158 protein-coding genes, 9 tRNA genes and 1 riboswitch are annotated in these 173,845 nt (G+C 62.5%); of the genes, 52 read left to right on the top strand and 115 right to left on the bottom strand.

Translation table 11 applies throughout. The features are described from left to right. Positions 1-4 precede the first annotated feature (4 nt). From AUR04nite_RS09435 to AUR04nite_RS09485, 11 genes are all read right to left on the bottom strand, one after another. A tRNA-Ala gene (locus AUR04nite_RS09435) sits at positions 5-77 on the bottom strand. 83 nt (positions 78-160) lie between these two features. Further along, positions 161-529: a ribosome silencing factor gene (rsfS, locus tag AUR04nite_RS09440; RefSeq protein WP_141364330.1), complete on the bottom strand. Its 369-nt coding sequence runs from the start codon at positions 527-529 to the stop codon at positions 161-163. A 57-nt stretch (positions 530-586) separates the two neighbouring features. After that, positions 587-1,996, bottom strand: coding sequence for a hypothetical protein (locus tag AUR04nite_RS09445; protein ID WP_141364332.1), 1,410 nt, complete (start codon positions 1,994-1,996; stop codon positions 587-589). Positions 1,997-2,074: 78 nt separating this feature from the next. Beyond that, the gene (gene nadD, locus AUR04nite_RS09450) at positions 2,075-2,680 is read right to left on the bottom strand and encodes a nicotinate-nucleotide adenylyltransferase (protein WP_141364334.1); all 606 of its coding nucleotides are present in this window, start codon (positions 2,678-2,680) and stop codon (positions 2,075-2,077) included. Positions 2,681-2,682: 2 nt separating this feature from the next. After that, positions 2,683-2,901 carry a hypothetical protein gene (locus tag AUR04nite_RS09455; protein WP_141364336.1) on the bottom strand — a complete coding sequence of 73 codons (219 nt, stop codon included), beginning with the start codon at positions 2,899-2,901 and terminating at the stop codon, positions 2,683-2,685. A 117-nt stretch (positions 2,902-3,018) separates the two neighbouring features. Next, positions 3,019-4,290 carry a glutamate-5-semialdehyde dehydrogenase gene (locus tag AUR04nite_RS09460; RefSeq protein ID WP_141364338.1) on the bottom strand — a complete coding sequence of 424 codons (1,272 nt, stop codon included), beginning with the start codon at positions 4,288-4,290 and terminating at the stop codon, positions 3,019-3,021. Positions 4,291-4,311: 21 nt separating this feature from the next. Further along, positions 4,312-5,463: a glutamate 5-kinase gene (gene proB, locus AUR04nite_RS09465; protein WP_141364340.1), complete on the bottom strand. Its 1,152-nt coding sequence runs from the start codon at positions 5,461-5,463 to the stop codon at positions 4,312-4,314. Beyond that, on the bottom strand, positions 5,460-7,049 hold the full coding sequence (gene obgE / locus AUR04nite_RS09470; RefSeq protein ID WP_141364342.1) for a GTPase ObgE: 1,590 nt from the start codon (positions 7,047-7,049) through the stop codon (positions 5,460-5,462). Before obgE ends, proB begins: the two co-directional genes overlap by 4 nt. 124 nt (positions 7,050-7,173) lie before the next feature. Next, a complete protein-coding gene (gene rpmA, locus AUR04nite_RS09475) occupies positions 7,174-7,428 on the bottom strand; it encodes a 50S ribosomal protein L27 (protein WP_022875303.1) in 255 nt (84 codons plus the stop codon). 48 nt (positions 7,429-7,476) lie between these two features. Further along, complete coding sequence (rplU, locus tag AUR04nite_RS09480) at positions 7,477-7,785, bottom strand: 50S ribosomal protein L21 (protein WP_141364627.1); 309 nt, start codon at positions 7,783-7,785, stop codon at positions 7,477-7,479. Between the two features lie 226 nt (positions 7,786-8,011). Beyond that, positions 8,012-10,822 carry an Rne/Rng family ribonuclease gene (locus tag AUR04nite_RS09485; RefSeq protein WP_141364629.1) on the bottom strand — a complete coding sequence of 937 codons (2,811 nt, stop codon included), beginning with the start codon at positions 10,820-10,822 and terminating at the stop codon, positions 8,012-8,014. Positions 10,823-11,433: 611 nt separating this feature from the next. On the opposite strand from AUR04nite_RS09485, the gene AUR04nite_RS09490 reads away from it, so the two are divergent. The 5 genes from AUR04nite_RS09490 to AUR04nite_RS09510 all read left to right on the top strand — a co-directional run bounded on the left by AUR04nite_RS09490 (position 11,434) and on the right by AUR04nite_RS09510 (position 15,285). Continuing rightward, positions 11,434-12,057 carry a vitamin K epoxide reductase family protein gene (locus AUR04nite_RS09490; protein ID WP_141364344.1) on the top strand — a complete coding sequence of 208 codons (624 nt, stop codon included), beginning with the start codon at positions 11,434-11,436 and terminating at the stop codon, positions 12,055-12,057. A 33-nt stretch (positions 12,058-12,090) separates the two neighbouring features. Beyond that, complete coding sequence (locus AUR04nite_RS09495) at positions 12,091-12,450, top strand: ribosomal maturation YjgA family protein (RefSeq protein WP_141364346.1); 360 nt, start codon at positions 12,091-12,093, stop codon at positions 12,448-12,450. 158 nt (positions 12,451-12,608) lie between these two features. Beyond that, a complete protein-coding gene (locus AUR04nite_RS09500) occupies positions 12,609-13,199 on the top strand; it encodes a GNAT family N-acetyltransferase (RefSeq protein WP_141364348.1) in 591 nt (196 codons plus the stop codon). A 192-nt stretch (positions 13,200-13,391) separates the two neighbouring features. Next, positions 13,392-14,651: an AI-2E family transporter gene (locus AUR04nite_RS09505; protein ID WP_246055471.1), complete on the top strand. Its 1,260-nt coding sequence runs from the start codon at positions 13,392-13,394 to the stop codon at positions 14,649-14,651. 76 nt (positions 14,652-14,727) lie between these two features. Then, complete coding sequence (locus AUR04nite_RS09510; RefSeq protein ID WP_141364352.1) at positions 14,728-15,285, top strand: GNAT family N-acetyltransferase; 558 nt, start codon at positions 14,728-14,730, stop codon at positions 15,283-15,285. A gap of 56 nt (positions 15,286-15,341) precedes the next feature. Here AUR04nite_RS09510 and ndk read toward each other — a convergent pair whose 3' ends face one another. The 5 genes from ndk to AUR04nite_RS09535 form a co-directional block, all read right to left on the bottom strand. Further along, on the bottom strand, positions 15,342-15,758 hold the full coding sequence (gene ndk / locus AUR04nite_RS09515; RefSeq protein WP_141364354.1) for a nucleoside-diphosphate kinase: 417 nt from the start codon (positions 15,756-15,758) through the stop codon (positions 15,342-15,344). A 49-nt stretch (positions 15,759-15,807) separates the two neighbouring features. Further along, positions 15,808-16,239 (bottom strand): DUF4233 domain-containing protein, encoded by a 432-nt coding sequence (locus AUR04nite_RS09520; RefSeq protein ID WP_141364356.1) that lies wholly within the window; start codon positions 16,237-16,239, stop codon positions 15,808-15,810. Beyond that, positions 16,239-17,531, bottom strand: coding sequence for a bifunctional folylpolyglutamate synthase/dihydrofolate synthase (locus AUR04nite_RS09525; RefSeq protein WP_141364631.1), 1,293 nt, complete (start codon positions 17,529-17,531; stop codon positions 16,239-16,241). Before AUR04nite_RS09525 ends, AUR04nite_RS09520 begins: the two co-directional genes overlap by 1 nt. A gap of 53 nt (positions 17,532-17,584) precedes the next feature. Then, a complete protein-coding gene (gene ileS, locus AUR04nite_RS09530; RefSeq protein ID WP_141364358.1) occupies positions 17,585-20,836 on the bottom strand; it encodes an isoleucine--tRNA ligase in 3,252 nt (1,083 codons plus the stop codon). 299 nt (positions 20,837-21,135) lie between these two features. Next, positions 21,136-21,327, bottom strand: a complete 192-nt coding sequence (locus tag AUR04nite_RS09535; protein WP_141364360.1) for a hypothetical protein — start codon at positions 21,325-21,327, stop codon at positions 21,136-21,138. Between the two features lie 646 nt (positions 21,328-21,973). Here AUR04nite_RS09535 and helR point away from each other — a divergent pair. The 7 genes from helR (at position 21,974) to AUR04nite_RS09570 (ending at position 29,795) form a co-directional block, all read left to right on the top strand. Further along, positions 21,974-24,127 (top strand): RNA polymerase recycling motor ATPase HelR, encoded by a 2,154-nt coding sequence (helR, locus tag AUR04nite_RS09540; RefSeq protein WP_170184164.1) that lies wholly within the window; start codon positions 21,974-21,976, stop codon positions 24,125-24,127. Positions 24,128-24,140: 13 nt separating this feature from the next. Continuing rightward, positions 24,141-25,388: a sensor histidine kinase gene (locus AUR04nite_RS09545; protein ID WP_141364364.1), complete on the top strand. Its 1,248-nt coding sequence runs from the start codon at positions 24,141-24,143 to the stop codon at positions 25,386-25,388. Further along, a complete protein-coding gene (locus AUR04nite_RS09550) occupies positions 25,385-26,002 on the top strand; it encodes a response regulator (protein WP_141364366.1) in 618 nt (205 codons plus the stop codon). Before AUR04nite_RS09545 ends, AUR04nite_RS09550 begins: the two co-directional genes overlap by 4 nt. A 97-nt stretch (positions 26,003-26,099) precedes the next feature. Continuing rightward, positions 26,100-28,199 carry an MMPL family transporter gene (locus AUR04nite_RS09555; protein WP_141364368.1) on the top strand — a complete coding sequence of 700 codons (2,100 nt, stop codon included), beginning with the start codon at positions 26,100-26,102 and terminating at the stop codon, positions 28,197-28,199. Next, positions 28,192-28,644 (top strand): DUF2871 domain-containing protein, encoded by a 453-nt coding sequence (locus AUR04nite_RS09560; protein WP_141364370.1) that lies wholly within the window; start codon positions 28,192-28,194, stop codon positions 28,642-28,644. Before AUR04nite_RS09555 ends, AUR04nite_RS09560 begins: the two co-directional genes overlap by 8 nt. Positions 28,645-28,786: 142 nt before the next feature. Beyond that, positions 28,787-29,296: a hypothetical protein gene (locus AUR04nite_RS09565; RefSeq protein WP_141364372.1), complete on the top strand. Its 510-nt coding sequence runs from the start codon at positions 28,787-28,789 to the stop codon at positions 29,294-29,296. Positions 29,297-29,450: 154 nt separating this feature from the next. Then, positions 29,451-29,795, top strand: a complete 345-nt coding sequence (locus AUR04nite_RS09570; RefSeq protein ID WP_141364374.1) for a carboxymuconolactone decarboxylase family protein — start codon at positions 29,451-29,453, stop codon at positions 29,793-29,795. Between the two features lie 72 nt (positions 29,796-29,867). On the opposite strand, the gene AUR04nite_RS09575 is transcribed toward AUR04nite_RS09570, so the two are convergent. The 14 genes from AUR04nite_RS09575 to AUR04nite_RS09640 all read right to left on the bottom strand — a co-directional run bounded on the left by AUR04nite_RS09575 (position 29,868) and on the right by AUR04nite_RS09640 (position 44,523). Continuing rightward, complete coding sequence (locus tag AUR04nite_RS09575; RefSeq protein WP_141364376.1) at positions 29,868-31,082, bottom strand: cytochrome P450; 1,215 nt, start codon at positions 31,080-31,082, stop codon at positions 29,868-29,870. 72 nt (positions 31,083-31,154) lie between these two features. After that, positions 31,155-32,255 (bottom strand): ABC transporter substrate-binding protein, encoded by a 1,101-nt coding sequence (locus AUR04nite_RS09580; RefSeq protein WP_141364378.1) that lies wholly within the window; start codon positions 32,253-32,255, stop codon positions 31,155-31,157. Between the two features lie 541 nt (positions 32,256-32,796). Beyond that, on the bottom strand, positions 32,797-34,251 hold the full coding sequence (locus AUR04nite_RS09585; RefSeq protein ID WP_141364380.1) for an FAD-dependent oxidoreductase: 1,455 nt from the start codon (positions 34,249-34,251) through the stop codon (positions 32,797-32,799). 17 nt (positions 34,252-34,268) lie between these two features. Next, positions 34,269-35,048, bottom strand: coding sequence for a uroporphyrinogen-III C-methyltransferase (gene cobA / locus AUR04nite_RS09590; protein ID WP_141364382.1), 780 nt, complete (start codon positions 35,046-35,048; stop codon positions 34,269-34,271). After that, positions 35,048-35,899, bottom strand: coding sequence for an ABC transporter permease (locus AUR04nite_RS09595; RefSeq protein WP_141364384.1), 852 nt, complete (start codon positions 35,897-35,899; stop codon positions 35,048-35,050). The genes cobA and AUR04nite_RS09595 overlap by 1 nt, the downstream gene beginning before the upstream one ends. Further along, positions 35,877-36,614: an ABC transporter ATP-binding protein gene (locus tag AUR04nite_RS09600; protein ID WP_141364386.1), complete on the bottom strand. Its 738-nt coding sequence runs from the start codon at positions 36,612-36,614 to the stop codon at positions 35,877-35,879. The genes AUR04nite_RS09595 and AUR04nite_RS09600 overlap by 23 nt, the downstream gene beginning before the upstream one ends. Continuing rightward, entirely contained in the window at positions 36,614-37,756 is a 1,143-nt protein-coding gene (locus tag AUR04nite_RS09605) for an ABC transporter substrate-binding protein (RefSeq protein WP_141364388.1), read from the bottom strand. The genes AUR04nite_RS09600 and AUR04nite_RS09605 overlap by 1 nt, the downstream gene beginning before the upstream one ends. Further along, entirely contained in the window at positions 37,740-39,035 is a 1,296-nt protein-coding gene (locus tag AUR04nite_RS09610) for a sulfate adenylyltransferase subunit 1 (protein WP_141364391.1), read from the bottom strand. The genes AUR04nite_RS09605 and AUR04nite_RS09610 overlap by 17 nt, the downstream gene beginning before the upstream one ends. Positions 39,036-39,037: 2 nt before the next feature. Continuing rightward, a complete protein-coding gene (gene cysD / locus AUR04nite_RS09615; RefSeq protein WP_141364393.1) occupies positions 39,038-39,961 on the bottom strand; it encodes a sulfate adenylyltransferase subunit CysD in 924 nt (307 codons plus the stop codon). A 17-nt stretch (positions 39,962-39,978) separates the two neighbouring features. Further along, complete coding sequence (locus AUR04nite_RS09620) at positions 39,979-40,701, bottom strand: phosphoadenylyl-sulfate reductase (protein ID WP_141364395.1); 723 nt, start codon at positions 40,699-40,701, stop codon at positions 39,979-39,981. Next, entirely contained in the window at positions 40,698-42,398 is a 1,701-nt protein-coding gene (locus AUR04nite_RS09625; RefSeq protein ID WP_141364397.1) for a nitrite/sulfite reductase, read from the bottom strand. Before AUR04nite_RS09625 ends, AUR04nite_RS09620 begins: the two co-directional genes overlap by 4 nt. A gap of 76 nt (positions 42,399-42,474) precedes the next feature. Then, positions 42,475-43,200, bottom strand: coding sequence for a sirohydrochlorin chelatase (locus AUR04nite_RS09630; protein ID WP_141364399.1), 726 nt, complete (start codon positions 43,198-43,200; stop codon positions 42,475-42,477). A 19-nt stretch (positions 43,201-43,219) separates the two neighbouring features. Further along, positions 43,220-43,987: an SDR family oxidoreductase gene (locus AUR04nite_RS09635; protein WP_141364401.1), complete on the bottom strand. Its 768-nt coding sequence runs from the start codon at positions 43,985-43,987 to the stop codon at positions 43,220-43,222. Positions 43,988-44,070: 83 nt separating this feature from the next. Next, entirely contained in the window at positions 44,071-44,523 is a 453-nt protein-coding gene (locus AUR04nite_RS09640; protein ID WP_141364403.1) for a methyltransferase family protein, read from the bottom strand. Between the two features lie 95 nt (positions 44,524-44,618). On the opposite strand from AUR04nite_RS09640, the gene valS reads away from it, so the two are divergent. Continuing rightward, entirely contained in the window at positions 44,619-47,237 is a 2,619-nt protein-coding gene (gene valS, locus AUR04nite_RS09645; protein ID WP_141364405.1) for a valine--tRNA ligase, read from the top strand. A gap of 242 nt (positions 47,238-47,479) precedes the next feature. On the opposite strand, the gene AUR04nite_RS09650 is transcribed toward valS, so the two are convergent. The 12 genes from AUR04nite_RS09650 to AUR04nite_RS09705 form a co-directional block, all read right to left on the bottom strand. Continuing rightward, positions 47,480-48,490, bottom strand: a complete 1,011-nt coding sequence (locus tag AUR04nite_RS09650; protein WP_141364407.1) for a trypsin-like serine peptidase — start codon at positions 48,488-48,490, stop codon at positions 47,480-47,482. 511 nt (positions 48,491-49,001) lie between these two features. Further along, positions 49,002-49,979, bottom strand: coding sequence for a hypothetical protein (locus AUR04nite_RS09655; protein WP_141364409.1), 978 nt, complete (start codon positions 49,977-49,979; stop codon positions 49,002-49,004). 160 nt (positions 49,980-50,139) lie between these two features. Continuing rightward, positions 50,140-50,748 carry a DsbA family oxidoreductase gene (locus AUR04nite_RS09660; protein WP_141364411.1) on the bottom strand — a complete coding sequence of 203 codons (609 nt, stop codon included), beginning with the start codon at positions 50,746-50,748 and terminating at the stop codon, positions 50,140-50,142. Between the two features lie 62 nt (positions 50,749-50,810). After that, positions 50,811-52,103 carry an ATP-dependent Clp protease ATP-binding subunit ClpX gene (clpX, locus tag AUR04nite_RS09665; RefSeq protein WP_141364413.1) on the bottom strand — a complete coding sequence of 431 codons (1,293 nt, stop codon included), beginning with the start codon at positions 52,101-52,103 and terminating at the stop codon, positions 50,811-50,813. 164 nt (positions 52,104-52,267) lie between these two features. Then, positions 52,268-52,927 (bottom strand): ATP-dependent Clp protease proteolytic subunit, encoded by a 660-nt coding sequence (locus tag AUR04nite_RS09670; protein ID WP_141364415.1) that lies wholly within the window; start codon positions 52,925-52,927, stop codon positions 52,268-52,270. 53 nt (positions 52,928-52,980) lie between these two features. Next, positions 52,981-53,574 (bottom strand): ATP-dependent Clp protease proteolytic subunit, encoded by a 594-nt coding sequence (locus tag AUR04nite_RS09675; RefSeq protein WP_141364633.1) that lies wholly within the window; start codon positions 53,572-53,574, stop codon positions 52,981-52,983. Positions 53,575-53,831: 257 nt separating this feature from the next. Continuing rightward, on the bottom strand, positions 53,832-55,172 hold the full coding sequence (gene tig, locus AUR04nite_RS09680) for a trigger factor (RefSeq protein WP_141364417.1): 1,341 nt from the start codon (positions 55,170-55,172) through the stop codon (positions 53,832-53,834). Positions 55,173-55,258: 86 nt separating this feature from the next. Next, positions 55,259-55,333, bottom strand: a tRNA-Pro gene (locus AUR04nite_RS09685). A 154-nt stretch (positions 55,334-55,487) separates the two neighbouring features. Next, positions 55,488-55,562 (bottom strand) — tRNA-Pro (locus AUR04nite_RS09690). Positions 55,563-56,106: 544 nt separating this feature from the next. Further along, positions 56,107-56,180: transfer RNA gene (locus tag AUR04nite_RS09695), tRNA-Gly, on the bottom strand. A gap of 192 nt (positions 56,181-56,372) precedes the next feature. Next, positions 56,373-57,335, bottom strand: a complete 963-nt coding sequence (locus AUR04nite_RS09700) for an Fpg/Nei family DNA glycosylase (protein ID WP_141364419.1) — start codon at positions 57,333-57,335, stop codon at positions 56,373-56,375. A 2-nt stretch (positions 57,336-57,337) separates the two neighbouring features. Next, on the bottom strand, positions 57,338-57,811 hold the full coding sequence (locus AUR04nite_RS09705) for a ribose-5-phosphate isomerase (RefSeq protein ID WP_141364421.1): 474 nt from the start codon (positions 57,809-57,811) through the stop codon (positions 57,338-57,340). Positions 57,812-58,101: 290 nt separating this feature from the next. Between AUR04nite_RS09705 and pepN the strand changes: the two genes are divergently transcribed. The 3 genes from pepN (at position 58,102) to AUR04nite_RS09720 (ending at position 61,736) form a co-directional block, all read left to right on the top strand. Further along, the gene (gene pepN, locus AUR04nite_RS09710; protein ID WP_141364423.1) at positions 58,102-60,648 is read left to right on the top strand and encodes an aminopeptidase N; all 2,547 of its coding nucleotides are present in this window, start codon (positions 58,102-58,104) and stop codon (positions 60,646-60,648) included. Positions 60,649-60,734: 86 nt separating this feature from the next. Continuing rightward, positions 60,735-61,202 (top strand): OsmC family protein, encoded by a 468-nt coding sequence (locus AUR04nite_RS09715; RefSeq protein ID WP_141364425.1) that lies wholly within the window; start codon positions 60,735-60,737, stop codon positions 61,200-61,202. A gap of 27 nt (positions 61,203-61,229) precedes the next feature. Further along, positions 61,230-61,736 carry a globin gene (locus tag AUR04nite_RS09720; protein WP_141364427.1) on the top strand — a complete coding sequence of 169 codons (507 nt, stop codon included), beginning with the start codon at positions 61,230-61,232 and terminating at the stop codon, positions 61,734-61,736. 65 nt (positions 61,737-61,801) lie between these two features. Here AUR04nite_RS09720 and AUR04nite_RS09725 read toward each other — a convergent pair whose 3' ends face one another. Beyond that, positions 61,802-62,461: a hypothetical protein gene (locus AUR04nite_RS09725; RefSeq protein WP_141364429.1), complete on the bottom strand. Its 660-nt coding sequence runs from the start codon at positions 62,459-62,461 to the stop codon at positions 61,802-61,804. Positions 62,462-62,635: 174 nt separating this feature from the next. Here AUR04nite_RS09725 and AUR04nite_RS09730 point away from each other — a divergent pair, with 174 nt between their 5' ends. After that, the gene (locus AUR04nite_RS09730) at positions 62,636-63,523 is read left to right on the top strand and encodes an acyl-CoA thioesterase (protein ID WP_141364432.1); all 888 of its coding nucleotides are present in this window, start codon (positions 62,636-62,638) and stop codon (positions 63,521-63,523) included. 32 nt (positions 63,524-63,555) lie between these two features. On the opposite strand, the gene soxR is transcribed toward AUR04nite_RS09730, so the two are convergent. Beyond that, positions 63,556-64,074, bottom strand: a complete 519-nt coding sequence (gene soxR, locus AUR04nite_RS09735; protein WP_141364434.1) for a redox-sensitive transcriptional activator SoxR — start codon at positions 64,072-64,074, stop codon at positions 63,556-63,558. A gap of 122 nt (positions 64,075-64,196) precedes the next feature. Between soxR and AUR04nite_RS09740 the strand changes: the two genes are divergently transcribed. After that, positions 64,197-64,700, top strand: coding sequence for a flavin reductase family protein (locus AUR04nite_RS09740; protein ID WP_141364436.1), 504 nt, complete (start codon positions 64,197-64,199; stop codon positions 64,698-64,700). A gap of 59 nt (positions 64,701-64,759) precedes the next feature. Here the strand turns inward: AUR04nite_RS09740 and ettA are convergent, their stop codons facing one another. The 3 genes from ettA to AUR04nite_RS09755 form a co-directional block, all read right to left on the bottom strand. Continuing rightward, positions 64,760-66,442 (bottom strand): energy-dependent translational throttle protein EttA, encoded by a 1,683-nt coding sequence (gene ettA, locus AUR04nite_RS09745; protein ID WP_141364439.1) that lies wholly within the window; start codon positions 66,440-66,442, stop codon positions 64,760-64,762. Between the two features lie 112 nt (positions 66,443-66,554). Beyond that, positions 66,555-67,004, bottom strand: coding sequence for a single-stranded DNA-binding protein (locus tag AUR04nite_RS09750; protein WP_141364441.1), 450 nt, complete (start codon positions 67,002-67,004; stop codon positions 66,555-66,557). A 73-nt stretch (positions 67,005-67,077) separates the two neighbouring features. After that, positions 67,078-67,989: a CPBP family intramembrane glutamic endopeptidase gene (locus AUR04nite_RS09755; protein ID WP_218024672.1), complete on the bottom strand. Its 912-nt coding sequence runs from the start codon at positions 67,987-67,989 to the stop codon at positions 67,078-67,080. A gap of 103 nt (positions 67,990-68,092) precedes the next feature. Between AUR04nite_RS09755 and AUR04nite_RS09760 the strand changes: the two genes are divergently transcribed. Together AUR04nite_RS09760 and AUR04nite_RS09765 are read left to right on the top strand one after the other, a co-directional pair. Further along, a tRNA-Arg gene (locus AUR04nite_RS09760) sits at positions 68,093-68,166 on the top strand. A 226-nt stretch (positions 68,167-68,392) separates the two neighbouring features. Beyond that, positions 68,393-68,695 carry a hypothetical protein gene (locus AUR04nite_RS09765; RefSeq protein WP_141364443.1) on the top strand — a complete coding sequence of 101 codons (303 nt, stop codon included), beginning with the start codon at positions 68,393-68,395 and terminating at the stop codon, positions 68,693-68,695. Between the two features lie 181 nt (positions 68,696-68,876). Here the strand turns inward: AUR04nite_RS09765 and AUR04nite_RS09770 are convergent, their stop codons facing one another. Further along, positions 68,877-70,568, bottom strand: coding sequence for an FAD-binding dehydrogenase (locus tag AUR04nite_RS09770; RefSeq protein WP_281285120.1), 1,692 nt, complete (start codon positions 70,566-70,568; stop codon positions 68,877-68,879). Between the two features lie 289 nt (positions 70,569-70,857). On the opposite strand from AUR04nite_RS09770, the gene AUR04nite_RS09775 reads away from it, so the two are divergent. After that, complete coding sequence (locus tag AUR04nite_RS09775) at positions 70,858-72,075, top strand: MFS transporter (protein WP_141364448.1); 1,218 nt, start codon at positions 70,858-70,860, stop codon at positions 72,073-72,075. Here AUR04nite_RS09775 and AUR04nite_RS09780 read toward each other — a convergent pair. Then, positions 72,072-72,518 (bottom strand): Lrp/AsnC family transcriptional regulator, encoded by a 447-nt coding sequence (locus AUR04nite_RS09780; protein ID WP_141364450.1) that lies wholly within the window; start codon positions 72,516-72,518, stop codon positions 72,072-72,074. The genes AUR04nite_RS09775 and AUR04nite_RS09780 overlap by 4 nt on opposite strands. Positions 72,519-72,679: 161 nt before the next feature. On the opposite strand from AUR04nite_RS09780, the gene AUR04nite_RS09785 reads away from it, so the two are divergent. The 6 genes from AUR04nite_RS09785 to AUR04nite_RS09810 all read left to right on the top strand — a co-directional run bounded on the left by AUR04nite_RS09785 (position 72,680) and on the right by AUR04nite_RS09810 (position 78,092). Then, on the top strand, positions 72,680-73,405 hold the full coding sequence (locus tag AUR04nite_RS09785; protein WP_141364452.1) for a LysE family translocator: 726 nt from the start codon (positions 72,680-72,682) through the stop codon (positions 73,403-73,405). Between the two features lie 143 nt (positions 73,406-73,548). Beyond that, entirely contained in the window at positions 73,549-74,238 is a 690-nt protein-coding gene (locus AUR04nite_RS09790) for an energy-coupling factor ABC transporter ATP-binding protein (protein WP_141364454.1), read from the top strand. Further along, on the top strand, positions 74,235-74,843 hold the full coding sequence (locus AUR04nite_RS09795; protein WP_141364456.1) for an energy-coupling factor transporter transmembrane component T family protein: 609 nt from the start codon (positions 74,235-74,237) through the stop codon (positions 74,841-74,843). The genes AUR04nite_RS09790 and AUR04nite_RS09795 overlap by 4 nt, the downstream gene beginning before the upstream one ends. A gap of 48 nt (positions 74,844-74,891) precedes the next feature. Next, positions 74,892-75,473 carry a biotin transporter BioY gene (locus tag AUR04nite_RS09800; RefSeq protein ID WP_141364458.1) on the top strand — a complete coding sequence of 194 codons (582 nt, stop codon included), beginning with the start codon at positions 74,892-74,894 and terminating at the stop codon, positions 75,471-75,473. Between the two features lie 4 nt (positions 75,474-75,477). Continuing rightward, entirely contained in the window at positions 75,478-76,917 is a 1,440-nt protein-coding gene (locus AUR04nite_RS09805) for a class I adenylate-forming enzyme family protein (RefSeq protein ID WP_141364460.1), read from the top strand. Continuing rightward, positions 76,914-78,092, top strand: a complete 1,179-nt coding sequence (locus tag AUR04nite_RS09810; RefSeq protein ID WP_141364462.1) for a thiolase family protein — start codon at positions 76,914-76,916, stop codon at positions 78,090-78,092. The genes AUR04nite_RS09805 and AUR04nite_RS09810 overlap by 4 nt, the downstream gene beginning before the upstream one ends. Here AUR04nite_RS09810 and AUR04nite_RS09815 read toward each other — a convergent pair. The 6 genes from AUR04nite_RS09815 to AUR04nite_RS09840 all read right to left on the bottom strand — a co-directional run bounded on the left by AUR04nite_RS09815 (position 78,082) and on the right by AUR04nite_RS09840 (position 83,275). Further along, the gene (locus AUR04nite_RS09815; protein ID WP_407646683.1) at positions 78,082-78,423 is read right to left on the bottom strand and encodes a metal-sulfur cluster assembly factor; all 342 of its coding nucleotides are present in this window, start codon (positions 78,421-78,423) and stop codon (positions 78,082-78,084) included. The genes AUR04nite_RS09810 and AUR04nite_RS09815 overlap by 11 nt on opposite strands. A 187-nt stretch (positions 78,424-78,610) precedes the next feature. Next, a complete protein-coding gene (locus AUR04nite_RS09820; protein ID WP_141364464.1) occupies positions 78,611-78,955 on the bottom strand; it encodes a metal-sulfur cluster assembly factor in 345 nt (114 codons plus the stop codon). Positions 78,956-78,969: 14 nt separating this feature from the next. Then, a complete protein-coding gene (gene sufC / locus AUR04nite_RS09825) occupies positions 78,970-79,728 on the bottom strand; it encodes a Fe-S cluster assembly ATPase SufC (protein ID WP_141364466.1) in 759 nt (252 codons plus the stop codon). A 45-nt stretch (positions 79,729-79,773) separates the two neighbouring features. Beyond that, positions 79,774-81,054, bottom strand: coding sequence for a Fe-S cluster assembly protein SufD (gene sufD / locus AUR04nite_RS09830; protein WP_141364468.1), 1,281 nt, complete (start codon positions 81,052-81,054; stop codon positions 79,774-79,776). 2 nt (positions 81,055-81,056) lie between these two features. Next, on the bottom strand, positions 81,057-82,517 hold the full coding sequence (sufB, locus tag AUR04nite_RS09835; RefSeq protein WP_141364470.1) for a Fe-S cluster assembly protein SufB: 1,461 nt from the start codon (positions 82,515-82,517) through the stop codon (positions 81,057-81,059). After that, positions 82,514-83,275: a helix-turn-helix transcriptional regulator gene (locus tag AUR04nite_RS09840; protein ID WP_246055472.1), complete on the bottom strand. Its 762-nt coding sequence runs from the start codon at positions 83,273-83,275 to the stop codon at positions 82,514-82,516. Before AUR04nite_RS09840 ends, sufB begins: the two co-directional genes overlap by 4 nt. 221 nt (positions 83,276-83,496) lie before the next feature. On the opposite strand from AUR04nite_RS09840, the gene AUR04nite_RS09845 reads away from it, so the two are divergent. The 3 genes from AUR04nite_RS09845 to AUR04nite_RS09855 are packed head-to-tail and all read left to right on the top strand — an operon-like array spanning position 83,497 to position 86,177. After that, entirely contained in the window at positions 83,497-84,450 is a 954-nt protein-coding gene (locus tag AUR04nite_RS09845; protein WP_407646684.1) for an ABC transporter ATP-binding protein, read from the top strand. Further along, on the top strand, positions 84,447-85,208 hold the full coding sequence (locus AUR04nite_RS09850) for an ABC transporter permease (RefSeq protein ID WP_141364476.1): 762 nt from the start codon (positions 84,447-84,449) through the stop codon (positions 85,206-85,208). Before AUR04nite_RS09845 ends, AUR04nite_RS09850 begins: the two co-directional genes overlap by 4 nt. Before the next feature lie 30 nt (positions 85,209-85,238). Then, a complete protein-coding gene (locus AUR04nite_RS09855; RefSeq protein WP_141364478.1) occupies positions 85,239-86,177 on the top strand; it encodes a COX15/CtaA family protein in 939 nt (312 codons plus the stop codon). 59 nt (positions 86,178-86,236) lie between these two features. Here AUR04nite_RS09855 and AUR04nite_RS09860 read toward each other — a convergent pair whose 3' ends face one another. From AUR04nite_RS09860 to AUR04nite_RS09870, 3 genes are all read right to left on the bottom strand, one after another. Continuing rightward, positions 86,237-87,202: a DUF1700 domain-containing protein gene (locus AUR04nite_RS09860; RefSeq protein ID WP_170184165.1), complete on the bottom strand. Its 966-nt coding sequence runs from the start codon at positions 87,200-87,202 to the stop codon at positions 86,237-86,239. Beyond that, positions 87,195-87,536, bottom strand: coding sequence for a PadR family transcriptional regulator (locus AUR04nite_RS09865; protein WP_141364482.1), 342 nt, complete (start codon positions 87,534-87,536; stop codon positions 87,195-87,197). Before AUR04nite_RS09865 ends, AUR04nite_RS09860 begins: the two co-directional genes overlap by 8 nt. Before the next feature lie 157 nt (positions 87,537-87,693). Continuing rightward, positions 87,694-88,641 carry a heme o synthase gene (locus tag AUR04nite_RS09870; protein ID WP_141364484.1) on the bottom strand — a complete coding sequence of 316 codons (948 nt, stop codon included), beginning with the start codon at positions 88,639-88,641 and terminating at the stop codon, positions 87,694-87,696. A 722-nt stretch (positions 88,642-89,363) separates the two neighbouring features. Here AUR04nite_RS09870 and tkt point away from each other — a divergent pair. From tkt to AUR04nite_RS09905, 7 genes are all read left to right on the top strand, one after another. Continuing rightward, positions 89,364-91,478: a transketolase gene (tkt, locus tag AUR04nite_RS09875; protein ID WP_141364487.1), complete on the top strand. Its 2,115-nt coding sequence runs from the start codon at positions 89,364-89,366 to the stop codon at positions 91,476-91,478. A 16-nt stretch (positions 91,479-91,494) separates the two neighbouring features. Beyond that, on the top strand, positions 91,495-92,598 hold the full coding sequence (gene tal / locus AUR04nite_RS09880; protein WP_141364490.1) for a transaldolase: 1,104 nt from the start codon (positions 91,495-91,497) through the stop codon (positions 92,596-92,598). Next, positions 92,599-94,179 carry a glucose-6-phosphate isomerase gene (locus AUR04nite_RS09885; RefSeq protein WP_141364492.1) on the top strand — a complete coding sequence of 527 codons (1,581 nt, stop codon included), beginning with the start codon at positions 92,599-92,601 and terminating at the stop codon, positions 94,177-94,179. Positions 94,180-94,190: 11 nt separating this feature from the next. Beyond that, a complete protein-coding gene (zwf, locus tag AUR04nite_RS09890; RefSeq protein ID WP_141364494.1) occupies positions 94,191-95,711 on the top strand; it encodes a glucose-6-phosphate dehydrogenase in 1,521 nt (506 codons plus the stop codon). Continuing rightward, a complete protein-coding gene (locus AUR04nite_RS09895; protein WP_141364496.1) occupies positions 95,708-96,649 on the top strand; it encodes a glucose-6-phosphate dehydrogenase assembly protein OpcA in 942 nt (313 codons plus the stop codon). Before zwf ends, AUR04nite_RS09895 begins: the two co-directional genes overlap by 4 nt. Continuing rightward, positions 96,639-97,379 (top strand): 6-phosphogluconolactonase, encoded by a 741-nt coding sequence (pgl, locus tag AUR04nite_RS09900; protein WP_141364499.1) that lies wholly within the window; start codon positions 96,639-96,641, stop codon positions 97,377-97,379. Before AUR04nite_RS09895 ends, pgl begins: the two co-directional genes overlap by 11 nt. Positions 97,380-97,493: 114 nt before the next feature. After that, on the top strand, positions 97,494-98,453 hold the full coding sequence (locus AUR04nite_RS09905; protein WP_141364501.1) for an FAD-dependent oxidoreductase: 960 nt from the start codon (positions 97,494-97,496) through the stop codon (positions 98,451-98,453). Positions 98,454-98,898: 445 nt separating this feature from the next. Here AUR04nite_RS09905 and secG read toward each other — a convergent pair whose 3' ends face one another. From secG to AUR04nite_RS09965, 13 genes are all read right to left on the bottom strand, one after another. Then, the gene (secG, locus tag AUR04nite_RS09910; RefSeq protein WP_141364503.1) at positions 98,899-99,150 is read right to left on the bottom strand and encodes a preprotein translocase subunit SecG; all 252 of its coding nucleotides are present in this window, start codon (positions 99,148-99,150) and stop codon (positions 98,899-98,901) included. Positions 99,151-99,171: 21 nt separating this feature from the next. Further along, entirely contained in the window at positions 99,172-99,987 is an 816-nt protein-coding gene (tpiA, locus tag AUR04nite_RS09915) for a triose-phosphate isomerase (protein ID WP_141364505.1), read from the bottom strand. A 3-nt stretch (positions 99,988-99,990) separates the two neighbouring features. After that, the gene (locus tag AUR04nite_RS09920) at positions 99,991-101,220 is read right to left on the bottom strand and encodes a phosphoglycerate kinase (protein ID WP_141364507.1); all 1,230 of its coding nucleotides are present in this window, start codon (positions 101,218-101,220) and stop codon (positions 99,991-99,993) included. A gap of 16 nt (positions 101,221-101,236) precedes the next feature. Continuing rightward, positions 101,237-102,244: a type I glyceraldehyde-3-phosphate dehydrogenase gene (gene gap / locus AUR04nite_RS09925; RefSeq protein WP_141364509.1), complete on the bottom strand. Its 1,008-nt coding sequence runs from the start codon at positions 102,242-102,244 to the stop codon at positions 101,237-101,239. A gap of 184 nt (positions 102,245-102,428) precedes the next feature. Continuing rightward, positions 102,429-103,058 (bottom strand): superoxide dismutase, encoded by a 630-nt coding sequence (locus tag AUR04nite_RS09930; protein ID WP_141364511.1) that lies wholly within the window; start codon positions 103,056-103,058, stop codon positions 102,429-102,431. A gap of 60 nt (positions 103,059-103,118) precedes the next feature. Next, entirely contained in the window at positions 103,119-104,099 is a 981-nt protein-coding gene (gene whiA, locus AUR04nite_RS09935; RefSeq protein WP_141364513.1) for a DNA-binding protein WhiA, read from the bottom strand. A gap of 27 nt (positions 104,100-104,126) precedes the next feature. Continuing rightward, positions 104,127-105,152 (bottom strand): gluconeogenesis factor YvcK family protein, encoded by a 1,026-nt coding sequence (locus tag AUR04nite_RS09940; protein WP_141364515.1) that lies wholly within the window; start codon positions 105,150-105,152, stop codon positions 104,127-104,129. 5 nt (positions 105,153-105,157) lie between these two features. Further along, entirely contained in the window at positions 105,158-106,051 is an 894-nt protein-coding gene (gene rapZ, locus AUR04nite_RS18035) for an RNase adapter RapZ (RefSeq protein ID WP_174787868.1), read from the bottom strand. Between the two features lie 9 nt (positions 106,052-106,060). Next, positions 106,061-107,998 (bottom strand): excinuclease ABC subunit UvrC, encoded by a 1,938-nt coding sequence (gene uvrC, locus AUR04nite_RS09945; protein WP_174787869.1) that lies wholly within the window; start codon positions 107,996-107,998, stop codon positions 106,061-106,063. Positions 107,999-108,001: 3 nt separating this feature from the next. Further along, positions 108,002-108,673: a lysophospholipid acyltransferase family protein gene (locus tag AUR04nite_RS09950; RefSeq protein WP_141364517.1), complete on the bottom strand. Its 672-nt coding sequence runs from the start codon at positions 108,671-108,673 to the stop codon at positions 108,002-108,004. Next, positions 108,674-109,375, bottom strand: a complete 702-nt coding sequence (locus tag AUR04nite_RS09955; RefSeq protein ID WP_246055473.1) for an HAD hydrolase-like protein — start codon at positions 109,373-109,375, stop codon at positions 108,674-108,676. Between the two features lie 110 nt (positions 109,376-109,485). Beyond that, entirely contained in the window at positions 109,486-112,356 is a 2,871-nt protein-coding gene (gene uvrA / locus AUR04nite_RS09960) for an excinuclease ABC subunit UvrA (RefSeq protein ID WP_174787870.1), read from the bottom strand. A 112-nt stretch (positions 112,357-112,468) separates the two neighbouring features. Beyond that, on the bottom strand, positions 112,469-113,119 hold the full coding sequence (locus AUR04nite_RS09965; RefSeq protein ID WP_170184166.1) for a phosphatase PAP2 family protein: 651 nt from the start codon (positions 113,117-113,119) through the stop codon (positions 112,469-112,471). A 232-nt stretch (positions 113,120-113,351) separates the two neighbouring features. Here AUR04nite_RS09965 and AUR04nite_RS09970 point away from each other — a divergent pair, with 232 nt between their 5' ends. Continuing rightward, a complete protein-coding gene (locus tag AUR04nite_RS09970; RefSeq protein WP_141364523.1) occupies positions 113,352-114,293 on the top strand; it encodes a COX15/CtaA family protein in 942 nt (313 codons plus the stop codon). A gap of 4 nt (positions 114,294-114,297) precedes the next feature. Here the strand turns inward: AUR04nite_RS09970 and AUR04nite_RS09975 are convergent, their stop codons facing one another. Together AUR04nite_RS09975 and AUR04nite_RS09980 are read right to left on the bottom strand one after the other, a co-directional pair. Next, positions 114,298-115,134 carry a PhzF family phenazine biosynthesis protein gene (locus tag AUR04nite_RS09975; RefSeq protein WP_141364525.1) on the bottom strand — a complete coding sequence of 279 codons (837 nt, stop codon included), beginning with the start codon at positions 115,132-115,134 and terminating at the stop codon, positions 114,298-114,300. 25 nt (positions 115,135-115,159) lie between these two features. Further along, entirely contained in the window at positions 115,160-115,537 is a 378-nt protein-coding gene (locus AUR04nite_RS09980; protein ID WP_141364527.1) for a GntR family transcriptional regulator, read from the bottom strand. Between the two features lie 78 nt (positions 115,538-115,615). On the opposite strand from AUR04nite_RS09980, the gene AUR04nite_RS09985 reads away from it, so the two are divergent. Further along, positions 115,616-116,269 carry an MBL fold metallo-hydrolase gene (locus AUR04nite_RS09985; protein WP_141364529.1) on the top strand — a complete coding sequence of 218 codons (654 nt, stop codon included), beginning with the start codon at positions 115,616-115,618 and terminating at the stop codon, positions 116,267-116,269. A gap of 62 nt (positions 116,270-116,331) precedes the next feature. Here AUR04nite_RS09985 and AUR04nite_RS09990 read toward each other — a convergent pair whose 3' ends face one another. After that, the gene (locus AUR04nite_RS09990; protein WP_141364531.1) at positions 116,332-117,123 is read right to left on the bottom strand and encodes a trans-aconitate 2-methyltransferase; all 792 of its coding nucleotides are present in this window, start codon (positions 117,121-117,123) and stop codon (positions 116,332-116,334) included. Between the two features lie 76 nt (positions 117,124-117,199). Between AUR04nite_RS09990 and AUR04nite_RS09995 the strand changes: the two genes are divergently transcribed. After that, positions 117,200-119,731 carry a DEAD/DEAH box helicase gene (locus AUR04nite_RS09995; protein ID WP_141364533.1) on the top strand — a complete coding sequence of 844 codons (2,532 nt, stop codon included), beginning with the start codon at positions 117,200-117,202 and terminating at the stop codon, positions 119,729-119,731. A gap of 90 nt (positions 119,732-119,821) precedes the next feature. Next, complete coding sequence (locus tag AUR04nite_RS10000) at positions 119,822-120,013, top strand: hypothetical protein (protein WP_141364535.1); 192 nt, start codon at positions 119,822-119,824, stop codon at positions 120,011-120,013. Between the two features lie 8 nt (positions 120,014-120,021). Here the strand turns inward: AUR04nite_RS10000 and AUR04nite_RS10005 are convergent, their stop codons facing one another. Further along, on the bottom strand, positions 120,022-120,978 hold the full coding sequence (locus AUR04nite_RS10005) for a phosphotransferase (RefSeq protein ID WP_170184167.1): 957 nt from the start codon (positions 120,976-120,978) through the stop codon (positions 120,022-120,024). A 298-nt stretch (positions 120,979-121,276) separates the two neighbouring features. Continuing rightward, a complete protein-coding gene (locus AUR04nite_RS10010) occupies positions 121,277-122,029 on the bottom strand; it encodes a metal-dependent hydrolase (protein WP_141364539.1) in 753 nt (250 codons plus the stop codon). A 62-nt stretch (positions 122,030-122,091) separates the two neighbouring features. Between AUR04nite_RS10010 and AUR04nite_RS10015 the strand changes: the two genes are divergently transcribed. Together AUR04nite_RS10015 and AUR04nite_RS10020 are read left to right on the top strand one after the other, a co-directional pair. Next, on the top strand, positions 122,092-122,583 hold the full coding sequence (locus tag AUR04nite_RS10015; protein WP_141364541.1) for a GNAT family N-acetyltransferase: 492 nt from the start codon (positions 122,092-122,094) through the stop codon (positions 122,581-122,583). Continuing rightward, positions 122,580-123,863 carry an alpha/beta fold hydrolase gene (locus AUR04nite_RS10020; RefSeq protein WP_141364543.1) on the top strand — a complete coding sequence of 428 codons (1,284 nt, stop codon included), beginning with the start codon at positions 122,580-122,582 and terminating at the stop codon, positions 123,861-123,863. Before AUR04nite_RS10015 ends, AUR04nite_RS10020 begins: the two co-directional genes overlap by 4 nt. Positions 123,864-123,983: 120 nt before the next feature. Here the strand turns inward: AUR04nite_RS10020 and AUR04nite_RS10025 are convergent, their stop codons facing one another. From AUR04nite_RS10025 to coaE, 5 genes are all read right to left on the bottom strand, one after another. Further along, the gene (locus tag AUR04nite_RS10025; protein ID WP_141364545.1) at positions 123,984-124,439 is read right to left on the bottom strand and encodes a MarR family winged helix-turn-helix transcriptional regulator; all 456 of its coding nucleotides are present in this window, start codon (positions 124,437-124,439) and stop codon (positions 123,984-123,986) included. Positions 124,440-124,487: 48 nt separating this feature from the next. Then, on the bottom strand, positions 124,488-125,540 hold the full coding sequence (locus tag AUR04nite_RS10030; RefSeq protein WP_141364547.1) for a TerC/Alx family metal homeostasis membrane protein: 1,053 nt from the start codon (positions 125,538-125,540) through the stop codon (positions 124,488-124,490). Between the two features lie 285 nt (positions 125,541-125,825). After that, positions 125,826-127,913: an excinuclease ABC subunit UvrB gene (uvrB, locus tag AUR04nite_RS10035; RefSeq protein WP_141364549.1), complete on the bottom strand. Its 2,088-nt coding sequence runs from the start codon at positions 127,911-127,913 to the stop codon at positions 125,826-125,828. 48 nt (positions 127,914-127,961) lie between these two features. After that, positions 127,962-128,222 (bottom strand): hypothetical protein, encoded by a 261-nt coding sequence (locus tag AUR04nite_RS10040; protein WP_141364551.1) that lies wholly within the window; start codon positions 128,220-128,222, stop codon positions 127,962-127,964. After that, on the bottom strand, positions 128,219-128,827 hold the full coding sequence (coaE, locus tag AUR04nite_RS10045) for a dephospho-CoA kinase (RefSeq protein ID WP_141364553.1): 609 nt from the start codon (positions 128,825-128,827) through the stop codon (positions 128,219-128,221). The genes AUR04nite_RS10040 and coaE overlap by 4 nt, the downstream gene beginning before the upstream one ends. A gap of 25 nt (positions 128,828-128,852) precedes the next feature. Between coaE and AUR04nite_RS10050 the strand changes: the two genes are divergently transcribed. Genes AUR04nite_RS10050 through AUR04nite_RS10060 form a run of 3 tightly spaced genes read left to right on the top strand, consistent with a single transcriptional unit; the run spans position 128,853 to position 132,433 of the window. After that, positions 128,853-129,527 (top strand): YigZ family protein, encoded by a 675-nt coding sequence (locus AUR04nite_RS10050; protein WP_141364554.1) that lies wholly within the window; start codon positions 128,853-128,855, stop codon positions 129,525-129,527. Further along, positions 129,524-130,741, top strand: a complete 1,218-nt coding sequence (locus AUR04nite_RS10055) for a class I SAM-dependent methyltransferase (protein WP_307723232.1) — start codon at positions 129,524-129,526, stop codon at positions 130,739-130,741. The genes AUR04nite_RS10050 and AUR04nite_RS10055 overlap by 4 nt, the downstream gene beginning before the upstream one ends. A gap of 60 nt (positions 130,742-130,801) precedes the next feature. Further along, a complete protein-coding gene (locus AUR04nite_RS10060; RefSeq protein WP_141364556.1) occupies positions 130,802-132,433 on the top strand; it encodes an HNH endonuclease signature motif containing protein in 1,632 nt (543 codons plus the stop codon). Here AUR04nite_RS10060 and AUR04nite_RS10065 read toward each other — a convergent pair. The 5 genes from AUR04nite_RS10065 to polA all read right to left on the bottom strand — a co-directional run bounded on the left by AUR04nite_RS10065 (position 132,411) and on the right by polA (position 140,757). Further along, positions 132,411-133,751, bottom strand: a complete 1,341-nt coding sequence (locus tag AUR04nite_RS10065) for a hypothetical protein (RefSeq protein WP_141364558.1) — start codon at positions 133,749-133,751, stop codon at positions 132,411-132,413. The genes AUR04nite_RS10060 and AUR04nite_RS10065 overlap by 23 nt on opposite strands. A gap of 233 nt (positions 133,752-133,984) precedes the next feature. Further along, positions 133,985-135,451, bottom strand: coding sequence for a 30S ribosomal protein S1 (gene rpsA / locus AUR04nite_RS10070; protein WP_141364560.1), 1,467 nt, complete (start codon positions 135,449-135,451; stop codon positions 133,985-133,987). A 203-nt stretch (positions 135,452-135,654) separates the two neighbouring features. Further along, positions 135,655-136,593: a polysaccharide deacetylase family protein gene (locus AUR04nite_RS10075; protein WP_246055475.1), complete on the bottom strand. Its 939-nt coding sequence runs from the start codon at positions 136,591-136,593 to the stop codon at positions 135,655-135,657. Between the two features lie 36 nt (positions 136,594-136,629). Beyond that, positions 136,630-137,931 carry a GNAT family N-acetyltransferase gene (locus AUR04nite_RS10080; protein WP_141364562.1) on the bottom strand — a complete coding sequence of 434 codons (1,302 nt, stop codon included), beginning with the start codon at positions 137,929-137,931 and terminating at the stop codon, positions 136,630-136,632. Positions 137,932-138,057: 126 nt separating this feature from the next. Continuing rightward, complete coding sequence (polA, locus tag AUR04nite_RS10085) at positions 138,058-140,757, bottom strand: DNA polymerase I (RefSeq protein ID WP_141364564.1); 2,700 nt, start codon at positions 140,755-140,757, stop codon at positions 138,058-138,060. Here polA and AUR04nite_RS10090 point away from each other — a divergent pair. After that, positions 140,756-141,241 (top strand): hotdog fold thioesterase, encoded by a 486-nt coding sequence (locus AUR04nite_RS10090; protein ID WP_141364566.1) that lies wholly within the window; start codon positions 140,756-140,758, stop codon positions 141,239-141,241. The two genes, polA and AUR04nite_RS10090, sit on opposite strands and share 2 nt — an antisense overlap. Before the next feature lie 69 nt (positions 141,242-141,310). Here AUR04nite_RS10090 and AUR04nite_RS10095 read toward each other — a convergent pair whose 3' ends face one another. From AUR04nite_RS10095 to AUR04nite_RS10110, 4 genes are all read right to left on the bottom strand, one after another. Then, a complete protein-coding gene (locus tag AUR04nite_RS10095) occupies positions 141,311-141,856 on the bottom strand; it encodes a dihydrofolate reductase family protein (RefSeq protein WP_141364568.1) in 546 nt (181 codons plus the stop codon). A 63-nt stretch (positions 141,857-141,919) separates the two neighbouring features. Beyond that, positions 141,920-142,168, bottom strand: a complete 249-nt coding sequence (locus AUR04nite_RS10100; protein WP_141364570.1) for a hypothetical protein — start codon at positions 142,166-142,168, stop codon at positions 141,920-141,922. Further along, entirely contained in the window at positions 142,165-143,430 is a 1,266-nt protein-coding gene (locus AUR04nite_RS10105) for an inorganic phosphate transporter (RefSeq protein WP_141364571.1), read from the bottom strand. Before AUR04nite_RS10105 ends, AUR04nite_RS10100 begins: the two co-directional genes overlap by 4 nt. A gap of 303 nt (positions 143,431-143,733) precedes the next feature. Next, entirely contained in the window at positions 143,734-144,351 is a 618-nt protein-coding gene (locus AUR04nite_RS10110; protein WP_141364573.1) for an ANTAR domain-containing response regulator, read from the bottom strand. A 189-nt stretch (positions 144,352-144,540) separates the two neighbouring features. On the opposite strand from AUR04nite_RS10110, the gene AUR04nite_RS10115 reads away from it, so the two are divergent. Beyond that, positions 144,541-144,622 (top strand) — tRNA-Leu (locus tag AUR04nite_RS10115). 278 nt (positions 144,623-144,900) lie between these two features. Here the strand turns inward: AUR04nite_RS10115 and pyk are convergent. The 11 genes from pyk to hisI all read right to left on the bottom strand — a co-directional run bounded on the left by pyk (position 144,901) and on the right by hisI (position 160,247). Then, complete coding sequence (pyk, locus tag AUR04nite_RS10120) at positions 144,901-146,412, bottom strand: pyruvate kinase (RefSeq protein WP_141364575.1); 1,512 nt, start codon at positions 146,410-146,412, stop codon at positions 144,901-144,903. Between the two features lie 86 nt (positions 146,413-146,498). Then, the gene (locus tag AUR04nite_RS10125; protein ID WP_141364577.1) at positions 146,499-147,980 is read right to left on the bottom strand and encodes a glutamate synthase subunit beta; all 1,482 of its coding nucleotides are present in this window, start codon (positions 147,978-147,980) and stop codon (positions 146,499-146,501) included. Then, positions 147,973-152,619 carry a glutamate synthase large subunit gene (gltB, locus tag AUR04nite_RS10130; protein WP_141364579.1) on the bottom strand — a complete coding sequence of 1,549 codons (4,647 nt, stop codon included), beginning with the start codon at positions 152,617-152,619 and terminating at the stop codon, positions 147,973-147,975. Before gltB ends, AUR04nite_RS10125 begins: the two co-directional genes overlap by 8 nt. 493 nt (positions 152,620-153,112) lie before the next feature. Beyond that, positions 153,113-154,156, bottom strand: coding sequence for a prolipoprotein diacylglyceryl transferase (gene lgt, locus AUR04nite_RS10135; protein WP_141364581.1), 1,044 nt, complete (start codon positions 154,154-154,156; stop codon positions 153,113-153,115). After that, the gene (gene trpA / locus AUR04nite_RS10140; protein ID WP_141364583.1) at positions 154,156-154,962 is read right to left on the bottom strand and encodes a tryptophan synthase subunit alpha; all 807 of its coding nucleotides are present in this window, start codon (positions 154,960-154,962) and stop codon (positions 154,156-154,158) included. Before trpA ends, lgt begins: the two co-directional genes overlap by 1 nt. After that, positions 154,963-156,279 carry a tryptophan synthase subunit beta gene (gene trpB, locus AUR04nite_RS10145; protein ID WP_141364585.1) on the bottom strand — a complete coding sequence of 439 codons (1,317 nt, stop codon included), beginning with the start codon at positions 156,277-156,279 and terminating at the stop codon, positions 154,963-154,965. 89 nt (positions 156,280-156,368) lie between these two features. Beyond that, complete coding sequence (gene trpC, locus AUR04nite_RS10150) at positions 156,369-157,193, bottom strand: indole-3-glycerol phosphate synthase TrpC (protein ID WP_141364587.1); 825 nt, start codon at positions 157,191-157,193, stop codon at positions 156,369-156,371. A 1-nt stretch (position 157,194) separates the two neighbouring features. Continuing rightward, positions 157,195-157,443 carry an HGxxPAAW family protein gene (locus AUR04nite_RS10155; RefSeq protein ID WP_141364589.1) on the bottom strand — a complete coding sequence of 83 codons (249 nt, stop codon included), beginning with the start codon at positions 157,441-157,443 and terminating at the stop codon, positions 157,195-157,197. Between the two features lie 141 nt (positions 157,444-157,584). Next, positions 157,585-158,181 carry a Trp biosynthesis-associated membrane protein gene (locus AUR04nite_RS10160; protein ID WP_141364591.1) on the bottom strand — a complete coding sequence of 199 codons (597 nt, stop codon included), beginning with the start codon at positions 158,179-158,181 and terminating at the stop codon, positions 157,585-157,587. Next, positions 158,182-159,750 carry an anthranilate synthase component I gene (locus AUR04nite_RS10165; protein ID WP_141364593.1) on the bottom strand — a complete coding sequence of 523 codons (1,569 nt, stop codon included), beginning with the start codon at positions 159,748-159,750 and terminating at the stop codon, positions 158,182-158,184. 95 nt (positions 159,751-159,845) lie between these two features. After that, positions 159,846-160,247, bottom strand: coding sequence for a phosphoribosyl-AMP cyclohydrolase (gene hisI, locus AUR04nite_RS10170; protein ID WP_141364595.1), 402 nt, complete (start codon positions 160,245-160,247; stop codon positions 159,846-159,848). 135 nt (positions 160,248-160,382) lie between these two features. On the opposite strand from hisI, the gene AUR04nite_RS10175 reads away from it, so the two are divergent. Further along, complete coding sequence (locus AUR04nite_RS10175; protein ID WP_281285122.1) at positions 160,383-161,024, top strand: TIGR03085 family metal-binding protein; 642 nt, start codon at positions 160,383-160,385, stop codon at positions 161,022-161,024. Here AUR04nite_RS10175 and AUR04nite_RS10180 read toward each other — a convergent pair. From AUR04nite_RS10180 to AUR04nite_RS10245, 14 genes are all read right to left on the bottom strand, one after another. Continuing rightward, a complete protein-coding gene (locus AUR04nite_RS10180) occupies positions 161,021-161,803 on the bottom strand; it encodes a hypothetical protein (protein WP_141364599.1) in 783 nt (260 codons plus the stop codon). The two genes, AUR04nite_RS10175 and AUR04nite_RS10180, sit on opposite strands and share 4 nt — an antisense overlap. An 81-nt stretch (positions 161,804-161,884) precedes the next feature. Continuing rightward, on the bottom strand, positions 161,885-162,655 hold the full coding sequence (gene hisF / locus AUR04nite_RS10185) for an imidazole glycerol phosphate synthase subunit HisF (RefSeq protein ID WP_141364601.1): 771 nt from the start codon (positions 162,653-162,655) through the stop codon (positions 161,885-161,887). 17 nt (positions 162,656-162,672) lie between these two features. Continuing rightward, entirely contained in the window at positions 162,673-163,521 is an 849-nt protein-coding gene (hisG, locus tag AUR04nite_RS10190; RefSeq protein WP_141364603.1) for an ATP phosphoribosyltransferase, read from the bottom strand. Between the two features lie 146 nt (positions 163,522-163,667). Beyond that, on the bottom strand, positions 163,668-163,931 hold the full coding sequence (locus tag AUR04nite_RS10195) for a phosphoribosyl-ATP diphosphatase (RefSeq protein WP_141364605.1): 264 nt from the start codon (positions 163,929-163,931) through the stop codon (positions 163,668-163,670). A gap of 64 nt (positions 163,932-163,995) precedes the next feature. Beyond that, a complete protein-coding gene (gene ribH, locus AUR04nite_RS10200) occupies positions 163,996-164,490 on the bottom strand; it encodes a 6,7-dimethyl-8-ribityllumazine synthase (RefSeq protein WP_141364607.1) in 495 nt (164 codons plus the stop codon). A gap of 44 nt (positions 164,491-164,534) precedes the next feature. Next, positions 164,535-165,773 carry a 3,4-dihydroxy-2-butanone-4-phosphate synthase gene (ribB, locus tag AUR04nite_RS10205; protein ID WP_141364609.1) on the bottom strand — a complete coding sequence of 413 codons (1,239 nt, stop codon included), beginning with the start codon at positions 165,771-165,773 and terminating at the stop codon, positions 164,535-164,537. Next, entirely contained in the window at positions 165,773-166,399 is a 627-nt protein-coding gene (locus tag AUR04nite_RS10210) for a riboflavin synthase (protein ID WP_141364611.1), read from the bottom strand. The genes ribB and AUR04nite_RS10210 overlap by 1 nt, the downstream gene beginning before the upstream one ends. Before the next feature lie 101 nt (positions 166,400-166,500). Beyond that, a complete protein-coding gene (gene ribD / locus AUR04nite_RS10215; RefSeq protein ID WP_141364613.1) occupies positions 166,501-167,544 on the bottom strand; it encodes a bifunctional diaminohydroxyphosphoribosylaminopyrimidine deaminase/5-amino-6-(5-phosphoribosylamino)uracil reductase RibD in 1,044 nt (347 codons plus the stop codon). Positions 167,545-167,549: 5 nt separating this feature from the next. Then, positions 167,550-168,251 (bottom strand): nicotinamide riboside transporter PnuC, encoded by a 702-nt coding sequence (pnuC, locus tag AUR04nite_RS10220; protein ID WP_141364615.1) that lies wholly within the window; start codon positions 168,249-168,251, stop codon positions 167,550-167,552. A gap of 115 nt (positions 168,252-168,366) precedes the next feature. Further along, a riboswitch (FMN riboswitch) is annotated at positions 168,367-168,504 on the bottom strand. A gap of 31 nt (positions 168,505-168,535) precedes the next feature. Then, entirely contained in the window at positions 168,536-169,207 is a 672-nt protein-coding gene (rpe, locus tag AUR04nite_RS10225) for a ribulose-phosphate 3-epimerase (RefSeq protein ID WP_141364617.1), read from the bottom strand. 101 nt (positions 169,208-169,308) lie between these two features. After that, positions 169,309-170,865: an RsmB/NOP family class I SAM-dependent RNA methyltransferase gene (locus tag AUR04nite_RS10230; protein ID WP_141364619.1), complete on the bottom strand. Its 1,557-nt coding sequence runs from the start codon at positions 170,863-170,865 to the stop codon at positions 169,309-169,311. Further along, entirely contained in the window at positions 170,862-171,794 is a 933-nt protein-coding gene (gene fmt, locus AUR04nite_RS10235) for a methionyl-tRNA formyltransferase (RefSeq protein ID WP_141364622.1), read from the bottom strand. The genes AUR04nite_RS10230 and fmt overlap by 4 nt, the downstream gene beginning before the upstream one ends. Before the next feature lie 4 nt (positions 171,795-171,798). Then, positions 171,799-172,362, bottom strand: coding sequence for a peptide deformylase (gene def / locus AUR04nite_RS10240; protein ID WP_141364624.1), 564 nt, complete (start codon positions 172,360-172,362; stop codon positions 171,799-171,801). 92 nt (positions 172,363-172,454) lie between these two features. Further along, positions 172,455-173,300 (bottom strand): PD-(D/E)XK nuclease family protein, encoded by an 846-nt coding sequence (locus AUR04nite_RS10245; protein ID WP_246055477.1) that lies wholly within the window; start codon positions 173,298-173,300, stop codon positions 172,455-172,457. A 193-nt stretch (positions 173,301-173,493) separates the two neighbouring features. Here AUR04nite_RS10245 and AUR04nite_RS10250 point away from each other — a divergent pair. From AUR04nite_RS10250 to AUR04nite_RS10260, 3 genes are all read left to right on the top strand, one after another. Beyond that, positions 173,494-173,566, top strand: a tRNA-Gly gene (locus AUR04nite_RS10250). Between the two features lie 54 nt (positions 173,567-173,620). Next, positions 173,621-173,691 (top strand) — tRNA-Cys (locus tag AUR04nite_RS10255). A gap of 26 nt (positions 173,692-173,717) precedes the next feature. Next, a tRNA-Val gene (locus AUR04nite_RS10260) sits at positions 173,718-173,789 on the top strand. The last annotated feature ends 56 nt before the right edge of the window (positions 173,790-173,845 follow it).

Below are 173,845 nucleotides of genomic sequence, written 5' to 3' on the forward strand. Positions count from 1 at the left end.
TTTGTGGAGGTAAGGGGATTCGAACCCCTGACCTTCTGCATGCCATGCAGACGCGCTACCAACTGCGCCATACCCCCAAAAGGATCGCTACCTGATCAGGCAACTCATTAATCATAAGTGAATAACTGATCAGGATGCAAATCCAAGGCTGCTAGCTGTTCTACTTAGTTTCGGCAGGAAGCTCAATCACCGGGCAGTCAGACCATAGGCGCTCAAGCGCATAGAAGACACGGTCTTCCTGGTGCTGGACGTGCACGACGACATCTCCATAGTCCAACAGAACCCAGCGGCCAAGGCCGAAGCCTTCACGGCGAACTGGGCGCAGGTCGAACTTTTCGATGACCTTTGCCTGAATCTCGTCGACAATGGCGTTGACCTGCGGCTCAGATCCGCCGGAAACGATCAAGAATGCGTCGGTAATGCCTAGACGTTCTCCTACGTCCAGGGCCACCATATCTTCGGCTAGCTTTTCCGATGCTGCCAGTGCCGCGGTCTGAACCAAGGCAATAGAGTCTGCGTGTGCGCCCATGAAGTTGGGTGTCTCCTTAAGAGGTATAAAACTTAGGACTTAATTGTCCTATGAAAACTAGTTGCTGAACAACATGATCAATCCCGCAATCAATGCGGCGGCGCCGATGCCTAGGGCAACGATCATCGCGATCAGCATGTTGTTGGCTCGGCGGACACCGTGAGTCTGAACGTCCAAAGGCTGCAGGCCCTGTGCGTTGACTGCATCAATTCGAGGCATGTCGACTACGGCCGAATCATTTGACTCCGCGGCGGCTGCAACTGATTTTGGCGCAGGCTTGGCTGGCGTCTTCTCAGCGGCGGCTGGTTTGGCATCTGGTTTAGCGGCAGGCTTCACAGCCGGCTTGGCCGGAGCCTTGGAGGCCGGCTTTGGCGCTGGCTTCGGTTCCTGCTTCGCAGCTGGCTTGGCGGCATTCTTGTCCGGGGACGCAAATGACAGTGAAACGCTTTCGGTTTTTGGCCCCGCAACGCCGGTCTTGGCAATGCGGTCTTCAGCTTCGCGGATATTGCCCAGCGCACCGGTGAACGGATCTGAGGCGGCGTCATCCTTGCCCTGCTTGGCATTCTGCACGCGCAGGCGCTCACGCTCGGCTGCGCGGCGGGAGATAATCGCGGCACGCGCCGCCATCTCACGCTGGTGGGCCAGAACTTCCAGATCAATTTCTGAATCGTCTTCGCCGATGAGGTTCGGATCAACCGGAACCGGTGGAGTGTGCGCACGACGGGCCGCCAACGCGTCCTCGACGCTCATCACTGTTGTTTCTGGCGACTGGTCGGAGCCTGCAGGGGTGGCAGGCTTCTTGGTAGTCTTGCTCGGCTGTGCAGTCTTTGCAGGTGCTTCGGCCTTGCCCTGCTCGGCCAATGCCTGCAGGCGCAACTGGCGGCGGGTCAACGGCTTGGGGTCGTCTGCTGGTTCCACGGTGGGAATGTGGCTTGTCAGTGCGCCGACTTCTTCTTCCAGGCGACGGCGTTCACGCAGTGCTTCGCGGTCGCGAGCACGTCGCAAGGATGCGCGCTCTCCCCCGGCTTGGCCGGCGGCAGGCGGCTTAGGAGCTGCTTTGGCGTCGTCCTGCTTGGAAGCTTCGGTTTTTGCTGGAGCTTGCTTTGCTGGTTCTGCCTTGGCGGGAGCCGGCTTCGCAGCTTCAGGCTTTGCAGGTTCCGGCTTTTTGGCCGGTTCCGTTTTGGCTGGAGCCTTGGCTTCGGCCTTTGACGCTGCGGGAGCGGTTGGCTGCTTGGATGCAGGTTTTGCGCTGGCCTCCGCCGCTGCAGGTTTCTTCTGCACATCCGGCTTGGCTTCGGCCTTGTCGGCGGGTACAGGTTTTTTGCCAGCTACGCTTTGCTGCTGCGCTGACGCCTGTTCCTTCGCTGCCTGCTCGGCCTTGTTATTGGCCAGCAGCGCCTCCATTTCGGCGCGCCGCTTTTCGCGCAGAGCTCGCCTGCTGGAAACTGGCTGCGAGTTATCGCTCATCTGGTACTACTCCCCGACCGCATAGACAAATACCGTCACCATAACCGATTATGCCGTGCTTCACGACTAAATGTGAGGTTACGACTCGGTATAGAGCCCATATTTTGCAATGTACTGCACCACACCGTCTGGAACCAGGTACCAAACAGGCTTTCCCTCGGCGACTCGGTCGCGGCAATCCGTCGAAGAAATCGCCAGCGCGGGGATTTCCAACTGGGAAACGTTGTCGCGCCCTAAGTCCGCAATGACGTAGCCGGGCCGGGTCACCCCGACGAAATGCGCAAGATCCCACACCTGGTCGATGTCCCGCCAGCTCATGATCTGGCTCATCGCATCCGCACCGGTGATGAAGAACAACTCGGCTTCGGGACGCAGGGCACGCAGATCCAACAGTGTGTCGCGGGTATAGGTTGCACCGCCGCGGTCGATGTCCACACGGCTGACGGTGAATCGAGGGTTGGATGCGGTAGCGATCACCGTCATCAGATAGCGGTGTTCCGCATCCGTGACATGGCGATCAGCCTTCTGCCACGGCTGGCCGGTGGGAACGAAGACCACCTCATCCAGCTCGTACTCGGCGGCAACTTCACTGGCCGCAACAAGGTGGCCATTGTGGATGGGATCAAAAGTACCGCCCATCACACCGAGGCGTAATGGGCGGTTCTTAGGCTGTGAATCGGCCAAGACTAGTGCTTCTCGTGGTGCTCAGCATGGGTCTTGAACTGGCGGTGGGTGTCCACCTCTTCAGGCTTGACGGTGTGGCGGTTGCCAACGTTGGTGTAGGACACGGTGATCAGCAGCAGCAGCATGAAGGCTGCGAAGATCACACCGCCGATAAGGAAGGACCAGCCTTCTGCAGTAAAAGCGGAATCGGTGGCTTCGGCAGCCAAAATCAGCGCGTTCAAGATTCTCTCCAGTTGTTATCCGCGAGGCCGCCAGCTCCCCGGACTCTTCCCGGAATGCCGTGACTCGAAAACTAACGGTACGTTCTTCTACATCGTACCGAAATTGCTTCTCAGAAACTATTTGCGGACGTGTCCATCGCCCTCAACGATCCATTTGGTGGTCGTCAACTCGGCCAACCCCATCGGACCGCGGGCGTGCATCTTCTGGGTGGAGATGCCCACCTCTGCGCCCAGGCCGAGCTGGCCGCCGTCGGTGAAGCGGGTCGAGGCGTTGACAATGACTGCAGCCGATTCGATCTGTGCAATGAACTTCTGCGAGTTGGCCAGGTCGGAGGTGATAATCGCCTCGGTGTGGCCGGTGGAGTAGGCGCGGATGTGCTCCAGCGCCTCGTCGATATCGTCGACCAGCTTCACCGCGATGTCCAGGTTCAGGTATTCGTTGGCCCAGTCGGACTCCCCCGCCGCCACCGTTTCAATCTCCGGCACCAGCGTGGCCGCGCGTTCATCGGTATGCAGGGTGACCCCTGCTGCGTGCAGTGCCTGCAGCACCGTTTTACCGGCTGCGGCGTCTTTGTGGATCAGCAGCGTTTCCACCGTGTTGCAGACGCTGGGGCGCTGGGTCTTGGCGTTGAGCAGGATGTCTACCGCCATCTGCTCTTGGGCGGAGGCATCTAAGAAGATGTGGACGTTGCCTTCGCCGGTTTCGATGACCGGTACCTTGGCGGTAGTGACCACCCGCTGGATCAGTTCGCGTCCTCCGCGTGGGATGAGCACGTCGATCTTTCCGCGCGCTCCCATCATGGCGTCGGCTCCCTCTCGGCCGAATTCGTCTACCGAGATCACCAGGTCGCGCGGCAGCGACACCGACTCCAGCGCGTCACGGATGAACCCCACCAGTGCCACGTTGGAATTCAGCGCGGCCGAACCGCCGCGCAGCAGCACCGCGTTGCCGCTCTTCAGCGACAGGCCGGCGATGTCCACGGTGACGTTGGGGCGGGCCTCGTAGATGGTGCCGATGACGCCCATGGGCACATTGACCTGGCGCATGCGCAACCCGTTGGGAAGGGTCTCGCCGCGCATGACGCGCCCGATGGGGTCGGGCAGGCCTGCAAGCTCATGCAGGGCGGCGATCAGCCCGTCGATGCGGGAGTCGTCCAGCTTCAGCCGGTCCAGCATGGCCGGCGAGGTGCCGTTGGCGCGCCCGGCCTCAAGGTCCTTGGAGTTGGCCTGCTTAATGGCTACACGGTTGGTATCGATGGCCGCGGCGATGGCTAGCAGCGCGCGGTCCTTCCAGTCGCGGTTGGCTCGGGCCAGCACGCGGGAGGCGCGGCGGGCCCGATCGGCCAGCTGGTGGACTGCTTCGACTGTCGCTGAATCGGTGAGGGTCATGCACCCATTCTAAGTTCAGCCCTAGATCAGCGCTAAGTCGTCGACATGTACGACTGGCTTTTCGTAACCTTCACCCAGATATTCGTGCAGCGCGGCGGTGGAGCGCCCGAACATGGAGGGCAGCTCCAGGGCCGAATAGTTCACCAGCCCGCGGGCCACCACGGTGCCCTGCGCATCGCAGATCTCCACGGCATCCCCGGCCTCGAAGTCTCCGGTGGCGCCGGTGATGCCGGCAGCCAGCAGCGACTTTTCTCCGCTGGAGATCGCCCGGACGGCGCCGGCGTCGAGCATCAGGCGCCCGTGGGCCACTGCCAGGTGGGCCAGCCAGACGTCTCGGGCGGAGCGGCGGGCGTTGCGGGCGGCAAACCAGGTGCCCACGTCCTCGCCGGCCAGCGCCTTGGCGGCGTTGGCGGTGGAGGTGACCAGGGCGGGAATACCTGCCGAGGCGCTGAGCGTGGCCGCCTGCACCTTGGTGATCATTCCCCCGGTGCCCACATTCGAGCCGGCACTGCCCAGGTCGATGGCTTCGATCTCATCCGGGTGGCCGACCTGGGCGATGCGCGAGCCGCCCTTGGCCGGGTGCGCGTCGTAGACGGAGTCCACGTCGGAGAAGAGCAGCAGCGCGTCGGCCTTGACCAGGTGTGCCACCAGCGAGGCCAGGCGGTCGTTGTCGCCGAAGCGGATCTCGTGGGTGGCCACCGTGTCGTTCTCGTTCACGATCGGCAGCACGCCGAGGTTGAGCAGGCGCACCAGCGCGCGCAGCGCATTGGTGTAGGTGGTGCGGCGCATCAGGTCGTCCGCGGTGAGCAGCACCTGCGCCACGGTCAGCCCGTGCGCGGCGAACTCCTGCGTGTACTGGGCAAGCAGCAGCCCCTGCCCCACCGAGGCGGCGGCCTGCTGGGTGGCAAGGTCCTTCGGGCGCTTGGCCAAGGCCAGCGGCGCCAGGCCGGCGGCGATGGCGCCGGAGGACACCAGCACCACCTCGGTGCCGGCGGCCACGGTGCGCGCCAAAGTGTCCACCAGGAACTTCAGGCGCTCGTGGGAGATCCCGCCCTCGACGGTGGTCAGCGAGCTGGAGCCCACCTTGATCACCAGGCGCTTGGCGCGCGGAAGCTCGCTGCGGCTGGTGACCTCGGAGAGGGTTTTGGAAGGCGTGGCAGCTGTGTTGCTCACTGCTCCTCTTCCCGTGCGCGGGCCTTGGCCTTGCGTTCAGCGGCCTTGGCGTGCACCGATTCGGTCCAGATGCCTGCCTTGCGCTCGGCTTCCAGCTCGGCGCGGGCCGCGGCCTTGGCTTCCTTGCGCTCTTCGTGTTCGGCGCGCTTTTCTTCGCGGGTCTTGCGGTTGCCGCGGTCTTCCAGGCGCACGTCTTCGCCACGGCGGCTGCCGCCGAGCAGTTCTGCGCCGGCTGCCATGGTCGGCTCCCAGTCGAAGACCACCGAGTTCTCTTCCGAGCCGATAACCACTGCGTCGCCCGGCTTGGCGCCGGCCTTGAACAGCTGGTTTTCCACGCCGAGCTTGGCCAGGCGGTCGGCCAGGTAGCCCACCGCCTCGTCGTTGCGGAAGTCGGTCTGCATGATCCAACGCTCCGGCTTTTCGCCGATGACGCGCCACAGCGGCTCAAGGTTCTGCTCTTCGCGGCGGATCACGAATTCAGCCTGCTTGACCGAGCGCGGACGGATCACCGGGACCTCGACCACTGGCGCCTCGATGACGCGTTCGGCGCGGGCTTCCTGAACCAGCTTGGCCATGGCGAACGACAGCTCGCGCAGGCCTTCGTGGGCCAGTGCGGAGATCTCGAAGACCTGGTAGCCGCGCTTTTCCAGTTCTGGACGCACGAATTCTGCCATGTCCAGGCCGTCGGCCATGTCCACCTTGTTCAGCGCCACCAGCTTAGGTCGCTCGACCAGCGGGATGATGGTTCCGTCGGTGCCGGCGAAGGTGGAGTCTGCCTCGTAGTTGGCCAGCTCTGCCTCGATGATTTCCAGGTCGCTGATCGGGTCGCGGTCCGATTCAAGGGTGCCGCAGTCAAGCACGTGCACGATCGCCGCGCAGCGCTCGACGTGGCGCAGGAATTCGTGGCCCAGGCCCTTGCCTTCGGAGGCTCCGGGAATCAAGCCCGGCACGTCGGCGACGGTGAAGCGCACTTCGCCTGCCTGGACCACGCCGAGGTTCGGCACCAGGGTGGTGAACGGGTAGTCGGCGATCTTCGGGCGCGCCGCGGACATGGCTGCGATCAGCGAGGACTTGCCAGCCGATGGGTAGCCCACCAGCGCGATGTCAGCCACCGACTTCAGCTCCAGGACGACGTCCTGCTCCTGGCCGGGAATGCCCAGCAACGCGAAGCCAGGGGCCTTGCGCTTGTCCGAGGCGATGGCAGCGTTGCCCAGGCCGCCCTGGCCGCCTCCGGCCGCCAGGTATTCGTCGCCCACGTTGATCAGGTCGGCGAGGATGTCGCCGTCGCGGGTCTTGACGACGGTGCCTGCTGGCACGCCGAGGATCAGGTCCTCGCCCTGCTTGCCCGGGCGCAGCCCGCCCTTGCCTGGTTCGCCGTTGCCGGCCTTGCGGTGCGGCAGGTGGTGGAAGTCGAGCAGGGTGGTCACCTGCGGGTCGACGCGCAGGATGATGTCGCCGCCGTTGCCGCCGTTGCCGCCGTCTGGGCCGCCCAGTGGCTTGAACTTCTCACGTTTGATGGACACACAACCGTGACCACCATTTCCTGCGGTGGCGTGAAGGGTTACGCGATCAACGAATGCAGCCACGGGGCCATCTTCTCCTATAACGGGGGTGCGAGCTGGTGCTCGCTTAAAAGTCTATCTACGCACACAAGGGGCGGACCGAAACGGCCCACCCCTTGGGTACTAAAAATGTTGTCTGTTGCCTAAATTAGGCAGCAGCCACAATGTTCACCACGCGGCGACCACGACGGGTGCCGAACTCAACTGCACCGGCAGCCAGAGCGAACAGGGTGTCATCCTTGCCGCGGCCTACGCCTGCACCTGGGTGGAAGTGGGTGCCACGCTGGCGAACGATGATTTCGCCTGCCTTGACTTCCTGACCACCGAAGCGCTTTACGCCCAGGTACTGTGCGTTGGAATCGCGACCGTTGCGAGTGGAACTCGCACCTTTCTTATGTGCCATGCTTTTTAGCCTCTTTCGCTACAAAAATGGATATTACGAGCGCCCAAATTAGGCGATCGAGGTGACCTTGACCTTGGTCAGAGCGGAACGGAAGCCCTGGCGCTTCTTGTAACCGGTCTTGTTCTTGTACTTCTGGATTACGATCTTTGGACCGCGGAGGTTCTCAACGACCTCAGCAGTAACCTTGACCTTTGCCAGATCGGCAGCTGCGGAAGTTACCTTCTCGCCATCTACCAGCAGCAATGCAGGAAGCTCGATGGAGCTACCTGGGGCAGCCTGAAGACGGTCAACGGTGATGAGGTCTCCAACGGAAACCTTCTCCTGGTGGCCGCCTGCGCGGACAATTGCGTACACCACGTGGGTACTCACTTCTACTCGACGTTTATTGTCTTACTGGCGCAGATATCAACCCGAAAACCTTCAAGCAGGTCAACATGGGGATCTCATGCGCTTGTGCCTTGAACGCCGAGCGGACCAAAAGTCCGTGATCTTGGCGTTTAGCACCGATCAACTAGATTACGCTAATTCACGCCACCGGGGCAAATACAAACAGCCCCAGTGGGTGAAGCGTGATCAAGTTCATCTATTTCAGTTCGCGAACTGGAACTCCAACACCGAACATGACCGGGGCGCCGGACTGCTCAGCTGGCTTTTCAGCTTTCGAACTGGAGGAATCCATCTGGACTACCGAACCGGTAGCAGCGGATACCTCTGCCACAACCACCTGCGCGGTCGCATCGCCCTGGACCGAAGTGGCCCGACGGCTGCGTCGCTTAGGCTTAGTGGAACTCTGTGGGGCGGCCGCTGCAGCAACTGGCGCTGCCTCGGCTGCTGGTTCTGCAGGCTGCGAAGCAGGTGCTTCGCTGGCCGGCAAGGCCAGGCCGGTCAGCACCGGCTGCTCGGAAGCAGGGGCGCTGGCCGGGCGCGAGGCACGACGCGAACGGCTTCGCGCAGGCTTGGTAGCCTTCGGCTCGCCGCCCTGCTCTTCCTGAACCTTCTCAGCCGGCTGCTCCGCCGGGGCGTCAGCCTGGACGGCCGATGCCTCGGAGCTCTCGGACTGCGAACGACCGCGGCCGCGCGAACGCGAGCGGCGGCGAGGCTTGCGTCCCGCCTCGTTGTCAGCGCCTTCGCCTGCAGGCAGCGCCGCCTCCAAGGACTCCAGGGTGACCTCTGCTGCGGACTCGGACTCATCGCGGGAGGCTGCTGCAGCGTCGTCGCCCTCGGCCTTGGCCGCTGGCTCGGTGCCATGGTCAAGATGCGAGGCGGCGGCGATGTTGGCCAGCGCGTGGCGAGTTGCTTCGGTCTTTTCCTCAACTACCTCGGCAGTTGCGGATTCGACGTTCTTCACCTCGACCTTGTCGCCCCCGCGGCGGCGGTTGCGGCTGCGCGCAGGCTTCTCAGCGAACTTCTTCTGGTGGCTCTCGCCATGGGAGTTGAAGCTCTTGCGGGACTCGACAGGCTCTTCATGGGTAATGACGCCGGAACCGGCGCAGTGCTCGCACTGCTCGCCGAAGACTTCCAGCAGGCCGGTGCCCATGCGCTTGCGGGTCATCTGCACCAGGCCAAGGCTGGTGACCTCGGCTACCTGGTGCTTGGTGCGGTCGCGGCCCAGGCATTCGACCAGGCGGCGCAGCACCAGGTCGCGGTTGGACTCGAGAACCATGTCGATGAAGTCGATGACGATGATGCCGCCGATATCGCGCAGGCGCAGCTGGCGGACAACTTCCTCCGCCGCTTCCAAGTTGTTCTTGGTGACGGTTTCTTCCAGGTTGCCGCCCGAACCGGTGAACTTGCCGGTGTTCACATCGATCACCGTCATGGCTTCGGTGCGGTCGATGACCAGCGAGCCGCCTGAAGGCAGGAAGACCTTCCGGTCCAGCGCCTTGGCGATCTGCTCGTCCACGCGGTACTTGGAGAAGATGTCCTCTTCCTGTTCCCACTTTTCCAGTCGGCCCATCAGGTCCGGCGCCACATACATGACATAGGCCTCGATGGTGTCCCACGCCTGCTCGCCGGAGACGATCAGCTTGGTGAAGTCTTCGTTGAAGACGTCGCGGACGACCTTGATGGTCAAATCCGGCTCCGAGTACAGCAGTTCAGGGGCCAGGGTCTTGGTTGACTTGGACTGCTCTTCGATGCCTTCCCACTGCGCACGCAGGCGGTTGATATCGTTGGTCAGCTCTTCCTCGGAGGCGCCTTCGGCGGCGGTGCGCACGATGACGCCCGCGTTCTCCGGCAGGTGGTCCTTGAGGATCTTCTTCAGGCGCTGGCGCTCGACGTCAGGCAGCTTGCGGGAAATGCCGGTCATGGAACCGCCCGGCACGTAGACCAGGTAGCGGCCAGGCAGGGAGACCTGGCTGGTCAGCCGGGCGCCCTTGTGGCCCACTGGGTCCTTGGTGACCTGCACCAGCACCGAGTCGCCAGCCTTCAGCGCATTCTCGATGCGGCGCGGCGCGCCTTCCAGCGCGGCGATGTCCCAATTGACTTCGCCGGCGTAGAGCACGGCATTGCGGCCGCGTCCGATGTCGACGAAGGCGGCTTCCATGGAAGGCAGCACGTTCTGGACCTTGCCCAGGTAGACGTTGCCGATCAGCGAATCCTGCTGGGTCTTGGAGACGAAGTGCTCCGCGAGCACGCCGTCTTCCAGCACGCCAATCTGGATGCGGTCTTCGCGCTGGCGCACGATCATCTTGCGCTCCACCGACTCGCGGCGGGCCAAGAACTCTGCCTCGGTGATCACCTGGCGGCGGCGGCCGGTCTCGCGGGATTCGCGGCGGCGCTGGCGCTTGGCTTCCAGGCGGGTGGAGCCCCGGACGGAGGCGACCTTGTTGTTGACGCTGGTGTGGCTGTCAATGCTGGCGCGCGGTGCACGCACACGGGTCACGGTGTTCGGCGGATCGTCCTGCGAGCCGCCCTCAAGCTCCAGGTCAACATCTCCGCGGCGGCGGCGACGACGGCGGCGCGAGGTGACATCGTCCGAATCTTCATTCTCCGCGTGCTCGTGGCCAGAAGCTGGGCGGGCAGCCTTCTTGGCCACGGCCTGGGCCAGCAGCGAATGCGCAGATTCAGGGATGGCGAACGGGTTCATGATCATGGAGCTGCCATGCTCTGCCAACAGGGCGCCGGTCTGGTCTTCCGGCTCGGCGGCTGGAGCTTCCGCTTCTGCTGCCGATTCAAGAACCTCTGGCTCCTGCACGTCGGCCTCAACCTTCGACGCTTCTTCGGTGATTGCCTCGTCGCTGGCTGCGTTGCGCGCAGCTTGTGCGCGGCGCTCTGCCTGGCGGCTTGCGCGCTTGGCCGAGTCCGGGGTGGAAACCTGGGTCCGGCGCGTTGCACGCCAACGGTATGGGCTCTCTTCGACTCCGGCGGCGGCGTTGAGCTCCGCGAGGGTCATTGCACGGCGCAGTGGGCGTGCTGGGGTGGTGGACACACTGGTACGGCGGGCACGTGTAGAACGATTGCCTCGCTTATTTCCCTGCGCGCCACCCTTTCGCTGATTCGATGCGCTCATTTAATTTCGCGTACTCCTACTTATGTCCCGCTTCGGCATCCTCCACAGACGGGGCCTCAGCTGAAACTACAATTCATCACGTGTCGCGCGGCTGTCTTCAATGAGTCAGCCGGCCACGAAAGCTCTATATTTTCCGCAGACTGCTTCAATCATGGCTCGGCGCACCGAACCTGACGCAGCAAACTGCGGTTCAACGCGTCCCCTTCAAACCGGCTGCTTTCCTTTGCAGCCCTTTGATCCGCGGTATTCCCTCGGGAGGCGCACATATTGGGCACTCAACCGAAGCGATGCATCGCTTGGCGATCTGTCGTTTCAAAAGTCTATCGTCGGGTTGAAAGCAGACTGTGGATCCGCGAACAACCAAAACTATTCTCTCACAAATCGTTCACGCCGCGTTCACTCGGACATATGCGGCGCACAGAAAACATTTTTAGTATGTAAAGGCACACAGCGGAATCATCCGCTTTCCTATGAACATATGGAATAGTCAAAGCATGGTTTCATCAATTGAAAATCAGAAGACGCCGGGCGTGTTGCCATGGTGGGCCAAAGACCGCGGCTTCGGGCTAATCAACCTCGTCACCGGCTTCATCGCGTGGCTCGCCGCCGGAACTCTTGTCCTGGAGCGCATCGAGCTCTACAAGAACCCCGACTACATCACCAGCTGCGATGTCAACCCATGGATCTCCTGCGGCACGGTGATGAAATCTGCGCAGGCTGGCATCTTCGGCTTCCCCAATCCGTTCTTCGGCATCGTCTGCTTCGCAGTGGTCATCACGGTGGGCTTCGCTCTGCTCGCCGGGGCCCAGAACCTGCAGCGCTGGTTCTGGCTGTGCTACCAGCTGGCCATCACCGCTGCCTTGGGCCTAGTGATCTGGTTCTGGTCCCAGGCACTGTATGAAATCAATGCGCTGTGCCCTTACTGCATGGTGGTCTGGGCCATGGTCATCCCACTCTTCGCCTTCACCACGGCGCGCAATATCGTCACCGGTGTCATTCCAGCAGGAGAAGGCCTGAAGAAGTTCTTCGCGGAATGGAGCTGGATCATTACCGCGATCCTGTGGCTGCTGGTTGCCGCCACCGTGATCCTGCGTTTCCCCAATGCATTCTTCGGGTAACCAGTGAATCCAGTCTCCAAGAGACGCATTTTGATGGGGATCACCGCGGTCGCGGTGGTCCCCATTGGCTTAGCCGCCCGATACCTGGGTTCCGGACTGGTTGCGGATATCAGCGGCGGCGTACTTTATACGGTGCTGTTTTATGCGCTCTTCGCATTTGCCTCCCCCACGATCTCCCCCGCCAAGATTGCCTCCGCCGCACTGACATGGTGTTGGCTCGTCGAGCTTGCGCAGTTAACTTCAGTTCCCCGTCTGCTCTCGGACTGGTTTGCGCCATTGCACCTGATCTTCGGCTCAGGATTCGCGCCGATCGACCTGGCGGCCTATGCGCTGGGCGTAGCTGTAGCGTGGCTGATCGACACCCGGTGCAGCCCAAAGCCCACCACCGACTAGACCTGTCCTGATGGGCCCACCGGCGTGTCTAGGCAACCAAGCGCAACGTTTCACGTAACTTCAGTCCTTGTCAACCATGGTTTTCTGCTTCTCTCACGCCGCTCCTCCCCCAATGTGCCGCACACCATATCCACATGAACAGGCGGTAGGTTGGATACATGGCCAGGAATATTTGGAACACCGAAAATGCCCAAGACTATGGAATCAATCTGCTGATTTCCGAGCACATCAGGCTGCGCGAACTGCAGGAAGAAGATCTTCCGGTCCTGACCCAATGGTGGAACAGCCCGGAGTTCATGGCATTGCAGGGAAGCCTCGTGCTGCCCCACCCCGGTGCCGAGGCGGCCGAACTTTTCAGGGGGCGCAGCCTCAACCGCGGCACCACCGACGGGGTCGGCCTGTGCATCACCCTGCCAGATGACACCTTGATCGGCCATACGGCCCTGTACAACTACCACGCGCCGGCACGGTCGGCGGAGCTGATGATCATGATCGGCGGCTCCAACGTGGGCCAGGGCTACGGAACCATGGCCACCAAGATGATCGTCGATTTCGGCTTCCGGGAAATGGGCTTGAACCGCATCGGGCTGAGCATCTGGGCCTATAACGAGCGCGCGCTGCGCACCTTTACCCGCGCAGGCTTCCGAGAGGAAGGCCGCGAGCGCCAAGCAGGGTTCCACGATGGAGCCTTCCACGACCGGATCATCATGGGACTGCTAGCCAGCGAATACTTCGGCACTTCCGCCTGATCCGTCCCGGGCTGTGGATCCAGGAGTCTTAAAAGTGACCAAGGAAAAGTGCGCGATCCGGTGTTGTGCCTGCAACTGTTCAATTCATTAGCCTATTCTTGGAGCTATCACCACCGGCTATGAGGAGCGAGAATGGGGTTGTTTCGACGGGATAAGCCCTCGAAGAAAACGAATTCGTCTGAGGCAAGCGCCATGCAATTAGGCCAGAGCACGGCAACACCGGAGTTCACGGTCAATGGGCTCTGGACCGATCTTCTGGGCCGACTGGGCATCCGCAGCGCGCAGATCCTGATCGTGGGCGCACTGGTTACGTTCATCATCATTGGCATGCTGAAGCTGACCACCATTGTCATTCCAACGCTGTTGGCAGTAATTATCTCCTGCGCCCTGTGGCCGCTGGTGCTGCAGCTGCGCAAGGTATTCAATGCCCTGCTGTCCGCCTGGATCGTCTTCCTCGGGTCACTGCTGGTCCTTGGCGGCATCGGCTACGGCTTGGTGATGTCGGTGATCAAGGAATGGCCTACCCTCGTGGACCAAGCGGTTCAGGGCTTCAACCAGCTCAATGACATCGTCCAGAAGCTGATGGTCGACTTCCCTATCACCTTGGACCAGCAGCAGATCGACAAGGCGGTCAACGCCGTCACCGGGTTCCTGACCAGTGCGCAGTTCGGCAGCGGCGCGTTGAACACCATCAGCGCGGCCGGCAGCCTGGTCACCGGGCTAGTGCTGCTGCTGGTCATCCTGTTCTTCTTCCTGAAGGACGGCGACCGGATTTGGGCATTTGCCATCTCCTGGACCCCAAAGCACTACCGTGAAAAGTGGATCCAGTCCGGAGACCGCGCACTGCACACTTTCGGCGGATACATCCGCGGCACTTCGATCGTTGCCATGGTGGATTCCATCGGCATCACCGCCACCCTACTGATCCTGCAGGTGCCGCTGGCCATCCCACTGGGCATCATCGTCTTCCTAGGCTCGTTCATCCCGATGGTCGGCGCAACCGTGGCAGGCATTCTAGCGACGCTGGTTGCCCTGGTGACCAACGGCCCGATCATCGCTTTGATCGTGCTGGCAGCTGTCATCGTGGTCAACCAGCTTGAGGGCAACTTCCTGCAGCCGGTCGTGATGGCCAATGCCTTGAGCCTGCACGCCCTGGTGGTGTTGATGGCCCTGACCGCCGGCACTGTGCTGGCAGGCATCATCGGCGCCGTGCTTTCGGTTCCTTTGACCGCCGCCGCGTGGGCGGTGATCAAGGTCTGGACCAACAGGGAAAAGGTCGACCCGGCCGTCCAAGCCCAGCAGGATATCGAAGCGGAGGTCGCTTTTGAAGAAGAGCAGAAGGCCATCGATTCCCTTGAAGACAAGGAAAAGGCAGCTAAAGATTTAGCCGCCGATCATGCTTCCTCGCAGTCAGCCGAGCCGGGCGGCGAGAGCAAAACCGAGAAAGAATAACCGCAAAAAGCCGAAGGCCTGATCCGCTACGGATCAGGCCTTCGGCTTTCCCACCAGATTTGTTGAAGGAGCTGCCATGCAAAAAATCGCCCAGCTTCAGCTTCCCAGCGGACAGCTTTTGGCTCTGCGGACATTTACCGAGGAGGACTTCGACGAGGTCCACGAATATGCCACGGACCCGCTGGTCTACCGCTACGCCGAATGGGGCCCCAACACCGAGGCACAGACCCGGGAATTCATTGCGCAGGCCATGGCGCAGCAGGAAGATTCCATCAGCTGCGCCGTAGTTCTCGATGACCAGGTCATCGGCGCGGCCGCAGTGTGGAGTACCGACGCCACAGTTCCGGCAGGAGAGCTCGGCTATGGGCTGAACAGCAAATACTGGGGACGCGGCTACGCAACTGCTGTGGCCGGCCTGCTGGTGGAACTTGGCTTCACCACCTTGGGCATCCACCGGCTGACGGCAACCTGCGCCCCGGCAAATGCCGCCTCGGCCCGCGTGCTTCAGAAGAACGGATTCAAGCTTGAGGGGCGGCTTCGAGACCATAAGCGGGTGCGAGGCGAGTTCAGGGATTCGTTGTTGTTCTCTCGACTTCGCACCGACCCGCCGCCAAGCGCCGAAGCGCAGGCTTAATGAACTGATCCCCGCAAAACCCTTGAGGTTTTGCGGGGATCAGTTTTTGACTGCGGCTAGTTGGCGAACCAGATGCCGATTTCGCGCGCTGCCGATTCTTCCGAGTCCGAGCCGTGGACCAGATTCTGCTGGACCTTCAGACCCCAGTCGCGGCCCAGGTCGCCGCGGATGGTGCCCGGTGCTGCGGTGGTCGGATCGGTGGTGCCGGCCAGCGAGCGGAAGCCGGCGATGACAGACTGGCCCTCGGCGACGATGGCCACGACCGGGCCGGAGAGCATGAACTCCACCAGCGGCTCGTAGAATGGCTTGCCCTCGTGCTCTGCATAGTGCGCAGCCAGCATTTCGCGGGTGGCATTGAGCTGCTTGAGCTCAGCAATGGTGTAGCCCTTGGCTTCAATGCGGGCGATGATCTGTCCGGTCAAACCGCGCTTGACGCCGTCCGGCTTGACCAGGATCAGGGTACGTTCAGTCATGTGACTACCTCTTCGTTGTGGTGCTTAACTTTTGTGGGTCAAACTCTTTTTAGGCCTGTTCGGGATGTGCTTCATCCCATTTGGCCTGGGCAATGGCCCGCTGCTTGTTCTCCGCATCGATGCTTTCGCCCTTAGAAACCGCGTACCACCAGCACAGCGCAAAGGCCGAGCCGAGGTAGAACATGTCCACCAGCACGAAGCCGCACAGGAAGAACACCGCCTGCAGCGCCCAGCCGATGATGTAGCCGATCTTCTTTCCCAGCAGCGCGCAGTTCAGGATGCACAGCAGCGCGAGGATGCCGCCCATGGACAGGACGACTGCCGGTTCGGCCCGCTTGAGCCCGAACGCCGCCAGGGTGATGAAGATGGCCAGCAGCGCCTCGCAGACCAGCACGGTGGAAGCGAACATCATCTTCACCGAGCGCTGCTTCTTCTTCATTCCCGGGCGCCATTCGCGCTGGGCACGGGTCAGCTTGGCCATCAGTGTCCTCCCTTGAGCAGCGCCGTCACTTCGCCCACCAGTGTAATGGAACCGGTGACCAGCACGCCGCCGGCAAGGTCTTCGCCGGATTCGGCGCGGCCCACCGACCACTCGATGGCGTCTTCCAGGTCCTCGGTGACGTGGATGTCCTCTTCCGGCCAGCCCGCATCGATGGCAAGGTTGGCCAGTTCTCCGGCGGGGATGGCCCGCGGCGAGGAGGACTGGGTGATGCACAGGTCTTCGACCAGGTCCCCGTACTCTTCGCGCATGGTGTAGAGCATCGCCTCGGCGTCCTTTTCCTGCAGGATGCACACCATCAGTACTAGACGGGAGAATCCGAAGGACTCCTTGATGGCCTCTGCCGAGACGCGGATGCCGTCGGGGTTGTGCCCGGCGTCGACCAGGATGCTCGGTGCGGTGCGCACCAGCTCCAGGCGGCCCGGGCTGGAGGTGGCGGCGAATCCGTCGCGGACCAGGTCCGCGTTCAGCTCGCGCTCTCCCCCTCCGAGGAATGCTTCCACGGCCGCCAGGGCCACCGCGGCGTTCTGCGCCTGGTGGGCTCCGAACAGCGGCAGGAAGATCTCGTCATAACGGCCGGCCTGGCCCTGGATGCTCAGCAGCTGGCCGCCGACGGCCACCTGCCGGTCAAGCAGCTTGAAGTCAATCGATTCAAAGGCCGTGGGCACTTCCAGCTCGCGGGCGCGGGCCAGCAGCACGTCGGCCGCGTCCACCGGCTGCACCGCGGAGACCAGGTAGCCGCCGGGTTTGAGGATGCCGATCTTCTCCTGGGCGATCAGCTCGGTGGTATCCCCCAGCAGATCGGTGTGGTCCAGCGAGATCGGGGTGATGACCGAGACGTCTCCGTCGGCCACGTTGGTGGCGTCGGTGATACCGCCCAGGCCCACTTCGAGCACCACAACATCCACCGGAACCTCCGCGAAGACCGCGAAGGCCAGGATGGTGACTGCTTCGAAGTAGGTCAGCTTGTTTTCGCCGCGCTCCACCAGTTCGGCGTCGACGATCTCCAGGAACGGGCTGATCTCATCCCAGACCCGCACGAAGGTCTCCTCGTCCACCGGCTCGCCGTCAATGGCGATGCGCTCGGTGACCGAGACCAGGTGCGGCGAGGAGTAGCGCCCGGTGCGCAGGTCGTGGGCCTGCAACAGGGACTCGATCATGCGCGCGGTGGAGGTCTTGCCGTTGGTGCCGGTGATGTGCACTACCGGGCAGGCCTTCTGAGGTTCGCCCAGGATCTCCATGGCGCGGAACATCGGATCCATGCGCGGTTCCATCTTGTTTTCCGGCGCACGGGACAGCAGCTGCTGGTAGACCCGCTCTAGTTCACTCACTTGGCGGCTTCTTCCAGCTTGGCGACGGCGATCTGCTCGGCGTCCAGCGCATCGTCGACGACCAGTTCCAGCTGCTCGGTCAGAGTTTCGCCTGCCACCAGCTCGCGGTTGGCTTCCAGCGCTGCGATCACTGCGGCCGGCGCGGTGACCACGGTGCGGATGCGGTCCGAGACCTGCAGGTCAGCGTCCTTGCGGGCGGACTGGATGTTGCGGATCATGTCGCGGGCGGTGCCTTCGGCAGCCAGCTGCTCGGTGACCTCGGTGTCCAGCACCAGGAAGCCGCCGTCAATGACCGCAGCAGCGATCTCTGCGGTGGCGTCCACCACGGTGTCCAGGGTGTACTCCCCCTCGGCCAGTTCCAGACCGCCGGCGGTGACCACGCCGTCGGTGACCGACCAGTCGCCGGACTTGGCGCCCTTGATGGCCTGCTGCACGTTCTTGCCCAGGCGCGGGCCTGCGGCGCGGGCGTTGACCACCAGCTGCTGGCTGATGCCGTAGCTGGCCGCGTCCACACCTGCGGCGTCCATCAGGGTGACTGACTTCAGGTTCAATTCCTCGGCGATGATGGAGGCGTAGGTGCCTTCCAGGCGCGCAGCATCGGTGAGCACGACCTTCAGCTCTGCCAGCGGCAGGCGCACGCGCAGGTTCTTGGCCTTGCGCAGCGAGGAGCCCACGGAGCAGATCTTGCGGGTGGTGTCCATGGTTTCCAGCGCTGCGGCGTCCACCGGGAACTGGGCTGCATCAGGCCAGTCGGTCAGGTGCACCGAACGCTGTCCGGTCAGCCCTCGGAAGATCTCCTCGCTGGCCAGCGGCAGCAGCGAGGCGGTGACCTTCACCAGGGTCAGCAGCGCGGTGTACAGGGTGTCGAAGGCCTGGGTGTCTTCGTCGAAGAAGCGCTGGCGGGAGCGGCGCACGTACCAGTTGGTCAGCGTGTCCATGTAGTGGCGCACTGCCTCGGTGGCGTCGGAAACCTCGTAGGTGTCCAGCGCTTCGGTGACCTCGCGCACCAGCTGGCCGGAGGCTGCCAGCATGTACTGGTCCAACGGATCGGTGGAGCTGGTGGAGAACTTCGCCTCGTAGCCGGCGCCGTCGTTTGCGGCGTTCGTGTACAGGTTGAAGAAGTGCCACACGTTCCACAGCGGCAGCAATACCTGGCGCACGCCGTCGCGGATGCCCTGCTCGGTGACGATCAGGTTGCCGCCGCGCAGGATCGGGGAAGACATCAGGAACCAGCGCATGGCGTCGGAGCCGTCGCGGTCAAGCACCTCGGTGACATCCGGGTAGTTGCGCAGGGACTTGGACATCTTCTGTCCGTCCGAGCCGAGCACGATGCCGTGGGAGATCACGTTGGTGAACGCCGGGCGGTCGAAGATCGCGGTGGACAGGATGTGCAGCATGTAGAACCAGCCGCGGGTCTGACCGATGTACTCCACGATGAAGTCGGCAGGGTTGTGTCCGTTCTCAAACCATTCGCGGTTCTCGAACGGGTAGTGCACCTGGGCGAATGGCATTGAACCGGAGTCGAACCAGACATCCAGCACGTCCTCGACGCGGCGCAGGGTGCCGCCGGCCTCGCAGCCCTCGTGGGCGCGGGTCAGCTCGTCGATGAACGGGCGGTGCAGGTCCGGCTGGCCCTCGTGGTTCACCGGCAGGCGGCCGAAGAAGTTCTTCAGCTCTTCCAGCGAGCCGAAGACCTCGCGGTGGGTGCACTCCACGCCGTCGCATTCCCAGACGGGGATCGGCGAACCCCAGAAGCGGTTGCGGGAGATGGACCAGTCGCGGGCGTTTTCCAGCCACTTGCCGAACTGGCCGTGCTTGACGTTGCCAGGAATCCAGTTGATCTCTTCGTTCAGTTCCAGCATGCGGTCCTTGAACGCGGTGACTTCCACGTACCAGGAGGAGATCGCACGGTAGATCAGCGGGGTGCGGCAGCGCCAGCAGTGCGGGTAGGAGTGCTCGTAGGAGGCCTGCTTGACCAGCCGGGCGTCGGCCTTGAGCACATTGGTGATGGTCTTGTTCGCTTCGAAGACCTGCACGCCGACGATGTCGTTGAGCGGGCCGTTCGCGAAGACCGGCAGGAAGTTGGCGGACTCGTCCACGGAGATGATGACCGGGATGCCGTTTTCTTCACAGACCTTCTGGTCATCCTCACCGTAGGCAGGTGCCTGGTGGACGATGCCGGTACCGTCGCCGGTGGTGACGTAGTCTGCCGTGACGATCTGCCAGGCGTTTTCGGTGCCGTACTTCTCGGTGTCGGTGTAGGTATCCCACAGCGGTTCGTAGCGCACGCCTGCCAGCTGCGCGCCGGTGTAGCTTGCGGTGATCGCGGCGGCGGCTTCCTTGGCGTCCTTGTAGCCGAGGTCCTTGGCGTAGGAGCCGAGCAGGTCCTTGGCCAGCAGGAATGGACCGGCGGCGGCAGATGCCTTCACGCCGTTTTCGCCTGCAGGCACAACGACGTATTCGACCTCCGGGTGCACTGCCAATGCTTCGTTGGTGGGCAGGGTCCACGGGGTGGTGGTCCAGGCCAGCGCCTGCACGCCTGCGAGTTCCACCGATGCAGGGTTCTGGCCGGCAACGATGGTGAAGCCCACGGTGACGGTCTGGTCCTGGCGGTCCTTGTAGACGTCGTCGTCCATGCGCAGCTCGTGGTTGGACAGCGGGGTCTCGTCCTTCCAGCAGTATGGGAGCACGCGGAAGCCCTGGTAGGTCAGGCCCTTGTCGCTCAGCTGCTTGAACGCCCAGATGACCGATTCCATGTATTCGACGTTCAGGGTCTTGTAGTCGTTTTCAAAGTCGACCCAGCGCGCCTGGCGGTTGACGTACTGCTTCCACTCGTCGGCGTACTTCATCACCGAGGTGCGGCAGGCATCGTTGAACTTGTCGATGCCCATGTCGATGATCTGCTTCTTGTCGGTCATGCCAAGCTGCTTCATCGCTTCCAGCTCTGCAGGCAATCCGTGGGTGTCCCAGCCGAAGCGGCGATCTACGCGCTTTCCGCGCTGGGTCTGGTAACGGGCAACTAGGTCCTTGACGTAGCCGGTGAGCAGGTGGCCGTAGTGAGGCAGGCCATTGGCGAAAGGAGGGCCATCGTAGAAGACGAATTCTTCGCCGTCCCGCTGGTCAATGGAGGCCTGGAAGGTGTCGTCTTTCTTCCAGTATTCGAGGACGCGCTTCTCAATTTCTGGGAAACGCGGTGAAGCCGGGGTCGAACCGGTTGGGTCTGTAGTGACCTTCGGGTAGAAGCTCATCGAAATGGCCGTCCTTCAAGCGTAGGGTCGATAAATCCTTGCCTACGAGGACGACTTTCGCCGCGGTACCACCCCGTTTGCCCCCCGCACATGCCAATTGGCTCGGCAGGAAACCACTTCTCTTCAGCTGTGACGGGCTGGTCCCGCTCGGTTCTACTGAGCAGAATTCAAAAGCGAATCTTGCTGTTCTTCCAAGGACTCCCCGGTGATGGCCGGATCAACGCCAGATAGAGATTATTCTACCGTGTCAACGGCGTGCTGAGAATTCCGCCGGGTCAGTGTGTTTGAGCGCACAAATTTCAGCGCCAGAACTGATACCAGCAGCGCTTGTTCGACTTGTTCGCGGCGAGATCGCGCCTACGTTGCTCAGCATGCTTCTCGTGGTAGCTGTCCATGAAACGCTTCACGATTTCACGTTCAGCGTCAGAAATGGGATCTGCTTCTCCTCGCGCAATCCGCGCATTCAGGGAGTCTCTTCTCCGCTCAGTCATAGCTGATCACCACCTTCATTTTCATTATTCCCGGCAGGTTCTTCCTAGTCTACGCAATCAGCGGAGGGCCATTCTTCGTCGCTGTATGCATCAACTACAGCCGCAATAAGTTCATACTCCCGAGGTGTGCTTTCCAACCCTAAATGTGCCAAAGCCCTAAGCCCCTCGATCCGCTCGGTTTTGTCGTTCGATCTAGCCATCTCACTCGCCCACTCAGCTTGATCCCATCATTCCTGTCGCAGTGCATTGCTTCGTGAAATTCCTGCCGTCCGGCGCGCCGCAGCATAGGCAATTAGTGCTCCCATAACGGCCAATAGCCCAGCCGTGGGAGGTCCGGTAAGAAAATCGGACCAGAACTTAGACAACATCAAAAGCCCAACAAGCTGAACAGCTGGGACGCCGCGAATGCCAGTGTCTGATAGGAAGAGCCCGCTGGTGTGCAAGTCGTGATGGTACTGCCTGAAACCACGGTAGGGACGCTTTTCTGATGCCTGCGGGAAGTCACCGCGCATTGTGGAAAATGACTGATTGCTTCCTCTCGCATTTTCAGGATACCCCGATGCCGGGGGCTTGCCGCAAGGCCCCCGGCAGGGCTCATAATCAATACTTGTTTCCCACGGATTGCCTACATCAGGAGCATCAGTTAGTGCCGTCAAACGACTCGAATTCCAATTTCTTTCAGCTAGTTCAAGAGCATGTCGATGAGGTAGCAGAGGACCGCAGCCGACTTGCGGCCATCGCACAACGAGTCAGCCAGCTGCGCCAGGAAGCCGCACGGCAGCTTGCCAGGCATGGACAGCAGGCAGCAGGTGTTCTGCAGCAGTCTTTGGAACGCGATGTCCAGATGCATGAAATTGCGCGCCGACTGCGCCAGCTCGACCGGTTGGGCCCGAAGGCATGTCTTGGCTTTATGCTCACCGATGCCGGCGAAAGAATCTACATTGGCCGAAGCGGACTCAGCGATGAGGATGGCAGCCAGCTCATGGTTGACTGGCGAGCTCCGGCGGCGCAGCGGTTCTTCTCCGCCTCGCACGCACACCCAGAAGGGCTGGCGATGCGGCGCCGCTACCGCTGGCGCGCAGGAAAGATTGTCCACTACTGGGATGAGGTCTTTGACCTGGCGCAGCTGGGGCAAAGTTCGTCGCTGGACGAGCACTCAGCCTTCATTGCCTCATTGGGCACCGAACGCACCGGCCGCATGCAAGATGTCCTGTCGACAATTCAGGCCGACCAAGATGCGATTATCCGAAGCTCATCGGCCGGAGCATTGGTGGTTGACGGTGGCCCCGGCACAGGCAAAACTGTCGTAGCGCTGCATCGGGCAGCTTTCATGCTGTACTCGGACGCCCGACTGAAATCTCAACGCGGACGAGTGCTTGTCGTCAGCCCCCACGACTCCTACAGCTCATATGTCGCCGATGTGCTTCCCAATCTTGGCGAAGAAGATGTCCTTGTTTCCACATTGCAGCAGATGGTTCCCTGCAATTCCGAACTTGCACCAGAAGACGGCCAGCTCAGCCTCATTAAGGGAACTATGAGCATGGTCGACGCGGTGCGGCAAGCCGTCGAAGTCTTCGAACAGCCGCCTGCCACCAGCCTGAGCATCGATACCGGTTGGGGCCGCGTTCGGGTGGATCCGGCCGACTGGTCAGCAGCCTACTCAATGATTGACCAGCAGACGCCTCACAATGAGAACAGGATGGCACTGAAAGAAGCACTGATAGACCTGCTAGTTCCGCGCATCGCCGAATCCGAGCAGGAGATGTTCCAGGTGCGGCGGTCGCTGGAAGCAGCCAGCGAGCTCGACACTTGGATGGATGAGTACTGGCCCGTCATAGAGCCTGAAAACCTCCTGCGAGCGCTGTACCGGACGCCGGAATTGCTCAGCTACTGTGCGCCGGGGCTTGAACCGGCCCAGCGGGAGGCGCTGCTGCGTGCGCCGGCGGCCGACGGTTGGACCGAAGCGGATCTTCCGCTGCTGGATGCGGCACGCTGTTTCCTGGGCGATCCGAGGTCTGAATCTCTGCGCCTGGCCGAACGCAGGGAGCAGGAGCGGGCTGCGGCCCAGGTGCGGGACGTGGTGGTTGACCTGATCGCGTCGGCGGATGATCTTGAGGATCTTTCCTCCCAGCTGCGCAATGCTGATCTCCAAGAGCAGCTGGTGTCGCAATTGGCGGCAGATGAGACGGCTGTTGATCTTTCCGCCGGGCCGTTCAGCCACGTCATTGTCGACGAGGCCCAGGACCTGAGTGATGCGCAGTGGGCCATGGTGCTTCGGCGTTGTCCCTCTGGAAGCCTGACGATTGTCGGCGACCGAGCACAGTGCGTTTCTGGTTTTGCCGAGTCGTGGACCCAGCGGCTGGCTCGGGCGGGGATTTCGAATATCAGGGTCAGCGAGCTGCGCATCAACTACCGGACGACTGCCCAGATCATGGGCGCCGCGGCCGTGGTGATCCGCGAGGAGCTGCCTGATGCGAACATCCCTGTCTCGCTGCGCACCGACGGCCTTCCGGTGCTCCGTGCCCGTCCTGCTGAGCTGCGGCAGATACTCGATCGGTGGCTGGTACAGAATCCCCAGGGTGTGGCTGCAGTGATCGGGCATTCCGATGTGCGGCCCAGTTCGCGGGTGTCGGTGTTGTCTCCTGACCAGGCAAAGGGCCTGGAATTCGATCTGGTCGTCGTCTACCGGCCCGAGGACTTTGGGCAGGGGCTGGGCGGCGCGGTGCGCGAATATGTGGCAATGACCCGCGCCACCGCCGAGTTGGTCATTCTCACCGAACGGCCGGGTCCCGGGATTTAGTAGGCTGTGCGCTATGGACTCCTCTGCGCGGCCGTGGCCGTTGACTGCCAACCAGCATCACCTGTTTGCCTCCCCCACGGTGCTTCGCGGCGGCCAGCATTTGGTGACAGCCATTCTGCTGGTTATCGCTCTGCTGCGCCAGTTGACGACGGTTGAGAACATTTGGCCTGTCGTGGTCAGTGCCGGGGCCTTTGCCGTTTGGTATGTCGCCGGCTTTATCGGCATGGCGAAATCTCACGCGCAGCGGCTTCCGTTGTGGTGGCTGGCGGGGTTGTTGGGCCTTTGGGCGGTGATGCTGTGGGTGAGCCCGGAATTCATGTGGCTGGCTTTCAGCCTCTGGCTGCTGCTGGGCCACCAGCTGCCGTTTCTTCCCTCGATCATCTGGTCGGTGGTGGTGTATGCGATGACCATTGTGGCCCCCTACCTGCACCAGGGGCAGACCAATGTCGCCGCGGTGGCAGGGCCCATGGTGGGCGGCATCTTTGCGTGGGGCATTTCGCGCGGCTACCTGATGCTTGAACGCGATGCGCAGCTGCGGCAGAACCTTGTCGATTCGCTGATCCGCACCCAGGATGAAATGGCACAGGTGCAGGAGGAGCTCGCGCGCTCACAGCACGAGGCGGGGGTCGCGGCCGAGCGGACCCGTCTGGCAAGGGAAATCCACGACACCATTGCCCAGCAGCTCTCCTCCATCGGCCTGCATGCCAAGGCGGGGCTGACTGCGCAGGATCTGGAGAAGTCGGTGCAATCATTGCAGCGGGTTGATGAGCTTTCGGGTCAGGCATTGGGCGACCTGCGCAGGATCATCGCCGCGCTGGCACCGGCAGAGCTCGACACCCAGGCGCTGGGCTCGGCCTTGGAGCGGATCTTGAAGAAGTTTGAGCAGGACACCGGGATCAGCACCAGGCTGACTGTCGACGAGGGCCTGCCGGTCCTTGAACCCTCGGTCCAAATTGCCCTGCTGCGCACCGCCCAGTCGGCGCTGTCCAACGTCCAGCGCCACTCCCATGCCGGGAGCGTGGTGATTAATCTGAGTGCAGCGGCGCATGAGATCCGCATGGATATTGTTGATGACGGCGTGGGGTTTACGCCCGCCACCATCCGCGCCGAATCCCCGACCCAGGACGGAGGCTATGGGCTAAAGGCCATGGCTGCGAGGCTGACCCAGCTGGGCGGGGGCCTGGATGTTGAAAGTTCACCGGGAGACGGCACAGCCCTCTGCGCCCATCTGCCTTTGCTGCTATTGAAAGAGAACAAATGATCCGCATCCTGCTCGTTGACGACCACCCGATCGTTCGCACCGGCCTGCGCTCGTTGTTTGAAAACTACGACGATATCGAGGTAGTCGGCGAGGCTTCCACCGGCGAGGAGGCTCTTGATTTCGTCAAGGCCACGGCGGTGGATGTGGTGCTCTGCGACCTGCGACTCGGCGCCGGCATGAACGGAGCTGAAACCACTGCGGCCATCGGCAAACTTCCGCGGGCGCCGCGGGTGCTGATCCTGACGACTTTTGACAAGGACGCAGAAATTCTCGCCTGCATCGAAGCCGGCGCCAGCGGCTATCTGCTCAAGGACGTCAGCGCACCAACGATTGTCGAATCAATTCGATCAGCGGCCCAGGGCAATTTGGTGCTAGCTCCGGAAATGACCCAGCGCGTACTGGCCGGCATGCGCCAACCCAAGGTAGAGCTCACCGCCAGGGAACACGATGTGCTGCAGCAGCTGGCGACAGGCATTGGAAACAAGCAGATTTCCAAGGCGCTGTTCGTCTCCGAAGCAACTGTCAAAACCCACCTGGTCCATATTTTTGACAAGCTGCAGGCCACCTCGCGCACGGAGGCGATCAACAAGGCCCGCCAGTTGGGGCTGCTGTAGCGGCGGCGCGCCCGAGCGGATCTCAACCATTTGGTTGATCTTTCTTTCACCCCATTCCACGACGGAAAAGAACGCCAAAACTTATTGACTGGTAAGTATGAAATCTCCAGTCTTAATTCGGCTCAGCCGTTCCCTCACGAGCAAGCGGGGTGCAAGGTTCTGGGCGCTTGGCATCACCGTGGTGGTCATTCTGCTTTTCGGCGTCCTCAGCGGCGTCCAAGCTCCCAAGCGGTCTGGCAGTGCGCTGGTCGAAGGGTCAGATTCGGCCCAAGTAGCGCAAATCATTGAAGACAATTCGAGCAATGACAAAACGACCGCGCTCCTGGTAGCCACGGGATCTGACGGACAGAAAATTTCAGCCGCTGCATCGAAAAAGCTCAGCGAACAGTTCAACGAGATGTCCGACCAGCTCGGCGTGAGCATCGGGCGTCCTCTGGCCAGCGAAGATTCCCAGGCCATGATGGTTCCGGTTTCGTGGAAGACTGTCTCGGATGATGCCGACCGCGCTACCCTGACCGACATCAGAAGCTGGGTCGCCGGGCATCCAGTGGACGCAGTAGCCCAGCAGGTTACTGGATCCACCGCCTTCGCCGTGGACATCACCCAAGCATTTGCCGGAGCTGACTTTACGCTGCTGGCCGTGACAATTCTGATTGTTGCAGTCCTGCTCATCGTCACCTACCGATCCCCTGTTTTATGGCTGCTGCCGCTGGCAGTGGTAGGGCTGGCCGATGGCACAGCGTCAAAGATAGCCAACCTGCTCGGCAACTGGCTGGGACTGCATTTTGATTCGGGTGTGCTCAGCGTTCTCGTTTTTGGTGCGGGAACAAACTACGCCCTGCTCCTGATCTCCCGCTATCGCGAAGAACTGCGACGCGAGAGCGAGCACCGCACCGCCTTGAGCCAAGCGTGGCTTTCCAGCTTTGAAGCGATTCTCACTTCCAACCTCACTGTGGTCTTCGCACTACTCACACTTGGCCTGGCCATGATGGAAGATACTCGCGGCTTGGGTGTCGTCTGCGCGGTGGGACTTCTCATTGCTGCAGGCTTCGTGTTGCTATTGCTGCCTCCTATCCTTGCGATGGCCGGCCGCAAGGCCTTCTGGCCGCTGATTCCACGCCCAGGACAGGAAGAAACCAAGCAGAATGTGTTTGCCCGCATGGCTTCGGCCGCAATGCGCAAACCTGTACTGAACTTCGCCTCGTTGGCCCTGCTCATCATAGTTTTGGCCGGGTCTTTGGGTGGAACACGCCTCGGCTTGGATCAGACTCAGCAGTTCAGAACCGCAACCGAGTCGGCGAGCGCTATGAATGAACTCGTCGAGCATTTCCCGGCTGGCGAGGCGCAGCCGATTACCGTCTTGATCGACTCCTCCGATTCTGCTGATTTGCGCACCACGATGAGCAATCTTCCAGATGTCGCCAGGGTTGGCGCTCCACGTGCAATTGACGGCACTGATTGGCAGCAATTTATGGTGGTTACCTCCGCTGACCCCGGTTCTCAGCAGGCACAGCAGCTGGTGAAGAACATGCGGGACGTTTCCGCCAGCGATTCGAAGGCCACGGTACTGGTCGGCGGGCAGATTGCTGAGCAGTACGACTCAGACCAGGGCCACCTTCGAGACCTGCTGCTTATTGCACCGCTGATCATGGTGATCTGTTTTGCAGCTCTGGGCTGGCTGACCCGTTCATGGCGCGCCGCACTGACACTTGGAATGGTCAACCTGTTGAGTGCGGCAGCGGCGATTGGCATCGGCGCGATGGTTTCTTCCCTTGTCTTCTCGGTGGATGCGCTGGACATTCAGGTGCCTCTGCTCGCATTTGTCTTCCTGGTGGCGTTGGGCGTCGACTACACGATCTTCTTTACCCAGCGCGTGCAGCAGAATGCGGCAACGATGCAGCTGCCAGAGGCAGTCACCCAGGCGGCGGCGCATACCGGATCGGTGATCACCAGTGCCGGCTTGGTGCTTGCAGGCGTCTTCGCCGCGTTGGCGGCACTGCCGCTGATGGTCCTTGGACAGCTTGGAGTCATTGTCGGCTTGGGCGTCCTGCTCGACACGTTCGTCGTTCGAACGCTGCTGCTGCCGGCGCTCTTTGCAACCTTGGGACGCTCAGGCCGTCCACTCTTTGGCGGCCGACAGTCTAGGGCTTCTGAAAATCATGAATCGGACAACAAGGAGATCATTTTCCATGCGTAAACTCGTCAACATTGCTTTCGCCTACATGCTGGTTGGTGTGGCTTCCGGGCTGTTCTACCGCGAATTCACCAAGATCAATGATTTTCCGGAAGGCGCTTCGACCCAGCTGTCGGTTGTCCACACCCACCTACTGGTGTTGGGGTTCATCGTCTTCCTGCTGGTGTTGCTCCTGGAGAAAGCATTCGAGCTCAGCTATCACCGCAAGCTGTACAACTGGTTCCTTGGAACCTATAACGCTGGAGTTATTCTCACTGCAGGGATGATGACAACCCATGGCATGCTTACCGTTCTCGGGATTGAGTCAAGCAAGATGATTTCGGGAATCGCCGGTTTAGGACACATGTTCTTGACTGCTGGCATGATCTTGCTGTTCATCATGCTGCGGCGCAGTGTTTCCGGTGAGAAGAACAACTCTGTGCCTCAATTGGACCGGGCAGCCAGCTAAGGACACGGTGATGGATTTTGGTGTGCAGGTTGGCTCAACTGGCACACCAAAATCCACATGAACTCGATTATTCGATACTGTGGATTGAAAAGTGCATTGCTCATGAAACGAAGCACACGAAAATCTTCACGTAAGGATCGGTATGTCCACTGAAAGTCAGTCGGCAGCAAGCCAGATCGTGGTGCTTCCCGACAAAGCGCTGCGAACCCTAGCTGTCCTGCCAGGAGTCTTCAGTGTGGTCACCTTGCTCATCTTGTTCGGCTCGGGTTCAGCGGCCATACAGGACCCCTATGCCAAAGCCGGTCTGCTGACCACTGCGGTGGTTTTGGCTGTACTGTTTTGGGGTGCAACCCGCCTAAGGATTCGGGTGGCGAAAACCTCGGCCCAGGAAATTGTGGTACATGCGCCGTTGTATCGCCGCAGCTTTACTGGTTCGCAGGTTTCCAACGTCACTGTCTGCGTGGATGACGGCGCGAACCAGGGCCTGTTGAACTGGCCCGTCACCGGTCGAACCGAGTCTGTGCAGGGGGTTCGGCTGAACGTGGGAGGCAGCGCACACGTGGCATTCACGGTGGAAGGCATTGGTTCCATGACAATCGTGGCCCAAGACGAGAAGCAGGCGCAGAGCATCGCCGCGCTCTTGCAGAGCTGATTCAGGCGCTTGCCTTAGGTTCCCGTCACAAATCACCTGACGCGGCCAATCCAGCCCTATCCGTATTCTTGCGTGCTAACGTCAGCACTATTGACGCCTTGACCGCCTCCATGGCGTTCAAGCAATCAGCACAATTATTCTGATGGGAGCCATAATGGGCTATCACGAACATACAGATTCCAAGTACTCGCGCAATATTCGCCTGGGTGCCCCGGAAGCGCACAAGGCCTTTCTTGAGTTCGATAAGGCGGCTTTGCGCGGGGAGGACAAGGTCATTCCGCGCAAGGAAACCGAGCTGATTGCCGTGGCGGTTGCCTTGACGACGCAGTGCCCCTACTGCATCGAGGCCCATTCCAAGGCGGCCCGCAAAGAAGGCGCCACCGAGCAGGAGCTGGCGGAGACCATCATGATTGCCACGGCACTGCGTGCCGGAGCCGGGCTGACCCACGGCTTTATGGCAATGAAGTTCTTCGACGGCGAGGACGGCCACCAGCACTAATCCGCCGCATCGTGGTCACACAAAGCAGGCCGCTTCGAATTGTTTCTGCACAATTCGAGGCGGCCTGTTGTTCTACTTCAAGGTGAACCGCAGGGGTACCGAAGACCATCCGCGGAGCACGTTGTTGTGGTGGTACTTCACTTGGCCCACCAACTCGATCTTCTCTACCCGGTCAACCAGTTGTTCCAGCAGGCAGGCGGCTTGGAGTCGTGCGGCATGCTGTCCGACGCACTGGTGCACGCCCATGCCGAAGGCCAGATGGCCGGACGGGTCCCGGGTGACGTCGAACTTATCGGGGTTGTCCCAGCGGCGCGGATCCCTATTGGCCGCTGGATAGCACATCAGCACCTTGGCCCCGGCGGGGATGGTGACTCCCCCGATCTGCAGTTCCTGCGAGCTCTTGCGGAACATGGCTTGGACGGGCGAGCTCCAGCGCAGTGCTTCGTCAAAGGCAACTCGGGCCAGGCCGGGGTTCTGCTTGACCAGTTCCCACTGGCCCGGGTTGGTCGCCAGCGCATAGAGCATCCCGGCGATGCCATAAATCGTGGTATCGATCCCTGCGGCAATCAGCGAACTGGCGAGCAGGGCGGCATTCTCATGCAGGATTTCGCCGCGGTCGGCAGCAGCCCAAATGTCGGCGCCGAACCCTTCGGGCTTCAGCGCATCGCGCTGGCACTTCTGCCCCATCCAGGTGGCCAGCTCAGCAGCTTTGCATTCGCCCGCCTTCACCAGGTCGTTGTATGGTCCCGCCGTGTTGAAATTGTGGTCTGCGAAGTCCACGAACTTGTCGCGTGCAGACTCGTCAATGCCTGACGCGTCCGGGAAGAATTCCACGGGCAGCGCATGGGCGATCTGGCTCAGGCCGTCAATCTCCACTGCCTCGCCCGATGCTCCGTGACCCAGGTGCTGATCCAGCAGTCCCGCCACCCGTGTCATGCAGGTGTCCTTCATGGCGCGCAAGGCCCTGGCCGACAAGATCTCCTGCAGCACTTCGCGTGGGGCATCGTGCAGTGGCGGGTCGGTCTGCAGCAGGCCCTTGGGCGCATCGAGGTCGCGGATTCCCACGCCTGCCCCGGAGATCAGCCCCTGCCAGTTGGACAGCGCCTGGGATAGTTCAGCGAAGCGGCCGATCGCATAGACTCCGTACTTCGACAGGTACGCCACGGGTCCCGCGTCGCGCAGCTGCCGCTGGAACGGAAGCGGATCTTCCAAACTCTGGGCTGCGAATGGGTCCGCATCGAGTACTGGGATCCCCTGGGCTACCGGGCAGTGGGAAGTAACTGTCATTGCTGTGGTCCTTTGCTGCTATCTGTGTGGCTGGTGAATCTGCTAGGGAGCCTGGTCTGCTCCGAGCCCGGGCTAGGCCCGCGCGAACTCGGGCACCAGGGTTTCGTATTTGATGCTTCCCTGCTTGATGCTGCCGAACCGCTGGCCGACTTCGGCCATGCGCTCCACCATGTCGCGGGGCACCTTGAAGTTTGGCTGCAGCGAGGGGGCCACCTGATCTGCGTAGTGCTGCATATAGGCTTCCGCGATGGCCAGTCCCTTGCCGCCCAGCCCGGTGTCGTTCAGGATCTTGGCCGCCTTGGCTGGCTCGTCGAGCATGAACTGGTGGGCGTCCTGCTGGGCCGCCAGCCAGTTCTGCACCACCTGGGGGTTGTTTTTCGCCATTTCTTCTCGCACTGCGATGGCGACGACTGCCTGGTCGCGGACGATTGCCGGGACGTCTTTGGCTGAGAAGTCGACCACCACTGTGCCGCCGGATTCCTGGGCGACATAGCGGGTTGAGGTCCACTGCACGCCCACATAGGCGTCGATCCGGTCTGCCTTGAGGTTTGGAATAGCCTGTGCTGCCAGACCCACTGCCAAGACGGTGACATCCGAATACTTCATGCCAGCTTCTTCCAGGGCGAGCTTCAGCTGCAGGTCGCCGCCTGCACCGACCGCCGTCACGCCTACGCGCTTGCCCTTCAGCGACTGCATCTTCTCTTGGAAGCTCGCGCTGTCCGCCGGCCAGTTTCCCTTGGCGGAGCCGACGATTCCATAGGTGGTCTCCATGACCCTCAACCCGACCATGACCGGCCGCTGCCCCTCTTGGCCGTTGACGTGTGTTGCCATCAGGTTCAAGGTGTCGGAGCCCATCCCGTCGATGGCGTTGGAAACCAGCAGCTGGAATCCCTGCACGCCGCTGGAGGGATTGATGTGCTTGGGAACGTCGAGCTGGTGCTTGGCGTAGTCCTTATTGGCGACGTTGATGGCATCGAGGATGAAAGAGTCGCCGGGCACGGAAGCAACGGTGAACTTTGCGGCTCCTGCTGCATTCTGCGCATTTCCCGCTCCGCTGCAGGCAGACAGCAGTGTGCTGGATCCCAGGACCGCGACGCCGAGTCCCGCGAAGCGCAGCAGCGAACGGCGTGATACCTGGTGGTCGGATTCCTGAAGATTTCCTGACTGGTTCATTTCCCCATGCCTTTTCGTCGATGAATGGAAGCAATTCGTGGTGGAGTGTTCTTTCACCACGGAACATTCATCGGCAACCTCAGAGGTGTTGCACTCTGGGAATTCAATCGTCAGCTGGGCGAAAGAGAGGCAACCGGGTCATAGATCATTCTTCGGTCTAGCAGCCGCGTCAGGTCAACGCCGCCGCCTGGGGGCTACACACCGGGACGTTGAGCGTTGAAACTCATTACTCGGCCGTAGCGTTACCCATCAGTATTGTTACTGAGATCACACGACGGTAGATGTGTTTTCTTCTCGGGGTGATATCAAGACGTTATCGCTGGCGATAGCTGCAAGACGCTGGCCGCACGAGGATTTGCCCTTGTCCAGCGTCGTATTTGCCGTATTCGGGGCGTTGCAAAGAGAAAACCGCCGGGAATTTTGCCGACAGTTCTGGGCAGGGCGGCTGTCATACAGCGGAAAGCCCGGTTAAACAGACAATGCCCTAGGCCGCCAACTGGTGTTGGCGGCCTAGGGCATCATCAAGAGCCTGGGGTGAAGCTTACAGGCTCTCAGCTAATTTTTTTGCACGGGAGAATTCGAGCATTGCATCGCGCTCGACGACCTTCACGCGGTCGCGGGTGATGTCGCCGAAGCGGGTGGCCACGGTTCCTTCGGCCGCACCGAGGTCCTTCTCGTGCTCGTCCAGGCTCTTCCAGCCTTCCCAGTCGGAGAACTCGACGCCGCGCGCTTCCAGCAGGGCGGCGATCGGCTCGTCGATGGTTGGGTGGGCCAGGTTGCCCAGATCCTCAAGCAGGTGGGTGGTAGTCTCCAGCGCATCGCCCTTGGTGTGGCCGATCAGGCCGATCGGGCCGCGCTTGATCCAGCCGGTGGCGTACAGGCCGGTGACATGGGTGCCGGAGGCGTCCAGTACGCGGCCTTCGATGTTCGGCAGCACGCCCTTGGCGCCGTCGTACTCGATGCCGTCCACGGCCGAACCGAAGTAGCCCACAGCGCGGTAGAGCGCCTGGACCGGGTATTCGATGAACTCGCCGGTGCCGCGGGCGCCGCCCTTGCCGTCCAGCTCATTGCGTTCGAACTTCAGGCCGCTGACCTTGCCGTCGGTGCCGAGTACCTCGACCGGGGACTGCAGGAAGTGCAGGTGCAGGCGGCGCGAGGCACTGGGAGCTTCTTCGCGCTCTTCCTGTTCGATCAGCCAGTTGGTCAGCGTGGAAACCATGGTCTTGACCTGGTTGTTGGTCTTCATCAGCTCGTCGGAAGCCTTGTCGAACTCGAAGTCCTCCGGGTACAGGACGATATCCACGTCCTTGGAGTGCGAAAGTTCGCGCAGCTCCAGCGGGGTGAACTTCACCTGGGCTGGGCCGCGGCGGCCGAAGATATGCACGTCGGTGACGGCCGAGTCGTTCAGCTGCTCGTAGATGTGCGCAGGGATTTCGGTCTCCAGCAGCTGGTCGGCATGCTTGGACAGGATGCGGGCCACGTCTAGGGCGACGTTGCCGTTGCCGATGACTGCAACTTCCTTGGCGCTCAAGTCCCAGTTCTTCTCGACATCCGGGTGCGCGTCGTACCAGGAGACGAAGTCGGCGCCGCCGAAGGAGCCTTCCAGGTCGATGCCCGGAATGTTCAGGTCGGCGTCCTTCTGGGCACCGGTGGAGATGATCACTGCATCGTAGCGGGCGCGCAGGTCTTCCAGGGTGATGTCTCGTCCCAGGCCGACGTTGCCGTAGAAATCGATCCAGTCGTTGTCCAGCACCTTGTGCAGGGCGGTGATGATGCCCTTGATACGCGGGTGGTCTGGGGAGACTCCGTAGCGGATCAGACCGAAGGGGGTTGGCAGTTCGTCAAAGAGGTCTACCTTCAACGACAGCGCCCCGCTGGCAACCGGCTGGCTCTTGTTCAGCAGGTCTGCGGCGTAGATACCCGCTGGGCCGGCGCCGACAATGGCTACGCGCAGCGAACGGGTGGTCAGGTGCTCTGGGATGATAATTTCACTCATCAAACAACATCTCTTTCTTAGTCGACGAACGTGGCCGGCGCGGTGGTCTCGGCGTTCTCTAGCGGCAGGAGGTCTACCAGTGTCTCGGAGGCTTCCGGGGCTAGCCGAACGACATCACCGATGACGATGACGGCCGGATTCGCCACTGCGGCCTTGCGGGCGCGTACTACAATCTCTTCTAGCGTACCGATAGTTGTGCGCTGCGTCTGTGAGTAACCTCGCTCAACTATCGCAATCGGCGTACTTGACGGTAAACCCCGGGTAAGCAATGTCTCAACAATTTTCGGCAAATTGCATACTCCCATGAGGATGGCCAGGGTGTGGTCCGAGCGGATCGGGACATCCGCCAGATCGGTATGACCGCTGACCACGGTGAAACCGGTGGCTACTCCGCGGTGGGTGACCGGGATGCCCGCGGCGGCCGGGACCGAGATGGAACTGGTGATGCCGGGGATGACCCGGGTGGCGATGCCGAACTTTGCGGCATAATGCATTTCCTCGCCGCCGCGGCCCAGCACAAACGGGTCCCCGCCCTTCAGGCGCACCACGTGCTTGCCCTCTAAAGCGTATTTGACCAGCAGTTCATTGATCTCGTCCTGGGTTTTGACATGGCATCCGGGTGTCTTGCCCACGTCGACTACGGTCACGTCGTCCGACAGTTCTGCCAGCAGCGCGGTAGGGCCCAAGCGGTCTGCCAGCACCACGTCCGCCGCCAGCAGCGCCTTGTAGCCGGCCACAGTGATCAGTTCCGGATCACCCGGTCCACCGCCGATGAGGGTGATGTGTCCGATAGTCATTATTTTTCTCCAGTCCGGCTCATTCCGCGGTCGCGCAGCAGTTTGCGTTCCAGCGGAGCGAAGCATAAAAGTTCAATGAGGGCGCCGACGAGCAGGATCACGAGTATGACCAGCATCACCAGCGGAAGGTCTGCCAAATCGCGTCCGCGCTGCAGCAGCGAGCCGACGCCCAGGGCCAGCGATCCGCCCACCGCAATCAGTTCGGCGGCCATGAGCGAGCGCCAAGCGAAGGCCCAGCCTTGGCGCAGGCCCGAAACGTAGCCGGGCAGAGCCGCGGGCAGCTCGACGTGCAGGATGTGTTCACGTTTGCTGGCGCCGAGCACCTTGGACAGCGCGGTGTACTGCTGCGGGATCATGTCGATGCCCGAGAGCAGGCCGTTGATGATCGACGGGATGGCGCCGAGCAGCAGCACCGTATAGATGGTCGCGTCGCTCAGTCCGAAGAGGATGATCGCCGCCGGGACCCACGCGATGGAGGGCAGCACCTGCATGGCGGAGATCAGCGGGCCCACTCCCCTGCGCAGCAGCGGCTGGTGGGCCAGCAGCAGCGCAATCGGGGTGGCGACCAGCACGGCGATCACAAAGCCGCTGACGGCGCGGAATAGCGAGGTGCCCACGGCCCCGAGCAGCGAGCCGTCGGCCAGCAGTTCGGGAAGCTTGGCCAGCACCGCACCAGGCCCCGGGAACAGGTCGGAGCGCAGCGGGCTGGCCCAGGCCAGGATCTGCCAGAGGCTGACTAGGACGACGACGGCGATCACCGGGGCAACCAGCGCGTCGAGCCGGCGCGTCGTGGCCGCGGACGGCGCCGGGGCCTGCACGCCTGGTGCTTTAAGTTCGGTCAGTGTGCTCATGCTTGCGCTGCTCCTTTCGCAGGATCGTTGTCAGTTCATTGGCCAGGTCCGCCGCCTGCGCCGGGTTGCGGCGCAGTTCGTCGGTGATGCGCCGGGTTTCCAGGATTCGGCCCGGATGGGAGGAGAGCACCAGGATGCGCCCGGCGAGCCGGATGGCCTCGCGCACGTTGTGGGTGACGAAGATGATCGTCTTGCCGGTCTGCTCCCACAGGTTGCGCAGCTCCTCATGGAGCATGTCGCGGGTGATGGCATCCAGCGCCGCGAAGGGCTCGTCCATCAGCAGCACCTGGCGGTCCTGGGCCAGCGCCCGTGCCAGGGCGACGCGCTGGCGCATGCCCCCGGAGAGCTCGTGCGGCTTCTTGTCCACCGCGTGGCTGAGCTGGACCAGTTCGAACAGCTCCCTGACCCGCTGTGCGCGCAGCGCCTTCGGGTAGTCGGCAAGCTTCAGGGCCAGCTCCACGTTCGCCCCGGCGCTCAGCCACGGCAAGAGGTTTGAATCCTGGAACATGAACGCCGCGCCGTCTTCGGGAACCTCCAGCCAGCCTGCGCTGGGGGCCAGCAGCCCGGAGATGATGTTCAGCAGCGAGGACTTGCCGCAGCCCGAGGCGCCAAGCACCGCAATGAACTCGCCGTCTTCAATCTCTGCGCTCATCCGGTCGATCACCAGACCGGTTCCCGGGTAGCTGAGCGACACTTCGTGCAGCAGCACTCCCATTAGTTCCCTCCTTCCGAGCGGATAAATGATTCGTCAACCAGGCCGGCGGTGTCCCCCGGCTCTCCGATGCCCACCGATACCGCGTTCTGCACCAGCTGGTCGAAGGTCTTGTTCAGCGGCTGCTGGTCGAAGGAGACTTCCTTCAGCGCCGAGGCGATGACCTTGTCATCCAGCGAGCTGCCGCTAGCCTGCTTCAGCGCCTTCTGCACCGCTGCCAGCCGCGTCGCATCTTCCGCTGTGTTGAGCCAGTTGATCGCCTGGGCGTTGGCGTCGACCAGCTCCTGCACGGTCTGCGGATGCTGGGCGATGAACTTCTGCGAGACCACCAGCACCGTGGTGGGGAACTTCCCCTCGTCCCACAGGGTGGATTCATCCACTAGGCGATGTGCCCCGTATTTCTGCACCAGCAGCGAGGCATGCGGTTCGGGCAGCCAGGCCCCGTCGATGGCCCCGCGGGCGAACAGCTGCGGCACGGTGCCATTGGAACTCGGGGTGACTGTCGTCTTGCCTTCCAGCCCATTGGCCTTCAGGAAGCTGCGCAGCGCAACATCCTGGGTGCCGCCGAACTGCGGGGTGGCGAGGTTGGCGCCCTCCAGCTGCTCCACCGTGGTGATGTCCTTGGTGGTGACCAGGCTGGCCCCGCCGGAGGCGACGCCGGCAACGATCTTCAGCGAGGTACCCTTGCTTGACAGGTAGCTGTTCAGCGCCGGGCTGGGGCCCAGGTAGGCGGCGTCCAGCGCACCGGAGTTCAGCGCCTCGATGGCCGCCGGGCCGGCGTTGAAGATCTGGGTTTCCAGCCCGGTGCCGCCGGCCTTGAGCTCATTGCCGAGAAAGCCTTCGGACTGCGCCACCAGCGCCGGAGCGTGGGTGACGTTGGCGAAGTAGCCCAGGCGCAGCGTGGCTGCCGGCCCCTGGTCCGCACTGGCGGTGGCTGCCTTGTTCGGCGCCGGGACAAAGGCGGTGAGCACGGCCGTCGAGGCCAGCAGGCCTGCCAGCACCAGCCCGATGGCCCGGCCCCGCCGGCTGCCGCCGGCCGCCTTGGCGCTCAACCTGATGCGACCGGCCCCCGCCGCCGCTGCGGTCTCGCCTGTCTGCTCCTGCGCCTGCGCCTGGCCGGCAGGCTTCTCAGGCCGCTTCATCATGCGCCTGGATGATGCCGGCGGCCAGCGTGCGGCCGGTCGCCGGGTCGATCAGCAGGAAGGAGCCGCCGGTGCGCGAGTCGCGGTAGTCGGCCACCGAGACGGCCGCCGAGCTGCGCACGGTGATCCGGCCCAGGTCGTTCAGGGCCAGCGTCGCGGCGGCTTCGCGGCTGTAGTCGGCCACGTTGAGCACATGCTCGATCTGCGCGACCTTGGCCGCAGCCACCTTGGCGCCGTGCTTGATCAGCACGCGTTGGCCTTCGGCGAGCTTGACCGGTGCGAGCACGCAGATATCTGCATCGAATTCGCGCACCGCTTCGGGCAGGATGCCTGCCACCACGGTGTCGCCGCGGGCGATGTCCACCTCGTCGGCCAGTTCCAGCACAATGGCCTCCCCGGCATGCGCGGTGTGCACCAGACCGGCAGGGGTGCCGATGGCCTTGACGGTGCTGTGCGCCGGGTAGCCGTTGGACAGGATCTGCACCGGGTCGCCCACCGAGAGGCTGCCGTCCACCAGGGTGCCGGCGTAGCCGCGGTAGTCGCGGTAGTATTCAGCATCCAGCCCCGGGGCCAGGCCGCCCTGCGGGCGGATCACGTACTGGACATCCAGTCGGGCGGCGCCGGCAGGCTGGGCCAGGGTGAGGTCTTCAAGTAGGCCGAGCAGCGTCGGGCCGGCATACCAGTCGGCATTTGCCGAAGGTTCCACCACATTGTCGCCGTCCAGCGCGGAGACCGGGATGACGGTGGTGGCATGCAGGTCCAGCTCGGCGGCCAGCACGTGGATCTCGGATTCGATCTGGGTGAAGCGCGCCTCGTCCCAATTGACCAGGTCCATCTTGTTCACCGCGACGATCAGCTGTGGGACCCGCAGCAGCGCCAGCACGCCCAGGTGGCGGCGGGTCTGCTCCAGCACGCCGTTGCGGGCGTCGACCAGCACGATGGCTGCATCAGCGGTGGAGGCGCCGGTGACGGTGTTGCGGGTGTACTGCACGTGGCCCGGGCAGTCGGCCAAGATGAAGGAGCGCTTTTCGGTGGAAAAGTAGCGGTAGGCCACGTCGATGGTGATGCCCTGTTCGCGTTCGGCGCGTAGGCCGTCGGTGACCAGCGCCAGATCCAGTGCCCCGGCCTCGCCGCCGAAGCCGCGTTCGGCGCTGGTGCGGGCCAGGTCGTCCAGGGAGTCGGCGAGGATCGCCTTGGCGTCGTGCAGCAGCCGTCCGACCAGGGTGGACTTGCCGTCGTCCACGGAGCCGGCGGTGGCGATGCGCAGCAGTGTGGTGCTCATGTTTAGAAGTACCCTTCGGATTTGCGGTCTTCCATGGCCGCGGCGGAAATTCGGTCGTCGGCGCGGGTGGCGCCCCGTTCGGTCAGCGTGGACACTGCCAGTTCGTCCAGAACCTTCTGGACGTCATCGGCCGCGGAGAGCACCGCGCCGGTGCAGCTGGCGTCGCCCACCGTGCGGTAGCGCACCTGCTTGATGGTGACCTGCTCGTTCGGCTCGGGCTGGCTGACCGGCGTGACCGCCCGCCACATGCCGTCGCGCTCGAAGACCTGGCGCTTGTGGGCGAAGTAGATCGGGGGCAGTTCGATATTTTCGCGCTGGATGTAGGACCAGATGTCCCGTTCGGTCCAGTTGGAGATCGGGAAGGCGCGCACATGCCAGTCAGGTTCGTGGCGGCCGTTGTACAGGTTCCAGATTTCCGGGCGCTGGTTGCGCGGGTCCCAGACGCCGAACTCGTCGCGAAGGGACAGGATGCGCTCCTTGGCGCGGGCCTTGTCCTCGTCGCGGCGGGCCCCGCCGAAGACCACGTCGAAGCCATTGGATTCGATGGTGTCCAGCAGCACGCGGGTCTGCAGCCGGTTGCGGGTGCCGTCGGGCAGTTCCTTCAGCTCGCCGCGGTCGATGTACTCCTGGACGGAGCCGACCACCAGGTTCAGCCCGTACTTCTTCACGACCGCGTCGCGGAAGTTGATGACCTCGCCGAAGTTGTGGCCGGTGTCGATGTGGACCACGGGGATCGGCACGCGGGCCGGGTAGACGGCCTTGGCCAGCAGGTGCAGGACCACTACCGAGTCCTTGCCGCCAGAGAAGAGCAGTCCGGGCTTCTCAAATTCGGCGAGCACCTCGCGGATGATGTGGATGGATTCGGCTTCCAGTGCGTCCAGGACGCTGCGCTGGGTGCCGGCTGGGGCTGGTGCAGTGACAGTCATTGAAAGGTCCTTGGGGTCTAGAGGTGGATGCCGCATTCGGTCTTGGACAGGCCTGCCCAGCGTCCGGCGCGGGGGTCTTCGCCCTCGGCCACCGGGCGGGTGCAGGGCTGGCAGCCGATGGACGGGTAGCCGTGGGCCAGCAGCATGTTCACCGGCACCTGGTGTTCGGTGGCGTAGCCGATCAGCTCGTCGAAGCTCCACGGGGCCACCGGGTTGAACTTCACCAGGCCGTGGGTTTCGTCGAAGCTCACCAGCGGGGTGTTGGTGCGGGTGGGAGCCTCGTCGCGGCGCACCCCGGTGAACCAGGCGCCGTAGCCGGCCAGGGCCTCCTTCAGCGGGTCCATCTTGCGCAGCTGGCAGCAGGCGGCGGCGTCGCGGGCAAAAAGGTCCTTGCCGAACTTCGCGTCCTGCTCCTGAACCGTCAGCTCCGGCAGGACGTTGACCACGGTGACGTCGAGATTTCTTGCCACCTCGTCGCGGGTGATCTGGGTTTCGGTGAAGTGGTAGCCGGTCTCCAAAAAGAGCACGTCCACGCCCGGCAGCTGTCCTGCGACCAGGTGCGGGAGCACCGCGTCGGCCATGGAGCAGGCCACCGCGACGTCCTTGACGTCGAAATGCTTCGCGGCGAAGGCGATCACTTCCTGCGCGCTGGCGTCCCAGCCCAGTTCCTCGGCTCCGGCCGCCGCGATGGCGCGCAGCTGGTCGGTGGTGTGTTTGGTGTAGGTGGTGTTGCCGCTCATTTCAGCAAGTCCTCCTCGACGCGGTGCGCCCAGGCGGCGAAGGATTCTCCCTCATCTGCATGCGCTGAATAGTTCTTGACCACGCGTTCCACATAGTCCGGCAGCTTGTCGGCTTCCACCTTCAGTCCGCGCACGGTGCGGCCCAGGCTTGCCTCGCCGTTCTCGAAACCTGCCAGGGTGCCGCCCAGGTGCACCTGGAATCCGGAGACCTGTTCGCCGGCGTCATTGGTGATCAGCTGGCCCTTGAAGCCCAGGTCTGCAGTCTGCACGCGGGCGCAGGAGTTCGGGCAGCCGTTGACGTGCAGCGAAAGCGCCTTGGGCAGCTTGCCCTCGTGATCTGCCAGCCGGGACTCGATCTCCTTGACCGCATCGATGGTGGTGTTCTTGGTGTCGACGATGGCCAGCTTGCAGAATTCGATGCCGGTGCAGGCAATGGCAGAGCGCTTGAGCAGGCCGGGGAAGGCTTCCAGGCCCAAGGCGCGGGCGTTGCCGACGAAGTCCTGGATCTGCGATTCGTCCAGGTCCAGGGCCAGGATCTTCTGGTGCGGGGTGGTGCGCAGGCGGTAGGAGCCGTGGGATTCGAGCAGGTCGGCCAGGGCGGTGAGCTTGGTGCCTGAAACGCGTCCAACATCCGGGGTCAGGCCGACGAAGAACTTTCCGTCCTTCTGCTCGTGCACCCCTGAGTGGTCGCCGGGTTCGGTGGGCTGCGGGCCTGGATCGATGCTCGGCAGGGCGCGGCCCAAGTATTCTTCTTCGAGAATCCGGCGGAACTTTTCGGTGCCCCAGTCGGCCAGCAGGAACTTCAGGCGGGCGCGGTTGCGCAGACGGCGGTAGCCGTAGTCGCGGAAAATGGAAGTGACGCCCTCCCACACATCTGCTGCCTCGTCCTGAGTCACAAAGACGCCCAGGCGCTCACCCAAACGCGGGTTGGAGGACAGCCCGCCGCCAACCCAGAGGTCATAGCCCGGTCCCAATTCAGGATGGACGATGCCGATCAAGGCAAAGTCGTTGATTTCATGGACCACGTCCTGGTTGGGGTGGCCAGAGATCGCCGTCTTGTATTTGCGCGGGAGGTTGGAGAACTCCGGGTTTCCGATATAGCGGCGGGAGATCTCGGCAATGACCGGGGTCGGATCGATGATCTCGTCCTTCGCGATGCCGGCCACCGGGGATCCGAGGATGACGCGGGGTACGTCGCCGCAGGCTTCGGTGGTGTGCAGGCCCACCGATTCGAGGCGCCGCCAAATTTCCGGCACGTCGACGATATCCACCCAGTGCAGCTGGACATTCTGGCGGTCGGTCAGGTCCGCGGTGTCGCGGGCGAACTCGGTGGAGATCTGGCCGATGACGCGCAGCTGTTCGGTGCTCAGGGCGCCGCCGTCGATGCGCACGCGCAGCATGAAGTAGCGGTCTTCCAGCTCTTCGGGGCTCAGCGTTGCGGTTTTGCCGCCGGGAATGCCTTGGGCGCGCTGGGTGTAGAGGCCCCACCAGCGGAAGCGTCCGTGCAGGTCTTCAGGATCAATGGAATCGAAGCCGTTGACTGCATAGATTTCTTCGATGCGTGCACGCACATTCAGGCCGTTGTCGGAGGCCTTCATTTCCTCGGTGGCATTCAGCGGGGCGGGGCCGTCGATCTTCCATTGGCCGTTGGGCTTGGCAGCTCGTTTGGGTCGAACAGGTGTGGTTGTCTGCGTCATGGCACCCAGCGTATGAACTGGACCCCGGGTGCCTGCAAGCAGGTTGTGTCACATGACCGCCGGTTGCTTTATCGGCTCATTGTTCGTCATCCAAGGTCATAAAACCTGCCTGTACCAGCGCCTTTTCAAGTCGCACGAGGAAACATTGAGCAATGGTTACGTCAGGCAACAGGGGGCTTGTCAGCGCGGCCGCCCCCGTGCTAGCCAGCTTGTCCTGGAAGTAGCCGTCGGCCAGCAGCGCGCTGACCAGCAGCACCGGAGCCTGCGCGGCGGACAGCGCCGCATCGACCCGGGGATCGGCCCCGGCGCAGTAGGCCACCGACACCTCGCCCTGCAAATCTGCGGCGATGAGACCTGCCAGTTGCCTGATCTGCTGCTGGCCTGCCTCAAGCCTGGTTCCGGCCGCGGCGAGCACCACCTGCTGGCCGTCTGCCAGCTGTGCCCGGGCCCGGGAAGCGAGCACCTGCGCCAGCTGCGGCAGGGCGCCCAGCGGGTTCGCTGCGGTGGTGTTGTCCCTTCCAGCCACCGCCCCGGCAATGTCCTGCGTGGTATGCACACCGTCGGCCACCAGCAGCGGCAGCACGATGGCAGGCTCGCCGCCCGGCAGCGCCGCAAGCACCGTCGGCAGCGCCGGTTCCTGCACATCCACATAGGCTTCATGCCAGACCAGCTGCACCGGCAGGCTGTGCCCCAGCTCTTCCAACTGGTCTCGCAGCTGGTGGATCAGCTGCTGGCCGCGCGGGTTGTCGGTGCCGTGGGATGCGGCAAGGATATGCATGCGCTGCGAGGTCTGTGGGCTCATGTCGCCTGTCCTTTGTTTGCTACTTGGCTTCACGGATGAGCTTGTGGTTCGCTGCCTGGGCCTGCGGGCGCAGCACGATCTGGTCGAAGTTCACATGATTTGGCGAACTGACCGCATAGCGGATGACTTCGGCGACGTCTTCTGCCAGCAGCGGGTCCTTCACTCCGTCATAGACCTTGTCCGCCGCATCCTGGCTGCCCAGCCGGCGCAGCGAGAATTCTTCGGTGTGCACCAGTCCCGGAAGCAGTTCCATGACGCGCACCCCGTTGCCCACTTCTTCCAGGCGCAGGGCGGCGGTCATGGCGCTCTGCGCCGCCTTGGCGGCGTTGTATCCGCTGCCGCCTTCATAGCTGGCAAGCGCTGCGGTGGAGGTGACGTTCATAACGGTGCCCTGCACCTCGCGCAGACGCGGCAGCAGCGCGCGGGTCAGCCGCATGGTGCCCATGACATTGGCCTGCCACATGAACTCCCAGTTTTCATCCACTGCATCGGCCCAGTATTCGGTACCGCGCGCACCGCCCGCCACGTTAACCAGGGTGTCGACCCCTCCGTGGGCGGCCACTGTCTGCACCAGCTCATCGACCTGTTCCTGCACGCTCACATCGGCGGCCACCGCGATGGCGCCGGTTTCGGCAGCCAGCGCTTCAAGGCGTTCGGCGCGGCGGGCCACGGCGAAGACCGTCCACCCTTCGGCGCGCAGGGCGCGGACGGTGGCCTGGCCGATGCCGCTGGAAGCACCGGTGACTAGGGCAGAACGGGTTGGGGCGAGGTTTTCAAAGTCAGTCATGCTTTAACTCTAGGACTTGCCGGCACCCGATGCGTAGCCGATGCCGGAGTCTTACCTGTGTGGCAGCCGCCGGCTGCCGGGACCTAAATCCAGCGCCGTACCCGGGCCTGGTACTGCCGGTAGCTGCCGCCGTATTTTTCTTCCAGCACGCGCTCTTCGGCGGGGATCTGCAGCCGGTCCAGCCACAGCCACGCCCCGGCCGCCGGCAGCATGGCCCGTGCGGATCCGCGCCACAGCCCGTGGGCCCCCAGCGCACCGACCATGCCCAGGTACATCGGGTTGCGCGTATAGCGGTTGGCCCCGCCGGTCACCAGCGAGCTGCTGTGCTCCGGGTGCAGCGGATTGACGCTGGTCTGCGCGGCTCGGAAAGAGGATTCAGCCCACAGCGCCAGTGCCGCGCTGGCGCCGCCGAGCAGCACCGCCGCGATTCTAGCCGCCGGTGTGCCATGGCCGCCGCGCGCGAGCAGCACCTGCACCCCGGCGGCAGCCCCGGCGATGACCGGCGGAGGGATGACCGGCGCTGTACGTGTGCTCATGGGCCGATGCTACGCCCCCGCCACGCTGATGGACAGTGCGCAAGGCAATGCACCCCGTTGTCGGCTGCGCCGATAAAACATGGAAGAATGGAAGCATGGCAGAAGAAAACTTGGGCACAGACACGCCCGCAACGGTTTCCGTTCCTGACAAGCCCGCTTTGGAAGGCTTGGAGGAACGTCTCTCGTCCCGGTGGCGCACCGAGGGCACCTATCACTTCAACGAGGACACGACCCGCGAGGCCGTCTACTCCATCGACACTCCCCCGCCAACCGCATCCGGTTCGCTGCACGTAGGACACATGTTCTCCTACACCCAGACCGACGTGTTGGCCCGCTACCAGCGCATGAATGGCAAGAACGTCTTCTACCCATTGGGGTGGGATGACAACGGCCTGCCGACCGAGCGCCGCGTGCAGAACTACTTCGGCGTCCGCTGCGACCCGACCAAGCCGTACATCGAGGGCTACCGCCCGCCGGAGAAGCCGGCCAAGAACCAGCGCGACTGGGATGTCATCAGCCGCAAGAACTTCATCGAGGTCTGCGAAGAGCTGGCAGTGGAAGACGAGAAGGTCTTCGAGCAGCTGTTCACCACTCTGGGTCTGTCGGTTGACTGGCGCATGACCTACCGCACCATCGACGACAACTCCCGCGCCGCATCACAGCGCGCCTTCCTGGACAACCTTGCCAAGGGCGACGCCTACATGGCCGAGGCTCCGACCCTGTGGGACGTCACCTTCCGCACCGCTGTGGCCCAGGCCGAGCTGGAAGACCGCGAAATGCCAGGCGCCTACTACCGCTACGCATTCACCGCTCAGGATGGCGAGCAGGTCTTCATCGAGACCACCCGCCCAGAGCTGCTCGCAGCCTGCGCCGCACTGGTAGCGCATCCGGATGACGAGCGCTACCAGCACCTGTTCGGCAAGACCGTGACCTCGCCGCTGTTCGGCGTTCCCGTCACCGTCCACCCGCACCCGCTGGCCCAGGCCGACAAGGGCTCGGGCATCGCCATGGTCTGCACCTTCGGCGATCTGACCGACGTCACCTGGTGGCGCGAACTGCAGCTGCCGACCCGCCCGATCATCGGCCGCGACGGCCGCATCCTTGCCGAGAACCCGGAGTGGATCACTACCGAGGCCGGCAAGGAAAACTACGCAAAGATCTCCGGCAAGACCGTCTTCTCCGCCAAGGAGACCATGGTCGAGCTGCTGGGCGATGCAGGCCTGCTGGACGGCGAGCCGAAGAAGATCTCCCGCCCGGTGAACTTCTTTGAAAAGGGCGACAAGCCCCTGGAAATCGTCACCTCCCGCCAGTGGTACATCCGCAACGGCGGCCGCGACGAGCAGCGCCGCGAGCAGATGATCGCCCGCGGCAAGGAAATCGACTTCCACCCGTCCTTCATGCGCTCGCGCTACGAGAACTGGGTCTCGGGTCTGAACGGCGACTGGCTGGTTTCCCGCCAGCGCTTCTTCGGCGTTCCGGTGCCCGTTTGGTACCAGGTCGACGAACACGGCGAGCCAAACTACGACGCACCGATCCTTCCTGAGATCTCCCAGCTGCCGGTAGACCCTGCCGCGGACGCGCCAAACGGCTACACCGAAGAGCAGCGCGGCGCGGCCGGCGGCTTCATCGGCGACGCCGACGTGCTGGACACCTGGGCCACCAGCTCGCTTACCCCGCAGATCGTGGGACGCTGGGGACGGGACGACGAGTTCTTCTCCAAGGTCTACCCCTTCGACCTGCGCCCGCAGGGCCACGATATCATCCGCACCTGGCTGTTCTCCACCGCTGTCCGCGCAGATTCCCTGCATGACAGCGCACCGTGGAAGCACGCTGCGATTTCCGGCTGGATCCTGGATCCAGACCGCAAGAAGATGTCAAAGTCCAAGGGCAACGTCGTGGTTCCCAACGACGTGCTGGACCAGTTCGGCGCCGACGCGGTGCGCTACTGGGCCGCCAGCGCCAAGCTGGGCGCCGACACCGCCTACGAAGTGAACCAGATGAAGATCGGCCGCCGCTTGGCCATCAAGATCCTGAACGCTTCGAAGTTCGTGCTGAACCTGGGCGCCACCGAAGCCAACGTGCTGACCGACGACGCCGCGGTGGTCATCAACGGCCTTGACCACTCGCTGCTCACCCGCCTGTCCACCGTGATCGAGGACGCCCAGCGCGCCTTCGAGAACTACGACTACGCTCGGGCGCTGGACATCACCGAGTCCTTCTTCTGGTCCTTCACCGACGACTATGTCGAACTGGTCAAGGACCGCGCCTACGGCGGACACGGCGAAGCACAGCAGGCAAGCGTCTTAGCCACCTTGGCCACCACGCTGGATTCGGTGCTGCGCTTGTTCGCTCCGTTCCTGCCTTTCGCCACCGAAGAAGTCTGGGGCTGGTGGCGCACCGGTTCGGTGCATCTGGCACCATGGCCAAGCACCGCGCATCTGGCCGCCGCTGTTGCCGGCGCCGACGCGCAGGTCCTGCCAACCGTGGGCCATGCGCTCTCGGGCATCCGCAAGGCCAAGTCTGATGCAAAGGTCAAGCAGCGCACCGAGGTGCTCTCCGGCGAGATCCATGCGCCGGCTGCAGTGATCGAGCAGCTTGAAGCAGGCTTCGAAGACTTGAAGTCGGCTGCCAATGCCCGCGAACTGACCCTGGTTGCCGCTGACGGCGAGCTGACTGTGGCCAACATCGAGCTGGCTCCGGCAGAAGAAGCCTAAGCGCAAAATTGGCTGCGACCCTCATTGAGGGTCGCAGCCAATTTTTGGTTTCGGGGCTGCTTTGGTTCAGTCGTTGATTCGCCGGCCATTCTCAGTGATTCGAAGCTTCGCTGGGCTGGCAGCTTCTTGTCGAGCAACTGTGAAATAAGCGATCTGTGAGGAAACACTCATGGCCATTTTATGTACTTCGGCGGCCGGTTGTTCGTTCTTCGGCTGATTCATTCGGTTCCCCCGATGCGTAATTAGTTCTGAGCTTCCTGGTAGGCCTGTTCGATGACGCTGCCCCAGTATGGGCCGAACATGGTATTGCGAACGGAACCGTAGCCGAAGCTGTTGACCGAATTCTGGAATCCATCCGAACCAGTGCCCAAGAACCATGGGCCTCCGGAGGATCCGCCGGTCATGTCGCAGCTGATGCCTTGGGACATGCTCTGCCCATAAGGATCGTCAGATGCTGATCCACTGCAAGATTCCAAGTTCTGTCCGTTGAATGGCGATGCCGCCGGGTAGCCGAATGCCGTGTAGAACTCGCCTCGGGGCTGGTTGAATGCGACACCAGATCCGCCGACCTGGTCCGTCAGGCTGATGCCACTCTGATCGGAGACAACCGCAAAGGCTGTGTCGTAGGTGATGTCGCCGCCGGAAGTCCACTCGGTTGGAGCAACAAGTTCTGTCGCTGCAAATGTTCCATAGGGTGCGTTGCCGTTGTCATAGGCTGGTACGAACACCCACTTGGTAGCGAATGCGCCCGGGCCCTCGTTGACGCAGTGTCCCGCAGTGGAAACCGTTGATTCGTTGGCCGACACGACAGCATTACCGGAGCAAACATAGTCCGCTCCCCCGAGTGTGAAAAAGACCTTTCCGATATGCGAAACTGTTGGCTCCGAGGTTGGCTTAGCAGGCTTGCCCTTGAGGATTTGCTTTCCACTGGAAACCGACCGCGAAGCTGATTCGCCCTTGATCTTTGCTGGCTTGCCTGCGGCCACATTTGACGCTGAACCAGTTTTGCCCGCGATCAGGGAATCAGCGCTCTTGGCGCCTTCCATGCGTTCAGGAGTCCAGTACTCAATGGCATCCTGGCCAACGCTCTGCGATATCTTCTTCGAGTTGATATCTTGATTATCGACGCCCGGGGCCGCGACGGCCATCGGGGTCGTGCACAACGCCATCGCTCCGGCAAGCACTGCCGCACCTGCCAGTTTTCTGCGGAGCTTACCTGTGGACTTGATTCCAATAAAGGAACGGTCTTGCACGATTTCTCTCCTTGTCCAGTGGCTTCATTGCCACCATCGATCAAGTGCGCTCAGCACTCGTGAGAGATAGTCAAACACACACTTCAAGCTTTCGCTAGAGAAATTTTAGGAAGCCCAACGCCAGACGGACGGCGCAATTAGTCGCAGGTTATGAAGTAAATCATCTGGTCCAGTGAGGTGTATGCGAGACTAATTCGACCAGTGGTACACCCAGAGAGCAGGTATGAAAGTGCCACGCTGCATACGATTCCTTGCATCTGTCGAAGTATCACAGTTTGACAACAAACAGGTTTGGTCAACCATTTCGGTGGCGAGTTCCGAAAAATTCTGAAAGGAATCAAGTCTTAAACGACCGCTTCGCAGTTGGTCGCGTTCCGTGCTTCGGCCAAAAAATTTCTAACCGGACCCGATGGAATTTCATTCCGTTACTCCATGACGAGTTGCCCGAGCACGTTGAATCGCCAGTCACAAAATCGCCAGCCTCAACACAGTGAAGGCTGGCGATCTCATCTCAGTGATTACTTCGAACAGGACTCTCGACGACGAATTCTCGATTCATGGCTTGTCGCTTCCTCAGCATCTGTGAAATCGGCCAAGAGGCTAAACCTAGTATCAACGAAATCACTGCTGTGGTTGTCAACACCCCGACTAGACTTCCTACCAGCTGGTAGTACACCGACTCCGCGACTTCGTGACGCAAACCTGCAAATAGTACGCCACGCGAATAATCGAATAGGAACGTATTCATGATCAGTGCGCTCAACCCAAGCCCTATGCCAAGGACCATCAACGCACTGGTAAGGAATTTCGATTCCAGCAATATGCCAGCAGCGATCAATGCCGCGGACACATAAATCATCCATGGCCCGAAAGTGGTGGTCACGTTATATAAGGTCTGCACAGCCGGCAATGCGTCACTTTGAATGATCCTTAGATCCCAGTGTGGATCTATGTTCAGCATATTGACGATGCCTGGAATTCCGAGCTGCGTGAGTGGCGTTGAGATCTCGTCCAGAATCGAGCCGAGTTGGAAACTGAGAACGCCACCGTCCTCAAGTCTCACACTTCTGCTTTGGTCGCTGAGTACTGAGATAGTTTTCGCGTGGCTCGTCCGCACAGACTCTTCCCAGAGTGAAGCAAACTGTTCCGAACGAATGACGTTCGAAACTCCTCGGTTGATCAGCTCGTCTGACTTTTCTGCTAGGTGCTGCGGAGAAAGAGCATCTGGCAGCCACGAACTGCCGGGAATAGATTCGATAGCTTTCTCGATCTGAAGGCTCTCCGAAATTGAACCCGTGATCATATTCGCTACGTCATCTTGCAAGCCCTGATTGCTGGCTAATGGTTTCATCAACGCCGTGAACCCATTCGTATCGGTCAGGTTTTTAGTCGCCCACAGCCCGGTAATGGACAAGGGTGCCAGCACAATGCCGATGGTCAAGCAGAGAATTGCAGCGATAGAGCGAAAGCGTGAAAATGGTGAGGCCAACGGATTCCTTCCAACCTGCCATGCAGGAAAACTGTTATGGATTGACCATAACAAAGGAAACTGGCGACTACCGGCTAAAATTCCACTGCTGAATGTGAGAATTCCCGTTAAAGAAATGAGGACGTTTCCACAACGGAAACGTCCTCGAAAGCGTTACGGATTACTCGAAGGTCGGGCTCTCTGTACGCGAACGCTTGAGTTCGAAGAAGTAGGGGAAGGATGCCAGGGTCGCTGCAGCGTCGAACATCTTGCCTGCGTCTTCACCACGTGGAATGCGGGTAATCACTGGGCCGAAGAAGGCAACGCCGTCAACGGCTACGATTGGCGTCCCGACATCCTGGCCGACCTTCGAGATGCCTACCTCGTGGCTGGCATGCAGTGCTTCGTCGTTGGCGTCGGTGTGCGCGGCTTCGGCCAGCTCCGCCGGCAGGCCGGTCTTTTCCAGTGCCTTGGCGATAACTTCGTCGCGGTCGCTGATCTTCTCGTAGTGGAAGAGCTCCCCCATGGCCGTGTATAGCGCGTCGATGACTTCGCTGCCGTGTTCCTGTGCAGCCTTGATGATGACCCGCACCGGGCCCCAAGAAGAATCCATCTTCTCGCGGTAGTCCACTGGAAGGTCGCGGCCCTCGTTGAGTACCGACAAGCTCATAACGTGCCATTCGACGTCAATGTCGCGGACCTTCTGGACTTCCTTGATCCAGCGGCTTGTTGCCCAAGCAAAGGGACAGATGGGATCGAACCAGAAGTCAACATGCCGACGCTCGGCCATAAATTACCAACTTTCGTAAATAATCATCGCCGGCGTGCATCGTCAGCGACACAAATAAATGATCAGGCAGACTTTCTATTGCGCTTCGCGGCCAGTGCATGAGTCAGCAAGGTGGGATCCTCGCCGTCCATCACGGTTTCTCGGGTAACAACCACTTCCGCAATGTCTTCACGGCTCGGCAGCTCGAACATGATTCCGCCCAGAGTTTCTTCCAGGATGGCGCGCAGGCCACGGGCACCGGTTTCTCGCTCGATCGCCAGTTCCGAGATGGCTTGAAGCGCTGCAGGCTCGAAGCTCAGCTGCACCCCGTCCATTTGGAACATCTTCTGGTACTGCTTGACCAGGGCGTTCTTAGGTTCCGTCAGTACTCGGATCAGCGCGTCGCTGTCGAGGTGCTCAACAGTGGTGATAACCGGCAGGCGGCCGATGAATTCAGGGATCAACCCGAACTTCAGCAGGTCTTCGGGGCGCACGTCCGAGTAGGAGGCAGTCTCCGACTTCAACGCTGTCAGCGGAGCCCCAAAGCCGATGCCCTTGCGTCCGGCACGCGAAGAAATGATTTCTTCCAGTCCGGCAAAAGCACCTGCAACGATAAAGAGAATATTGGTGGTGTCCAGCTGGAGGAAGTCTTGATGTGGATGCTTGCGTCCTCCCTGCGGAGGAACAGCGGCGACCGTGCCTTCAAGAATCTTCAGCAGTGCCTGCTGTACGCCTTCGCCTGAAACATCGCGGGTGATCGAAGGATTCTCGCTCTTGCGCGAAATCTTGTCGATTTCATCGATGTAGATGATTCCGGTTTCGGCCTTTTTGACGTCGTAGTCGGCCGCCTGAATCAACTTGAGCAGAATATTCTCGACGTCTTCGCCAACATAGCCGGCCTCGGTCAGGCTGGTGGCATCTGCTACTGCAAATGGAACGTTGAGCTTCTTAGCTAGCGACTGGGCCAGATACGTCTTGCCGCAGCCGGTGGGGCCAATGAGCATGATGTTGGACTTGGAAACTTCAACCTCGCCCAATGGGTCTTCATTGGTCAGTGCCGCGACAGGAGCATGCTCCTGGTTGCCGCGAATGCGCTTGTAGTGGTTGTAGACCGCTACCGACAGAGCGCGCTTCGCGTTTTCCTGGCCAATGACATATTCCTGCAGAGAATCAAAGATCTCACGAGGTTTAGGCAGGACAAAGTCCTCGCTGACTTGTTCTTCAGCGAACTCCTCAGCGATGATCTCATTACAGAGTTCAATGCACTCGGTGCAGATGTAGACGCCGTGGCCGGCAATCAGCTTCTTTACCTGCTTTTGGCTCTTCCCGCAGAAAGAACACTTCAACAGGTCCGAGCCTTCGCTCATACGTCCCATCGCACCAATCTCCCGTTTACTTCAGTAGCTGTGGACTACATCAATTCTAGGCTAGGCAGTCCACAAAATAGCCGAACATGGCGGCTTACCCTTGGGAAAACGTTTTCACGTCAAAGCTTCCCCTTGGGTAAACCGCCATGCGCTAGTTCTTATTCCCGGCCGGACTAGTGTCCCAGCTGTGCACGGTTGAGCTTGCGAGGGGTCAATACCTCGTCAACAATGCCGTAGGCCTTCGCTTCGTCTGCCGTCATGAACAGATCTCGTTCGACATCGTCGCGGACCTTCTCCACGCTCTGGCCCGAGTGGGAAGCCAGGGTCTGCTCCAGCCAACCGCGCATGCGCATGACTTCTTCGGCCTGGATCTGCAGGTCGGTCGCGGTACCGCGTTCGCCGCCGCCCATGGCAGGCTGGTGAATCAGCACACGGGCGTTTGGCAGTGCCAAGCGCTTGCCCGGGGTGCCGGCTGCAAGCAGGACCGCTGCAGCGGAAGCAGCCTGGCCGAGGCACACGGTCTGCACCTCTGGGCGGATGAACTGGATGGTGTCGTAGATCGCGGTCATCGCGGTGAACGACCCGCCTGGCGAGTTGATGTAAAGGGTGACATCTCGCTCTGGGTCCATCGACTCAAGCACCAGCAGCTGGGCCATGACGTCGTCAGCCGATGCGTCGTCGACCTGGGCGCCGAGGAAGATGATGCGGTCTTCGAACAGCTTGGCGTATGGGTCTTGGCGCTTGAAGCCGTACGGGGTACGCTCTTCGAACTGCGGCAGGATGTAGCGGGCCGAAGGCATCTGGCCGCTGGTTGCTTCAGTATTGAAGTACATGGTTTTCTCCTAGGACAAATCTGTGAAGTTCAAGCCGGATAGTAGGCGGTCGATTAGCTTTCGACTCCGCCGCCGCCGGTCACTGAGCCGGCATGCTTGGCAATCTGGTCGAAGAAGCCGTACTTCAGGCCTTCTTCTGCGGTGAACCACTTATCGCGCTGGTTGTCGATCAGGATCTGTTCAACGCTCTGGCCGGTCTGCTCTGCGGTCAGCTCGCTCATGACCTTCTTCATGTGCATGATCAGCTCGGCCTGGATCTTGATATCCGAAGCGGTGCCGCCAATGCCGCCGGAAGGCTGGTGCATCAAGATGCGGGCGTTCGGGGTGGCGAATCGCTTGCCCGGGGTGCCGGAAGACAGCAGGAACTGGCCCATGGAAGCTGCCAGGCCGGTTGCCACGGTAACCACGTCGTTCGGGATGAAGTTCATGGTGTCGTAGATGGCCATGCCAGCGGTGATGGAGCCACCTGGCGAGTTGATGTACAGGAAGATGTCCTTCTCAGGATCCTCGGCTGAAAGCAGCAACAGCTGGGAACAGATGGCATTCGCATTGTCATCGCGGACCTCAGAGCCCAGCCAGATGATGCGCTCCTTGAGCAGGCGGTTGTAGATGTAATCCTCACGGCTTGCCGCATCGACGGTAGCCATGGTGGGAGTGCGCGAATCATTTGACATGTTCTCTACCTCTTCCAAACGTGTAGATCAGATTCTGGGATTCATAATTTGAACCCCAAAGCTGCAACTGGTTACTTGCAGATTACTTACTTCAAGTCGTTCATGGGGCGTTTCATGCCCCTGTTTCGCTCACGGCGCATGCAGCACGCCTGAAGCGAACAAAAATGGCCGTCGGCTAGCTTGTTCTTGTTCACAAGCTGGCCGACGGCCATTCAAGTTTTGAGTGAAGACTACTTAGCTTCGGTTGCCTCTTCGGCCTCAACCTCAGCGGCTTCTTCTTCACCAGCTGGCTTGACGAAAGAGCTCAGGTCGACAGCTGCACCGTTGGAGTCGGTGACGGTTGCGTACTCGAGGACCTTTGCCAGAGCCTTGCGGCGGCGAACTTCGCCCAGCAGCATTGGAACCTGGCCGGCGCCGTCCAGCATCTGTGCGAACTGGTTTGGCTCCATGCCGTACTGGCCTGCGGTCTGAACGATGTAGTCGATCAGCTCGGACTGCTCAACTCCAACTTCTTCAGCGTTGGCAACAGCGTCGAGGATGATTTCGTTCTTGAAGGCACGCTCGGTGTTCTCGCGAACCTCTGCACGGTGCTCTTCGGTGTCGTGGCCCTCTTCGGCGTTTGGAGCGTTGAAGTGCTGCTCCAGCTGCTCGTCGATAACCGATGCAGGAACTGGAACCTCAACAAGCTCTACCAGCTTGTCCAGAACGAGTTCGCGTGCCTCGACGCCCTGCTCAACAACCTTGCCTTCTGCTGCGGACTTAGCCAAGTCTTCGCGCAGTTCAGCGATGGTGTCGAATTCGGAAGCCAGCTGAGCGAAGTCATCGTTGGCCTCTGGCAGTTCGCGCTGCTTGACAGCGGTAACTACAACCTTGACGGTGGCAGGCTTGCCGGCGTGCTCGCCGCCAGCCAGCTCGGTTTCGAAGGTTGCGTCTTCGCCAGCGGACAGGCCGGTGATGGCTTCGTCCATGCCCTCAAGCATGTTGCCGGAACCGATCTGGTAGGACAGGCCCTGTGCGGAGTCAACCTCTTCGCCCTCAACCGATGCGGTCAGGTCGATGGTAACGAAGGAATCTGCAGCTGCTGGAGCTTCAACTTCCTTCAGGGTGCCGAAACGGCCGCGCAGGTCGTCGAGAGCCTTCTCGATGTCCTCGTCAGCAACTTCCTTGGCCTCTACCGAAACCTCGATGCCCTTGTAGTCAGGCAGTTCAACGGTTGGGCGGATGTCAACTTCCAGGGTGAAAGCCAGCTGGCCTTCGCCTTCCTTCTCGATCGAAGGCAGTTCGGTGATGTCAACCTCTGGGCGGGACAGTGGGGTGAGTTCGTTCTCAACCATTGCCTGCTGGTAGAAATCGTTCAGGCCTTCGTTAACAGCGGTCTCGATGACGTAGCCGCGGCCAACACGCTGATCGATCAGACGTGCAGGAACCTTGCCCTTGCGGAAGCCTGGGATCTGAATCTGCTGAGCGATGGTCTTGTACGCCTCATCGACGCGGGGCTTCAGTTCCTCGTAAGGAACTTCAACGGTCAGCTTAACCCGGGTCGGGTTGACGTTTTCAACGGCGCTCTTCACAGCGTTGTACTCCTGAGTTGTAATAATTAGGTCTAATCTGCAAAAAACCCCGCAACATGGTGGCGTTGCGGGGTTGTTCGACAGAGTCGGGGTGACAGGATTCGAACCTGCGACCTCACGCTCCCAAAGCGCGCGCTCTAGCCAAGCTGAGCTACACCCCGATTAGCAGTGAACAGTCTAACCCGAGTTATCCTGTATCCACTAATCGTCTGTGATACTTACCAGTCACTTTATAAGTAACCGGTGATCACAAGATCTAAATAATATTTAGCTCTCATTTTCATGAATTGAAAATGTAAATTTTCATCTCATGAGTCGGGGTGACAGGATTCGAACCTGCGACCTCACGCTCCCAAAGCGCGCGCTCTAGCCAAGCTGAGCTACACCCCGGTGGAGTTAGATGAAAACTGCTTCTCACCTGAACTTACCGTTATTTGATCGTTGCGGTTTTTTGTTTCCCGCGCTGATCACAAGAAATAAATTTACACGGTTTCCCAGCGAATGCAAAATCGGCAACTTCCCGTGACCGACGAGGGAAAACCCCGAGATTCCGCGGAATTTTGGCGGTAAGTTGCTGGAAACATTCAAAAAATACATTTTCGTGAGGTGGATTACACCTCGTTCTAGATTTCTTTCAGCCGCTAAGTCCCCTGGATAGCATTGCTTCCTGGCGCTTTGGGTGCCTCCGGTTCGCGTACTGGCGGCGTCGTTGAGTCGCCCGGCGTTTCGGCGCACGGGCTGCAGAAGAACTGACAGTCAACGCCGGGCAGTCTGGACGATGTCACTGCCTATCATTCGGATTCCGCAAGTAGCCCGGAAGCCCGGTCTGGAGTTTGGTCTCGCGCCCCCAGCCCGCAGCCAGCCACGCCGACCCCTACACGCATCGCCAAGAAGTTAAAACAACAGAGGCCGTGAATTACACGGCCTCTTAATTTGGAGGGGATGACGGGAATCGAACCCGCGTCATTAGTTTGGAAGACTAAGGCTTTACCATTAAGCTACATCCCCATTTCGAAGCACCTGCGCTTCGAACAAGTTCTAGTCTAGACCATGAATCCGATGCATTGCAAATCGGCAATCTCCCCTCCGACTTGGGATCACGCTCTAATATCACTAGTAATCACCGCGGCGAAAAGAACACGCCGAAGCGCGGAGGGGAAATGTTCAAATTTTCAATGAATCAACATTAAAGCCACTGACCTAGCCTCTTTTCCGGGGAGCTTTCTGGCACTTTGGGCACCAATAGAGCTTGCGGGCCGCGGCTTCGGCAAGGGAAATCTTTCCATTGCATTTTCGGCAGCCCATTCCCTGCCGCTGGTATACGTAATAGGCATTATCCGGCCAGAGCAATCCGTCGGGATCACGGTCTTCCACCCGTGTTGTAATGATCCTCCCGTCGCGAACACCGTCTTCCATGATGCTGACAATATCCAGCCACAGCATCTTGGCGGTTCGGCTGCTGACTTCATTGGATGGAAGCTGTGGCGAAATACGGTTTCTAAACAGTGCCTCCGCCCTGTAGATATTGCCCACACCGCTAATAATCTGCTGGTTCATCAGCGCGATCCCGATGGGCGTCTTAGTTTTCAGCAGGTTCGCACGAAATTCTTTGTAGGACGATTCACGCTCGGCCTCAGGGTTAAGATCGAGATCCTTGCCCTTAGCAGCGCGAAAGCGCACTGCTGAACCGACAAGCGGATCAGGACCGAGCTTGCCCAACTGAAGCTGCGCCTGCTCGGGTGAAAGCACTTCGCAGGCTGTGGGTCCTCGCAGATCTGCCCACCCATGGTCAGAAACTATTCGAGCGCGTACGGCGCCTACCGGAGCAGGAGGCCCCGCGTATTCTCCGGGCTCCTCGGATCCCGAAGTTTCCCGCTCCCCCACCTTGCGCGGCGCGCCAATGGAAGACGCCCCGCGGAAATGGCTGTCGCCTCCAAATGTGAAGGCCCCGTACAGGCCAAGGTGAACTCGCAGATAGAGATCGTTCGAGAACTGGCAGAATAGCTGCTTGCCTTTGGCAAATGCCTGTTCCAGCACCATGCCGTCGATACGTTCGGCATCAGTTTCAAAACGGCCTTGCGGCGAGCTGACAGATACGACTTGCCCGCCAAAGACGTCGTCAAATTGGCGGGCAAGTCGGTGAAGTGAATGACCTTCAGGCACGGTTAGTCGATGACCTCGCCGGTAGTTTCATAGGCTGCGATTTTGCCGATGCGGCGTACGTGGCGTTCAGCTTCGCTGAACGGTTCAGCCAAGAACGCCTCGATCAGCTCCGCTGCTTCCTCGACGCTGTGCTGGCGGCCGCCTACGGCGATCACGTTGGCGTTGTTGTGTTCACGGGCCAGCTTGGCGGTATCCAGGTTCCATGCCAAAGCTGCCCGGATCCCCTCTACCTTGTTGGCGGCGATCTGTTCGCCGTTGCCCGAGCCTCCCAAGACAATGCCCAGTGCGTCCACGCCAGCACGCTGGTCGGCAACGACTGCCTTGGCCGCATTGATGCAGAACGCCGGGTAGTCGTCTTCCGGGTCATAGGACTTTGGTCCGTGGTTGACCATTTCGAAGCCCTTGGCAGTCAGGTGCTTGACTAGGTAGTCGCTCAGTTCCAGACCTGCGTGGTCGGTGGCAATATGCACGCGCATAGTTGATGGCCTCATTCATTGGGGTTGGATCAAGTAGTACCAATATCTAGCTTAGCGATGCAGATGCTTCTGAGATAAAACTGGGGTGCAACCACTAGTTCTGTTACCGCGCAGGCACCAGCGGCCGCCCACGGACCCAATGCCCTTGGCCTACGCGTGTTCAGCATTGAAGAACTTTGCCAAATGACTTGCGCCGGCACCGGTGGCAGGTGACAGAATGGACTTAGATATTCAATATCTATTTCAGAACTTTGGGTGACGAGCAACCCGCATCAGGAATTGGAGAACCAATGCCAGGAATGAATCTCACGCGTGCAGAGGCCGCTGAACGCGCGCAACTGATCAACGTTGACAGCTACGAAGTCACCCTGGATCTGACCCAGGGTGATCGCATTTTCACCTCACAGACCACCGTGCGCTTCACCGGCGTTGAGGGCGCGTCGACCTTCATCGACGCGGTGACCGACAAGGTCCGCTCAGTGACGCTCAATGGCGTCGAGCTGGATCCTGCAGAAGTTTCCGACGGCATCCGCATTCAGCTGCCCAACCTGGCCGCGCAGAACGTTCTGGTGATCGATGCCGATGCGCTGTATATGAACACCGGCGAAGGCCTGCACCGCTTCGTTGACCCTGTCGACCAGGAAGTGTACCTCTACACCCAGTTCGAGGTTGCCGATTCCCGCCGCATGTTCGCAGTATTCGAGCAGCCGGACCTGAAGGCGACCTTCCAGTTCTCCGTCACCGCACCGAAGTACTGGAACGTCGTGTCCAATGCTCCAACCCCGCAGCCTGCGGAATCCGGCGACAACGCAACCTGGAACTTCGCTCCGACCCAGCGCATCTCCTGCTACATCACCGCACTGATTGCAGGGCCCTACCAGGTGGCCCGCGACTCGCTGGTCTCCTCCAGCGGACGCACCATCGAGCTGGGCGTCTTTGCCCGCGCCTCGATGATGGAATTCCTGGACGTCGAGAACATCGTCACCATCACCCGCCAGGGCTTTGAATTCTACGAAAAGAACTTCGGCGCTCCCTACCCATTCGAGAAATACGACCAGCTCTTCGTGCCCGAGTTCAATGCCGGCGCCATGGAGAACGCGGGAGCAGTGACCTTCCTGGAAGAGTACGTATTCCGTTCCCGCCCAACCGGCGCCATGGTCGAACGCCGTGCCATCACCATCCTCCACGAGCTGGCCCACATGTGGTTCGGCGACCTGGTCACCATGAAGTGGTGGAACGACCTGTGGCTCAACGAGTCCTTCGCTGAATTCATGTCCACCTTGGCCGCCGCCCAGAACACCGAATTCACCAGCGCCTGGACCACCTTCAACACCCTGGAAAAGAACTGGGCCTACCGCCAGGACCAGCTGCCCTCCACCCATCCAATCGTTGCGCCGATCAATGATTTGGAAGACGTGGAGGTGAACTTCGACGGCATCACCTATGCCAAGGGCGCTTCGGTGCTGCGCCAGCTGGTCGCGTTCGTGGGCCAGGAGCAGTTCATGGCTGGCGTGCGCGAGTACTTTAAGAAGCACGCGTGGGGCAACACCGAGCTTCCGGATCTGTTGGGCGAACTGGAAGCAGCCAGCGGCCGCGACCTGAGCCACTGGGGAGAGGCCTGGCTTGAAACTGCAGGCGTCAATACCCTGACCGCTCAGATCACCACCGACGATGGGCAGAACATCACCAAGTTCGCCATCGCGCAGACTGCCGTTGAAGACTACCCGACGCTGCGCCAGCACCGTCTGGCTGTGGGCTTCTACTCGCTGAATGCGGATGGCAAGCTGGAGCGCGTGCACCGCGAAGAACTCGACGTGCAGGGCGCATTGACCGAAGTGCCTGCTTTGGCAGGCCTCAAGCGCCCTGACTTGGTGCTGCTCAACGACGACGATCTGACCTACACCAAGATCCGCCTGGACGAGCAGTCGCTGGCTACTGCGACCGAGCACTTGAAGGACTTCGACGAGTCCCTGCCCCGCACCCTGGTGTGGTCGGCGGCCTGGGATGCAGTACGCGATGCGGAATCCCCTGCCAGCACCTACGTGCAGCTGCTGCTGAACAACATCGGCCACGAAGTCGACTCCTCGGTCATCATGGTGCTGCTGCGCCAGCTGAACACCTCGCTGGACTTCTACGTGGCTGCGGACAACAGCCAGGCCCTGAGCATCGAAGCCGCAGACCGGCTGTGGGAACTGGCCCAGCAGGCTCAGGCCGGCTCGGATGCGCAGCTGCAGTTCGCCAAGGCCTTCGCCCACCGTTCGCGCACCGCGGCACAGCTGGACACTGTCCAGGGATTGTTCGACGGCAGCGTGGCCCTCGAAGGCCTGAGCGTGGACACCGACCTGCGCTGGGCCCTGGCCATCGCACTGTCCGCAGGCGGCCGCTTCGACGAGGCGCAGCTGGATGCCGTACTTGCAGCAGATGACACCGCCAAGGGCAAGGCCTCTTGGTACACCGCCCGGGCGTCCCGCCCAACTGCCGAAGCGAAGAAGGAGGCCTTCGACGCCGCCACCGCCGCGACGCTGTCCAACGACCAGCAGAGCGCAGTGATCGCAGGCTTCAACAACAGCCACGACGATTCGCTGATCAATGGATTCAGCGAGGCATACTTCGGACTGCTGGTCAACGCCTGGGAATCCTTCTCCCATGAGATGGCCAAGCAGATCGTTCTTGGCTTCTACCCAAGCTCGAATGTCTCGGAACAGACACTGGCTGATACCGACGCCTTCTTGCAGAGCCTGGGCGACAAGCACCCGGCCATGCGCCGCCTGCTGGTTGAGAGCCGTGCGGATGTCGTCCGTGCACTGGCAGCGCGCAAGGCAGACGCGGCCAAGTAGCTTAGTGGCGCCGACGACGGTGTGTGGTGAAGGAATCGTGCCTCACCACACACCGTCTGTGCTTTAAAGAATGGGAGAATGGGTGCATGGACCTGTCGAATCACCGCTATGAAGTCTCGGTTCACTGGACCGGCAACCGAGGTTCGGGCACCACGAGCTACCGAAGCTACGGCCGGGACCACATCATCCGCGCCGCCGGGTTGCCCGATCTTCCCGGGACCGCAGACCCGACCTTCCACGGGGACAAAGACCGATGGAACCCTGAACAGCTGCTGCTGGCAGCCCTGTCCCAGTGCCATATGCTTTCCTACCTGCACATTGCAGTGCTCAATTCCGTCGCCGTGACCGGATACAGCGACAATGCCATCGGCACCATGAAGCTCAATAGCGACAACAGCGGGCAGTTCACCGAAGCTGTGCTTCATCCCCGCGTTGAATTAGCCGACGAGTCCCAGCGCGAGCTGGCTGATTCGCTCCATGAGCAGGCGAACAAGGTCTGCTTCATTGCCCGTTCAGTGAACTTCCCCGTGCTGCACGAACCCGCACACCCCTAAGAACCGCCTTCAAAGGAACATATCTCGATGAGTGAACCAGAACAGCTGCCTCTGGCTGCCAGGAAAGACCCTTTCAGCAATCCATTGGTCATGGGAAAATCGACCCAAGAGTTTTTGGAGCTGGCCGAACAGCCGATTGATGTCGCTGACTACGCAGGCACTTTCTATGAGGAAGTGGGAGGACGCGAAGTTTTTGCGCAGCTGACCAAGAACTTCTACGCATCCGTTGCACAGGATGAGGAGTTCCGGTGGATGTACCCGGAGGAAGACCTGCATCCTGCGCAGGTGAGGCTGCAGCTGTTCCTCGAACAGTACTGGGGCGGCCCAACCACGTTTTCCGAGCACCGCGGGCATCCACGACTTCGCATGCGCCATGTGAACTACCCGGTGAACTCCCACTACCGAGATGTCTGGCTTGGACACATGAACAAGGCCATCGACGAGCTGGATCTGCCGATGCTCCATGCTGAAACCCTGCGCGAGTATTTCGACCGCGCAGCGCGCTCGCTGCAGAACACTCCTGACGACATGTAGGCGCTGAAAAACCGTCCAGAATCAGTTCGATGAACAGATTCTGGACGGTTTTTTATGACATGTTGTCAGCCGAGCATCGACGACTTCCGAACCAGCACATGGCCTTTGCCATTGCTGATGCGAGTCCAGTTGCCGCTGCGGTACACCTTGCTGCGTTCCCCAGCAGTGAGGAACCCCAGCGCCTGCATGGCGAATGCCGCACCCGCTGGAATCTCTTCGTCGGCCTCCAAGATCGGTGCCGACCAAACGTGCTGTCGAATCTGCGAAACGACAGGCAGGCCAGGATTAGCTGGCAGCGATTGGGCTACCTCGTCGATCCCATTCTGCGCCGCGCTTTTGAGAACATCGTCGGATACTGTCGAGGTTTCAGCCCATCCGGACATGGGAACGGAAATTCCCGCCCACCGTGGATTCTCTTCAGCAGGTGGAAGGGAAAATTCCAAAGAGCTGTCGCCCATCCGGGCCAGACGGTCTTGTATGGAAGCAAGCGAGTACGACTTGTTGATGTCGGCGGCTTCCGAAAGCCGGTGAACGCGCATTGCAAGGATCGTGTACTGCCCCTGTCCTAGTTCGGCTGGCACCAGCACCGGAACGTACACTGCCAATGCAGTTCCCCGCCCGGTGAGCAAGGCTGCGTCGTCATCCACCGTTTTAGCTCGGCTGATGAAGTTTGCCAGATCGTTCACGGAATTGCTGTCGTCAAAAACTAGTACATTGCTTCCCATATATTCATGTTCTCACGCGCCGACTTGGGGCAGGTCATCTTTTGCTCAAGGCGTCATCTACCGACAAAAATCGTATAGTTTAGCAATGGGCGCAGTTTCTATGACCTTCATGTTACTTTTGAGTAATTATCGTTCGCGCCCTGACCAGTCGGGGCACCTCAAGGAGTCAACATCGTGACCGAAGAATTAGGCACTACTCAAACGTTGCTGGATATTCTCAACCTCAGCGGTGAAGGACAGGCCCGCACCGATGAAGACATCTTCGTCGGCGACACTCCCTCCCACAGCCGTGGCCGGGTATTCGGCGGTCAGGTATTGGCTCAGTCGGTGATGGCGGCAACCCGTACGGTCGAGGCTTCACGAGCGGTGCACTCCCTGCACGGCTACTTCTTGCGCCCCGGCGACCCGCATCAAAGCATTACATTCGGTGTTCAGCGGCTTCGCGACGGGCGCTCGTTCTCAGCGCGTCGCGTCCACGCCTATCAGGGCGGAGTGCCGATTCTTTCGATGATCGCGTCCTTCCAGGAGCCCGCCGATGGCCTGGAGCACCATGATCCAGCGCCGATCACTGCGCCGGATCCAGAATCGCTTCCGACAACCGCGCAGCTGATTGGCCATATCGACCACCCTGTTGCCCGGGAATGGGCTTACCAGCGCCCGTTCGACATCCGCCATATCACCGAGGCCATCTACCTCCCGGGCAAGATCGAAGCTTCCCCCGATTCTGCGGTATGGCTGCGCACCACAGCGAAGATGCCTGACAATCCAGCGATTCACCGCGCCGCGCTTGCCTATGCGAGCGACTACATGCTGCTTGAACCAGTGCTGAGGGCTCACGGTAAAAGCTGGGTTGAACCTGGCCTGAGCGTCGCCAGCCTTGACCATGCCATGTGGTGGCACCGCGACTGCCGGGTAGATGAGTGGCTGCTGTATGTGCTGCATTCGCCCTCGGCGTCCTCGGCCCGTGGCCTGGGCACCGGCCAGTTCTACAACCGCGCTGGAGAGCTGGTAGCTACCGTCGCCCAGGAAGGCATGGTGCGTTTGCCGGAATTCGCCGGCTGATCCAATCGTGCACCGACAGGGGCGCCTCGAGATTACTTCTCGGTGCGCCCCTGTTCTGCACCATCCTCAACGAGCGCCTCTAGCCGGCGTGCGCCAGTTCCGGATTCTGCCAGTGCATCGTGCGGGTTGATCAAGCTGCAGGCCTGCATCGACAGGCAGCCGCAGCCGATGCAGCCCATCAGCCTGTTTTCAAGTTCCTCGATGGCTCGGCGCCGCGCTTCAAGGACGCGCTTCCACTCAGCGGTGGCCCGCAGCCAGTCCTCTTCCGATGGCAACGATTCCATGGGAACAGGCTCCAGCGCGCGCTTGATATCTGCCAATGGAATGCCCAGCCGGCTGCCTACGCTGATGAGCGATATTCGTCGAATCATGTGCCTCGGATAGCGCCGCTGATTTCCGGACGTTCGCTGGGAGGCGATCAGGCCCAACTGTTCGTAGTAATGGAGCGCGGAATGAGCCACGCCTGTACGGGCGCTGACGATGCCGATGCTGAGCAATTCACTGCCCAGAGTCGTCAAATTGTCATCCTGATTGAAACTTGTGTCTATCATCACCACGTCACTCCTTGACCTCAGGTCTACTTGAGATCTTAGTGTTGGGTGTAGTCGTTACCCCTTTGGCAACATGCGAAGGGCCGCAGCACCGGTGCTGCAGAATTTTAGAAAGATGTGAAATGTCGAGTTTGTCTGATGACTTCAAGGCCGCATTCCGGCATCACCCTGCTGGAGTTGCCCTCATTACCGCTACGGTGGACAACATTCCTTATGGACTGACAGTGTCATCACTAGCTTCGCTGTCCATCGACCCCGTGGCAGTTTCCTTCTCGCTCACTAAGGAATCGGGTGCGGCAGGCGCGGTACTTTCCGCGAACACGTTCATGATTCACTTGCTTGGCGAAGATCATCACGAACTTGCCACCAACTTCGCCAGGCCGGGCGCTCCCCGATTCACCGCAGACCAAGGCTTCGAGTTCTTGTCCACTGGCGAGCCGTATTTCCCGTTGGCGCCGGTAGCCCTGCGCGCTAGCCTGCACTCGTCCATCAGCATAGGCGGCTCGCGGCTCATTGCGGCAGAAGTCCACGATGTGCTGGTGCAGGACCACCAGCAGCATCTTGTCTACCAGAACCGCCAATATCTGAACCTGTCAGAGCATCTCAAGACTGCTGCGGCTAACTAGTTCGCCGCATTAAATGCCCGAGGCCGCCACGAGTGTGGCGGCCTCAAACGTTAGCGAGGTTAGTCGCGGGTCAAGCGGCGGTGGGTCACGCGATGCGGCTTAGCTGCGTCGGCGCCCAAACGCTCAATCTTGTTGGCTTCGTAAGACTCGAAGTTGCCCTCGAACCAGTACCAGTTCGATGGATTCTCTTCGGTACCCTCATAAGCCAAGATGTGGGTGGCTACTCGGTCAAGGAACCAGCGGTCGTGGGAAACGACTACCGCACAACCTGGGAACTCCAGCAGGGCGTTTTCCAAGGACGAGAGAGTCTCAACGTCGAGGTCGTTAGTAGGCTCATCGAGCAGCAACAGGTTGCCGCCCTGCTTCAAAGTCAATGCAAGGTTCAGGCGGTTGCGCTCACCACCGGAGAGCACACCAGCCTTCTTCTGCTGATCTGGACCCTTGAAGCCGAAAGCCGAAACGTAGGCGCGCGATGGCATTTCAACCTGGCCGACGTTGATGTAGTCCAGGCCGTCGGAGACGACCTCCCACAGCGACTTGGCGGGGTCGATGTTTTCGCGGTTCTGGTCGACATAGGAAATCTTGACGGTTTCGCCGACCTTCAGCTGGCCTTCATCAAGCTCTTCGAGTCCAACGATGGTCTTGAAGAGGGTGGACTTGCCCACGCCGTTCGGACCGATGACACCGACGATGCCATTGCGCGGCAGCGAGAACGACAGTCCCTCGATGAGAACTCGATCGCCAAAGCCCTTCTTCAGGTCCTTGGCCTCGATGACTACCTGGCCCAAGCGAGGGCCTGGCGGAATCTGAATCTCTTCGAAATCGAGCTTGCGAGTGCGCTCGGCTTCAGCTGCCATTTCTTCATAGCGTGCCAGACGAGCCTTCGACTTGGTCTGGCGGCCCTTGGCATTGGAGCGGACCCATTCGAGTTCTTCAGCCAGACGCTTTGCGAGCTTCTGGTCCTTCTTGCCCTGAACTTCCATACGTTCGCGCTTCTTCTCCAGGTAGGTGGAGTAGTTGCCTTCGTATGGGTGCAGTCGACCGCGGTCAACTTCACAGATCCATTCAGCGACGTGGTCGAGGAAGTAACGGTCGTGAGTCACGGCCAATACTGCGCCCGGGTAGGATGCCAGGTGCTGTTCAAGCCACAACACTGATTCCGCGTCGAGGTGGTTGGTAGGCTCATCGAGCAGCAGAAGGTCAGGCTTCTGCAGCAGCAGCTTACATAGCGCTACACGACGGCGCTCACCACCGGAGAGGTGGGTGACCATCTCATCGCCCGGAGGGCAACGCAGCGCATCCATAGCCTGTTCGAGCTGATTATCGATGTCCCATGCATCAGCGGCATCGATGGCTTCCTGAAGCTTGCCCATTTCTTCGAGCAGAGCATCGAAGTCGGCACCTTCCTGTGCCATCTCTTCAGAAATTTCGTTGAAGCGCTGGATCTTTTCGTAGATCTCGCCGACGCCTTCCTGGACGTTACCTAGGACCGTCTTTTCTTCGTTCAGTGGTGGTTCCTGCAGCAGGATACCTACTGAGTAGCCCGGTGAGAGTCGTGCTTCACCGTTCGACGGGGTATCAAGACCCGCCATAATCTTAAGAATCGTTGACTTACCAGCACCGTTAGGGCCCACGACACCAATTTTGGCGCCCGGGAAGAACGACATGCTGACATCGTCAAGGATGACTTTGTCACCAACGGCCTTGCGAGCCTTGGTCATCGTGTAAATGAATTCCGCCATACCCTTAAGGCTAGTCGGTTCACGCCTCCAAAACCCAATCCATCCGCTAGAAAATCGGCAGTGTGGTGCCCGGATTCACATGAATCGTCCGGACACCAGCAAAAGTGCCGAATTATGCCGCGTCAGATTCTTCTCCAGCCCACGAGTTCTTCTGCGCTTTTTGGGCAGTCCCATGAATCGAGCGCTCTGGAGAAACGTTCTCACTCCTAGTACGGGTGAACTGCGAGATGCCATATTTCAAATCATGCCCGAGAGCGTAGATCTCGACATCGGCACTTGTTCCCCTCGTCCCGTCTTCACGGTCGAACTGGCGAATTTGAAGTTTTCCGAACAGCACCACGTGGTCGCCTTGGACGATGGACTCCATGGTGTTTTCAGCAAGTCCACGGAATGCAGTTGCCGAGTACCAGTTGGTGGGTCCTTCGTTCCATTCACCGGTATCGCGATCACGACGGTTCTCGTGTGAGGCAACGCGGAACTTCAGAACGGAAACACCCTTGGGTGTGATAGTCAGCTGGGGGTCGGTGCCAACTACCCCACGAATCGTAATCATGTCGGCCATGAAAGGATCTCCTTTGAAATTCACCTCGAGTCTTTCGAGGGCTATTTCAAGGCTGAGGTACCAAAGCTAACAATCAAGAAGACTGCTGACCAGTTGTGGAAATCGCACGTGTTGCGCTTCTGCGCCAGGCAGTAAACGTCAGCACAAGCCCAATAATGAGCCCTGGGAGTATCCATCCCGACCAGCCAAGGATTGATGCCTTTTGAGTGTCCAGCACCGCGCCCATGAGCATGAAGAGGGAGATAATTCCTGCACTGGCGTTGAAGATCGCGTGGGCAATGGCGCTGGGCCAAACATTTCCAGACAAGGTGCGCAGCCATCCGAAGAAGGCTCCCACGACGACGCACATGCCGCACATGAACAGCGGGCCCCAAGCGCCTTTCGCCAGCGGATAGTTGTAGCCCAACAGGATTAGCGGCGCATGCCAGAGGCCCCAGATCACGCCGGAAACCAGGATTTTCGTTAGCTGCCCATATTGCTGCAATCTCGGCCATAGCCAGCCACGCCAACCAATTTCCTCGCCTAAAGCTGGAAGTAGGTTGAGCAGTTCGCCCAATAGAATCAGCCCAAATTGATTAACCAGGAACTCTGCGGGCCCCGATGGCCCCGCCAAAAAGTTCAAGATAGTAAAGTTCGCCAGGTCGCCAGGAAATACACCGAGCCACGTCCCGACGTAGGCTGCCTGGACAATCAGAAAAATTGAGACGGCAATTGCCAGCAGAACGCTCCCTATTAACCTTCTGGGATGCGCAAGCGGCCATAGGCCGACGTCACGCGTAAAACTTGTGATTCGTCCTTCAAGCCCTGCGAGCACTACAGCGGCAATACTGGGTGTCGCCATCATTGCCACAGCAATCCATCTAAAATGCGGATGGTTCAGTCCTCCACCGAGCCATAGTGGCATGGCGACGATCCATGACAAGGCAAAACTCAACAAGCTGAAAATAGTAACCGCCGCCAAGTTATTGATTTTCCATCGTTGCACTTTAAGATCACCAAATCAGCGTGAGGAACTAGAACCGTCATACCAACCCTAACGTGTGGAATCGTAATTTGAGCTGTCCATGAGCTAAACTAATTCCGGTCATGCCTCCTTAGCTCAGCTGGATAGAGCAAGAGCCTTCTAATCTCTAGGTCGTGGGTTCGAATCCCGCAGGGGGCACACACAAGAAAACCGGAGTTCACTTGGTTAAACAAGTGAACGCCGGTTCTCTCTATTTCGACCAAAATCGGGTTATTAGTGCCCTACCACCACAACACCACCACAATTTTGATTTCTATGAGGCTCCGCGAGGCCGCTGCGCGAGCCGGTCCGCCAGCGAGAAGATGCTGCCTTCCGGCTCCGGTTCGGGGCCTCAGGGCGCGGTGAGCTTCTTGGATACTCAGTCGTGAATTTCACCCAGGACATGCTGGTATCGGGTAAGCATGGAGCCATGGGAGCAGGCAAGGATCTCCATGACCACGCGCGGTTGGATGCCGAGCGGCAGGACCATGGTAGCCGCGGCATGCCGGCCGCCCGGAGCGCCAGAATCCTCCAAAAACGTCTTTCACGAGGCCCCGTCCGAGCGGTAGTCCATTGGTTAACCAGCCTTGCGCGGAAAGACGAACTCATTGGCCACTTTGTTCCGGTCCGTCCGCGGCTTCCAATCCTGGGTGCGCTGCAGTTGTTGGACATCGCCGCGCTCTCTTAACGTGGCATTTGAAGACGTAGTGGAATCTATTTACTGCCCATCTAACTAGCCAGTCTTCCTCATGTTCAAGGGGAACGAGCGCAAAACCGACATGCATACGGTTGTACTTAAGAACAGACACAGTTTCGGAAGCTGACAATAGTCCAAGAGGTCCAAAACTATCTGATTCCGCAAGCCTGCATCAGATTCCGAGATCCCTAACGATGCCCCTGCCAGTTTCTCGTCCGCTGAATAAACACCCTCCAAGGAACGTTCCTTCTAGCGCGTTGTATCCATGCATTCCACCGCCGCCGAACCCGCTGGCCTCTCCCGCAGCGTAGAGGCCTGTCAAAGCAGTACCGTCAGATTTCAGCGCGCGGCCCGATAGGTCTGTCTGTATTCCTCCCAATGATTTTCTCGTCAAGGTATGCAGCTTGACTGCAATTAGAGGGCCGCTCTTGCCGTCAAGTATCGGACGCGGTGAGACGACGCGCATCAGTCGATCCCCGATATACCGACGGGCGTTGCGAATGCTTTGGATCTGCGCGTCCTTCGAAAATGGGTTCGCCACCTGACGATCTCGAGCTTCGATCTGTTCGCGTAGTTCTTTCGAATCAATGAATGCTTCAGGAGCTGAAGCGTTCATTTTCTCCGTGAGTTCTTCGAGCGTGTCAGCGGTGAGAAAGTCCTCTCCGTATTTCAAGAAATCAGACACGGGCTTTGGTGCGCCGCTGCCGAAAATTCGGTCCTTGATCACTGCCTGTTTATTGCGTTCAGTTATGTCCGGGTTTTGTTCTGACCCGGAGAGCGCAAACTCTTTTTCGATGATTCTCTGGTTCAAGACGAACCATGAGTGATCAAACTGGCTTGCTTTCGGACCTGTTCGCAGTATTTTCAATGTTCCGATGGTGTCGTGGCCAGGTATTCCTGGAGCTGGAAGCCTTTTGCCTTGGGCATCGATCCACAGGGAACTTGGGCCTGGAAGGATTCTGATCCCATGTCCCGGCCAAATAGGATCCCAATTGTGCACACCTTCTGTGTAATGCCACATGCGGTCGCGATTCACTAGGCGAGCACCAGCTCGTTCGGCGATATCCAGACCACTGCCATCAACATAGGCAGGGACTCCAGTAAGCATTCGCTTCGGCGGATTTCCAAGTCGTTCGGGCCAGAATTTTCGAACAAGTTCATGGTTTCCGCCGATGCCTCCGGTAGTGATCAATGTGGCCTCGGCTTTGACCTCGAACTCGCCGATAACACGACGAGACGAGGCCACTCCACGTGGACTAGCATCAGCGACAAGGGCTTGACCACGACATCCAATGACTTGGCCTGCATCTACAAGCAAGCTGGTCACCTTGCAACGGTTGAGAAAGTGCAGCTTTCCTGCCAATTGTGCCTGCACTGCGTGACGGACAAATGGCTCGGATACCCCAGTCCCAGTACCCCAACAAATATGGAATCTTGGCACAGAGTTGCCGTGGCCCTGTGCACGGCCGTCGCCTCGTTCAGCCCAACCGACGACAGGGGTCAGTTCGATTCCGTGATCCGCAATCCACGTACGTTTTTCACCAGCAGCAAATTCGACGTATTTTTGGGCCCACTGATAAGCCCATGAGTCCTGATCATCCATGCGGTTGAATTGTGCGCTGCCAAGCCAATCAGACCATGCAAGGTCGAATGAGTCCCGCACGCCAAGGTGTCGCTGCTCGGGAGAATCGACCAAGAATAGACCCCCAAAGGACCAGTGCGCTTGGCCGCCCCAGTTTTGTGAGTTTTCTTGATCGACGACAATTACCTTCAAGCCGACAGAAGTCATCTCTGCGGCAGCCACCAGCCCGGAGAGGCCTGCACCAATGACGATCACATCGGCCTGAAACTTTTGAATTTCCACTGTCAGCTCCCGAGAGTCACTGTGCCCTGATGACCTGAGACTACGACGAACTTGAGCGAACTGCCAGTGACAGCTGTATTGACTAGGAAACAATTCAATGAACAGTAACAGATGTCCGGACACACATACTGTCCGACTATAAACGGAGGGAAATTTCACAGTTATGAATACGCTGAGCACCACCATCGAAGTGAAACTTAAAACGCCCCCTCGTCTGCCACATCACTAGGATTTCCGCAAGGTTGGGATAAACTGAATCCGAATTACTAATCGAAAGGCGAAGGCGTAAATGGCTCAAGCGGTTAGCAGCATTGCGCGAGTGAGCATAAGTGAGAAGCAGAGCCTCAACCTTATATTCTTCATTGCAGGTCTTTCCTTTGCCTCATGGGCAGGGCGGCTATCTGTCATTGATGCAGTATTCAACTTCTCTGGGATTGCACTAGGCGCTTTCCTGCTCTGCATGACTACCGGAACGCTGCTCGGGATTGGTCTCATTCCAGCCATCAGCCGCAAGTTGAATACGAAGAAATTACTTCTTTACTTGCCACTTCTACTTTCAATTTGTCTCATTTCCCTTGGTTTCGCAATTTCTGTCACAAGAGAACCAAGCATCGCCTTTGTTATTTTATTCATTAATGGATTATTCTTTGGTTGCCTTGACATCATGATGAACGTCAGTGGTGCTCGTGTTGAAAGACACTTGAATCGAAGCATAATGCCTATATTTCACGGATTCTTTAGCCTGGGAACATTAGCCGGCGCGGGCATTGCCACAGCCACCATCGGGTTCCACATGCTGACTATTTGGCATTTCTCCATTGTTGCCCTGATCATCGTTTCCCTCACCGCACTTTCCCAGTTCGGCCTCCAAGGTTGGGAAAACGAGAATTACCGCAAGAACAGTCAGGAATCCCCCCAAACGTCAGGTTCCAACCATCAGAAACTTGGAGCCTTGCTGCTCATCGGCCTCATGGTAGCTGGGCTGAGCTTTGCCGAGGGATCAGCGAACGACTGGATTACTGTTGCCTCCGTGGACGGCCACGGCTTGAATCACGAAGCTGGAGCTTTCATGTTCACGCTTTTCGTGGCGGCAATGACCGCTGGGCGCTTTGCTGGCGGTCGAATGATTGATGCCATGGGTCCACAGCGCACACTCATGATCATGGGATCCATCGGGCTGATCGGGTTGTGCCTGTTTATTCTCGGCGACGGAGCACTGGCACTCGGGTTGTCTGCCGTCATGTGGGGCCTTGGAAGCTCGCTTGGCTTCCCGGTTGGGATGACAATTGCAGCATCCCAAAGCAGCCGCCTTGGACCAAATTCGGTCAGCATCATCAGCGCTTTTGGCTACGGCGCGATGCTCGCGGGGCCTCCATTAATTGGATTCATGGTCGACCACATCGGCTTGCCCAACGCCCTCTGGCTGGCCGCAGGAATTATGGGATTGTCGCTATTACTGACGCCAAAGGCAGCACGTTACAGCCCAAGGGCTCCTCAGCAAATCTAAACCGGCAAAACCGCCTGCCCCTTGATATTTCTCATCACGATCGTGCTCGTGAGCTTCTCCACCGCCGGCAAGCCAACGAGCACTTCATCGTAAACGAGCTGATAGTGAGCCAAATCTTTGGCATAGACTCGCAAAAGAAAATCCGGCTCGCCAAAAAGCCTCTGAGCTTCCACGATCAGCTCCTCAGCTTCGACAGCTGATTCAAATTCTTTGAGATGAGCCCTGTCGCGCAATGTCACGAAGACCAACGCTTCAAAACCCAGCCCTACCCGGTCCGGATTAACAACCGCCTGATAACCAGCAATCACTCCCGACCGCTCTAACTCGCGAATGCGTCGATGGCAGGGCGCCACCGACAGCCCAACCTTTTCAGCTAATGCAGTGGCGCTCATTCGCCCATCGAGCTGAAGTTCTGCCAAGATCGCACGATCAAGATCATCCATAATGCCATGATACAGCGCAAAGATTTTGCGCACTATCGGCTCAAATGGGATTTTTATTGCGGAATCTGATACTAACCCGAGAAATTCAGCAAACACATTTCGGCTGTTTTTTCATAGTCTTGAGTTCAGAAATTCTCTCAACAGCAGGAGTCAGAGCGCAGATGGAACTTGCACAGATCGCAACTTTCTTGGTTGTGTCAACCACTTTGGCTTGCACCCCGGGTGCAGACTGGGCATACATCATCTCCTCCGTCCTCAAAAAGGAACGCTACGCTCCTGCGGTTTGGGGACTCTTGTCTGGATACCTTGTGCATACGCTGTTGCTCGTCTGCGGCATAGCCGCGCTCGTCGCCAGCTCGCCAATCTTGCTAACCTGGCTGACAACAGCAGGGGCTCTGTACTTGCTGTGGCTGGGAATCAGCACCATTCGCGGCTGGAAATCCGCGGTCTTCTACAACCAGGACTCCGCAGGCTTGGACATCAGCACGAACTCTAAAGATCCAGTATCGATGGAGGCCCCGACAGCGTACACCGCAACTAGCACGATGACGCTGGCTCCAGCAACAAAAACTGCGGAATCACCACGCGCCAAATTCCTCAAGGGTTTGCTCACCAGTGGAACCAACCCCAAGGCCTTGTTGCTTTATGTTGCACTCATTCCGCAATTCCTGAACGACAGCAGCCCGGTTCCAATGGCTCTCCAAACCACAATCTTTGGGCTCGGTCATTTCCTCGTATCGATACTCGTATACTTCGCTGTCGCCAAGGCAGCGCAGCTGCTGCTTAGTTCGCGGCCGACCGCAGCGCGGATCGTCACGCTCTGCTCGGGCATCATCATGATTGCCATCTCTGCCTTGCTACTTTGCGAACAATTCGTTGTTGTATAGACAGTTACTTGAACAGTGATCAAGAAAATTGAACAGTGATCAAGTATGCTCTTTAGCAGTGGAACAACCACTACTATCGACACCGGCCGAAGCTAACGTAGAAGCAGAATCTTCGGCACGCATAAGAGGATCGCAGAAACGCCGTGAACCTACCCCAGATTCGACTTGAGAACGTCACCGTCACTGTAGAAAACAGAGACGTCCTCAAGAATGTATCCCTGACGCTCGATGAACGCCGCATTGGCATCATCGGCGCCAACGGTGCTGGAAAGAGCACGCTGTCACGGCTGATCAACGGACTTGTCTTGCCTACCCAGGGCGCCGTCTACGTTGACGGTTTGAATACGGCAAAGCATGCGAAGAAAATTCGCAGGGACGTCGGCTTTGTTTTCCAGAATCCTGCAAATCAAATCATCATGCCACTTGTGGCAGACGACATTGCCTTCGGACTTAAAAATATGGGTCTGGGCGCCAAGGAACGAGATGCTCGCGTGCAGCAGACTTTGGCTCAGCTGAATATCGCCCACCTTGCCGATCGCGAAAGCCACACGCTATCCGGCGGCGAGCAGCAGATGGTCGCCCTAGCAGCGGTCATCGCCATGCAACCACGAACCATTGTGTTTGATGAACCAACAACCATGCTCGACTTGCGCAACCGATTGGGCTTCCAACGAGAAGTGGCAAGACTCCCCCAGCGCGCCATCGTCGTCACCCATGATCTCGAAATTCTTGAAGATTTCGATCGAGTCTTAGTGGTTACCGACGGCCAGGTGGCATTCGACGGCCCGGCAGATCCAGCAATTGCGCACTACACGCAGTGGAGCCGAGCATGATCGCCGCAAAAAATACTTCATGGTTGTCCCGAGTCCCCGCGAGCTGGAAATTCGGCAGCCTGCTGGTCATCAGCATCGCCTTGTATCTCATCAGCTCGTGGCCCGTCCTATTGGTCCTCTTGGCAGCCAGCATCGCCATTCTGGCCACGGCGCGTGTCCGCCTCTCGCAACTGCGCGGACCACTGACTGCCTTGTCGATCATCCTGGCAATCGTCTTTATTGCACTGGGTTTGCAGACGAGCTGGCTGAATGCTGCGGTGTCGGTCACCAGACTCTTCACGCTGTGCCTCTTGGCGTATTCGGTCAGCCTCACCACTAGTTTCAATGCGATGCTCGACCTCTTCCAGCGCGTTGCCTCGCCATTGCGGCATCTGGGAGCCAATCCTGCACAGATCGCGCTGGCATTGTCGATGGCCATCCGCTTCATCCCTGAGCTTCGGCGGGTCTATTCCGAAGTTCGAGAAGCCCAGCATGCACGGGGTTTAGGCAATAATCCCCTAGCGGTTAGCGTTCCACTCGTTATCCGAGCCCTGCGCATCGCCGACGAGACTGCCGAAGCATTGGATGCGCGAGGCTACGATTCGTCTTCCGTCCACGGCAAATGACACCACTGACTTCATCACCAAGGCAATACACCTTCTAAGGAGATCACCATGACGGCAACAACCGTTCGGCCTTCCCAGACAAAGAACACCGTCTATATCGCCATCTTCGCTGCACTGATCGCCGCGATGGGACTAGTTCCGCCAATCACCCTGGGCATCGTGCCCGTGCCGATCACACTGCAAACGCTCGGCGTCATGCTCGCCGGTGCGGTCCTGGGACCATGGCGCGGCGCCATGGCCTCCCTGGTAGTCGTGGTTCTGTCGCTGGCAGGTCTTCCGCTGCTGGCCGGAGGCCGCGGCGGCCTGGGAGTGCTCTTCGGCCCAACCGGCGGATACCTCTTGGGCTGGGTGCTTGGTTCGCTCGTGATCGGTGCCTTGTTCAAATACTGGGTCATTCGCATTGAATCGAAGCCGGCACAAATCGCCGCAGGTTTGGTCGCGACAATTCTTGGCGGCGTCATCGTGATCTACGCCTGCGGTGTTCCATGGACCGCGATGACCACCGGTCTGGAACTCAAGACCTCCCTAGTTGGATCCTTCGCGTTCCTTCCTGGAGACCTGCTCAAGGCGGTGGTTGCCACACTGGTAGCACTGACCGTCCACCGCAGCTACCGCGGACTGCTCAAGTAGCACCATGGACTTCGCCAGTTCTCTGGAGTTTTGGGCCCGGAGCGCACCAGAACGAATCGCTGTAGCGAACGTTCACGAGGAACTCACCTTTCTCGAACTTGCGCTCCGGGCTCAGGCTTTCTCTCAGCAGCTGCAGGATGTGGAGGAGGCGCGTGTAGGAATCTGCACCTCAGATCCAGTGACGATGGCTGTGGGATTCTTTGCTTCGGTCTTGGCTGACAAGTCTCTAGCCATTCTTGACCCCGCCTGGCCGAGTGAACTTTTTCTTCGCCTCTCACAACAGCTTGGTGTCAGATCGGTCATCTCAGAGGTACCGCTGGCAGAAGAAACAGGATCATTGATGGTCCAGCTCGACCCGCCAAAGGTCCGTCCTGACAACCCGCTACTCCCCCTGACTCAGCATCTCGCGTCGCGTGAACTGCTGGTCATCTGCACCTCCGGATCCACTGGACTTCCAAAAGCCATCGTCAGAACCCAAGACTCTTGGCAGCAATCAATCCACGCTGGTGCTGCACTGCTTGGAGCAGTGCCTTCGGCCGTGACCATCTGCCCGGGCCCCGTCTCCCACGGCCTTAGCCTCTACGCCCTGGTGGAATCGATCGTTACCGGCGGCACCATGATCGCCACCGGCCGGTTCAATTTGAGCAGCCTCATTGAGCTGGCGGAGCTTTACGCGTGCACCCGGCTGGTATCCGTCCCTACCATCATTGACAGAGTCTGCAGAGAGGTTCAGCATTCATCGCTCGCGTCGCTGCGCACGGTCGTCAGCGGCGGCGAACCGCTCCAGCAAGACACCGTCGACCGACTCTTCTCGCTGCCATCGGTTGAATCTTGCGTCGAATACTACGGGAGCAGTGAACACAGCCTCATTGCCTATCGACACCGTCACGCTCGGGAAGAACCCGGCAAGACCTTCAAAGGAACGCTTTTCCCCGGAGTCGAGGTCCATATCCACGACCAATCGCCCAACGCCGGATTTGGCTCGCTCTTTGTCGACAGCCCTTTTATCGCCACCGGCTACGACGCAGGCACAGCCGTGCAGATCGACCGCTGCGGTACCTCAACCGGAATCGGCGACCAGGGACGAATTTCCCACCGCGGCCAACTGGAGTTGCAAGGCCGGGGCGGATCAATGTTCAACATCCACGGCAATAACATCCACCCCAAGGAAATCACCCTCGCATTCGGCGAAATAGGGCTCCCCGGGGTGAGAGTCGATGCAGAAGTCAGGGACGGCAGAACCCTCTTGGTTGCCTACGCCGTCCTTGGCCACGCGGCGCTGGAAGAACTGGCAGACCAGCTGGCGCGTAAGCTGCCAACATATAAGATCCCCCATGAACTGGTGCTGCTCTCCTCATGGCCGACAACTGCCAGCGGGAAGTCACTTGTCCACGGATACCGGAATTATGAAGAACTAGTCGTGAAGAGAGTGGCCTTGCGATGAATGACGCATATCTCGTCCTTGCCCTGCGCACCCCAGTAGTCCGGGCAGGAAAAGAATTCTCCCGCGTCGGTGCCGAGAAGCTATTGGGACTCGTCATTGACGAACTCCTCGAACGGTCGCAGATCGACCCGGCACGAATAGACCATGTCTTTGCCGGAAACGCCGCGGGGCCCGGAGGCAACATAGCACGCGTCGCCGCCCTGTCTTCGCGTCTTCCGAACAGCATCGGAGCCACCAGCATTGACGCGCAGTGTGCCAGCGGACTGGAAGCCATAGCATCGGCTGCTCGCATGATCCGCAGCGGAGAAGCCCATGCTGTGATTGCCGGCGGCGTCGAATCAGTGAGTACGGCACCCTGGCGCATGGAGAAGCAAACCGATCCGATGATCCAGCCGCGCCTTTATTCGCGGGCGCGCTTCACCCCGGCGCCCGACCCGGATCCCGACATGGGCGTTGCCGCCGAAAACATCGCGCAGCGTTGCGGCATCGACAGGGCCCGGCAGGATGCTTTCGCGCTGCGCAGCCACCAACGAGCCCTCCAGGCACTGGCCCAAGGAGCTTTTGACGCCGAGATCGTTGCCGTGCCGACTTCGGCAGGACTCGTCGTAAATGACACCTGTCCGCGGTCGAATTTGACCATGAAGAAGCTGCAGGCGCTCAAGCCGGCATTCGTCGAAGGCGGTAGCGTCAGCGCCGGAAATTCATGTCCGATCAACGACGGTGCATCGGCTGTACTGCTGGTCAGCGGGCAGCTGCTTGAGGAACTGGAGATCGGTTTTGCCTTGAAATACGTTGCGTCCGCTTCTGGAGGCTGCGATCCCGAGGTCCTCGGTCTGGCTGCTGTGCCTGCCTTTGAACGGCTTGCTAGGACCATGGGCGCTTCTCCCCTGCAGGAAGATTCGTTCATCGAATTCAATGAGGCCTTCGCTGTGCAGGCGTTGGCCTGCCTCGACCAGCTGGGCATCGACGAGCGGCGAGTGAACCAGCAGGGCGGGGCCCTGGCCCTGGGGCACCCCTATGGAGCCAGCGGCGCAATTCTCACGACTCGATTATTCTGGCAGGCCCGCGCAGCCTCACGCACTGGGCAGCGGTCTATAGCGCTTATGGCCGCCGCCGGCGGCACCGGTTCGGCAGTTGCCTTCGAATCGGTCGTTGCGCCGCGGACTACAGGTTGAATCCCAGGGCGCGCATCTGGTCTCTGCCGTCATCGGTGATCCGTTCAGGACCCCATGGCGGAGTCCATACCCAATTCAGGTGGTAGACGGTCACCAACTGCTTCAGTGCCTGCGAGACCTGTTCTTCGATGATTTCGGTCAGCGGGCAGGCCGCCGTGGTCAGCGTCATGTCGATCTCGAGTACGTTTTCTTCTGAATAGCGTAATCCGTACACCAGCCCCAGATCGACGATGTTCACCCCCAGTTCGGGGTCGATCACGTCCTTGAGCGCTTCCTCGATGTCCTCCAGCGGTCTGGCAATCCGTGTGATGGTGTCCCGCGCGTCGCTCAACATCGACTCCTAGTCTTTTAGGTTTACCTACAATAATTACAGAAAACTATACGCGCGTAATGAACTACTTGGCTAGCGCCATCCTTTGCCGTCTCGGCAGGAAGCTCTGGACCTCGAAAGACGCCCCAAAGCAAAAAGTGCCGGAAGAGAATCAAGTTCTCTTCCGGCACCTTTCAGTTAGCCGATGCTAGATGTTGAAGCCGAGGGCTCGCATCTGATCGCGACCGTCGTCGGTGATCCGTTCTGGACCCCAAGGCGGCATCCAGACCCAGTTCAACCGGTGCTCGTCCACAACGCTTTCCAGCGCCTTGGCAACCTGCTCCTCGATGATATCGGTGAGCGGGCAGGCGGCGGTGGTCAGCGTCAGGTCCAAGAGCAGTGCGCCGTCGTCGGCGTACTTCAGCCCATAAAGCAGGCCAAGGTCGACGATGTTGACTCCCAGTTCGGGGTCGATGACGTCCTTGAGTGCTTCCTCGACATCCTCCAAGGGAGTCGTGGTGGCTCCCAGATGCTGTTCGGTCGATTCGCTCATTGGAATTTCCCTTACTAGGCCGAGACGCTGGTGTAGCGGTCGTAGCCTTCTTCTTCCAGGCGGTCAGCCAGTTCCGGACCGCCCTGCTCTGCAACCTTGCCGTCAACGAACACGTGGACGAAGTCTGGCTTGATGTAGCGCAGGATTCGGGTGTAGTGGGTGATCAGCAGGGTGCCCATGTTGTTCTCGTCCTGAGCGCGGTTGACGCCCTCGGAAACGATCTTCAGTGCGTCGACGTCCAGGCCGGAGTCGGTCTCGTCGAGAACTGCGAACTTTGGCTTGAACAGTTCAAGCTGCAGGATCTCGACGCGCTTCTTCTCGCCGCCGGAGAAGCCTTCGTTGACGTTGCGCTGTGCGAAGTCGGCATCGATCTTCAGCTTGCTCATGGCTTCCTTGACGTCCTTGGTCCAGGTACGCAGCTTAGGAGCTTCACCGTCGATTGCAGTCTTTGCGGTGCGCAGGAAGTTGGTCATGGTGACGCCCGGTACCTCGACTGGGTACTGCATTGCCAAGAACAGGCCAGCCTTGGCGCGCTCGTCAACGCTCATCTCCAGCACATCTTCGCCGTCCAGGGTGATGGAACCCGAGGTGACGTTGTAGCGTGGGTGGCCGGCGATGGTCGACGCCAGGGTCGACTTGCCCGAACCGTTGGGGCCCATGATTGCGTGGGTCTCATTGGTGTTGATGGTCAGGGTTACACCCTTGAGAATTTCCTTCTCGCCCTGCTCGGTGTCGATCGAGACGTGCAGGTCCTTGATTTCCAGAGTAGACATACGTCGTTCCGTTTCTTTCTAAAAGCTGATGAAGACAGGCGCTGACTAGTTGTCAGTTGCAGCCAGTTCGGATTCGATGGTGTCGGTCAGACGCTCCTGCAGAGCTTCGTCGCCGATCTGCTGGACGATTTCGTTCAGGAAGCCACGAACCACCAGACGGCGTGCGGTCTTCTCGTCGATGCCGCGGGCCATCAGGTAGAACAGGTGCTCATCGTCGAAGCGGCCGGTGGTCGATGCGTGTCCCGCACCGTCGATCAGACCGGTTTCGATTTCCAGGTTGGGCACCGAGTCGGCGCGGGCGCCGTCGGTCAGAACCAGGTTGCGGTTTGCTTCGTAGGAGTCGGTGCCCACGGCGGCCTTCTGAATCAGCACGTCGCCAACCCAAACGGTGTGGGCATCCTTGCCCTGCAGCGCGCCCTTGTACAGCACGTTCGACTTGCAGTTTGCCACTGCGTGGTCAACGAACAGACGGTGCTCCAGGTGCTGGCCGGCGTCTGCGAAGTACAGGCCGTACAGCTCAACCTCGGCGCGTTCGCCGGTGAAGCGGGCAGATGGGTTCACGCGCACCAGGTCGCCACCGAAGGTGACTGCAACGTGCTTGAAGGAAGCACCTGCTGCAACCAGTGCCTGCTGCGAGGAAGCATGGACGGAGTCGTCCTCCCATGCCTGCAGGGACACGACGGTCAGGCGTGCGTTCGGGCGGACGTCGAATTCGACGTTCTGTGCCAGCACGGCCGAACCAACGTGGTCCAGAACAACGGTTGCTTCCGAGTTTTCCTCGGCAACAACGATGATGTGCTGGGCGGCTGCTTCCAGCGACTCGCCGGTGATGCGCAGGGTGGCCTTTTCGCCTTCGGCATTCTTTGGAATGGTCACTACCTGAGAGGTAGTGGCGTACTTCCAGCCATTGGCCGAGACGCGGTCATCCGGCGTGTGGGCGATGCCGTTGAGCACGTCATCGGCTGGCACCTCGGACAGGGTGACGACGTCGCTGCCGGTCAGTTCGACCTTTGGCGCTGCGCCGGTGAGCTCATCGGTGTGCAGGCCCTTGATGCGCTTAAGCGGGGTGAAGCGCCAGTCTTCTTCGCGGCCGGTCAGCTTGGCGAAGTCGTCAACGTTGTAGCTGGTCAAACGGCCTGCACGCGAGGAGTCAGGCACACCGACACCGCCGCCGTGGCTGTGGGCCTTGGCTGCAGAGCCGCCCAAAGGCGAGCTGGTGTTGTCGTTGATCGGCGAAAGGTCTTCGCCCTCTTCGGTGAAACCAGGAATGGATGGTGCGCCGATGCGCGCCTTCTCTTCTGGGATATGGGTGGTGGTCTCCGACATTCTTAGCCGACCGATCCTTCCATCTGAAGTTCAATAAGGCGGTTCAGTTCCAGTGCGTATTCCATTGGCAGCTCGCGGGCGATCGGCTCGACGAAGCCGCGCACGATCATTGCCATGGCCTCGTCCTCGGCCAGGCCGCGGGACTGTAGGTAGAACAGCTGCTCTTCGGAAACGCGGGAAACGGTTGCCTCGTGGCCCATGGTGACGTCGTCTTCACGAACGTCGATGTATGGGTAGGTATCCGAGCGCGAGATCTGGTCAACCAGCAGCGCGTCACAGACGACCGAGTTCTTGGTGCCCTTGGCGCCTTCGCGGACCTGGACCAGGCCACGGTAGGCCGAACGGCCGCCGTTGCGGGCCACCGACTTGGCAACAATTGCCGAAGAGGTGTTAGGGGCAATGTGCACCATCTTGGAACCGGTGTCCTGGTGCTGGTCTGCGCCAGCGAAAGCGATCGACAGGGTCTCGCCCTTGGCGTGCTCGCCGACCAGGTAGACAGCTGGGTACTTCATGGTGACCTTGGAACCGATGTTGCCATCGACCCATTCCATGGTTGCGCCCTCTTCACAGACGGCGCGCTTGGTCACCAGGTTGTACACGTTGTTCGACCAGTTCTGGATCGTGGTGTAGCGAACGCGGGCGTTCTTCTTCACGATGATCTCAACAACAGCCGAGTGCAGCGAGTCCGACTTGTAGACCGGAGCGGTGCAGCCCTCGATGTAGTGGACGTAGGAGCCCTCATCAGCGATGATCAGGGTGCGCTCGAACTGGCCCATGTTCTCGGTGTTGATGCGGAAGTAGGCCTGCAGCGGGATTTCCACGTGGACGCCCTTAGGGACGTACACGAAGGAGCCGCCGGACCATGCAGCGGTGTTCAGCGAAGCGAACTTGTTGTCGCCTGCTGGAATGACCGAACCGAAGTACTCCTGGAAGATCTCCGGGTGTTCCTTCAAGCCGGTGTCGGTGTCGAGGAAGATGACGCCCTGACGCTCAAGGTCTTCACGCAGCTGGTGGTAGACAACCTCAGACTCGTACTGGGCGGCCACGCCGGAAACCAGCGCCTGCTTCTCAGCCTCTGGGATGCCCAGCTTGTCGTAGGTGTTCTTGATGTCCTCTGGCAGGTCTTCCCAGCTGGTTGCCTGCTTCTCGGTGGAGCGGACAAAGTACTTGATGTTGTCGAAGTCGATGCCCGAGAGGTCTGGACCCCAGGTTGGCATTGGCTTGCGGTCGAAGTACTTCAGAGCCTTCTGGCGGATGTCCAGCATCCACTCTGGCTCGCTCTTCAGAGCCGAGATGTTTGCAACAACATCCTTGTCGATGCCTCGGCGTGCATTTGCGCCTGCAACGTCCTTGTCGGCCCAACCGTATTCGTAATTACCGATTCCCTGGAGTTCAGGGTTCTTCTCCAGAATCTCGGAAATTACACCTGGGTCTGCTGACTCCTGTGCAATCTGATCCGTCATCGCGGCCTCTCCTGCTTCGTGAACTGAATTCGAGTTCTCTTCTCGGCGCGCATTGGCGCCTTTTCACGACCCACAGGGATGTGAGTCGTACACACGTGTCCGCCGCCGGCCAAAGTCGAGAGCCTACGCACATCAACCCCGAGCAATCGGGCGAACATTTCAGTTTCCGTGTCACAAAACACCGGAAACTCCCGTGCCAAGTCTTGTATCGGGCAGTGTCCCTGGCACAGCTGAACGCTGTGCATCAGAGCCGTTGCCACCTTCGTATCAACCTTGCGGGTATACCCCACAAATCCGTCGGCACTGAGCAGTTCGCTCAATACCTCCGCGCGGGCTTCGAGCCCTTCAACGCCGGCCAACGCCTTGGCGTAGCGGGCCTCCATCGTGGCAAAACGGTCGCTGGCGAACTTGCGAATCGCATCTTCGCCGGCCGCCTGGCCAAGCACTTTCAACGCGTCCGTGGCGATTTCCAAGTAATCGTTGCCGAGCTTGGCCTGGCCACGGTGGGAAAGTACGTACCTGCGAGACGGGCGACCTGCGCCGGTCTTCTGATTGGCTACCAGTTTTACTTCGACGAGCCCAGCCTTGGACAGGGCATCAAGGTGACGGCGGACCGCCGCGGGTGTGAAGCCAAGCTTGCTTCCAAGTTCAGCTGCACTGACCGGCCCATCTTCAAGAACTGCATTCAGGACCCGGTCGCGCGTGCGTTCCTCCGTATCACCCGGAACCGCGGCAACTGCCGCTTCCGAGCCACTCACTGAGTTTGATTTAGATGAATACACAACACAATCATGCGTAAATTTTAGCCGTCAGTCTAGTAAGGAAGGACTTACTAAGGGCGGGCTTTCCAGCCTAGTGATCTAGCTAAATATCGAACTGCTTCTTACGTCATCAATTCTCCCGCTATTACGCCGACAACTCGAGCATTGGTGACATAGCACTCAGAGAATATGACTTCGACATCGCGTAGAATGCAGTGGTGTCTTCTGTAACCCCCAGCCTTGTCATTAACGAGCTGGCCAAAGATCTAGGTCCAGTTCCGGCCTTGGACAACCGCATGCTGCGAGTCTTGGAGTCGGTTTCACTCAAGGCCTATCCAGGCCAGGTCACAACACTTCTAGGATCCAACGGCGCTGGCAAGTCGACAACGCTTGCCTGTGCCCAGGGGCTGCTGCGCCCCGAAGGCGGAACCGTCGAACTGCTGGGCCAAGACCCCTATGGCGACAAGCCCGAACTCCGCGCCCGCGTTGGCGTGATGCTCCAGGACGGCGGCCTTCCACCGTCGATGCGGCCCATTCCCCTGCTCCGGCACGTGGCGTCCCTGTATCGCAATCCCATCGACATCGATGTCATCATCAAGCGCCTTGACCTCGAATCCTTCGGCTCGCGCACCATCCGTCGGCTTTCCGGTGGGCAGAAGCAGCGCGTCGCCCTGGCCGTGGCCCTGGCAGGAGATCCCGAGGTACTCTTCCTCGACGAACCCAGCGCGGGCCTGGACCCCCAGTCCCGGCAGGTAGTCTTCGACCTCATCGCCGAACTGCGCGATGCTGGCAAGGCGATCATCTTGACCACGCATTTGATGGACGACGCCCAGAAGCTCAGCGACTACGTCTACATCATCGACAAGGGCTGCACGGTAGCCCAGGGCACCGTATCCGAGCTCATCGCCCGAGCACAGGAAGAGCAGGACGCCCGCCCCGTATCCTTCAGCGCACGGACCGGGCTGGCACTCCCACAGCCGCCCGAAGGCCTCCACCTGACCGAAACCTCGGCCGGTCAGTACCGGCTTGACGGAGTCAGCTCGCCGGATCACCTGCAGTGGCTGACCAGTTGGTGGGTGCGGGAACAGATCCTGCCCACGCAGCTGAACCTGCAGGCACGCAGCCTTGAAGACGTCTTCCTTGAATTTGCCCAGAAGGAGGAGCAGGCATGAGCCAAACTCTTTCCGAACCCCGTGCAGTATCCCCGCTCAAGCGCATTTTGATCCAGGGCAAGTACGAGTCGCTGCAGATGCTCAGCAACGGCGAACAGCTGATCCTGGCAGTCGTCATGCCGATGATTGCGCTGTTCGTCTTGACCTTCACGGACCTGATCTCTGATATTGCAGACCGCACCATCGACGCCGCGGTGCCGGGCGTGCTCGCGCTGTGCGTCATCTCCACCGCTTTCACTGGCCAGGGAATCGGCACCGGCTTCGACCGGCGCTATGGAGTGCTGAAAATGTTCTCCACCACGCCGCTGGGCAAGACCGGCCTGATCTTCGGCAAGGTCATCGCGGTGCTGACGGTGCTGCTGATTCAGGTGGTGCTGATCAGCATCGCCGCGCTGCTCATGGGCTGGGAACCCAATGCCTGGGGCATTCTGCCCGGAATCTTATTCCTTCTGCTGGGGGCCGCGGCCTTCACGTCCCTGGGCCTGCTGATCGCCGGCACCGTCCGCCCCGAAGCCACGCTGGCCATTACCAACCTCGCCTGGATCCTGCTGGCCGGCGCCGGCGGCGTGCTCTACCCGCTGAGCATGGCTCCCGCCTGGATCCAGCCGACCTTGAACGCGCTGCCTTCCGCCGCGCTGGGCGATGCCATGCGCAGCGCGCTCATCGACGGCCACTTCAACCTTGCCGCTTTGATTTTCTTGGTGCTGTGGGCCGTCGTCGGCTCATTTGCCTGCATCAAGAAGTTCAAGTGGACCTAAACCACCTTTCGAATCTAAAGGGAGATTCTCATGTCTTCAGACCTGGCTTCGCGAAGCTGGTCAGACAAGCTGCCGACGACGGTCACCCGCCTCGTTCACGGCCTGGCCATCGCCTCTCTGATCTCGCAGATCGGCATCATCGTCACCGGCGGTGCAGTGCGCCTGACCAAGTCCGGCCTCGGCTGCTCCAACTGGCCCAATTGTGTCCCGGGCTCGATGACCCCGGTTCCTGAAATGGGCATCCACGGCATCATCGAGTTCGGCAACCGCACGCTGACCTTCGTCCTGCTGATCATTGCGATCGCTTTCCTCATGGCCATCTGGAACATGCGCTCCAGCCACAAGACCCTCTTCACCCTGGGCCTAGTCCTGCTGGCAGGCATCCCAGCGCAGGGCGTCATCGGCGGCATCACCGTCTGGACCAAGCTGAACCCTTGGGTTGTCTCCCTGCACTTCCTGCTGTCTGGAGCGCTGGTCATCCTTGCAACGCTGCTGGTCAACCGCACCGGCGCGGAACTGAAGAAGCAGCAGGCTGAGCCCACCTCCAAGAACATCCGGGTCGTGGCCTACGCCATCTGGATCCTGTCGATGATCGCGGTCATCCTGGGCACCGTCGTCACCGGCACCGGACCCCATGCAGGCGACGCCAACGCGCCTCGCCACATGTTCGACACCCTGCTGGTCACTCGCATGCACGCGGCGCCGGTGTACATGCTGGTCCTGGCGACGATTGCGCTGGTCATCCTTGCCCGCAAGGCTGGCGGCAATGCACGACTGCGCACCTCGATCTGGTGGATGGTTGCGGTGATCCTGTTGCAGGCGGCCATCGGCTACACCCAGCACTTCACCGGCCTGCCAATCCTGCTGGTCCTCTTCCACATGCTTGGCGCAAGCCTGCTGCTGGCCTCGACCACTGACGTCTGGGACCGGGCGGTGCTTCTGCCGAAGTATCAGACGATTTCACGCTAGCCGCTAGCGCCTCAGTTGAATGCCCCTTGCCTTTTGGCAAGGGGCATTCAGCTTTCTAGCTAGTTTTTGCGATAGAGCCACCGCACAGGGTTCAGCCACAACACCCCGACCAGGCCCAGGAAAAGGTAGATTGCACCGGCCAGCCAGACCGCCAGCACCATCATCCCCATGCTGAATACCGACATCGCCAACAGCAGCACACCGATCACCAGCAGTGCAGCATGCGCCGCCTTCCAGTTCAGCGCAACGCCCACGCCGCACAGACCAAGCACCGCCGCAATCGGAACCGAGAAACCGTCGCCCACAGCTGCCCCGGACACCATTCCAGCAATTAGCATCGCCGGAGCGAGCAGCACCACGAGCGCGGCCAGCAGCCGCCAGCCAAGGGAAATCTGCTTGACGCGCCGCTCGGGGTTCCTGTTGGCTGCTCCTGCTGCCACCATCAGCCAGCCCACCAGCACCAGCGGCAGGTAGAAGACTCCAAGGTTCAGCCCCAGTAGGAAGATGGCGGCCGAAAGAACCAGGGCCGCCAGAACCCTGTATACCTGTCCTTTGCCCAAAGGAATCACAGCGCCAACGACGACCAGAGCAGTTGGAATCATGAACAACAGCATGAGCCCTGCACCGAAATCCGCGCTCATGCCATAGTTGATCCATGAGCTCGGCAGCCAATCAGGCCACACCTCTTCCAACCCGGTGGACGGGTATAGCCATGTATCAACAGCGGCCGCGAGCAAGCCGACGAACACCGCAGCGATACCCAGAGCCTTGAGCCGGTAGCGAGCATCCGCTCCTGATACCTTCTCCTCGCCGACGGATTCGCTCATCATTCCCGCGATGTCCTTAACGGACCCCAGAGCATCAATGATCTGGGCATCGGTGCGCCCCTCCCCGCGGGCTTCATCGATATGCTCGGCAACATCGGCAAGTACCGCCTGGCGCTGTGCGGCTGGCAAGTTGCGCAGTTCCGAATCCAGTTCTTCCAAGTACCGGGCAACCAGCGACTGCTTCTTCGGCTTACGCATGTTGATCCTCCAATAGTTCTTGCACTTGTCCAGAAATCTCATTCCACACTGTCGCGAATTGAGCCAGCTGCTCGGACCCGCGTTGGGTGATTTCGTAGTACTTCCTCCGGCGCCCGCTGTCGCCGCCTTCCCATCGTGTGTCGACCAGGCCGGCGGCTTTCAGCCGAGCCAGCAGCGGATAGAGGCTGCCTTCACTGGCCGTCAGATTCCGTTCAACCAAGGCTTCAGCGAGTTCCAAGCCGTACATTTCGCGTTGGGCAAGCATTGCCAGCACGCAGTACTCCAACACTCCCTTGCGTATATTCGTCGCAATTTTCTCGCCCGATTCGTCCATGTCAACAACTTATCTTGCATAACAAGACTTGTCTAGCAAGACTTGCGGCTATTGCCCCATTCAAGCTCGTTCCAGCGGCCAGGAGGCACGAAAAAACCTCGGCTGCAGATCCCCTTGGAGGTTCTGCAGCCGAGGCTTTACAGGTATGAGCCCTACCTTATGGAAGCAGCGGGCTTCCTACGAACGGATCAATGGCCAGCGCCAAGAAGACGATCGACAGGTAGGTGATCGAGATGTGGAAGACCTTCATGGCCTTGCGGTTCACTTCGGCAGGCTTATGGTCGGCCTGCGCCTCGCGGTAGAGCACGTGGGATTCGTACACGAACCAGAGTCCAGCCACGCCCGCTACAACGGTATAGACGATGCCCGCCCCGCCCAGCGGGACCAGCAGCAGCGAACAAACGACGGTGGCCCATGCGTAGAGCACCACCTGCACCGAGACGCGCCGCGCGTTGGCGATCGCACCGAGCATCGGCACCGAGGCCGCGTTGTAGTCGTCCGCATACTTCATGGACAGCGGCCAGTAGTGCGGAGGGGTCCAAAGGAAGATGACCAGGAACAGGATGACAGCTGGCCACTCGATAGTTTCCTTGACCGCAGCCCAAGCGATCAGCACTGGCATGCAGCCCGCGATTCCACCCCACACGATGTTCTGGGCGGTGCGGCGCTTGAGGATCAACGTATAGAACACGACGTACAGCAGGATCGCCGCAAGACCCAGTGCAGTAGTCAATGGGTTCGTCCCGAACCAGAAGACCACCAGGGACGCGATTGCCAGCGCCCAGGAGAAGACCAGCGCTTCCTTCGGGGTCAGGTCGCCGGTCACCAGCGGACGGCCCTTGGTGCGCTTCATCAGCTTGTCCATATCGCGGTCGATATAGCAGTTGAAGGCACCAGAAGCACCAGCGGCCATAGCACCACCAACAATGGTGGAGATCATGAGCCACACCGACGGGAAACCGCGTTCGGCGAAGATCATGGTGGGAAGGGTGCTCACCAGCAACAGTTCAACAACGCGAGGCTTGGTCAGTGCGAGATACGCACTAGCCTTGCGGTTGATGAAGGCGCCGAGAGCCTCTTCAGGCTGGCGCGATGCGCGTGGCACTGAGGTGCCAACGACACTTTGAGTCTTCAATTAAACGCACTCAGTTCTTCACGGGTACAAGGACAGACACAACTTATTCTACGACGAATAGAAATTGAATGAAACTCTCCGCGGGAAGAACATCTGCGAATATCTAGTGATTTCAGTCAACTTAAAGCCTCATCCACATCCGCCGTACGTACGCCATTGACTCAATGCGAAGCCGACAACTGTCCACCATTCGAACGCCATTTCAGCATGCACAGAACCAACCTCAGCACTGTGTTCAGCGACACCAGCTTCAGCCGCTGACCTTCAGCATTGGTCCAGGCAGGCCCGAAAAGCACGCCTGAGCAGATTCTTTGAACTGCCAACCTAATGTCGTCTAAACAATGATTGCAATCTGTAGAGGAGGTATCTACAAAAACTAAAGCTAGTACGTACCCAGCATGCAAAAGTTCCAGAACTTCGCCGCCTGCCCGCAACCCAGCAGCCGTCGCGCACCATGAACCGGGGCAGCTGGTTGCCCAGTCTCAACTCATGAATTCCAAGGCCGCGAATCTTCTGATGTCATGTTGCTTAACCCGCGCATCACAGGGCGGTTTCGCGATAGAGTTGATCTTGATTGCGCCGTCGCGAACCATGACCCCTTAAGCTCGAGCACCGGGTACATAGGACCGACGGCGTATTGCGTGTCAGCGGGAGACATCTCCCGTCCAAGCCTGAATGGAAGGAACGCCGCCGTGGCGACTGAATCCTTAGTAGAAGAGTTCTCACTCACCGAGTTGGACCACAAAGCCATTGACACCGCCCGTGTCCTGGCCGCCGACGCTGTAGAAAAAGTTGGCAACGGCCACCCCGGCACGGCCATCAGCTTGGCACCCGCCGCGTATCTGATCTTCCAGAAACATCTGCGACATGACCCCAAGGATCCAAACTGGATCGGCCGCGACCGCTTCATCTTGTCCCCCGGCCACACGTCGCTGACCCTGTACCTGCAGCTCTTCCTCTCCGGCTACGGCCTGGAAATGGAAGACATCGCTTCGCTGCGCACCTGGGGCGCCAAGACCCCTGGCCACCCGGAGTACGGACACACCGCCGGCGTTGAAATCACCACCGGCCCGCTGGGCCAGGGACTGGCTTCCGCCGTGGGCTTCGCCTACGCCCAGCGCCGCATGCGCGGCCTGATGGATCCGGATGCGGCGGCCGGCACCAGCCCGTTCGACCACACCATCTATGTCATCGCTTCCGACGGCGACCTGCAGGAAGGCGTCACCTCCGAGGCCTCCTCGCTGGCAGGCCACCAGGAGCTCGGCAACCTCGTCGTCATCTACGACGACAACAAGATCTCCATCGAAGACGACACCGACATCGCCTTCACCGAAGACGTTCTGGCGCGCTACGCGGCCTACGGCTGGCACACCCAGCGCGTCGACTGGACCGAAACCGGCGAATACGTCGAAGACCTGGGCGCACTGGATGCAGCAATCCGCGCGGCCAAGACCGAGACCGGCCGCCCGTCGATCATCTCGCTGCGCACCATCATCGGCTGGCCTTCGCCGACCAAGCAGAACACCGGCGGCATCCACGGCTCCAAGTTAGGCGCCGAGGAAGTTGCAGGCCTGAAGAAGGCTCTTGGCTTCGACCCGGAGGCGAACTTCGCCATTGCCGAGGACGTGCTGGCCCACGCCCGCGAGACCATCACCCGCGGCGCAGCTATCCACGAAGCCTGGAACGCAGGCTTCGATGCGTGGAAGAGCGCCAACCCTGCCAACGCAGAGCTGCTGGCACGCCTGGAATCGGGCAAGCTGCCCGAGGGCTGGACCGAGAAGCTTCCAAGCTTTGAAGCCGGATCCACGATGGCCACCCGCGCAGCATCAGGCAAGGTCATCAACGCCATCGCCGACGAGCTGCCCGAGCTCTGGGGCGGCTCTGCCGACCTTGCAGGCTCGAACAACACCACCATCGCCACGGCGAAGTCCTTCGCCCCAGAGCGCCGCGCCACCGATACCTGGTCCACCAGCCCGTATGGCCGGGTGCTGCACTTCGGCATCCGCGAGCATGCAGCGGCATCGATCGTGAACGGCATCGTGCTTTCCAGCCCGACCCGCGCGTTCTCCGGCACCTTCCTGATCTTCTCCGACTACCAGCGCCCGGCCATCCGCCTGGCTGCGCTGATGGGCGTGCCATCGATCTTCGTCTGGACCCACGACTCCATCGGCCTGGGCGAAGACGGCCCAACCCACCAGCCGGTAGAGCAGCTGGCTTCGCTGCGCGCCATCCCGAACTTCGACGTGGTCCGCCCGGCCGACGCCAACGAGGTGGCCTACGCCTGGCGCGGCATGCTGGAGCTGACCGACACCCCTTCGAGCATCGTGCTCTCCCGCCAGAACCTGCCGATCTACGACCGTTCGGCCGCCGGCTTCCGCGGCGCCGAGGGCACCTTGAAGGGCGGCTACATCCTAGCCGAAGCGGTGCGCGAGGGCGCAGAGGTGACCCCTGATGTCATCCTGCTCGCCACCGGCTCGGAAGTCGAGCTGGCCGTCGAGGCCCGCGAAGCGCTGGCCGCGAAGAACATCGCCGCCCGCGTGGTCTCCCTACCGAGCCATGAATGGTTCGCCAAGCAGGACGCGGCCTACCGCGAAGAGGTGCTGCCGGCATCCGTCGCCGCCCGAGTGTCGGTCGAGGCCGGCGTGGCCCAGGGCTGGCGCGAGCTGGTCGGCGCGCACGGCGAGATCGTCTCGCTAGACCACTTCGGCGCATCCGCCGATTACAAGTTGCTGTACTCGGAATTCGGCATCACCACCGACGCGGTGGTGGCCGCCGCCGAAAAATCAGTACAGAACGCCGCCAAGTAAAGGAACTGCTAAGAACATGAGCAACCCCAACACTCAGGCCCTGACCGACGCCGGAGTATCCATCTGGCTCGACGACCTCTCCCGCGAACGGCTGACCAGCGGATCGCTGGCGAAGCTGATCGAGGAGAAGAACGTTGTCGGCGTGACCACCAACCCGTCGATCTTCGCCGCCGCCCTGTCCAACGCCGAGGTCTACGGCGAAGCCATCGCCGCCCAGCGCCACAACTCGGTGGAAGCTGCCATCACGGAAATCACCTGCGATGACGTGGCAGCAGCCTGCGACCTGTTCAAGGGCATCTACGACGCTTCCGGCGGCGTGGACGGCCGCGTCTCCATCGAGGTGGACCCGCGCGCTGCCCACGAAACCGCTGACACCATCTCCCAGGCCAAAGAACTGTACCAGCGCGTTGACCGCGAGAATGTGCTGATCAAGATCCCTGCCACCAAGGCGGGACTTGAGGCGATCACCGAGACCATCGCCGAGGGCATCAGCGTCAACGTCACCCTGATCTTCTCCCTTGAGCGCTACCGCGAAGTGGTCAATGCCTACCTGCTGGGCCTGGAGAAGGCCCACGCCAAGGGCCTTGACCTGTCCAAGATCCATTCGGTGGCCTCCTTCTTCGTCTCCCGCGTAGACACCGAAATCGACAAGCGCCTGGACGCCATCGGCACCGAGGCAGCCGCCGCGGTGCGCGGCCAGGCAGGCGTGGCCAACGCGCGCCTCGCCTACCAGATCTTCGAGGAGTCCTTCAGCGCGGTGCGCTTCGAGGTGCTTAGCGCCGCCGGCGCCCACGTGCAGCGCCCGCTGTGGGCCTCGACCGGCGTGAAGGATCCTGCCTACCCGGCCACCCTGTATGTCACCGAGCTGGCAGCCCCGAACACCGTGAACACCATGCCTGAAAAGACCCTGGACGCCACCGCCGCCGAGGCACAGGTTCGCGGCAACGCGATCGCCGGCAGCTACGATGCAGCCAACCGCGTGCTGGACAAGCTGGCCGCACTGGGGATCGACTACAACGAGATCGTCGACCTGCTCGAGGTCGAAGGCGTTGCAAAGTTTGAAGATGCATGGAACGAACTGCTCGAAGACATGGCAGTGGCTCTGAAGGGAGCAAAGTAGATGGAATTGGGTCTCGTCACCTCCGGTGATGCCCTCGCCTTTGTCGATGCGCAGCTGCCAGGGCTGATCGACGCCAAGATCGGCAGCCGCATCGCGGCGGAAGATCCCACGATCTGGGGTCCCGCGGCACAGGCAGAGTCCTCCATCCGCCTCGGCTGGGTCAACCCCTTTGACGCGGCGGACAAGCTCATCCCCGCCATCCAGGCGCTGCGCGACGAGCTGGTCGACGAAGGCCTGACCCGCATCGTGCTGTGCGGCATGGGCGGCTCCTCCCTGGCCCCGGAGGTCATCTGCGCGCATGACGAGGTGGATCTGGTCATCTGCGACACCACCGATCCGGCGATGCTCGCGCCGATCATCAACACCGATCTTGAGCACACCGTCGTAGTCGTGGCTTCCAAGTCCGGTTCCACCGTGGAAACCGACTCGCAGCGCCGCGCGTTCACCGCCGCATTCCAGGCCGCGGGCATTGACCCGGCCACCCGCCTGGTCCTGGTCACCGATCCGGGTTCCCCGATGGACAACCCTCAGGGCGTGCGCGCGGTGTTCAACGCGGATCCGAACGTCGGCGGGCGCTACTCCGCACTGACCGCCTTCGGCCTGGTGCCTTCCGGCCTGGCCGGCGCGGACATCGAAGCGCTGGTGGAAGAGGCAGGCCTGCTGCACGACGTGCTCAACGTGGACGACGAGGACAACCTTGCGCTGCACCTGGGCGCCGCCATGGCCACCACCGGCCGCGACAAGCTGGTCATCGCCGGCGTGGGCGACGCACTGCCGGGCTTCGGGGACTGGGCCGAACAGCTCATCGCCGAATCCACCGGCAAGGAATCCAAGGGAGTGCTGCCGGTCGTGGCCCACGTGGGCGCGCCGGAGCTGAACTCCGTGGCCGCCGACGTGCTGCCGCTGTACATCTACGACGAACTGCCCGAGCAGATCGACGAAGACGCCACCGCGGTGCACTTCAGCGCGCCGCTGGGCACCAGCTTCATGATCTTCGAGTACGCCACCGCCGTGGCAGGCTACCTGCTGGGCATCAGCCCCTTCGACCAGCCGGATGTGGAGGCCGCCAAGGTGGCAGCCCGCTCGCTGCTCGACGCGCCGGCCGCCGCCGCCCCGGATGCAGTGGACGGAACCGTCCAGCTGTTCGGCACCACCGCCGACACCCTGGCAGGCGCCCTGGAGGAGCTGACCGGCAAGCTGGGCCAGGACGGCTACCTTGCCATCCAGGCCTACCTGAACCGCAACGAAGACACCGCACTGCTGGCGCTGCGCGACGAGCTCGCGGCGAAGACCGGGCGCCCGGTCACCTTCGGCTGGGGCCCGCGCTTCCTGCACTCCACCGGCCAGTACCACAAGGGCGGCCCGGCTCAGGGCGTGTTCCTGCAGGTCACCGCCGAGCACCCGGCGGCCGAGGATGTACAAATCCCGGGCCGCCCGTACAGCTTCGGCGGGCTGATCACCGCGCAGGCCATCGGCGATGCCGGCGTGCTCTCCGATGCGGCGCACAACCGCCCGGTGCTGCGCGTGAACCTCACCGACCGCAAGGCCGGAATCGCAGCCCTGCTAGAGGCAGCGAAGTAGAGTAAGGAACCATGAGCAATCCACTACGCGACGCCCGCGACCGGCGGCTTAACCGCATTGCCGGTCCGGGCGCGCTGGTGTTCTTCGGAATCACCGGCGACCTTGCCCGCAAAAAGCTGATGCCGGCGGTCTACGACCTTGCCAGCCGCGGCCTGCTGCCCCCGAATTTTGCCATCGTCGGCTTTGGCCGCCGCGACTGGAGCGCCGAGGACTTTGCGGCGCAGGCGCGCGAATGGATCCTTGCCAGCTCCCGCACCCCGTTCAACGAAACGGTGTTCACCCAGCTGGCCTCCGGCATGCGCTTCATCTCCGGCGCCTTTGACGACGACGCCGCCTACGAGCAGCTCTCGGCCACCCTTGACGAGTTGGCCGAGACCCGCTCCACCGGACGCAACCACGCCTTCTACCTCTCGATCCCGCCCAGCTGGTTCGACGTGGTCTGCGAGAAGCTCTCCGAGCACAAGCTGGCCAACGACGCGAACCCCGGCTGGGAGCGCGTGGTCATCGAAAAGCCCTTCGGCCACGACCTGGCCAGCGCCCGCGAGCTGAACGCGATCGTCGAATCCGTCTTCCCGCCCGACTCGGTGTTCCGCATCGACCACTACTTGGGCAAGGAAACGGTGCAGAACCTGCTGGCGCTGCGCTTCGGCAACCAGATGTTCGAGCCGCTGTGGAACAACAAGTACGTGGACCACGTGCAGATCACCATGGCGGAAGACATCGGCATCGGCGGCCGCGCCAGCTACTACGACGGCGTGGGCGCGGCCCGCGACGTCATCCAGAACCACCTGCTGCAGCTGCTGGCGCTGACCGCCATGGAGGAGCCCATCTCCTTCAACGCGGACCACCTGCGCAGCGAGAAGGAAAAGGTGCTCGCCGCGGTCCAGCTGCCCGAGGACCTGGGGGCCGCCTCAGCCCGCGGCCAGTACACTTCCGGCTGGCAGGGCGGCGAAGAGGTCGTCGGCTTCCTCGACGAGGAGGGCTTCAACCCCAAGTCCAAGACCGAAACCTATGCCGCGGTGCGGCTGAACATCAACACCCGCCGCTGGTCAGGCGTGCCCTTCTACCTGCGCGCAGGCAAGCGCTTGGGACGGCGCGTCACCGAGATCGCGGTGGTGTTCAAGAAGGCGCCGAACCTGCTGTTCACCGACCACAAGGACGACGAGTTCGGGCAGAACGCGTTTGTGATTCGCGTGCAGCCCGACGAAGGCGCGACCATCCGCTTCTCCTCCAAGGTGCCGGGCACTCAGATGGAGATCCGCGATGTCACCATGGACTTCGGCTACGGCAACGCCTTCACCGAGTCCTCCCCCGAGGCCTACGAGCGCCTGATCCTCGACGTGCTGCTGGGCGAACCGCCGCTGTTCCCCCGCCATGAAGAGGTCGAGCAGTCATGGCGCATCCTGGATCCCTTCGAGGAGTACTGGGCAGCGCTGCCCACGCAGCCCGAGCCCTATGCACCGGGTTCCTGGGGTCCGGCCAGCAGCGACGAGCTGATGGCCAAAGACGGAAGGACGTGGCGACGCCCATGATGATCGATCTTCCCAACACGACCACTTCCAAGGTCGCCAAGAAGCTACTCTCCTCGCGCCGCACCCACGGCGTGGTGGCGCTCTCCCGCGTGCTGACCCTGGTGGTCATCACCCGCGAGGGCTTCGCGGAAAGCGCCATCGACGCCGCGAACCTGGCAAGCCGCGAGCACCCCTGCCGCATCATCGTGGTAGTGCGCGGCTCAGCCCAGAGCGAGAACCGGCTGGACGTGCAGATCCGCGTGGGCGGCGACGCCGGCGCTTCCGAGGTCATCGTCATGCGCACCCACGGCCCGGACATGGAAGCCGACGAGGCGCTGATCTCGGCCCTGCTGCTGCCCGATGCCCCGATCGTGGCCTGGTGGCCGCACGGCGTGCCGGCCGACCCGTACAACACCCCGCTGGGCAAGATCGCCCACCGCCGCATCACCGATTCCGGCGAGATGGAAGATCCCACCGCGGCGCTGTTCAGCCGCATCGCCAGCTACCGTGCCGGCGACACCGATCTGGCCTGGACCCGCCTGACCCTGTGGCGCGCGCAGCTGGCGAGCATCCTGGATCTGATCGGCACCGAGGGGCTGACCGGCATCACTGTGAAGGGCTCGGAGAACTCCCCGTCCACCACGCTGCTGGCCGCCTGGCTGACCATGTGCCTTGAGGTGCCGGTGACCATCGCCGCGGACAAGTCCACCGGAGGCCTGTCCTCGGTGCGTCTGTCCCGCGAGGGCGGCGACGTGGAACTCTCCCGCCCTTCCGGGGCCGTGGCGCACCTGTACCTTCCGGGCTCCGCACCGCAGCGCATCTCGCTGCCACGGCGCTCCGTGGCCGAATGCCTGGCCGAGGAAATGCGCCGCCTGGACGCGGACGACGTGTTCGGCGAGGTCATCACCCGCGGCCTGGCCCTGACCAACCTGAGGAGCATCCGTTCCAGTGATCGCTAGACAGATCGTCATCCACGATGACCTGCAGGCCACCGCGCAGGGCATCGCCGCCCGGCTGATCACCTCGATCACCGACGCCATCGCCGCCCGCGGCGTGGCGCATGTGGTGGTGACCGGCGGCTCGCTGGGCATCGCCGCTCTGAAGGCAGTGGCGGCCAACCCCGCCAAGATTGCCGTCGACTGGGCCCAGGTTCATTTCTGGTGGGGCGACGAGCGCTTCGTCGAAGCCTCCTCTCCTGAGCGCAATGCAGGCCAGGCCCAGGAGCTCTTCGACTCGCTGCTGCCGCTGGGCTTGGAGCTGGACACCGTGCACGTCATGGGATCCACCGACCAGTATGCGACGGCGGAGGAAGCGGCCGCCGCCTACACGGCGCTGCTGGCTGAGGAAGCCGCCGAGGGCGCTGCCTCGCCGGCTTTCGACGTGCTGATGCTGGGCATGGGCCCGGACTCGCATATCGCCTCACTGTTTCCGAACCACACCAGGTCCGATGAGCTTGGGGCGATTGCAGTGCACAACTCCCCCAAGCCACCGGCGGACCGGGTCTCACTGACCATGGGCACCATCAACACCGCCCGCGAAGTGTGGCTGCTGGTGGCTGGCGCCGAGAAGGCCCCAGCCCTGGCGGCGGCCCAGCACGAGGTCAATGAGGCGGCCGTGCCCGCCAGCGCCGCGCACGGCACCGAAGCCACCCGCTGGCTCGTGGACCGCGCAGCGGCAACCCTGCTCTAAAGCAACCCAGGCAACAGACCGGCACCTCCCCCTTGAGCGGAAGGTGCCGGTCTGCGGTCTTTACAAGCCGCAAATCATCCAACCTCGTCAACGAAGATCAGGAGAACAACGCATATGAAGATCACCGTCATCGGTGCAGGAGTCATCGGCCTGTCCAGCGCGCACGAGCTGGCGGCGGCGGGCCACCAAGTCACCGTCGTCCACGACCAGCCGCTGCTTGAATCGGTATCCTCCGTGGCGGCCGCCATCTGGTTCCCCTACCATTCGGAGAACTCCGAGGCGGCGGACAAGCTGCTGCGCCATTCGCTGGCCCGCTTTGAAGAACTCTCCGCTATCCACGAGACGGGAATCGACCTGCGCCACGGCCTGAACGTCGACCACCTACCGGGCGCGGACCGTTCGTGGACCAAGATCGTCTCCGGCACTGCTGAGGCGCCCAAGGAAGACCTGCCGTCCGGCGCCGATTCCGGCGTCTACGCCACCGTCCCCATCATCACCATGACCACCTACCTGGGTTGGCTGCGCGACCAAGTGGTGGAACTGGGCGTCAAGTTCCTCCAGGGCACCGTCAACGACCTCGCAGAGCTCAAGGACAGCGCAGACCTCGTCGTCCTGGCTGCCGGGCTGCGCGGCGGCGAGCTGCTGGGCGACGACCAGAGCGTCTACCCGATCCGCGGCCAGGTGGTGCGCCTTGCCAACACCAAGGGACTGACCGACTGGCTGTGCGACGACGACTATCCAGAAGGCGTCACCTACATCATCCCGCGCCGCGATGACATCATTGTGGGCGGCACCGATACGGCCAACGACTGGAACCGCGAGGTGGAACCGGAGACCTCAGAAGCGATCCTGTCCCGGGCCATGAAGCTCGTGCCAGAGCTGGAAGGCCTAGAAGTACTCGAGCACAAGGTGGGCCTGCGCCCGGCGCGCGAGACCATCAGGCTGGAACTGGTCGAAGGCCACGCTGTGCCCGTCATTGCCGCCTATGGGCACGGTGGCGCCGGTGTCACCCTGTCTTGGGGCACCGCACAGCGTGTTGTGGAGCTTGCCGAGCAGCTGGTGCCTGCGCACTAGTCGCGTAGCATCCACGGCAACGATGAGAGTCCGATGCATGACGGCCAGGGGTACATCCCTAGCCGTCATGCCTTTGGAAAAGGATCTGGAAGCGACGGAACACGAAACGTAGAACTCTAAGGGTAGCGACGATGCAAGCACCCACGACCAGACCCATCTCCCCTACGCCGCGTGAAAGCGTCCATCACCAGCAGCCTGTGGACGCCCAGCCTGACTTCATCGACGCTGTCAATCGCAAACGCAGGTCGGCGATCGGGGTGTTTGAGGTTCAGCAGCCTAGGTCTGTTCGATGGCATATCGACATTGACGAATACCTGCACTCCTGAACTTCGTTGCCATGACCGGGTTCCTGATGGCCTCGTTCTTCTCATCCTTGCTACCTTAATAAAGAAAACCGGAGGCCATCTCTTCAGATGGCCTCCGGTTTATGCTTTGCAGCGAAGAATTAGGCTTCGATATTGAATCTCAACAGCAGAGCCAGCCCGATGATCACGGCACCCCAGATCAATCCGAGGATGATGGTGATGCGGTTCAGGTTGCGTTCGGCAACACCCGAGGAACCCATGGAGCTGGTCATGCCGCCGCCGAACATGTCGGACATGCCGCCACCCTTGCCCTTATGCAAAAGGATCAGGAGGGTGAGCAGAACGCTGGTAATGCCCAGCACTACCTGCAAAATGATCTTGAGAATTTCCAAGACGACAGTCCTTAGTTAGATTCAGCCGGTAACGAGATGATGCTCGAACCTGACAATATTAGCAAATTCTTCAGCGTCGAGGCTGGCACCGCCGACCAACACGCCGTCGACGTCGCGTTCACGCATAATCGCCGCCGCGTTCGCCGCCTTGACGCTTCCACCGTACAGCAGTCGAGTCTTCTGTGCGATGTCCTCGCCAAAACGCTCAACCAATGCGGCGCGGATAGCTGCGCACATTTCCTGTGCATCAGCCGGACCGGCCACTTCGCCGGTGCCGATGGCCCAGACGGGCTCATAGGCAACCACGAGGTTTTCTGCCTGCTCGGCGCTGACGCCTTCCAAGGATTCGTTCAGCTGGTTCAGCGTGTAGGAAACATGCTCGCCGGCCTTGCGGATCTCCAGGCCCTCGCCCACGCAGAGCACCGGGGTGATCTCGTGGCGGTAGGCGGCAGCCAGCTTGGAGGCAATCACCTGGTTAGTCTCGTTGTGGTACTCGCGGCGTTCCGAGTGGCCCACCAGCACATAGGTGCAGCCGAGCTTCTTCAGGAACTGGCCGGAGATCTCGCCGGTGTAGGCGCCCGAGTCCTGGGTGGACAGATCCTGCGCGCCGTAGACGACGTCGAGCTTGTCGCCAAGGGTCAGGGTCTGCACACCGCGGATGTCGGTGAAGGGCGGGAACACTGCGACTTCGGCACGGTCGTACTCGTGTCCGGCGTCCTTCAGCGTCCACGCCAGCTTCTGCACCAGGGTGATGCCCTGGACGTGGTCCATGTTCATCTTCCAGTTGCCGGCGATCAGCGGCTGGCGCACATAGGCGCCGTTCTGCGAAATGGTCATTGATTAGCCTTCCAGTGCGGCAACACCCGGCAGGGTCTTGCCTTCGAGGTACTCCAGGGAGGCGCCGCCGCCGGTGGAGATGTGGCCGAAGTCGTCCTCGGAGAAGCCCTGGGCGCGGACTGCCGCGGCAGAGTCGCCGCCGCCCACAACGCTGAATGCCTCCGAGTCGGCCAGGGCCTGTGCCACGGTGCGGGTGCCTTCGGCGAACGCCGGGATCTCGAAGACGCCCATGGGGCCGTTCCAGAACACGGTGTTGGCGCCGAGGATGTAGCTGGCGAACTTCTCTGCGGACTCCGGACCAATGTCCAGGCCCAGGCCGTTGGAGCCGAAGCTTGCCTCTTCGATCTTGTCAGCCGGCAGCACCTCGTGCTGTGCGTCTGCGCCGAACTTGTCGGCGACGACGACGTCGGTTGGCACGATGATGTCGCAGCCCAGCTTCTCCGCGCGGTTCAGGTACCCTTGGCAGGTGGCGATCTGGTCTTCTTCAAGCAGGGAGCCGCCGATGGCGTAGCCCTGGGCCTTGAGGAAAGTGAAGGCCATGCCGCCGCCGATCAGCAGCTGATCTGCCTTGCCCAGCAGGTTGTCGATGACAGCCAGCTTGTCGGAGACCTTCGAACCGCCCAATACCACCACGTAGGGGCGCTTGGGAGCCTCGGTCAGGGTCTTGAGGACCTTGACCTCGGTGGCCACCAGGTCGCCCTGGTAGCTTGGCAGCAACGCGGCGATGTCGTACACCGAAGCGTGCTTGCGGTGCACTGCACCGAATGCGTCGTTGACGTAGGCGCCGTTCTCGCCGGTCAGGGCCGCCAGCTCCTTGGCGAACTCTTCGCGCTCCGCGTCAACCTTGGAGGTTTCGCGGGCGTCGAAGCGGACGTTTTCAAGGACCAGCACCGAACCGTCGGCGAGGTTCGCGGCGGCGGTGCGGGCGGATTCGCCCACCACGTCGGCGGCGACAGCCACGTCGAAGTCGGCCAGTTCGTTCAGGCGGTTGGCAGCAGGTGCGATCGAGTACTTCGGATCAACCTGGCCCTTGGGACGGCCCAGGTGGGCCATCACAATAACCTTGGCGCCGGCGTCAACCAGCTTGGAGATAACCGGCAGCGAAGCGCGGACGCGGCCGTCATCGGTCACGGTAGCTCCATCGAGCGGTACGTTCAGGTCGCTGCGGACCAGTACGTAGCGTGAGCGGACACCGTTGTCAGCGATCAATTCGTCGAGAGTATGTGAAGACATGTCTCTAGGTTATCGACTAGAGGCTTGAACCCACGAATTCGACAAGGTCGACAAGCCGTGAGGAATATCCCCACTCGTTGTCGTACCATGCGACGACCTTGACGCTGTTGCCGATCACTGTGGTCAAACCGGAATCGAAAATTGCCGAGTGCGAGTTGGTCACGATGTCCGAGGAGACCAGCGGATCGGTCGAGTACTCGAGGTATTCGGCCAGCTTGCCTTCGGTGGCTGCCTTTTCGAAGGCCGCGTTGATCTCTTCCACGGTGGCGGTGCGGGCCAGGTTGACGGTCAGGTCGGTGGCCGAGCCGGTTGGCACTGGAACGCGCATGGCGAAGCCATTGAGCTTGCCCTTGAGCTCCGGAAGCACCACGCCGATGGCCTTGGCGGCGCCGGTGGAGGTGGGGATCATGTTCAGCGCGGCGGCGCGGGCGCGGCGCGGGTCGCGGTGCGGTGCGTCCTGCAGGCGCTGGTCGGCGGTGTAGGCGTGGATGGTGGTCATCAGGCCGTCGACGATGCCGAATTCGTCGTTGAGCACCTTCGCCACTGGGGCCAGGCAGTTGGTGGTGCACGAGGCGTTGGAGATGATTGCGTGGCTTGCAGGATCGTACTTGTCCTGGTTCACGCCCATCACGATGGTGATGTCTTCATTCTTTGCAGGGGCGGAAATGATGACCTTCTTGGCGCCTGCTTCGATGTGCTTCTTGGCGTCCTCTGCGTTGGTGAAGAAGCCGGTCGACTCGATGACGATGTCGACGTCCAGCTCGCCCCATGGCAGGTTGGCCGGCTCGCGCTCGGAAAGGACCTTGATGCGTCGTTCTCCGACGACGATGGTGTCTGCGTCGACGGATACCGCATCGGCCAGCGGGCCGAGGACGGAATCAAACTTGACCAGGTGAGCCAGCGAATCGATTGAACCAAGGTCGTTGACGGCGACGATTTCTACGTCTGCCTTGTGGGCCAGAACTGCACGCAGGAAGTTGCGTCCGATTCGACCGAAACCATTGATTCCAACACGGGTTGTCACGTGACTATCTCCTCTAAATGGGATATTGATGCCACGACCGCACTCAAACGGAAGTGGCCTGCTTTAAGAGGACACTCCGTTGTGCCGTGCATGCGGATCCCGGCGAAAACCGGGATCCGCTACACACAAAACATTCTACGCTAATTCAGCGAGAATTGTGAGGTTACTTACCGAAAAAGTAAGCTTACTTGCCTGGAACGATCAGCGAAGCTGCGCCGTTGCGTGCTGCTTCGAAGCGTGCCTGGACATCTGCCCAGTTCACGATGTTCCAGAAGGCCTTGACGTAGTCAGCCTTGACGTTGACGTAGTCCAGGTAGAAGGCGTGCTCCCACATGTCCAGCATCAGCAGCGGGATGGTTGCCACTGGGACGTTGCCCTGCTGATCGTAGAGCTGCTCGACAACCAGCTGGCCGCCGATTGCGTCGTATGCCAGTACTGCCCAGCCCGAGCCCTGCAGGCTCATTGCCGAAGCGGTGAAGTGGCCGCGGAATGCATCGAAGGAACCGAAGAACTCGTCGATTGCTGCAGCCAGCTCGCCCTCAGGCTTGTCGCCGCCTTCTGGGGACAGGTTGTTCCAGAAGATCGAGTGGTTGGTGTGGCCGCCCAGGTGGAAAGCCAGGTCCTTGGACAGCTTAGGGATGTTGCCGAACTCGCCCTTTTCGCGAGCTTCAGCCAGCTGCTCCAGTGCCGAGTTGGCGCCTGCAACGTATGCGGCATGGTGCTTCGAGTGGTGCAGCTCCATGATGCGAGCCGAGATGTTCGGCTCCAGTGCGGCGTAGTCGTACTGCAGTTCTGGCAGTGAGTAAACAGCCATGATTCTCCTCAATCTAATCAATCGGATGAATCTCCGCGGCGAGAGTGCCGCGGGGACGAATTATTGTTCCAGCTCATCTACTGGAACGCTGGACTCGGTTCCCGGTATTCCCAGATCGCTGGCCTTTTTATCAGCCATCGCCAAAAGGCGGCGGATGCGGCCGGCAATCGCGTCCTTGGTCATCGGCGGCTCCGCCATGCGGCCGAGCTCATCCAGCGACGCCTGCTTGTGTTCCAGGCGAAGCAATCCGGCGTAACGAAGATGCGCAGGCACCTCGTCACCCAGAATCTCTAGGGCCCGCTCCACGCGGGCGCCGGCGGCTACAGCCGCCTGCGCGCTGCGACGCAGGTTTGCGTCGTCGAAGTTTGCCAAGCGGTTGGCGGTGGCGCGCACCTCCTTGCGCATGCGGCGCTCTTCCCACACCATCAGGGCGTCGTGGGCCCCCATGCGGGTCAGCAGCTGGGCAATCGCGTCGCCGTCGCGGATCACCACGCGGTCCACGCCGCGCACTTCGCGCGCCTTGACCGTCAGTCCCAGGCGGCGGGCCGCGCCGACCAGCGCCAGCGCCGCTTCCGGGCCTGGGCAGGTGATCTCCAGCGCGGAGCTGCGCCCTGGCTCGGTCAGCGAGCCGTGGGACAGGAATGCGCCGCGCCAGACAGCCTCGGCGTCGGCGGTGGAGCCGTTGACAATCACCGAAGGCAGGCCGCGTACCGGCCGGCCGCGCTGATCCAACAAGCCTGTTTGCCGGGCAAGCACTTCGCCGTCCTTGGAAACGCGGACGATGTAGCGGCTGCCCTTGCGGATGCCAGAGCCGGAGACCATCACGATCTCGGCGTCGTGGCCGTACAACTCGCCAATGGCAATCTTCAACCTGCGGGCAGTCGCAGCCAGGTCCACTTCAGCTTCGATGACAATTCGTCCCGAGACGATGTGCAGTCCTCCACTGAAACGGAGCATGGTAGAAACCTCGGCCTTGCGCACCGATGGTTTGCGAATTTCTACCCGCGACAGCTCGTCTTTGACGGAAGCCGTCAATGCCATGAATCAAACTCCCTTACTAGAATCCTTCTAGGATCCGATCGCGGTAAACACCTCATGATAGGCCGCCGCTAAACGCAACGGGTCGTGCACGGCACGACCGTCAGACACCCCTACTCTACTAAAAAAGGTGCGTGCACCGAGTTTTTGCGCTGCCAGCTCAAATCGTTCTTTATTGTTAACAAGCGATTCATCAGCCAAGATCGCGTCGAATCTGACTTCTGGCGCGTAGCGTCCAAGCACTTCCAAATGGGCGGCCGCATCAAGCCCCGAGGTCTCTGCGGTGTCCAGGTCCAGGTTCATGGTCAGCAGCCGCTTGCCGGTTGTATTGGCGATGGCTCGGCGCATGTCCGGCAGCAGCAGATGCGGCAGCACGGAGGTGTACCAGGAGCCCGGCCCCAGCACCACCCAGTCGGCCAGCTCGATGGCGTTCAACGCCTCGGCGCAGGCCGGCGCGTCATCCGGAACCAGGCTCACATTAGTGACCAGTCCCCCGTTGCCGGCTTTGGCGAGCTTCGCCTGCCCGGTGATCTTGCGGCGCACCAGCGAGTCGGAGAGCGGATCAGATTCCAGGACCTCGCCCTGGATGGACAGCGGGACGGTGCTCATGGGCAGCACCTGGCCGCGGGCGCCGAGCAGCGCGCCGGCCCAGCGCAGTCCAGCCACCGGATCATCCAGCAGCTCCCAGAGCGCCAAGATCAGCAGGTTGCCCACCGAATGGCCGTTGAGCGGCTCATCGATATTCGCCTGCGAGTCGAAGCGGTGCTGCATGACATCACGCCAGGTCCTGCCCCAGTCGTTGTCGTCGCACAGGGCCGCCAGCGCCATGCGCAGGTCGCCCGGGGGAAGCACGTCGAAGGAGCCGCGGATCCGGCCGGAGCTTCCTCCGTCGTCGGCGACTGTCACAATTGCCGTCAGCTCGGTGCTCAGCCGGCGCAGTGCGGAGAGCGATGCCGCCAAGCCATGGCCGCCACCGAGGGCCACTACCGAGGGGTTCTGGTAGTTGTCGGGGCGGTTGATGTTGAGCAGCGGTATGGGTCCGGTTCCAAACGCCATGGAGACTACTCACGCCCCAGGTCGCGGTGCGTCACATTGACCCGGACGTTGGGCAGTTGGGCCAGGCGGCGGCCCAGCTCGATGCTGGTAGCCACCGAGCGGTGCTTGCCGCCGGTGCAGCCCACGGCGATCGTGGCGTAGTGCTTATTTTCGCGGCGGTAGCCTTCGAAGACCGGCTCCAGTGCCTTGAGGTAGTTCTCGATGAATTCGCTGGTGCCCTCCTGGGAGAGCACGTAGTCGGAGACCTCTTTGTCGCGGCCGGTCTGCGGGCGCAGCTCTGGCACCCAGTGCGGGTTCGGGATGAAGCGGACGTCGGCCACGTAGTTGGCGTCGGTGGGCACGCCGTATTTGAAGCCGAAGCTCATCACGTTGATGCGCAGGATCACCGGCCCCGACTCGCTGAACAGCTCGTACACGGAGCGTGACAGGTCATGCACCGACATGTTCGAGGAATCCAGGACGATCTCCGCGGTCTCGCGCAGCTCGCTGGTGATGCCGCGTTCGCGCTGGATCCCGTCGACGATACGCCCGTCTCCCTGCAGCGGGTGCGGGCGTCGGCCCTGCTCGAAGCGGCGCACCAGCACGTCGTCGCTGGCATCCAGGTAGACCAGGCGGAAATTGATGCCGCTGGAACGCAGGTTGGCCAGCGCATCGCGGATCTCCGGGAACATGTCCTTGGAGCGCACGTCCATGACCACTGCCAGCCGGGTCACCGACTCCTGGGACTTGCTCATCAGTTCGGTCAGCGGCCACAGCATGGCAGGCGGCAGGTTCTCCACCACATACCAGTCCTGGTCCTCCAGCGCATGGGCGACAGTTGTGCGGCCCGCACCTGACATGCCGGTAACGATGACCAGCTCGGACTCAGGGGGCTTGACGGCTTCATACTCAGCGCTCATACCTCAAGGCTAGTCTAGAATTTCGCCGGTCGTCATGTTTACAGCGTTTGGTGACGAACCTTCCAGCGAATCGGCAATGACCTGGGCCAGCTTTTCGCCGATGCCGCTGACCTGCATCAGCTCTTGAACGCCGGCGGCCCGGATATTCTTCATCGAGCCGAAGTGCTTGCGCAGGGCCTCCTGCTTGGCCTTGCCCAGCCCCGGGATGGCGTCCAGCTCCGATTCGAGCATCGACTTGCCGCGCTTGGCCCGGTGGAAGGTGATGGCGAAGCGGTGCGCCTCGTCGCGCAGCCGCTGCACCAGGTACAGGGCGGCGGAAGCGCGCGGGAGGATCAGCGGGAACGGGTCCCCGGGCAGCCACAGTTCTTCCAGGCGCTTGGCCAGGCCGACCACCGGGATGTCGTCGATGCCCAGGTCATCCAGCGCCTGCTGAGCCGCCGCCACCTGCGGAGGCCCGCCGTCGACGATCACCAGCGAGGGCGGATAGGCGAACTTCTTGACCTCTGCGGTGCCGGCCTCAACCTCGCCGCCGGCGAAGACATCAGGGTCCACCTTTTCCTTCAGGTAGCGGCTGAAGCGCCGGTGGATAACGTCGTACATGCTGGCGGTGTCGTCGCGGGCCGCTTCCCCGGTGATGGAGAACTTGCGGTATTCGCTCTTCTTGGGCAGGCCGTCCTCGAAGACCACCATGGAGGCCACCACATTGGTGCCCTGGGTGTGCGAGGCGTCGTAGCATTCGATGCGCAGCAGCGCCTGCTCGGCGCCCAGCGCATCCTGCAGCTCCTGCATGGCCAGCGAGCGGGTGGTGATGTCGCTGGCCCGCTTTGACTTGTGCAGGCGCAGGGCCTGCTCGGCGTTCTCCACCACGGTGGAGGCCAGCGCCGCCTTGTCCCCGCGCTGGGCCACGCGCAGCGAGACCTTCGACCCGCGCAGCTCGCTAAGCCAGGTGACGACTTCCTCCGGATCCTCGGGCATGGCCGGAACCAGGATTTCGCGCGGGATCCTGTCCGCATGGTCGGCATAGACCTGGGTGAGCAGCTGCTCGACGAAGGCAGGCTCGGTCAGGTCTTCGACCTTCTCGACGACCCAGCCGCGCTGGGAGCGGATGCGGCCGTCGCGCACGTGGAATACCTGCACCGCCGCTTCCAGCTCGTCGCCGTGGATGCCGAAGATGTCCGCGTCGGTGTTCTGCGCCAGCACCACCGCATTGCGTTCGAACACTTTGTTCAGCGCGGCGATATCGTCGCGGTAGCGGGCGGCGCGCTCGTATTCGAGCTCCGCCACCGCTTCCTGCATTTTGACGGTCAGCGCCTTGGTGAAGCGGGTCGCCTCGCCGGACATGAAGGTGCACAGGTCTTCGGCCAGCTGGCGGTGGTCTTCCTCGCTGATTCGCCCCACGCAGGGGGCCGCGCATTTGTCGATGTAGCCCAGCAGGCAAGGCCTGCCGGAGGCTTCGGCGCGGCGGAAGACGCCGGGGGCGCAGCTGCGCACGGGAAAGACGCGCAGCAGCGTATCGAGGGTTTCGCGGATGGCCTTGGCCGGATAGAACGGGCCGAAGTACTTCACGCCTTTGCGCTTGTCCCCGCGCATCACCAGGGCGCGCGGGTACTTCTCGTCCATGGTCACCGCGAGGTAGGGGTAGGTCTTGTCGTCACGGAAGACGATGTTGAAGCGCGGGGTGTACTCCTTGATCCAGGTGTACTCCAGCTGCAGCGCCTCAAGCTCGGAGCCGACCACCGTCCACTGCACGCTGGCGGCGGTGAACACCATGGTGCGCGTCTTGGGCGTGAGTCGCTCCGGGTTGGCGAAGTAGGACAGCAGCCGGTTGCGCAGCACCTTGGCCTTGCCGACGTAGATGACCCGGCCATGTTCGTCGCGGAAGCGGTAGACCCCGGGCTTGGTCGGGATGTCCGAGGTCTTCGGCCGGTAGCTGGCTGGATCTGCCATGGCTTATTTCGCGTCCGGCGGCAGCTGGTTATAGGAGTCCACGCGTTCCTGGCCGGAGAGTTCCGCGATGGCGTCGACGATGCGGTCGGTGGCCAGGCGGCGCTGCGGCAGCGGGTGCTTGCGCCCGAGCTTGTCGAAGTACAGCGGTTCTCCGTAGTGGATGGTGAACTTGGAGGGCTTGAAGCCCTTGGAGCCTGCCGGCTGCAGCTTTTCGGTGCCGATCAGCCCGACGGGAACCACCGGAACGCCGGTGGTCAGCGCCAGCCAGCCCACGCCGGTGCGGCCGCGGTATAGCTTTCCGTCGCGCGAGCGGGTGCCCTCGGGATAGATGCCGATGCCGCTGCCGTCCTCGATGATCTCCACCAGCGAGTCCAGCGCGGCCACCGAGGCGGCCTGTTCGCCGCGCTGCACCGGGATGGATCCCACGGACTCGAAGAAGGACTTCATGATCTTGCCCTTGATGCCGGGGGTGGTGAAGTATTCGGCCTTGGCGAAGAATGCCACATCGCGGGGCGTCAGCGCCTGGATGATCAGCGAGTCAAAGAACGAGAGGTGGTTGGAGGCGACAATAAACCCGCCCTGCTTGGGCACGTTCTCCAAACCGGTCACCTCGGCGCGGCATACGCCGTGGATGATGCCGCGGATCGAAGACCGCGTCATGGTGTAGAGGCTCATCTACTGTGCACCTTCCTGCATCAGTTCATGAAAGTTAATCTGTTTGGCGGCTTCTGCCCCCAGCAGCAGCTGCGCCAGGCCGGCGGTGGTGGACACCCGGTAGTCGGCGATGTCCAGTTCATCGCCCTGCGCGAATCCCCAGTCCACGCCGATGGATGCCACCGCGTTGGCCTTCGCGGCGTCGATGTCATAGTGCCGGTCCCCCACCACCACGCTGCGCGCCGGATCCAGCCCGCCGGCCTCCAGGGCCGCGGCGACGATGTGCGCCTTGCTGGACCCGTGGCCGCCGTGTTCGCTGGAATTTCCGTGCACCGCGTCCAGGCAGTCCTCAAGCTTTTGGGCGGCGATCAGTTCGCGGGCGATCTGCTCGGGCTTGGCGGTGGTCACCGCCACGTGGATGCCCCGGCCGCGCAATGCGGCAAGAAGCTGGCGGATTCCCGGGTAGAGCTTGGACTGCGCCATCCCCACCTCGGCATAGCGGGTGCGGTAGGTGTCGATGATGCCGTCGATGTTCTTCTCGTCGACCCCGTCCACAGTCCGCAGGCCGATCTGCAGCGGCGGTCCGACCAGGGCTTCGATGCGCTCCTCGCCGGGATCGGCGATTCCGTGGGCCACCAGGGCATAGCGAATTCCGGAGGTGATGGATCCCGCGGGGTCCACAAGGGTCCCGTCGAGATCAAAAAGCACGCTTGCAACCGACATCTTCACCTAGACATCATCCCATGAAGCAGGCGCGGGTTAGGAATCCATAACTGAAAACACATATTTCCCGCGCCCTGCGGCCCTGCCGCACGCCGCATGAACCCCGGCGGCTAGAGGATTTCGGCCAGGAACTTTCCGGTGTGCGAGCCCTCGACCTTTGCCACCTTTTCAGGGGTGCCGGTGGCCATGATCGTGCCGCCGCCGGAGCCTCCCTCCGGGCCCAGGTCGATGATCCAGTCGGCGGACTTGATCACGTCGAGGTTGTGCTCGATGGTCAGCACGGTGTTGCCCTTGTCCACCAGGCCTTGCAGCACCAGCAGCAGCTTGCGGATGTCCTCGAAGTGCAGGCCGGTGGTCGGCTCGTCGAGCACGTAGATGGAGCGGCCGTTGGAGCGCTTCTGCAGCTCGGCGGCCAGCTTCACGCGCTGCGCCTCGCCACCGGAAAGCGTGGTGGCCGGCTGGCCCAGGCGGACGTAACCCAGGCCCACATCCACCAGGGTGTTCAGGTGGCGGGCAATCGGGGTGAAGGCGCTGAAGAACTCGGCGCCCTCGCTGATCGGCATGTTCAGCACATCGGCGATGTTCTTGCCCTTGTAGAGCACCTGCAGGGTTTCGCGGTTGTAGCGCGCACCATGGCAGACCTCGCAGGGCACGTAGACGTCGGGCAGGAAGTTCATCTCGATCTTCAGCGTGCCGTCGCCCGAGCAGGACTCGCAGCGCCCGCCCTTGACGTTGAAGGAGAAGCGGCCCGGCTGGTAGCCGCGCAGCTTGGCCTCGTTGGTCTCAGCGAAGAGCTTGCGGATGTTGTCGAACACGCCGGTGTAGGTGGCGGGGTTGGAGCGCGGGGTGCGGCCGATCGGCGACTGGTCCACGTGCACCACCTTGTCCAGGTGATCCAAGCCCTGCACGCGGGTGTGCCGGCCCGGGACCTGCTTGGCGCCGTTGAGCTTGTTGGCCAGCACCTTGTAGAGGATGTCGTTGACCAGGGTAGACTTGCCCGAGCCTGACACGCCGGTCACCGCGGTGAGCACGCCCAGCGGGAAGTCCACGGTGACGTTCTGCAGGTTGTTCTCGCTGGCGCCGACGACCTTGAGCTTGCGGTCCTTGTCCACCTTGCGGCGCTTGGCGGGGATCTCGATCTTCTTGCGGCCCGAAAGGTAGTCGCCGGTCAGCGACTTGGTGTTGGCCTTCAGGCCTTCCACGGAGCCGGAGTGAACTACCTCGCCGCCGTGTTCGCCGGCGCCCGGTCCGATGTCCACGATCCAGTCGGCCTCTGCGATGGTGTCTTCGTCGTGCTCTACCACGATCAAGGTGTTGCCCAGGGAGCGCAGGTGCAGCAGCGTGTCGATCAGCCGGCGGTTGTCGCGCTGGTGCAGGCCGATGGACGGCTCGTCGAGCACGTAGAGCACGCCGACCAGGCCGGAGCCGATCTGGGTGGCCAGGCGGATGCGCTGGGCCTCGCCGCCGGACAGCGTGCCGGCCGCGCGTTCAAGGGTCAGGTATTCAAGCCCCACATCCAGCAAGAACTTCATGCGGGCGCCGATTTCCTTGAGCACCTGCACGGCGATCTTCGCTTCGCGCTCGCTCAGTTCCAGGCTGGTCAAAAATTCAGCGGCGCTGCGCAGGTCCATGGCGGAAACCTCGGCGATGGACTTGCCGCCCACCAGCACGGACAGCGAGGCAGGGTTCAGGCGGGCGCCGTTGCAGGTAGGGCACGGGATCTGGCGCATGTACTGCTCGTAGCGGTCGCGCGCATGGTCGGATTCGGTTTCCTCGTGCTTGCGGTGCACGTAGGAGATCACGCCTTCGAAGCCGGTGGAGTACTTGCGCTCGCGGCCAAAGCGGTTCTTGTACTGGACGACGACCTTGTGGTCCTTGCCGTTCAGGATCGCCTGGCGCGCAGAGGCCGGCAGGTCCTTCCACGCGGTGTCCATGGTGAAGCCCAGCTCATTGCCTAGGCCCTCGATCAGCCGGTTCCAGTATTCGGTGGTGGCCTTGCCCAGCGACCACGGCGCAATCGCGCCCTCGGCCAGGGTGGCCTCCGGATCAGGGACGATCAGATGCTCGTCCACCTCCAGCTTGGTGCCGATGCCGGAACAGGCCGAGCAGGCACCGAAGGGGTTGTTGAAGGAGAAGGTGCGCGGCTCGATCTCGTCGATGGCCAGCGGGTGCTCATTGGGGCAGGCGAGGTTCTCGGAGAAGGAGCGAACGCGCTTCGGGTCTTCTTCCTCCAGGTCCACGAAGTCAGCCAGCACGCGGCCGTCGGCGATGCCCAGGGCGGTCTCGATGGAGTCGGTCAGCCGCTGGCGGACGTCTTCCTTGATCACTAGGCGGTCGACGACCACCTCGATGGTGTGCTTGACCTGCTTGGCCAGCTTGGGCGGGTCGTTCAGCTGGATGGTCTGCCCGTCCACGCGGGCACGGGAGAAGCCCTTGGCCGACAGCTCGGCGAACAGGTCGACGAATTCGCCCTTGCGGGCGCGGACCACCGGGGCCAGGATCTGGAAGCGGGTGCGCTCAGGCAGCTCCATGAGCTGGTCAACGATCTGCTGCGGTGTCTGCTTGGAGATCGGCTCGCCGCAGATCGGGCAGTGCGGGTGGCCCACGCGCGCCCAGAGCAGGCGCATGTAGTCGTAGACCTCGGTGATGGTGCCCACGGTGGAGCGCGGGTTGCGGCTGGTGGACTTCTGGTCGATGGACACCGCCGGCGACAGGCCTTCGATGAAGTCCACGTCCGGCTTGTCCACCTGGCCCAGGAACATGCGCGCATAGGCAGAGAGGGACTCGACATAGCGCCGCTGGCCCTCGGCAAAAATGGTGTCGAACGCCAGGGAGGACTTGCCCGAACCTGACAGTCCCGTGAACACGATCATCGCATCGCGCGGGAGGTCGATGTCCACGTTCTTGAGGTTGTGTTCTCGTGCGCCCTTAACGACCAAACGAGTTAGATCAGTCTTTTTGCTCTCTGCAGTAATAGCCACGAACCCATAATAATCGAAAATTGCTTCGAATGAGTGTTGCGTTCATTGCACTTTGAGAGTTTCGCAGCCAGCCGCCCGCAGCGCCCTGGAATCTGCCGGCGCTGCAGCCGGGCTACGCTCCAAGCACGAACTTGGAAGGCAAGTATTTCACCAGCAGTGGACGCACCACGGCGGTAGAAATCACGACGACGAGAATGCCCACCGCCAAACCTGTCAGCGCGTCGTGCAGGTAGTGTGCACCGACGCCGACCCGGGACAGTGCCACCAGCGCCGCGGCGGACGCGAAATACCAGCGCAGCTTCGGCAGGGCGAGAATGCAGGCGGTGGCGAAGGCCCCGGCGATCACCGAATGGTTCGAAGGCCATGACCAGTCCCCCGCCGGAGGGCAGGCCAGAGCGGTGGCAACATGAATGCTTTGGCAGGGGCGCTGCTCGGTCACGAGCAGCTTGAGGACGGTGCTCACCACATAGGCTGCGACCACTCCCATGCCGCTAGCTGCGATGGTCCAGAAAATACTCCGATCCTTGAACCACGACCACGCGGCAATTCCCGCAGCGCTGAGCACCAAAAGAACCAGCAGCGGTTCCGAACAGAAGACCGCCAGCGCACTGAGCACGGCCGAAGACTGCACGGTGGTGTCAATTGCTGTGTACAGCTGGTCCTTGAAAGCGAAGGAGATGAGCGCCAGCACGACGAGGCAAAGTACGACGTTGAAGCTTGTGGACAGCTTGAGCCGCGTTCTGGGAACTGATTCGGAATTCATGAATCGGGATTCTACGAACAAAAACTGGCAATCATTGTCAGCTGGCTGTCGGCAGGCTTTCAGCAACAAGTGGTCGGGTTTTCGCAGGTGCTTTCCGCCTGCTAGCGTTGAGAGGCTGGAGCCGCAGCGCCTGCACTGGGCAATTCTGAGCCCGGTGGCGCAAAAATTGCCGCCGCTCGCGATCAACCTGTGGTTCTGGCCAATCGATAATTTCCGACAGAATCGTTGACCCATGCCCACACCGTTCAGCTGGCTCGCCTCAAAGTTCTCGACGCAGCTCAAAACCGTGCAAACCGCCTCACTGATTTCGCTTTTGCTGGCAATACTTGTGGTGGTCGGCGGCTCGGTGGTCCGGGTGACAGGCTCGGGCCTAGGCTGCACCGAGTGGCCGTACTGCACTCCAGAAACCCTGGCTCCCACCGCTGAAATGGGCATCCACGGCATTATCGAGTTCAGCAACCGGCTGATCACCGTAGCGCTGTGCATCGGGGTGGGCTGGCTGATCATCGCCGCCAGGCTCAACCGCGAACACGGCCGGGAACTGACCAGGCTTGGATGGCTGCAATTCTGGATCGTCGTGCTCAACGCGGTGATCGGAGGGATCACCGTGTGGGTCAAGCTGAACCCCTTCGTCGTCGCAGGCCACTTCATCGCCGCGTCGCTGCTGCTGACCGCCGCCACGATCACCTGGCATAAGGCGATGCAGATCGGCCAGACTCCCCCAGCCGCGCCTACCGGCCGGCAAAAATCCCTGGGCACGGCAATCCTGGTTGTCACCGCTGTGTTGCTGGTAATCGGCACCGCAGCCACAGGCTCCGGGCCCCATGCAGGCGATTCGGCCGACGTGCCGCGCATGCCTTTTGACTGGGCCACAGTGACGGTCATCCACGGCCTATTCGCCGCGGCATGCCTCGGCTTGGGCATCTGGCTGTGGCTGGACGCCCGGCGCAGCACCAACCATGCGTTGGCCATGAAGTCCTTGCTGCTGGTCATTGCGGTGCTGGGCCAGGGTGCGATCGGCATCTATCAGTCCCTCGACGGGCTTCCAGAGGTGGTCGTGATCCTGCATCTGTTCGGCGCCGCCATCGTGTGGATCGGCGCCATCCGCACCTTCCTGACCAGCCGCGCCGCAGCAGCGCAGCCTGCCGCCCCGGCCGCTGTGGCGGCAGGCTAGACGGCTACAGGTTCACCTGGCCGGCCACGCACGGGTTAACGTGTCCGCCGACCCAGATGCCGTCGGCGGCGTAGCGGATCTGGACCCTGCCTTCATACCCGATAGCGGTGCCTTGGGCCGCAACATAGTCGGCGGCCGCCACCCCTGTACTGCGCAGCCAGTAGGCCAATCCAGCGTTCAGGCTTCCTGTCACCGGGTCTTCCCAGACCGGGTCGTTGCCCAGAAACGCCCGGACCTCGAACTGGGTGTCATGGCCGTCGTCGTGGGGGCCGATGACCCCGAGGCACAACTCTCCGAGATTCTGCGGGTCGGGGCTCAAGGCGAGGACGTCGGCCGCGCTGGCCAGCCTGATGCCGATCCATTCGGGCCCGTTGACAATCCACGAGCTGTCCAAGATCTTCTCCGGCTCCAGCCCCAGTGCGGCCGCGACCTCTGCAATTTTGGCTTCGCCCAGCGGCTCGAAGCGGGTGATCGGCGGCGCCTTGAAGGAAAATTCTTGACCCTGATAGGTGACGTCGACCAGCCCTGCGCCGCACTCTTGAACGATTTTTCCAGGGGTCTTCGGCACACCTCCGGCCTGCAGCCAGGCATAGGCGGAGCCGAGCGTAGGGTGGCCGGCAAAGGGGAATTCCTGAGAAGCGGAGAAGATCCGCACCCGGTAGTCGGCCGCGTCGGTGGTCGGCGGCAGCAGAAACGTGGTTTCGGCCAGGTTGGTCCATTTGGCAAAGCGCTGCATCTGCTCTGCGCTCAGCTCTTGCGCGTCGTGGACGACTGCCAGCGGATTGCCCAGGTAGGCGGTGGGTGAAAAGACGTCGACTTCGCTGTATTGACGGGTTCGCATCACCCCAAACTAGCAGGTGGAGGCCCTATCGAGGCAGCGAGCTGAATGCGGCGCGCAGGTACTTCACCGCAGTTTCCTCATCCACGGACCAGGTCTGCGCGATGCGGGCAAGGTCCGCCGCCGCGTCGCTGACTTCCTGCTCTGCACGGTCCTCGGCGGCCTGCACCACGGTGCCATGGCGCCCCCGGGTGACCACGGCACCCTGCAGTTCAAGCTCCTTGTACACCTTGGCCACGGTGTTCACCGCGAGGTTCAGGGCACCGGCGAGCGCACGCACCGAAGGAAGTTTGGTTCCCGGAGCGAGCTTCCCGTCGGAGATTGCCGTGAGGATCTGCTCGCGCACCTGCTGGTAGGGGGCCACGGCTGAGCTGTGCTCAATGGTGATGAAATCTAGGTCGGTCATGCAACTGTCCGTTTCATATAGTGGTCGTGTCTTTCGAGCCTATCGTGTCTGCATTGTGATTCCCCGTACGCTGAAGACATGAATGAACTTCTACTCGATGACGTTGTGATCCGCTGGATCTCCGTATCCAGCATGAACAACAACGTGTACCTGGTGACCGAACGAGCCAGCGGCAAGCAGCTGCTGGTGGACGCGGCAGACAACTTTTCGGCGATCAAGAAGCTGGTCGACGCGGCGGGTGCGGACGGGCCGAATCCCGAGCTGGTCGGCATTGCCACGACCCATCAGCATTGGGACCATGTCCGCGCGCTGGCCCAGGCGGCCAAGGAATATCCGGTGCCGACCTATGCGGGGGCCGATGATGCGGCAGGCATCACCCGCGAGGCCTCGGTGAAGATCAGCAATGAGCTGGCCAACGGCGACACGCTGAAGATCGGCGATGTGGTGGTGGAGGCGATCCACCTGCGCGGACACACTCCGGGCTCCATCGCCTATGTCATCCGCGATTCCTCGGAACAGAATGTGATCCTCAGCGGCGACAGCCTGTTCCCGGGAGGCGTGGGCAATACCGGCAACAGCCCCCAGCGCTTCAACTCCCTGCTGGACGACGTGATCGAACGCATCTTCGACCGCTTCGGCGATGACACGCTGGTCTACCCGGGCCACGGGGATGCGACGACGTTGGGCGCCGAGCGCGGTTCGCTCGATGACTGGCGCGCCCGCGGCTGGTAGCCCGCCGGCGTTTCGCAGCACAGCCCGCGGGGAAGGATGAAGTCCTGTCCCGCGGGCTGTTCCTATCCCAGCTTCCGGCCGATCAGGAAGATGCGGCGGAACGGGAAGTTGGTCAGCTCGGTGCCGTCCGGGCCGAGGAAGGACGGGTAGGCCTGGGCCACCTCGCGCGCATAGTCTGCTTCAAATTCCGCATAGTCCTGTGCATCGAGGACGTGCTTGACGGGCAGCAGGGCGGTGCCGCGCACCCACTGCAGGATCGGGTCTTGGCCGACCATGACCTGCTGGTAAGTCGTCTCCCACACATTTGCCTGGAAGCCTGCTTCCAGCAGCAGGCGCTGGTATTCGCCCGGCTCCCCCACGACGTCGTCATGGCGCAGCACGCCTTCAAGCTGGGCTGCCCATTTGGGGCTTTCTGCGAGCTGGCGCATCAGCGCGTGCGAGGGTGCGGAGAAGTTCCCGGGGACCTGTATGGCCACATAGGAGCCGCTCTTCAATGCCTGGAGCCAGCGGCGCAGCAGTTCCCGGTGTCCTGGGATCCATTGGAGCATGGCGTTGGAGAAGAGCAGGTCGGTGTCCTCCTGCGGGGTCCAGTCCAGCGCGTCGGCCAGGACAAAGCTGAGGTTCGCCTCCGCGGCGCTCTGCGTGGCCCGTTCGATCATCGCTTCCGAGGAGTCGATCCCCAGTACCTGCGCCGCCGGCCACTTGCGGGCCAGCAAGGCAGTCATATTGCCCGGCCCGCAGCCCAGGTCCACGACGTGCTTCGGGTCCGCCTCCCCCAGCTGCTCTAGCAGGTCGCGGTAGGGCCGGCCCCGGTAGTCGGCGAATTCGGTGTACTTTGCTGGATCCCACTTCATACCCAGAGCATATTGCGCATGCTCAGGGCAAAACTAGGGGCCGGTCATAGTTCGCAAAGGATAGGCTTAGAACATCATGTTGCTCACTGACTATCTGCCTGCAGACGCGAAAAACGTATCGGACGACGAAATCTACGAGGCTTTCGGCCGCTGGGTCACCACCCGCGGCATCGAGCTCTATCCCGCACAGGACGAGGCTTCCATGGCTCTGGCCAGCGGAAACAACGTCATTCTTGCCACCCCCACCGGATCCGGCAAGTCCCTGGTGGCGATCGCCGCGCACTTCTACGCCATGGCCCGCGACCAGATCAGCTTCTACACCGCGCCGATCAAGGCGCTGGTCTCGGAGAAGTTCTTCGATTTGTGCAAGATCTTCGGCGCTGAAAACGTCGGCATGGTCACCGGCGACTCCTCGGTGAATGCCGATGCGCCGATCATCTGCTGCACCGCGGAAATCCTGGCGAACATTGCGCTGCGCGAAGGCTCGCGCGCGGATGTGGGCTGCGTGATCATGGACGAGTTCCACTTCTACGCCGACCCACAGCGCGGTTGGGCCTGGCAGGTCCCGCTGATCGAGCTGCCGCAAGCGCAGTTCCTGCTGATGAGCGCCACCCTGGGCGATGTGTCCCGCTTCGAGAAGGAGCTTGAGGAGCGCACCGGCAAGACCACGGTGACCGTCGCGCACACCCAGCGCCCGATCCCGCTGCACTTCTACTACTCCATGGACCCGGTCCAGGAGGCAGTGGAGGAACTGATCAAAACCCAGCAGGTACCGATCTACATTGTGCACTTCTCCCAGCTGGACGCGATCGACCGCGCCACCGGGCTGATGAGCATCAACGTGGCGACCCGCGAGGAGAAGGACCGCATCGCCGAGCTGATCGGCGGGTTCCGCTTCGCCGCCGGATTCGGCAAGACGCTGAACCGGCTGGTGCGCCACGGCATCGGCGTGCACCACGCGGGCATGCTGCCCAAGTACCGCCGTCTGGTGGAGCAGCTGGCGCAGGCCGGCCTGCTCAAGGTCATCTGCGGCACCGATACCTTGGGCGTGGGCATCAATGTGCCGATCCGCACCGTGGTCATCACCGCGCTGTCCAAGTTCGACGGCACCCGCACCCGCATCCTCAACGCCCGTGAATTCCACCAGATCGCCGGGCGTGCCGGACGTGCAGGCTTCGACACCGCCGGCACCGTGCTGGTGCAGGCCCCGGAGCATGCGATCGAGAACCACAAGGCCATGGAAAAGGCGCTGAAGAAGCACGGCGAGGGCTCGGCCAAGCTCAAGCAGATCCCCAAAAAGAAGCCACCTCAGGGCTTCGTGACCTGGGGCGAGAAGACCTTTGAGCGCATTGTCGAGGCACCGCCGGAGACGCTGAAGTCTTCCTTCCAGGTCTCGCACTCGATGCTGCTGAACCTGCTGGAGCGCGAGGACAACGCCTTTGAGGCAACTGTCCGCCTGCTCACCGAGAACCACGAGACCCCGTCCGCGCAGCGCAAGCTGAAGCTGCGCGCCATCGGCATTCTGCGCGAGCTGATCGCCACCGGCGTGGTGGTGCGCCGGGATGAACCGGATGAGTACGGCAACTACTACGAGCTGACCGTGCATCTGCAGCAGAACTTCGCGCTGAACCAGCCGCTCTCCCCCTTCGCGCTGGCCGCGCTGGAGCTGCTGGACCCCGACTCCGCCAGCTACGCTCTGGATGTGGTCTCCACCATCGAGGCCACTTTGGAGAAGCCGCGCCAGGTGCTCTCCGGCCAGGAGAAGAAGGCCCGCGGCGAGGCGGTGGCGGCGATGAAGGCCGAGGGCCTGGACTACGACGCGCGCATGACGGCGCTGGAAGAGGTCACCTACCCGCAGCCGCTGGCTGAAAAGCTTGAGGCGGCATTCGAACAGTACCGGCAGGGCGCTCCGTGGCTTGCCGACTTTGAACTGCAGCCAAAATCAGTGGTGCGCGACATGTACGAACGAGCCATGGGCTTCTCCGACTTCGTCCAGTACTACCAGCTGGCCCGCTCCGAGGGCGTGCTGCTGCGCTACCTCACCGACGCCTACAAGGCGCTGCGCCAGTCGGTTCCGCAGGATGCGCTGCGCGAAGACCTGGAAGATTTGATCGAGTGGCTCGGAGAGCTGATTCGCCAGATCGACTCCTCGCTGCTCGATGAATGGGAGGAGCTCTCCCGCGGCGAGCTGCACGATGACTCCGAGGAGATCACCCCGCCGGCCCCGGAGAAGCTGACCAGCAATATGCGCGCCTTCCGCGTGATGGTCCGCAATGAGATGTTCCGCCGCGTCAAGCTCTTCGCCGACGAGCAGGACAAGGCCCTGGGCGAGCTGGACGAACACAATGGCTTCGACGCAGACACCTGGGCCGAGGCGATGGACGACTACTTCGACGAGCACGACGACATTGACGACGGCCCCGAAGGCCGCAGCCCCAAGCTGTTCATCGTCAATGAGAAGCCTGGCCGCATCTGGGAGGTCCGCCAGATTTTCGCCGATCCCGAGGAGCACCACGACTGGGGCATCAACGCCACCATCTCGCTGGACGACTCGGACGAGGTCGGCGAACCTGTCGTCACCGTGACCGCGGTGGGGCGTCTCGATTAGCAGACAGCCCCGCTAATACAGGCCCGCGGCGAATCCACAAACAGCTATGTGACTGTGGTTTCGCCGCGGGCTTTGTCGTAGGGTAACGGCATGAGCGGAATCACATTGCGTGTCATCGGCGCCGCGGCCATCACCGTTGGCCTCATCTGCCTGCTCAGCGGCTGGTCTGCAGTGTTCGCGGTGGAAGGCACGCTGTTCACTGCCCTGCAGTGCGCGCTGGTGCTCGTCGGCCTTGTCATGGTGTATCGCGGCGAAAACGTGAACTCAAGGCATCCAAAATAGCCTGTGAACTATGCCAATCGTGATCTAGAATCAAGCCGCCCCTTCAACCAGGCGACAGTGGCTGAAGCCTGTTTCGCGTGATAGTCGCGCAGGGTGGGCAGCGAAGGAATCGGAGGCCGGCGTGCGGCATCGACATAAAATCCGGCAAGTCCCGCCAATACCGCGTCGACTGCCTCGGAGGCGACACCGTTGAAGAGCTCATGCGAAGCAATGAGCCTGTCCGCATCAAAATCCGGATTGAAGATCTTCGCCTCGATCAAGACAGTTAATCCGTCGTACCAGGCTGCTCCGCGGGTAGCCCACGGCCAGTCGACCAAGATGATCTCGCCGCTGGTGTCAATGAGCAAATTGTCGGAGCGCAGATCCGAATGGACCAGCTGGTCCCCGGCGAGCGCCTCGTCCGCTTTTTGCGCCAACTCGTTCAGCTCCGCCGTATTGGCAGCGACCCAAGGATCTTCCGGAATATAGCCATCAGACATTAGGCGCCTGAATCCTTGGAAGTCTTCGCGCACGTCCTCGTACAATTCCGGCAATTGAATCTCGCCGACGTCCAGTGGCTCCCGGGTCATGCCCGCGAGAACATCAAGGACAGCGAGCAGCTCATTCTGATTCCAGGGAAGTTTGGGGCTGCATCCGTCGATGTCAGAGAAAATCAAGGCTTCCCAGTTCTCCCATGTTTGATGCCCAATGAACCGAGGGACTGGCAGCGAGGAATGCAGTGACGCAGCGATTTTTGCTTCGCGGACATGAAGGTTAGCTGATCCCTCGTTCAGCTCCCGGCTCACCGCTTTAACGAAGGCTCTTCGTCCATCGGCGGTCACAATCCGGTCTGCGGTGCCCGGTGAGAAGCCGCCGGTTTGGCTTCGACTGTCGACCACTTCAGAACCGAGCACTGACTCAATTTGGGCCCGCAGTTCGGAGGGAAGCGCTGGCCATGTGATGCGTTCTGCGAAGTTCATCTGCATGAACCAATTAGGCTCAGCTCCGCCAGCGAAAGGCAAGTTGGCAACTGAAACTTTCACATGCCCGGCACGCGCAGCGACCAAACCAAGCGTCAAAGGGACATGTCCTGTCTCAGTACAAGCCGTACAGCTGACCATTCGAATGTCATCGCGCACCGTGGTTGGGGAATCATCTGCCACCGCTACGTGGGCAAACAATCTCCTCGTTAGTTAAGGCACTTCTCGTCATCGATTCTGGCGATGCTCCACTGAGCGCAGTATGGATCGCGTAAAAATGCTCTGATGCAAACGATGGATTCCACTAAGCCACGATCAGCGCGATGCCCACATAGGTGGTCAGCAGCGAAGCCAGAATCCATTCGGCCTGCGAGCCGGTCTCTGCCAGGATCGGCAGCGCAACGCGGCCGTTGGCCTTCCACACTCCCCCGACCACCGGAAGCTTCCTGAACCAGCGCGGTGAACGGATCTTGATCGGCCAGATCAGATTGCAGCCGCCGATAGTGAGCATGTCTCCGACCACGTGGACGATCACGCCAATGGCCACTGCCAGCAGGAACCACTGGTTTTCGGCTGGCGCATTCATTCCCACGAAGGCACCGGCAGCCAGCGCGATGATCCAGCACAGCGTGGCCGGCATGAACTTCAAGGACTTCACCGCGAAGGAGATCAGCAGAATCGCAAAGAGGGCGGCCGCGGGATACACGGTGCCCAGGGCCGCGGTCTGCACATCCCAGCCATTGGCCAGCCAGGCCAGCAGGATGAAAAAGGCGATGCCGATAATCGAGTGCGTGCCATTGCGGTGCCCGCCGGAGACCTGGCCGATGACGCGAGCGAAAATGCTTGAAATCGGTGGCAGCGAACGGGCGATCGTCGCCCCATGGTGGTCTGCATCCGGCAGCAGCGCGGCGCCCGCGCACACGATGGCTCCGGCCAGGGTTTCCCAGCGGTCCATCTGCAGGACCCCGAAGCCGAGATCGATCGAACCGATTGTCACCGGAGTTGTAATTGCTAGCCATGCGGCAGCGCCGCTTATGGCGTGGTGTCCACCCATCATGAATTCAACCTTAAGACTGGTCACCGACGTTTTAGCTGCACTGCGGCGGTAAGCTTGAGCACATGAGTATTGTGCGCGAAGCAACAATTGCGGACTGCCCGCAGATTTTAGAGCTGATCCACGAGCTGGCGGTCTACGAAAAAGAGCCCGACGCAGTGCTGACCACCGTCGAAGACCTCGCCGCCCACCTGTTCGGGGATGATCCCAAGGTCTTCGCCCACGTGGCGCAGGACGAGTCCGGCAGCATCGTCGGCACTGCCATTTGGTTCCTGACCTACTCCACCTGGGAGGGCCGCCACGGCATCCACCTGGAGGACTTGTATGTGCGCGAATCCCAGCGCGGCCTAGGCACCGGCACCAAGCTTTTGCGCACGCTCGCGAAAATCTGCGTGGAGCGCGGCTACAAGCGCCTCGAATGGGCGGTGCTGGACTGGAATGAGCCGGCGATCAAGTTCTACGACGCGATCGGCTCCGGCTCGCTGGATGAATGGACCACACGCCGCCTCGACGGCCAAGCTTTGACCGCTCTGGCGGCGCAGGAGGAAACCCGATGACCCACTACCGCGGCATGGATGTGGCCGAGCACCGCATCAGCGTACCCCTGGACCACGCGCAGCCCGATGGCGAGCAGATCAGCATCTTCGCCCGAGAAATCAGCACCGATTCCTCGCTGCCCTGGCTGTTGTTCCTGCAGGGCGGCCCCGGCGGCAAGTCCCCGCGCCCCGGTTCCCTGTCCGGATGGCTGGCAGAGGCCGTCAAGCACTTCCGGGTGCTGCTGCTTGACCAACGCGGCACCGGCCTGTCTACCCCGGCCAACCGGCAGTCGCTGGCGCTGCGCGGAGACTACGCTGCCCAGGCCCGCTACCTGACGCACTTCCGCGCGGATTCGATCGTGCGCGACGCCGAGGTGCTGCGCGAGCATCTGGGCGTGGAGAAGTGGAGCACCTTCGGGCAGAGCTACGGCGGGTTCTGCACGCTGACCTACCTGTCTCTGTTCCCGCAGTCCCTGGAACGCTGCTTGGTCACCGGCGGGCTGGCCTCACTGGACGCCAACGCCCAGGAAGTCTACCGCGCCACCTACCAGCGCATGGCAGAACGCAACGCCGAATACTTCTCCTGGTACCCGCAGGACTTCGAGGTGCTGCATGAGATCTACGAGCACGTGCGGCACAACGACGACGAGGTGCTGCCCACCGGCCAGCCGGTCACCGTACCGCTAGTGCAGATGCTGGGCATGTACCTGGGCGGCAACACCCGCGTGCACCTGCTGCACCACGTCTTCGAGGAAGCGTTCATCGACACCCCCGGCGGGCGCCGGCTCTCGGACACCTTCCTGGACGCGCTGGCGGCCCAGGCCTCCTTCTCCTCGAACCCGCTCTATGCGCTGATGCATGAAACCATCTACGCCCAGGGGTCGCCGACGAACTTCGCCGCGGAGTCAGTCCTGCCTGAATTCCCGGAGTTCACCGCTGCGGCGGCCACCCCGCTGCTCACCGGCGAGATGATCTTCCGCTGGCATTTCTCCGAAGACCCCGCCCTGCGCCCGCTGGAGGACGTGGCGCGCGTGCTGGCGGAGTATGAGCACTTCGGACCGCTCTACGATCTGGACGTGCTGGCGAAGAACAACGTGCCGGTGGCGGCGGCCGTCTACCACGATGACGTCTACGTCGACCGGGAGTTGTCGCTGCGCACCGCCAGCCAAGTCAACGGCCTTCAGGCCTGGGTGACCGAGGACTTCCACCACGACGGGATTGCCGACGACGGGCCCGCGATCTTCCACAGGCTGCTGGCCATGGCCAACGGCGAAGACCCGGAAGCCGCCGCGGCCGAATAGTCCCCAACGCCTGTGCGACAGCAAAAAGCCGTGCCCGCCCCACCAGTCCAAGACTGGCGGGGCGGGCACGGCTTTCGCTGCAAGATGCGCCGGTTGGCGTGCTAGGCCCTGCTAGAAGTGCTAAGCCTTGTCCAGTTCGGCGGCCATGTCCTCGCACAGGCGCTGCAGCAGCGGCAGCGCGGAGGACAGTACCACTTGCTCCTTGGTGCTCAGCTCGCCGATGGTGCCGCCCAGCGCCTGGATCGCCCGGGCGCGGTAGCCGTCGACCTCCTGCTTGCCGCGCTCGGTCAGCGCCACCAGGCTCACGCGCCGGTCGCGCGGATCGGTCTGCCGGATGACCATGCCGTCCTGCTCCAGCCGGATGACCAGACCGGTCATCGTCGGCTGGGCCACGCGCTGTCCGATGGCCAGGTCCCCCACACGCTGTGCGCCGTCGCGGTCCAAGCCCGCCAGCACGCGCCACGCTGTTACTGAACGGCCCTGGCCTGCAATATGCCCCAACAACCTCGACATCGTACCGGCGGTCATCGTGATGCCAGCGGCGATGTCATTGGCAGGCAATGGATCGTTACTCATAATTTTTACCCTAGCTCATCCGATGGTTCATGCCACGCGTGCCGCCGGCTACTTCTGATCGTCGGCTTCCGACGCCCGCTTGGCGGCCTCGGCGATGGCTTCGGCTTCCTCGGCCCTAGCGGCGGCGTTGCGGCCCAGCGGGGTCCACAGCGAGAGCACGGTGGCGATCACGATGGCGCCCAGGATCACCAGCAGCGAGATGCCGACCGGGATGTCCAGCCAGGCGTACTGGTGCAGCGGCTCGCCGCCGTTGATGAACGGCACGTTGTTCTCATGCAGCGCATGGAAGACCAGCTTGACGCCGATGAACGCTAGGATGAAACTCAGCGCGTGCTTCAGGAACACCAGACGGCTCATCAGGCCGCCGAGCAGGAAGTACAGCTGGCGCAGGCCCATCAGCGCAAAGATGTTCGCGGTGAACACGATGAACGCGGACTTGGTCAGGCCGAAGATCGCGGGGATCGAGTCGAAGGCGAACAGCAGGTCCGTCATGCCGATGGTGATGAACACCATCACCATCGGGGTGAACAGCTTCTTGCCGTTCACCACGGTGCGCAGCTTGTTGCCGTCGAAGTCATCGGAGATCGGCAGCTTGCTGGTCAGCTTCTTGACCAGGCCGCTCTCCTCGTCCTCGTCGCCCTCGTCCTTGAGCTGGTTCCAGGCGGTCCACAACAGGAATGCACCGAAGATGTAGAAGACCCACGACCACTGTTCGATGATCGCGGCGCCGGCGACGATGAAGATCGCACGCAGGATCAGCGCGATGATGATGCCGAACATCAGCACTTCCTGCTGGTACTTTCGCGGTACCGAGAAGCGCGCCATGATGATGATGAACACGAACAGGTTGTCCACGGACAACGCATATTCGGTGATCCAGCCGGCGTAGAATTCCTGGCCGATCTGCGGGCCCGCCTGCCACCAGAGCACGCCGCCGAAGGCGATGGCCAGGCCGATGTAGACGGCAACGAAGATGCCGGCTTCCTTCATGGAAGGAATATGGGGGCGCTTGGTCACATAAAGCAGATCCGCGACCAGCACGACGCACAAGACAACCAGTGCGATGATTTCAAATTGAAGGGTTAACCCTGAAGTGCCCACAGACGAGCAGCCTTTCGTTATAGGGGTACGGCAAATAATCGCAAGTCTCTCCGCCGCCCGTGCATACGCGCATCGTGGTCGGCTGCTGCGCCCGGCGATTCGCCATTGAATCGCGTGCTGACGTTCACAGCATTTGGGATACTCCCCTACGTCCAAAGATCAAGTGTAGCGTACAGGCAAAACACAGGCACCGGATTCGCGAGCCCCAGGCATAGGAAAACGCGCCGGCACCGCACCCAGCTTGGGGTGCGGTGCCGGCGCGTTCACAGCCAGCCGGCCTGCCGCCTAGGCGTGCCCGGCCGCCTTCATCTGCCGCAGCTCCTTCTTCAGCTCTGCGACCTCGTCGCGCAGCCGGGCCGCCAGCTCGAACTGCAGCTCGCCGGCGGCAGCATGCATCTGCGCTGTCATCTCCTCGATCTGGCTCAGCAGGTCCTCGGCAGGGGCCGCGGCCAGCCCATCCTTGCGCACGGTTGAAGAACTCTTGGTCCGTTTAGCATCCTTGGCCAGCCGGTTGTTGTTCAGCAGCTCCTGCGTGTCGGCATCCTCGCGGGCCAGCTGGTCGGTGATGTCCGCGATCTTCTTGCGCAGCGGCTGCGGGTCAATCCCGTGTTCCTCGTTGTGCGCCTGCTGGATGGCCCGGCGGCGGTTGGTCTCCTCAATGGCCTGGCCCATGGCGTCGGTGATCTTGTCCGCATACATGATCACCTGGCCCGAGACGTTGCGGGCCGCGCGGCCGATGGTCTGGATCAGCGAGGTGGCCGAGCGCAGGAAGCCCTGCTTGTCCGCGTCCAGGATCGCCACCAGCGACACCTCGGGCAGATCAAGGCCCTCGCGCAGCAGGTTGATGCCCACCAGCACGTCGAAGGAGCCCATGCGCAGCTCGCGCAGCAGTTCCACGCGGCGGATCGTGTCCACATCGGAGTGCAGGTACTGCACCCGCACCTGGTGCTCGGTGAGGTAGTCGGTCAGATCCTCGGCCATGCGCTTGGTCAGCGTGGTGACCAGCACGCGCTCGTCGCGGTCCACGCGGGTGCGGATCTCGTCGAGCAGGTCGTCGATCTGCCCCTTGGTCGGCTTGACGATGATTTCCGGGTCGATCAGGCCCGTCGGGCGGATGATCTGCTGCACGAAGCCGTCGGCCTTGCCCAGCTCGTACTTGCCCGGGGTGGCCGAAAGGTAGACGGTCTGCCCGATGCGCTCCAGGAACTCGTCCCACTTCAGCGGCCGGTTGTCCATGGCGCTGGGCAGGCGGAAGCCGTGCTCCACCAGGGTCCGCTTGCGCGACATGTCGCCCTCGTACATGGCGCCGATCTGCGGCACGGTGACGTGGGATTCGTCGATGACCAGCAGGAAGTCGTCCGGGAAGTAATCGAGCAGGCAGTGCGGGGCGGACCCTGCCTCGCGCCCGTCAATATGGCGCGAATAGTTTTCGATGCCGTTGCAGAAGCCCATCTGCTCCATCATCTCCAGGTCATAGGTGGTGCGCATGCGCAGCCGCTGGGCCTCGACCAGCTTGTTCTGGCTCTCCAGCTCCTTGAGCCGCGCCGCCAGCTCATCCTCGATGGACTTGATTGCCTTGCCCATGCGCTCGGCGCCTGCCACATAGTGGCTGGCCGGGAAGATGTACATCTCGGTCTCTTCGCGGATGACCTCCCCGGTGACCGGGTGCAGGGTGTAGATGGCCTCCACCTCGTCGCCGAAGAACTCGATGCGCACCGCCTGCTCCTCGTACATCGGGATGATCTCCACGGTGTCCCCGCGCACGCGGAAGGTGCCGCGGTGGAAGTCCATGTCATTGCGGGTGTACTGCATGGCGACGAACTGGCGCAGCATCGCGTCGCGGTTCAGCTCCTCGCCCTGGCGCACGGTGACCATGCCGGCGACGTATTCCTCCGGGGTGCCCAGGCCGTAGATGCAGGAGACGGTGGCGACGACGATGGTGTCGCGGCGGGTGAGCAGCGAGTTGGTCGCCGAGTGGCGCAGCCGCTCCACCTCCTCGTTGATCGAGGAGTCCTTCTCGATAAAGGTATCGGTCTGCGGCACGTAGGCCTCGGGCTGGTAGTAGTCGTAGTAGGAGACGAAGTACTCCACCGCGTTGTTCGGCATCAGCTCGCGGAACTCGTTGGCCAGCTGGGCTGCCAGCGTCTTGTTCTGCACCAGCACCAGGGTGGGGCGCTGCACCTGCTCCACCAGCCAGGCGGTGGTCGCGGACTTGCCCGTGCCGGTGGCGCCGAGCAGCACAATGTCCTTTTCGCCGGCGTTGATGCGTTCGGTCAGTTCCTTGATGGCCTGCGGCTGGTCGCCGGCCGGCTCGTATTCGCTGATGACTTCGAAGGGCGCAACGACGCGCTTAATCGGCTGGGCTAGGCTCATATTCCTAGCCTACGCCCTGGCACCGACGGTTGAAGGACGGTTCGCAGGCTACTTGAAGCCGCGTGTCCCATAGCGGATGGCATTGCGCTTCACGGTGGCCTGAATGGCGCTGCCGAAGAAGCTGATGGTCAGCACCGTGGCGCTGAGCAGCCCGAGCAGCGCAAGCCACCCGGCGGCGTACACCGCTCCGATATACGGCCCGTGCTCCTTGGCGACGAAGTCCGCCCGGCCGCCGAAGCCCAGCCACAGCACCAGCGCGGCGGCAAAGCTTGCCAGCGCGATCCACTTGGCGATCCTGCGGTGCCTCATGCGCGCTGCCCCTGCTCCAGCTCGGCCAGCTGTACGTAGAGCGCTGCCACCTGCTCCTCCAGCTGTTGGCGCGTGCCCGAATTATCCAGCAGAAAATCGGCGACGGCGGCGCGCTGCTCGTCGCTGGCCTGCGCGGCCATGCGCGCCTGCGCCTCCTCGCGGCTCCAGCCGCGGTCCTCGGTCATGCGGCGGATCCGCTCATCGGCCGGGGCCTGCACCACGACCACCTTGGCGAAGCGGTCCTGTTGCTTGGTTTCCACCAGCAGCGGGATGTCCTCCACCACGATCGCGTGCTCGTCGGCGGCCTCGCGCAGTGTCGCGGCCGCCTCTCGCACCAGCGGGTGCACGATCGAGTTGAGCAGCTCGCGCGCGGCTTCGTCGGCGAACACGATGGCCCCCAGCGCGGGGCGGTCCAGGCTGCCGTCGGCGGCGATCACCCGGTCCCCGAACGCGCCGCGAATCGCGGCCAGGCCGGGCGTGCCGGGCTCGACGACCTGGCGCGCCAGCTTGTCGGCGTCGATCACCACCGCGCCAAGCTGCGCCAATTTGGAAGCGACAACAGATTTGCCGGAGGCCACGCCGCCGGTCAGTCCCACATGCAACATAGTTCCACCCTAGTAAACTAGTACGATGAACTCCAACGATTCGACCGCGACACGGTACACGGTGCTGGCGGCAGACTCCGTGCACGAAGTGGAAATCAAGCGCTCCCGCTTCATCACCTACCTGTTCCGGGTCGAATCGGAGGCCGACGCGCGGGATCGGATCGCCGCCCTGCGCAAAACCCATTTCGACGCCCGCCACCACTGCAGCGCCTTCATCCTGGGCGCCGACCGCATGACCCAGCGCTCCAACGACGACGGCGAGCCTTCGGGCACCGCGGGCATCCCGATGCTCGACGCCCTGGCCAAGCGGGAAACCCCCGACGGGTCCCCGCTCTCAGACATCCTCGCCGTGGTGGTCCGCTACTTCGGCGGGATCAAGCTCGGGGCCGGCGGACTGGTGCGCGCCTACTCCGATTCGGTCTCCCAGGCCCTGGACGCCGCCGCGCTCATCCCCCGCCAACGGCTGCGCATCTTCACCCTGGCCGCGCCGCATGCCCTGGCCCCGCGCTATGAGAACGACCTGCGCGCCGCCGGCTACCAGATGGAAACCACCGAATGGCAGGCGCAAAGCGCGCTGCTGCACGTCGGCATCGAGGACACGCCTGCCGCCGCCGCGCAACTGGCCGAATTCATCGCAACACTGACCTCCGGCGCAGGCACCGCGCTGCCCGCCGCAACAACCTGGGCGGACTTGGCATGAATGAAATGAACGAACTCGACGGCCTGCTGGCCTCGCTGCGCCGCTGGCCCGACGTCGAGGCCCCCAACCTCTTCGCCGCCGACGCCGCAGACCGGCTCATCCTGGATACCTGCACCGCCGAGCTAAACTCCGCCGGGCTGAACCTTGTCGAACTAAACACTGCAGGGCTGGGCGCCGCCGAATCCGGGCCCGTCGTCTGGGACCTGCCAGTGGCGGTCATCGGCGACCACTATGGGGCGCTGTCCCTCGGCGCGCTGGCCCTGGGCGCACGGACGGTGCGCGTGCACACCGATTCGCTCACCGCCCGCCGCGCCATCGAGGCCAATGCGCAGCGACTGCTGCCCCAGCTGGCCGCTCGCATCGAGTTCTGCACCCTTGACACGGTGGCGGACGGCGCAGAGGTGCTGCTGATGGCGCTGCCGCGCGGGCTCGATGTGCTGGCCGAACAGGTCCACGCGCTGGCTTCCAGCGCATCGCCCGGCGCGGTGCTCTACGCCGGCGGGCGCGTGAAGCACATGAACCTTTCGATGAACCAGGTGCTCAGCGCCCATTTCGAGAGGCTCGACGTATCGCTGGCCCGGCAGAAGTCGCGGGTGCTCACCGCCCGGGGCATCCGTCAGAACCTGCCAGCCTCCAGCTTCCCCGCCACGGCCCGGCATGAAGCCGCCGGAATCAGCTTCACCCTGCGCGCCGAGGCCGCCACCTTCGGCGCCGCACGCCTGGATCCGGGCACCCGGTTGCTGCTGGAGAACCTGCCCGACCTGGCCGGCGAGCCGAGGCTGCTGGATCTTGCCTGCGGCAACGGGTCCATCGGCATCTTCGCCGCCCTGCGCTACCCGCAGCTGCGAATCGAGGCTTCTGACCATTCGGCCTCCGCGGTGGCCTCCACCCTGGCCGGGGCACAGGCCAACGGCGTGCACGAACGCATCACCGCCATCCAGGACGACGGGCTGAGCCGCCTGCCCGATGCCAGCGCGGAGCTCATCACGCTGAACCCGCCCTTCCACATCGGCAACACCGTCACCGCCGCGATCGCCTTCAAGCTGATCGACGAGGCGGCCCGGGTGCTCGCCGACGGCGGCCGGCTGGTCTGCGTTTTCAACTCTCACCTGCGCTACCGGGCCGAACTGGAACGCCGCATCGGCCCCACCACCCAGCTGGCCCGCGACAAGACCTTCACCGTCACCTGCTCCACCCGCCGCCGCAAACAATAGTTCTCCACAGTCCGCGTCCCCGGCCCGCCGCACGCGCCGCACCTGGTTCATGCTGTGTCCATGAGCAACACCATCAACCAGTGCGCGGCCCAGCTGCGCCAACAACTTGCGGCCCAGCCCGCGCTTGATCCAGCCACCGCGCTGGACCTGGCCGAGCTTGCCAGCCAGCTGCTGGAACTCGCGCCGCCGCCGGACCCGGCGGGGCAGCTGGCGGATCCCCGCTTCGCGCTGGCCTACACCCAGCAGGTTGAGCACGCCGCCGGCAGTGTCGCCCGCGCCCAGATCCGCGCGGCCCATCTGTTGCAGGCCAGCGCCGCCCAAGCCCTGGACAAAGAGGAGCTGGACCTCGTCCGCCGCCCGGCAGAGCTCGACTGGTCGACGCCCGCCCGGCGCTGCACCGGACGCACCACGTTCAAGTCCCCGCAGGACCTGCTCGCCGCCTGGCTGAACATCAACTACTTCGATGCCCGCGACCGCGTGAACGCCGCCAGCCAGCTCATCGCCCAGTTCGACTACCAGCACCAGCAGCACCCGCCGAAGTTCGCCCGCATGGCCCAGCGCTTCGCCGACCGCACCCAGCGCCCTGCAGAAATCATCTCCGCGGCCCGGAGGCTGCAGAGCCTGGAACCGCCCGCCGACGAATTCACGCCGGTGGCCAGCGCCACCGCACAGGATGCGGCCGGCGAACTGGTCGAGGAGCTGGTCGACCGCGCCTTGGACGAGCCCAACGCCGACACCCGGCGCAGCGAGGTCAATGCGATCTTCAAACGCGTCCGCGAGGAATCACGCGAGGAAGACCCCGAAAGCCACACCGGCCTCTACGACCGGGGCAGCAAGTCGGGGTTGAAACGCTACGAGCTGCTGCTTGATTCGCTGGATGCCGAATACTTCGCTTCGCTGCTGGCCCAGGCCGACAATCCGCGCACGGAAGCCGGCGGGGCCGCCCGGCAGAACCGGGCCAATGTCGTTTTCGGCGCCTTCGGCCAGCAGGAGCCGGCAGATGAGCACCCGGATTTCATCACCGACGACGAGGCGGCAGCCCGCTGGGAGGACGCGGATGAAGCAGCTCCCAGCATCGCCCAACGCCGGCTGAACGCCCTGATGAGTTTCCTGCGGATCAACTCCCAGCGCCTGCGCACCCTGCTCAAGACACAGCGCACCGGCCAAGCTCCGGCCGCGGAGGCCGATGACCTGCTGGTCTCCACCGTGGCGCCTCAGGTCGTCGTCACCCTCACACTGGCCGAACTCGAAGAACGGGCCGCCAGCTACGGGATCACCGAACACGGACACCGGCTCACCCCCACCCAGCTGCGCCAAGTGCTTGCCCGGGGAAAAATCATCCCGATCGTGCTCGGAGGCAAGGGAGAAGTGCTCGACGTCGGCCGCAGTCAGCGCTACCACACCGACCCCATGCGCCTGGCGATCAGGATCCGGGACGGCGGGTGCATTGTGCCTGGCTGTACCATGGACCCCGAGTCCTGCAGCGTCCACCACATCTGGTTCTGGTCGCAGGGAGGAATCACCTCCGTCTACTGGGGTGCCATGCTCTGCGAAACGCACCACCACGACGTCCATGCGGGATTGATCAAGGTCATTGCCGACGGCGGGGTGCCCAAGGTCATCCTGCCCCGGTTCATGGATCCTTCAGGCACACCGGTGCGCAATACGATCAATCAGCGCCGGGCCGCCTAGCCTCGTCGGCACCCGCGCCAACCTCATTGGCCGGTTGGACCGGGGCGTCCAGCAGATAGGGGCGTTGGCCCTCCACCCGTACAGCGAACAGCGAACTTCCGTGCCCGTCCAGGACCTGCTGGTCGATGACTGCCGCTTTGTTTTCATTGAGCTCGCTGGCATAGAGGTCTTTTGCCTTGGCGTCGACCCATTTCATTCGCCGGCGTGCACGGCGCAGAGGCTCCCGTGCCACGCGAGGCAGCACATTCGCCGGGGTGGCCTGCGCCCCGCGGCCAAAGTACACCGAGTCCGCAACCCGCACCGGAGCGGCATCCCACCCGTAGAGGCCGGCGATGCTCATTCTGGTTCCCGCGGGCAACAGCTCCTGGCGGACGTGCTCCCCATAAACCCAGGTTTCATAGGAGATCTCAGAGAACTGGCTGCGATCCAGCGCGTTGACCGCGCGGATGCCATGCACTAGGCAGTCATCGTCGCAGACCCGGTACTGCGGATACGCTAGGGCCTCGGCCTCCGCGTTCGCTGTGGACTCGGCGCAGGTGCACCGCGGCTGCTCGGCCTCTTCGACTGGGATGCTGTTGCCTATTCCGGTGAACGCCAGAGGCCCAGCACCCGGGGCAAAAGGGAATTCAAGCACGGTCAGAGGCACCGAACGCGCTTCGAGCCATTTGAAGCCGCTCAGCAGCAGGCAGACCACCAGCACGATGCTTCCCGTGCTGGCTTCGATCCATAGGCCCGATTCGATCTTCGCCGGATCCATGCCCGCCTTGGTGAAAAACTGCCACAGGATCCTTGCGGCAGGGAGCAGCAGCGAGGATCCTGCCATGGTCCACAACGTCGAGGGGAGGATTTTGGTCAGCCTGCGCACGTTCAAGTCCGCCACTGGCACATCGACACTGCCCTGGGCCTCGCGATGCCACGAACGCAGCAGCGCGGCGAAGCGCAGCTGACCAATCAGCGAAGCCGCGCACAGCAGCGCAAAATACATGGCGGCGGCGTAAATAACATACTTTTCGATGCCCGAGGGTGAAACCAGGTAGATGAAGCTCAACACTGCAGCCAATGCGATCCATGGGGCATGGCGGCCGGCGCCCCAGAACAAGGCTATAGAGCCGACGATGGCCGAGTAGCTGACCAGATAGGGCTGCCACTCCCCCAGTTCCAGCCGCTGCGGGGCAAACCCGAGCAAGTACACCAGCAGCGCAGCCAACGGGATCCATACACCGGCGGTAAGCCACGAGGCCGGCATGCTGCGCGGAACAGTTGCCCACTGTTCATCGCTGAGCGAGCGGAAGGGGACGCGCAACGCGGATGCACTCATGAATTGCTCCTGGCCCTAGGGTGATGACTACCACCACTGTAGCCAGCGCCCGCACTGTGGCCGATCCACCCGGGGAGCGATCTTTCCCCACGCTGATCAGCACTAATGATGAGTAGGCAGGCTCAATTCAGGCTTAAATGTACGATGGCCCACCCCGAAAATCGGGATGGGCCATCGTGCTTAGCGAAAGCTAGTTTCCTGTCTGCGGCCGTAAGGGCCGGCAGCGAGGGAAATTAGTTGCCGGTCAGCTTCTCGCGCAGTGCAGCCAGTGCTTCGTCGGAAGCCAGGGTGCCAGCGTCGGTTGCTGGTGCCTCGGAGGAGTACGAAGCTGGTGCAGCCTCGGCTGCAACAGGCTCTGCTTCTGCGTCGGCAGCCAGTGCAGCGGCAACCTGCTTCTTGTGAGCTTCCCAACGCTCCTGAGCGGCAGCGTACTGTGCCTCCCATGCAGCGCGCTGGGTCTCGAACCCTTCGAGCCATTCGTTCGACTCTGGGTCGAAGCCCTCTGGGTACTTGTAGTTGCCGGCCTCGTCGTACTCTGCAGCCATGCCGTAGAGTGCTGGGTCGAACTCGGTGCCCTCTGGGTCAACGCCTTCGTTAGCCTGCTTGAGCGACAGCGAGATGCGGCGGCGCTCCAGGTCGATGTCGATGACCTTGACGAACAGCTCGTCGCCCACGGAGACAACCTGCTCAGCCAGTTCAACGTGGCGAACTGCCAGCTCGGAGATGTGAACCAGGCCTTCGATGCCGTCTTCGACGCGAACGAACGCACCGAATGGAACCAGCTTGGTAACCTTGCCCGGTACAACCTGACCCAGTGCGTGGGTGCGGGCGAAGGTCTGCCATGGATCTTCCTGGGTAGCCTTCAGCGACAGGGAAACGCGCTCGCGGTCCAGATCGACTTCCAGAACCTCGACGGTGACTTCCTGGCCAACCTCGACAACCTCGGATGGGTGGTCGATGTGCTTCCACGACAGCTCGGAAACGTGTACTAGGCCGTCTACGCCGCCCAGGTCCACGAAGGCACCGAAGTTGACGATGGAGGAAACAACGCCCGGACGAACCTGGCCCTTTTCCAGCTTGTTGAGGAAGGTCGAGCGGACCTCGGACTGGGTCTGCTCGAGCCATGCACGGCGGGACAGCACAACGTTGTTACGGTTCTTGTCCAGCTCGATGATCTTGGCTTCGATTTCCTGGCCGATGTATGGTGCCAGGTCGCGAACGCGACGCATCTCAACCAGCGATGCAGGCAGGAAGCCGCGCAGGCCGATGTCCAGGATGAGGCCACCCTTGACAACCTCGATGACGGTACCGGTAACGACGCCGTCCTCTTCCTTGATCTTTTCGATGTCGCCCCAAGCGCGCTCGTACTGTGCACGCTTCTTGGACAGGATCAGGCGGCCTTCCTTGTCTTCCTTGGTCAGAACCAAGGCCTCGACGTTGTCGCCAACGGTGACAACGTCACCTGGGTCAACATCGTGCTTGATGGAAAGCTCGCGGGAAGGGATGACACCTTCGGTCTTGTAACCGATGTCGAGCAGAACTTCGTCGTGGTCAACCTTGACGACGGTGCCTTCGACGAGGTCACCATCGTTGAAGTACTTGATGGTGGCGTCGACTGCGGCCAAGAAGTCCTCAGCAGATCCAATGTCGTTGATTGCGACGACTGGTGCGCTGTTGTTCTCGTTCGAGGTGATGGTCATGTAGTAGGGACTCCGATGTGGATAGATTTGGTCAGTCGAACCCCCGGAAGTCCCAGGAATTCGAACGGGTAAAACTTGATGCGCGCATGGCGAACCACGGCACGCTTATCAAGTCTACGCGCCTACCATAGAGCGGGTCAAAGTGGAATCCGCCAAGATGCGCAGCTTCTATTTGTGAAATTCGCTACAGTCCGGGTGGTTTCTCAGAATCCCTGAGACAGGGTGGCCAGTTTGATTCCCGAGTCGAGCAGCGGGCCCAGCCCGGCGCGCACTCCGGCGGCGGTGCCGGAGCCCGGCTGGTTGAAATGGCCGATCCCCACGTCTCCGGACTTCAGCAGTTTCACCTGGCTCGCAACCGCTGAGGCGGCGAATGTCGCCCCCGCATCCAGATTCCTGGTGAAGTTCATCGGCACGATCCCCAGCGCGCGGCACAGCGCGGCGCCAGCCTCGTCCATGTGGGCGGTCCCGGAGCGGAAGAAGCGGGCGTCGACGCCGAATTCACCGGCCATGTAGCGCTGGTTCTCCATTACCTCGTCGTAGGCCGAGCCAACTGACGCGGTCCCGGGAATGCCATAGGCCTTCTGCCCGGCGATGCACAGCGGCGCGTGCAGCGTGCCGTGGTTGGCGATCTCAAAGAGCGGGTCTGCCACTAGTTCCTTCATCAGTCCAGGATTCGCCCGCGCCCAGCGCTGGTTGATGAACAACGTGGCAGGGGCCCGATGTGCACGAAGAGTGGACAGCAGCGCTGTGTCCACTGCCGAGCCGCGCGGCCCTCCGCAGGCGTCAAAAGTCAGCGCGGCAAACTTTGCCCCCTCGGGCAGGCCCAGCTGGATCCCAGGCACCTCCAAGCCGAAGGAACCGGCCGCACGGCCCTTGAACATGTCGATGGCCTTATCCCTGTCGAGAAATTCAGGGGCTCCATCACCGGGGGCCACGGCGCCGGTGCTGCTGGCCGCCGGGCTGGCTGGCGCCGGTGCAGGGTGGACGGAAGGCGCAGAATTCGCCGGCGCCAAGCTGGACTCGGACGAACCGTCGGCCGCGCAGCCCGACAGTACGAACGAGCCCAGGGCCGCCGCGCCGAATGCCAGCAGGCTCCGGCGGGAGCTGAGCGGCACCAGGTGGCCGTCCGGGGAAGCAGGCATTGCGTAGATCAAGTCCTTCAGCCGATGGGTAGGGTTTTAGAATCCGTGCAGGGTAAACGGCTCGCTGGGTCCGTCGAAGAGGTCCGCGCAGTCCTGCGCACTGGCACCGTTCACCAGCGCAGCCCGTCCAACCGCCAGCAGCTGGTCCAAGCTCGTGGTCCCCAGGTAGAGGCCTGCCAGTTCGCGCACGCCCAGGGCGATCTCCGGAACCTCGGGCCAGGCTTGCTCCCCCGGTTCCAGCGGTTCGACCACCACGCTGTCCTGCCCGATGTCGAACAAGTAGCGGCCCTCGGCGAATCCCAGCTCATCGGCGACCTGCAGGACCACGGCGCCTTCGCGCCAATAGCCGCGCCGGCTGAACGCGGCGCACACATCCAGCACCCGCAGCCAGAGCACGTCATCCACGCTGCGCACGGTGCTGCTGCGCTCGTCGGCCAGCATGAGCCGCAGCGGGTCGTCGAGCGGGCCCGAGGCGTAGACCTCGTGCACCAGGTCGTGGTTAGCGACGTAGGCCAGCAGCTTGATGCGGGCCGCGGGGTTCACGGCAATCAGCTTGTGCACCACCATGCGCGCCGGTTCCTTGTCCCAGCCGGCGAACTTGTAGGTGATGAAGCCATCCAGCGTGCCTTGCTGGTCATAGGAGGCGGCGAAGCGCATGTGCTTCGGCTTCGCCAGGGTTTCGTACCCGTCCCAGCGGCCCAGCGCGTAGCCTTCGTCGTACAGCGCGCCGTCCACCGAACCAAAGGTGGCCTGCTGGGCGCGCGCCGCCACATCCCGGTACTGCTCGGTGAACTGCTGCGCGTCGATATCCACCACGGTGCCCGGCAGCTGGCCGCGGAGTTTCAGCCCGCCCTCGCATTTGAGCGTAAAGCGCTGCTGGCGGGTGGCGACCTCGAAGCCGAACCTGCCGTAAATGGTTGCTTCCGAGGCGGTCAGACCGGCCAGCGCGAATCCCTGCGACGCGGCATAGGCCAGGTCGTCGCGCATCTGCGCGGAGAGGATTCCGCGGCGCCGGTGCGTGGGGCTGACGGTGACGGCGGAGATCTTGTGCAGGGGCACGGGCTGGCGGCCGCCGGCATTCAGCGTGCCCGGGAATGACGCATAGGTGTGCACCGGTGCGGCGGCGTGCCGGCTTGGCAGCTGCGCCGACCGGTCGAAAACCATGGTGCAGCGCAGCTGGTGGGCCGCGGCGATCTCGCGGTAGGTCTGCTGCCCCTGCTCATCGGAGACGTCATCGTAGAACCCGATGCTGGTAGCGATCTGGAAGTCGGTGAGCAGCTGCATCTGCTCCGCAGGCAGCTGGTGGGCGTTGAACGTCACGGTTTCAAGGTTGCTCAAGATTCACTCCGTCGTCTGGTCGATGAGGCGTCTGGTCGAGGGGCTGGGGGCGGGCGGACAGGGATAGTGGCAAGGCCCGGTGCCACGCAGGAAAACGGCGTGGCCCCGGGCCTTGGCGGCGGCGTCTTAGTGCGCTGCCTCGTGCCAGGTGGCGCCGACGCCCGGCTGGACATCCAGCGGGACCAGCAGATCGGCGGCGGCGCCCATCTCACGGGTCACCAGCTCGCTGATCGCCTCCAGCTCTCCAGGAGCGATCTCCAGCACGAGTTCATCGTGCACCTGCAGCAGCATGCGCGAGGCGTAGCCGCCGGAAGCCAGCTCCTCGGCGATGCGCAGCATGGCCACCTTGACCAGGTCCGCGGCCGAGCCCTGGATCGGGGCGTTCAGCGCGGCGCGTTCGGCGATGTCGCGCAGGCGGCGGTCCGAGCTGTTCAGCTCCGGCAGGTAGCGGCGGCGGCCGAAGATGGTTTCGGTGTAGCCGTCCTTGCGCGCCTGCTCCACCACCGAGCGCAGGTAGGTGCGCACGGCGCCGAAGCGGTCGAAGTAGTCCTTCATGAGCTTGCGGGCCTCGTCGACGCCGATCTTCAGCTGCTTGGACAGCCCAAAGCTGCTCAACCCGTAGGCCAGGCCGTAGCTCATCGCCTTCACCTTGGAGCGCATCTCGCTGGTGACCTCCGATGGCTCGACGTTGAACACGCGCGAACCGACGAAGCGATGCAGGTCCTCGCCGTCCTGGTAAGCCTGGATCAGGCCCTCGTCGCCGGACAGGTGCGCCATGATGCGCATTTCGATCTGCGAGTAGTCAACCGTCAGCAGGGTCTCGTAGCCCTCGCCGACGACGAACACGTCGCGGATGCGCCGGCCCTCTTCGGAGCGGACGGGGATGTTCTGCAGGTTCGGGTTCAAGCTGGACAGGCGTCCGGTGGCGGCGACGGTCTGCGCGTAGGTAGTGTGGATGCGCCCGTCTGGATGCACCGCCTTGAGCAGCCCGTCCACCGTCTGGCGCAGCTTAATCGCGTCGCGGTAGGCCATCAGCGCGACCAGGAACGGGTGGCCGGTTTTGACCAGCAGGTCCTGCAGCGATTCCGCATCGGTGGTGTAGCCGGTCTTGATCTTCTTGGTCTTCGGCAAATCCAGCTCCTCGAAGAGCACCACCTGCAGCTGCTTCGGGCTGGAGAGGTTGACCTCATGGCCGATCGCCGCGAAGGCCTCGTTGCTGGCGGTTTCCACCTGGGAAGTGAAGTGGGCGCGCAGCTCGTTCAGGCGCTCGGTGTTCACCGCGATGCCTGCGCGTTCCATGGCAAAGAGCACAGGGATCAGCGGCAGCTCCATGTCGCGGGCCAGCGCATCGGCATGCTTGGCAGCCAGTTGGGTGTCCAGGTAGGCCGAAAGGTCGAACACCGCCTGTGCCTGGGCCAGCGCCGGGTCTGCCAGATCCGAGGCCAGGCCAAGGTCCAGCTCGCCCTTCTTCACCTGGTGCACCGGTACCTGGTACTTCAGGTGGTAGGACACCAGTTCTGCCAGTTCGTGGCTGCGGCGGTCCGGCTGGATCAGGTACGCGCTGATCAGGGTGTCGTCGGCGATGCCCGCAACACTCAGCCCGCGGTCGGCCAGCAGGTGCATGGCGGCCTTGGCGTCGTGGAAGATCTTCGGTGCGTGACTGTCGGCCAGGAAGGCCGCCAGCTCGGTTTCCAGCGCTTCATCTAGGCCCGCCAGTTCCATCCAGACTGCTTCCAGCCCGCGGTAGAGCGCCAAGCCCACCGCCTCGCCGCCGGAGACTGCCGGGTGCACGGCGATGGCCGCGCCCTGGCCAGCCTCGATGAAGGCACGCAGGGACGCGGCGTCGGCAACCTCAACGCGGGTGAATTCGGCGACCTCCGGAGCCGATTCCTCGTCCTGGGCCGCGAAGAGGTCGAACAGGCGCTTGCGCAGCGTGTTGAACTCCAGCGCGTCGAAGAGGTTCTCGATCTCTTCGCGGTTCGGCGCCTCCAGCTCCATGTCTTCGAGCGTGACGTCGAGCTCAAGGTCGTGGCGCAGCTGGTTCAGCTTGCGGTTGCGGGTGACGTTGTCCACGTGCTCGCGCAGCGCATCGCCCACCTTGCCCTTGATGGAGTCGATGTTCTCCAGGATGCCTGCAAGATCGCCGTATTGGTTGATCCACTTGGCGGCGGTCTTCGGGCCCACGCCGGGCACGCCGGGCAGGTTGTCAGCGGTTTCGCCGACCAGCGCGGCCAGGTCGGAGTAGCGCTCGGGGCGCACAAAGTATTTTGCTTCCACCGCGTCGGCGTCCATCGGCGGGATGTCGCTGATGCCCTTCTTCGGGTAGAGCACCAGGGTGCGGTCGGTGATCAGCTGGAAGGCGTCGCGGTCGCCGGAGACTACCAGCACGCTGAAGCCTGCGTCCTCGCCGCGGGTGGCAAGGGTGGCGAGGATGTCGTCGGCCTCGAAGGGGTCCAATGAGATGCTTGGGATGTTCATCGCGCCCATGACCTGCTTGATCAGGTCGATCTGGCCGTGGAATTCTTCGGGAGTCTTGTTGCGACCGCCCTTGTACTCGCTGTACTCCTGCTTGCGGAAGGTCGGGGTATCCAGGTCGAAGGCGACTGCCACGTGGGTCGGCTTCTGCTGGCGGATCATGGTTAGCAGCATGGAGACGAAGCCGTGCACGGCGTTGGTGTGCTGTCCGGTGCTCGTTGCGAAGTTCTCCGCCGGCAGTGCGTAGAACGCACGGAAGGCCATGGAGTGCCCGTCGATGATCAGCAGTCTCTTGTCCGACGCCTCGGTCGGTTTGGTAGTTTCGCTCACACCTGAAAGCCTAGTTGTCATGAGCGACAATTTCACTTCTCAACCCGCGCAATCTTCGGCACATCCGTTTGCGCAGCAGCTGACCGACCACGGCGTCCCGGAATTCCTTTGGCCGTTCTTGACGAAGTTCGGTCTGGGCGGCCTGGCCGACAAGCTGGGCATCATGTTCACGCACTTCTCGGTGGAAAAGGTCACCGCGACCATGCCGGTGGAGGGCAACACCCAGGTGATGGGCATCCTGCACGGCGGGGCCTCGGCCGCGCTGGCCGAAACCCTGGGCTCGATGGCCGCCGCACTGCACGGCGCCGGCAAGGCGAACCCGGTGGGCGTGGACCTGAACATCACCCACCACAAGGCAGGACGCAGCGGGCTGGTCTACGCCGAATGCACGCCGATCCACCTGGGCCGGCGCAGCACCACCCACGAGATCGTCATCACCAACGAGGACGGCGCCCGCGTGGCCACCGCCCGCATCACCAACATGATGCTTCCCGTAGAAAACTAGGGATGCAGCCAGCGCCCGCCGCCGGGCATGAGCCCAGGCGGCGGGCGCTGCGGTCTTTAAAGCAGGTTTCTAGCCGACGGCGTAGCGGGAGACGAACACGTCGTCCCCCAGGTTCTCGGTCTCCAGTCCTGCCAGCTGGGCGCTGACCCCTCTGCCGAAGATGTTCGCCCCATCCCCCAGCACCACGGGTACGGTGAGCAGAACCAGCTCGTCAAGCAGCCCCGCCTGCACAAATCCGCCGGCCAGGTCCGCGCCGCCGACCACCCAGACGTCGCCCACCGATGCGCTGCGGGCAATGTCCCTGCTCCAGAAGCCGATCTCTCCGCGGATGAACGTCAGGTCGGCGCCGGGCACGGTGGGAAGCTCGTGGTGCGTGAACACCCACACCGGCTTGTCCCCGTAGGCCCATTCGAGTTTCCCCTCGGCCACGTCCCGGGCGATGTTCTCATAGGTTTTGCCGCCGATCACCACTGCCCCGATGCCGGCGAAGAATTGGTCGAAATGCGCTTTCACGCCGGCGCGCTGGGAGAACGGCTGCAGCCAATGAGCGTCTCCGTTGCGATCGGCGATGAAACCGTCGATGGAGGCACCCACGTAGTACTTGAAGCTTGTCATGGCTCTAGTCTAGGGGTGCCTCCATCGAAGGCAATATTCAGTTGTGGGCAGGCGGGCAATCCGCTAGTGGCTTGAGGAGAACCCGAGGATCGCGTCCGACAGCTGCGGCACGATCAAGATCACGCCGAAGGCGACGATCAAGCCGCACACGGTGAAGCAGGCGTAGGCGCCGGTTTTGTTCAGCCCGACGCTGGCGCCTTCGTCCTTGGCCACCGCCAACAGGCGTACGCCTAGGGAGTAGGCGGCGACGATCAGCAGGGCCGCAACCCAGGTAACGATCGCGACGATGAGAAATGCCATCCAGTCGATCATGCGTTGTCAACCTTCTCTTCTTCTGCTTCCTCACGCTCGGCCTTGGCGCGCAGGGCCGCCTGCTTGGCCTTTGCCTCGGCCTTGGCCTTGGCGCGGCGCTCCTTCTTGGTGAGGATATTGACTGCGGCGCCGGAATTGTCGATGTCGGAAATGTTCGACTCGTGATCGTGCGGCTGCTTGCGCGAAGCAAACCAGATGGTCAGCATTGCCGCTACGCCCAAGATCGCGACGATGAAGAAGCCGACGGTGCCGGCGCGGGTGATCCAGGCGGCAATGCCGCCGACCACGGCTGCCGCAGGAAGGGTGAACAGCCAGCCCAACGCGATGCGTCCTGCGGTCCCCCAGCGGACCTCGGCGCCCTTGCGCCCCAGGCCGGAGCCGATCACCGAGCCGGAAGCCACCTGCGTGGTGGACAGCGCGAAGCCCAGGTGGGACGAGGCGAGAATTGCCGATGCGGTGGAAACTTCGGCGGAGAAGCCCTGCGCAGGCTTCACATCGGTCAGGCCCGAACCCATGGTCTGGATGATGCGCCAGCCGCCGGTGTAGGTGCCCAGCGCGATCGCCAGCGCACAAGCGGTGACAACCCAGATGTGCACCGGGGAATCAGCATCCTGCATGCCTGAGGCAACCAGAGTCAGGGTGATGATGCCCATGGTCTTCTGTGCATCGTTGGTGCCGTGGGACAGCGCCACGAGCGAGGAGGAGAAGATCTGCCCGTAGCGGAAGCCTCCGCGCTTGGGCGAAGCGCCGGAGGAGCGCTTGGTAATCGCGTAGGCGAGCTTCGTCGCCAGATAGGCGGAAATGCCGGCGATCAGCGGGGCGCACAGCGCCGGAAGCAGGACCTTGGAAAGCAGCACGCTGTAGTTCACGGCGTCAAAGCCTGCGCCGACGATCGCTGCGCCGACCAGGCCGCCGAACAATGCGTGGGACGAGCTCGATGGCAGCCCCAGCAGCCAGGTGAGCAGATTCCAGATCACTGCACCCATCAGGCCGGCGAAGATCATTGCGGGGCCGATGGCCACGCCTGAGCTGCCCGTAGGATCCTCGTTGATGATGCCGCCGGAAATGGTCTTGGCAACTTCGGTGGAGAGGAATGCACCGACAAGATTCAAAATTGCTGCAAGGGCAACTGCCTTTTTGGGCGAGATTGCCCCGGTTGCGATTGGGGTGGCCATCGCATTGGCCGTGTCATGGAAGCCATTGGTGAAGTCGAAAAACAGCGCCAAGGCGATGACAAGGACGACGATAAGCGTCAAATCCATTGAATACCAGCCTGAGGGGTCGAACGGCAAGGAAAATTAGGGTGGATCGCTACCGATCCATGCTGCGAATTGGAGGCGCGCTGAAATTACGTCCAACGCGCAATTTCAATCTTAGGCCTCCTCGGAGGTTCGTCAACGCATCTACGATGCCAATGCAAGGTTAACGGAAGGTAAACAACGCGGTCCGAAGCACCCGATCCGCGCCAAGGGTCGCGCAGATCACAGGGGCAGGCATGGAAAATGTGCGCCAACCCCCGCTCGGGTTGACGCACATCACAGCTGTCGGAGCCGCGCAGTCGTCCGCTACTTCACCTGGTCGATGACGGTCTCGGCCACCTGCCGCATGCTCAGGCGGCGGTCCATCGAGGTCTTCTGGATCCAGCGGAAGGCTTCCGGCTCACTCAGGCCCATCTTCGTGATCAGCAGGCTCTTCGCCCGGTCCACCAGCTTGCGGGTTTCGAACTGCTCGGCCAGCGAGGAGACTTCTTCCTCCAGCGCACGGATCTCATCGTTGCGCGAGATCGCGATTTCGATCGCAGGGGTCAGGTCGGCCGGGGTGAAAGGCTTGACCACGTAGGCCATGGCCCCGGCTTCGCGGGCGCGCTCCACCAGTTCCTTCTGGCTGAACGCGGTGAGCAGGACGACCGGGGCGATGCGCTCCTTGACGATGGCCTCCGCGGCGGTAATGCCGTCCATCACCGGCATCTTCACATCCATCAGCACCAGATCCGGCTTCAGTTCGCGGGCCTTGTCCAGCGCGCTCTGGCCGTTATCGGCCTCGGCAACGACGTCATAGCCTTCGGAGCGCAGAATTTCGACGATGTCCAAGCGGATCAGCGTCTCATCTTCGGCGACGATGACGCGGCGCGGCGCACTGACCGGCTCGGAGGGAATTCTGGTGACTTCTGGTAGCTCGCTCATTCGGCGCCGTCCTTCGTTGTAAGAATGTCTGCCAGCACGATCGGCAGTTTTCGGTGGATTCTGGTGTGAAGCCCCGTTGCCTCAGTTTCGTATCTAAGCCTACTTGCATGTAGTCTTATCTCGGCAAATACGAACGAGGTTCTCGATTATGAAATCCATGAAACCTCAAGTAGGATAGTCAAAGTGCCCGCCCAAGTGGCGGAATCGGTAGACGCGCCGCACTCAAAATGCGGTATCGAAAGATGTGTGGGTTCGAGTCCCACCTTGGGCACAGAAACAGAATTCGCCGGCAGGAACTTCGGTTCCCGCCGGCGAATTTTTTGCATTCTCTACCCTCTCACGCCGACGGCGAACACCTTCACCTCCTCCGCACTCACGACCATAGAGATGCGCCGAGCCGCTCCCACAGAACACGTGTCGGCGCATACATCAGATTTCTTGCCCCTCACGGGCGGGAGAACAAGCAAACACCCGCCCGGAACGACGTCAATCAAGACGTCATACCGGGCGGGTGTCATCCTGCCAGTGCGCTGTGGGAACTAGCGGTGCCTACAGTGCCTTGGGAGCGGAGACGTGCTCTTCATCCCATGGGCCGACCTTTTCACGGGCAGGCATCGGCTTACCGTCGACCAGCTGGCCGGCGTCGGCAAGGTCTCCGACCTTGTGCACGCGCAGCGAGTTGGTGGATCCGGCCTGTCCCGGAGGGGAACCGGCGGCGATGCAGACGATGTCGTTCAGCTCCGCCAGGCCTTCGGAGAGCAGCGCCTCGTCGACCTGTGCAGTCATCTTGTCGGTGTGGTCCGCATAGGCAACCAAGCGGGCCTGGATGCCCCACATCAGGGTCATGATGTTGTAGGTCTGCTGCAGCGGGGTGAAGGCCAGCACCGGCTTCTTCGGGCGCAGGCGCGAGAGGCGGCGGGCTGAATCGCCAGACTGGGTGAAGGCGACGATGTACTTCGCGTCCAGCTGGTCGGCGATTTCCACTGCGGCGCGGGTGATCGCACCGCCGCGGGTCTTCGGCTTGGAAAGCAGGCGCGGGATGCGGTCCAGCCCGTGCTCCTCGGTGGAAGCGATGATGCGGGACATGGTCTCCACGGTCTCCACCGGGTAGGCGCCCACGGAGGTCTCGCCGGAGAGCATGACAGCGTCGGCGCCGTCGAGCACCGCGTTGGCGCAGTCAGAAGCCTCGGCGCGGGTAGGGGTCGGCGACTCGATCATTGACTCCAGCACCTGGGTGGCGACGATGACCGGCTTGGCCCAGCGACGTGCCAGCTCGACCGCGCGCTTCTGCACGACTGGAACCTCTTCCAGCGGCAGCTCCACGCCCAAATCGCCGCGGGCGACCATGATGGCGTCGAAGGCGTTGATGATCTCTTCCAGCGCCTGCACTGCCTGCGGCTTCTCGATCTTGGCGATGACCGGCACGCGGCGGCCTTCCTCGTCCATGATCTCGTGCACGCGGGTGATGTCGGTGGCGTTGCGCACGAAGGACAGCGCAACCATGTCCACCCCTGCGCGCAGGGCCCAGCGCAGGTCGTCCTCGTCCTTCTCGCTCAGCGCAGGCACGTTCACCGCCACGCCCGGCAGGTTGATGCCCTTGTTGTTGGACACCTCTCCGCCGACGACGACCTCGGAACGCACCGAAGTTTCGGTGACCTCTACCGCCTTGAGCTTGACCTTGCCGTCGTTGACCAGCAGGAAGTCGCCCGGCTGCACGTCCTGCGGCAGGCCCTTGAAGGTGGTGCCGCACAGGTTGCGGGTGCCTTCGACCTCTTCGATGGTGATGGTGAATTCTTCGCCGGGCTCAAGGATGTACTTCGCGTTGTCCTTGAAGCGGCCCAAACGGATCTTCGGGCCCTGCAGGTCGGCGAAGACGCCGACCGCGCGGCCTACCTCGGCGGCCGCATTGCGCACATTCGCCAGGGACTGTGCGTGCATGGAGTGGTCTCCATGGCTCATGTTCAATCGGGCGACGTCTACGCCCGCCTTCAGTACCGCTACGGTGTTCTCATAGCTCGCCAGGGAAGGGCCCCAGGTCGCCACAATCTTTGCGCGTCTCATTCCGTCAGCCATATGCCTTTCATGTAAACCTTAGGCAAAATGCGGCCCACCCGTTCTCGGATGTGCCGCATTCAAGCCCATGACACTCAAATGATGCTGATGGCCCTATCGGTTGGAGCTACTGGCGCGGGTAATGTGGTCGATCCGGTAAGGAACTTGTCCACCGAGGCGGCACAGGCGCGGCCTTCGGCGATCGCCCAGACGATCAACGACGCTCCCCGTCCGGCATCTCCAGCAACGAACACCGCGTCGGCATTCGTCATGTAGTAGCCATCTCGGGCGACGTTGCCCAGGTTGTTGAATTCGGTACTGACCTGTTCATCAAGCCCGGAATCTTCCGGACCAGTGAACCCGAGGGCAAGCAAAACCAGATCCGCCTTGATGACGCGTTCGGTTCCAGGCTTCGGGAGGCGCTTGCCAGCAACAAATTCTGTCTCTGCCACTGTAACACCGATCACCTTGTTCAGGTTATTTGCGTCGTGCCGATCGCCGTCCGAGACGAAATTCACCGTGGATGCCAGGTAGCTGCGTTCTCCGCCCTCCTCGTGCGATGACTGGACCTCGAAGAGCACTGGCATCATCGGCCAAGGGTGGTTTTCGCTGCGTTCGGTGCCCGGCTGCTTGCCGATGGCCAGCGTCGTGACCGAAGCGGCCCCCTGGCGCAGGGCGGTGCCGATGCAGTCCGAACCGGTGTCGCCGCCGCCAAGGATCACCACATGCTTGCCCGCGGCGTCGATGCTGCGCTCCTGTTTCAGCCCTGCCACCACGCGGTTGTTCTCCGCGAGGAATTCCATCGCGTGGTGCACGCCGTTCAGCTCGCGTCCCGGAACCGGCAGATCGCGCGGCACCGACGCTCCGGTGGCGATGATCACCGCATCGTAGTCGCGGCGCAGCGCGTCCCAGGTGATGTCTGTGCCGATCTCGATGCCGGTGCGGAAGATGGTGCCTTCGGCCGCCATCTGGGCCAGGCGCCGGTCGACGACCTGCTTTTCCAGCTTGAAGTCCGGAATGCCGAAGCGCAGCAGGCCGCCGATGGCCTCGTCGCGCTCGTAGACCGCAACCGTGTGCCCAGCCCGAGTCAGCTGCTGGGCTGCAGCCAGGCCTGCGGGGCCGGAGCCGACGATTGCCACGCGGTACTCGGTATGGCGCTCGGGCGGGCAGGGAGTGAAGTCCCCGGCGTCCATCAGGTGCTCGGCAAGTTCCGCCTCCACCTGCTTGATGGTCACCGCCGGCTGGTTGATGCCCAGCACGCAGGAAGACTCGCAGGGGGCGGGGCACAGCTTGCCGGTGAGCTCCGGGAAGTTGTTGGTGCTCAGCAGGCGGGCGGCGGCATCGTCCATCCGGTCCTTGTAGACCAGGTCGTTGAACTCCGGAATGAGGTTGCCCAGTGGGCAGCCGTTGTGGCAGAAGGGCACGCCGCAGTCCATGCAGCGGCCCGCCTGCTGCTGCAGGGTGCCCTGCTGCTGGCGCTGAAGAACCTCGCGGTAGTCCATGAGCCGGATCGGCACCGGCCGCTTGGGCTGCGTGACTCGCTGCGTCACCTTCAAAAATCCTCGTGGATCAGCCACGGGTCACCTCCAAAATCTTGTTCCATACCTGCGGGGAGTCCGGGTTCTGCCCGGCCGCGGCGGCGTCGGCGCGCAGCTGCTGCACTGCGGCGAAATTGCGCGGGGTCAGGCTGGTGATCCGGGTGCGGGTGTGCTCCCAGTCCAGCACCAGGCGCTGGGCCAGCGGCGAGGCGGTCATCGCGATGTGCTCGGTGAGCAGCGCGAAGATCTTCTGCGCCTCGTCCTCGTCGATGCCGCGGATGGCCAGGTCGTCGCCGGCTACCGCCAGCGGATTCAGCGTGGCAGGGTTGAAGTCCAGCACCCAGGCGGTGCCGCCGGAGAAGCCGGCGCCGAAGTTGCGGCCGGTGGGGCCGAGAATCAGCACCTGTCCCCCGGTCATGTACTCACAGCCGTGCTCGCCAATGCCCTCCACCACCAGGGCGGCGCCGGAGTTGCGCACGGCGAAGCGTTCGCCGACCTGCCCGTTGATGAACAGCTGGCCGCTGGTGGCGCCGTAGCCCACCACGTTGCCGGCGATGACCTGCTCTTCGGGCTTGGACTCGGTGCGCTGCGGTGGATGGATCGCGATCCGCCCGCCGGACAGGCCCTTGGCGACGTAGTCGTTCGCGTCGCCGGACAGGCTCAGCGTGATGCCTGCTGGCAGGAAGGCGCCCAGCGACTGGCCGGCGCGGCCCGACAGGTTGACCTTGATGGTGTCGGGCGCGAGTTCGTCGAGCCCGAAGGTCTTGGTCACGTGGTGCCCCAGCAGGGTTCCCACCGAACGGTCCGTGTTCACGATGTCCGCCTCGATGCCCACCGGGATGCGGTCGGCGAGCGCCGGTGCGGCGGCGGCCAGCAGCTTCTGGTCCAGGTGGTTCTCCAGCCCGTGGTCCTGGCTGATGCGCCGGGTGCGGGCCTCCAGCGGCGCGTCGGGCACCGTGGTGATGGCTTCCAGGGCCAGCGAGGTGACCTTCTGGTGGGCCGCCAGCTGGGTGTCTGACACCTTGAGCAGCTCCACCTTGCCGATGACCTCGGCCAGGGTGCGCGCGCCCAGCGAGGCGAGCAGTTCGCGCACTTCCTGGGCCAGGAACTCGAAGAAGTTCACCACGAATTCCGCCTTGCCGGTGAAGCGTTCGCGCAGCAGCGGGTTCTGCGTAGCCACGCCCACCGGGCAGGTGTCAAGGTGGCACACGCGCATCATGATGCAGCCCGAGACCACCAGCGGAGCGGTGGCGAAGCCGAATTCCTCCGCGCCGATCAGGGCGCCGATGAGCACGTCGCGCCCGGTTTTCAGCTGGCCGTCCACCTGCACGGTGACGCGGTCGCGCAGCCCGTTGAGCAGCAGCGTCTGCTGCGCCTCGGCCAGACCCAGCTCCCAGGGGGTGCCAGCGTGCTTCAGCGAGTTCATCGGGGAAGCGCCGGTGCCGCCGTCGTGGCCGGAGATCAGCACCACGTCGGCCTTGGCCTTGGCCACGCCTGCGGCCACGGTGCCGATGCCGGATTCAGAGACCAGCTTGACGTGCACGCGGGCGCTCGGGTTGGAGCACTTGGCGTCGTGGATCAGCTGGGCGAGGTCCTCGATGGAGTAGATGTCGTGGTGCGGGGGCGGGGAGATCAGTCCGACGCCCGGGGTGGAGTGGCGGGTTTTGGCGATCCACGGGTAGAGCTTCTCGCTCATCAGCTGCCCGCCCTCGCCGGGCTTGGCACCCTGGGCCATCTTGATCTGGATGTCGTCGGCGTTGGACAGGTACAGGCTTGTCACGCCGAAGCGCCCGGAGGCGATCTGCTTGATCGCGCTGCGCCGTTCTGGGTCAAGCAGGCGTTCGGGGTCCTCGCCGCCCTCGCCGGTGTTGGACTTGGCGCCCAGCCGGTTCATCGCGATGGCAAGGGTTTCATGGGCCTCGGCGGAGATCGAGCCGTAGCTCATCGCGCCGGTGGAGAAGCGCTTGACGATCTCGCTGACCGGCTCCACCTGATCGATGTCGATCGGGGTGACACCCTCGGTGTCGAATTCCAGCAGGCCGCGCAGGGTCTTCAGCTGCGCTGCCTGGTCGTCGACGGCGCGCGTGTATTCCTTGAACACGTCGTAGCGGCGGGTGCGGGTGGAATGCTGCAGCCTGAAGACGGTTTCCGGGTTGAACAGGTGCGGCGGGCCGGAGCGGCGCCACTGGTACTCTCCCCCGGTTTCCAGTTCGTTCTCCTGGGCGCCACCGTCGAGCTGCGGGTAGGCGCGGGCATGGCGGGAGGCGACCTCCTCGGCAATCGTCGCAAGTTCGATGCCCGAAAGCTTGGAGGTTGTGCCGGTGAAGAACTGCTCGACCACGCGCGTGGACAGGCCGACTGCCTCGAAGGTCTGCGCTCCGCAGTAGGAGGAGACCGTGGAGATGCCCATCTTGCTCATGATCTTCAGCAGCCCCTTGCCCAGCGCCTTGATCAGGTTCGCGGCGGCCTTGGCCCCGCCCACCCCGTTCAGCTCTCCGCGTTCGGCCATCTCTTCCACGCTTTCCAGGGCGAGGTAGGGGTTGATGGCGCTGGCGCCGTAGCCGACCAGCAGCGCGATGTGGTGCACCTCGCGGGCGTCGCCGGACTCGATGATCAGCGACACGCGGGTGCGCATGGAGCTTTTGAGCAGGTGGTGGTGCACGGCAGACGTCAGCAGCAGCGACGGGATCGGCGCCCAAGCGGCCGAGGAGTCGCGGTCAGAGAGCACGATGTAGCGCACGCCGCGGTGCACCGCCGCGGAGACCTTCTCGCAGATTTCCTGCAGCCTGGCGCGCAGCTCCTGCTCGCCGCCGGCCGGGCGGTACAGGCCGCGGACCTTGAGCGTCTGCTTGGCCCCGGTCTCATCGCGCAGGTTGGCGATCTTTGCCAGCTGGTCGTTGGTGAGCACCGGGTATTCGAGCTCGATGTGCTGTTGTTCGACGCGGTCGGCGGCCAGCAGATTGCCGTCCGGGCCGATGGAGGTGCCCAGCGAGGTGACCAGCTCTTCGCGGATGGCATCCAGCGGCGGGTTCGTCACCTGGGCGAAGGACTGGGTGAAGTAGTCGAAGAGCAGCCGCGGGCGCTGGGACAGGGCGGCGATCGGGGTGTCGGTGCCCATGGCCGCCAGCGGCTCGGCACCGGCGGCTGCCATCGGAGCCAGGATCACGCGCAGCTCCTCGGTGGTGTAGCCGAAGGTCAGCTGGCGCAGGTGCACCGAGGCGGAGGTGTGGCGCACGTGCTCCAGGGCTGGGAAGTCATCCAGCGACTTCAGATTCTGCGCCACCCATTCGCGCCATGGCTTGGCGGCGGCGACTTGGGTCTTGATCTCGGCGTCCTGAATGATCCTGCCGGCTTCAAGGTCGATCGCGAACATCTTGCCCGGGGCCACGCGGCCCTTGGAAATGATGTGCTCCTCGTCGACGTCGATCACGCCCACCTCGCTGGCGAGCACCACCAGGTCATCGTCGGTGACCCACCAGCGGGCTGGGCGCAGGCCATTGCGGTCCAGCACTGCGCCGGCGGTGGCTCCATCGGTAAAGCAGACGGCCGCCGGGCCGTCCCACGGTTCGATGAGCATGGACTGGTACTGGTAGAAGGCGCGCAGGTCCGGGTCCATCGCCGGATCGTTCTCCCAGGGCTGCGGGATCATCATCATGATCGCCTCGGTCAGCTCGCGCCCGGAGAGCATGAGCAGCTCGGCGACCTCGTCGAAGGAGGCCGAATCCGACGCCCCGGGGGTGCAGATCGGGAAGAGCTCCTCGGGGACCTCGCCGAGCACCGGCGAGGCCAGCGTCGACTGGCGGGCGCGCATCCAGTTGCGGTTGCCCTTGACCGTGTTGATTTCTCCGTTGTGGGCAATGGTGCGGAAGGGCTGGGCCAGCGGCCAGGAGGGGAAGGTGTTGGTGGAGAAGCGAGAGTGCACGATGGCGCAGCGGGTGGCGAAGCGCTCGTCGGACAGGTCGGGGTAGAACGGCTCGAGCTGCGCGGTGGAGACCATGCCCTTATAGACGATGGTGCTCGTGGAGAAGGAGGCGAAGTAGACGCCGATCTTGTTCTGCGCACGGCGGCGGATGCGCCAGACCGCGGCGTCCAGCTCACGCACCGCGCCCTGTCCAGCGGGCGAAGGGGCCACGGAGGCTGCGGGAGCTTCGGCGGGAGCGACGAAGAATTGGGTGATGTGCGGCATAACTGCGCGGGCCGAGGCGCCGATGACCTCAGCGTTGACCGGCACCTCGCGCCAGCCCAGGACCTGCAGGTTCTCTTCGGCGGCCAGGGCCTCAAGTTCTTCGCGGGCTGCGCGCAGCTGCGCTTCTTCGGCGGGCAGGAAGCCCATGCCCACCGCATAGCCGCCGGCGGCAGGAAGCGGGAAGTCGAGCACGGAGCGGAGGAATGCGTCGGGCAGGTGCAGCAGGATTCCGGCGCCGTCGCCGGTTCCTTCATCTGCACCGATGGCGCCGCGGTGCTCCAGGCGGCGCAGCGCTGTCAAAGCGTGGGAGACGATGTCGTGGGAGGCGGCATTCTTCAGCGATGCGATCATCGCCAGGCCGCAGGCGTCCTTCTCCGCAGCCGGGTCATAGAGTCCCTGGGCCGGTGGAATGGATGAAAAGCGGGTGTAGGGCGAGGGTGCTCCCCCGCCAGAATCGGGCGAGGCGTTCAGCTGGACTCCGGTCATGCTCATGAGGCGTGCCTTTCGGGTGTTCGGTGGGAAAGGCAGTTCCATGGGTGGCGGCGGCTGAACTTGCTGCGCAGCTGGTGGGCGGCGGGAGCCGAGGCGTCCGGTTTCGCAGGGGAACGAACTTTCCCACCTCGTTGTGGTGCCCGGCCTTGTCGGCGCGGTGTGCATCACACACTACGGTTCATTTGTTTCTTCCAAGAGCGCGCTTTTGTTTCAAGGAGGTTAAAAACTGCTTGGCGCGAGCTTGGATTTGCGCCGTGCCCGTGCACGCAGCTGGCCATAAATCCGCTTTATGCCCGGCCGACGGCGCTGCCACAATGTTTCAGGCATGTTGCGCGCTGCAGGATGGCGGCTTCCGCCGGCGGCCCAAATGTTTCGCGTACTGCGCGGTTTTTGACGCCGTTCGGCCCAGTTCGACGCTGCTGTTAACGCGGCACAGGGGCCAGTTCGTCATGAACTGGCCCCTGTGGGGATTCGGGGACGCGCAACTGCGGTGCTAGCTGGCGTCGTCGGTGGGCTTGTCCCCCGGATCCTGCGTGGATTTCCCGCCGCCTGGTGCGTTGTCGTCCTTGGCCGGCTGCGCATTCGCGGCCGAAGAGCCGGCAGTTGAGTTGGCCTGCCTCTCGACTGCCGCCGGCGCCGGCTCGCGCCCCGGCAGGAAGATGGAGTTCTTGTTCTGCGGGCGCAGCACCGTGAGCACGTAAATCAGCGCCAGGGTGCCGAACACGACCAGGCCGATCGCGAACCACTGGTGGATGCGCAGCGACAGCGGGCCGACGGTGATGATTTCGGCAGGGTCCAGACGCAGCGACTCGGTGAAGGTGCGGCCGATGCCGTACCAGATCACGTAGCAGCAGAACAGCGCGCCGCGGCGCAGCTGGAACTTCTTGTCTAGCGCGATCAGCACGAAGAAGCCGAGCAGGTTCCAAATGGACTCGTAGAGGAACGTCGGGTGGAACAGCGTGTCCGCCGGGTACCCGGCCGGGAAGTTGTAGCTGTTCGGATCGATCTCAAGGCCCCAGGGCAGGGTGGTGGGCGCGCCGAAGAGCTCCTGGTTGAACCAGTTGCCCCAGCGCCCTGCCATCTGCGCCAGCAGCACGCCGGGCGCGGCGGCGTCGGCAAAGGCCGAAAGCCTGATCCCGGTGCGCCGGCAGCCGATCAGCGCGCCGACGGCACCGAGGGAGATCGCACCCATGATGCCCAGCCCGCCGAGCCACAGCTGCGGAATTTCAATCCAGTGCTGCTGCTGCCCGTCGAGCCCGAAATAATACTTCGGGTCGGTGAACAGCACGTGGTACAGCCGGCCGCCGACGATGCCGAAGGGGATCGCCCAGATGGCGATGTCCCAGAGCATGTCCGAGTTGCCGCCGCGGGCGGCCAGCCGGCGGTTGGTCACCCACAGGGCGATCAGGATGCCGGCCAGGATGCACAGCGCGTAGGCGTGGATGGTCAGCGGGCCGATGGAGAACTTGGAAAACTCGGGCGGCGGGGACGGGATGGACGCCGGGACCGCCAGTGCAAGTGCTGCAAGGCCGGCCACTAGGCGAGCTCCTTGTCCGAGTGCGCCGCGGCGCCGGACAGTTCCGCTGCCAGCGCGCCGACCGCCTGGACTCCTCCGTCCCGCAGGGCGGCGACCAGGGCGGTGCCCACGATCACGCCGTCCGCGTAGGCGCCGATTTCCTCGACGTGCTCGCGGCGGGAGACGCCCAGGCCGACGCAGGCGTTTTCGGCGCCTGCCGCGTGGGCGGCGTCAACCACTGCCTGCGCGGCGGAGGACACCGAGGCGCGTGCCCCGGTCACGCCCATCAGCGAGACGCAGTAGATGAAGCCGCTGGAGACGTCCACGGTGCGCTGCACGCGTTCGGGGGTGGAGGACGGGGCGATCAGGAACACGCGTTCCAGGTCGTACTTCTCGCTGGCTTCAAGCCATTCGCCGGCCTCTTCCGGCACCAGGTCCGGGGTGATCAGGCCGGAGCCGCCGGCCTGCGCGAAGCGGCGGGAGAATTCGTCCACGCCCATGCGCAGCACCGGGTTCCAATAGGTCATGACCATCACCGCGGCGTCGGTGCGGGCGGTGATGCCCGCCACGATGTCGAACACGTCGGCCACGCGGAAGCCGTTCGCCAGGGCCTGCACGGTGGCTGCCTGGATGACTTCGCCGTCCATGACCGGGTCGGAGTACGGGATGCCGATCTCGATGATGTCCACGCCGTTCTCGGCCAGCGCGACGGCGGCCTCGATGCTGGTGGGCACGTCCGGGAAGCCTGCAGGCAGGTAGCCGATCAGGGCTGGGCGGCCCTCGGCGCGGGCGGCGGCGATTTTCTGGGCGCTTGTCACGCGGGTCATCTACTTCTCCTGTGCTTTCTGCGCGTCGGTTCCGGTGATTTCGGCGTCGGCGGCGCCGGGCTCGATCATGTCGAACCATGCCGCGGCGGTGCCCACGTCCTTGTCCCCGCGGCCCGAGAGGTTCACGATGATGATGGTCTCCTCTGGGACCGCGCCCTCGGCCACCAGCTTCTTGGCCAGGCGGATGGTGCCGGCCAGTGCGTGGGAGGATTCGATGGCCGGCAGGATGCCCTCGGTGCGGCACAGCGCCTTGAACGCGTCCATGGCCTCGGTGTCGGTGACCGGTTCGTAGGTCACGCGGCCGATGTCGGCCAGGAAGGCGTGCTCCGGGCCGACGCCCGGGTAGTCGAGGCCCGCGGAGATGGAATGCGACTCGATGGTCTGCCCGTCCTCGTCCTGCATCAGGTAGGACTTCGCGCCGTGCAGCACGCCCGGGCGGCCCAGGGTGATGGTGGCGGCGTGGCGGTCGGTATCCACGCCGTCGCCGCCTGCCTCGAAGCCGTACAGGGCGACGTCCTTGTCATCCAGGAAGCCGTGGAAGATGCCGATGGCATTCGAGCCGCCGCCGATGCACGCGGTCACCGCGTTCGGCAGGCGTCCGGTCTGTTCAAGGATCTGCTCGCGGGCTTCCTCGCCGATGACCTCGTGGAAGTAGCGGACCATGGCCGGGAAGGGTGCGCCGCCGGCGGCGGTGCCCAGCAGGTAGTGGGTGTTCTCCACGTTGGCCACCCAGTCGCGCAGCGCCTCGTTGATGGCGTCCTTCAGCGTCTGGGAGCCGACGGTCACCGGGATCACGGTGGCGCCGAGCAGGCGCATGCGGGCCACGTTCAGCGCCTGGCGGCGGGTGTCCTCGGCGCCCATGTAGACCACGCACTCCAAGCCCATCAGGGCGGCTGCGGTGGCGGAGGCGACGCCGTGCTGGCCCGCGCCGGTCTCCGCGATGATGCGGGTCTTGCCCATGCGCTTGGCCAGCAGCGCCTGGCCCAGGACGTTGTTGATCTTGTGGCTGCCGGTGTGGTTCAGGTCCTCGCGCTTGAGGAAGATGCGCACGCCGTCGCAGTACTGCGCGGAGAAGCGCTTGGCCTCGGTGAGCAGCGAGGGGCGCCCGGAGTAGTTCTTGTTCAGGTCCTTGACCTGTGCGATGAACTCTGGATCGTTCTTGGCGGCCTCGAAGGTTTCATTTAGCTCGTCCATTGCGGCCATGAGGGATTCGGGCATCCATCGTCCGCCGTAGGCGCCAAAGTACGGGCCGCTGGCATGGCGCAGCGACTGCTCGTCGATCGAGCCGGTGTCAGCGGAGTGATCCGGTGTGCTCATCGATTCCCTCTTTTCTTCAACGAAATATTGTTCGCGGTAGATTTCGTGCCCCGCTGGATAAGCTCCTGCGGGGCACGACACATATGTTTTTAGCGTTGCGGCTTGGCCGCGGTTCCTGCGGCGATGAACTCGGCGACGGTGCCGCGCGGGTCGGCGTGCTTGACCAGCGCCTCGCCCACCAGGATCGCGTCGGCGCCGGCGGCGGCGTAGTCGGCCACCTGCACGGTGGATTCAACCCCGGATTCGGCGACGATGACCGCGTCGGCAGGCAGCAGCGGGGCCAGCTTGCCGAAGGTAGCAGGGTCGACGTCCAGGGTCTTCAGGTTGCGCACGTTCACGCCGATGATCTTTGCTCCGGCCGCGATGGCCCGGGCGATCTCCTCTTCGGTGTGCGTCTCCACCAGCGCGTTCATGCCCAGGTCATGGGTCAATTCTAGGAAAGATGCAAGAGTCTGGTCATCCAGGGCCGCAACAATGAGCAATACAAGGTCTGCACCGTGGGCGCGGGCCTCGTAGATCTGGTACTCGTCGACGGTGAAGTCCTTGCGCAGCACCGGGATCTGCACAGCGGCGCGCACCGCGTCCAGGTCATCCAGCGAACCGCCAAAGCGGCGGGCTTCGGTCAGCACGGAGATCACCGAGGCTCCCCCGGCCTGGTATTCGGCGGCCAGCACCGCCGGCTCGGGAATGTCGGCCAGCGCGCCCTTGGATGGGGACTTGCGCTTGACCTCTGAGATCACCCGCAGGGTGGTGTCGCGCTGCGCCGGATCGGCATGGCCGCCCAGCGCCTGGTAGGCGTCGCGGGCCGGTGCGGCCGCCAGGGCCTGCTCCTTGACCTGCTCTAGGGGCGCATGTGCACGGCGGGCGCCCAGGTCTTCCCGGACGCCCGCAATGATGTCATCAAGTACACTCAACTTAGTGCGCTGCTCCGCTGCGGGCTCCGCCCACGCCGAAGCCTGCAAGCTTTAGGACAAAGCCGACGACCAAGCCCAAGACGACGACGCCCATGCAGATCCAGAAGAAGGTCCAGGCCAGGTTGGCGAAGGCGATGCCGCCGGCGATGGAGCCAACCAGCATGATGGTGACGCAGGCCCACGCTGCGATGGAGTTACCGTGGCCAATCTGCTCGGTGTAGACCGGATCGATCTCGGTGTTCTGCGACATTGCTCGATGTCTCCCTTTTCTAGAGGTGGGTATCTTCCGCGGGCGCTTGCCGCCCGGGCAGTGATCTGTTTGCTTCTATTCTGCCACCAGTCCTCTGCTCAGACCTATTCCTAGGCCCAACGTGTCCCGGCGGGCAGGAAATCAGGACTGCTTTTCGCCGTTGGTGGGGTCCTCGCCGGCGGAGAACTGCTCCCAGTCGGCGATGTTCTGCGAGGAGGCGTCCTTTGGGGCGTCGGCCTTCGCGCCGGCGTCGCGGGCATACTTGTCCGCCTTCGCCGCCCAGGTGCGGGCGAAGATGAGCACCAGCACGGATTGGATGACGACCAGCACGCCGCCGATGACCGCCACCGTCGGCCAGGCGGACACCGCGTAGTCCCCGGCGTTCTGCGCCAGGCCGGTGGCTTTGGAGACCGCGGCAAAGGAGGCGGTCTGCGGGTTGGCCAGCGCCGCGGCGCCGGAGGCGATCACCGCGATTCCTGCCAGCAGGCAGATCGCCCCGATGATGTAGCGGGAGACCTTGCCGGCGATCAGCAGCGCCAGAGAGCCTGCCAGCACCGCGATCGAGACGGCGGTGATGGCCGGCGCCGCCGAGGCGCCGTCGACCACAATCTGCGGGATCTGCACGGTGCTTGACTGCACGTCGACGGTGATCCAGGTGCGGGTGGCCGACCAGAGGCCGATGACGGCGCCCAGGGCGCCGAAGAGCGCCAGGTTGCGGGCGGTTGCCAATTGTTTCACTTAGTGTTCACCTGATTCGGTGTTGGTGGTGTGCGCGGCGCGCATCGAGGAGGCGGCGTAGACCGCCCGCAGCGGCGCGGCCGCCTTGTTCACGGTTTCCAGGGCCTCGTCGGCGAACTTGGAGTCGTTGACGATGCCGCCGCCAGCCTGCACGTAGGCGCGGCCGCCCTTGAGCAGCGCCGAGCGGATGGCGATGGCCATGTCCATGTCTCCGGCGAAGTCCAGATAGCCGACCACGCCGCCGTAGATGCCGCGGCGGTAGGGCTCGTACTCGTCCAGCAGCTGCAGGGCGCGCGGCTTGGGCGCCCCGGAGAGCGTGCCGGCGGGGAAGGTCGCGGCGAGCACGTCGTAGGCGTCCACGTCCGCACGGGCCTTGCCGACCACGTTGGAGACCAGGTGCATGATGTGGCTGAAGCGCTCGACCTCCATGAACTGCGTGACCTCCACGGTGCCCGCCTGGCAGACCTTGGACAGGTCGTTGCGCGAAAGGTCCACCAGCATCAGGTGCTCGGCACGTTCCTTCTGGTCGTTGACCAGGGACTTTTCGTGCAGCTGGTCTTCCTCGTAGTTCGCCCCGCGCGGCCTGGACCCGGCAATCGGGTGCGTGACCACGTGGCCGTCGTTGACCGTGACCAGCGCTTCGGGCGAGGAGCCGACGATCTGGAAGGCCTCGCCGTGCTCGTCGAGGAAGTTGAACAAGTACATGTAGGGGCTGGGGTTGGTGGCGCGCAGCACCCGGTAGACATCCAGCGCGTCGGCGCCGGTTTCCAATTCGAAGCGGCGCGAGACGACGATCTGGAAGACCTCGCCATCCACGATCGCCGTCTTGGACTTGGCCAGCGCCGCCAGATAGTCGTTCTCGTCCCAGGAGTGGACGACGGCGCCCATGAGTTCTTCGCGGGGCACGTCGGTGCCGGTCAAGACGGTCGCGGCGCTGGAGACCGAGGCGTCGAGCTGGTTCAGCATGTCCTGCAGGCGGGCCACCGCGGCGTCATAGGCCTGTTCGGCGCGCTCGTCGCTGTTATCGAAGTTGATGGCGTTGGCGATCAGCGTGACGGTGCCTTCGGTGGCGTCGTGCACCGCCATGTCCGCCACGAGGTTCATGCTCAGTTCCGGCAGGTTCAGGTCGTCCGCCGGAGGGTTGGGCAGCTTTTCCCAGTGCCGCACGCATTCCCAGCCGAGGAATCCGACCATGCCGCCGGTCAGCGGGGGCATGCCGGGGATCGGCGTCGTGTGCAGGGCGCGGACGGTGTCGCGCAGCACTTCCACGCCGATGCCGCCGGTGGGCAGTCCGGCCGGAGGCTGTCCCTGCCAGTAGGCTTCGCCGCCGCGGGTGCTCAGCGTCGCCGGCGAGTTCACCCCGATGAAGGAGTAGCGGCTCCAGACGCCGCCGGCGGCCGCCGATTCCATGAGGAAGGTGCCGGGACGGCCGGCAGCCAGGGTGCGGTAGAGGCCGATGGGGGTCAGCGAGTCGGCCAGGACCGACATGGTCACCGGGATGACCCGGCGGGTGGCGGCCATGGACAGGAAAGCGTCGCGGGTCGGGGAAATGGTGCCGAGGGTTTTCATGTATTTCTTCTTCTGTAGCTCGTTTCAGTGCACTGCGCGCAGGGCTCGCTTCACGCGGCCCAAGAGGCGGGCGAAACCAACTGGGACGAAAATTCTTAGGCGCCGCGGTGGCCGACGACGGCTGGCAGCTCGCGGTTGGTGAAGCAGGATTCGGTGCCGGTGTGGCATGCGGCGCCCACCTGGTCCACCTGCAGCAGCAGCGCGTCGCCGTCGCAGTCAAGGGCAGCGGACTTGAGGAATTGGAAGTGCCCGGAGGTGTCGCCCTTGCGCCAGTACTCTTGGCGCGAACGCGAGTAGAAGGTAACTCGCCCGCTGGTCAGCGTGCGGCGCAATGCCTCGTCGTCCATCCAGCCGAGCATCAGGACCTTACCGGTGTCGTACTGCTGCACGATGGCGGCGAACAGGCCGTTGGCGTCATGCTTGAGCCGGGCCGCGATCGCCGGGTCGAGTTCTTGGGATTCGGACCCCTGATCGGGGCCGTTGAGAGTAGTAGCCATCCCCTAAAGCATACTGGTTTTGCCCGCATTCACAGCCCTTGTGACTTGCCGTTCCTTCAAGCTGGTTCACAGGTATTCCGACACCGCATGTCGATTGCGCCGCTGGGGCCTGAATGCATGCTAATTTCGAGAGTGATGCACCTAGTTCACGCTTCTCGATTGGCGTTGGCAGAGACCTTGCTTGCAGCGGGCCCCAACGCTGAAACCCTGTGCGCCGGTTGGGAGACCCGCCACCTCGCAGCGCACCTCGTCCTCCGCGAAAACACGCTCATTTCGGTGGGAACGGTGTTCAAGCCGCTGTCGAAGAAACTCGACAAGAAGATTCGGGATTTGGCCGACGCCGCCCAGTCCCCCGAGCGCTACGCGGCGCTGATCCGCCGCTTCAGGATCGGACCGGTCAAGTATTCGCCGTTCGCCATCGACACGATCGACCGCGCCGCGAACCTCACCGAGTACTTCGTCCACACCGAGGATGTGCGCCGCGCACGCAGCCAATGGGCCCCGCGCATCTTGGACAAGGAATACACCGAGATGCTGTGGCAGTCGCTGACCCGCATGTCCCGGGTGCTGTTCCGCAAGGCGCCGGTGGGCATCATCCTCACCCGGTCCGACGGGCAGCGCCATGTGGCAAAGAAGGCACCGAACGCAGTCTCCATCTCCGGTCCGGTCACCGAGCTGATGCTTTTCGCCTTCGGCCGCGTGGACCACTGTCTGGTGACCTTCGAGGGCGGGGATTCGGCCCTGGAGATCGTCAAGGGCTACAAGCCAGGGCTTTAGCGCCAGGCCCTAGCAAGCTGGCGATGGCAATAGGCCCGCACGATCAACGAGACCAGCAGCCCTGCTCCCGAGATGCCGATCATCCAGACCGGGGACGAGTTGAGCAGAACAATGAATCTTGAGCCGAACCAGCCAACTGGCACCGAAATGTCGGTCCTGCCCAGCTCATATGACTTGATCAAGTCGAAGGTGACTTTGAACTCAAAGCGCATCTGCGGCGGTTCATCTCTTGCCCCGACAGGACCTGAGATGATGTGGGAAATGCTTCGAATCCCTGGGTCGTCCACGACAATCGTGTCTCCTGCAAGAATCGGCCAGGGCACGTCGTAGCTGTTCTGGAGCGTTGGCTCATAGGGGGCGTCAAGATAGTAGCGGACGCTGGGGTCGAATGCTTCAGAACTGCGGGAAGATAAATCCGCGTAGCGAAAACGCGGCTGGCTTGATTCCTCCGGCGATTTCTTCGGCAGCATCTGCAGCCGCTGCGCGGCGTGCGACTCCCGATCCAGCCATGTTGCCAAGGGCAGCAGCGGTATCGCCTGGGATGTCCCGTACCATTTCTGCTCGTCGCGCGTCAGGGTGATTGACTTGCCTTCGTCGGTCTGTACGGTCAGCGTTTGCGGCACATCCAACCTGTCGCTGCCATAGGGTATCCACGGCAGCGGGGTGATGAGGTTGAGGATGATGCCCAGGAGCAGGCACAGCCCGAACAACGCAGCCACTTTGTTGATGCGCGCGACTTTTGACTGCCAGCCCTGCAGGGCCTGCTCTCTTTTATCCACAAATTAGACTATACAGTGGCCAGCTGCTATTCATGACGTGAGGCCGGCCTCTTGGCCGGCCTCACGTGCTGAGTTCTGGTTTCAGCGCACCGGATAGCCGGCGTCGCGGATCGCCTGCTTCACTTGGGCGATCATGTCCTTGGGTCCGAAGTGGAAGATCGAAGCCGCAAGCACCGCGTCGGCGCCGGCTTCAATGGCCGGAGGGAAGTCCTCTGGCTTGCCGGCTCCGCCCGAAGCGATCAGCGGGACCTTGACCTCGGCGCGCACGGCGCGGATCATCTCAAGGTCAAACCCGTCCTTGGTGCCGTCGGCGTCGATCGAGTTCAGCAGGATCTCCCCCACGCCGCGCTCGGCGGCTTCCTTGGCCCAGGCCACAGCGCAGGTGCCGGTACCCTTGCGCCCGCCATGGGTGGTGACTTCGAAGCCCGAAGCGATGGAAGGATCGCTGGTGCGGCGGGCGTCCAGCGAGAGCACCAAGACCTGGGAGCCGAAGCGCTCGGTGATCTCGTTGATCACCTTGGGGCGGGCCACCGCGGCGGTGTTGATCGACGCTTTGTCGGCGCCGTTGCGCAGCAGCCGGTCGACGTCTTCCGCGGTGCGCACCCCGCCGCCGACGGTCAGCGGGATGAAGACCTCTTCTGCGGTGTGGCGGACCACCTCGTAGGTGGTTTCGCGGTCCGAGCTGGAGGCGGTGACATCCAGGAAAGTCAGTTCGTCGGCGCCGGCCAGGTTGTAGCGGCGGGCCAGCTCCACCGGGTCGCCGGCATCGCGCAGCCCCTCGAAGTTCACACCCTTGACCACGCGGCCGTTGTCGACGTCGAGGCAGGGAATAACGCGGATTGCAACAGTCATGAGTTCTGCTCTTTCCCTTAGATGCGGCAGGCGTGGATCTGGCTGACCAGGATGGCGCGGGCGCCGAGGTCGTAGAGCTCGTCCATGATGTTGTTGGTCTGCGACTTCTTGACCATGGCGCGCACCGCGCACCAGTCGGAATTGGCAAGATCGGAGACGGTTGGCGATTCGAGTCCCGGGGTCAGCGCACAGGCCTGGTCCGCCAACTCGCGGCGCACGTCGTAGTCCAGCATCACGTACTGGCGCGCGACGAGCACGCCGTTCAGGCGGCGGGTGAGCACCTCAAGGCCTGCAGGCTTGTGGCCGACGCGGCCGATCAGCACGGCTTCGGAAGCCAGCAGCACGTCGCCGAAGATTTCCATGCCGGCGGCCTTGATGGTGTTGCCGGTTTCCACGACGTCGGCGATGGCATCTGCCACGCCCAGGCGCACCGATGATTCGACAGCACCGTCGAGGCGGACGACGGAGGCGTCGATGCCGGACTTTTCAAGATAGTGGCGCAGCAGCACGTCGTAGCTGGTGGCGATGCGCTTGCCATTCAGCTGGCTGGCGTCGGTGAACGCGCCGACGGGGGCGGCGAAGCGGAAGGCCGACTTGCCGATGCCCAGCGAGAGCTGCTCCTCGACGTCGTCGTCCACATCGGCATCCAGGTACAGGTCGCGGCCGGTGATGCCTACGTCCAGGATGCCGCGGCCGACGTAGACGGCGATGTCGCGGGGGCGCAGGTAGAAGAATTCAACTTGGTTGTCCTCGTCCACCAGGACCAGCTCGCGGGAATCGCGGCGCTGGAGGTAGCCGGCTTCCTTGAACATGGTGGAAGCGATATCGGACAGGGCACCCTTATTGGGCAGGGCTACGCGAAGCATTTTCTAACTCTTTCGGTCAGGGTGGCGCTGCGGCGTGATGCCATAAACAAGCGCCAAGGAGTGTGTGTTCGTTGGCTGTTGTCTCTGCCGCCGTGCGTTGGCGCGGGTCCGCTCATCTGAGGAGCGGACCCGCGTCGGCGCGACGGCTATAGATGCTTGTAGACGTCAGCCAAGGACAAACCCTTGGCGATCATGAGGACCTGCACGTGGTAGAGCAGCTGGGAGATTTCCTCGGCAGCGGCTTCATCCGTTTCATATTCAGCGGCCATCCACACCTCGGCGGCCTCCTCGACGATCTTCTTGCCGATGCCGTGGACACCGGAGTCGAGTTCAGTGACGGTCTTGGAGCCTTCCGGGCGGGTTTCTGCCTTGAGCGATAGTTCGCTGAAGAGCTCGTCAAAAGTTTTCACGCTACTACCCTAACCGCATCCATGTCGCTGTATGAACTTGAGTTCAGCTTTATGACAGCGCGGCTCATCGGGCCAGGGCCGCGACGGTCATGACCGCGGCACTGTAGGCCTCGTAGCCCTTGTCCTCGCTGGAGTTCTCAAGTCCTGCCCGGTCAAGGCCCTGTTCTTCGGTGTCGCAGGTAAGTACGCCGAAGCCGATTGGGGTTTTGGAGTCCACCGCCACGCTGGTCAGCCCGTTGGTGGCCGCCAGGCAGACGTAGTCGAAGTGCGGGGTGCCGCCGCGGATGACCACGCCCAGGGCGATGACCGCGTCGTAGTCCCCCGCCAGCGTCGCAGCGGCCACCGGCAGCTCGAAGGTTCCCGGCACCCGGACCAGCGTGGTGCTGGCCTCAAGGCCGGCGTCCTTGGCGGCGCGCTGGGCGCCGTCGATCAGCCCGTTCATGATGACCTCGTGCCAGCTGGCAGCGACGATGGCGACTTTCAGCTGGGACAGCGTGCCTCCGGCGGCGAGGGTGCGCAGTTCGTCGGCGACGTTGGTTGGTGCTCCGTGCTTGCTCATGGTGTGCTCCTTGAAAATGCTTGTCGTGGTTCTTGATCGTATGTTCAGGCGTCGAAGTGCTCGTCGGCGCCCGGGTGGGCGGGCAGGTCCAGCTGGTGGCCGAAGCGGGTCTGCTTGGTGCGCAGGTAGTTTTCGTTCTCGGCCCGCGGGGCTACCTGGCTGGGAACCAACTGCGTGACGGCGATGCCTGCGTCAATCAGCTTGCGGCGCTTGTCGGGGTTGTTGCTCAGCAGCCGGATTTCTTCCAGCCCCAGCTTTTTGAGGATGGCAGCCACGGCAAAATACTCGCGGGCGTCGGCCGGGAAGCCCAGGTGCAGGTTGGCGTCCAGGGTGTCCATGCCGTGTTCCTGCAACGCATAGGCGCGCAGCTTGTTGACCAGCCCGATGCCACGGCCTTCATGCCCGCGGATGTAGACCAGGTGGCCTCCCTCGGCGGCGATGCGGGACATCGCCGCGTGCAGCTGCTCCCCGCAGTCGCAGCGGTAGGATCCGAGCACATCTCCGGTGAGGCATTCGGAGTGGATGCGCACCAAATTTCCCGCCGGTGCCCCGTCGGGCCCCGGGTGGCTGAGGATGACGTGTTCGTGCCCCTCGACCTGGGCGGCCTGGGCGGTGAACTGGCCGTAGGCGGTGGGCAGCGCCACCGGATCGGTGAGCTCAATCAGGTCGTTGACCCGGCGCCAGCGGGCCAGGTCGTCGATGGAGATCAGCGGCAGCTCGTGTTCTGCGGCGAAGACGCGCAGGTCGTCAAGGCGCATCATCTCGCCGTTGTCCTTGGTGATCTCGCCGATGACCCCCACCGGCTGCAGCCCGGCGGCGCGGCACAGGTCCACTGCCGCTTCGGTGTGCCCGCGGCGTTCCAGCACTCCCCCGGCGGCGGCGCGCAGCGGGAAGATGTGCCCCGGGCGCGAGAGCTGCTCCGGGGTGGTGGTTTCGTCGGCCAGCAGCCGGCTGGTCAGTGCACGGTCCGCCGCGGAAATGCCTGTGCTGATGCCGCTGGCGGCGTCGCAGGTGACGGTGAAGGCGGTGCCCTTGGCGTCCTGGTTGATGCCGACCATCGGGGCCAGGCGCAGCGCATCGGCGCGCTCGGCGCTCAGCGGCACGCAGATCACCCCAGAGGTGTAGCGGATGGTGAAGGCCATCAGTTCCGCGGTGGCGTGCTGCGCGGCGAAGATGATGTCGCCTTCGTTTTCGCGGTCTTCGTCGTCGACCACGACAACTGCCTTGCCGGCGGCCAGGGCGGCCAGCGCGGTAGGGATGGAATCAAGGGTTGACTGCTGCATTATCGTGCACCTCCGAAGGAGTTGAGGCGGGCTACGTACTTTGCCAGCACGTCGACCTCGATGTTGATCTTGTCCCCGGCCTGGCGGGCGCCCATGGTCGTGGCGGACAGGGTGGTGGGAATGATGCCGACTTCCACCCAGTGCCCGTCATCCTGCGCGTCGGCCGGCGAGACGGCGGTGATGGTCAGCGAAATCCCATCCAGTGCGATGGATCCCTTTTCCGCCGTCAGCGGGGCGTAGTCGCGGGGAATCGAAACGCGGAAGGTGGTCCACTGCCCGTGTTCGACCCGTTGCAGCACCTGTCCGACGGTGTCCACGTGGCCCTGGACGACGTGCCCGTCCAGCCGCGCTCCGGCAGGGGTGCAGCGTTCCAGGTTGACCTTGTCGCCGGCTGCCAGCGCGCCGGTGGTGGTGCGGTCCAGCGTCTCCCCCATGACATCGACGCTCAGAGTGTCTCCGTCCAGCGCGGTGGCGGTCAGGCAGACGCCGTTCACCGCCAGCGAGCCGCCCAGGTCCAGTCCATCGGTGTGTCCGGGCGCGTTGAGGGTGAGGATGGCGAGGTTGTCTTCCTCGCGGTGTTCAATGGCGGTGATCGTGCCGATGCCGCTGACAATTCCAGTAAACATGGTGGTCCTTGATGAAGAAATATGGGTTTTTTGCGGTGCCGCCCCTGTTTTTGGGTGCACCAAACGAACCCAGGGTGGTATGCGGGTTCTTATATCTGCTTTTAAGGCTGCGGCAGAGGTTCCAGATGCATCATCACATCGGGTCCGAGCCTGCCCAGCGTTTCGGTGCTGTAGGCATCCAGCCGGTACTGCCGTGCGTCGCCCAGTGTCTGCGTGCCTGCGATGTTCACCGATGAATCCCCTGCTCCGATGATCAGGGGCGCCTGGTAACAGTAGATTTCATCGGCCAGGTCTGCGCTGATGAAGGCCGAGGCAATGGTGGAGCCGCCTTCGATCAGCAGGTGGCCGTAGCCGAGTTCAGCGGCACGGCGCACCAGTTCATGCACATCCCGGGTGCGCACCTGTTCGAAATGCTCATCGAATTCCAGAGCCAGCCCGGTGGGCAGCTCGCGCAGTCCCATGACCAGCCGGTGCGGCTGCTTCGGCAGCGCCGCCCCGTCCTTGGTGCGCGCGTTCAGCCGCGGGTTGTCATGGACCACGGTGTTGGTGCCGACCACGATCGCATCCACCCGGGAGCGCAGCCCGTGGGCGTGCACCCGGGATTCGGCGGAGGTGATCCATTGGCTGCTGCCGTCCGGTGCGTTGACCCGGCCGTCCAGCGACTGCGCCGTCTTCACGGTGATGAACGGCCGCGACTGCTTCTTGGCGCGCAGCCACCGGTGGTTCAGTTCCTGCAGGGCGGTGCCCGCCTGGGCTTGGCTGACCTCGACGCCGGCCTGGCGCAGGTAGTCGGCTCCTCCGCTGGCCGCGGCAGTGGGGTCCGCCATGGCATAGTGCACCCGTCCGATGCCCGCCTGGGCGATAGCGTGGGAGCAGGGCCCGGTGCGGCCGGTGTGGTTGCACGGCTCCAGGGTGACGACCATGGTCAGTTCGCTGGCGCGCTGCCTGCTGATGCGACCCAGCCTGCGCAGGGCTTCGATTTCTGCGTGAGGGTTGCCTGCCCCGGCGTGGAAGCCGGTGGTGATGAGGCTGCCTGAGGCATCCAGCACACAGGCTCCCACCAGCGGGTTCGCGCCCCGGTGGCCGCGGCGCGCGGTTTCCAGGGCCGTATCCAGCGCGGCTGACAATTGCTGTTCGGTGAGCATGGCGGTCAACGCTGGGTCTGGATGGTTGGATCGGGCATTTCGGTCTCGATCTGCGGCTTGTCTTCCTTCTTGGCCCGGGCCCAGACGAAGAAGCCGATCAGCGTGAAGGCGCCGTAGAACAGGTACATGAAGGCGCTGGCGTAGTAGCCGGCGGAGAACAGCAGCGGCACGCCCACGGCGTCGACCGCTACCCAGATCAGCCAGAATTCAACCCAGCCTTTGGCCATGCCGAAGGTTGCCAGCAGCGATCCGACGAAGGTCCATGCGTCGGCCCAGACCGGCTCGTAGGAGCCCAGGATCCTGAACAGCGGGGTCAATGCGACGGTGCCAAGGATCAGGAAGGAAACCAGGCCAAGGCGCACCTTGTTCGACGCCCATTTCGGCGTGACGGCGCTGCCGCCCCCGTCGCGGGCCTGCTTCCAGCGGTACCAGCCGAAGACCGAGACGGCGATGAACATGATCTGGCGGCCCGCCTGGCCCCAGAGGTTCGCGGCGTAGTCGGTGTCGAAGAGGCTGCCGAGGAATACCGTGAGCAGCAACAGGTTGCCGATGATGCCTACTGGCCAGGCCCAGACCTTGCGGCGCATGCCGCCCACGGCGCTGGCTAGGCCGAAGATATTGCCGACGACTTCGCGCACCAAAAGCGCAGAGGAGCCAATCGCAATCTGTGAGTTGAAAGCTTCTATGAGCCACCGCAGGAAATCCATCTTTCCACCCTTCTCGAAGCGGCGGCTCCGGGGGTGTGCATTTGATGGACCTTAAAGACAACTGCCGCAACGGCTCATGAAAGAACGCCGTCGGCAACGCCAAAGGTAAATCAAATTCGTGCTTCTCCCATCCAGACTTTAACTGTCGGTACCGGAATTTCACCAGTTCAACCGCTGCTTTGGCTTGTGGCCTTGGCAGCGGGTCGCGGACTATCACCGCCGGTTCGGACTTTCACCGACCCCGGAGCACGTATTTACGTTTACATCAGTTATTGTTGCACACTTTAGGCGCTGTGGTGTCCGCCCAGAGCAAGATTGCGTAACACGTCGATTTCCACCGATGGCTCCGGCGCCGCATATACGGCGGAACCTGCCACGAAGACGTCGGCCCCGGCTTCCGCGGCGCGCAGGATCGTGTCGCGAGAGATGCCGCCGTCGACCTGCAGCGCAATCGGCTTGCCGGATCCTCCGATGGCGGCGCGGGCGCGGCGGATCTTGGGCAGCACCAAGTCGAGGAACTTCTGGCCTCCGAAGCCGGGCTCCACCGTCATGAGCAGCAGCATGTCCAATTCGCCGAGCATGTCCAGGTAGGGCTCGATGGGCGTTGCCGGGCGCAGGGCCATGGAGGACTTAGCGCCGGCAGCGCGCAGTTCGCGGGCCAGCCGGATCGGAGCCGAGGAGGCCTCGACGTGGAAGGTCACGCTGTCCACGCCGACCTGGGCGTATTCCGGGGCCCAGCGGTCGACGTCCTCGATCATCAGGTGCACGTCCAGGGGAAGCTCGCTGGCCTTCTGCAGCGCCTCGACCACCGGCTTGCCCAGGGTGAGGTTCGGGACGAAGTGGTTGTCCATGACGTCCACGTGCACCGCATCGGCGGTGTGGATTCGCCGCAGCTCGCCGGCGAGGTTTGCGAAGTCAGCTGACAGGATCGAGGGGTGGATGCGCGCGGTGCTCAAGGGTGCTCCTTCAGGAACGGGTGGAAAGTTGTGCTGTGGAACCAATACTGCCAGCGTCCGGGCGGACGCTGGCAGTAGATGACGCGGCGGCGTCGCGGCGGCTAGGCGGTCTTGGTCAGCAGCGCCATGAACATGGCATCGGTGCCGTGCACATGCGGCCACAGCTGGGCAGTGCTGCCCGCACCCAGTTCATGTCCGGCCGCCGGCGCATCGGGGTACATGACCTTGGAGACCTCGGCTCCGGTGTCCAGCAGCCGCGCGTCCGGGTGGCGCTTGAGGAAGTCTTCGACGACCAGCCGGGTTTCGGCCTGGTGCGGCGAGCAGGTGACAAAGCCGACCACGCCGCCCACGCGCACCGCACTGAATGCGGCATCGAGCAGTTCGCCCTGGATGCTGGTCAGCTCTGGAATATCGCGCGGGGCCTTGCGCCAGCGGGATTCAGGGCGGCGGCGCAGTGCGCCCAGGCCGGAGCAGGGGGCATCGACCATAATCCGGTCATAGTCTCCCGCGTACTCTTCCCCGCCGTAGCTGCGGCCGTCCTGCTCGGTGACCATCCAGTAGTCGTGCGGGACGGCATCCAGCGAGTTTTCCACCAGCCGGGCGCGGTGGGCGGCCGGCTCATTGGCGGTCAGCCGTGCGTCGCGCTGCACGGCGATGGCGCCCAGCAGCGCCGCCTTGCCGCCCGGGCCGGCGCACAGGTCCAGCCAGTAGCGGTCCTCTCCCCCGTCGGGCAGTGCAGTATTCGCCAGCGCGCGGGCCATGACCTGGCTTCCGGCATCCTGCACGCGGACGGTGCCTTCGCGCACCCCGGGCACCCGGGCCACGTCGCCGTGCTTGTAGGTGGCGGAGTCGGCCAGCAGCTCGCCTGCTTCCGCCCCCGCGTCGAGCGCGCCGGACAGGTCTCCCAGTCCGGGCAGCGCGACCAGGTTGACCACCGGAGCGGCATTGTCGGCAGCCAGCAGCGAGGCAAGTTCGCTTCCGTCGCGCCCGTGGGCAATCAGTGCACCGCGCAGGGCGCGCACAATCCACTCTGGGTGGGAGTGCTCGATGGCCAGCTTGCCCGATTCGCCCTCGGCCGCTTCGGTCAGCTGCGCGGTCCATTCTTCTGCAGACCGTTCGCTGACCCGGCGCAGCACGGCATTGATCAGGCCCGACGGCCCGGCGCCGATCTGCGCCCTGGCCAGGGAGACGGTTTGGTCCAATGCCGCATGCTTGGGAACGCGCATGGCCATCAACTGGTGGGCGCCGATGCGCAGGGCGTCGAGGATCGCCGGGTCAAGTTCGCCCAGGGGCCTGTCGACCAGGGTTGAAAGGATCGCGTCGTAGAACCCTTGGCCGCGCAGCGCACCGTAGGCCAGCTCGGTGGCAAAGCCTGCATCGCGGCGGTCAAGCTGGTACTCGCGGATCATCTTCGGCAGGACCAGGTTTGCGTAGGCATCCGCTGCGGAGACTTCGCGCAGGGTTTTGAATGCTACCAGCCGCGCCGGATCGGCACTGCGGTTGCGCTGGCCAGGGGTCGCCTGCGAGTAGCGGCGCGGGCTTCCGCCCTGGCCGCGGTTGCGGGTGCGCCCGCGGTCGTTGCGGCGCTGTCCGTCAAAGCTGCCGCCGCCGTGTGACTGGTTGCCGCGCGAAGGGCCGCGCTGTTCTTGGCCGCTCATGCAAAGCTCACTTTCGTTCCCTGGGCCAGCATGCCGCGGGCCCAGTCGGAGGCGTTCATCATCTTCTTGCCCGGAGGCTGGATCATCGTTGGCTCAAGGGCCCAGGTTCCGGTGCCGATCAGCACCGTGGGCTGCTTGCCCGGCTCGATGCGCAGCTGCCCGGCAGCCAGGTCGGCTACGTCGCGGCGTTCGCGCAGCGGGCCGAACTTGTAGCGCTTGTCTTCGGCTGCTGCCCAGGCGCCGGGAAACGGCGTGGTGCCATGGGCCCGCCGGCGGATTTCGGTAGCTGGGCGGGTGAAGTCCAGTTCAGCATCTGCATCGGTGATCTTTGGCGCATAGGTGTGCGATCCTGCCTGCGGCACTCCGACCGCCTTGCCGGCGTCGAGCGCCTGCAGGGTCTGCACCAGCAGCATGGAACCTGAATTGCTCAGCTTCTCCAGCATCACCCCGGCGGTATCCATCTCGCCGATGGCCTCGGTTACCTGGCCGAATACGGGGCCGGTGTCCAGCCCGGTCTCCAGCTGGAAGGTCACCGCGCCGGTGATGTCGTCCCCGTGGATGATCGACTGCTGCACCGGAGCCGCGCCGCGCCAGTTGGGCAGCAGGGAGAAATGCAGGTTGATCCACCCGTGGGTCGGCACGTTCAGGGCGGCTTCGGGAACCAGACCGCCGTAGGCGACGATGGCGGCCGCCTGGACGTCGAGCGCCGCAATTTCTTCGGTGACTTCTGCGGTGATCTTCGCCGCCTTGATGACCGGCAGGCCCAGCTCTTCGGCGCGGGCCGCCACCGGCGACGGGGTGAGCACGCGCTTGCGGCCCAGCGGCGCGTCGGGCCGGGTCAGCACCGCGGCAATGTCGAACCCTGCCTCGTGCAGATAGTTCAGGGAGGTCACGGCAACCTGCGGGGTGCCGGCGAAAAGAATTCGCATGCGCTTAATGTCCTAGTCCTGCGCCGAAGCTGGATCCAAGCGATCCCGAGCGCTGTGCAATAGTTTGGTTGGCCGTCCGCGAGTAGTTGACTGCCCGAAGCTTGCGCCAGGCGGCCTTCTTCTCTTCTTGGGGCAGCCTGTCGATGAAGAGGATGCCATCCAGATGGTCGGTTTCGTGCTGGAAGCAGCGGGCCAGCAGGCCTTCACCCTCCAGTTTGATGGGATTGCCGAACTTGTCGAAGCCGGTAGCCGTCACGTGCCGGCGGCGCGGGACCGGGGCGGCGATCCCGGGGATGGAAAGGCATCCTTCAATATGGTCAGCCTGGTAGTCCTCGCTCAATTCCAGCTTAGGGTTGATGATATGGCCTCGCTGGTCGCCGATCTGGTAGGTGAACACGCGCAGCGAGACGCCGACCTGCGGTGCGGCCAAGCCGGCGCCGTCGACGTTTTCCATCGTCTGGTCCATGTCCTCAACCAGTTTCTGGATTTCTGGGCCGAACTCGGTCACCTCCTGCGCTTCGGTGCGTAGAACGGGATCACCGATGATCCGAATTCCCAAAATTGCCATGGTTTTTTGGACTGCCTTCTCTTAACGTCGATGAATGCCAGGTTCCTCATTCTGCAGGCCCCGGCCTATCTAGTCTACGGGCTGGCTTTCGACTATGCCTGTGGCGGGGGCGTGATTTCCGCCAGCGTGCTGCGGGCTTGGGCAATACTGCGCGTTGATTCCCAGCTTCGGCGCAGGGCATAGAACTTCGACCAGTAATCGGGCATGGCCGCCGGCGGAGCCATGAAGGTTCGGCTGCCCGTGGAACCCAGCGCAACTGCAAGAAGCATGACGTCGTTTCCGTAGGTCCACGGCTTCCAGTCTCCCGACTCGGCATCCACAACCTGCTCTTCGGCTTTGCAGGCGGCCGCCAGCTGCATGATGACCTTGTCGTCGGGGCGCTTGACGATCCCCTCGCGGTCGGCGGTTTTCGTCTTGTAGTCGATGATGCAGGTGCGTCCACCGATTTTTGCCAGGAGGTCGATGGTTCCGGCATAGCCGACGCTCTGGTTCCATACCGTCACTTCAGCTTGGATCGGCTCTACCCGATAGTCGCGCCACCAGGATTCAAAGTGCTGTGCGTAGCCCAGCTCGCCATGGCTTTCGAGCGCATGCTTGGCTTCGTCCAGTACATGGGTCTGCCCCAGTTGCGCCAGGGCATAGTTTTCAGCGTAGAAGTGGACCCTGTCTCCACGCGCAGCCGCCGCATCGCGGTAGTCGGCCGCGGCCGAGGCGGCCTGCCGAACCAGCGAACGCATCATCGAGCCTTGTTCCAGGGACTGCGGCAGGCGCGAATCCTCCGACAGCGCCTTGGCCGCCATATAGCCGGCCCAGCCGGTCAGGTCGGTGTGGTCCATGCCGATAATCGTCGTAATTGACGGAACCGTTGCTTCGGCACCCACTTTGCGGCTGTACATGCGTCCGTGTTCGGTTTGAATCGCTAGTTTTGGTGACGTCATACCCAAGATCATGGCACCTGGCACCCTCACTTTGCTCCTAGTCGCTGCGGGAATCAGAATTTTTCCGCGGAATTCCGGGAGTTTTGGGCAGTGTGAACCAGATCTCAGCTTTTCGATTTGGAAGCTTGGGAAATCTCGTATAGAGTTTTTACTCGTTGGAAAGAACGGAAACGTTCAGAAAACAACAAGTTTTGCGGACATAGCTCAGCTGGTAGAGCGCAACCTTGCCAAGGTTGAGGTCGCGAGTTCGAACCTCGTTGTCCGCTCGCAAAAAGATACACCGACTAGGTAAAACTAGTTTTCTGACTTCGGTCAGATATGGTGGGTTGGCCGAGAGGCGAGGCAGCGGCCTGCAAAGCCGTATACACGGGTTCGAATCCCGTACCCACCTCGCAATGTATATTGCATATCTTTTTTGCGCGATTGGCGCAGCGGTAGCGCGCTTCCCTGACACGGAAGAGGTCACTGGTTCGATCCCAGTATCGCGCACGGAACGTATGGTTCACCAGACCATATAGTCCATAACTAAATAAGCGGTCATAGCT

It is taken from the genome of Glutamicibacter uratoxydans, from assembly GCF_006539925.1.
GTDB lineage: Bacteria > Actinomycetota > Actinomycetes > Actinomycetales > Micrococcaceae > Glutamicibacter > Glutamicibacter uratoxydans.

What these genes read in the sequence shown, in the direction of transcription:
- AUR04nite_RS10245 (WP_246055477.1), bottom strand. Translation starts at nt 173,300, where the DNA reads ATGACGTCACCAAAACTAGCGATTCAAACCGAACACGGACGCATGTAC.
- coaE (WP_141364553.1), bottom strand. Translation starts at nt 128,827, where the DNA reads ATGTTGCATGTGGGACTGACCGGCGGCGTGGCCTCCGGCAAATCTGTT.
- AUR04nite_RS09520 (WP_141364356.1), bottom strand. Translation starts at nt 16,239, where the DNA reads ATGGCCAAGCTGACCCGTGCCCAGCGCGAATGGCGCCCGGGAATGAAG.
- AUR04nite_RS09980 (WP_141364527.1), bottom strand. Translation starts at nt 115,537, where the DNA reads ATGACCGACCTAGATTTCATCACCATTGAGCACAGCTCAGCCGTGGCC.
- rapZ (WP_174787868.1), bottom strand. Translation starts at nt 106,051, where the DNA reads ATGAGCGCTGAGTATGAAGCCGTCAAGCCCCCTGAGTCCGAGCTGGTC.
- trpB (WP_141364585.1), bottom strand. Translation starts at nt 156,279, where the DNA reads ATGAGCACACCGGATCACTCCGCTGACACCGGCTCGATCGACGAGCAG.
- tal (WP_141364490.1), top strand. Translation starts at nt 91,495, where the DNA reads ATGAGCAACCCCAACACTCAGGCCCTGACCGACGCCGGAGTATCCATC.
- AUR04nite_RS09630 (WP_141364399.1), bottom strand. Translation starts at nt 43,200, where the DNA reads ATGAGCCCACAGACCTCGCAGCGCATGCATATCCTTGCCGCATCCCAC.
- AUR04nite_RS09560 (WP_141364370.1), top strand. Translation starts at nt 28,192, where the DNA reads ATGCGTAAACTCGTCAACATTGCTTTCGCCTACATGCTGGTTGGTGTG.
- zwf (WP_141364494.1), top strand. Translation starts at nt 94,191, where the DNA reads ATGAGCAATCCACTACGCGACGCCCGCGACCGGCGGCTTAACCGCATT.
- AUR04nite_RS09810 (WP_141364462.1), top strand. Translation starts at nt 76,914, where the DNA reads ATGAATGACGCATATCTCGTCCTTGCCCTGCGCACCCCAGTAGTCCGG.
- AUR04nite_RS09595 (WP_141364384.1), bottom strand. Translation starts at nt 35,899, where the DNA reads ATGAGCACACTGACCGAACTTAAAGCACCAGGCGTGCAGGCCCCGGCG.
- cysD (WP_141364393.1), bottom strand. Translation starts at nt 39,961, where the DNA reads ATGACTGTCACTGCACCAGCCCCAGCCGGCACCCAGCGCAGCGTCCTG.
- AUR04nite_RS09750 (WP_141364441.1), bottom strand. Translation starts at nt 67,004, where the DNA reads ATGGCCGACATGATTACGATTCGTGGGGTAGTTGGCACCGACCCCCAG.
- def (WP_141364624.1), bottom strand. Translation starts at nt 172,362, where the DNA reads ATGGCAATTTTGGGAATTCGGATCATCGGTGATCCCGTTCTACGCACC.
- AUR04nite_RS09585 (WP_141364380.1), bottom strand. Translation starts at nt 34,251, where the DNA reads ATGAGTGAAATTATCATCCCAGAGCACCTGACCACCCGTTCGCTGCGC.
- AUR04nite_RS09885 (WP_141364492.1), top strand. Translation starts at nt 92,599, where the DNA reads ATGGAATTGGGTCTCGTCACCTCCGGTGATGCCCTCGCCTTTGTCGAT.
- AUR04nite_RS10040 (WP_141364551.1), bottom strand. Translation starts at nt 128,222, where the DNA reads ATGAGGCACCGCAGGATCGCCAAGTGGATCGCGCTGGCAAGCTTTGCC.
- AUR04nite_RS10060 (WP_141364556.1), top strand. Translation starts at nt 130,802, where the DNA reads ATGAGCAACACCATCAACCAGTGCGCGGCCCAGCTGCGCCAACAACTT.
- sufB (WP_141364470.1), bottom strand. Translation starts at nt 82,517, where the DNA reads ATGACGGATCAGATTGCACAGGAGTCAGCAGACCCAGGTGTAATTTCC.
- AUR04nite_RS09850 (WP_141364476.1), top strand. Translation starts at nt 84,447, where the DNA reads ATGAGCCAAACTCTTTCCGAACCCCGTGCAGTATCCCCGCTCAAGCGC.
- AUR04nite_RS09995 (WP_141364533.1), top strand. Translation starts at nt 117,200, where the DNA reads ATGTTGCTCACTGACTATCTGCCTGCAGACGCGAAAAACGTATCGGAC.
- hisG (WP_141364603.1), bottom strand. Translation starts at nt 163,521, where the DNA reads ATGCTTCGCGTAGCCCTGCCCAATAAGGGTGCCCTGTCCGATATCGCT.
- AUR04nite_RS10075 (WP_246055475.1), bottom strand. Translation starts at nt 136,593, where the DNA reads ATGCCTGCTTCCCCGGACGGCCACCTGGTGCCGCTCAGCTCCCGCCGG.
- AUR04nite_RS10230 (WP_141364619.1), bottom strand. Translation starts at nt 170,865, where the DNA reads ATGAGCGGCCAAGAACAGCGCGGCCCTTCGCGCGGCAACCAGTCACAC.
- AUR04nite_RS09975 (WP_141364525.1), bottom strand. Translation starts at nt 115,134, where the DNA reads ATGCGAACCCGTCAATACAGCGAAGTCGACGTCTTTTCACCCACCGCC.
- AUR04nite_RS09610 (WP_141364391.1), bottom strand. Translation starts at nt 39,035, where the DNA reads ATGAGCACCACACTGCTGCGCATCGCCACCGCCGGCTCCGTGGACGAC.
- ribD (WP_141364613.1), bottom strand. Translation starts at nt 167,544, where the DNA reads ATGCTCACCGAACAGCAATTGTCAGCCGCGCTGGATACGGCCCTGGAA.
- AUR04nite_RS10090 (WP_141364566.1), top strand. Translation starts at nt 140,756, where the DNA reads ATGAGCGACAATTTCACTTCTCAACCCGCGCAATCTTCGGCACATCCG.
- rsfS (WP_141364330.1), bottom strand. Translation starts at nt 529, where the DNA reads ATGGGCGCACACGCAGACTCTATTGCCTTGGTTCAGACCGCGGCACTG.
- AUR04nite_RS09855 (WP_141364478.1), top strand. Translation starts at nt 85,239, where the DNA reads ATGTCTTCAGACCTGGCTTCGCGAAGCTGGTCAGACAAGCTGCCGACG.
- tpiA (WP_141364505.1), bottom strand. Translation starts at nt 99,987, where the DNA reads ATGACCATTTCGCAGAACGGCGCCTATGTGCGCCAGCCGCTGATCGCC.
- AUR04nite_RS09775 (WP_141364448.1), top strand. Translation starts at nt 70,858, where the DNA reads ATGGCTCAAGCGGTTAGCAGCATTGCGCGAGTGAGCATAAGTGAGAAG.
- AUR04nite_RS09905 (WP_141364501.1), top strand. Translation starts at nt 97,494, where the DNA reads ATGAAGATCACCGTCATCGGTGCAGGAGTCATCGGCCTGTCCAGCGCG.
- AUR04nite_RS10000 (WP_141364535.1), top strand. Translation starts at nt 119,822, where the DNA reads ATGAGCGGAATCACATTGCGTGTCATCGGCGCCGCGGCCATCACCGTT.
- AUR04nite_RS09535 (WP_141364360.1), bottom strand. Translation starts at nt 21,327, where the DNA reads ATGACTGAGCGGAGAAGAGACTCCCTGAATGCGCGGATTGCGCGAGGA.
- AUR04nite_RS09705 (WP_141364421.1), bottom strand. Translation starts at nt 57,811, where the DNA reads ATGCGCGTGCATATTGCCACCGACCACGCAGGTCTGGAACTGAGCGAC.
- AUR04nite_RS09920 (WP_141364507.1), bottom strand. Translation starts at nt 101,220, where the DNA reads ATGTCTTCACATACTCTCGACGAATTGATCGCTGACAACGGTGTCCGC.
- whiA (WP_141364513.1), bottom strand. Translation starts at nt 104,099, where the DNA reads ATGGCATTGACGGCTTCCGTCAAAGACGAGCTGTCGCGGGTAGAAATT.
- AUR04nite_RS09670 (WP_141364415.1), bottom strand. Translation starts at nt 52,927, where the DNA reads ATGTACTTCAATACTGAAGCAACCAGCGGCCAGATGCCTTCGGCCCGC.
- AUR04nite_RS09865 (WP_141364482.1), bottom strand. Translation starts at nt 87,536, where the DNA reads ATGGACGAATCGGGCGAGAAAATTGCGACGAATATACGCAAGGGAGTG.
- pepN (WP_141364423.1), top strand. Translation starts at nt 58,102, where the DNA reads ATGCCAGGAATGAATCTCACGCGTGCAGAGGCCGCTGAACGCGCGCAA.
- AUR04nite_RS10210 (WP_141364611.1), bottom strand. Translation starts at nt 166,399, where the DNA reads ATGTTTACTGGAATTGTCAGCGGCATCGGCACGATCACCGCCATTGAA.
- ribH (WP_141364607.1), bottom strand. Translation starts at nt 164,490, where the DNA reads ATGAGCAAGCACGGAGCACCAACCAACGTCGCCGACGAACTGCGCACC.
- AUR04nite_RS09545 (WP_141364364.1), top strand. Translation starts at nt 24,141, where the DNA reads ATGGACTCCTCTGCGCGGCCGTGGCCGTTGACTGCCAACCAGCATCAC.
- rpsA (WP_141364560.1), bottom strand. Translation starts at nt 135,451, where the DNA reads ATGACCATCACCTCGAACGAGAACAACAGCGCACCAGTCGTCGCAATC.
- AUR04nite_RS10065 (WP_141364558.1), bottom strand. Translation starts at nt 133,751, where the DNA reads ATGAGTGCATCCGCGTTGCGCGTCCCCTTCCGCTCGCTCAGCGATGAA.
- AUR04nite_RS09955 (WP_246055473.1), bottom strand. Translation starts at nt 109,375, where the DNA reads ATGTCGGTTGCAAGCGTGCTTTTTGATCTCGACGGGACCCTTGTGGAC.
- AUR04nite_RS09565 (WP_141364372.1), top strand. Translation starts at nt 28,787, where the DNA reads ATGTCCACTGAAAGTCAGTCGGCAGCAAGCCAGATCGTGGTGCTTCCC.
- sufD (WP_141364468.1), bottom strand. Translation starts at nt 81,054, where the DNA reads ATGTCGGAGACCACCACCCATATCCCAGAAGAGAAGGCGCGCATCGGC.
- gltB (WP_141364579.1), bottom strand. Translation starts at nt 152,619, where the DNA reads ATGAGCATGACCGGAGTCCAGCTGAACGCCTCGCCCGATTCTGGCGGG.
- AUR04nite_RS10020 (WP_141364543.1), top strand. Translation starts at nt 122,580, where the DNA reads ATGACCCACTACCGCGGCATGGATGTGGCCGAGCACCGCATCAGCGTA.
- AUR04nite_RS10155 (WP_141364589.1), bottom strand. Translation starts at nt 157,443, where the DNA reads ATGTCGCAGAACACCGAGATCGATCCGGTCTACACCGAGCAGATTGGC.
- polA (WP_141364564.1), bottom strand. Translation starts at nt 140,757, where the DNA reads ATGACAACTAGGCTTTCAGGTGTGAGCGAAACTACCAAACCGACCGAG.
- soxR (WP_141364434.1), bottom strand. Translation starts at nt 64,074, where the DNA reads ATGATAGACACAAGTTTCAATCAGGATGACAATTTGACGACTCTGGGC.
- AUR04nite_RS10105 (WP_141364571.1), bottom strand. Translation starts at nt 143,430, where the DNA reads ATGGATTTGACGCTTATCGTCGTCCTTGTCATCGCCTTGGCGCTGTTT.
- AUR04nite_RS09740 (WP_141364436.1), top strand. Translation starts at nt 64,197, where the DNA reads ATGTCGAGTTTGTCTGATGACTTCAAGGCCGCATTCCGGCATCACCCT.
- hisF (WP_141364601.1), bottom strand. Translation starts at nt 162,655, where the DNA reads ATGACTGTTGCAATCCGCGTTATTCCCTGCCTCGACGTCGACAACGGC.
- AUR04nite_RS10175 (WP_281285122.1), top strand. Translation starts at nt 160,383, where the DNA reads ATGCACCTAGTTCACGCTTCTCGATTGGCGTTGGCAGAGACCTTGCTT.
- pnuC (WP_141364615.1), bottom strand. Translation starts at nt 168,251, where the DNA reads ATGGATTTCCTGCGGTGGCTCATAGAAGCTTTCAACTCACAGATTGCG.
- AUR04nite_RS10015 (WP_141364541.1), top strand. Translation starts at nt 122,092, where the DNA reads ATGAGTATTGTGCGCGAAGCAACAATTGCGGACTGCCCGCAGATTTTA.
- AUR04nite_RS09445 (WP_141364332.1), bottom strand. Translation starts at nt 1,996, where the DNA reads ATGAGCGATAACTCGCAGCCAGTTTCCAGCAGGCGAGCTCTGCGCGAA.
- AUR04nite_RS09965 (WP_170184166.1), bottom strand. Translation starts at nt 113,119, where the DNA reads ATGAATTCCGAATCAGTTCCCAGAACGCGGCTCAAGCTGTCCACAAGC.
- AUR04nite_RS10110 (WP_141364573.1), bottom strand. Translation starts at nt 144,351, where the DNA reads ATGAGCGAGCTACCAGAAGTCACCAGAATTCCCTCCGAGCCGGTCAGT.
- pyk (WP_141364575.1), bottom strand. Translation starts at nt 146,412, where the DNA reads ATGAGACGCGCAAAGATTGTGGCGACCTGGGGCCCTTCCCTGGCGAGC.
- AUR04nite_RS09620 (WP_141364395.1), bottom strand. Translation starts at nt 40,701, where the DNA reads ATGAGCGGCAACACCACCTACACCAAACACACCACCGACCAGCTGCGC.
- AUR04nite_RS09795 (WP_141364456.1), top strand. Translation starts at nt 74,235, where the DNA reads ATGATCGCCGCAAAAAATACTTCATGGTTGTCCCGAGTCCCCGCGAGC.
- uvrC (WP_174787869.1), bottom strand. Translation starts at nt 107,998, where the DNA reads ATGGCAGATCCAGCCAGCTACCGGCCGAAGACCTCGGACATCCCGACC.
- AUR04nite_RS09625 (WP_141364397.1), bottom strand. Translation starts at nt 42,398, where the DNA reads ATGACGCAGACAACCACACCTGTTCGACCCAAACGAGCTGCCAAGCCC.
- AUR04nite_RS09895 (WP_141364496.1), top strand. Translation starts at nt 95,708, where the DNA reads ATGATGATCGATCTTCCCAACACGACCACTTCCAAGGTCGCCAAGAAG.
- AUR04nite_RS09860 (WP_170184165.1), bottom strand. Translation starts at nt 87,202, where the DNA reads ATGCGTAAGCCGAAGAAGCAGTCGCTGGTTGCCCGGTACTTGGAAGAA.
- AUR04nite_RS09940 (WP_141364515.1), bottom strand. Translation starts at nt 105,152, where the DNA reads ATGGCGTTTGGAACCGGACCCATACCGCTGCTCAACATCAACCGCCCC.
- AUR04nite_RS09675 (WP_141364633.1), bottom strand. Translation starts at nt 53,574, where the DNA reads ATGGCTACCGTCGATGCGGCAAGCCGTGAGGATTACATCTACAACCGC.
- ribB (WP_141364609.1), bottom strand. Translation starts at nt 165,773, where the DNA reads ATGCAGCAGTCAACCCTTGATTCCATCCCTACCGCGCTGGCCGCCCTG.
- AUR04nite_RS10010 (WP_141364539.1), bottom strand. Translation starts at nt 122,029, where the DNA reads ATGATGGGTGGACACCACGCCATAAGCGGCGCTGCCGCATGGCTAGCA.
- AUR04nite_RS09660 (WP_141364411.1), bottom strand. Translation starts at nt 50,748, where the DNA reads ATGGCCGAGCGTCGGCATGTTGACTTCTGGTTCGATCCCATCTGTCCC.
- AUR04nite_RS10165 (WP_141364593.1), bottom strand. Translation starts at nt 159,750, where the DNA reads ATGAAAACCCTCGGCACCATTTCCCCGACCCGCGACGCTTTCCTGTCC.
- sufC (WP_141364466.1), bottom strand. Translation starts at nt 79,728, where the DNA reads ATGTCTACTCTGGAAATCAAGGACCTGCACGTCTCGATCGACACCGAG.
- AUR04nite_RS09555 (WP_141364368.1), top strand. Translation starts at nt 26,100, where the DNA reads ATGAAATCTCCAGTCTTAATTCGGCTCAGCCGTTCCCTCACGAGCAAG.
- AUR04nite_RS09785 (WP_141364452.1), top strand. Translation starts at nt 72,680, where the DNA reads ATGGAACTTGCACAGATCGCAACTTTCTTGGTTGTGTCAACCACTTTG.
- AUR04nite_RS09715 (WP_141364425.1), top strand. Translation starts at nt 60,735, where the DNA reads ATGGACCTGTCGAATCACCGCTATGAAGTCTCGGTTCACTGGACCGGC.
- AUR04nite_RS09605 (WP_141364388.1), bottom strand. Translation starts at nt 37,756, where the DNA reads ATGATGAAGCGGCCTGAGAAGCCTGCCGGCCAGGCGCAGGCGCAGGAG.
- AUR04nite_RS09500 (WP_141364348.1), top strand. Translation starts at nt 12,609, where the DNA reads ATGGCCAGGAATATTTGGAACACCGAAAATGCCCAAGACTATGGAATC.
- AUR04nite_RS10025 (WP_141364545.1), bottom strand. Translation starts at nt 124,439, where the DNA reads ATGAGTAACGATCCATTGCCTGCCAATGACATCGCCGCTGGCATCACG.
- AUR04nite_RS09635 (WP_141364401.1), bottom strand. Translation starts at nt 43,987, where the DNA reads ATGACTGACTTTGAAAACCTCGCCCCAACCCGTTCTGCCCTAGTCACC.
- AUR04nite_RS09800 (WP_141364458.1), top strand. Translation starts at nt 74,892, where the DNA reads ATGACGGCAACAACCGTTCGGCCTTCCCAGACAAAGAACACCGTCTAT.
- AUR04nite_RS09600 (WP_141364386.1), bottom strand. Translation starts at nt 36,614, where the DNA reads ATGGGAGTGCTGCTGCACGAAGTGTCGCTCAGCTACCCGGGAACCGGT.
- AUR04nite_RS09985 (WP_141364529.1), top strand. Translation starts at nt 115,616, where the DNA reads ATGAATGAACTTCTACTCGATGACGTTGTGATCCGCTGGATCTCCGTA.
- ndk (WP_141364354.1), bottom strand. Translation starts at nt 15,758, where the DNA reads ATGACTGAACGTACCCTGATCCTGGTCAAGCCGGACGGCGTCAAGCGC.
- AUR04nite_RS10005 (WP_170184167.1), bottom strand. Translation starts at nt 120,978, where the DNA reads ATGCAGATGAACTTCGCAGAACGCATCACATGGCCAGCGCTTCCCTCC.
- AUR04nite_RS09505 (WP_246055471.1), top strand. Translation starts at nt 13,392, where the DNA reads ATGCAATTAGGCCAGAGCACGGCAACACCGGAGTTCACGGTCAATGGG.
- AUR04nite_RS09485 (WP_141364629.1), bottom strand. Translation starts at nt 10,822, where the DNA reads ATGACCCTCGCGGAGCTCAACGCCGCCGCCGGAGTCGAAGAGAGCCCA.
- AUR04nite_RS09820 (WP_141364464.1), bottom strand. Translation starts at nt 78,955, where the DNA reads ATGAGCGAATCGACCGAACAGCATCTGGGAGCCACCACGACTCCCTTG.
- AUR04nite_RS09640 (WP_141364403.1), bottom strand. Translation starts at nt 44,523, where the DNA reads ATGAGCACACGTACAGCGCCGGTCATCCCTCCGCCGGTCATCGCCGGG.
- AUR04nite_RS10055 (WP_307723232.1), top strand. Translation starts at nt 129,524, where the DNA reads ATGAATGAAATGAACGAACTCGACGGCCTGCTGGCCTCGCTGCGCCGC.
- AUR04nite_RS10095 (WP_141364568.1), bottom strand. Translation starts at nt 141,856, where the DNA reads ATGACAAGCTTCAAGTACTACGTGGGTGCCTCCATCGACGGTTTCATC.
- cobA (WP_141364382.1), bottom strand. Translation starts at nt 35,048, where the DNA reads ATGACTATCGGACACATCACCCTCATCGGCGGTGGACCGGGTGATCCG.
- uvrB (WP_141364549.1), bottom strand. Translation starts at nt 127,913, where the DNA reads ATGAGCCTAGCCCAGCCGATTAAGCGCGTCGTTGCGCCCTTCGAAGTC.
- AUR04nite_RS09720 (WP_141364427.1), top strand. Translation starts at nt 61,230, where the DNA reads ATGAGTGAACCAGAACAGCTGCCTCTGGCTGCCAGGAAAGACCCTTTC.
- AUR04nite_RS09970 (WP_141364523.1), top strand. Translation starts at nt 113,352, where the DNA reads ATGCCCACACCGTTCAGCTGGCTCGCCTCAAAGTTCTCGACGCAGCTC.
- AUR04nite_RS09805 (WP_141364460.1), top strand. Translation starts at nt 75,478, where the DNA reads ATGGACTTCGCCAGTTCTCTGGAGTTTTGGGCCCGGAGCGCACCAGAA.
- AUR04nite_RS09525 (WP_141364631.1), bottom strand. Translation starts at nt 17,531, where the DNA reads ATGGAACCGCGCATGGATCCGATGTTCCGCGCCATGGAGATCCTGGGC.
- AUR04nite_RS09580 (WP_141364378.1), bottom strand. Translation starts at nt 32,255, where the DNA reads ATGAACCAGTCAGGAAATCTTCAGGAATCCGACCACCAGGTATCACGC.
- ettA (WP_141364439.1), bottom strand. Translation starts at nt 66,442, where the DNA reads ATGGCGGAATTCATTTACACGATGACCAAGGCTCGCAAGGCCGTTGGT.
- hisI (WP_141364595.1), bottom strand. Translation starts at nt 160,247, where the DNA reads ATGGCTACTACTCTCAACGGCCCCGATCAGGGGTCCGAATCCCAAGAA.
- valS (WP_141364405.1), top strand. Translation starts at nt 44,619, where the DNA reads ATGGCAGAAGAAAACTTGGGCACAGACACGCCCGCAACGGTTTCCGTT.
- AUR04nite_RS09550 (WP_141364366.1), top strand. Translation starts at nt 25,385, where the DNA reads ATGATCCGCATCCTGCTCGTTGACGACCACCCGATCGTTCGCACCGGC.
- AUR04nite_RS09510 (WP_141364352.1), top strand. Translation starts at nt 14,728, where the DNA reads ATGCAAAAAATCGCCCAGCTTCAGCTTCCCAGCGGACAGCTTTTGGCT.
- AUR04nite_RS09950 (WP_141364517.1), bottom strand. Translation starts at nt 108,673, where the DNA reads ATGAGCCTCTACACCATGACGCGGTCTTCGATCCGCGGCATCATCCAC.
- ileS (WP_141364358.1), bottom strand. Translation starts at nt 20,836, where the DNA reads ATGAGCTTCTACCCGAAGGTCACTACAGACCCAACCGGTTCGACCCCG.
- fmt (WP_141364622.1), bottom strand. Translation starts at nt 171,794, where the DNA reads ATGCGAATTCTTTTCGCCGGCACCCCGCAGGTTGCCGTGACCTCCCTG.
- AUR04nite_RS10100 (WP_141364570.1), bottom strand. Translation starts at nt 142,168, where the DNA reads ATGATCGACTGGATGGCATTTCTCATCGTCGCGATCGTTACCTGGGTT.
- clpX (WP_141364413.1), bottom strand. Translation starts at nt 52,103, where the DNA reads ATGGGACGTATGAGCGAAGGCTCGGACCTGTTGAAGTGTTCTTTCTGC.
- AUR04nite_RS09780 (WP_141364450.1), bottom strand. Translation starts at nt 72,518, where the DNA reads ATGGATGATCTTGATCGTGCGATCTTGGCAGAACTTCAGCTCGATGGG.
- AUR04nite_RS09460 (WP_141364338.1), bottom strand. Translation starts at nt 4,290, where the DNA reads ATGACCCTCACCGATTCAGCGACAGTCGAAGCAGTCCACCAGCTGGCC.
- AUR04nite_RS09570 (WP_141364374.1), top strand. Translation starts at nt 29,451, where the DNA reads ATGGGCTATCACGAACATACAGATTCCAAGTACTCGCGCAATATTCGC.
- AUR04nite_RS09495 (WP_141364346.1), top strand. Translation starts at nt 12,091, where the DNA reads ATGGGGATCACCGCGGTCGCGGTGGTCCCCATTGGCTTAGCCGCCCGA.
- trpA (WP_141364583.1), bottom strand. Translation starts at nt 154,962, where the DNA reads ATGACCCGCGTGACAAGCGCCCAGAAAATCGCCGCCGCCCGCGCCGAG.
- AUR04nite_RS09930 (WP_141364511.1), bottom strand. Translation starts at nt 103,058, where the DNA reads ATGGCTGTTTACTCACTGCCAGAACTGCAGTACGACTACGCCGCACTG.
- AUR04nite_RS09490 (WP_141364344.1), top strand. Translation starts at nt 11,434, where the DNA reads ATGGTTTCATCAATTGAAAATCAGAAGACGCCGGGCGTGTTGCCATGG.
- rpmA (WP_022875303.1), bottom strand. Translation starts at nt 7,428, where the DNA reads ATGGCACATAAGAAAGGTGCGAGTTCCACTCGCAACGGTCGCGATTCC.
- AUR04nite_RS09990 (WP_141364531.1), bottom strand. Translation starts at nt 117,123, where the DNA reads ATGAAGTGGGATCCAGCAAAGTACACCGAATTCGCCGACTACCGGGGC.
- AUR04nite_RS10050 (WP_141364554.1), top strand. Translation starts at nt 128,853, where the DNA reads ATGAACTCCAACGATTCGACCGCGACACGGTACACGGTGCTGGCGGCA.
- AUR04nite_RS09575 (WP_141364376.1), bottom strand. Translation starts at nt 31,082, where the DNA reads ATGACAGTTACTTCCCACTGCCCGGTAGCCCAGGGGATCCCAGTACTC.
- AUR04nite_RS09725 (WP_141364429.1), bottom strand. Translation starts at nt 62,461, where the DNA reads ATGGGAAGCAATGTACTAGTTTTTGACGACAGCAATTCCGTGAACGAT.